The following is a 225030-nucleotide window of genomic DNA, read 5'->3' on the forward strand; positions in this document are numbered from 1 at the left end:
GCTGTTATTGCAGCTAACAGCAAAAATCAGCGCTCGATCGCCAACGCCACGCCCTGCCCGCCACCAATACACAGCGTGGCCAGGCCCTTCTTGGCATCGCGCTTGATCATCTCGTGCAGCAGGGTCACCAGCACCCGGCAGCCCGAGGCGCCAATCGGGTGGCCCAGGGCAATGGCGCCGCCGTTGACGTTGACCTTGGCCGCATCCCACTCCAGCCCCTTGCCCACCGCCAGCGCCTGGGCGGCGAAGGCTTCGTTGGCTTCGATCAGGTCCAGCTCGCTCAACTGCCAGCCGGCCTTGGCCAGGCAGCGCCGGGTGGCCGACACCGGGCCGATGCCCATGATTGCCGGGTCTACCCCGGCGCTGGCGTAGGCGGCAACCTTGGCCAACACCGGCAGGCCCAGGGCCTGGGCCTTGCTGGCGCTCATCAGTAGCACCGCAGCGGCGCCGTCGTTCAGGCTGGAGGCGTTGCCGGCGGTGACGCTGCCGTCTTTCTTGAACGCCGCGCGCAGCTTGCCGAGGGATTCGGCGGTGGTGCCGGCGCGGGGCTGCTCGTCGGTGTCGAACACCAGTGGCTCGCCCTTTTTCTGCGCAATGTGGATGGGGGTGATTTCAGCCTGGAAGCGCCCGGCCTCGATGGCCGCCACGGCCTTTTGCTGGGAGGCGGCAGCGAAGGCGTCCTGCTGCTCGCGGGTGAGCTGGTACTTGTCCACCAGGTTTTCGGCGGTGATGCCCATGTGGTAGTCGTTGAAGGCATCCCACAGGCCGTCAGTGATCATGCTGTCGAGCATCTGGCCATGGCCCATGCGCTGGCCGGTACGTGCGCTGGGCAGCACGTAGGGGGCCAGGCTCATGTTCTCCTGGCCGCCGGCAATCACCACCTCGGCATCGCCGCAGCGGATCGCCTGGGCAGCCAGGTGCAGGGCCTTGAGGCCCGAGCCGCAGACCTTGTTCAGGGTCAGCGCCGGCACTTCGAAGGGCAGGCCGGCCTTCACTGCGGCCTGGCGCGCCGGGTTTTGCCCGGCTCCGGCGGTGAGCACCTGGCCGAGGATCACCTCGTCGACCTGGGCCGGGTCCAGGCCGGTCTGCTCGAGCAACTGGCGGATCACCGCTGCGCCCAGCTCCACGGCAGGCACGTTGGCCAGGGCCCCCTGGAAGCTGCCGATGGCAGTGCGGGTGGCGGCGACGATGACGGCTTCGTTCATTGTTGTTCTCCGGAAGATGGGCACGATCGATCGCCACAGCATCCCTGCGCGGCGCTCATTTGAGAAGTTTGTTTTTCTTTGTGATTGATCGGGTTTGTAAATGAATGGGGCAGTTCTGGAGGTATCCACTGTTTCTGGTACCCAGCAAAGGCCTGTGGGAGCGGGTTTACCCGCGAACACCGGCATAGCCGGTGCCAACCACCGCGTCGCCTGCTTCGCGGCTAAAGCCCACACACAGGGGAGTGCCATCCATCGCGGAGGCTGTCAGAACTTCACCGCACTGTAAGCAAACTCATCCGGCCCGCTGGCCTGGCTGTTGGTGCTGCTGCCGACCTGCATGCGGTCATCGTCATGCACGATCAGCAAGGTCGAGGCGTCCAGCACTTCCAGGCCCTCCGGCTTGTTGCCAAAACGCAGCGGCGCGCCCATGCCATCGACGAACAGTTCGGGAGTGACCGGCTTGCGCGCCAGCAGCGGCCGTATCGGGATCGACCACAGGTAACCGCCGATGGAGGTTTCATCCTCGAAGCTGGTCAGGGCCAGCAGGGCGTCGTGGTTGAAACGGTCATACTCGATCGAGGACAGCCCCAGCGGTTTGCCCTCGCCGGGCACTTGCGGGGTGAATTCGAACAACAGCTCGAAATCGCCTTGCAGGCGCAGCATGTCCTTGTCGATGCTGAACGGCGCCGCCAGGATCTTGAACACGTCACTGGCGCTTTGGTAATCCTGCCCCTGTTTGCGGATACCCAGCAGCAGGCGGTTGCCCGGTGCCACCGACAGCCCCTCGACCTGGAAGAACGGCGCCCCCACGGCCCTGGCGATCTGCTCGCGCAGGGCGCGCGAACTGGTGATGCCCTGGCGGGTCGAGGGGGCCGCCACCCGGGCGTTTTCCGGCTGGTTGGCCGGCCAGAACAGCAGGGTGCTGTAGGCATCGGAACTGGCATCGCGCTCATCGCCCGCCCGGTTGAATCCGGTGCTGGCGATCACATGCAGCCCGTCGAGGGTCAGGGTCATGGCTTCGAGCTTGTGGCTCTGGTCGATGGCCGGGCTTCTGAGGTAAGTCGGCGGTGCATCACCGATGCGGTCCTTCTCCAGTGGCAGGCTGAACAGCGTCGAGCCGCCGGGCATCGGCTTGTCGTTGGCGAGGATCAGGCGATCGCCAACCCGAACCATGGCCGACACCTCGCAAACGGTAGTGTCGCTGGCTTGCGCAGGCTGCTGGCAGTGCGCGGTGCCGTGCTCCACGGCGTCGGCCATGCGCGTGGGGTGGGCCAGGGCATTGTGGCTGGCCAGTATCAGGCTGGCGGCCAGCAGGGTGGTGCGAATCATCGGGCGTCTCCTTGCAGGGTGGCTGCGCAGCGTGCGCAGTCACAGCCAGGCAAGCGAGAGGGCAGTGATTCCGGGTGGGGCGGTTTTGCATCCCCGGCCTCACCCCGTAATATGTGTCGGATTACGTTCGGGGGTAGTCTCACCCTCCAGATCAAACGCAAACGCCCCGTATGCGGGCGCTTGCTCAGCCTAAACCTGACGAGGTACAGACATTGGCCATCATTCATCCCAAGGTTCGCGGTTTCATCTGCACCACGACTCACCCCAAGGGCTGCGAGCTCAACGTCCGTGACCAGATCGAAGCCACCCGCAAGCTGGGCGTGCGCGAGGATGGTCCGAAGAAAGTCCTGGTGATCGGTGCCTCCAGCGGCTACGGCCTGGCAGCTCGCATCACCGCAGCGTTCGGCTTCAAGGCCGACACCTTGGGCGTGTTCTTCGAAAAGCCGGGCAGCGAGACCAAGGCCGGTACCGCCGGCTGGTACAACTCGGCGGCGTTCGACAAGTTCGCCAAGGCCGAAGGCCTGTACAGCAAGTCGATCAACGGTGATGCCTTCTCCGACGAAGCCCGCGCCAAGGTCATCGAGCTGATCAAGAACGAAATGGGCGGCAAGGTCGACCTGGTCATCTACTCGCTGGCCTCGCCGGTGCGCAAGCTGCCGCAGACCGGTGAAGTGATCCGTTCGGCGCTCAAGCCGATCGGCCAGCCGTACAAGTCGACCGCCATCGACACCAACAAGGACACCATCATCGAGGCCAGCATCGAGCCGGCCACCGAGCAGGAAATCGCCGACACCGTCACCGTCATGGGTGGCCAGGACTGGCAGCTGTGGATCGACGCCCTGGCCGGCGCCGATGTGCTGGCCGAAGGCGCCCGTACCGTGGCCTTCAGCTACATCGGCACCGAAATCACCTGGCCGATCTACTGGCACGGTGCCCTGGGCCAGGCCAAGCAGGACCTGGACGAAACCGCCCTGCGCCTGGACAAGAAGCTGGCCGGTGAAGTGAAAGGCGGCGCCAACGTGGCGGTGCTCAAGTCGGTGGTTACCCAGGCCAGCTCGGCCATCCCGGTGATGCCGCTGTACCTGTCGATGGTGTTCAAGATCATGCAGCAGAAGGGTGTCCACGAAGGCACCCAGGACCAGCTCGACCGCATGTTCCGCGAGCGTATGTACCGCGCCGACGGCGCCCCGGCCGAAGTGGACGAGAAAGCCCGCCTGCGCCTGGACGACTGGGAACTGCGCGACGACGTACAGGACGCCTGCAAGGCCATGTGGCCGCAGGTGACCACCGAGAACCTGTTCGAGCTGACCGACTACGCCGGTTACAAGAAGCAGTTCCTCAACCTGTTCGGCTTCGAGCGCGCTGACGTCAACTACGACGAAGACGTGGCCACCGACGTGAAGTTCGACTGCATCGAGCTGTAATCGTCCAAGGCCTGTACCGGCCTCTTCGCGGGCAAGCCCGCTCCCACAGGGTCAGCATTGCCTGTACGGCAACGAAGTTTCTGTGGGAGCGGGCTTGCCCGTGAAAGGGCCGGTACAGGCGACATTATTTTTGCTAGCGTTGGCGCACTAACCCAAAGAAGCGCGCCATGAGCAGCCACATCCATTGCGCCACCCCCTTCAGCCACACCGCCGCCGACGGCTACCGCCTCGCCGGTTTTCGCTGGCGCCATGACGCCCCCGATTCCCAGCGCCCGCTGGTGATCATCAACGCCGCTACTTCGGTGCGCTGCCGTTACTACTCGCGCTTTGCCGACTACCTGTTCGCCCAGGGCTTCGACGTGCTCACCTACGACTACCGTGGCATCGGCGAATCGCGCCCGGCGTCCTTGCGCGGCTTCCAGGCCTCGTGGAGCGACTGGGGGCGGCTGGACTTCGAAGCCATGTTGCAGCTGGCCGCAGCCGAGCACCCCGGCCAGCCGGTGCATGTGGTCGGCCACAGCTTCGGCGGCTGGGCCCTGGGCCTGGCGCCGTCGGCGGCTCAGGTGCGCCATGCGGTGCTGGTGGGCGCGCAGTTTGCCTACTGGCGCGACTATGCGGCCGGCCAGCGCTGGCGGCTGTACGGCAAGTGGCATGTGGTGATGCCGCTGCTGACCCGGCTGTTCGGTTATTTCCCTGGCAAGCGCCTGGGTTGGCTGGAGGATACGCCGGCGGGTGTGGTGCATGACTGGAGCACGCCCACGGCGCGCTACGAGCACCGCCCCAGCGGGCGTTCACTGCAAGCGCTGCCGTTCGCCCACGTGCGTGCGGCCACGCTGGCGGTGAGCCTGACCGACGACCCGTTCGGCACCGTGGCGGCCACCGAGCGCCTGCTCGCGTACCTGCACGCAGGCGAACGCCGCCACCTGCGGGTGGCACCTGGGGATATTGCAGTGGGTGAGATCGGCCACTTCGCGTTCTTTCACGAGCGCTTTCGCCACAGCCTGTGGCCGATCGCGCTGGGCTGGCTGCAGGCCGGGCAGTTGGCCGACCCGGTGCCGGGCAGGGTCATCAGCTGAGTGCCCATTCTCGGGGGATGTGGTACCCGTGCAGGAGCGGCCTTGCGCCGCGATGGGCCGCTCCTACAGGGTACGCGGTGCGCCTGCGTACCCGGTTCGCGGCGCGGCTGCTATCAGCCCTTGCGCGCCAACGGCTGCGCGGCGAACTTGACGCCCGCCAGGCCGTGCTTGATCAGCGCACGGATGTTGCCATGGTCGCTGCCCTCGGGGGTGGCGACCACGCTGCGGTAGTGCTCGCCGAAGGCCAGCAGCGCTTCCTGGTCGCTCAAACCTTCGAGCAGTGCCAGGCCCAGGGTCTTGCACGAGCCTTCGTTCTGCCCGGCGGCGTTGTGCACCTCGCCGTTGTCGAAGGCTTGTTGCTGGTAGCTGTAGTGCTCGGCAATGAACGCCAGGGTGTCGGCAAACACGTGTTCGCCGCTGGCCAGGCTGCTGCGCAGGGTGTTCAGGTCAGTCACGGGGTTTTCCTTGTTCGAACGCCGCCTGTTGCTCGGCGCTGGCTTCTTTCTGGTATTGGGCTTTCCACTCGGCGTAGGGCATGCCGTACACCGCTTCGCGGGCGTCATCCAGGGTCAGGTCGACCTGGCGCTCGTCGGCGGCGGCCTTGTACCACTTGGACAGGCAGTTGCGGCAAAAGCCGGAGAGGTTCATCAGGTCGATGTTCTGCACGTCGGTGCGCTTTTGCAGGTGTTCGACCAGGCGCCGGAACGCGGCGGCTTCGAGTTCGAGTTGTTGTTGCGGGGTCATGGGCGTGCCTCAGGTCATGCGGTTCTTCAAGTGGCGGCCACCGTTGATGACCACCTGGCTGCCGGTGCTGTACTGGCTTTGCAGCAAGAACAGCACGGCATCGATCAGCGGCCGGGCGCCGGGTTCGAATTCCAGCAGGGCTTTTTTCAGGGTCTGCTGGCGGTACTGCTCGTCGCCGTCTTCCTTGAGGATCAGCAGGCCGGGCAGGATACCGTTGACGCGCACGCTCGGCGCGTACTTTTCGGCGAACGACAGCACCATGTTCTGCAGCGCGGCCTTGGTGGCGGCGTAGCCGATGTGGCTCTTGCTGCCGCGCGAGGAGGTTTCGTCGCAGATGTGGATGATGTCGGCCTTCTCTACCTTGCCCAGCAATGTGCCCAGGGCGAGGTTGAGGTGGTAGGGCGCCTCGACGTGCAGGCGAAACATGGTCTGCAGGTTGTCGAGGTTGTCGTCCAGCCACAGCGAGGCGTTGTGAATCACCGCGCGCAGGCCGTCGTAATGGCTGTGCAGGTGGTCGATCAGTGCCTGGCGCTCGGCGGCCACGGTCAGGTCGGCCTGGAACTGGCGGATGTTCGGGTGGGCCGCTTGCGAATGGATCTGGCGGCTGGCGCTGACCACCGTATGGCCGGCCTGCGCCAGTTCCAGCGCCAGGGCCAGCCCGACACGCTGGCTGGCTCCGGTGATGAGGATTGGGCTGTTCATGTTCGGGGCGGTCTGTGGTTTTTGCGGATGCCCCAGCATACCCGAACTAGGTGCCCTTGCGAGCCTCGCGGGCGCTGCCCGTGCGGGCCTTGGGCGCGGCGTTGAGCCAGCCGGCCAGAAGGCGGGTGGACAGCGGGATGAACAGGTACACCATCAGCGGCGTCAGGGCCAGGGTGCTCAGCAGTACCCGCGGTAGCAGATCAAGGGCCCCCAGCCAGTGGCCGAACAGCGCGTTGAACAGCAGTGATACCGGGAAGAACGCCAGCCAGATGGCCGTGGCCTGCTTCCAGCGCGGCGGTTTTTGCACCGTATGGGTGCCGAACCAGTCGTCGATGCCACTCACGCGTGCCTCGACAGGGCGTTCGAACAGGCCGTCGCCACGTTGCAACCAGGCCCGGCGCGATGCCGAATGCTCCCAGGCGTGCATGGTCTGCGCGTTGGTGAAGCGGAAGATGATCTGGAATTCGTCGCTTTCGGCGGGCGGGGCGAGGATGCCCGAGCCGAGGTAGCCGGTGAAGTCGGTGGCCAGCTGCTCGCCTTCGTGCAGCCAGGCCAGCAGGTCCTGGTAGCGGCCGTGGGCGGCGCGGCGCGACACCATCAGGGTGACGGGGTGGGTAGACATCGTGTATCTCCTGGCGGCGGGGCTGGCGGGTAGCCGGCCCCTATGGCATGCAGCCCGGGGTGGTGGGCGGCGCAGGCTTGCTTGCAAGAATCGGGCGCGGATTATCGCTGAAAAGCGGTTACAGGCAACCATTATGGAAGTAGGAGCGGCCTAGACGGCGGGGCGGGATGCGGTCAGACCGCAACCTGCGCATGCAGCTCAGGGTGCGCCTGGCGATGCGCTTGCAGAATGTACTCGCGCAGCCGCTCGATGTCTTCGGCCGGGCTGCGGGTCAGGTCGTAGGCGGCCAGGTCCGGGCCGATGCGCCGTTGCAGCACGCCGCTCAGGCCGATGGCCGGGATGCCTTCGGGGGCAAAATGCAGGTCGAAGCGCGGCGGGGCTTCGGGCAGGCCGCGGATTTCCAGCAGTACGCCCTTGAACGAGATATCGCGTACCCACAGCTGGCTGGGTTGGTGGTGGTCGTCCAGCAGCGCGGCGGGTTTCGCCAGCGACAGGCGCCAGGGCCGCAGCATCGGGCCGTCTTCATAGATGTCCGGTGCGCCCAGTTGCAGGTGCATGGAATGGAATTCGTCTTCGACCAGTTGCAGCGGGAAGCTGAGCTGCTGGTTGTTGAAGTTCGCCTGCAACGTTACCTGCTCGTTGGCCACCAGGCGGGTGAGCAAGTCCTTCAGCCGGCGGTCGCCATTGACCAAAAGGCTCGACATGGGGTCGGCCATGTTCAGCTGGGGGATGTGCTGCATGTCCTGGATGAAGTCCAGCTCGTCCTGGGAGAGGAGGGCATCTGCTTGCATGGTCGAACTCGGTGGCAATCGAAAATGGCGATTTCTTCACGGCGATTGACCGCGGCGAATGCGTTTGGTTCAGGTCATTGGTCGGGTCGGGCGACGGGCTGTCGCAAAGGGCTGCCAGGCCTGTGACTTTTGGCGTAGGCGGCCTTTTGCCACTGTTGGGTGCTAGTATCCTACGTTTTCACTCAGTTTCGGAACGCTTACCCGATGAAAGTCGCCATTATTTCCGGCTCCGTATATGGCACCGCCGAAGAAGTTGCCCGCCACGCCGAGTCGGTGCTCAAAGCCGCCGGCTTCGAAGCCTGGCACGCCGCCCGCGCCACCCTGCAGGACCTCGAGGGCTTTGCCCCGCAGGCGCTGCTGGCAGTGACCTCGACTACCGGCATGGGCGAGCTGCCCGACAGCCTGATGCCGCTGTACAGCAGCATTCGCGACACCCTGCCGGCAGCCTGGCGCGGCCTGCCGGGTGCGGTGATCGGCCTGGGCGATTCGAGTTATGGCGACACGTATTGCGGCGGTGGCGAGCAACTGCGCGAGCTGTTCGCCGAGCTGGGTGTGAACGAGGTGCTGCCGATGCTGCGCCTGGACGCCAGCGAAACCGTCACCCCCGAGACCGATGCCGAGCCTTGGCTGGCCGAGTTTGCGCAAGCCCTGAAGGGCTGATTTTGCTTGCTCTGGCCTTATCGCCGGCAAGCCGGCTCTCATAGAGCTGCACATAACTCATTGATTTAGCAGGGGCCTGTGGGAAGCGGCCTAGTGTCGCGATGGGCTGCGCAGCAGCCCCGGCAATTTTGAATGAGGCTGAGGCCTTGGGGCCGCTTCGCGCCCCATCTCGACCGGACGGCGCCCCGGCAAGGCCGCTTCCCACCGGGACCGTGTTAAATCAATAAGTTGTAGTTTGCTCTATGAGCCGGCTTGCCGGCGATAGGGCCGGTACAGCAGACCCGCTTCTCAATCCCGCTCACGCAACAGCGCCAACCACGCCTGCGCCGCCCGCGACAGGTACGCCCCGCGCCGCCAGATGAACGCAATGTCCCAGCGCAGGTAATCCGGCGCGCGCAATGGCAGCCGCACCACCCCCGGCCGCTCCAGCGCCCGCGCGACAATCGCCGGCAGCAGTACCACCCCTTGCCCGGCGGCCACCAGCGCCGCCAAAAAGTCTGCCTGCCCGCTGCGCCCGCCTTCCTTGGGGGTAAAGCCTTCCTGCTGGCAGGCGCTGAGCAACCGGTCATTGAGCACGAAGCTGCGCTGGTACAGCAAAAACGGCGTCTCGGCCAACTGCGCCAGCGCCACCTCGGGCAACCCGGCCAACGGGTGATCGGCCGGCAGCAGGGCATCCAGCGGCTCGTTGCAAAACGGCTGGTAGTCGAACGCCGGGTCGCTCGGCGTCAGGCTGCCGCCCAGCTCCAGTTCGCCACTGTTGACCGCCTGCTCGACCAGGCGGCTGCCACCTTCGAACAGTTGGATGTGGATGTTCGGGTAGCGCCGCCGGTATTCGGCGAACAGCCCGGCAAACAGCGCGTCGCTGCCCAGCAGCGGCAAGCCCAGGCGCAACTCGCCACGGGCCATCTGGCCCAGGTCGTCCAGCTCGTTCAGCAGTTCCTGGCGCTGGCGCAGCAGCACCTCGCCACGCTCCAGTACGATGCGCCCGGCGGCGGTCAGGTGCAGTTGCGAGCCGTGGCGCTCGAGCAGCGGCTGGCCGATGCTGTGTTCCAGCTGGGCGACCTGCTTGCTGACCGCCGACTGGCTGATGTGCAAGGTGCCGGCGGCCTGGGTGAAGCCGCCCTTGTGCACCACTTCGATGAAGCTGCGCAGTTGTTTGAAGTCCATGCCTTGAATTCCATATTGGAATGGCATCAAGTCTAACAATTCGCTTCTGGCGTGGCTGGCCGACTTTTACAATGGCCATGTTGTCGAGGAACCCCCGCCATGAACCCTGCATTACTGAAGAAAACCCTGCGCCTGCTGCTTGAGCTTGCGGTGCTGCTCGCCCTGTTTCTGATCGGTGGCCAGCTCGCCGCCTGGCTTGGCTGGCCGATCCCGGGCGGCGTGATGGGCCTGGCCCTGCTGCTGATCCTGTTCGCCACCGGCCTGCTCAAGCCCGCCGCCCTGCAGCTGGGCGCCGGCTGGCTGATGGCCGAGATGCTGCTGTTTTTCATCCCCGCGCTGATGAGCCTGCTGGACTACGGCAGCCTGCTGCGCAGCGAGGGCTGGCGCATCCTGCTGGTGATCGCGGTGAGCACGCTGTTGGTGATGCTGGTCACCGCCATCACCGTGGAAGCGGTGTGCCGCTGGAGGTTGCGCCATGAACCTTGAACCCATGTCGCTGTTCTGGCTGGCCTTCACCCTGGCCGCCTATCTGGGCAGCCGCTGGCTGTACCGGCGCACCGGGCGTTACCTGCTGTCGCCGTTGATTCTGGTGCCGGCGCTGCTGCTGGCGGTGGCGGTGCCGCTGCACACCGCCTATGCCGAGTACGCGCGCAACACCCACTGGCTGATGGGCGTGCTGGGCCCGGTGACGGTGGCGTTCGCGGTGCCCATCTGGCAACAGCGCGCCTTGCTGGCGCGGCACTGGCCGGCGCTGCTGGTGGGCATGCTGGCCGGCAGCGTGGCGTCGATCGGCAGCTCTTGGGCGCTGGCCCATGGCCTTGCGCTGGACGAGTCGGTGAGCCTGTCGCTGCTGCCGCGCTCCATCACCACCCCCTTCGCCATGCCGGTGGCCCAGGACCTGGGCGGGGTGCCGGAGCTCACCGCGGTGTTCGTGATGTTCACCGGCGTGCTCGGCGCGATGTTCGGCGGCATCCTGCTGCGCTGGTTACCACTGCGCACGCCGCTGGCCCGCGGCGCGCTGTTCGGTGTCGGCGCCCACGGCGCCGGTGTCAGCCGGGCCCGCGAAGTGGGCCGCGAAGAGGGCTCGGTGGCGGGCCTGGTGATGGTGCTGACCGGCCTGCTCAACCTGTTCGCCGCGCCCTTGCTGGTGATGCTGGTGTGACCGTTCGTGCCACCGGCTCGCTCGGTCATCAGGCTGGCTGCCAAGGCGACTTAATACCTTGGTATTGCCTCCTACACTGAGCCTCGACATAGAGAGCACATGCATGTGCCGAGGTGAACCTGCAATGAACGCAGCCTTGCCCTATTCCGACACTTACACACCGGGAAGACCCTGATGCCACTGGCTGAAATTCCACTGTGCGTCTGGCGCACCCGGAGCCAGGGTTTCACCTTCCGGGGCCAGAGCATCCGTTACTGGACAGCAGGGCATGGAGAGCCTCTGCTATTGCTTCACGGTTTCCCCACCGCCAGCTGGGATTGGCACTACCTGTGGGCACCGTTAACCCAACGTTTTCGCGTGGTCGCCTGCGACATGCTCGGCTTCGGCGATTCGGCCAAGCCGCCAGACCACGACTACAGCCTGCTCGAACAGGCCGACCTGCAGCAGGCGCTGCTGGCTCATCTGAAAATCGACCAGCCGGTGCACCTGCTGGCCCACGACTATGGCGGCAGCGTCGCTCAAGAGCTGCTGGCCCGGCACCACGAACAGCGCCTCGAAATCGCCAGCTGCGTGTTCCTCAACAGCGGGCTGTTCCCCGAGAGCTGCCGCATGCTGTTGATCCAGAAGCTGCTGCTCAGCCGCGTCGGCTGGCTGGTGGGGCGCTCGTTCGGGCGTGACGACCTGGTGCGCAATGTCAGCCAGGTCTACGGGCCCTGCACCCACCCCAGCGAGAGCGCGCTGGACGACCTGTGGAGCCTGATCGTCGCCAACCGGGGCGCGCGCATCCTGCACAAGCTGATCAACTTCATGCCCGAGCGCTTCGCCCAGCGCGAACGCTGGGGCGGCGCCCTGCGCCAGGGCGGCGTGCCGCTGCGCTTCATCAACGGGGTGGTCGACCCGTTGTCCGGGGCGCACATGCTGCAGCGTTACCGGGAGGAGGTGCCCGACCCGGACACCGTCGCCCTGCAGGGCATCGGCCATTACCCGCACACCGAGGCGCCGGTGCAGGTGCTGCGCCATTACCTGGCCTTTCGTGAGCAGCCTTTGACCTACATCCCGCAGAAGGTCGCCTGGTCCTGACCGGGCGATCATCGCGCTGCGTTATCACCCGGCATTCGCCGCGGTGGGCTTGATTGTCCGCGCCCTGCTGCTGGCGGACACTGCCGGGCATCCCTTGACCCGCCGGAGCCCTGCCCATGAGCCAGCCACTCGACCTGCAAGACCGCGTAGTGATCGTCACGGGGGCCGGTGGCGGCCTCGGCCGTGCCCATGCCCTGCTGTTCGCCGCGCGCGGCGCGCGGGTGGTGGTCAACGACCTGGGCGGTTCCACCCACGGCGAAGGCGCCAACCAGTCGGCAGCCGACCGTGTGGTGCAGCAAATCCGCGCTGCCGGCGGCACCGCAGTGGCCAACCACGACTCGGTCACCGACGGCGCGCGTATCGTCGAGCAGGCGCTGGACAGCTTCGGCCGGGTCGATGTGCTGGTGAACAACGCCGGCATCCTGCGTGACAAGACCTTCCACAAGATGGACGACAGCGACTGGGAGCTGGTCTATCAGGTGCACGTGCAGGGTGCCTACAAGGTCACCCACGCCGCCTGGCCGCACCTGCGCGCGCAGAACTGGGGCCGGGTGATCTTCACCGCGTCCACTTCAGGCATTTATGGCAACTTTGGCCAGGCCAACTACGGCATGGCCAAGCTGGGCCTGTACGGGCTGACCCGCACCCTGGCCATCGAGGGCCGCAAGCACGGCATCCTGGTCAACGCCATCGCCCCCACCGGCGGCACCCGCATGACCGAAGGGCTGATCCCGCCGCAGGTGTTCGAGCGCCTCAAGCCCGAGCTGGTCAGCCCGGTGGTGGTGTATCTGGGCAGTGAACAGTGCCAGGACAGCGGCGAGCTGTTCGAGGTGGGCGGTGGCTGGGTCGGCAAGCTGCGTTGGGAGCGCAGCCTGGGGGTGGGCTTCGACCCGCGCGAAGGCTTTACCCCGGAGCAGGTGGCCGACAACTGGGGGCGCATCGGTGATTTCGAAGGGGCTGTGCACCCGCAGGACAGCTTGCAGGCGTTGCAGCAGATGATGGCTAATTTGCAGAAGTACCCGGCGGATTGACCGCGCGCTGCCCGAGCCCTGCGCCGAACCTGTAGGAGCCGGCTTGCCGGCGATAAGGCCGGTCCAGGCAGCACAATTATTCACAGGCATAAAAAAGGCCGCTGCAATCGCAGCGGCCAATCGAGACGTTAGATCAAGGAGCTTCAAAATCAACGTCGGTGAACCTGGGCGGGCGCGAAGTGCAGGGGGGAGAAGCGCTTCGTGCCGGCCAGTGAGATCAGAATAAGCGCTTGATCCCGTGGGAAAAATAGCCTCTTCTGACATTCACCTTTACGTTTCGGGTAAAAGTGGCGGCAGGACTATAACCAAGTCATTTGCTGAATTTGGGTAACGCTTTGTAAGGCTTTTCAATGGTCGCCTGCGAAGCCCATCCGCCAGCTGACCGCCCGGGCTGCGGCCAGCAAGCGCTTGGCGGCCGGGCCGTGTTCGTCGGCATGGAAGATCGAAGTCGGCCCGACCACGGTCATCACCGCCGCCACCTGGCCCATGGCGTTGAACACCGGCGCCGATAGTGCATCCACCCCGGGCATCAGCAAACCATGCACATGGTGCAGGCCGCGCTGGCGGATCTGCTCCAGCAACTGCAGGTAATCGTCTGCGGTCTGGCCCAGGGCGGCCAGCTCGCGGTCGCGCAGCTCGACGGTTTCGCGCGCCGGCAGGTGCGCGGCGAACACAAGCCCGGTGGACGAGCTGAGCAGCGGCAGCACCGAACCGATCTGGGTCACCACCGTCACCGCCCGCACCGCAGGCTCGATGCTCACCACGGTCGCCCCCTGGTTGCCCCATACAGCGATGAAGCAGCTTTCGTTGAGCTCGTCGCGCAGCTCCGACAGCGGCAACGCCGCCACCTTCAGCACATCGATGCTGCCCAGCGCCGCCATACCCACCCGCAACGCCTCGCGGCCCAGGCCGTAATGGTTGGTGGCCGGGTCCTGCTCGGCGAAGCCGCTGGCGATCAGCGCCTGCAAATAGCGATGCACCTTGCTTGCCGGCATGCCGACGTGTTCGGCCAGGCGCGACAGCGAGGTGGACGGCGAAAGCTCGGCCAACGCCTTGAGGATATCGGTGCCGACTTCCGCCGAGCGGACTTTCTGTTTGCCGGTGTCGGCGCTGGTGCTGGCTCTGGCCATGGGCGGGTGTCTGTCCGGATTTTGCGAGGTGGCGCCTTTATAGCTTGACGCCTGCACAGGAGCAAATTACGTTATTCGTAATCTAATTACGATAAAAACAATGCAGACGCGCTGCCAGCCTGCCCTCCGTGGTTGCACCAGGTCGGGCCCCACAGCCAGCTGCCCGTAAAGGCTCCCCGCAGCCCGGAGGCATCGATGACCCGCAGCACCGCCCCAGAACTCGCCTACCTGAGCGGTTTCGGCAACGAATTCGCCAGCGAAGCCCTGCCCGGCGCCCTGCCGGTTGGGCAGAACTCCCCGCAAAAAGCGCCCTACGGGCTGTACGCCGAACTGCTTTCGGGCACCGCGTTCACCATGGCCCGCAGCGAGCTGCGGCGCACCTGGCTGTACCGCATTCGCCCTTCGGCCCTGCACCCGCGCTTCGAGCGCTGCCAGCGCCAGCCGCTGGCCGGCCCGCAGGGGGCGATCAACCCCAACCGGTTGCGCTGGAGCCCGCAGCCGCTGCCAAGCGAGCCCACCGACTTCATCGACGGCTGGTTGCCGATGGTCGCCAATGCCGCCGCCGACAAACCGGCCGGGGTCAGCGTGTACATCTACCGCGCCAACCGCAGCATGGAACGGGTGTTCTTCAATGCCGACGGCGAGCTGCTGCTGGTGCCCGAACAAGGCCGTCTGCGCATTGCCACCGAGCTGGGCGTGCTGGAGGTCGAACCGCTGGAAATCGCAGTGATTCCGCGGGGCATGAAGTTCCGTGTCGAGCTGCCCGATGGCCAGGCCCGTGGCTACATCGCCGAAAACCACGGCGCGCCGCTGCGCCTGCCCGACCTGGGGCCGATCGGCAGCAACGGCCTGGCCAACCCGCGCGACTTCCTCACCCCGGTGGCCCGCTATGAAGAGGCCAGCGGCCCGGTGCAACTGGTGCAAAAATTCCTGGGCGAGCACTGGGCCTGCGAGCTGGCCCATTCGCCGCTGGACGTGGTGGCCTGGCACGGCAGCAACGTGCCGTACAAATACGACCTGCGCCGCTTCAACACCCTCGGCACGGTCAGCTTCGACCACCCCGACCCGTCGATCTTCACCGTGCTGACCTCGCCCACCAGCGTGCATGGCCTGGCGAATATGGACTTCGTGATCTTCCCGCCGCGCTGGATGGTGGCCGAGAACACCTTCCGCCCGCCGTGGTTCCACCGCAACCTGATGAACGAGTTCATGGGCCTGATCCACGGCGCCTACGACGCCAAGGCCGAGGGCTTCCTGCCGGGCGGCGCCTCGCTGCACGGGGTGATGAGCGCCCACGGCCCCGATGCCGAAACCTGCGACAAGGCCATTGCCGCCGAGCTTGCGCCGCACAAGGTCGACAACACCATGGCCTTCATGTTCGAGACCAGCCAGGTGCTGCGCCCGAGCCAGCAGGCCCTCGAAAGCCCGCAGTTGCAGGCTGATTACGACAGTTGCTGGGCCACCCTGCCGAGCACCTTCAACCCGAACCGGAGATAACCGATGAACCACACCGCCAATGCCCGCAGCTGGGTCGAGCACGCCAACGGGCACCGCGACTTCCCGCTGCAGAACCTGCCGCTGGGCATTTTCAGCCGCCCCTCGCAGGCGCCGCGCTGTGGCGTAGCCATCGGTGACGCCGTCCTCGACCTCGAGGCGGTGCTGGCTGCCGGCCTGTTCGATGGCGCCGCCAAGGCTGCTGTCGAGGCCACCCGCGGCGGCGCGCTCAACGCCTTCTTCGCCCTCGGCAGCCCGGCCCGCGTGGCCCTGCGCGAGCGCCTGCTGGCCTTGCTTGTTGAGGGTAGCGAGCACCAGGCAGCCCTGCAGGCGGCACTGTACCCGGCCAGCGAGTGCCAGATGCACCTGCCGGCCAAGGTCGGCGACTACACCGACTTCTACGTGGGTATCCAGCACGCCACCAACGTTGGCAAGCTGTTCCGCCCCGACAACCCGCTGCTGCCCAATTACAAGTACGTGCCTATCGGCTACCACGGCCGCGCTTCTACCCTGCGCCCGTCGGGCACTGACGTGATCCGCCCCAAGGGCCAGACCTTGCCGGCAGGCCAAACCGAGCCGAGCTTCGGCCCCTGCGCGCGGCTGGACTACGAACTGGAGCTGGGCATCTGGATCGGCCAGGGCAACGCCATGGGCCAGGCGATCCCGATTGAACAGGCCGAGCAGCACCTGGCTGGCCTGTGCCTGCTCAACGACTGGTCGGCGCGGGATATCCAGGCCTGGGAATACCAGCCGCTGGGCCCGTTCCTGTCCAAAAGCTTCATCACCAGCCTGTCGCCCTGGGTGGTCACCGCCGAGGCGCTGGCGCCGTTCCGCCGCGCCCAGCCGGCGCGCCCTGAAGGCGACCCGCAGCCGCTGCCCTACCTGCTGGATGCGTTGGACCAGGCCCAAGGTGCCTTCGACATCGAGCTGGAAGTGCTGCTGCTGACCGCGAACATGCGTGAGCAGAACCTGCCGGCCCAGCGCCTGGCGCTGAGTAACACCCTGAACATGTACTGGACCGTGGCCCAGCTGATCGCCCACCACAGCGTCAACGGCTGCCAGTTGCAACCCGGCGACTTGTTCGGCTCCGGCACGTTGTCCGGCCCGGCTGAGGGCTCGTTCGGCAGCCTGCTGGAGATCACCGAGGGCGGCAAGCACCCGGTGCAGCTAGCCAGCGGCGAGGTACGCAAGTTCCTCGAAGACGGCGACGAAATCATCCTGCGCGCCCGTTGCGTGGCTGAGGGGGTTGCCAGCATCGGCTTTGGCGAGTGCCGCGGCACCATAGTCGCGGCCAACTGAGGAGGGCAGGGCGATGCAGCTTTACACCTACTACCGCTCCACCTCGTCGTACCGGGTTCGCATCGCCCTGGCGCTCAAGGGCCTGGGTTACCAGGCCGTACCGGTCAACCTGCTCAAGGGCGAGCAGCGCGGCGAGGCGTATCTTGCCCTCAACCCCCAGGGCCGGGTGCCGGCCCTGCGCACCGATGATGGCGGGCTGCTTTTGCAGTCGCCGGCGATCATCGAATACCTGGAGGAGGCTTATCCACAGCCTGCGCTGCTGCCCGACGGGGCCGAGGCACGGGCTCGGGTGCGCGGCGTGGCGGCAATCATCGGTTGCGATGTGCACCCGTTGCACAACGTCAGCGTGCTCAACCAGCTACGCCAGCTGGGGCACGACGAAACCCAGGTCAACCAGTGGATAGGTCACTGGATCAGCCAAGGCCTGGCGGCGGTGGAACAGTTGATAGGTGATGACGGCTTCTGCTTCGGCGCAGCGCCGGGGCTGGCAGATGTGTACCTGGTCCCGCAGCTGTATGCGGCCGAGCGCTTTAACATCGACCTGGCGGCCTACCCACGCATTCGCCGGGTAGCGGCCCTGGCCGAACAGCACCCGGCGTTCAGCCAGGCCCACCCGGCACGCCAGCCAGACACCCCGCCTCAGTGAATCGAACGCTTGCCCGACGACGGTAGCTGGCCCAGGCGTTCACTGAGTTTCAGGCGTTGCACCGGGTCGTCGGTCAGCAGCATGGCATGCTCCAGGTCGAAGCGTTCGGCCTGGGGGCAGTCCAACATCTGGTACAGGGTAGCCCGGGCCAGGTAGTCGCTGGCCTGCACCGGCCCCAGTTGCATCACCCGTTCGGCATCCACCAGCGCGGCCATGGCGTTGTCATTGCTGCTGTGCAGCTGGCGCAGGTTGCGCGACAGGCGCTGGAGCATCTGCCGCGGCGTGGCGCTGCGCATGTGCTCGCCGGTCAACGGCAGGTCCGGGCCAAACTGGCGGGCCAGCAGCTCGCGGCAGTCGGCCGGGTACAGACGGCGGCCGCCGCAGGGGTCGAGCAGGTGATCGGCGCCGGGTACGCGCAGTAAAAAGTGACCGGGGAAGTTGACCCCTTCAAGTGGAATCGACAGGCGCTGGGCCTGGTCCAGGGCGAGTATCGCCAGCAGCAGCGGCTGGCCTCGGCGGCGTTGCAGCACCTTGTCCATCAGCGCCGCTTGCGGGCGCAGCGGGTGGTACTCGTCCTGTTGAAAACCCAGGGCGTTGAGCTGGCGCAGCAGCGGCTGGGCCAGTTCGCTCAGTGGCAGCATCGGCAGGCGGGTACTGATCTCGCGTTGCAGGTCGCGCAACTGGGCCATGCAGGCGGCCGGGTCGACGCTGCGGTCATGCTCGGCAGCGATCCACAGGCTGGCTTCCAGCAGGGCGGGTGGCTCGCGTTCCAGGCAGGCCAGGCAGGCTTGGCGTGAATTCATGGCAGGTCTCCATCACGCTTGTACTTTTAGCCCTGGCGGTGCTTTTCGTCCAGTGGTCTGCCTGCGCGGCGGGCTGTGGACAGCTGCCTATACTGGATGCAGCACCTGCCGGGGGAGCCCGCCGATGTTCGCGCTCATGCAAAGTACCCGCACCCAGTCACTGCACCTGTTCATCGACCCGCCCACCGGGTTGAAGGCGGTTGTGGCCATCCACAGCGAACAGCTGGGGCCGGCCTTGGGCGGCTGCCGCTACCTGCCTTACGCCAACGACGAAAGCGCCATGACCGATGCCATCCACCTGGCCCAGGGCATGAGCTACAAGGCTGCGCTTGCCGGGTTGGCGCTGGGCGGTGGCAAGGCGGTGATCATGCGCAACGCCCATGTGGAAAACCGCGCCGCGCTGTTCGAGGCCTTCGGGCGCTTTGTCGACAGCTTGCAGGGGCGTTTCATCACTGCCGTGGACAGCGGCACCTCGACCCTGGACATGGACTGCATCGCCCAGTCCACCCCCCACGTCACCAGCACCACCGCCTCGGGCGACCCGTCACCCCATGCCGCCATGGGTGTGTTCGCCGGCATTCGCGCCACCTCGATGGCGCGGCTGGGCAGTGACAACCTGGAGGGCTTGCGGGTGGCGGTGCAGGGGTTGGGTAATGTGGGGTATGCGTTGGCCGAGCAACTTCATGCAGCCGGGGCCGAGTTGCTGGTCAGTGACCTGGACCCAGGCAAGGTACGCCTGGCGGTGGAGCAGTTTGGTGCGCACCCGGTAGTCAACGAGGCATTGATCAGCACCCCGTGCGATATCTTCGCCCCTTGCGGCGTGGGGCCTGTGCTCAATGGGCAGACCGTGATGCAACTGCGCTGCGCGGCAGTGGCGGGTGCGGCGAACCATCAGTTGACCACCTTGCAGGTGGCTGATCAGCTGGAACAGCGCGGCATCCTGTATGCGCCGGATTACGTGATCAACGCGGGTGGGTTGATCTATGTGGCGCTGACCCACCGCGGGGCAGGCCTGGCGACCATCACCGCGCACCTGGCGCGCATCCCCACCCGGTTGACCGAGGTGTTCGCCCACGCCCAGGCCGAGAAGCGTTCGCCGGCGCGGGTGGCGCAGATGTTGGCGGAAAGGATGTTGTATGGCTGATGGCCCTATCGCCGGCAAGCCGGCTTCTACAGGCCACCCCTTATAGGAGCCGGCTTGCCGGCGATTAACGTCATTCGGCTTCCCCGCCTTCGAGCAGTTCAGACAGCGCATCCGGCTGGCTCTTGAACGCACGGGCGAACACGTCGCGATTCTTGGCCATGTAGATGCCGGCTTCCTCGACTTGCTTCTCGCTCAGCGACGGCACGGCCTTTTGCAGCACTTCGGCCAGGCGCTCGGCCAGTTCGAGCATCTTGTCGTGACGGTCTGCTTCGGCCTTATCCATGAACAAGCGCTCCGGGTCGCGGCTGCTGCGGTACACCACTTCGACGGCCATTCATCACCTCTGTGCCTTTTTGCTGGTTGGGATTTTACTGTATGCGCATACAGTACAGGGGCAGGCCACCTGCCTGCAACCACCATGATGGCCCTTTGCACAGAAAAACAGCGTAGCCCACAGGTGCCCTGCGGCAATCGGCCACCTTCCAAGGCAGGGGGCGTGGCCCTTTAACTGCATGGCACAAGCGTCATGCGCGCCATCCATCATCCTTCTGTCGTATCGGGGAATCGAACATCGTGAACAACAAATGGGCAGACAAACTGCGCAAGGGCCTGCACGGCTCGGCCGACTCGCTGGGCAACCTGTGCGTGGAGGCGTTCCACTACCTGGCGTTGTTCGGTATCGGCGCAATCACCGCCTACGCGGCGGTGGCCACCTTTATCGACATGCTGGGCAAGGGCGGGGTGAGCGTCGATGACATCCTGCTGCTGTTCATCTACCTGGAGCTGGGGGCGATGGTGGGGATCTACTTCAAGACCAACCACATGCCCATCCGCTTCTTGCTGTACGTGGCCATCACCGCCCTGACCCGCCTGCTGATCGGCGATGTGTCGCACCACAAGGCGCCGGATGCCGGCCTGCTGTACGTGTGCGGCGGCATCCTGCTGCTGGCCTTCTCCATCCTGGTGGTGCGCTACGCATCCTACCGCTACCCGTCCACCAAGGTGCTGGACGCCAATGGCAAGGAAGTGGAAGAGAGCAAGTAGAGATCAGTTGGCCAGGCCCGCTGCCGGGAAGGCCCGGGCCGCGCGGTATTCGCCGGTCAGTGCGGCAAGCACCTCCAGCGGGTTTTGCCCAAGCTCGATGGCCAGCCCCAGGCGGATGCTGTCGATGACGCGCTGCAGGCGCACCGGGTCGTTGCGCTGGGCCTCGCTGATCAGCCGTTTGGCCACCACGCCGCTGTCGTCGGACAAGGTCAGCATGATGCTGCCGTCCAGGCGTTCGATGCTCAGGTTGACCCGGTATTCGGGGGCGAAGGCGGCGCTGATGTGGTCGAAGGGGTTGTTCATGGTCGCTGTCTGCAATGAATGACTGCAGGGGTTGACCGGGGCAGGGCGGGGTTGGTTCAGGCCCGCTGATCGGTGAAAACGAAAACGCCCGGCGCAAGGCCGGGCGTTTTAATGTGTGGCTGACGGGTCAGGCGTCCGGGTCACTCAGTTCCAGCACCCCGCGCTTGCTGCGCAGCTTGCCGTAGAAATGCTCCAGTGCGTGGTTGAGCTTGCTGGCCGCGCCATCGACGGCCTGGTCCAGCGAGCCTGCGCTGTGGGTCACGGAAATCGGCTGGTGGCCTTTGGGCCGAGCCTCCATCTGGCAGCGTTTGTCATGGGTGCCGGGCTTGGCGCCGTTTTCGTCGCGCAAATGCACTTCGATGCGGGTGAGGTCGTCCTCGTAGCGTTCGAGGTTGCTTTGCAGGGTACTGCGGACCCACTCGTTCAAGCGGACGTTGCCCTGGATCTGATTGCTGCTGTTGACCTGGATTTGCATGACTTCAATCCTTATTCAGCTTGCTCACAGAAAGCGCTGCCAAGCCTTTGAGGGCGTTGGTCTTTGTGCGCCTCTTGACTCTAAGGTCAGGCAACTGGGGAACGATTTCAAGCCCAATTTGAAAATAATTTTTTCAGCCAGGCCGGGTATCGGACATTACCCCTGGCATCGCGTCGCCTGCTTCGCGGGCAAGCCCGCTCCCACAGGATTGTGAACAGCCTGGATCAGGCACAGTACCTGTGGGAGCGGGCTTGCCCGCGAACACCGGCGCAGCCGGTGCCATCCCTCGCGGGGCAAGCCCGCGCTACGAAGCCATTGCTCAGTCGTCAGAACTCCACCGAAGTCTGCACATACAAGGTACGCGGCTCACCCACGTACTTGCCCTTGTTGTTGTCGTCGAACGAGCGGGTGTAGTACTCGCGGTTGAACAGGTTCTTCACCCCCACTGCCACCTTCAGGTTGGACAACTGCGGCCCGAAGTCGTAGCCGGCGCGGGTGCTCACCAGCATGTAGCCGGGGATGCGCCCGGTGCTGCCGTCGGCGCTCTCGTTACCGGTGTTGGCGTTGTCGGCGTACTGGCTGCTCTGGAAGCTGCTGTCCAGGTTCAACTGCCATGGGCCCTCGGTGTAGCCCAGGCCAAGGGTGCCCTTGTGGCGCGACGAGAACGGCACCTGGTTGCCCTTGTTCGGCCCGTCCTCGCGGATGGTGGCATCGACGAAGGCGTAGCTGGCGTGCACATCGAAACCGGCCAGCGCCGGGCTCAGGCCGTCGAGGGCATAGCGCAGGCTGGTTTCGATACCCTGGTGGCGGGTTTCGCCGCGGGCGATCACCGAATCGTTGGTCTGGTTGCTTTCGTACTGGTTGTCGAAATTGATCAGAAACGCGCCGATCTCCGCTTGCAGGTCGCCATTGTCGTAACGGGTGCCGACTTCCCAGGTGCGTGCTTTTTCCGGTTTCACCTCGCCGCTGCTGACCCGGTTGGGCATCTGGCTGTACTGCACGCTGCCGAACGAACCCTCGGTGTTGGCGTACAGGTTCCAGCTGTCGGTCAGGTGGTACATCACGTTCAACGCCGGCAGCGCGGTGTTGTAGCTGCCCTGGTAACGCTGGCCGTTGAGCTTGTTGCTCTGCTCGGAGTCGATCATCTCGTAGCGCACGCCCGGGGTGATGGTCCAGCGCCCGATGTCGATGCGGTCATCCAGGTAAATGGCGTGGGCTTCGGTGCTGCCACGGGTATCGCGGTCGTTACGGCTGTTGGTGGTCGGCAGCACATCGGCGCTGGTCGGCTCCCGGAAGCGCAGTTCGTGGCCGGCTTCGTTGACGTAGCGGTAGCCCACCCCCAGCTCGTGCCAGCTGTCGCCCAGGGCCAAACCCTGCGAGAAGCGGGTCTCGATGCCGCGTACCCAGTACTCGCGCGGCGACAGCGAGACAAAGTTGCCCTGGTCGAGGTAGCCGCTGCGCAGGGTTTTGGTGAAGAAACTGTTGACGCTGAACTGGCGGTCGTCCTGCTTGTAGTCGTAGCCGAAGTTGAACAGCGTGCGGCGGCCCCAGAACTTGTCCTTCAGGCGTGTCGACTGGTACGGGTCGGCGTCGAAGTCGGCCGTGCTCAGGCCACCGGGCATTTCAGCCTCACCCTCGTAGTACTGGGCCATGGCGTGCAGGCTGTTGGCCTCGTCCAGTTGCAGCTTGCCTTTGAGGATCAGGTCGTCGATCTGTGTGTCGCTGTGCTCGCGCCAGTCACCGCCACGGGTGCCAGAGTACAACAGGGCACCACCCAGGCCGTTGGCGTTGGTGCCGCCCACCAGCAGGTTGGCGCTGTTCTTGAAACCGTCGTGGCTGGACGAGGGGCTGATCTGGTTTTGCATCGCCGCCTTGAACGTCGCCTCTTCGGGGATGGCGCGGGTAACGAAGTTGACGATGCCGCCGACGTTCTGCGGGCCGTAGCGCACCGCGCCGCCGCCGCGTACCACGTCCACTGCATCCATGTTGCCCATGCTGATCGGCGCCAGCGACAGCTGCGGCTGGCCGTAGGGGGCGAAGGGCACCGGGATGCCGTCCATCAGCACCGTGGAGCGCGAGGCCAGGCGCGGGTTCAGGCCGCGGATACCGAAGTTCAGCGCCAGGTCGTGGCTGCCGGTGCCATTGTTGTCGGGGGCGTTGACCCCGGGGATACGGTTGAGCACTTCGCGGGCGGTGCTGGCGCCGCTGCGCTCGAACTCTTCACGGCGCACCACGTCACGGGCACCGGGGTGCTCGAAGACGTTGTCCTGGCGCGCCTCGCCCAGCCAGTCGCCGACCACCGTCGAGGCGCCCAGCTCCACGGCTGCGCTAGCCGACGGTAGCTGCTGCGGTTGCAGGCTGTAGGCGTTGTCGGCCTCCTGGCGCGCCTGCAGGCCACTGCCACGCAGCAGGGCGTCGAGGCCTTGCGCGGTGTCGTACTGGCCGTCCAGGCCCGGGCTGCTCAGGCCCTGCGTAACGTTCGAGCCGAACGAGATCAACGCGCCGCTTTCACGGCCAAACTGGTTCAGGGCCTGCTCGAGGTTACCGGGGGCGATGTGGTAGGCGCGCTGCTCGGCGATGGCGAACGGGGCGACGAGTAGCAGGGCGCAGGCGAGGGGGCTGGGGCGCAGAAGCATGGTGCGGTGGTCCTGTGAGAAGGGTTCTGCCTTCTCTGTCACGCGAGGGTGGGGAAATGGCTCAGGGCGCTGGAAATATTTTTTCTGTACCGGCTTCATCGCCGGCAAGCCGGCTCCTCATCGAACAAACTACAAGCTATTGATTTAACAAGGTCCCTGTGGGAAGCGGCCTTGTGTCGCGATGGGGCGCGAAGCGCCCCCAAGGCCTCGGCCCCATGCAAAATTGTCGGGGCTGCTGCGCAGCCCATCTCGACCGGACGGCGCCCCGGCAAGGCCGCTTCCCACAGAGGCGCGGCGCATCTGCAAGACCAGTTCCCTGCGCGACAGCGCAGCCCGAAGGGCTGGGTGATCTCCTACAGGTAATTACCCTGCCGCAGCTTCCACCGACACCCAGTAGCGGGTAAACCTGCGCACCCTCACCGGCAACGCCACCTCCAGCATGGCCAGGATGCGCTCGCTGTGCTCCAGCGGGTACGATCCGGAAATGCGCAGGTTGGCCACCCGCTCGCTGCAGCCCAGTTGCCCCAGGCGGTAGCGCGACAATTCGGCGACAAAGTCGCCCAGGCGCATCTGCGACACCACCAGCATGCCGTCCACCCAGGCCGCGCGGTTCGGGTCCAGCGGTGCGATGGCCTGCCAGCCGCCACGGGCAAATCGCGCCTGGTGCCCGGCCAGTAGCGACTGCCCGGCCACACTGGCGCTGCCGCTGAACACCGACACCAGGCTGAAGCCTCCGAACTGGCGCACGTTGACCCGCCCGGCGCCCAGTTGCAGGTCGCCTTCGGCGGTGCGCAGGTAAAACGGCCGGCGCTCGTTGGCCGTCTCCAACAGCAACTCGCCTTCCTGCAGGCGCACCAGGCGTTGCTGGCCGTCGAAGCGCACGTCGGCGGCGCTGCGGGTGTTCAGGTGCAACTGGCTGCCGTCGTCCAGGGTCAGCCGCCGGCGCTGGCCCACCGGGCTGCGGTAGTCGGCCATCAGCCCCGGCAACGGGTTGTGCTGTTGCAGGCCCAGCCCGGTGGCAGTGGCCACGCCCACCAGCAGCAACGCCTTGAGGGCCCGGCGCCGGGCCGGGGAGGGTGGCGCCTGCAAGGTGGCGTGCACCACCGGTGAGGCCACCCCGCGCAGGCGCTGGTTGACCTGCTGAATGTGTGCCCAGGCGCGCTGGTGCTCGCTGTCGGCCTGCAGCCAGTGTTCCAGCGCCTGCTGCTGGTCGAACCCCTCTTCCTGGGACTCGAGCAACCAATGCACCGCCCGCTCGGCCACCCGTGGCGAAAACTCGGCGTTCACAGGGCGAAGTAGCAGCGCAGGGCTGCTTTTTTCAGGTAGCGCTTGACCGTGGCCAGCGAGATGCCCAGCTCGTGGGCGATCTCGCCCTGGCCCAGGCCGTCCACCTGGGCCAGCAGGAAGCTGCGCTTGACCAGCGGCTCCAGGCCATCGAGCAGGCGGTCCAGTTCCAGCAGGGTCTCGAAGATCAGCGCCTTGTCTTCCTCGCTCGGCGCCACCTGTTCCGGCACCTGGGCCAGGGCTTGGAGGTAGGCGCGTTCCAGTTCCTGGCGGCGAAAGTGGTTGCACAGCACGCGCTTGGCCACGGTGGCGAGGAAGGCGCGGGGTTCGACCAGTTGCGGCGCTTCGCGGGCTTGCAGCAGGCGCAGGTAGGTGTCCTGGGCCAGGTCTGCCGCGCTCTGCGGGCAGCCCAGGCGCCGCCGCAACCAGCCGGTGAGCCAGTTGTGGTGGGCGAGGTAGAGGCCTTCGACAGTGGAAGAGAGGGCGCTGGACACCGGTAAGTCTCAACTGGAATTAAGAATTGTTCGCATTGTATGCGACAGATCCTGCCGTTCGCCAGCCCCCTCTGCGGACTGAACGTGGGAGCGGGCTTGCCCCGCGACAAGGCCCGATCAGGCAGTAAAGGTGAAGCGCCAGGCCGCATCGCGGGGCAAGCCCGCTCCCACGGTAACTGCATTCATCGCCGAACTTTGCTTATGAGAATTCAAATCATTACTATTGCACCCCCTTTCCCCGGACCACCGCGATGACCAGCAAAGCCGTCGGACTGCCCCTCAGCTATCGCCTTGCCGTGGCCTCGCGCTGCCTCGCCGCGTTGGTCGGCGGCTACCTGCTGGCCTCGCTGGTCAGCGTCAGCGGCGCGCTGCTGCTGCCCATGGCGCAGGTCGACGCCGCGCTGGTCGGCATGCTGCTGTCGTTCGTGTTCCTGGTGCTGGCGTTCATCTGGTGTTTCGCCTGCCGCAGTGCCTGGCGCGCCTGGCTGGGCGTGCTCCTGCCGAGCCTGCTGCTGGGGGCGATCAACGGGTTGGCCTACTGGATGAACAACGGATGAAAGAAGGCTTTCGCCAGGCCATGGCCTGGCTGCACACCTGGACCGGGCTGATTTTCGGCTGGCTGCTGTTCGCGATTTTTCTCACCGGCACCCTGACCTATTTCAAGGAAGAGATCAGCCACTGGAGCCAGCCCGAGATCCAGGCCCACCCGCTGGACCCGGTACACAGCCTGGGCCTGGCGCAACGCTACCTGCAGAGCAATGCCGGGCAGTCCGCCAGCTGGTTCATCCGCCTGCCCGGCGAGCGCGAGCCGGCCCTCACTGTCGGCTGGCGCGACCCTGATGCCGGCGGGCGCCGAGGTTTTGTGCGCAAGCAACTGGATGCGGCCGGCGGCCAGGAGGTCGAGGCCCGCGACAGCCGTGGCGGCGAGTTTTTCTACCGCTTCCACTTCGAACTGCAGATGCCTTACCCCTGGGGCCGCTGGCTGTCGACCTTCTGCGCCTTCATTATGCTGTTGGGGCTGGTCACCGGCATCATCACCCACAAGAAGATCTTCAAGGAATTCTTCACCTTCCGCCCCGGCAAGGGCCAGCGCTCGTGGCTGGACGGCCACAACGCCATCGGCGTGCTGGTGCTGCCGTTCCATCTGATGATCAGCTACAGCAGCCTGGTGCTGTTCATGTACATGGTGATGCCGGCTGGCATTCTCGCCAGCTACGGCGATGCCGGGCGCTACTTCAACGACCTGTTCGGCCGCGACGAAACCCCGGCGGTGGCCGGGGTGGCCGTGCCGCTGGTGCCGTTGCCGCAGCTTTACGCCAAGGTCCAGGCCCTGGCGCCGGGGGCGCATATCGGTTCGGTGCAGGTGCAGAACCCGGGTGACGCCAGTGCCCGGGTAACCCTGTCCCAGGCCAGCACCGACCACGTCGCCTACCGGCGCAGCGCCAACTGGACCTTCGACGGCGCCACTGGCGAGCTGCTGCGCCAGGGCGCGCCGGAAAGCGCGGCAATGATGACCTCGTTCACCTTCGCCGGCCTGCACATGGGCAACTTCGCCGGGCCTTGGCTGCGCTGGCTGTATTTTGCCTTCGGCGTGGCCGGCACGGCGGTGATCGGCACGGGCCTGGTCATGTGGCTGGGCAAGCGCCAGCTCAAGCACGCCAAAAGCGGCCACATGCCCGGCGAACTGCGCCTGGTCGAGGTGCTCAACATCGCCAGCATGAGCGGCCTGTTGCTGGGGGTGGCGGCGTTCTTCTGGGCCAACCGCCTGTTGCCGGCAGGGCTTGAAGGGCGCTCGGGCCTTGAGATCGACAGCTTCTTCACGCTGTGGGGGCTGGCGCTGCTGCACGCCATGCTGCGCCCTGGCCGCCGCGCCTGGGCCGAGCAACTGGGGCTGGGGGCACTGGCCTTCGCCTTGCTGCCGCTGCTCAACGCAGTGACCACCGGCCAGGGCCTGAACCACTCCATCGCCGTGCGCGACTGGGCCATGGCCGGCTTCGACCTCACCGCCCTGGGTACCGGGCTGTTCCTCGCCTGGGCCGCCAGCAAGATGCTGCGCGCGCCCAAGGTGGCGGCCAAGCGCGCGCCACGCGCTGGCAAGGCAGCGGCAGAAACCGCGGAGGCGCACTGATGCTGGGCGTCGCGCTGATCGTTTTTGCCGGTTTCGCCGGGCTGTGCCTGGCCATGGAAAAACACTTCGTCGAGCTGTTCAGGCGCAAGCCCACGCGGCCTCAGCTCAAGGCCCTGCGTGCAGGTGGCTGGGCCTTGCTGGCGCTGGCGCTGGTACTGGCCGTGCAGGCCCAGGGCTGGGCGCTGGGCCTGGTGGAATGGACCGCGCTGCTGATGGCCGGCGCCACCTTGTGGGTGTTCGGCCTGCCTTACCAGCCGCGCCTGCTGCTGGGCCTGGCGGCGGCCAGCCTGGTGCTCGGCCCGCTGCTGACGGTGCTGGCTTGAGCGAGCCGGGCGGGCTCACCGACCCCGAGGCCGACAACGGCAACGGGCGGGCGCGTTTCGTCCAGGTGTTCATGGCCCAGCGTGCACGCATGGAGGCGCTGGTCAGCCGGCGCATCGGTTGCCGCGCCACCGCCTCGGACCTGGTGCAGGACCTGTTCCTGCGCTTCTGGCGGCGCCCCGAGGTCAAGGTCGAGGCCCTCGACACCTACTTGCTGCGCAGCGCCAGCAACCTGGCCATCGACTACCTGCGCAGCGAAGGCAGCCGTGACCGCGCCGCCGACAGCCTGCAGCACAACGACGACGAGCCCGTCGCCCAGGCGCCGGAGCAGGCGCTGGAGGCGGCCCACGACCTGCAGTGCATCGAGGCTGCGCTGCGCGCCTTGCCCGAGCGTACCCGGCAGATCTTTTTGCTCAGCCGCATCCATGGCTGCACCTATGGCGAGATCGCCAAGGCCATGCAGTTGTCCCAGAGCGCGGTGGAAAAGCATATGATGCGCGCCCTCGAAGCGTGCAAGGCGAGTGTCGCCGAACCCGCCTCCCCACTGCGCCGGCCAGGGAGCGCCCGTCGATGAGCCTTGAACCGCCGATCACCGCCGAACAGTCACAGGCCGCCATGCGCTGGCTGGGGCGCAACCAGCAGCCGGGCCAGGCCGATAGTGCCGCGTTCAAGCGCTGGCTGCTGCAGGATGCCGCGCACCGGCGCGCCTACGCCGAAGCCGAGCAGCTGTGGCAATTGAGCGAAGCCCCCGCCGCGCGCCTGGCCGCCGAACAGCAGGCCGACCTTGCGCAGTACCTGGACGCCATCCGCCGCCCGGCGCGCACGGCGCACTGGCGACGCTTTGCCGTGGCCGCCTGCCTGGTGCTGGCACTCGGTGGCGCGGCGGGCTGGCAGCCGCAGCACTGGCTGCAGGACCTGCGCGCCGACTACACCAGCGGCGAACAGGTGCGCCAGGTGACCCTGGCCGACAACTCGCAGCTGACCCTGGACGCCGGCAGCGCCGTTGCCGTGGACTTCGCCCACGGCCAGCGGCGGGTACGCTTGCTGCGCGGCGCGGCGTACTTTCAGGTGACCCACACCGGCGCGCCGTTCGTGGTGGCGGCCAATGGCGGGCAGGTGCGGGTATTGGGGACCCAGTTCGAGGTGCGTGAGCAGGGCGCCGGCACCCGGGTCACGGTGCACAGCGGGCGGGTGGCGGTCACGCCAGTACCGGGTGCGCCGCCCAGCCAGCTGACCGCCGACCAGCAACTGGTGTACGCCGACGGCACGGCCGGGCGCGTCGAACAGGTTGACAGCGACAGCCGCCTGGCCTGGCGCCAGGGCTGGCTGAACTACTACCAGGTGCCGCTGGGGCAGGTGGTCGACGACCTGCGCCGCTATTACCCCGGGCGAATCCTGCTGCTGGACGATGCCCTGGCGCAGCGCAAGGTCAGTGGCAGCTTCCCGCTGGACGAGCCGCTGCTGGCGCTGGATTCGCTGGGCAAGGTGCTGGGCTTTGAGCGGCAAACCGTTCTGGGCCGCTTCACCGTATTGCGCTGAGGGCTTGCCCCGCGAGTGGGCCGGCCCTGCAAAAAATATTTTCAAAACCCGGTGAGGTACCCCTCAACGGCATCCGTGTAGTGAGTGGAAGTGCGATTCATTCGCAAACGATCACTCCTCTCACAGGTCAGCGTCCATGAAGTTCACCCCGCGTTGCGTCCCGCTCTGGTTCGGCCTCAGCCTCTGCGCTGCCTTGCCCCTGGCCCCCCAGGCGCTGGCCGCGCAGCAGAGCCAGGCCTATGCCTTCGCCCAGCCAAGCCAGCCGCTGGCCCAGGCGCTCAACGCCTTCAGCCGTGCCACCGGGCAAAGTGTGGTCTATACCCTGGCGCTGCCCGACCTGCAGGCCCCGGCGCTCAACGGCAGCTTGAGCGCCGAACAGGCCCTGCAGCAGTTGCTGGCAGGTTCCGGCCTGGCCTGGCGTCGGCTCGATGCGCGCACCTTGACCCTGGAGCCGGCCGACAGCGGCAATGCGCTCAGCCTGCAAGCCACCACCATCACCTCCCAGGCCGACGACTACAGCTATCAGCCGCCGGCCAGCGCCTCGATCATGCGCGGCCAGGGCCCGAGCCTGGAGATCCCCCACGCCATCAACGTGGTACCGGCCCAGGTGCTGCGCGACCAGGCCCCGCGCAACCTCGACGATGCCCTGTACAACGTCAGTGGCATCACCCAGGGCAACAATTTCGGTGGCACCGCCGACACCGTGATGAAGCGCGGTTTCGGCGACAACCGCGACGGCTCGATCATGCGCGACGGCATGCCGCTGGTGCAGGGCCGTGCGCTCAACGCCAGTACCGAACGGGTCGAAGTGCTCAAGGGCCCGGCCTCGTTGCTGTATGGCATCCAGGACCCGGGCGGGGTGATCAACGTGGTCAGCAAACGCCCGCAGCTTGAGCAGTACAACGCCCTGACCCTGCGCGGCTCCACCTACGGCAGTGGCAAGAACGGCAGCGGCGGCGGCCTGGACAGCACCGGCGCGCTGGGCGACAGCAACCTGGCGTACCGGCTGATCGTCGACCACGAAGACGAAGACTACTGGCGCAACTTCGGCACCCACCGTGAATCGCTGGTGGCGCCGTCGCTGGCCTGGCTTGGCGAGGACACGCAAGTGGTGCTGGCCTACGAGCACCGCGAGTTTCTCTACCCGTTCGACCGCGGCACCGCCTTCGGCAGCGATGGCCACCCGTTGCACATCCCGGCCAGCCGCCGCCTGGACGAGCCGTACAACGACATGGAAGGGCGCTCCGACCTGTACCGCCTGGAAGTCGACCACCAGCTCAGTGACGACTGGAAGGCCCACTTCGGCTACAGCTTCAACCGCGAAACCTACGATGCCAGCCAGGTGCGTGTCACTGGGGTCAATGAGGCGGCAGGTACGCTCACCCGCTTCGCTGATGGCACCCACAACGCCATGAGCCGCGACCAGTTCGCCACCTTCAGCCTCAATGGCAACCTTGAGCTGGCCGGCATGCGCCACGAACTGATGGCCGGCATCGACCACGAGGACCGCAAGATATTTCGTGGCGACTTGATTCGGGGGCCCAGGAACACGGGCTTCAGCTACCTCGACCCGGTCTACGGCCAGCAAGCCGAAGGCACCACTGTGCGTGCCACCGACAGCGACCAGACCGACAAGCTGCGCAGCGACTCGCTGTTCGTGCAGGATGCCTGGCACCTGGATGACCACTGGATTCTGGTGGCCGGCGGGCGCTTCCAGCAGTACGACCAGTACGCCGGACGTGGCCGGCCGTTCACTGCCAACACCGACACCAGCGGCCAGGCCTGGGTGCCCCACGCGGGCCTGGTGTACAAGGTCGACGAGCAACTATCGTTCTATGGCAGCTACAGCGAATCGTTCAAGCCCAACTCCACCATCGCGCCGCTGAGCACCAGCAGCACGACAACTCTCACCCTCGATTCGAGCATCGCCCCCGAGCAGGGCAAGTCGTGGGAGCTGGGCGCCAAGCTGGACATGCCCGGCGCCATCACCGGCACCCTGGCGCTGTTCGACATCACCAAGCGCAACGTGCTGGTGTCCGACGGCGACACCGTGCCCGGCACCATCCTCTACAGCACCGCCGGCCAGGTGCGTTCGCGCGGCGTCGAGCTGGACCTGACCGGCCAGCTCAGCGAGCACTGGAGCCTGATCGGCGCCTATGCCTTCACTGATGCCGAGGTGACCGAAGACCGTTCGCTCAAGGGCAACCGCCTGCAGAACGTTGCCCGCCATAGTGGCTCGGTGTCGGCGGTGTACGACTACGGCAGCCTGTTCGGCGGCGATAACCTGCGCGTGGGCGCCGGTGCGCGCTATGTGGGCGAGCGCGCCGGTAACGCCACCAACGATTTCGACCTGCCGGCCTACACCGTGGCCGATGCTTTTGCCAGCTACGAGACCAAGCTGGACGAGCACAAGGTGCGCTTGCAACTGAACGTGAAGAACCTGTTCGACAAGGTGTATTACACCTCGGCGGTGAACCGTTACTTCGTAGCCTTGGGGGATGCGCGGCAGGTGAGTTTGTCCAGTACCCTGGAGTTCTAACCGTTGCGCGACTGATATTTTTGCCAGTAGACGGGCGTAGGGGGGGGGCTGAAGATGCCTGCACTCTCTATCAGGAATGGGGTGCGTCGAAAATGGATGAGCAGAGCAAGGTACCTGGTGTTGTGAATCAATATGTCGAGGGGTGGGTGTCGCGAGATGCAACAGGGCTTGCCAGCACATTCAGCGCCGATGGCATCTATATCGACGACCCCCATCCTCGGCTGGGGCGGGATACGTTGGCTAACTTTCTACACAGTGTCTCGTGGCGCAATTTTCCCGACATGACGTTCACAACCGTGAGCGTTTATGGCGATGGCCACCGGTTTACCTGGGAATGGATCATGCACGTGACGGGCAGTGGTGTGATCGCGGGGTCCGAAGGCAAGAAGATCGCCGTTCCCGGTGTGGACTTGCTTGAGCTGCGGGACGGTCTGGTGTGCAGGGCGATCACCTACTTCGATCGCAAAGCCCTGTGGGATGCGGTTCTCAGCTAAACGCCGCCCGGTACGCCCCGGGCGTATCGCCCAGCGCCTGGCGGAAGCGGTTGCTGAAATGGCTGGCACTGGCAAACCCGCACAGCAGCGCCACCTGCCCCAGCGGCAATTCGCCCAGGCGCAGCAACCGGCAGGCCTGGTGCAGCCGGCGCGCCAGCAGGTACTGGTGCGGCGGCAGGCCGAAGCTTGTACGGAACATCCGCGCAAAATGGTATTCGGACAGGTTGCAGCGCAGCGCCAGATCGCCCAGGGTCAGCGGCTGGTCGAGGTTGGCCTCGATGTAGTCCACCAGTTGCCGGCGCTGATGCGGCGCCAGCCCGCCCTTGAGCCGCAGCCCCTGGCGCAGGCCGGCCTGGTGCAGCACGGCGTGGTCGATGATGGCGTGCGCCAGGCTGCTTGCCAGCAGGCGCTCGCCGGGCTCGGCCCAGTGCAGGGTCACCAGTTGGCGAAAGCGTGCGGCTTGTTGCGGGTCATCGAGAAAGGTTGCTTCGTGCAGTTGCATCTCCCGCGGCTCGCGGTCCAGCAGGCGGGTGCAGCCCAGGGCGAACTGCGCCTCGCTGACGTACAGGTGGGCCAGGCGGATCGCGCCGTTGACCACCCAGTTGGACTCGTGGCCTGCGGGCATGATGCACAGCTTGTCGGGCGAGCCTTTGTCAGAGGGCTTCTGCCGGCGGAAGGTGCCGGTGCCGTCGGCGATATAGCACGACAGGGTGTGGTGGCTGGGCGCCTGGTAGTCACGGGCATCGTCGCGGTTGCTCCACAACGCTGCCGCCAGGCCGTCGCCCAGCTGCGCGCTCAGCTCCAGCCGGGCGTTGGGCGAGGCGTGCATGGCGTTGAAGACTTGCAGGTGGTCGAGTGCGGGCATGGAGGGTTCCTCTGACGCACATCCTACTGCGCCGATGGCCCGGTGACAGCTACCGGGTGAGCAAAAGCGCAAGTTTGTGCAAGCGCAGAGGATGCGCAGGCGCAAGACTCAGTACCCAACCCTATGGCCGTTTCGCGGGCAAGCCCGCTTCCACAGGATGGCTGCATAACCTGTGGGAGCGGGCTTGCCCGCGAAAGGGCCGGCCCTGGCAATTGAGGTACCCACCATGAACCTGTCGCTGTACCTGCTCACCGTGCTTATCTGGGGCACCACCTGGATCGCCCTGAAACTGCAACTGGGGGTGGTCGCCATCCCGGTGTCGATCGTCTACCGCTTCGCCCTGGCCGGGCTGATCCTGTTCGGCATTTTGCTGCTTACCCGGCGCCTGCAGCCGATGAACCGGCGCGGCCACCTGGTGTGCCTGGCCCAGGGTTTTTGCCTGTTCTGCGTCAACTTCATGTGCTTCTTAACGGCCAGCCAGTGGGTCGCCAGCGGTTTGATCGCCGTGGTGTTCTCCACCGCTACGCTGTGGAACGCGCTGAACGCGCGGATTTTCTTCGGCCAGAAGATCGCCGCCAACGTGCTCGCCGGCGGCTCCATGGGCCTGGTCGGGCTGGGGCTGTTGTTCTGGCCCGAGCTCAGCCACCACAGTGCCAGCCGCGAAACCCTCTACGGCCTGGGCCTGGCGCTGCTCGGCACGCTGTGCTTCTCGGCCGGCAACATGCTCTCCAGCGTGCAGCAAAAAGCCGGGCTCAAGCCCATGACCACCAATGCCTGGGGCATGCTCTACGGCGCGTCGATGCTGGCGGTGTATTGCCTGTTCAGCGGCATCCCGTTCGCCATGGAATGGAACACCCGTTACATCGGCTCGCTGCTCTATCTGGTGATCCCGGGGTCGGTGATCGGCTTTACCGCCTATCTCACGCTAGTCGGCCGCATGGGGCCGGAGCGGGCGGCCTATTGCACCGTACTGTTCCCGTTGGTGGCGCTGAACGTGTCGGCCTATGCCGAGGGCTATGTGTGGACGGCGCCGGCTTTGCTGGGGCTGGTGGCGGTGATGGCGGGCAATGTGCTGGTGTTTCGCAAGCCAGTGGGCAAGGCCCAGGTGGCGCTTGCCCGACCGCGCTAAGTGGTGCGTAAGGACCTGGGCCGGCGGCGCCAGCTCAGGTGAGCCGTGTGGGCTTCATCGCCGGCAAGCCGGTTCTCATAGAACAAAACACAACTCATTGATTTAGCAGGGTCCTGTGGGAGCGGGTTTACCCGCGAACACCGGCGAAGCCGGTGCCATCTAGCGCGGCGCCTGCCTCGCGGCTAAAGCCGCTCCTACAGGGATTGCACAAGCTTCAGGCCAGTGCCGTACCTATAGCAGCCGGCTTGCCGGCGATAGGGCCCTCAGCCTTTCCAAACCTGCGGGTTCACCAGGTCCTGCGGCCGCTCGCCCAGCAATGCTGCACGCAGGTTCTGCATCGCCCGGTTGGCCATGGCTTCGCGGGTTTCGGCGGTGGCCGAGCCGATGTGCGGCAGGGTCAGGGCATTGGGCAGCTTGAACAGCGGCGAATCGCTCAGGGGTTCTTTTTCGTACACATCCAGGCCGGCGCCACGAATGGTGCCGTTTTGCAGTGCTTCGACCAGCGCTGCTTCATCCACCACCGGCCCACGGGCGATGTTGATCAGGAACGCGCTGGGCTTCATCAGCTTCAGCTCGCGGGCGCCGATCAGCTTGCGCGTGGCATCGGACAGCGGCACCACGATGCAGACGAAATCAGCCTCGGCCAGCAACTGCTCGAGGCTGCGGTACTGTGCGCCGAGTTCCTGCTCCAGTGCTGTCTTGCGGCTGTTGCCGGCGTACAGGATGTTCATGTTGAAACCGAAGCGCCCGCGGCGGGCCACGGCGGCGCCGATGTTGCCCAGGCCGACGATGCCCAGGGTCTTGCCGTGCACGTCGCTGCCAAAATGCGCCGGGCCCACGGTGGCCTGCCATTGGCCGGCCTTGGTCCAGGCGTCCAGCTCGGCGGTACGCCGGGCGCAGCCCATGATCAGCGAAAAGCCAAGGTCTGCCGTGCTTTCGGTAAGCACGTCGGGGGTGTTGGTCAGGGCGATGCCGCGCTCGTTGAAGTAGTCCAGGTCGTAGTTGTCGTAGCCCACCGACACGCTGGACACTACCTCAAGCTTGCCTGCGCCTTCGAGCTGCGCGCGGCCAAGCTTGCGGCCAACGCCGATCAGGCCGTGGGCCTGGGGCAGGGCTTCGTTGAACTGGGCGTTGATGTCGCCCAGTTTCGGGTTGGGCAGGATCACGTTGAAGTCTTGCTGCAGGCGTTCGGCCATGGCGGGGGTGATGCGGCTGAAGGCCAGGACGGTCTTTTTCATCGGGCGGCTTCTCGTACGCGGCGGGTAGGGCCCCATCGCGGGGCAAGCCCTTGCCCCGCGATGGACGGTGTCATTGCTTAGCAACCTACCATTGTCCCCGGCCCCAATGCACCGGCTTTTTCAATTGGCGATGTGCAGCTCGTGGGTCTTCAGGTCGGCCTCGTGCGCGGCGAGAATCTCCGGCAGCGAGTTGCGCAGGTACTCGACCCAGGTCTTGATCTTCGCATCCAGGTACTGGCGCGAGGGGTAGATGGCGTACAGGTTCAGCTCCTGCAGGCGGTACTCCGGCAGGATGCGCACCAGGCTGCCGTCGCGCAGGCCGTCGATGGCCGAGTAGATCGGCAGCACGCCCACGCCCATGCCGGCGCGGATTGCAGTCTTCATGGCATCGGCCGAGTTCACCTGGAACGGCGAGCTGGTGATGTTGACCATCTCCTGCCCTTCGGGGCCGTCGAACAGCCATTTTTCCAGCGGGATCACCGGGCTGACCATGCGCAGGCACGAATGCTTGAGCAGGTCGGCCGGGCGGTTGGCGAAGCCGTTGCGCGCCACGTAGGCGGGCGATGCGCAGACGATGCTGTAGGTGATGCCCAGGCGCTGCGAGACGAACCCCGAGTCGGGCAGCTCGGTAGCCAGCACGATGGACACGTCGTAGCCCTCTTCGAGCAGGTCGGGCACGCGGTTGGCCATGGTCAGGTCGAAGGTCACGTCCGGGTGCGAGTCGCGGTAGCGGGTGATGGCATCGACCACGAAGTGCTGGCCCACCCCGGTCATCGAATGCACCTTCAACTGCCCGGCGGGGCGGGCGTGGGCATCGCTGGCCTCGGCTTCGGCTTCTTCGACGAAGGTGAGGATCTGTTCGCAGCGCATCAGGTAGCGCTTGCCTGCCTCGGTCAGCGCAATGCGCCGGGTGGTGCGGTTGAGCAGGCGGGTTTGCAAGTGGGCTTCCAGGTTGGAGACCGCCCGCGACACGTTGGCGGTGGTCGTATCCAGTTGCGCCGCGGCAGCGGTGAAGCTGCCGAGCTGGGCTACGCAACTGAAAGCACGCATGTTTTGCAGGGTGTCCATGGGTCACTCTCGGTTTAGAGGACAAAATTGTGACATGAAGTGGCGGGAATGCCTTTCCTACCAAAGCCGGATTATCGCTGTTTTGGTAACAAAGATTCGCAGGAATATGCGCTTATCGCCAATGAAACCCGCCCCTAGAATTGCCCGGCCCCTCCACCTCTTCCTCGGGAAATCGCAGCTGTGCCGCGTCGCAACGTCAGAGCGCTCCAAGCGCTCAGTGCCTGTGCCCTTTGTTTCACCTTGAGCGGCTGTATCGGAACCTGGGGTATCGCCCCGCAAAGCAAGACCCTTAAGGCCAACCAACTCGCCACCGACGACGCAATCCGCGAGGCTGCCCGTGATGCCCACTGGCCCGCCCAGCAGTGGTGGCGCGCCTATGGCGACCCGCAGTTGAACGACTGGGTTTCCCAGGCCCTGGCCGGCAGCCCCACTCTCGCCATGGCCGCGGCCCGGGTGCGCGAGGCCAAGGCCCTGGCCGGGGTGGTGGAGTCGGCAGAACAACTCCAGGCCAACGGCACGGCCACACTCAAGCGCCACAACTGGCCCGAGGATCAGTTCTACGGCCCGGGCGCGTTGTCTGGCGCCAACACCTGGGACAACAACGCCGCCATCGGTTTCAGCTACGCGCTGGACCTGTGGGGCCGCGAGCGCAATGCCAGCGAACAGGCCGTGGACCAGGCGCACATGAGCGTTGCCGAGGCGCGCCAGGCCCAGCTGGAGCTGGAAAACAACGTGGTGCGCAGCTACATCCAGCTGAGCCTGCACTATGCCCGGCGCGATATCGTGCTGGCCGAACTCGCCCAGCAGGAGCAGATCGTCGCCCTGGCCAAGCGCCGCCTGGACGGCGGCATCGGCACCCATTTCGAAGTGAGCCAGGCCGAAGCGCCGCTGCCGGAAACCCGCCGCCAGCTCGACAGCCTCAATGAAGAAATCGCCCTGACCCGCAACCAGCTGGCCGCCCTGGCCGGCAAGGGGCCGGGGGAGGGCGCCAGGTTGCAGCGCCCGGCCCTGAGCCTCGGCGCGCCGCTGGCGCTGCCATCGAACCTGCCCGCCGAACTGGTCGGCCAGCGCCCCGACGTGGTCGCCAGCCGCTGGCAGGTGGCGGCCCAGGCCCGCGGAATCGACGTGGCCCACGCGGGCTTCTTCCCCAACGTCGACCTGGTCGGCAGCCTCGGCTTCATGGCCACCGGCGGCGGCCCGCTGGAATTTCTGACCGGGCGCAAGTTCAACTACAACGTGGGCCCGGCCATCAGCTTGCCGATCTTCGACGGCGGCCGCCTGCGCTCGCAACTGGGCGTGGCTTCGGCCGGCTATGACCTGGCCGTGGCCCGCTACAACCAGACAGTGATCGGTGCGCTGAAGAACATCTCCGACCAGTTGATCCGCCGCGAGTCGATGCAGGAGCAGGCGCACTTCGCCGCACAAAGCGTCGCCGCTGCGCAGAAGACCTACGACATCGCCACCGTCGCCTTCCAGCGCGGGCTTACCGACTACCTCAACGTGCTCAACGCGCAGACTTTGCTGTTCCGCCAGCAGCAGGTGCAGCAGCAAGTGCAGGCTGCACGCCTGGTGGCCCATGCCGAACTGGTCACCGCTTTGGGTGGCGGCCTGCAAGCCGGCGACGACGTCCCAGACGAGCAACACCAGGCAGCGCCGAAAACCCCAACCGCGCTGACCCTGTTCGACAAGGCGGGCCGCACCCGATGAGCAGTTCAAGCCTGCCCCTGCGCTGGCTGCACAGCCTGGAATGGCGCCGGGGCTTCTTTGCCTGGGCGCGCACCGACGGCGTCACCTGGGTGTACATCTTCAAGGTGCTGGCCGCCGCCTTCATCACCCTGTGGTTGGCCATGCGCCTTGAGCTGCCGCAGCCGCGCACGGCGATGATCACCGTGTTCATCGTGATGCAGCCGCAAAGCGGCCATGTGTTCGCCAAGAGTTTCTACCGGGTGCTCGGCACGTTGGCAGGCTCGGCGATGATGGTGGCGCTGATTGCGGTCTTCCCGCAGAACACCGAGCTGTTCCTGCCCAGCCTGGCGCTGTGGGTGGGCCTGTGTTCGGCCGGTGCCATGCGCTACCGCACCTTCCGCGCCTATGGCTTCGTGCTGGCCGGCTACACCGCAGCGATGATTGGCTTGCCGGTGCTGCAGCACCCCGACCAGGCGTTCATGGCGGCAGTGTGGCGGGTGCTGGAAATTGCCTTGGGCATTCTGGTGTCGACCTTCGTCAGCGCGGCGATACTGCCGCAGTCGGCCAGTGCCGCCATGCGCAACGCCCTGTACCAGCGCTTCGGCACCTTCGCCGGGGTGGTGGTGGAGGCCCTGCGTGGCGACAGCCAGCGCGACCGTTACGAAACCAGCAACGTACGTTTCGTGGCCGAAGCCGTGGGCCTTGAAAGCCTGCGCAACGTCACCGCTTTCGAAGACCCGCACATGCGCCGGCGCTCTGGCCGGCTGGTGCGCATGAACAGCGAGTTCATGGCCATCACCACCCGTTTCAACGCCCTGCACCGCCTGCTGGAGCGCCTGCGCGCACGTGGCCCCTTGCAGATTGTCGGGGCTATCGAGCCGGGCCTGGCGACCCTTGCCGAATTGCTCGAGCCCTACGTGGGCCGGGCGCTGACCGATGCCGACGCACTGCGCCTGGCGCTGGAGCTGGGCACCTACAAGGAAGGCTTGCAAGCCCAGGTGCGCGGCCTGCGCGCCGAGTACCTGGCCACCGAACCCAGCGAGGCCGACCTGCTGGACTTCCACACCGCTTTCGAACTGCTGTACCGCTTCGTCGACGAGATGTTCAGCTACGCCGAAACCCACGCCTCCCTCGCCGCCCATACCCACGAGCGCGAGCAGTGGGACGAGCCCTATGTGGCCCAGACCAGCTGGCTGGTGTCGCTGGCCGCCGGGGTGCGGGCGTCTGCGGTGCTGTTGCTGCTGGGCAGCTACTGGCTGCTCAGCGACTGGCCCAGCGGCGCCATGATGACCCTGATCGCCACGGTCACCGTGGGCCTGTCGGCGGCCTCGCCGAACCCCAAGCGCATGGCGTTCCAGATGGCCTGCGGCACCGCCATCGGCGCCTTCGTCGGGTTCTTCGAGACCTTCTTCGTGTTCCCCTGGATCGACGGTTTTCCGTTGCTGTGCATGGTGCTGGCGCCGGTGTTCGTGCTTGGCGCCTTCCTCGCCTCGCGCCCGGCCTACGCCGGCTACGGCCTGGGCCTGCTGGTGTTCTTCGCCATCGGCTCGGTGCCCAACAACCTGACGGTGTACGACCCCTACAGCTTCATCAACGACTACATCGGCATGGTCATCGGCATGTTCGTCTGCGCCGCGGCCGGGGCGATCATCCTGCCGCCCAACAGCCGCTGGCTGTGGAGCCGCCTGGAGCAGGAGCTGCGCGAGCAGGTGCTGTTCGCCATCAGCGGGCGCCTGCGTGGCCTGGGCTCGGCCTTCGAAAGCCGCACCCGCGACCTGCTGCACCAGGCCTATGGCCTGGCCGCCGGCCAGCCGAAGGTGCAGAGCGAGCTGATGGGCTGGATGTTCACGGTGCTGGAGATCGGCCACGCGGTGATCGAGCTGCGCAAGGAGCAGGCCCGCGCGCCGGTGCACCCGGCCTACGCCGAAAGCCAGCCGTGGCGCCAGGCCATCCGCGTCATGGGCCGGGCGCTGGCGCGTTTGTTCCTGCAGCCCAGCGCCAGCAACCACGAACGCGCCCTGGTGGCGGTGGACCACGCCATCAGCCGCGTGCAGGCCACCGACGAGCCCTTCGCCCGGCACTTCGACACCTCGGTGCTGCGCCGGGCGCAGAGTTACCTGCATTTCATCCGCACTTCGCTGCTCGACCCTCAGTCGCCACTGTCTCCGGCCAAAGGACTGCACCATGCCCCGTGAAATCGCCTTCCATGGCGTGTACATGCCCACCATGACCTTGATGTTCCTGTTCGCCTTGGGCCTGGCCTGGGGGCTGGACCGCTTCATCGCAAGCCATGACGGCTACCGCTTCTTCTGGCACCCGGCGCTTTTGCGCCTGAGCCTGTTCGTCTGCCTGTTCGGCGCCCTGGCGCTGTCGCTCTACTGGTGAGAAACCTTCGATGAAAAAGTTCTTCAGCCTGATCGCCACCCTGCTGGTGCTGACTGCTGCCGTGGTGATCGGCCGGCAGTTGTGGCTGCACTACATGACCACCCCCTGGACCCGCGACGGGCGCGTGCGCGCCGACATCATCAACGTGGCCGCCGATGTGCCGGGCTATGTGGTGGATGTGCCGGTAAAAGACAACCAGCAGGTGAAAAAGGGCGACGTGCTGATGCGCATCGACCCCGAGCACTACCAACTGGCAGTGGACCAGGCCAAGGCCATGGTCGCCTCGCGCAAGGCCACCTGGGAGATGCGCAAGGTCAACGCCAGGCGCCGCGCCGACATGGACAACCTGGTGATCTCCAAAGAAAACCGCGACGACGCCAGCAACATCGCAAGCTCGGCCCTGGCCGACTACCAGCACGCCCAGGCCGAGCTGGCCGCCGCCGAGCTGAACCTCAAGCGCACCGAAATCATCGCTACCGTCGATGGCTACGTGACCAACCTGAACATCCACAAAGGCGACTACGCCCGTACCGGCGAGGCGGTGATGGCGGTGGTGGATGAGCATTCGTTCTGGGTGTATGGCTTTTTCGAAGAGACCAAGCTGCCCCACGTGAAGGTGGGCGACAAGGCCGAGCTGCAGATGATGAGCGGCGAGCGCCTGACTGGCCACGTGGAGAGCATCGCCCGTGGCATCTACGACCGCGACAACCCGCAAAGCCGCGAGTTGGTCGCCGATGTGAACCCGACCTTCAACTGGGTGCGCCTGGCCCAGCGGGTGCCGGTGCGCATTCACATCGATGAAGTGCCCGAGGGGTATCTGCTGGCGGCGGGCACGACTTGTACCGTGGTGGTCAAGCCGGGCGAGTGATTGCCTGTACCGGCCTCATCGCCGGCAAGCCGGCTCCTGCGCAGCTAACGCCGTGGGAGCGGGCTTGCCCCGCGATGGCGGCCTTGAACTCTCATAGAACAAAACACAACTCATTGATTTAGCAGGGTCCTGTGGGAGCGGGTTTACCCGCGAACACCGGCGAAGCCGGTGCCAGACTCCGCGTCGCTTGCTTCGCGGTGGTCCGGCACTCCGGTAAACCCGCTCCCACAGGATATGTGGCGCCCTCACGAATTCTGTTCTCTGCGCGACAGCGCAGCCCGAAGGGCTGGGTGATCTCCTACGAATCGCGCCCTCGGCCAGCTTCCACATCATCCATCACCGCCTTGGCCATATCGCTCAGCAAGTGCGCCCCCCAACCCAGGTTCGCCTCGCCATCGGTGGCCGCCAGCAGGGTCATGCGTTTCACACAGGTCATGATCGCCGAGGCCTGCTCCATCGCAAGCTTTGCATCCTGCCCGGGCTGCACCCGAAACAGCGGCTGCTCACCATCGCCATAACCGAAGCCGGTCACGCCGGCTGTCTTGTCGTTCATCTTGATCACTCCCTTGTCAGTGCCTGACCTGGATCTTGCCCAGGGCGGTTTCCACCAGCGTGCTGGCGGCTTCGAGCTCGTGCATGGTCGCCAGCGACAGGCCACGGCCTGACGAGGTGGCTTGCAGCAGGGCGTTCTGGTGGGTGACCGCGATGGCGCTGAACAGCCGTTCGGAAATCTGGATCAGCAGGTCTTCGAGGAGGGTTGAGAGTTCGGGGGAAAGGGGTGGGTCGGGGACTATCTTCAGCATGGCAATGCTCCTGACGTAGTTGGAGCTGCCACCAAGCGCGGCTAAACGAATGGGTGGCAGCTGTACGCGGGTTAGCCGACCGGGACGTCAGGCACCCGGCGCACCCGAAGGTGCCCCGCGCACAGTTGCCATGAAGCGCCGCTACCGATTGCTCGGTACCGAATTGGCAGTGCTGTGTCCGACGTGTTGCGAGCGGCTAAGCCCGGTCGTTGAATGGGCAACGACCCGGCGAGACTAGGGCGCGATCGGAGGCACAGCAATGGCCTGAAAGGGGCTGGGAGTATGTTTGGGAAATGGACTACAGGGAATGGGGAAAGTCTGATGGAAATTGGCTTTTTGCATCGTTTCCAGAGCAGGTGAGGAGAAACCTCATATGCCTATGTTGATGCTCTTCGATGTGTTTGTAGGAAATGGACTTCAAAGCATAAAAAGAATGGCCCCGCAAAAGCGGGGCCATTGATACGTACCTAGCGTCATCACCGGCATGACCAGAAAGGTAGAACAGAGCTGAGGCGCTGTTAGCGAGTGAGCGAAGAGTTGAGCCTATCTGACGCGGCTGTGGCTTCTTGCAGTAATTGATCCCAGTCGTCAGGTGGATGCCCGGAGCCCAACATTCTGCGGAATACCTTGTAGGCATCACCACTGCTTTCGTAAGCGCGTTTGCAGTCATCATCGTTTACCCAAACCAACACAATGATCTTGCTTGAGGCGTGGTAGCGGAAAAACAGTCGGTACTGTTGAAAGAACTTCGCACGGAACCAGTGCTTGTGTTCTGCACCCAATGTGCCGCCCAAGCGATAGACCGGGCTGCCGGGGGCCTGCGCAATGACGTCGAATGCCAGCCGTCTTATGGCTCCCAATCGCTTCGCAGCGTTCTTTCTTAAGTACCCGACCGGGTCTTTCTTCTGAAGCGCTTCGACTTCATCGATTAGCGCCTCTAACTGATCCAGAAACAGGGGATGGGCGAACACGCTCCACCCATGCACGCAAAGAGGTTTGCGCCTCGCTTCTGTCATTCATCATCCGCCGAAAGTGGTTGGTCGAGATCAATATCAACGCCGCCTACCAGTGCATCCAGGCGAGCGACGAGCTGCGCATCGACAACCTTCAATCGTTGAGGATTTGTGGCGATATCCCGGGCCAGAAATTCCATGAACTGCCCCACGACGGGGTCGTCCTCGGTTGCCTCTGCACGGGTGAGTATTACCTCTCCGCCTGGGCGAATCGAGTAATGGATCTTGTCACGTTTTTTCAAGCCCAACGCGCGTCGCACGGTTTCCGGGACGGTCGTCTGGTAGCGCTCGGTAAGCGTCGACTCGACATCGAAAGTGGTTGCCATGGTCAGTTCATCCGCGATGGGTAATGCAGGCAAGGTAATGCGATTGCATTACCTGGTCAATGCAGTTGCATTACTTCATGCGCCTTGCCTGATGAAAGGTCCGCAGTTCAGGCCGAGCCCACCAACACCGGCACCTGAACCCGGTCAATCACCTTGGCACTGATCGACGGGTCCAGCAGCCTGCCGAGCCGGGACAGATGCCGGTGCCCCATGATGATCAGCTCGCACTCAAGCTCCCGGGCCTTGGCAACGATGGCTTCCACCGGTTGCCCTGCGACCATGCAGCCGAGGCTGTCGAAGCCGGCTTCGCGCAGGGCGCGCACGGCGGTGGCGACGGCGCGTTCGGCCAGTTGCTGTTCGTCGCAGGCGGCGGGGTATTCCTCAAGCTCCTGCTCGGTGTAGGCCTTGGGCTGGTCGTGCACGGCGAAGGTGCTGTCGATGGCCAGCAGCACGTGCAGGGTGTGCTCGCCGGGGCGGCAGTAGCGCTGTGCGAGGGTGAGCAGAGCGGCGGCGGCGGGGGAGGCGTCGATGGCGATCAGGACGGAGTGGGGCATGGGGTTTCCTTACAGGGTCCAGGCAGGTCGGGCCCCATCGCCGGCAAGCCGGCTCCTACAAGGAGATGCGCTGCCTGTAAGGGCCGGCATGCCAGCGATGAAGGTCAGCGCATTCTCGATGCATTGACCCCCGCAAATAAATGGCCCCCCACGCACGGCGCCATTGCGTCTGACGCAATCCGGCAACCTGCTACCATCGCGTTTCCCACAGCAGTCACGGAAAACTGCCATGCAACTCCCGGACATGAACCTGCTCGTCGCCCTCGATGCCCTGCTCGACGAGGGCAGTGTGGTTGGCGCCGCCCAGCGCATGAACCTGAGCCCGGCAGCCATGAGCCGCACCCTGGGGCGCATTCGCGATGCCATGGGCGACCCGATCCTGGTGCGCGCCGGCCGCGGCCTGGTGCCCACGCCCCGGGCGCTGGCCCTGCGCGACCAGGTGCGGCTGCTGGTGGAGCAGGCCGGGCAGGTGTTTCGCAGTGGCGACGAGGTGGACCTGGCCAACCTCGACCGCGCGTTCAACATTCGCACCAACGACCTGTTCATCGCCCTGTACGGCGCCCGCTTGCTGCACATGATGATGGCCGAGGCGCCGAACACCGTGCTGCGCTTTGTGCCTGAGCACCAGGGCGACGACGACCTCGTACTGCGCAACGGGCAGATCGACCTGGTGGTGAGTTCGAGCATCGAGCTGGTGCCGGAAATCAAGGTGCAGAGCCTGTTCGACACCTGGTTCGTCGGCCTGGCGCGGGCCGACCACCCGATCTTCGACGATCAAATCACCCCGGAGCGTTTTGCCATATACCCGCAGATCAGCGTGTCGCGGCGCGGGCGGGCCAACGGGCCGATCGATGTGGAACTGGGCACCCACGGCGTGCAGCGGCGGGTGGCGTTGATTACCCCGAGTTTCCATTCGGCGATGTTCTCGTTGCCCGAATCCGACCTGATTCTGCCGATGCCGGCGAACATTCTCGGCAGCGTGACCAAGTTCGGCTTGCCGCTGCGTTCGTTCGAGATCCCGGTGCCGCTGGAGAAGGTGCGGGTGATGCAGGCCTGGCACCCCAGGTTCGACAACGACCCGGCGCACCGCTGGTTGCGCAGGACCATGAAGGCCTGTTGTGGCGGTGAGCCTTGAAACCGGTGTCGCCTGCTTCGCGGGTAAACCCGCTCCCACAGGTTTGGCGGTGTTCCAGAAAATTGCGCGGTCCCTGTGGGAGCGGGTTTACCCGCGAAGCAGGCGACACCGATTAATGCTGGATTGCGTCTGACGCAACATAAACCTTCCAACAAGTCGCTTTCCGTCAGCATTCGGCCTTCTTAGACTTGCCCCAGCCAAAAATTTGTTGCTGGAGATGTCTTCCCATGAGTTCCCTGACCGCGCCCTCTGCCGCGCTGGCCGCCGCCCCCGCGCCGGCCGCCCCTGCGCAGACGGCGTTTGGCGTGCAGGTGGTGGTGGGGTTGTTCGGCGTGTTGCTGGCGGTGCTGTGCGCCGGGCTCAACGAGGCGGTGACCAAGATCTCGCTGAACGACATCCGCGGCGCCATGGGTATCGGCGCCGACGAGGGCGCCTGGCTGCTGGCGGTGTACAGCGCCGCCTCGGTGTCGGCCATGGCCTTTGCACCGTGGCTGGCCACCACCTTTTCCTTGCGCCGCTTCACCATGACCGCCGTCGGCCTGTTCGCCGTGCTCGGCCTGCTGCAACCCTTCGCCCCCAACCTGCACAGCCTGATGCTGCTGCGCGTGTTGCAGGGCTTCGCCTCGGGTGCCTTGCCGCCGATGCTGATGAGCGTGGCACTGCGCTTTCTGCCGCCGGGCATCAAGGTGTATGGCCTGGCCTGCTATGCGCTGACCGCCACCTTCGGCCCCAACCTGGGCACGCCGCTGGCGGGGCTGTGGACCGAGTACATCGGCTGGCAGTGGGCGTTCTGGCAGATCATCCTGCCGTCGCTGGTGGCCATCGCCTGCGTCGGCTGGGGCCTGCCCCAGGACCCGCTGCGCCTGGAGCGCTTCAAGCAGTTCGACTGGCGCGGCGTGCTGCTGGGCCTGCCGGCCATCAGCTGCATCGTGCTGGGCTTGTCCCTGGGCGACCGCTGGGGCTGGTTCGATTCGCCCCTGATCTGCTGGCTGCTGGGCGGCGGCCTGCTGTTGCTGGTGTTGTTCATGTTCAACGAATGGTCCGAGCCGCTGCCGTTCTTCCAGTTGCGCATGCTTGGCCGGCGCAACCTGAGCTTCGCCCTGGTGACCCTCGCCGGGGTGCTGATCGTGCTCTCGGGCGTGGGCAGCATTCCGTCGGCGTACCTGGCGCAAATCCAGGGCTACCGCCCGGCGCAGACCAGCCCGCTGATGATGCTGGTGGCCATGCCGCAACTGATCGCCCTGCCGCTCACCGCGGCGCTGTGCAACATCCGTGCGGTGGACTGCCGCTGGGTGCTGGCGCTGGGCCTGGCGATGCTGGCGGCCTCGTGCGTGGGCAGCAGCCTGCTGACCTCGCAGTGGATTCGCGGCGACTTCTACCCCTTCTATCTGCTGCAGGTGTTCGGCCAGCCGATGGCGGTGCTGCCGCTGCTGATGCTCTCGACCAACGGCATGACCCCGCAGGAAGGCCCGTTCGCCTCCAGCTGGTTCAACACCGTGAAGGGCCTGGCGGCGGTGATTGCCGGTGGCCTGCTCGACGCCCTGGGCACCCTGCGCCGGCATTTTCATTCCAACCACCTGGTGGACAGCCTGGGCAATGCGCCGCTGATCGACGACAACGCTGCGAATCTGGCCAGGCGCATCCACGACCAGGCGCTGGTGCTGACCTCTGCCGACCTTTACCTGGTGATGGCGTGCATCGCCGTTGCCTTGATCTGCCTGATTCCCTTCGTGCCTACCCGGGTCTACCCACCGCGTGCGGTGGTTTGAGCCTGTGGATGAATTCGAGAAACGCAAAATGACCCCCAACCGCAAAACGCTTTTCATCGGCTCGGTACTGGCCGTGGCCGTGCTGGCCGCCATCGCCGGCCCCTGGCTGTTCGGCAGCGACCAGCGCCAGAGCACCAACGATGCCTATGTAACCGCCGACTACACCGTGGTGGCGCCCAAGGTTGCAGGTTTCATCAAAGAGGTGCTGGTGGAGGACAACCAGCAGGTCAAGGCCGGCCAGTTGCTGGCAACCATCGACGACCGCGACTACCAGGCCGCCCTCGACGCAGCCCAAGCCCAGTTGCTGGTGGCCAAGGCCCAGAGCCTGGATGCCCGCGCCACCCTGGAGCGCCAGGCGGCGCTGATTGCCCAGGCCGAGGCCGCGGTCAAAGCTGCCCAGGCCGAAGTGGCCTTCGCCGACCATGAGGTGGGCCGCTACAGCCGCCTGGCCGAGCAGGGCGCCGGCACCGTGCAGAATGCCCAGCAGGCGCGCAGCCGGGTCGACCAGGCCCGGGCGCGGCTGGCCAACACCCAGGCCGCGTTGCTGGCCACGCGCAAGCAGGTGGATATTCTCACTGCCCAGGTGGCCAGTGCCGACGGCCAGCTCAAGCGCGCCGAAGCGGGCCTGGAAAAGGCCCAGCTGGACCTGTCCTACACCCACATCAGCGCCCCGGTGGACGGCATGGTCGGTGAGCGTGCGCTGCGCGTGGGCGCCTACGTCAACCCCGGCGCACGGTTGCTGTCGGTGGTGCCGCTGGCGCGCGCCTACATCGTCGGCAACTTCCAGGAAACCCAGCTGACCCATGTGCAGCCGGGCCAATCGGTGACCATCAGCGTCGATACCTTTGCCGGCGAAAAGCTTCATGGCCACGTCGAGAGCATCGCCCCGGCCACCGGGGTGACCTTCGCTGCGGTGAAGCCCGACAACGCCACCGGCAACTTCACCAAGGTGGTGCAGCGCATTCCGGTGAAAATCGTCTTCGACGACGGCCAGCCGCTGCTCGAGCGCCTGCGGGTGGGCATGTCGGTTGAAGCGACCATCGATACCCAGGGTGACCAGTTGGCGGGTAAAGAGGTGACCGCGCGATGAGCGGCCAGGTTAAACATGTTGAGAACGTCGGGGCTTGTAGGAGCGGCCTTGTGCCGCGAATGGGGCGCGCAGCGGCCCCGGCATTACTGGCCGCGCTGCTGGCCGGCTGCACCCTCGGCCCGGACTTCCAGCGCCCGGCCACCGAAGCCCCGAACGACTGGGCCGCCCTGCAAGGCGAAGCCGCCGCCAGCCAACCGGTGGCCGAACCCCTCGAACTGCGCTGGTGGGACAGCTTCCACGACGCGCAGCTCAGCGCGCTGATCCAGAAGGTCGCCGAGCGCAATCTCGACCTGCAGATGGCCAGCGCCCGCCTGCTGCAAAGCCGTGCCCTGCGCGGCACCGTGGCCGCCGATGAAGCACCGTCGGTGAATGCGAACGCCGGCTACAGCCGCGCGCGCAACAGCGCCGAAGGCCTCAACGACCCGTCGGGCAAGGCCGGTAAAGAAGCCTACAACCTGTGGCAGGGCGACCTGGTCGCGGGCTGGGAACTCGACCTGTGGGGCCGCGTGCGTCGCCAGGTCGAGGCGGCTGATGCCAGCGTCGAGGTAGCGGAGAACGACCGCAACGGCGTGCTGCTGGCGCTGCTTGCGGAGACCGCCGGCAACTACATTCAGCTGCGCGCCGTGCAGCACACCCTGCAAGTGACCGAAGACAACCTCAAGGTCGCCCGGCACAGCCTGAAGCTCTCCGAAGACCGCCAGGCCGAAGGCGTCGCCACCCGGCTCGACGTGGCCCAGGCCAGCGCCCAGGTGGCCTCGATCGAGGCCCGCCTGCCAACCCTTGAGGCCCGCCGCGACGACCTGATCAACGCCTTGAGCCTGCTCGCCGCCGAACCGCCGCGCAGCCTGCAGGCCCAGTTGCAGCAGGCCGGCGACTTGCCGGCGCCGCAACAGCGCTTCGCCATCGGCGTGCCGTCGGAGCTGGCCGAGCGCCGCCCCGACATTCGCCAGGCCGAAGCCCGCCTGCACGCCGCCACCGCCAGCATCGGCGTGGCCAAGGCCGACTTTTACCCGAGCATTCGCCTGTCGGGCAGTGTCGGCTTCCAGGCCATGCAACTGTCGGACTTCGGCGGTTGGGATTCGCGCCGCTTCGCCTTCGGCCCGCAGCTGTCGTTGCCGATTTTCGAAGGCGGGCGGCTCAAGGGCACGCTGCAACTGCGCGAGGCGCAGCAGCAGGAAGCGGCGCTGAACTACCGCAAGGTGGTGCTCGGCGCCTGGCATGAGATCGACGACGTGCTGCGCCTGTACAACGCCAGCCAGCTGCGCCGCGACCATTTGGCCGAAGCCGTGCGGCAGAACCGCATCGCCCTGGAAACCGCCCAGCGCCAGTATGTGGAAGGCGCGGTGGACTTTCTCAACGTGCTGACCGTGCAGTCGGCGCTGCTGGACAGCGAGGAGCAGTGGATCGACAGCTCGGCCGCCGTGTCGCAGGCGCTGGTGGGGTTGTACAAGGCCCTGGGTGGCGGCTGGCAGGCATTCGACAAGGTTTGATGGCTACCGCATCACCTCCAGCGCTGCGATGCACTAGGAGATCACCCAGCCCTCGGGGCTGCGCGGTCGTGCAGAGAACTAGTCTCGCAGAGGCACCGCGCCCTGTGGGAAGCGGCCTTGTGTCGCGATGGGCTGCGCAGCAGCCCCGGCAATTTTGCATGAAGCCGAGATCTTGGGGCCGCTTCGCGCCCCATCGCGACACAAGGCCGCTTCCCACGGGAACCTTGTTAAATCAATAGCTTGTGGTTTGTTCTGTGAGAGCCGGCTTGCCGGCGATGAGGCCAGCCCAGGCAACACAGCCCGCTAGCCTGGCACCGGCGTTGCCGGTGATCGCCAGCAAGCTGGTTCCGACAAACGTTCAGTCGTTGTCGAAGATCGTGTATGGCGTATTGCTGATGAACAGGTTCTGCCAGAGCTCTCGCCATTGCGGCCCTCCCCAGTGTGGCAGCCGACCCGGATTTTTCTTCATGCGGTGCTCCAGGTCTGGCTGAGCGGCAAAAGCCAATCAGTTTGGAAAAACGGTGTACGGCGTGTTGCTGATGAATAAATTCTGCCAACTCTCCTGCCAGTCAGGCATCGCGATATCAAAGTCTTTCTTTTCTTTGTGGAACGTGAGCCATCGAATACCCACCCCGTCTTCATACTCACGGCTACCCATGTCTACCGATTCCCAATCGTAGAGTGGCGACCGATAGACCTCCTTGGGGTCATTGATGTTGACCACGCGCAGGTAGCCCTTGGCACTGGCAATGAACAGTGGGCCGCCAACTTTTACGTTTTCGAGCCTGTATTTTCCTGATGGGCTGATTGTCTCGATCCAAGGTTCAAGCTGTGTCTGCCGAATAGCCTCGGCTATCAGCACGAGCAGAAAGCCGGCAATCAGGGCGACGGCTTTCTGGGGGCGACTGAGACGTTTCATTATTTGACCTTGATAGTGACGGGAGACGCCAGTGGCTTGTAATAGATATCCGAAAACACACGAAAATCTCCGCCTTTTTTCTGTAGTTCACGGTATTTTGCGAAGCTGCCATTGGTGACCAGAAAATATCGGGCTTCCTGAATTTCCCGGTAACGGGCTTGCCATGCCGGGTCCTTAGGCGAGTACCACTTCCGTTTGCGGTTCGAATTCCAGGTGCACGGCTTGCGCTTGCGAAGAGCCGATGGTCTGGGTGCGGCCTTTGCTGTCGGTGATGCCCTTGAGCACCCGGCCGGAGGCGGTGGTCAGGGTGTAGGCGCGCCCGGCCAGGGGTTCGCCGGTGTCGGCGCACTGCAGGGCGAAGTGTTCGTTGAAGTGCCTGGGCATCGGCGCCAGGCCACTGAACGGGGCAGGGGTGACGGTGCTGCCGACCAATACCGTGCCGGCGCCGCTGATGATGCTGCCACCATGGCTGGTGGGGCTGCCAAGGTAGGCCACCGGCTGGCCGTTGACGAACACCGTGGGCATGCCCTGGGTGATCGCGCCGCCGCAGGCGCAGGCATGGCCGACGGTGGCCACCGGCATGCCCTCGGCGATCACGTCGCCGGAGCCGGCGGCAATCGGGTTGGGGACGTGGCCGGGAATCGGGCAACTGTGGGTGTCACTGACGCGGGCAGCGGGTTTTGCCATGGCCGAAAGTCCTTTTCGTCGGGGCGGCCCCCCGTGGGCCGGATCAAACCATGGTAAACCTGGGGCAAGGCATTTTGATATCAGGGAGCGGCTTACACACCTGGCTCAAAGCGGGCGCAACAAGCCAAAGCGCTTGCGCAGCACCCAGTCGAGCAAGCGCTGCGGCAGCAGCCGTGCCATCAGCGGCAGGGCGGTGCTGCCATTGCCGATACGCACCAGTGCCGGCACCGGCGACTTGCGCGTGGCGGCCAGCAACCCTTGGGCGAACACCGCTGCCGGGGTGGGGCGGTCTTGCGAGGCGCGGGCGCGGGCCTGTACCTGCTCGCGCAGCGGCCACCACGGCGAATCGGCGGCCAGCACCTGCTCGGCTTGCTGCTGGGCGTTGCTGGCGAACTGCGAGGCGATGGCGCCGGGCTGCACTTCCATCACGCGGATGCCGAACGGCGCCAGTTCCAGGCGCAGGGCGTCACACAGGCCATGTACGGCGGCTTTCGAGGCGCAGTAGGCGCCGGCGAACGGGGTTACCAGCACGCCGGAGACGCTGCCGATGTTCACCACCAGCCCGCGCGAGCGACGCAGCAGCGGGAACAGCGCGCGGGTTACGCCGACCACGGCGAACACGTTGGTTTCGAACTGCTGGCGCATGGCGTCGACGCCGCCGTCCAGCAGCGGGCCCATGGCGCCGTAGCCGGCGTTGTTGATGAGCATGTCCAGTTGCGGCAGTTCTTCGGCCAGGCGGGTCAGGGCGTCGGCATCGTTGACGTCCAGTTGCCGGGCGGTGAAGCCGGCGGCGTTCAGCTGTTCGACATCCTGCTGCTTGCGGGCGGTGGCCCATACATCGTGGCCGGCATCGCGGAAGGTGTCGGCCAGGGCGCGGCCGATGCCGCTGGAACAACCGGTGATGAGGACGGTGGGCATGGAGGGGGCCTGTTGTCTGGAGGTTTTGATGTTGGCTGTGCTGGCCTCTTCGCGGGCAAGCCCGCTCCTACAGGGATTGCGCAGTCCTGTGGGAGCGGGCTTGCCCGCGAAGAGGCCAGTACAGGCAATACATTAGTTGGCGAATGTACCTTGCAGGTGCTCGGCACGAAACTCCAGGGTTTGCGGCCGGTACCCCGAGCGCAGCGGCGGCAGCGGCAGGCAGTCGCTCCACTCGCGGCCCGGCTGCAATTCGCCGGGGCCCCGGTAGCGCGGCGCGGCGTAGGTGTTCTCGGCCAGGTTCACGGTGTCGCCGGGGGCATAGGCCGCCACGCGCCAGCGCAGCTCGGTGAGCGGCGCCTTGTTGCCGTTTTTCATGCGTACCTGCAGCGCGCGGTCGGCGGGGCACTGGTCGGGGGCGTAGCTCAGGCGGATGTCCAGGCGGGCCAGTTGCGAGGCTTCGCGGGTGTCCTGCCAGACCACCCCCAGCGCCACCAGCCCCAGGCCGCACACGGCCGCCAGCGAGATTGGCAATGCCTTGGCCGGGTAGCGCAGCAGCAGGACCAGCCAGGTCAGGATGAGCAGAGCGCCGATGATCATGGTGGGCAGGCCTTGGTGGCGGGGGTTCGATCATCCTAGCGGGAAATGGGGTGGGGCTCAAAAGCATCGCCGGCAAGCCGGCTCCTACAGGAGCCGGCTTGCCGGCGATAGGGCCCTAAGCGGTTACTGCGCGATGGTCTTTACCGAAACCCCACGCTCCACCGGGGTGGAGGTACGGCCATAGACATCCTCGAAGCGCTCGATGTCATCCTCGCCCAGGTAGCTGCCGGACTGCACCTCGATGATCTCCAGCGGGATCTTGCCCGGGTTGCGCAGGCGGTGCACCGAGGCGATCGGGATGTAGGTGGACTGGTTCTCTGTGAGCAGGAACACGTTCTCGTCGCAGGTTACTTCAGCGGTGCCGGACACCACGATCCAGTGCTCGGCGCGGTGGTGGTGCATCTGCAGCGACAGCGCAGCACCGGGCTTGACGGTGATGTGCTTGACCTGGAAACGCCCGCCCATGTCCACCGAGTCGTACGAACCCCACGGGCGGTACACCTCAAGGTGGTTCTGGGTTTCGGTCCGGCCCTGCGCATCGAGGGTGTTGACCAGTTGCTTGACCCCCTGAACCTTGTCCTTGTGGGCGATCATCATGGCGTCCTTGGTTTCGACCACCACGATGTTCTCAAGGCCGATCACCGACACCAGCTTGCCGTTGCCGTGGATCATGCAGTTGTGGCTGTCCTGCACCACCACATCGCCCTTGGTGACGTTGCCGTTGTCGTCTTTTTCGTGCACGTCCCACAGCGACGACCAGCAGCCCACGTCGCTCCAGCCGGCCGACAGCGGCACCACGCAGGCGCGCTGGGTCTTTTCCATCACCGCGTAGTCGATGGAGTTGTCCGGGCAGCAGGCGAAGGTGGCTTCGTCGATGCTCAGCACATCGGCCTCTTCGTCGCTGCGCTCCAGGGCCAGCAGGCAGGTGTCATAGATGTCCGGGTCGTGCTTTTTCAGCTCTTCGAGGAAGCGGCTGGCGCGGAACAGGAACATGCCGCTGTTCCAGAAGTAACCGCCGGCGCGGACGAACTCGTTGGCGCGTTTTTCGTCAGGCTTTTCGACGAACTGCGCAACCCGCGCCACGCCTTCGGGCAGCAGCGCGTCCTGGCTGGAGCGAATGTAGCCGTAGCCGGTTTCAGGCTTGGTCGCCGGCACGCCGAACAGCACCATCTCGCCACGCTCGGCGGCCACGGTGGCCAGGGCCAGGGCGCGTTGCAGGGCTTTTTGGTCCTCGATCACGTGGTCGGCCGGCAGAACCAGCATCAGCTCGTCACGGCCTTCGTTGACCAGCTTCATGGCGGTCATCGCCACCGCAGGGGCGGTGTTGCGCCCGAACGGCTCCATGAGGATGGCCTGGGTTTCAAGGTTCAGGGCGCCCAGCTGCTCCTGGACGATGAACTTGTGGTCCTTGTTGCAGACCACGATGGGGGTGTCCATGCCTTCGAACACCAGGCGCTCGATGGTTTGCTGGAACAGCGTGTGTTCGCCGGTCAGTGCCAGGAACTGCTTGGGGAACTGCTTGCGCGACAAAGGCCACAGACGCGAACCGCTACCACCAGAAAGAATTACCGGGATCATCATGTTTCTCCAATAGTTTTTAAGAGGCAGGGGGATCAGTTGCTAGCCACGGGGCGAGTTACCCACACCGGCGACAGGCTGTTGCCGGAACCGGTGACATACAGCACGGCCGCTTCGCCGCGCTCCAGGGCGACGGGTTTGACGTCGCCGACTTTCTTGTCGCCTGCATACAGGGCAAGGTTGACCTTGACCGGATTGATTTCACGTTCGCCACGGCCCTTGGCGGCCACCGGCTTGACCACTTCGGTCTTGCCGTCGGCGGTTTTCAGGGTCAGTTGCTGGTCGCTCAGGTTCTGCACGCGCACCAGGGCTTTCTGCTTGTTCTTGAACGGCGGCTCTTCGATCAGTTGCGGGTTGCCGCCTGCGTTGTTGACCAGGGTGTAGTACTTGTCGGCGGCCAGCTTCACCGGCACGCTCTTGCCGCCCACCTGGGCTGTGTAGTCACCGCCTGGCAGGAAGCTGAAGTCGCTGCTGGCCTGGGCGCCGACCTGCTTGATCTGGGTGTTGCCCACCGAGGCTGCGGTCGGGGCGCTTGTGGCGTTATACAGGCGCACGAAGGTCGAGCCTTTGGGTGCGCTTGGGCCATACAGGGCGGCGTCGGCGCCGGCGAAGGCCTGCATCGAAGCCAGGGTCAGGCCGGCCGCGAGGGTGAGGGCTTTGGCAATTTTGGTTTTGCTAGTCATGTGCGTGTTCCTCTCTATCAGTGGTCCGTCCGGTTGGACGACAAGGCCAGGTTTTCTTCGGATTTGCGGGAGTTCTTCAGCTGCGCGATCCACTGCGGGTCGAAGCTGCTGAGGTCGTTTTTCATCGGCAGATAGCGTTCGGGGAATTCCCACACCACCACCTGTGGCGGGGCGTCTTTGAAGGCGTCGCTTTGCAGGTACTTGAGCATCGGCAACAGCGGGCCATGGCCGTCTTCGGCGTAGTTGGCAACGTCGCTGCGCAGGGCTTGTTGCAGCGCGCCGAGGAAGTTCCAGTGCGGGTTGGCGCTGTAGCTGGTGCCCACCAGCGCCACCGGGATCTGGCTGTCGTCGAACAGCGCGTCGCCGCCGCTTTCGCCTTCGGCCTGCACCGGGTGGGTGCTGCGCTGCTGCAGGGTGTCCGGGGTCGGCAGCAGGTTGCTGAACAGTGGGTCGAGCGGCAGGAAGTTGGTCAGGTCACCCTTGTACGGCGCGCTGGCGCCGGCCTCGGTGATGAACTGCTGCGGCTCGCCGCTGAGCAGTCGCTGGCGGCTGACTGCCTCGGCCACGGCCTGGGCCACCACCTCGGCGCCCATCGGCGTCCAGTGGGTGTCGGTGCGCAGGAACACCTGGCCACGGGCCTTGGCCTGCTCCAGTGGCGCCAGCAGGTCGGGGGCCAGCACGTTGGCCTGGCGCACCTGGGCGTGGAACTGGTTGAACAGGTCGTCGTGCAGGCTGGCCGGGGTCTCTTTGCCGATGTACTCGGCGTACAACCGCGCCTTGGCCGGCACGATCGCCAGCACCAGTTGCACGCCCTGGCGCTGCAGCGCATCGCGCACGCCGCGCACCAGCGCCAGGTTGTCCTGCATCTGCTGCTGGGCGCCGGCGGTGGGGTTGAACTCCTCGTCGGTGAACAGCCACTGGTCGCGGCCCAGTACCACGCCCGGGCGGCCTTCGTTGAACAGTTTGAAGTCCAGCGCGGCCCACAGGTTGGTACCGATGCGCTTGATCGGGAACTGCTCGTCGTAGTGGGTTTCGGCGGCCTTGGCCAGCTTGCCGTCGAGCAGGGTCATCTGTTCGGTGCGGTTGAAGCTTTCCAGCCCGCCGACCGACCAGACGCCCAGGCCTACCAGCAGGCCCATGAACGACAGCGAATAGGTGATGCGAAGTGTCCGGTTCATGATCGATGCCTCAGAACTGGAAGTACAGGAACGGTGAGTAGCTCTGCGCCGAGAGCTTGAGCACCGAGGCGACGAACAGCAGCAGCACCAGGGCGCGGGTCATCACCCGGGTCCAGTCCAGGCCGATCGAGCCGTCGGTATTGATTTGCACCGGGGTGCGTGGCGCTTGTGCCGGGGTGGCGTTGCGGTAGAAGTCGCGCAGGCCGAAGAACGCAAGGGTCAGGTAGGCGACGATCAGCGTGGCTACCTGCAGGCCGGTGAGTTGGGCGCTGTTGATTTCCGACAGCTGCCAGTCGCCGAAGCTGAACATGGCGCCGTACATGCGCGCGGCCACGTGCAGGTTTTCGGCGCGGAAGATCACCCAGCCGACCACCACCAGCAGGAAGGTGAAGGCCCATTTCACCGGGTTGAAGCGCTGCGGGTTGGTGTCCAGGCCCAGCGCCCGCTCGATGGCCAGCCACAGGCCGTGCCAGGCGCCCCAGATGATGTAGGTGAAGTTGGCGCCGTGCCACAGCCCGCCCAGCAGCATGGTCAGGAACAGGTTGCGGTAGGTGTTGAAGGTGCCTTTGCGGTTGCCGCCCAGGGTGATGTACAGGTAGTCGCGCAGCCAGGTCGACAGGCTGATGTGCCAACGGCGCCAGAACTCGGTGATCGACTGGCTGATGTATGGCTGCTTGAAGTTTTCCATGAAGCGGAAGCCCATCATCAGGCCAAGGCCGATGGCCATGTCGCTGTAGCCGGAAAAATCGAAGTACAGCTGCGCGGTGTAGGCCAGCGCGCCCAGCCAGGCGTCACCGGTGGTGGGGTTTTGCAGGGCGAAGCAGTGGTCGGCGACCACCGCCAGGGTGTCGGCGATGAACACTTTCTTGATGAAGCCCTGCATGAAGCGGGTGCAGCCTTCGGAGAACTTGTCCAGGGTGTGGGTGCGGTTGTTGAACTGGTCGACCAGGTCCTTGAAGCGCAGCACGGGGCCGGCGATCAGGTGCGGGAAGATCGCCACGAACGCGGCAAAGTCGATCAGGTTGCGGGTGGCCGGAGTGTCGCCGCGGTACACGTCGATGATGTAGCTGATCGACTCGAAGATGTAGAACGAGATACCGATCGGCAGCAGCACGTGGGTGAGGATGAACGGCTCCAGGCCCATCGAGGTCATGATCGCGTTGAGGCTGTCGACCCCGAAGTTGGCGTACTTGAAGTAGCCGAGAATGCACAGGTCGACGCCCACCCCCAGCAGCAGCCAGCGCTGCGCGGGCTTGGTGCGTACGCCGGCGGCGCCCACCTTAAGGCCGATCCAGTAGTTCCACAGGGTGACCCCGGCGAACAGGGCGAGGAAGTCCACCCGCCACCAGGCGTAGAAGATGTAGCTGGCAACCAGCAGCAGCAGGTTGCGGTAGCGGTTCCCGCTTATGTAGTACAAGCCGAGGAAAACCGGCAGGAACAGGAACAGGAACACGTTGGACGAGAAGACCATCCCGGTTCTCCTAGTTATGCACAGCACTCAGGGCACAGCGCCCCCCAAACCCCCCACAAAAAATGTGGAAGGTCACCTAGTTATTCCGTGGCCACCTGATCTGCTGTGGGAGCGGGCTTGCCCGCGAACGCGTCAGTCGCAGCAGCAGCGTTGCCAGATCGGTCGCTTTCGCGGGCAAGCCCGCTCCCACAGGGTTTCTGTGGCCATCAGGTCTTGCCTTACTTCTTCTTCTGCTCGGCGCTCGGGTCGTAGACCCGGGTCACATCGCCGCCCAGCCTGAAGCTGTTGAACGGCTGCATTTCATGCTTGCGCTCAAGGCTGTCACCCACGCAGTGGTACAGCGCGCACCAGGGTTCGAGCCAGGCGTACTTGCTCTCGACTTTCAGGTCATGCAGGTCCTGCTTGACCCCGGCGCGCTTGCTGAACTGGATCGGGTCGCGGGCGCCGGCCAGCACGCCTTCACCCAGGCGTTGCAGGGCGAAGTTGTTCTCGGCGCGCAGGTCCACACCGTTGGCCTGGGCAAAGCTTGCGATCATCGCCAGCGGCGGCAGGGCGTAGTTGTGGTAGGCCAGGGCGCGCTGCTTGCGTTTGACTTCGTTGGGCAAGAAGCCCTGTTCGTCGACCTGGTTGGCGCCGACCTTGTATTCCTTCACGGCCCAGTCGAACAGGTCGCGCCGGTCAGTGGCCACGGCGGTGGCCATCACCGACCAGGCTGCCCAGTAGCTGTGGTTGTTGATCTTCTCGAGCGGCAGGTCGCTCCAGTCGCGCACGGTTTGCTCGGCCAGGCGCGCCAGCCATTTCTCGATCTGCTGGGCCTGGGCCTGGTGCGCGGCCAGTGGCTGGGAGTTGGAGAACTTCAGGCGCAGCCACGAACCGCTCATGCTGCCCAGCGCCCATTTGCGCATGGATTTGCCGGTGTGGTTGTAGTCGGTGGACTCCAGCGCATCGGCCTGGGCCCAGCTCTGCAGCCAGCTGAGCACGCAGTCGAGTTGGGCCGGGCGGCCGTCGCGCATGTACTGGCCGACCATCTTGCTGACGCCACGCTCCAGCCGGGTGATGTCGGCGGTGGAATCGCGAAAGGCCTTTTCCGAGGCCACATTGAGGGTGGCGCGGGCTTTGTCGGAGCCCTCGTATTTGCTGCGAAACTGCAGCGAGCCGGTGTATGGCTTGGGCGCCGCCTCGCAACTGAAGTTGCCGTCGCCGGTCTTGAGCTTGTCGATACCGGCGTAGTAGCCCTGAGGCGGCACCAGCGCGGCCTGCGCGGCCGTGCCGAACAGGGCGAGGGCGAGCAGGGCGGGTGCGGTCTTGCGGCTTAACGATGTCATGGGTCGCCTCACTGGCCGGCCTGCGCGGTATGTTGCGCGGGGCTGGCGAAGTTATTGCGTTTGCACAGTTTCGCTTCGACTTTCTGGGTGCCGCTTTCCGGCCCTTGCACCTCCAGCGCCAGCAGGTTCTGGCTGGCCCAGTCTTCGTCTTCGCGCATCTGGAAGACAAAGCGGCCATCGGTGTCGGAGGTTTCGGGCTTCTCGATCTTGATGTCTTCGTGGCGGCCGTTGAGGTACCACAGGGTGGCCTGCAACACCTTCACCGAGGTGTCCTCGAACTTGATGTCGAGTTGGTGGTTGCGGTTGACCAGGTCCTTGATCACGCCGTTCTTGCCGTTGACCATCAGCTCGTTCTTGCCGGGCTTGAGGGTGGCGCTGGCGGTCATCTGCGCCGGGCGGTCGTCGCAGCCGTCGTCGAGCAGGGCGAGGATCTGCCGCCAGATGGTTTCCTGGTCGAGGCGGTACAGTGGCGAGAACTCCCACACCAGAATCTTCGGCGGGTTGTTCTGGAACTCTTCGCTGCCCAGGTACTGGATCATCGAGCCTTCCAGGCCACCGCCGGGGAAGGCGACGTTGAGCACGTCGGCGCCGATGTACTGCTCCAGAAAGCCCGAGAAGTTGTAGTTCTTGCCGCTGTGGCTGGTGCCCACCAGGGTGATCTGGGCGTTGCCCGAGTCGCCGAACAGGTCGTCGCCGCCGGCGGCGCCTTTGGGTTCGGTGGCGAACTGGTCCATGTACTGCACCGCGTAGCTGGTGCCGCACAGTTGGCCTGCGACGTTGTGCAGGGTGCCGGTCTTGCCCATGCGCCCGGACTTCTTGGTTTCGAATTCCTTGCGCGGGATACCTTCGAACGCCGGCATCTTGTGCACGGTGTCAGCCACGATTTTTGCCGCGCGCTCGGCGCCGTACGGCGTCCAGTGCTGGTCGCCACGGAAGTAGAAATCCTTGCCCTGGTCGGCGGCGGCCAGCTGTTCGTTGGTCAGCGGCGACAGGTCGGGCACGTTGTAGCCCATCTTGCTGAAGCGGGCGAGCATGGCCTGGTAGTTGTGCAGGGCCTTTTGATAGTTGAAGGCGGCCTTTTCTTCAGGCTTGAGCATGTTGCGGTTCACCAGGCCACGGGTCGGCTGGTAAACGACTACCAGCTCCACGCCGCGCTTCTTGAACGCATCGTGCACTTGCTGCAGGCGCTTGTAGCCGAGCGCGGTGGTGTCGAACTCGGTGCGCAGGTCTTCGCGGGTACGGAACAGCCAGTCGCCCTGGGCTTGCACCAGAGTGGTGAAGTTCTGCTGGTAACGGGTGGTGTAGCGGCTGGCGTCGTGGGCTTCGGGGCACAGCTGGCAGCAGGGCTCGGCGCTGAAGGTCGGTGCAACGACGTCTTCGGCGCGCACGCCCTGGCTGATGGCCAGGAGGGCGGCGGACAGGCCCAGCAGTTTCATCAGGTGTGGAGTCATGGTCTGGGCTTCCTTAGTCGATCATTTCGGTCTGGCGTTCGACCGGGTCGATCAGCACAGCCTTTTGCTGGCGCACCAGCAGGTCGAGGATTTCGTCCTGGCGCTCGCCAAGCACGCCGTTGAGGCTGATGCCGCTGGACTTGCGCGGCATCAGCATGGACACCTTGTACAGCTCCACCGACAGCGGCGAGTCGATCGAAAGCGGCCCGGAGCCGTTGGCCGCCAGCTCGCCACCCACCACGATCAGCGACACCTTGGTGTCGAACGGGTCGAGGGCGATGTCGCGGTCAGTGTCGGAGAGGTCCTTGATGTGCCCGTACACCCCCACCAGGCCGTTGGCCATGGCAATGTTTTCGTACAGGCGGATGTTCACGCTGTTGCGCACGCGGATGCCGTGGCGGCGGTTGTTGATCAGCTTGTTGCCCCAGATCAGGTTGTCGCCGCTTTCGTACAGGGTGATGCCGTCGGTGTGGTTGCGGTAGATCTCGTTGTAGGCGATCAGGTTGTTGACGCTGTTACGGTCGATCACCACGCCCGAGAGCTTGTTGTCGTAGCTCTTGTTGTTGATGATCCAGCTGTCGTTGACCTCACGCGAGACGATGATCCCGTGCTTCTTTTTTGTGCCGAACACGGTGTTGCCGGCGATGATCAGGCGGTGCGAACGGTCGTGGGGGTCGATGCCGTAGACGATGTTGTCGCGGTAGGTCGAGTCCTTGACCACGAAGTCGCTGGTCTCGTAGCAGTAGAAGCCGTACCACATGTCGCTGAACTCGGAGCCCACGATCCAGCCGGTGGGTTCGCTGCGGCCCATCTGCTTGGCCATGTTCGGGGTGTACTGCGAGATGCTCACGCCGTACGACTTGGACTTGGAGTAGCCGAAGCTTTCCATCTTGCTGTTGACGATGTAGGTCTCGGTGCCGCCCCAGCTGAGCAGGAACGGGCGAAACTCGTCAGGCTTGCGGAAGGTGGCCGGGCCGTTGGCCTGTTCGCGCCAGCCGGTCACTTGCGTGTCACGCACGAACAGCTTGCCGTCGTTGACGATGAACGAGCCGCCCTCTTCGGACAGGCGCAGTTGCTTGACCTTGCCGTCGATCTCCAGCACGCCCTTTTGCCCGACCACGATCGGCAGGCGCGCCAGGTACACGCCCGGTGCGGTTTCGCGCAGGTATTGCTTGGGCACCTTCTTGCTCAGCTCGACCAGGTCTACATGGCCGTCGTCGATGAAGATCGCCTGGGGGATGCCGTGCTGGCGGCGTACCCACTCGGCGCCCTTGTTGTCGCCACCGATGAACTCCTTGAGGCTGTCCTCCTGGAGCATGCGGCGCACGCTGACCTTGCCCTTGTGGCGGCGGTCGATCTTTTTCTCCACCGCTTCTGCGGTGTAGCCGGACAGGTCAGGCAGCTTGGGCGGGTCCATGTGCAGCGGCTCGATCGGCGCGCTGGCCACGGTGTAGGTCTTGGCCTGTTGCAGCTCTTTGGCGATCACCGCAGGCTCGGCTGCGGCGACCATGCCGCTGGCCAGCAGCAGGGCGCTGGCGAGCAGGCTGTGGCGAAGGTTCGGGTGCAGGTTCATAAGGTTCCTCTCCCGGCCTCAGAAGCGCCAGATCACGTCGACGAAGGCGCGGTGCATGTACGAGTCGGCTTCTTTGCCGTAGGCGTCGCCCGGCTTGAACACACCGGCGCGCAGGCGCACCAGGGCCGAAGGCTCGTCGATCGCCTGGCTCATGGAGGCCGGCAGCAGGCCTTGCTTGAAGTACTTGGTCACCACCACGTCCATTTCCTGGCCGAGGTCTTTTTCGCCGTTGATCAGCGGGCGGTTCACGCCGCCGTCGTCGACCACCGCGTTGATGCCGCTGGAGCCGATGTTCTGCTTGCCGTCCACGCGCCAGAACTTGTGGTAGATGAAGCTTGCGTCGTAGTCCTCGCGCAGCTGCCAGCTGGCGAACAGGGTGGCCGCCTGCAGGTTGCCCAGCTCGCCACGGAAGGCTTCGCCGAAGCGGTGCACCCGTGAGCGGGTACCGGTGAAGTTGGAGCGGTTGCTCTCAAGGCCGGTCTGTTCGAAGTTGTTCGAGCCGTCATCACCGCCGCCGCCGCTGCCGCGGGCGTAGGCCGCGCCTACCTGCCACTGCGGGTCGAGGCGCAGGCGAATGCCAAGGTCGGTGGCCCAGGCGTTGACGTCGCCGCTCTGCTTGCCGGTGGCCACCTGGTCGTTGCCCACGGTGCTGGTGCTGAGCTTGTCGCGGTCGCCGGTCAGCCAGGTGACGCTGCCCCAATAATTGACGGTATGGTCGTTGCGCCAGTTGTAGGCGTCGCTGTTGGCTTCCAGGCCCAGCCAGGTGAGGTCGCCGGTGCGGGTCTTGTCCAGTGCGTCGACGGTTTCGCCTGGGCTTTTCAGGCTGCCGCTGTCATGGGTGTGGTGGGCGCGCAGGCCGACCCAGTGGCCCGGGGTCCACTGCGTGGCGACGTTGCCGTAGATGTGCGTGCGGTCCTTGTCTTCCGGGGCCAGCTCGGTCAGGTCGGTGCGGTATTCGCTGAAGCGCTGGGCCACGCCCAGGTCGGCCTTGAGCAGGGTGGTGTCGAAGGTCCAGTTCAGCGCCTCGATGTTGGTGTCGCGCCACATGCCGTCGTCGCTGCGCAGGCGCTGGCGACCGAAGCGCAGTTGCTCTCCGGGGTAGGCGGTCAGGCCGCTGTAGCCGACCCAGAACTCGCGCATGGCCAGGTAGCTTTTGTCTTGCTTGCGCCCGTCGTCGGCGGTGTCGGTGCTGGTGCCGTCGTCGTTTTGGCGCAGGGTGTCGGTTTCGATGGTGTCGGTGGCGGTGACCGCCTGGCCCATGGCGTAGGCGCTCCAGTTGCCGCGCTCGCCGTACACCCACGGGCGCAGGTCCAGGCCCAGGCCGTTGACGTCGCCGCCGGAGCGGGTACCCAGGTCGCGGTCGTCTTCGGACTGGCCGGTGATTTTCACGTCCAGGCCGAAGTTTTTCTGCGCGGTCTCGGCGGCCAGGGTCGGCATCGACCACAGCAGGGCGAAGCTCAGGCCGATGCCGGCTTTCACGAAGGGATTGAGCGTCATAGCGAGTCCTCGGCGTCTACTGCTTTTTCGTCGTCTTGCAGGGCCTCGAGGGCCAGGGTGCTGTTGGCGCCCTGGAACAGGCTGGCGCGGGCCTTCTGTTCCTGCGCCAGCAACTGCTGGGCCTGGCTGCGTTGCTCAGGGCTCAGTTGCTGGTCGAGTTGCTGGGCAAGCTCGGTGGACTGCGGCGTGGGGTTGGCCTGGGACAGCTGGGCGAACACCCAGGCGTTGGTCGGCGCCGGGCGAATGCCGTGGCCTTCGCTGAACAGCTGGGCGAGGGCGTAGTCGGCGCTGTTCTGCCCGCCGCGGGCGGCGGCCAGCAGGTGGTCGACGGCCTTTTGCGGGGCCACGTTGCCCAGGTAGCCACGGCGGTAGAGCTGGCCGAGGTAGTAGTCGGCGCTGATTTCGCCGGCGTCAGCCGCGGCTTGCAGGTGCTGCTCGGCTTTCGGCGCGTCAGCCGGCACGGTGCGGCCTTCGTAGTACAGGCGGCCGAGCAGCAGCTCGGCGCGCGGTTGTTCGGCTTCGCGGCCCTTGTCGATGTAGGCCATCAGCTGGTCGGTGTCGCCCAGCTCGGGGAAGTCATACAGCAACTGGGCGAGGGTCACCCACGAGGCCGGGTTGGCCGGGGCGACTTTTTCCAGCAGCTCTTTTGCGGTTTTTTCGTCGGTCTGGCCGAGGCTGCGGTCGGCAAGCACACGGGCGACGCTGTCGACCCGGCTGGCGGGGACAGTGCCGCGGGCGTAGGCCGATTGCAGCTGCTTTAGCAGGGCGGCCTGCTGGTCGGGCTGGGCGCGCTTCTGGTAGACGGTGGCCAGCTCCACGTAGCAGATGTCGGTGCTGGCGAGGGCGGCCTTGCAGATGTTTTCCACCTCGCCCAGGTGCTGGTCGTAGGTGCCCTGGGTGCGGTACAGCAGTACCTGGGCCAGGCCCGCCTCGGGGTTGCCGGCGGCGCGCCACTTATCGATCTGCTGCTGGGCGTTGACGTTGGGGAAGCTCTGCGGGTACTGCAGGTAGAGCATCGCCAGCGGAATCAGGGTGTTGCCTTCGCCGCGCTGGGCGGCCAGCTTGAGCAGGGTTTCGGCTTCTTCACGTTCGGCCTGGGTGCTGTTGGGCTTGGCCACCAGCAGGCGGCCAAGGCGCGCCTGGGCGCGTGGCGAGGTGGCGGCGGCGTCGCGGTAGGTGGCCTCGGCCTCCTTGAGCTTGGCCGGGTCGCGGGTGGCCACCTTGATATCGGCCAGGCCCACTTGTGCGTCGCTGTAGCCCAGGTCGGCCAGGGCCTTGTAGTTCTGCTCGGCGGTGGCGGTGTCGCCGCGCTTGAGCGCCTCGTTGGCCAGGCGCTGGTCGGGCAGGCCGGCACAGCCGGCCAGGGTTATGGCCAGGGCCAGCAACGATACCGCTCCCACCTGACTTCTTGTTTGCATGCGGTTCATCACGAGGTCCTCTTACAGCCCGCGGGCCACGGCCTTGTCGATCAGCCAGTTCAGCGACGGGCCACGGTCGCTGTTGACCGAGGCCGGGCGCCCGGCCAGCTCTGCCGGCAGGCTTTCGTCAGGCTTGATCTGCACGCGGATGTCGGAGGCCAGGTTGTCGGTGTCCAGGCTTTCGCTGCCGACGATGCGGCCGGTGCGCACGTCGTTTTCGCCGGCGATCTGGAAGTTGACCCGGGTGCCCGGCTTCACTTCGTCGAACTGGCGGTAGCTGAAGCGTGCCTCGACGGTGGGGATGCTGGTGCGCGGTACCAGGGTGAACACCGGCTGGCCTTTGCTGGCGTACTGGCCGTCATCCACCAGCTGGCGCGAAACCACGCAATCGCACGGGCTGGTCAGGGTGCCGGAGAGCTGTTTGCCGAACAGCTCTTCGACCTTGGCCGGCTCCAGCTGCGAGTCGTCCAGGTGGCCCTTGAGCAAGTCCAGCATGCTGGTGTTGAAGGTCGCCAGCGGTGCGCCCTTGGCGACTGTGGCGCCGTTCTCGACCAGGCTTTGCACGCTGCCGTCGCGGGGCATGGTGACGCTGGTGGCAGGTACCGCCACCACGCCGGCTTCGGCGTGGCTGACGAAGTACAGGCCGTACAGCGACTTGGCGACGAAGCCGAAGGCCACCAGGCCGACCGCGAACACCCCGGCGGTGACGGTGACGGCGCGCAGGCGGCCGAACGCCGACAGGCCCGAGCCAGCGTCGCGCTGCTTGCGCGCCTTGGTGAAGTTGTCGCGCTGCAGGGTGCTGAGCACATCGCCGACGCTGATCAGCTCACCGGACAAGTGGGTGGTGATGATGTGACGCAGGGTGGCGATGTCGCGTGGCTCGAGGTTCTGGAACTCGGCACCGGTACGCCCGGTTTGCGGGTTGCTGGTACGCACCAGAAACTCCACATCCATCGACAGGCCGAGGTTGTCGACCACGAACTGCAGGCGGCCGCGCATCACCTCGTCCACCGGCAGGGCGCCTTTGGCGTGGAACGACAGGCCGCCGGCAGACAGGTCATCGACCTTCACTTCCTGCGGGTCGTTGTTGGCGTCGCGGTAGCGCAGCTTGGCGGGGATACGCACCCGGGCGTGCTGACGCTGCGCTTCGGACTCATGCACGACATTGACGTTCACGGCGGTATTCATGGTGATTTCGTTCCTGTTATCCGATCCGGGGTGGGCTCACACGACCATGAACAGCACGGCGACGAAGATGCTCGCGGCCGAGAAGGTCATGGTCCGCGAGGACCAGGTGTTGAACCATTGTTGAAAGCTGGCAAGGTCACGCTTGAGGGCAGTGGGCTGGCGGGTCCAGGACTGCTTGTCGAGGCGGAAGAACACGTAGATCTTCATCACCGCGCCGACGATCTGGTTGTAATAGAGAATCAGCGGGTAGGCGGGGCCGACGTTGTGGCCCGAGCACAGCAGCATGATGGTGAGGATCAGGCGGGTGATGCCGATCCACAGCAGGTACACCAGCAAGAACTGCAGGCCGAACTTGAAGCTTGCGATCATTGCCACGGTCAGGCCGAGCAGGCTGGTCCACATCGACACGCGCTGGTCGAGCAGCACGATGCTGGTGAACAGCCCCAGGCGCTTGAGGCCCAGGCCCAACGCGCGGGAGTTCTGCCGCAGGTTGTTGCCGTACCAGCGGTACATCAGTTTGCGGCTGGCCTTGATGAAGCTCTTCTCGGGCGGGTGCTCCACGGTGTTGATGGCGGCGTCCGGCACGTAGAAGGTGTCGTAGCCCAGGCGCATCAGGCTGAACCAGCTGGACTTGTCGTCACCGGTGAGGAACTTGAAGCGGCCCAGGCGCCAGTGCATCAGCGAGTCGCTTTCGACGTCGGCGATGAACTCGGGGTCGGTGACCACGCTTGCGCGGAACATCGACATGCGCCCGGTCATGGTCAGCACGCGTTTGCTAAGAGCCATCGAGCACATGTTGATGTGACGCTGGGCGAAGCGCAGCTTGTGCCACTCGCTCATGATGTAGCCGCCGCGCACTTCGCAGAACTCGTTGGTGGTCAGGCCACCGACGTTGGGGTAGAGCTTGAACCACGGCACGGTCTTGCGTACCACGCCTTCGGCGAGCACGGTGTCGCCGTCGATCACCGCCACCACGGCGTGGTCGTCCGGCATCATCCGCGAGATCGCCCGGAAGCCATAGGCCAGGCCGTCGCGCTTGCCGGTGCCGGCAATGCGCACGAAGTCCAGGGTGACGTGCTCGGGCGGGTTGTATTTGGCCCACAGGCTCTTGATCAGCAGCTCGTCGCTCATCTCCACCAGCGAGCACACCACGGTGGTGGGGTAGCCGCAGTCGATGGCCTCGCGAATCACCGAGCTGTACACCTGGGCAGTGGTCAGCGCCTCGATGCGAAAGCTGGTGACCATCAGGTACACGTGGGACGGGTCGGCGGCCTTGCCCAGTTTTTGCACCTTGCGGCGCAGGTAGGGGTAGACGATGTACAGGAAGATCATGCCGCGGATGAAATGGGTGGCGCCCATGGAGTAGCGCCAGATGCCGACAGCGCCGACCAGGAAGATGAAGTGCTTCGACTGCGAGTCGAAGATATCGCTGGGCAGGGCCAGGGCGATCAGCATGAGCAGGCTCATGTAGAGCAGCCATCCGGCGCACTGCAGCAGCACTGTCTGGAACCTTTGCATGTTCGGCATCCGTCGAGAATTCGGGGTAGGCAGGGCGGCGCGCTGGGGAGGGACGCGCCGCCCGTGCGGGTTTACCAGCAGATGCCTTCGGTGCGGCTGGTGGTGCAGGTCGGCTTGCTCATGAAGCCGACCAGGTCGATCACCTGCTTGCCGGCCGGTGCCTGTTGGGCCAGGGCGCGGAATTTCTCGTCACGGTTGCCGAGCACGATGATGTCGGCGTCGCCCACCACCTGTTCGAAGTTGGCGTTGAGCAACGAGGAGACGTGCGGGATCTTCGACTCGATGTACTCCTTGTTGGCGCCATGCACCCGGGCGTACTCGACGTTCTGGTCGTAGATGTTCAGCTCGTAGCCCTTGCCGATCAGGCGCTCGGCAAGCTCCACCAGGGGGCTTTCGCGCAGGTCGTCGGTGCCGGCCTTGAACGACAGGCCCAGCAGTGCGACCTTGCGCTTGTCGTGGCTTTCGATGATGTCGAAGGCGTTTTGCACCTGCGACTCGTTGCTGCGCATCAGCGAGTCGAGCAGCGGCGCTTTCACGTCCAGGCTCGAGGCGCGGTAGGTGAGGGCGCGCACGTCCTTGGGCAGGCACGAGCCGCCGAAGGCGAAGCCCGGGCGCATGTAGTACTGCGACAGGTTGAGCACCTTGTCCTGGCAGACCACGTCCATCACGTCGCGGCCATCCACGCCCACGGCCTTGGCGATGTTGCCGATCTCGTTGGCGAAGGTCACCTTGGTGGCGTGCCACACGTTGCAGGTGTACTTGATCATCTCGGCCACTTCGATCGGCTTGCGGATCACCGGGGCGTCGAGTTCTTCGTACAGGGCCTGCAGCACGTCGCCGCTGGCGCTGTCCAGTTCGCCGATGACGGTCATCGGCGGGTGGTCGTAGTCCTTGATCGCGGTGCTTTCACGCAGGAACTCGGGGTTCACCGCCACGCCGAAGTCAACGCCGGCCTTCTTGCCCGAGCAGTCTTCGAGGATCGGGATGACCACGTTCTTGACGGTGCCCGGCAGCACGGTGCTGCGTACCACGATGGTGTGGCGGCGGGTGGTGTCACGCAGTACGTAACCGATTTCGCGGCACACCGACTCGATGTACTCAAGGCCCAGGTCGCCGTTTTTCTTGCTTGGGGTGCCCACGCAGATCATCGACACGTCACTGGCGCGGATGGCTTCGGCGAAGTCGGTGGTGCCACGCAGGCGGCCATTGGCCAGGCCTTGCTGCAGCAGTTCTTCAAGGCCCGGTTCGACGATGGGCGACTTGCCCTGGTTGATCAGGTCGATCTTGGTGCGGGATACGTCCACACCAATCACCTCATGGCCCCGTGCCGACAGGCAACCTGCACAGACTGCACCCACATAACCCAAACCAAAGATGCTGATACGCATCGCATTCACCTCGTGTGTTTAATCACGCCAGCCCTTGCTCGCAAGAGCCGACCGGGTTGATTGACCAGCAGTTTTCGGGCGCACGGTGCCATGGCGAGAGCACACTTCACCGAGCGCAGGCATGAATAAATCCGGAGCGCAAAAATGTATGCACTCAAAGTTGGCAGTCAAAGGCCAGTATTAAAAAGGCGTGCCCTGAAATGCAGCCGTCTTTATTGCAGAACGCACTTCGCGAACTGCTGTGCTTGTTCTTTCAAATAAAAAAATCTTTTGAAATCAACCACTAGGACGATTTAAAGGGGCGCGTCTCTCCATGTTCGACAGGGCTTGCGGGTATCACCCGTTGCGCCTGCCTGGTTTACGTGCGGGTAGTGGATACCCGCTTGTTGTCATCTGTAAGTCATCTCTCACGTTGCACGCTTGAAACTCGTTACGGGTGCTATGAGCCATTGGTCGTAGCAGAAGTTCCTGGGTGGGTTCCGCGCGGATGAAAGATTTCTAAATATTTTTTCAGTCAGAAATACTCGCACTTTGATGGCACTACTTAGTTTCACCCCCGGTTATAAAGGGCGAAAACGAAGCGGGATGCTCATGTGCCAGCATGTAAAAAAATTTTTCAAAATCCGTCAATTTTTGTACGAACGGTCTTATGGCGATCGGCAATAAGGAACGCAATGTTTGTTTATTGGCGCCATAAAATTGACTTGTTTGGTGTGGTGGTTGCACCGGTCGCAGCACGCATGTTTGCCCCGGTTTGGTGCAGGAGGCTGCTCGAAGGGAAATACCGCTGGCTGGCCGATGGGTGTCCCGGTGTGCTTCTCGAAAAATAGTGGGCAGGGCGCGCAGCTGTAGCGCCTGGGCTCATGCGAAAAGGGATGTCGAGAGGGAATGGATCGATGAAGAATGTGATGTCGAGGGGCGTGTTTGCGGTGGCCTCGTGGCTTGTCGCAGGTTATGTGGTGTATCGGGCAGGCAGTGGTGCAAGGGGGCAGGTCGAGGGGCTGGCGGCAGGGGAGGTGCTATTGCCGTGAAAAACAGTGCCGGCAGCCGGGCGCGATGCCTGTAGGAGATCACACAGCCCTCTAGGGCTGCGCTGTCGCGCAGAGAACTGGGCACGAGCCCGCCGCGGCCCCTGTGGGAGCGGGCTTGTCGGGGTGCCGAACCACCGCGAAGCAGGCGACGCGGTGCGGTGTCTGGCACCGGCTTCGCCGGTGTTCGCGGGCAAGCCCGCTCCCACAGGGTATGTGGCGCCCTTACGAATTCTGTTCTCTGCGCGTCAGCGCAGCCCAAAGGGCTGGGTGATCTCCTATAGGGATAGTGCGCGACCGCAAGCCTGCGGCGGGTCAGTCTTCGGCGTGATCGCGCAAGAACACCAGGTGGTCCGGCTTGGACTGCTCGGCGCTGTAGTAATAGCCCTGCACGTCAAAGCCCTTGAGCTGCTCGGGGTCGTTGATGCGCTGCTCGATGACGAAGCGGCTCATCATGCCGCGGGCCTTCTTGGCGTAGAAGCTGATGATCTTGTACTGGCCGTTCTTCCAGTCCTTGAAGTCGACGTTGATCACCCGCGCTTTGAGCGCGCTCTTTTTCACCGCGCTGAAGTACTCGTTGCTGGCCAGGTTCAACAGCACGTCGTCACCTTGTTCGGCCAGGGCCTGGTTCAGCCACTCGCTGATGCGCGTGCCCCAAAAGGCGTACAAATCCTTGCCGCGGGCGTTGGCCAGCTTGGTGCCCATCTCCAGGCGGTAGGGCTGCATCAGGTCCAGCGGACGCAGCAGGCCGTACAGGCCGGAGAGCATGCGCAGGTGCTTCTGGGCGTAGCTGAAGTCGTCTTCACTGAGGGTTTCGGCGTCCAGCCCGGTGTACACGTCGCCCTTGAACGCCAGCAGCGCCTGCTTGGCATTGGCGGGGGTGAAGTCCGGGGTCCAGCTGCCGAAGCGCGCGGCGTTCAGGCCGGCGAGCTTGTCCGACAGGTGCATCAGCTCGGCGATTTGCGCCGGCGACAGCTCGCGCAGCTGCACGATCAGCTCTTGAGAGTCGTCCAGGTACTGCGGCAGGGTGTGGCGTTGGGTGACCGGCGGGGTGTCGTAGTCGAGGGTCTTGGCGGGGGAAATCACCGTCAGCATCGGTTCGGCTCCTGTAATCGTCGGGTGATTCTACGGGGCTGGCCGGGCTTCGCCAAACTATGGCGACGATAGACACCGACCATCAGGGCGCGGCGCGCTATAGTGCGCGCCATGCCTTCATCAGGGAGATTGCCCATCGTGCGTATCGCTACTGCCTTGCTGGCCGGGCTGCTCAGCCTTGGCGTGCAGGCCGCCCCGGCGGATTTCGTCAGCCTCGACCGCAACCTGTGGCCCGAGCAGCTGGACAGCCCGGCGCTGTTCGATGTGGCCTCGCGCGCGGAAATCCTGTCGTTCGCCCGGGTGCTGCACGAAAGCGAGATGCTCGACGAGCAGGCCCTGGCCACGCGCCTGGGGCTCAGGCAGGTCAACCTGCCGGTGGTGCGCGCGGTGCGGGCGCGCCTGTGGCAGCGGTTGTGGACCAGCTACCAGCAGGCCCAGCGCAGTTGCTGGCAGGATGCCTCGTTCTGCTACCCGGTGGCGTCGATGGCCGATTTGCGCATGCAGGCGGCGACCTTCGCCACCGATGTCGGCACCTTCTATACCGGCTGGGTCGAGCCCAGCCATCAGTTCCACAGCCGCTACCTGGATGAACAGTTGCGCAAGGCGGCGGTGTTCCCGCAGACCAGCAGCGAGGTGGACAAACTCTCCAGCCGCGAGCGCAATGGCGAGGAGCTGAACGACCGCATGTTCCTGCTGACCTTCGTCGGGGGCCCGGGCCCTGAAGGCAGCAGCACCGACGCGCTCACCGACTACCTGCGCCGGCAGAAGCTCGAGGCCATCTTCTTCGTGCTCGGCAACCGCTTCAAGCAGCGCCGCGACGCGGGGCCGGTGGCCAGCTTGTATGCCGGGCAATGCGTGGGTATTCAGGGCTGGGAGTACCGCTCCCACGCCCAGTGGCAGGGCTGGCAGGATTCGTTGCGGCGCAGCCAGGCGCAGGTACAGGCCGACCTGCCCGAGCAGTACGTGCCGTTGTTCCGCCCGCCCTACGGGCAGCGGCGCAGCGATGGCGAAAGCTTCATGGCCAGCCAGCAGTTGCGGGTGTCGCTGTGGGATATCGATGCCCAGGATGACGGGCCGTTGAGCGCCGAAGCTTCGGCGCAGCGGGTACTGACCCTGATGCTGTTGTGGCGCAAGGGGGTGATCCAGTTGCGCGACAGCCTGCCCAAGGCGCAGCCGGCGCTGGAGTGGCTGCTACAGCACACGGCGCAGAGCGGGATTGGTTGGGAGGATTGTCAGGGGTATGGAGTAAAGGAATGAGTCGCTAACCCTGTGGGAGCGGCTTTAGCCGCGAAGCGGACAACGCGGTGGATGGCACCGGCTCTGCCGGTGTTCGCGGCTGAAGCCGCTCCTACATGGCCGTGCCTCACCGATTGGCAATGTGCCGGCTGGCCGAAATACCCGGTGATGAAAAGGGCTGCCTGACCTCTGACTTTAGTCCCGCCCGGCCCCCCCGCCAACCCCTGTTCGTCAATTGGAAAAATAAACTTCACCCAAGCGTAAAAAGACTTTTTTCGGTCATGGTTTTTGCGGTATGAAGAAACCAGACAGCCGAACCCTGCAGCACAGGTGGCGTCATCCAGGCCCTCCTGTCAGGTGCGCTCCCCGCCCGTAACGACGCGGATACGGGGAGATCGGCGGTCACTCTGCGGCGCAGCAGTTCGCGCCGTGTCGCTACCACATAAGGTGACCGAGTATGGATGACCAAGGACGCAACCCTTCCTCCAGCAAGCCAATCCTGTATGTGCTCGATACCAACGTCCTGATTCACGACCCCAACGCCCTGCTGAACTTCGAGGAGCACCACGTCGCCATACCGATGACGGTGCTGGAGGAACTCGACAAGCTCAAGACCGGCAAACACACCATCGCCGCCGAATGTCGCCAGGCCATCCGCCTGATCGACCAGACCTTGGGGGATGCCTCGCCCAGCGATGTCGAACTCGGCGTGCCGATCCAGCGTGGCAAGAGCGGGCCCAAGGGCTTTCTGTCCATCCTCATGAGCACGCGCAACGAACCCAACCGCGTGCTCCCGGAAAACCTCGCCGACAACATCATCATCAACCAGTTGCTGGACCTGCGCAGCAAGCGCGCCGACCTGGACGTGATCCTGGTCACCAAGGACATCAACATGCGCCTGAAGGCGCGCGCCTGCGGCATCGCCGCCGAGGACTACAGCACCGACCAGCTGGTCGACGACGTATCCTTGCTGTCCAAGGGCTACCACTCGGTCACCGGCTCCTTCTGGGACCGGGTCAGCAAGGTCGATACCCGCCAGGAACGCGGCCGCACCTGGCACCGCGTGCAACTGCTCGAGGCGCTGCCGGCGGTACACATCAACGAGTTCATCATCGACGAACAGGGATTCGTCGGCTGGATCAAAGGCAACCGTGAAAACGAGCTGCTGCTGCTCGACCTGCACCAGGAGCCATTGCTGCACCAGGAAGCCTGGGGCCTGAAACCGCGCGACATCCACCAGAGCCTGGCGCTGTTCGCCCTGCTCGACCCGGATATCCACCTGGTCAACCTGACCGGCGCCGCCGGTTCCGGCAAGACCATCCTGGCGCTGGCCGCAGCCATCGAGCAGACCATGGTCAGCAAGCGCTACCGCCGCATCATCGCCACCCGCAGCGTGCAGGGGCTGGACCAGGAGATCGGCTTCCTGCCAGGCACCGAAGCGGAGAAGATGGAACCCTGGCTGGGCGCCATTACCGACAACCTCGAAGCCTTGCACATGGATGACGAGAGCACCCATGGCAGCGTCGAATACATCCTCGAACGCGTCCCGCTGCAGTTCAAGTCGCTGAACTACATCCGCGGGCGCAGCTTCCAGCAAAGCCTGATCCTGATCGACGAGTGCCAGAACCTCACCCCGCACCAGATGAAAACCATCATCACCCGTGCCGGCAGTGGTTCGAAGGTGGTCTGCCTGGGCAACCTGGCGCAGATCGACACCCCCTACCTGTCCGCGACCAGCTCGGGCCTGACCTACCTCACCGAGCGCTTCAAGGACTTCCCCCACGGCGTGCACATCACCCTGCAGGGTGTACCGCGCTCGGTACTGGCCGAGTACGCCGAGTCGCACCTGTAAGCCACGCTCGCGGGCCTGCCATGGCAGGCCCGCGATGCTTGTGCACACGCCTCAGAAGTCATACGCCAGCTTGCTGTACCAGTAGCCACCACCGGGGTAGAACGGCGGGTTGCCATAAGGCGCCAGGCCCAGGCTGCTGTACACGGCGTGGTCATCCGGGCGCACATCGAAGATGTTGGTGCCGCCCAGGCTCAGGGTGAGGTGTTCGCCGAAGGTGTAGCTCACGTCCAGGTCGGTGATCCACTTGGCACCAAAGCTGCGGTCGCCGCTGGGGTTCACCGCCAGGGTCTTGACCGAGCCGTAGCGGGTGGTTTGCAGGTTCACGGCAAGGTCTGCCAGCTTCCAGTTGGCGCCGACGATCCACTTGGTTTTTGGCGAGGCGTCGGTCAGGTCGCCCTCACGGTCGCGGCCCACCAGGTTGACCCCGGAACCTGCCAGGGCTGCCGGCGTGTCACGGGTGCCTTCGATGGTGGTCTTGTTCCAGTTGAAGGCCAGGTTCCAGCGGATGTCGCCCCAGGCACCGAGCAAGGTGGTGTGGTCGGCGACGATGTCCAGGCCGCGGGTGCGGGTGTCGAAGGCATTGGTGTAGTAGTTGACCCAGGTACCCGGTGCTACCCCCTGCGCCGCCAGGATGTCGTTGATCACGCCATTGCCCTGGTCATAGATGTTGGTGGTGAGGGCGATGCGGTCATCGATGTCGATCAGGTAGGCATCGGCGGTGATGCTGGTGCGCGGCGCCGGTTGCCAGGTCAGGCCCAGGCCCAGGTTGCGCGATTTTTCCGGCTTCAGGTCGTCGCCGCCCAGGGCCTTGGCCAGTGCGCTGCCGGACGGGGTGAGGCGGGTCACGGCGGGCACCACGTTGCCGTTGACGTCGGTGGCCACGCGGTTGTCGGCCACGGTGTAGCCGATCTGGGTCAGGGAGGGTGCTCGAAAACCAGTGCCGATGGTGCCGCGCACCGCCACGCTGTCGGTCAGCTCGTAGCGCGAGTTGAGCTTAAGGCCAAAGGTGTTACCCGAGTCATCGTCGTAGTGCTCCACACGGCCGGCCACGTCGAGGAACCAGCGCTCGGTGAGGTCGAAGGCCAGGTCCAGGTAGCCGGCGTAGTTGTTGCGGATCAGGCTGACCTCGTCTTCGGGGCGAATGGTCACGGCCGCCTGTGCGCCGGAGGCTGCCGGGTAGGTGCCGGTGATGTAGGCCTCGGGGTCGCCGGCAAAGGTGCTGAAGCGCTCCCAGCGGTGTTCCAGGCCTGCCGATACCTGTACCGGGGTGGTCAGGTCGAACAGGCTGTCGTAGTGGCGGGTGATGTCCAGGTTGTTGGTCCACTGCTCGAAGCGGAAGGTGGCCAGGTTGTCGAAGCGGGTCGGCGAGGCGGTGCCTAGCGACGGGTTGATGTTCAGGTCGCTGGAGTGGTGCACGTTGTTGCGCCCGTAGGTGGTGCTCAGGTCCCAGTTCCAGTCCGCCGCCTGGCCCTTGCCGCCGAACAGCAGCTGGTAGTCGCGGTCCTTGATGTTGTTCAGCGGGTAGTAGCCGTCCGGGAACACTTCGGGTACGGCGGCGGTGCCGGTTGGCAGGCGAAAGTAGTTGGCGGCTTCGGCGTCGCGCTCGCCGTAGGTGGAAAACGAATAAAGCGTCAGCCCGTCCAGCGGCAACTCGGCGTTGTAGGCGAGGTTGAACGCCTTGAGCTCGGGGTCGCCGTTCTTGATCGCCTCGCGGTCCCAGGCCGCTTCCTTGGCCGGGTCCTGGAACGCCCGCACGCTGCTGTCGGCCTTGTTGTTCCAGGAGGCGCTGCCACGCTTGCGGGCATCGGCAGACAGGTGCACAAAACCGCCGTCGCCAAGTGCAAAACCCTGGTTGCCGGCGAGCTTGATGGTTTCGCCCTGGCCCGAGAACAGTTTGCCGTAGCTGCTTTCGACGTGGCCGCCGGCGTTGTCCGAGCGCAGGATGATGTTGATCACCCCGGCCACCGCGTCCGAGCCGTACTGGGCGGCGGCGCTGTCTTTGAGCACTTCGATGTGGTCTACCGCACTGACCGGGATCAGGTCGATGTCCACGGCATTGGCGCCGCTGTTGTCGATCGAGCCGCGCTGGCCGGTGGCGCCGTTGTGCCGGCGTTTGCCGTTCACCAGTACCAGCGTGTAGGCCGGGCCCAGGCTGCGGTTGCTCAGCGGCCGGGTGACCGAGTTGTAGCCGGCGATATTGGTGCCGAAGTTGAACGACGGCAGCAGCTTGGAGATGGCCTCGGACAGCTCGGCGCGGCCGGTCCTGAGCAACTGCTCGCTGTTGATCACATCGATCGGTGCCGGGCTGTCGGCTACGGTGCGTTCCTGGCCGCGCAGGCCGGTGGAAATCACCGTGACGGTGCCCAGGGTCGGGTCTTGGGTGGCTGCGTCGGCAGCGGCGGGTAGCGCCGACAGCAGCAGGGTGCTGGCGAGCATCGAGCGCGCAGAAGGGGTAATCGCTGGCATGTGCTGGAAGTATCCGTTGATCCTGGCACTGGCCCGTTGTGTGGGTACAGCTTGATAGGGGGGAGAGGGGTGGTCAGGTCAGTCCTGTCATCAACCTGTTCGGTGTGGTAGAGAAATTAATGCGATAAAAACCGAGTGTGAAAGTCTTTTTATGCATAAGCTAATTATGACAAGTATTTATTTAGTTTGATTTTAAGATGATTTAATTTGATGACTCTGCCGGGCAGCGAGCCGCCGGCCTGCCTTCAGGCGTTTTCTCTTACAAATTTCCTGACTGCCAGGTTTACACTGTCGGCTCCCTTCCCAGGAGCAGAGCAGTGCTGACTCATCTTGATTCCCAAGGGCGCGCCAACATGGTCGACGTCACCGAAAAAGCCGTGACTGCCCGCGAGGCGATCGCCGAGGCGCGGGTGCGCATGCTGCCGGCCACGCTGCGCATGATCGTCGACGGCGAACACCCCAAGGGCGACGTGTTTGCTGTAGCGCGCATCGCCGGCATTCAGGCGGCGAAGAAGACCAGCGACCTGATCCCGCTGTGCCACCCGCTGATGCTCACCAGCGTCAAGGTCGAGCTGCTTGCCGAAGGCGAGGAGGTGGTGCACATCACTGCGCGCTGCAAGCTGGCCGGGCAGACCGGTGTGGAAATGGAGGCGCTGACCGCTGCCAGTGTTGCCGCGCTGACGATCTACGACATGTGCAAGGCTGTGGACAAGGGCATGGTCATCGAGCAGGTGCGCCTGTTGGAAAAGACCGGCGGCAAGAGCGGCCACTACAAGGTGCAAGGGTAATGAAGGTCAAAGTCATGTATTTCGCTCGCTACCGTGAGCTGCTGGGCGTCGATGCCGAGCACCTGGAAGGCGAGTTCAAGGTACTCGACGATGTGCGCCAGGCGCTGGTGGGCAAGGGCGGGCAGTATGCCGTGCTGGCCGAGCAGAACCTGATGTGCGCGCGCAACGAGGAGCTATGCCGGCTTGACGAACCAGTTGAAGATGGCGACGACGTGGCGTTCTTCCCGCCGGTGACCGGAGGCTGAGCATGGGCGTACGGGTACAGCAAGCGGCGTTCGACCCGGGGGCCGAGGTCAATACCATGCACGCGGCCAACGTTGGCGTGGGCGCGGTGGTCGGGTTCGTCGGCTATGTGCGTGATTTCAACGATGGCCGGGAGGTGGCGGGGATGTTCCTCGAGCATTACCCGGGCATGACCGAAAAGGCGCTGCACAAGATAGTGGTGGAGGCCGAGGGCCGTTGGCCGCTGCTCAAGGTCGAGGTGCTGCACCGCATCGGTGCGCTGGAGCCGGGCGAGCCGATCGTGTTCGTTGGTGTTGCCAGTGCGCACCGTCAGGCCGCGTTCGATGCCTGCAACTTCATCATGGACTACCTGAAAACCAGGGCGCCGTTCTGGAAGAAGGAAAACACCCGGCAAGGGCCGCGCTGGGTCGAGGGCAAGCAGAGTGACCAGGACGCGGCGGGGCGCTGGTAGGCCGGTGATCAATGGCCGGGGCTGCGCCCCGGTTCGCGGGTAAATCCGCTCCCACAGGTTTCGCGGCGTTGGCTGATTTTGTAGGAGCCGGCTTGCCGGCGATAGGGCCTGGCCTGCAACAACGAAGGCCGGGCCTTGTAAGAAGGCTGCCGGCCTCATCGCTGGCAAGCCCGCTCCCACAGGGGCCGCGGCGGGCTCGTGCCCAGTTCTCTGCGCGACGGCGCAGCCCGAAAGGACTGGGTGATCTCCTACAGAGGGCGCGCCGCCTGCTGATGCTGCGCATGGCTCATGGGCAGCGTTCGGCAGCCCGGGGTATCAGTGATGCTTGCGCGGTACCGCAGTCAGCAGCTCGTCCGGCGGCATCTCGCACTTGATCTTGCGCCCCAGCAGCTCCTCGATGGCCGGCAGCTGGTACGAGTCATCTTCACCGGCAAAGCTGATCGACACACCGCTGCTGCCGGCACGGCCGGTGCGGCCGATGCGGTGCACGTAGTCGTCCGGGTCTTCCGGCAGGGTGAAGTTGATCACGTGGCTGATGCCGTCGATGTGGATGCCGCGGCCGGCCACGTCGGTGGCCACCAGCACGGTGATGCGCCCTTCGCGGAAGTTCTCCAGGGTGCGGATGCGCTTGTGCTGCGGCACATCACCAGACAACTGCGCGGCGTTGATGCCATCGCGTACCAGTTTCTCTTCGATGCGCCGCACTTCGTCCTTGCGGTTGGCGAATACCATCACCCGTTCCCACTTGTTCTGCGTAACCAGGTTGTACAAGAGCTTGTACTTGTCGCTGCCGGCCACGGCATACACGTGCTGCTCGACGGTGTCGCTGGCCACGTTCTCCGGCTCGATCTCGACGATGGCCGGGTTGGTGGTCCACTGCTTGGCCAGGTTCATCACATCATCGGTGAAGGTGGCCGAAAACAGCAGGGTCTGGCGCTCGCTCTTGGGCGGGGTCTGGCGGATGATCTGGCGTACCTGCGGGATGAAGCCCATGTCGAGCATGCGGTCGGCTTCATCCAGCACCATCACCTCGACCATGTCCAGGTGCACCTCGCCGCGCTGGTGGAAGTCCAGCAAACGGCCCGGGGTGGCCACCAGGATGTCGCAGTGGCGCGATTCCAGGGCCTTGAGCTGCTTGTCGAAGTCCATGCCGCCGACGAAGCTCATCACGTTCAGGCCGCTGTACTTGGTCAGGGCGATGGCGTCGTTGGCGATCTGCACCACCAGCTCGCGGGTGGGGGCGATGATCAGTGCGCGTGGTTCGCCCATGTAGCGTTCGCCGGGCGGTGGTACCTGCTGCAGCTGGGAAATGATCGACACCAGGAATGCGGCGGTTTTGCCGGTACCGGTCTGGGCCCGGCCGATGGCGTCCTGGCCACGCAGGGTGTAGCCCAGCACCTGGGCCTGGATCGGCGTGCAGTAGGGGAAGCCCAGGTCGTGGATCGCGTGCATAAGCTCGTTGGAGAGCTTGAAGTCGTGAAAGCGCGTCTTGCCTTCCTGCGGCTCGACCACGAAATCCTCGGGCTTCCACAGGCTGGCCTGGGGCTTGGGTTTGCGTTCACGGCGCGGCTTGGGTGCAGCGGGTTGCTCGGCGCGCGGGGCCTCGGGCTCGGCCGGCTTGGCGGCGCTGCGCGGTTTGATGGGCGGCTTGGGCTTGGCGCTGGCGCGGGCCGGCTTGGCAACCTGCGGCGCCGGCGCAGGGGCGCTCACGGCGACAGGCTCGGCGGCCTGCGGCGCGGCTTCCGGCTTGGCGAATATTTTCTTGAGTGCCTTGAGCACGATCGTCTCGTCAACTGGTTAAGGAATGTACGCCGGGCAGTGTAATGCAAGAACCGGGCGCGGCGTAGTGGAATGCTCGGCGGGCTACAGGGGTGGGGGCTCAACCGAGCTGCTGGCTCAACCAGTTGTAGATGTCGGTGAGTTCCTCGACCACCACCTCGTGCTCCATCGGGTACTCGTGCCAGCGCGCGGCGACGCCCCAGGTGTTGAGGTACTCGAACGCGGTACGGCCCATGGACGGGATCACCACCGGGTCGTGCACGCCGTGCAGGCACAGCGCCGGGGTGCGCTGCTGGCAGGCGCTGAGCTGGCGCTCGTCGCTGAAGGTGGGGGCATAGGTGGACAGGGCGATCACCCCGCCAAGTGCTTCTTGCCACTTTATATAGGCAGTGTGCAGCACCACCGCGCCGCCCTGGGAGAAGCCGGCAAGGATGATCCGCGACAGGCTGACGCCCTTGGCCTGTTCAGCCTTGATCAGCGCGATCACCTGGTCGGCCGACTCTTCCAGCTGCGCCTCGTCGATGGCCCGGGCCGGGGTCATGGCCTTGATGTCATACCAGCTGGGCATGGCGTAGCCACCGTTGATGGTCACCGCGCGGGTCGGGGCCTGGGGCATGACGAAGCGCGTGCTGGCCAGCCGTTCCTGCATGAATTCGGCCACCGGTAGGAAGTCGTAACGGTCGGCGCCCAGGCCGTGCAACCAGATCACACAGGCATCAGCGGTTTTTTGCGGTTCAAGAATCAAAGGCTGGGTCATTCACTGCTCCGAAAGAGTGCGCAGGTACAGATTGAGTGCATAAAAAGAAGGCAGGGTGGGTTAATGCCAGAAAAAGATGTCGCAACTCTACAACTTTTCCTACTTGACTCCCGCTTAATCGCTTAAGCCTGCAACTGTGGTACGCACTTTGCTGTGTACGAGCCATGCGTTGGGGTGGGCCTATGTGGGTAACACCCCTCGTATGAATCAAAGGCTGTCACAGAACAGCCCATTGCGCCAATTGACCCAAAAACAAGCCAACAAGGGTCGGATGCGCCTCATAAGGGTGCGGTGCAATTCCGGCTCGTACAACAAGAGCGATTTGGAGGTTGTGAATGAAGATGTTGAAAACCACCCTGGCAGTCCTGACCGCTGCCGCCGCGCTGGGCGCCACCAGCTTCGCCCAGGCCGGTGCCACTCTCGATGCGGTGAAGAAGAAGGGCTTCGTCCAGTGTGGCGTGAGCGACGGCTTGCCGGGCTTCTCGGTACCTGATGCCCAGGGCAAGATCGTCGGCATCGACGCCGACGTGTGCCGCGCCGTGGCCGCCGCCGTGTTCGGCGACGCCACCAAGGTCAAGTTCAGCCAGCTCAACGCCAAGGAGCGCTTCACCGCGCTGCAGTCCGGCGAAGTCGACGTACTGTCGCGCAACACCACTTGGACCAGCTCGCGCGATGCCGGCATGGGCCTGGTGTTTGCCGGTGTCACGTACTACGACGGCGTGGGCTTTTTGGTGAACAAGAAGCTTGGTGTTTCCAGCGCCAAGGAACTCGATGGCGCGACCATCTGCATCCAGGCCGGTACCACCACCGAACTGAACGTTTCCGACTACTTCCGCGCCAACGGCCTGAAGTACACCCCGATCACCTTCGACACCTCGGATGAAAGCGCCAAGTCGCTGGAGTCGGGCCGTTGCGACGTGCTCACCTCGGACAAGTCGCAGCTGTTCGCCCAGCGCTCCAAGCTGGCCGCGCCGACCGAGTACGTGGTACTGCCTGAAACCATCTCCAAGGAGCCTCTGGGCCCGGTGGTGCGCAAGGGCGACGAGGAATGGTTCAGCATCGTCAAGTGGACCCTCTTCGCCATGCTCAATGCCGAAGAAGCCGGTATCACCTCGAAGAACGTCGAGACCGAAGCCAAGTCCACCAAGAACCCGGACAACGCGCGCCTGCTCGGCGCTGACGGCGAGTACGGCAAGGACTTGAAGCTGCCGAAGGACTGGGTCGTGCAGATCGTCAAGCAGGTCGGCAACTATGGCGAAGTGTTCGAGAAGAACCTTGGCCAGAGCACTGACCTTAAGATCGACCGTGGCATGAACGCCCTGTGGAACAACGGCGGCATCCAGTACGCACCTCCAGTGCGCTGATGGCGGCACCCCGCGGCGGCATCCTGCCGCCGCGGGTCGTTTCACACCCTTCTTTCCGGGGCACTTCATGCAAAATCAAATCGGCGCACGAAAGGGGTTTTCCCTTAGCGATCCACGGGTGCGCGCGTGGCTGTTCCAGGTCATCACGGTATTGTTCGTGGTCGGCCTGGGCTGGTACCTGTTTCACAACACGCAAACCAACCTGCAGCACCGGGGCATCACCTCGGGCTTCGACTTTCTCGAGCGCAGCGCCGGCTTCGGCATCGCCCAGCACCTGATCCCCTACGTGGAATCGGACAGCTACGCGCGGGTGTTCGTCATCGGCCTGCTCAACACCCTGCTGGTGACCTTCATCGGCATCATCCTGGCCACCTTGCTGGGCTTCATCATCGGCGTGGCGCGGCTGTCGCCGAACTGGATGATCAACAAGCTGGCGACGGTGTACGTGGAGACCTTCCGCAACATCCCGCCGCTGCTGCAGATCCTGTTCTGGTACTTCGCGGTGTTTCTCACGCTGCCGGGGCCCAAGGGCAGCATCAACATCGACGACACCTTCTTCATCAGCAACCGCGGCCTGAACATGCCCGGCGCTTCGATGGCCGATGGCTTCTGGCCGTTCGTGGTGGCGCTGGTGCTGGCAATCGTCGCCATCGTGGTGATGGTGCGCCAGGCCAACAAGCGTTTCGACGCCACCGGCGAGCCGTTCCACAAGTTCTGGGTGGGCCTGCTGCTGTTCATCGGCATCCCCGGCGTCTGTGCGTTGCTGTTCGGTAGCCCGGTGCACTGGGAAGTGCCGCAGCTCAAGGGCTTCAACTTCGTCGGCGGCTGGGTGCTGATCCCTGAACTGCTGGCCTTGACCCTGGCGCTGACCATCTATACCGCAGCATTCATTGCCGAGATCGTGCGTTCGGGCATCAAGTCGGTCAGCCACGGCCAGACCGAGGCCGCCCGCTCGCTGGGCCTGCGCGAGGGCCCGACCCTGCGCAAGGTGATCATCCCGCAAGCCTTGCGAGTGATCATTCCGCCGCTGACCAGCCAGTACCTGAACCTTGCCAAGAACTCGTCGCTGGCTGCCGGTATCGGCTACCCGGAGATGGTCTCGCTGTTCGCCGGTACCGTGCTCAACCAGACCGGCCAGGCCATCGAGGTGATCGCCATCACCATGAGCGTCTATCTCGCCATCAGCATCAGCATTTCGCTGCTGATGAACTGGTACAACAAGCGCATCGCGCTGATCGAGCGGTGAGGGTCCAACCGTGACAGCCCATGTTTTCAAACCTGATATGCCGCCACCGGTGAAGACCGTGGGCGTGCTCGCCTGGATGCGGGCAAACCTGTTCTCCAGCTGGCTCAATACCCTGCTGACGTTGTTCGCCCTGTACCTGGTGTGGCTGATCGTGCCGCCGCTGGTGCAGTGGGCGCTGATCGACGCCAACTGGGTCGGCACCACCCGCGCCGACTGCACCAAGGATGGCGCCTGCTGGGTGTTCATCCAGCAACGCTTCGGCCAGTTCATGTACGGCTACTACCCGGCAGAACTGCGCTGGCGCGTGGACCTGACCGTGTGGCTGGCAGTGCTTGGCGCCGCGCCGTTGTTCATCAACCGCTTCCCGCGCAAGGCGGTGTACGGCCTGGGCTTCCTGGTGCTGTACCCGATCATCGCCTACACCTTGCTACACGGCGGCATGCTCGGGCTCGCCAGCGTTGCCACCAGCCAGTGGGGCGGCCTGATGCTGACTCTGGTGATCGCCACCGTGGGCATCGTCGGCGCCTTGCCTCTGGGCATTCTGCTGGCGCTGGGGCGGCGTTCGAACCTGCCGGCGGTGAAGGTGGTCTGCGTGACCTTCATCGAGTTCTGGCGCGGCGTGCCGTTGATCACCGTGCTGTTCATGTCGTCGGTGATGCTGCCGCTGTTCCTGCCCGAAGGCATGAGCTTCGACAAGCTGCTGCGGGCGATGATCGGGGTAATCCTGTTCCAGTCGGCGTACATCGCCGAAGTGGTGCGTGGCGGCCTGCAGGCCATCCCCAAGGGCCAGTACGAAGCGGCTGCGGCCATGGGCCTGGGCTACTGGCGGGCGATGGGGCTGGTGATCCTGCCCCAGGCGCTGAAGCTGGTGATCCCCGGCATCGTCAACACCTTCATTGCCCTGTTCAAGGACACAAGCCTTGTGATCATCATCGGCCTGTTCGACCTGCTCAACAGCGTCAAGCAAGCCGCTGCCGACCCGGCCTGGCTGGGCATGGCGACCGAGGGCTATGTGTTCGCGGCCCTGGTGTTCTGGATTTTCTGTTTCGGTATGTCCCGCTACTCCATGCACCTGGAGCGCAAGCTGGACACTGGCCACAAGCGTTAGGAGTTTCGAAATGAGTGAAGCGATCAAGCAGCCTGCCGGCCCCGAAGGCATCATCCAGATGCAGGGCGTGAACAAATGGTACGGCCAGTTCCACGTGCTCAAGGATATCAACCTGAACGTGCGCCAGGGCGAGCGCATCGTGCTGTGCGGCCCGTCGGGCTCGGGCAAGTCCACCACCATCCGCTGCCTCAACCGCCTGGAAGAGCACCAGCAGGGGCGCATCGTGGTCGATGGCGTGGAACTGACCAACGACCTCAAGCAGATCGAGGCCATCCGCCGCGAGGTGGGCATGGTGTTCCAGCACTTCAACCTGTTCCCGCACCTGACCATCCTCGAGAACTGCACCCTGGCACCCATGTGGGTACGCAAGCTGCCGCGGCGCAAGGCCGAGGAAATCGCCATGCACTTCCTGGAGCGTGTGCGTATCCCTGAGCAGGCGCACAAGTACCCGGGGCAGTTGTCCGGTGGTCAGCAGCAGCGCGTGGCAATTGCCCGGGCGCTGTGCATGAAGCCGAAGATCATGCTGTTCGACGAACCCACCTCGGCGCTGGACCCAGAGATGGTCAAGGAGGTGCTCGACACCATGGTCAGCCTGGCCGAGGATGGCATGACCATGCTCTGCGTAACCCATGAAATGGGCTTTGCGCGTACCGTGGCCAACCGGGTGATCTTCATGGACAAGGGCGAGATCGTCGAGCAGGCGGCGCCGGATGACTTCTTCGACCGGCCGAGCAATGACCGGACCAAGTTGTTCCTGAGCCAGATTCTGCACTGACACTGAAAAAAGCATCGCCGGCAAGCCGGCTCCTGCAGGGTTTCGCATTCCCCTGCAGGGGCCGGCTTGCCGGCGATGGCGTTTGGCGCGTTACTTCTCTTCCTGCGTGGCCACCGGGGCCGGTGGCGGGCGAAGGCCCACTTCGGCAATCAGCTTGAGCTGTTGGCCATTGCGCAGCACTTCGATGCTGATCTTGTCGGTCGGCTTGATCCGCGCCACCTGGTTCATCGACTTGCGCCCGTCACCGGCCGGCTCGCCGTTGATGCTCAGGATCACGTCACCCAGTTGCAGCCCCGCACGTGCCGCCGGCCCGTCGCGGAAGATCCCTGCCACCACGATGCCCGGGCGGCCCTGCATGCCGAACGACTCGGCCAGCTCCTGGCTCAGCGGCTGCACCTCGATGCCCAGCCAGCCACGGATCACCTGGCCGTGCTCGACGATCGACTTCATCACCTCCAGTGCCAGCTTGACCGGGATGGCGAAGCCGATGCCCTGCGAGCCGCCGGACTTGGAGAAAATCGCCGTGTTGATACCCACCAGGTTGCCGTTGGCATCCACCAGCGCGCCGCCGGAGTTGCCCGGGTTGATCGCAGCGTCGGTCTGGATGAAGTCTTCGTAGTTGTTCAGGCCCAGCTGGTTGCGGCCGGTGGCGCTGATGATGCCCATGGTCACGGTCTGGCCGACACCGAACGGGTTGCCGATGGCCAGGGTCACGTCGCCGATGTGGATGTTGTCGGAGCGGCCGATGGTGATCGACGGCAGGTTCTTCAGGTCGATCTTGAGCACCGCCAGGTCAGTTTCCGGGTCGCTGCCGATGACCCGGGCCAGGGTTTCGCGGCCGTCCTTCAGGGCCACGACGATCTGGTCGGCGCCGCTGGTGACGTGGTTGTTGGTCAGCAGGTAGCCCTCGGGGCTCATGATCACTGCCGAGCCCAGGCTCGACTCCCAGCGTTTCTGCTTGGGCAGGTTGTCGCCGAAGAAACGGCGGAACTGCGGGTCTTCGAACAGCGGGTGGGCGCTCTTGTTGACCACCTTGGTGGTGTACAGGTTGACCACTGCCGGGGCGGCGAGGGTCACGGCGTCGGCATAGGAGACCGGGCCCTGCATGATGCGCGAGGTCTGCGGCGCCTGTTGCAGGTTGACGTCCTGGCTCGGCAAGCCGACCCATTGCGGGAAACGCTGGATGATCAGCATGGCGATCAGTACGCCAGTAAGCAGGGGCCAGCCGAAGTAACGCAGAGCCTTGAACATGAACGAGTCCTGGAAATGGGGCAGGGGCCACTTCAGTGCAGCCCGGGGCGCAAGCGCGCGCGATGATACACCGCTGATCCATGGCGCGAAATCTGCGGCGCCTGTTTCGCGGGTGAACCCGCGAATGGCGCCACCCCCGGGCCTGTGCCGGCGGTTTCCCCGAAACCGTCGACGGCCCATAATGGCGGCCATTATACGGGTGTTGAAACCCGCAAAAATGCAGATTTCGAGGAGATTTTCATGGCCGTCGCCCTCAATACCCTGGTCGAGGAAGCCGAGCGCTACCTGGCCTGCGCGAAGATCCAGGACTACTGCCCCAACGGCCTGCAGGTCGAGGGCCGGCCGCAGGTCAGCCGCATTGTCACCGGCGTCACCGCAAGCCAGGCGTTGCTGGATGCGGCGGTGGAGGCCGGCGCCGACCTGGTGCTGGTGCACCACGGTTATTTCTGGAAAGGCGAAAACCCCTGCATCACCGGCATGAAGCAGCGCCGCCTGAAGACCTTGCTCAAGCACGACATCAGCCTGCTGGCCTACCACCTGCCGCTGGATGTGCACCCCGAAGTGGGCAACAACGTGCAGTTGGCGCGGCAACTGGATATCACCGTCGAAGGCCCGCTGGACCCAAACAACCCTAAGGTGGTCGGGCTGGTCGGCTCGCTGGCGGAACCTGTGTCGGCGCGTGACTTCGCCCGCCGGGTGCAGGAGGCCATGGGCCGCGAGCCGCTGGTGATAGAGGGCGAGCAGATGATCCGCCGGGTGGGCTGGTGCACCGGGGGCGGGCAGGGCTACATCGATACCGCGATTGCCGCCGGGGTCGATTTGTTCCTCAGCGGCGAAGCCTCCGAGCAGACCTTCCACAGCGCCCGCGAGAACGGCATCAGCTTTATCGCCGCCGGGCACCATGCCACCGAGCGTTATGGTGTGCAGGCGCTGGGCGATTACCTGGCGCGGCGCTTCGCCCTGGAGCACCTGTTCATCGATTGCCCCAACCCGATCTGATCTTCTTGCCACAGGCAATCACGGCCCCTGTAGGAGCGGCCTTGTGCCGCGAAAGGGCTGCGCAGCAGCCCCGGGATGTTGGAATCATGCAGCATTGCCGGGGCCGCTTTGCGGCCCTTTCGCGGCACAAGGCCGCTCCTACAGGATTCGGGGTTGCTCAGCAGTTATGTGATGCTCCTGACCCAAACCCCCAGTCATATCGTTAGATTGTTTCGATCTAGCCCGCCGCCTAAATAGAATCAGGTGCTGTGATAAAGTGGCTCGCTCGAACACGGCCCGCAGGCCGTCCATAAGATCGTTTTTCGTGAGTAGCCATGGTCGACAATCTGACGCACTTGAAACAGCTGGAGGCGGAGAGCATCCACATCATCCGCGAGGTGGCCGCCGAGTTCGACAACCCGGTGATGCTGTACTCGATCGGCAAGGATTCCGCGGTCATGCTGCACCTGGCGCGCAAGGCCTTCTTCCCGGGCAAGCTGCCGTTCCCGGTGATGCACGTCGACACCCAGTGGAAATTCCAGGAGATGTACCGCTTTCGCGACAAGATGGTCGAGGAAATGGGCCTGGAGCTGATCACCCACGTCAACCCTGAAGGTGTGGCGCAGGGCATCAACCCGTTCACCCATGGCAGCTCCAAGCACACCGACATCATGAAGACCCAGGGCCTCAAGCAGGCGCTGGACAAGCATGGTTTCGATGCCGCCTTCGGTGGCGCGCGCCGCGACGAAGAGAAGTCCCGCGCTAAAGAACGCGTGTACTCGTTCCGCGACAGCAAGCACCGCTGGGACCCGAAGAACCAGCGCCCGGAGCTGTGGAACATCTACAACGGCAAGGTCAACAAGGGCGAGTCGATCCGCGTCTTCCCGCTGTCGAACTGGACCGAGCTGGACATCTGGCAGTACATCTACCTCGAAGGCATCCCGATCGTGCCGCTGTACTTCGCCGCCGAGCGTGAAGTGATCGAGAAGAACGGCACCCTGATCATGATCGACGACGAGCGCATCCTCGAGCACCTGAGCGATGAAGAGAAGGCGCGCATCGTCAAGAAGAAAGTGCGTTTCCGTACCCTGGGCTGCTACCCGTTGACGGGCGCTGTCGAGTCCGAAGCCGAGACCCTGACCGACATCATTCAGGAAATGCTCCTGACCCGGACGTCCGAGCGCCAGGGCCGCGTCATCGACCACGATGGTGCAGGTTCGATGGAAGACAAAAAACGCCAAGGCTACTTCTAATTTCAGGGTTTCGTCATGTCGCACCAATCTGATCTGATCAGCGAGGACATCCTCGCCTACCTGGCCCAGCATGAGCGCAAAGAGCTGCTGCGCTTCCTGACCTGCGGCAACGTGGATGACGGCAAGAGCACCCTGATCGGGCGCCTGCTGCACGACTCCAAGATGATCTACGAGGACCACCTCGAGGCTATCACCCGCGACTCGAAAAAGTCCGGCACCACCGGTGAAGAAGTCGACCTGGCACTGCTGGTGGACGGCCTGCAGGCCGAGCGCGAGCAGGGCATCACTATCGATGTCGCCTACCGCTACTTCTCCACCGCCAAGCGCAAGTTCATCATCGCCGACACCCCGGGCCACGAGCAGTACACCCGCAACATGGCCACCGGTGCGTCCACCTGCGACCTGGCGATCATCCTGGTGGATGCCCGTTACGGCGTGCAGACCCAGACCCGCCGGCACAGCTACATCGCCTCCCTGCTGGGCATCAAGCACATCGTCGTTGCGGTCAACAAGATGGACCTCAAAGGCTTCGACGAGCAGGTATTCGAGTCGATCAAGGCCGACTACCTGAAGTTTGCCGAGAGCATCAACCTCAAGCCTTCGAGCCTGCACTTCGTGCCGATGTCGGCGCTCAAGGGCGACAACGTGGTCAACCGCAGCGAGCAGTCGCCGTGGTACACCGGCCCGGTGCTGATGGAAATCCTCGAAAGCGTCGAGATTGCCGCCGACCGCAACGTCACCGACCTGCGTTTCCCGGTGCAGTACGTCAACCGCCCGAACCTGAACTTCCGCGGCTTTGCCGGCACCATCGCCGGTGGCGTGGTGCACAAGGGCGACGAGATCGTCGTGCTGCCGTCGGGCAAGAGCAGCCGGGTCAAGTCCATCGTCACCTTCGAAGGTGAGCTGGAAAACGCAGGCCCCGGCCAGGCCGTGACCCTGACCATGGAAGACGAGATCGACATCTCCCGTGGCGACCTGCTGGTACACGCCGACAACGTACCGCAGGTGACCGACCAGTTCGACGCCATGCTGGTGTGGATGGCCGAGGAGCCGATGCTCCCGGGCAAGAAGTACGACATAAAGCGCGCCACCAGTTACGTGCCGGGTTCGATCGCCAGCATCACCCACAAGGTCGATGTGAACACCCTCGAGCAGGGCGCTGCCAGCGCGCTGCAGTTGAACGAGATCGGCCGGGTCAAGGTCGCCCTGGACAGCGCCATCGCCCTGGACGGCTACGACAGCAACCGCACCACCGGTGCGTTCATCGTCATCGACCGCCTGACCAACGGCACCGTCGGCGCCGGCATGATCATCGCCCCGCCGGTACTGCCGCATGGCAGCAGCGGCCAGCATGGCAAGCTGGCCCACGTGGCCACCGAAGAGCGCGCCCTGCGCTTCGGCCAGCAGCCGGCCACCGTGCTGTTCAGCGGCCTGTCTGGCGCGGGCAAGAGCACCCTGGCCTACGCCGTGGAGCGCAAGCTGTTCGACATGGGCCGTGCGGTGTATGTGCTCGATGGCCAGAACCTGCGCCACGACCTGAACAAGGGCCTGCCCCAGGACCGTGCCGGGCGTACCGAGAACTGGCGCCGCGCCGCCCATGTGGCGCGCCAGTTCAACGAAGCCGGCCTGCTGACCCTGGCCGCCTTCGTTGCCCCTGACGCCGAAGGCCGCGAGCAGGCCAAGGCGCTGATCGGCAAGGAGCGCCTGGTGACCGTGTACGTGCAGGCCTCGCCGCTGGTGTGCCGCGAACGCGACCCGCAGGGCCTGTATGCCGCCGCTGGCGACAACATCCCCGGCGAAAGCTTCCCGTTCGACGTGCCGCTGGATGCGGACCTGGTGATCGACACCCAGTCGGTCAGCGTCGATGAAGGCGTGAAGCTGGTGCTGGATGTGCTGCGCCAGCGTGGGGCGATCTGATCGGGTTGCCTGATGTGATGTGAAAAACCCCGCTTCGGCGGGGTTTTTTTGGCATTACTTAACTGTTGCGAGTGTTTTTATTTAAATAGAATGTCTCAAATATTAAGCGCTATGCTTGAACGTCAGGATGTTCAGTGTGGTCCATTGAATGCTTGATTTATTCGCTATGGGTCAGAGGGTCGAACGCCCCGGTCTTAATGCCGGAGGTTTTGATCTTGTCGAGCCATTCCGGAAACTTCTCTGACCAGAACTCATATTGTGACCAAGGGTGGCGCTCAATGAAGACCTCACCCATAGAGGCTAGCAGTGTGTCGTCAAGGCGGTTGAGTTGACCTTGTCGGTTGCCCCAGACTGCGCGGGATATCGCATCGTCATCATGGTTTTTTAAGCATTCGTCTAGTTGTTTTGTTGACCTAAACCTAGGCTTTTGAGTAAGCGTGCGCTGATTTCGTAACTGGCTTCCGTCTGCCTTGCGTCTTTGCCGAGACGCGCGGCCAATTATGTTTTCAGTGCGTCAGGAGTAATCTCTACTCCTGCAAGATTGCCCGATGCAACTGAGTTTCTCGCTTTTACTCTTAGGATTTGATCTTCTGCTTCAAGTGCTTGAAATTCTCTATCTGCAATTTCCAGCATTCCAGCGAGTGCAGTGCATCTTCTCTTGATCGTGGTAGGTATTACAGAAGCACTTTTATACTGGATGTCATGTTCCATCGAGGATGGCCTGTTAGCCGGTGGTGTAGCCGTTATCTTCCACCCGCTTGACCCGTCATCGGGTGAGGTGGGGTGGGAGAGTGAGCCGTTCGAGGTGTGCGGGCTGTCAGCTGCTTCTTGGAATCAGTTTTCTCCGCCTCTTTGTAGGATGTTTCTGAAAGTTGGCTTTTTCGTCTGCGCTCCTTTGCGGGTGCGCTAATGGCGCACTAGTCTGAGGCTGTCGCTGCATATCAGCGAATTTGCGTTAGAACGGTTGCCATCTTTTCTGGTGTACCTGTCACCCTTAGACAAGGAGCAAGTCATGAAACAGAAGGTCCAGCAAGATATGACGTCCCTCAATAATAAAGATGCCGATAAAGCGCTTTTCACCCAAGAAGAGTTGCAGGCGTTGAGCGATGCCATCAATAAGTCTAAGACACGTGTTTCCGAAACGAAAGCGGCGAGCTGCGCCTACCACCGCTGAGCAGGCCCTGAAAAAGCAAGAAAGTTATTTCTTGCTTTTTCCCTTTTCGGACAGTGAGGTTTCAGTTGTATTCCAGGGAGGTGGACATGAGAGCAGTTTTTATCGGCCATCAAACGTGGCTTGTGGAACATGGAAGCACCAGAATCCTGATTGACCCGCTGTTATGTGAAGACTTCGGTTTGGTCGATGAATACCGGATCGAGATCTATCCGCCGCGTACTGTGGATGCTGCCGCACTGTCCGATGTAGATCTGATTTTCCTCAGCCACGAGCATTCCGATCACTTCGATATCCAGTCTCTGAACCTGTTGCCGCGCTCCGCCCGTTTCGTTGTGGGGGCGACCATTGTAGAGCCGGTCAAGCAATGCATCCGAGACCTCGGGTTCACCCTTACACAAGTCAACGACACTGAGCCGATGCGCGTTGGCGACGTGAACCTGCGCTTCTACCCGGCCGACCCAAAGACTGCCTTTTGGGAAAGCCGGGTAACGCAAGTGCATATCGAGGAAGCCGAGCAGCCGAACAGCGGCATCTTCATTGCCGTGGACGCATTGGTGTCCGAGGTGTTCAAGACCGATATCGTCGAAGGACGATTGGTACCGCCCAAGCTGGTGATCGTCTCGAACAATTCCAGGGTATCGCCTCCGGGGGCCTTTCAGTCCCTGGAGAACTGGGGCAAGAACGCCAGCGACAGTAACCGTAAGGTTGGCCCGCTGGGGATCGGTGTGCTGAACGCCGTGCTGACTAGCTACATGGATGATTTTCCGGTGCAGCCCGAGAACATTGCTCTTTGCGGCGGCGGGTTCATCAAGCGCTTGGGCGGTTTTGCCGCTTTCCCGTTTTCCGATCAGCCGACATTGAGTCGTTTGGCCAATCGGCTAAGCCTCGACACCAATATTGTCGGCCTGCTGCCTGGCGAAGCCTTTGCCCTGGCCTCTGATCCCGGGTCGCAGGTGGGTATCGACTGGGTCCAGGTGGACAAGGTGCAGCATAACTTGCTGATCGAGGAACTGGAACATTTCATCGAGGCGCGCGAGGCGGTCGAGGTGGTCACTTCGGTACGCCCGGATGTGCAAGATGCCGCGGCATATGAAGAGCTGCTGCGACGCGCGCAAGCCGAACTGCAGCGCTTGGCGAAAAGCCTGATGCTGTTTATCACCGGGCGCAAGGTGGTGGCGATGTCTCACTACAAGGGGCACAAGCTCGGGCCGAAAAGAATTGCTTTCAGTTTTATCTCACATGCCCTGGGGCGTCAGGACAGCTATGCGTTGAATTTGATCAGTGGCCAGTTCGAGGCTGAGACACACCACTCGCTCGAATCGCTTGTGGCGCGGTATCCCTTTGGTGTGTGTTTACCGCTGGTGGATTTCATCGGCATGGTCGAAGGGGATCTGCAGATCTGGGACATCGTGGGCGTTTCGGTCCAGTCCTGGTTCGAGGGCGGCATCTTCGACGGCCTGATTCCGTTCTTCTACAGCTACTACGGCGAGAACGGCAGCCCTGAGCTGTTGGCGAAAATCATCGAGCGCAGCATGCGGAACCTAGAGGTGTGCCCATGAAGCTGACTATGATCGGCCACGAAAGCTGGTCGCTGCAGGCCGGCAATAGCCATATATTGATCGACCCGGTGCTGGGGCCTGGATTCGGTTCCGATGCCGATCGGCAATTCGCGATAGTCCCGACGCGCGACATCGATCTGCAGCGCATGCCGGCGGTGGATGGCATTGTATTGACCACTGAGCACCTGCAGCATTTTCACCCAGCTTCCTTGTGTCGCTTGTCGTCGGGTCATGGGCATTTGCTCAAGCACAGAGTGATTTATGTCCCGGAGCTGTTTCCCGGCGCGGCCGAGGCGATTGTCCGCACCTGCGGTTACGAAGTGCGTCGGGTCGATGCTCAGACCGAATTCTTCATCGGGTCGCTGAGCCTGCGCTTCTACATGCCACGCACCGAGGTACTGTTCTGGGACAGCCGGGTAGCGTCGCTGCATGTTGAGCATGAGGGCCGCGAGGCAGTGTTCATACAGTCCGATACCCGTATTGCCGACGCCTACTTTGCCGACGTGAATAGAGGAGCTGTTGTTTGGCCCCAAGTCATGGTGATGACCAACAATTTTCAGGGCAGTGGGGCGCAAGGGCCGATCGGTCTCGACAACCTGCTGCCGGTTCCCGACCCGCGCTACGCCCGGGTGTCCGGCTTGCGTTTGGTGGACGAAATCGTACACAAGCCGATGCGCCGACTTGATCGGGTGCCGACCCTGATCCTCGCAGGCAATGGTTATCGCGATCCTCTTGGCAAGATGCATCACCCTTGGTCGAACCTCGAACTGGCGCAGATCTGCAGCGAGCTGTCGTTATTGCGGGCAGTGCATTCCCTGGCACCCGGCGAAAGCTTCGATGTGATGCTGGCACGGCCTGGCGAACCGGCGGACTGGATTTGTGCTTCGCAGGAACAGGCAGAGCTCCGTCCGGCGAACGGGCGACGCCGGACGGTTTCGCTCGATAATCAGTGGATCAAGGCCCATCTCGATGAAATGGCCAGGACCTGGCTGATTACCCGCTATGGCCAAGTGCTGATGACTCAGTGCAACTACTTGGGGCGCCCGGTTGGTCCGTGCCGAATGGTGCTGCAACTGACCCAGGACGACGGTCTCTGCCAACAATGGCTGCTGGACGTGTCCAGGGTCGAGTTCGTCGAGGTGCCGGCCGAAGGCGCGGGGGCCATCAAGCGGTATCCCTACGGCATTCGCGTCGACCATGACGATTTCTGCCAGTTGCTTCTGGGCGAGTTGCAGATATGGGAGCTGCTCAACCTATCTGCCTCGCAATGGTATGTCTGCGATCGCTATGACAGCCCGTTGGCCTTCTGGCTCGAATATTACAACGAGCAAGTGGACTATGAGCGCGCCTTGCGTAGTTATGAATTATCGCTGGTGACTGCGCCATGAGCGGGCAAAGGACCTTTGAACATGTGCATCTTGAACATCTCGGCGCAGCTCAGATAGAGCTGCAGCGGCAGGCTCTCGCCGAGCTGTTAGCCGAGCGTTATCAGGTTCTGACGGTACTTGGCCAGTCGGTGAAGTCACTGGTCTGTGCGGGCTTGTGCGTGGTCTCCGGTGAACAGGTAGTGATCAAGCGTTACTTCTACGAGGCGGCTTATGCCGCCGAAGTCAACGGTTACTTGCTGTTCCGCTCGGGGCCGATCGCAGGCATGCGTTATCTGGACCCGCAACATCAGGTATTGGTACTTGAGTCTATCCAGGGCCGTTTGCCGGTTCCGGCCGACCTGCCTGGGGTCATTGCGGCCTACGCAGCGATGCATACCACAGCCCTGGCGAATATCCAGCGTGTCACGGGGCGCCGCAATACCCCTGACTTTCCTGACCCTTGCCGGTCGTCCCGTTGCCGCTTCCCGCCGTTCGAGCTTCAGGCTATCAGCGTCGGCGACTGTAAACCGGAGCATCTGGTCGTTAACCGGGATAGCGTGCGCATTCTCGACCTGGAGACGCACTCCCTGCAGCGCAGCGTGTGGTTCGACATCATGTCCTTGAGCCGCTTTTTGGGGGCGGCCCCGGCGTTTTCGGGGAATCTGGACGAATGGGTGGCCCTTTACTGCGCATGCCGCGAGATCCCTCCTCACTATTACGATCTGCAGAAAATCCGAGACTGCCTGAGGCGTGTACAGACCATGGAGCCTGGTCGGGTGTACTCCGAGGAGGCGTTGTCGTGAAGTGGATGTACTGCTTTACCCCAGCATTACGTTACCGGAGGGTTGCTCGGAGCGAAGGGCGAGCCTTCGCTAATGGTTTTTTCAGCCTGGCCCTCAGCTTTGCGCCTTGGGCGGTTGGCGCTTATGCACTGGTGTCCTTGTTGCAATACAGTGTGCCGCTAGTGTTCATCTACAAGCTGAGCACCCTGCAAGGCAATCCCGATGCATTGCTGGCAGAAATCGTACCGTTGGCGCTCCTCGCGCTCAGTGGTTTTTTGCTGGTGGTGGCCGAGCTCAATCTTGAACGCCACATGTCCTTGAAACTCTGCTGCGAGTTCGAGCACCTCTTGGCGCGCAGGATGCAGCCTGGGGTAGAGCTGTCGGCGCTGGAACGGTTGGTTTCGCGGGATTTCAACGTCGTTCTCGATGGTTTCGGAGCTAGCGTTAACCTGCTGGTCATACCGCTTTTCCTTATGTTTGCAACTCTGCTGGCGCTGCTGGTGTACGGCGCGGCCGGGTTCTGGGCGATAGCGGTGATCGGGGTGTTCCTGCCGCTCTCCTATCTGCTCTCCAGGCTTTCGGACCGCAACTACCAACTGATCATGAACCTGACTGCTCAGCGTATCGAACAGTGTTCGGCATGGTTGCGCAAAGGGCCGTGGCTCAAGCAGTTCGCTGACCGGGCCGCCTTACAGAGCATCGAGCGGACGCTGGCGAACGAAGGCTCGTTGCGCAATCTGGATACGCTGCTACGCGGCGCCGACAGCTACATCATCGGTTTCGGTCGTTTGGTTCCCTTTGTCATGCTAGGACTGCTGGGTACCTCGGAATCAGCCACGGTCTGGGACGGGGCGATTTTCTGGCTCAGCATTCCATTGCTGGCGGCGGTGTTAGCGTTACCCCGTTCCTATGTGAGTTACAAGGCCGTCGGTCGATCATTGGAGGCCCTCGGTAGCTTGCATCTGAATTCCTCCAGGTATCCTTTGTTACGACCAGCTACCTCCGCGCAGGAGGGCGGGGTGATCGCGTTTGATGCCGACTGGCCGATCTGGCCTGCGGCCCTCGTAGAACTGATTCCCGGACCGTTGGAGAGCCAGCGCGAAGTTCTGCACGCGCTGCTGAGTGCTTTCCGGCTGGTGCCAGAACTGGGGCGGAACCCACAGCAGGTATTGCAACTGCGTATCGAGTTGGACGGGGGCAACCTCTCTGCCGGGCAGCGCCTGCGTTTGCAATTGCTGCGCGGTGTCTTCCTTGCCAGCACCCAGGGAAGGAAGCTAAGTATCGATCACGACTTATCGGCGTTGGACGGCGCAGCTGCGGTGGCAGTGAAAAACGCTTTGGAGCGGCTGCCCTGGGTCAGTTTCAGCCCAGTGGCCGCAAGCGCAATAGTGCAGCGCGAGGCTTCGGCGCAAGTTGGCGAACGGAGGGTTCCGACGGTGCGGGCCGTTGAGCCCGCGCTCGGTCGCTATGGTCTGCGTAACCTGTTCAGGTATTGCTGCTGGGGTGTGCTGATGTTGCTGGTCCCGGCGCTGATGATGAGCTACGCGGCTAACCTGACGCTGCCAGCGGCAGGTTTTTCATCCTGGCAGGTTCTGTTGTATGGGGTGGTTGGGGTGGTCGCTGGCGTTGCTGCCGGGCTGTTTATCGAGAATCTGTTGCGCAGCCGCTTTACCAACTTGTTCATCGATGGACTGCAAGATATTCGTGCCGCCGATCTGGCCGACGCGATGCAGGTGGTTTCTCGCGATGTCACTACGGCATTCGAGCGCATCGCCTGGTATTCCCACGACATTGCCTGGATCATCGCACTTTTGCTGTGCAATGGCGTGGCCTTGTGGATGGGGTTCGGCCTTTTCGGCGTTGCTGTGGCACTGTTGTTCGGCGGCTTGCTGGCGGTGTTGTATCGGCTTTCGGTTAGTGAACTGTATGGGAGCCGAGTAGAGAGCGTCAAAGGATTCGACTCCCTGCTGCGCTCAGCCCATGTAGCGTATTCGATTTCCCAGGTGGGGGGTGTGGGGTTCGAACGTTTGGGAGACTGGCTGGCGCATACTCAGCGTGGTGCGATAGCCGAGGGGGTTGGGCTTTTCTACACCACTCGCATGCGCAGTGTGATCACTCGTACCATCACCGCGGCCACTTGCTCGTTGCTCAGCGACCTGGTGATTGTGCTGGTGGTGCTTATGGGCAGCCTTTACCGAACGAGCGACTGGGCTTTTGTGCTCGCGGTCACGGCCCTGCTGCTGGTGCGTTCCGACCTGGCCAATGTGTTTCTGGCCATCACGGGCTTCAAGTCGCAATCCGTGTCGTTGGAGCGCCTACAGCATTTTGCCCGCCCCAAAAGCTCGGTGGCCGTGAGGATAGCTGGGCAGAGCCTGAGCATCGGGCCCTTTGTTGCTCAACGTGCCTATCGTGCCCTGAGCCTGGAGCGGGGACGGCTTTATTCGCTATCGGGGCCCTCCGGCTCCGGCAAAAGCGACTACCTCAAGGGCGTGGCTGGCATCACCGAGGTGGTCACCGAAGAAGCGGCCGAGGCTCAGGCCAAGACATCAATCTGTTACTACCTGAACAGCAATACTCCTGCGCTGCTCGGCAGTGAACCCGGTGCAATCAGCTGGCTGGATACCTGGCTGAGCGACCTGCCCGAGGACTGCCATCATCTGTTGTTGCTGGATGAGCCGTTCAGCAGGTATTGCGCCGAGCAACTGGCTGAGCGTGTGCAAGCGTTGGGTCATTACGTCGAACTTAGTGGCAACACAGTGGTGCTGGTGGATCATCGTTGCCGGCTGGAACATGACATTGAGCTCGGCGAGTTGGCAATCGGTGCTTGCCCGGTGCAAGGATCTCTGCATGAATGAGCCGATTGTGTACCTGGGCGATCGTGGCTTTCTCAGGCGTTATGCAAGCCCCTATTCGGCGCAACAGGTCGAGCTGATCGCTCGCAGCGTCCTGGCCACTTCAGGCTTGGGCCTGGCCAGCGGCGACTGGCCCACAGCCAAGGCAGTCAGCAATGCTTTGGCTGGCGGCCCACGAACGAAGCATATCTATCATTCGCGGTTTCTGATGCGGGTGACCGAGCAGGCTACGGGGAAAGGCGTCGGTGTCCGTCAAGTTCAGGCCAACCCGGCGCACTATTACACCGCCCCTGGGTATACCTTCGCAGCTGATAAGCAACAGATAGCTGAAGACCTCGAGATCATCCGTTGCTGCCAGCCCGGCCTGGTGACCGTGGGTGGGGACTGGCTGGACATTCTGCTTGCGCAGCAGCAGTACGTTTTGCTCGACGCGATCCTGCGCCAGATGGAGGCTGTCATTCCAGCGGCCTCGCGGATTCTTCTAGGGTTCCACCCCAGCCCCAGCTTCTTGCAAATGCTGAGAGAACGATCATTCAGCGGAGCTGCAGTGCCGGTCAACTTGCTGAACATGCAATGCACAAGTTATTGCGCTTACTTGTCCCAGATCAAGGCCCGCTCTCGCCTTTATGCCGTGCATTGCCTGGCGGGTGGCGATATTCCTCTGAAGCCTGCGCTGCATTACGCCTTCCATCATCGTCAGGTCGACGCTTGTATTGTCGGCGCTACTAGTGTGCGGCACATCGATGCACTTGCGAGCTGCGAAGCTGGCTTAAGGAGTTTGACAAGATGAACGTGATTCTAATGCGTAGTGCGCGGCAGTTCGACGAGGGTTTATTGCATAACCACCTTCAGATATTACAGCGTGCACATGGCGACCTGCTAATATTGACCGGCCGTTCAACGTGCTATGCACAGGTGTTGGCACTGGCAAGCAGTCTGGATATCCAGACATTGGTCTTCGAGCAGGCATTATACGATCCGCAGCAGATTCATGGGGCCCGAAAGATGGATTGGCTGTTCGATCCCTATGCAGGTCGATGTGGCAGCCAGAGCCTTAACACGCTCTACCATGAGTTTGCTATCGAATTGGAAGCGATTATCTGCCGGCATTGCGAAAGAACGCTGGTGATTTATCTCGATCAGTTGCTGCTGGAAATCGCTTACGCGGTGTTGGCCAATCAACCCCTGCAGATGCTCCATTGCTTTTCGCTGTACCTCGAAGAACTGAGTGTAGCAATCCTCGCCAGGGTTCCGTTCAAGAGCGGGTTCCAAACGCTGTTGGTAAAATCCAATGTCACCCCGGCACAAGCGTTCGTCGGTAAGCCCGAGTTAAGACTGGTGAAATGACGCCCCAACGCTTTTGGCGTGATCTGCCAACTTACCCTGAATAAAGAGAAAAGGAGTGCTCATGGACCCACAACGTACGGACTATCTTGCGACAGAAGCTATTTACAACGGCGATTCGCTGCGAATCGGCGACGAGTTCGTCATGCACGAATGGGAGAGGCCGCTGATCCGCAGGATGGTAGAGGATCTCAAACTCACGCCTGACGACAACTTGCTGGAAATCGGCTTCGGCATGGGCATCTCGGCCAGCATCCTGCAAGAGTTCGGGCCGGCTTCTCATACAATTGTCGAGCCTCACCCACATGTGTTGGAGCAGGCCGAACGCTGGAAGACCGGGCGTGTAAACATTCAGTTGCACCCCGGCTATTGGCAGCAGCTTGACACCAGGGCTCAGCGTTACTCGGCGATCTTCTTTGATCCGTTCGCCGATGACATGGAGGCCGTCGACGATGAAAATCTCAGGTTTCTCAAGTTCGCCGCGCAGTCGCTGCTCGGTGATGGCGGACGCCTGGCCCTTTTTTGTATACGGCCCGTGCTGCCGTTGGAGTATCAACGTGTGATGTTCGAACACTATCGGCGGGTGGAAATCAGTTCGGTGCAGGTTGCTCCCAGGGATACCGCCAACCCGACGGTGGACTCTGACGGTCGAATGATTTCAGTCGTCTTGCACAAATAAGAAAACCACCATTGCGCCATTCTGGCCTATTTGCCGGACGTTCTTGGTCGGCAGGGAACAACAATAACGGTGATAGCGATGAGTAACTTTACAGCGAGTATTGGCCTGGCCGGCCTTCTGTGGTTCTTTGGCAGCCATGCATGGGCTCAGACGCAGGCCACGAAAGCATTGGCCCCGGCAGCGACTTCCGTAAGCAAGGCCATGACCATCATTTTTTTGCCGCCAAAGGGGCAGGAGGAGGCGTTCCTCAATACCTTCGTTAGCTCGCAGGCTGCGTACATGCAAACTTACGCTGGCAAGTCGAAGGAGGGAGTAAATGTAATAAACCTGATTCCTACCGAATTGGGTGAGCCGTTAATCCACCTGATGATCTACCGTGACTCGGCCACTTTCGAGCGGGCCAAGAAGATATTTGCCTCCCGCGAGGCCATGAGCAATTACATCGACGGCCATGTGAAAGCCTACGGCGGTTACCACATTCCCAAAGAGTATTTGCGTCATACAAAGGTGTACATGAGCACCGTACTCACCGAGTAATCGACTGGCGAATTTGGTCGTTGCGGTTTCTACGGCCAACCCAAGGCAAAAAGAGAGTTCGGGCTATGCGCGTGTTTATTGGGTCGCTAATGGTCGGTCTGGTGTTTGCGGTTTCCTCTGTACAAGGCGGTAATCAAGATGAGCCCTTTATGTTGACCAACGGTTGTATCAATTGTCACGGGTTCGAAGGGCAGCGCTCGCCGGGGGTGATTCCTTCTCTGGCTGGCCAGCCCGAGGCTTATCTGTACAAGACCTTGATGGCTTATCGCGACGGTACCCTCAAAGGCACGATCATGAATCGGATAATGCAAGAGTATGACGATCAGACGCTCAGGCAGTTCGCCCTCTATTACAGCCGCTTGCCCAGCGGATCACTGGGCCCGGATCGCAAGGACACTCCATGTCGATAAACCCAAAACGGAGGCTGCTGCTCAAGTGGCTGGCCACCGGTATCGGAGCTGCGTCGTTCCAGACGTTGGCCAGGCCAATGGTGCCCATGGCGACCCGCTTTTATGCCGTGTTGGTGATCGGCGGTGGTTTTGCAGGCGCGACTTTCGCTCGTACTCTCAGGCGCCTGGATGCCAACGTAAAGATCACTGTAATCGAGCCCTGCCAGCAGTATCACTGTTGCCCGCTGGGGGCCGAGTACTTGGTGGGCAAGCGGGCCGAAGAGACCTTGGTCTTTGGTTACGAGCAGTTACGCGCAGAAGGTATCGAGGTGATTCATCACAAGGCGCACTCGATAGATGCCAAGCGCAAAAAGGTCCGGCTAGCCGATGGTTCAGTGCTTGGCTATGACCGCTGTGTGGTGGCGACAGGTATTGGCTACAAGTACGACAGCATTGCCGGTTATAGCGAGGCGGTAGCCAGCCGCGTGCCCCATGCGTGGGGTGGCGGCGAGCAACTGCGGCTGCTACGGCAGCAGTTGGAGGCCATGCCCAACGGCGGTAATGTGCTGATCTCTGTTCCTGAGGACGACTACCGCTGCCCGCCCGGGCCGTATGAACGTGCCAGCCTGATTGCCGATTATCTCAAGGCTAACAAGCCTGATTCGCGAGTGATTATCCTGGATGCCAAACAGCGGTTCGCCAAGCAGGCGCAATTCGAGCAGGCTTGGACGCGTTTCTATGGTTACGGCAGCGAAAAGGCCCACATTCAGTGGATCGGTGCCCTGCAAGGGGGGGCCGTGCAAGGTTTCGACGAAGCTAAGGGCCAGTTACTGACAGCGGTAGGGGCAATCAGCGGTCAAGTCATCAATATTATTCCGCCGCAGCAGGCTGATGACTTTTCCCGGCACAACGGCTTGGCCGCCGAGCATGGCTGGTGCCCGGTCAACACCCAGACCCTGGAATCTCTGCTCGTACCGCATGTGCATGTGATCGGTGACGCAGCCTATGCTGAAAAACTCCCCAAGTCGGCCTTTGCCGCGGCATGCCAGGCCAGGGTCTGTGCCTTGGCCATCCATAGCCAGTTCCAGGGTTTGGCACTGCTCAGACCCGAATACATGAATGTCTGCTACAGCCTGTGTGGCGACAATTACGGCCTTTCGGTGGTGCTGCATTATCAGCATGACGCCACTAGCAATGTCATTGAGATCGAAACTTTGCTGGTCACGCCTCTGGACGCTAGCGACGAGGATCATCGTCTTGAAGCGCTGTCGGCCTATAGTATGTTCGACAGCCTGGTCAAAGAGGCATTTGGCTAGGCCTGCGGGAGCCAGCAAGGGCTGCGGGCGTTTTTATCGCTCGGAATTTGTCTTAAATATGATTCTCCGACACCGGTATCACCCGCCGCTCCTTCACCGCCTTGTAAGAAAAACTCGAATAGATCTCCTTCACCCCCGGCAAGCGCTGCAACACTTCGCGGGTGAACTCACCAAACGACTCAAGATCCCGCGCCAGAATCTCCAGCAGGAAGTCATAACGCCCGGAGATGTTGTGGCAGGCGACGATTTCGGGGATTTGCATCAGCCGCTGCTCGAAGGCCAGGGCCATGTCCTTGGTGTGCGACTCCATCATGATGCTGACGAACGCAGTAATGCCAAACCCCAGCGCCTTGGGCGAAAGGGTGGCCTGGTAGCCGGTGATGTAGCCGTTTTCTTCCAGCAGCTTGACCCGCCGCCAGCAGGGGGAAGTGGTCAGGGCGACCTGGTCGGCGAGCTCGGCAATGGTCAGGCGGGCGTTGTCCTGCAGGGCGGCGAGCAGGGCGCGGTCGGTGCGGTCAAGGGTCGAAGGCATGCTTTGCCCTCCTGCGTTGGTTTTTGTTGTTTTTGTTGCCGAACTGCCGCCAATTGCTGGGCAAGATTGGAAAAATCGCAGGCAGCCGGTGGCATAAGCTTATAACAAACCCCAAGAGGCTGTTGCCATGGACGACTCCCGTCACACAGGTTTTGCTACCCGTGCCATTCACCACGGCTACGATCCGCTAAGCCACGGCGGCGCGCTGGTGCCACCGGTGTACCAGACCGCCACCTACGCTTTCCCCTCCGTCGAATTCGGCGCTGCGTGCTTTGCCGGCGAAGAGGCCGGGCACTTCTATAGCCGCATCTCCAACCCCACCCTGGCCTTGCTGGAGCAGCGCATGGCGTCGCTCGAGGGCGGCGAGGCGGGGTTGGCGCTGGCCTCGGGCATGGGGGCGATCACCTCCACGCTGTGGACGCTGCTACGCCCGGGCGACGAGCTGATCGTCGGCGGCACCTTGTACGGCTGCACGTTCGCCTACCTGCACCATGGCATCGGTGAGTTCGGGGTGAAGATCCGCCACGTCGACCTTAACGACATCGCGGCACTCAAGGCGGCGATCACCGCAAAAACCCGAATGATCTACTTCGAAACCCCGGCCAACCCCAACATGCAACTGGTGGATATCGCCGCCGTGGCCGAGGTCGCCCATGGCCATGACCTGAGCATCGTGGTCGACAACACCTACTGCACCCCTTACCTGCAGCGGCCGCTGGAGCTGGGCGCCGACCTGGTGGTGCATTCGGCCACCAAGTACCTGTCGGGCCATGGCGATATCACCGCCGGGCTGGTGGTGGGGCGCAAGGCGCTGGTGGATCGCATTCGCCTTGAGGGGCTCAAGGACATGACCGGCGCGGTGCTCTCGCCCCATGATGCGTCGCTGCTGATGCGCGGCATCAAAACCCTGGCCCTGCGCATGGACCGCCACTGCGCCAATGCCCAGCAAATGGCCGAGTACCTGGCGCGTCAGCCGCAGGTGGAGCTGATTCGCTACCCGGGCCTGGCGAGCTTCGCGCAGCATGGCCTGGCGATGCGGCAGATGCGCTTGCCGGGTGGCATGATCGCGTTTGAGCTCAAAGGTGGCATCGAGGCCGGGCGACGTTTCATGAACGCCCTGGGGTTGTTTGCCCGCGCCGTGAGCCTGGGGGATGCCGAGTCGCTGGCCCAGCACCCGGCGAGCATGACCCATTCCAGCTACACGCCGCAGGAGCGCGCCGAGCATGGTATTTCGGAAGGCTTGGTGCGGTTGTCGGTAGGGTTGGAGGATATCGAAGACCTGCTGGCAGACGTCAGTCAGGCGCTGCTGTTTATCGATGGATTATCCAGTTCCTCTTTGAAGAGTATTAGTTGAGATAAACTGGGGCCGTAGGTTTTTGAGTGCCTCTCAGAAAGTTTGAAGCGGTCCGATATCGACTGTGTGGCGTCCGAGAACCTAAGGATATGATGCTGAGTTTGCAGCCGCGCATGTTATTTGTCAGGTGCGCTTCTATGTATTTTGCGAAATAAACCGGTAGCCGCCAGTGACGAAATAAACGATAGCATGTAAGTGAGCGCAGCCATGTACATAGGCAGTGCGCTGTTTGAGTAGGCAAGAGCGATGAGCGTGCCCAACGCTGCTGTCGTAAGAGACGGCAGAAGCTCAAAAATAAATATTAGTGTCTTGGGTGGCCTGTCGTTGAGTAGCCTGTTGATCAGGGTGGCGCACACCATGGAAAGTGCTGAAAATACAGTGAATATAAATAAGAGGGTAATGTAGATGTATAGGGCAGGTATTCCTGAAGTGTCATGCGGGTCGTAAGGGTTCTCAGGTGTGCCGTTCGAGCCTGCGAATAATATTGCGGTGGCGGCCATGTTGAATGTGATGGTGAGTATTTTATACGCCGATTTTGACAGGCTCATGCGTCACCTCGAAAGCCAGAGTTGAATAAATTGGAAGTTTGAATCGATTTGAATGGATGTGGGTGGTGTGATGTTGTTGATACTTACTTGGCTGGATGCCCTTTGTCCGGCAGCCAATGTGCAACGGCTCGGAACGGCGTGAACCAACCTCCAGAAAACTCGATGAATTGGGCCAATGGTGAAGTGTCAAGGTTTGCTTTGGTCTGATCAAACGCTTGGTTCCAGGCATCTAGTATGCTGATGTTCGAACTGTTCAGCATTATCGCATCAGCAATTGATCCGGTTTTGAACTCGCGAATTACGAAGTGGTGCTCTGTGTGCTTGGCTATTTTGCCTGGCTAGAGTTTTTTGGTGTGTCAGAAGGCGGGCCTCAGTGATGTAGGGGCACTCCCGAACATTTGTAGGATTATCGCGGATGCGCTCACATGCATCGGGGTCAGGTGAGTTTTAGCTTGCAGAGCGTAGAACGAAGATGGACGCAGCAACCTAAGTAGGCTGTTTTTTGTCAAATATCATCTGCAGAAGTGGCAAATGTGCTTTCCGGGCGGGACGATCATCTGCGCGGCGATGAGTGCCCGGCGGGCATGACCCATTCCAGCTATATGCCGCAGGAGCGCGCTGAGCATGGCATTTCGGAAGTGTTGGTGCGGTTGTCGATGGGGCTGGAGGATATCGAAGAACTGCTGGCGGATGTGCGACAGGCGTTGCAGGTGAGTTGAACTGTTCGGGCCCTATCGTCGGCAAACCGGCTCTCATAGAACTGCACATAAATCATTGATTTAGCGAGGACCTGTGGGAGCGGGCTTGTCGGGGTGCCGAACCACCGCGAAGCAGGCGACGCGGTGTCTGGCACCGGCTTCGCCGGTGTTCGCGGGCAAGCCCGCTCCCACAAGGGCCGCGGCGGGTTCGTGCCCAGTTCTCTGCGCGACAGCGCAGCCCGAAGGGCTGGGTGATCTCCTGCAGGGGAGCGCAGGCCATTGCCGGCGACGGGGCACAAAAAAGGCCGCTTGCGCGGCCTTTTTCATGTCGGTCGAATCAACGCTTGAGCCCGTAGCTCTCGTCGAGCATGCCCGGTGAGTTCGGGGTTTTCGGCGCGTAGTCGCGTGGCACTTCGGCGGTGTCCTTCGGCGGCGTCAGGCGGTCGCGCGGGCCTTGGCTGGCTTCGGAGTGCAGCGCGGCCAGCAGGCGCTGGCGGGTCAGTTCGTCCAGGGCCAGGCGGTTGGCGCCATCGGCCAGGTGGTCCTGGACGTCCTGGTAGCTCTGGGTCAGCTTGCGCACCAGCGACGCGGTGCTGTTGAAGTGGGTGACCACCTCGTTCTGATAAGTGTCGAAACGCTGCTGGATGTCATCCAGCTGGCGCTGTGTATTGCTGGGCGCCGCATTGGGCAGCAGGCGGGCCAGCGCGAAACCTGCAACGACACCGATGACCAGGGCCAGGGTCGGCAGCAACCAAACAAGGAGCGAGTGTTCCACGAGTCCTTCCTCTATAAACGGCTTTGCTTTACGTTAACGGCTCAGACCTGCGCTGTATACCGCGAGCGATCGCAAATCAGAACAGAATTCCTCAGCTAGACGTGTCGACCCTCCCCGAGGTCACGGAGTAGTGCCTTGCTTATCCGCGAAACCCCCTTGTTCATCGATGGCCCGAGCGGCCCGCTGGAAGCCTTGTACCTGGACGTGGCCGATGCCCGCGGCGCGGTGCTGATCTGCCACCCCAACCCGGTCCAGGGCGGCACCATGCTCAACAAGGTGGTTTCGACCCTGCAGCGCACGGCCCGTGACGCGGGCTACGTGACCCTGCGCTTCAACTACCGCGGCGTCGGCCAGAGCGCCGGCAGCCACGACATGGGCGCGGGCGAAGTGGCCGATGCCGAGGCTGTGGCCGCCTGGCTGCGCGAACAGCACCCTGAGCTGCCGTTGGTGCTGATGGGCTTCTCGTTCGGCGGCTTTGTCGCCACCAGCCTGGCTGGCCGCCTGGAAGCTGCCGGGGCAACCCTGCAGCACCTGTTCATGATCGCCCCGGCCGTGATGCGCCTGACGGCGGACTTCCCGCTGCCACAGCGCTGCCCGATCACCCTGGTGCAGCCAGACAGCGACGAAGTGGTCGAGCCGCAACTGGTCTACGACTGGTCCGAGGCCCTGCCGCGCCCCCATGAGCTGCTGAAAGTGGCAGAATGCGGACACTTCTTCCATGGCAAGCTGACCGATCTGAAGGATCTGCTGCTGCCGCGCCTTTCGAACTGAGCCAAGCCTGAATAAGCGAACACCATGACCACGCGCATCCTTACCGGTATCACCACCACCGGCACCCCGCACCTGGGCAACTACGCCGGTGCCATTCGCCCGGCAATCCTCGCCAGCCAGCAGCCGGGCGTCGACTCGTTCTACTTCCTGGCCGACTACCACGCCCTGATCAAGTGCGACGACCCGCTGCGTATCCAGCGCTCGCGCCTGGAAATCGCCGCCACCTGGCTGGCCGGCGGCCTGGACCCGGCCAAGGTGACCTTCTACCGCCAGTCCGATATCCCCGAAATCCCCGAGCTGACCTGGCTGCTGACCTGTGTCGCGGCCAAGGGCCTGCTCAACCGTGCCCACGCCTACAAGGCTTCGGTGGACAAGAACGTCGAGGCCGGTGAAGACCCGGACGCCGGCGTGACCATGGGCCTGTTCAGCTACCCGGTGCTGATGGCTGCGGACATCCTGATGTTCAACGCCAACAAGGTGCCGGTGGGCCGTGACCAGATCCAGCACGTGGAAATGGCCCGCGACATCGGCCAGCGCTTCAACCACCTGTTCGGCCAGGGCCAGGACTTCTTCGCCTTGCCGGAGGCGGTGATCGAGGAGAGCGTGGCCACCTTGCCTGGCCTGGACGGTCGCAAGATGTCCAAGAGCTACGACAACACCATCCCGCTGTTCACCAGCGCCAAAGAGATGAAAGACGCGATTTCGCGCATCGTCACCGACTCCCGCGCGCCGGGCGAGGCGAAGGACCCGGACAACTCGCACCTGTTCACCCTGTTCCAGGCGTTCTCTACGCCGGCGCAGTGCGCGGAATTTCGCGATGAGCTGCTGCAGGGCCTGGGCTGGGGCGAGGCCAAGCAGCGCCTGTTCCAGCTGCTGGACGGCCAACTGGCAGAAAAGCGCGAGCACTACCATCAGCTGATTTCGCGCCCCTCGGACCTCGAAGACATCCTGCTGGCCGGCGCCGCCAAGGCCCGCAAGACCGCCACCCCGTTCCTCGAGCAACTGCGCGAGGCCGTTGGCCTGCGTTCGTTCCGCAGCAGCGTGCAGGCTGGCACCGAAGTGAAGAAAAAGGCCGCCAAGAGCGCGCGCTTTGTCAGCTTCCGTGACGAGGACGGCAGCTTCCGCTTCCGCCTGCTGGCCGCCGATGGCGAGCAATTGCTGCTGTCGCGCAGCTTCGCCGATGGCAAGAGCGCAGGTGCGGTGAGCAAGCAGCTGCAGCAGGGCGGTGAGGCAGATGTACGCATCGAAGGGCTGGGCTTCAGCCTATGGCTGGCTGGCGAGCAGGTGGCCGAGGGGCCGCAGTTCGCCAACAGCGATGCGCGTGACGCCGCGGTGCAGAGCCTGCGCGAAGCGCTGCAGCCGGCTCAGGAGTAATTTTCCGTGGGAGCGGGCTTGCCCCGCGATGGCGTCCGGAAGAGCAATATCGCTCCCTGACCCAACGCCGATCGCGGGGCAAGCCCGCTCCCACGGGGTAAATCCTGCGCGCATTAGTCGCATGTATCATTGCCATCAAGCGGGCCGGTCGCTACAGTGACGGCCCGTTTTTTGTTGCCTCGCTAACGAATCATGACTCCCTTAGAACGCTATCAAGCAGATCTGAAACGTCCCGACTTCTTCCATGACGCGGCGCAGGAAACTGCGGTGCGTCACCTGCAGCGCCTGTACGACGACCTGGTACACGCGCAGAACAACAAGCCGGGTATGTTCGGCAAGCTGTTCGGCAAGAAGGAGCAGACCCCGGTCAAGGGCCTGTACTTCTGGGGCGGGGTAGGGCGAGGCAAGACCTACCTGGTCGACACTTTCTATGAAGCGCTGCCGTTCAAGCAGAAGATGCGCACGCACTTCCACCGCTTCATGAAGCGTGTGCACGAAGAAATGAAAACCCTCAAGGGCGAGAAGAACCCGCTGACCATCATTGCCAAGCGCTTCAGCGAAGAGGCCAAGGTGATCTGCTTCGACGAGTTCTTCGTCTCGGACATCACCGACGCGATGATCCTCGGCACCCTGATGGAAGAGCTGTTCAAGAACGGCGTGTCGCTGGTGGCCACCTCCAACATCGTGCCGGACGGCCTGTACAAGGACGGCCTGCAACGCGCGCGCTTCCTGCCGGCCATCGCCATGATCAAGCAGTACACCGACGTGGTGAACGTCGACAGTGGCGTGGACTACCGCCTGCGTCACCTGGAGCAGGCCGAACTGTTCCACTTCCCGCTCAACGACGCCGCCCACCAGAGCATGCGTGCCAGCTTCAAGGCGCTGACCCCGGAGTGCACCCAGGCGGTCGAGAACGACGTGCTGATGATCGAGAACCGCCCGATCAACGCCCTGCGTACCTGCGACGATGTTGCCTGGTTCGACTTCCGTGCCCTGTGCGACGGGCCGCGCAGCCAGAACGACTACATCGAGCTGGGCAAGATCTTCCATGCCGTGCTGCTGAGCAACGTCGAGCAGATGGGCGTGACCACCGATGACATCGCCCGCCGTTTCATCAACATGGTGGACGAGTTTTACGACCGCAACGTCAAGCTGATCATCTCGGCCGAGGTCGAGTTGAAGGACCTCTATACCGGTGGGCGCCTGAGCTTCGAGTTCCAGCGTACGCTGAGCCGCTTGCTGGAAATGCAGTCCCACGAGTTCCTGTCGCGCGCGCACAAGCCGTAAGCCAGGGCCGCAAACATCGCGGGGCAAGCCCGCTCCCACGGCCTTCCGTGGGAGCGGGCTTGCCCCGCGATGCGTTTCAGGCTTCCTGCATGAACTGCTGCCGATACTGGTTCGGCGAAAGCCCCGTGTGCTGGCGGAACAACCGCGCAAAGAAGCTCGCATCGTCGTAGCCCACCTCGTAACTGATGGTCTTGATGCTCTTGCGCGTGCTCGACAGCAGGCCCTTGGCCGTCTCGATGCGCAGCCGCTGCAGGTAGTGCAGCGGCTTGTCGCCGGTGGCGCTCTGGAAACGGCGCATGAAGTTGCGAATGCTCATGCCGTGGTTGCGGGCCACGTCCTCGAAACGGAACTTGTCGGCGAAGTGCTCTTCGAGCCAGTGCTGGATCTGCAGGATGATCAGGTCCTGGTGCAGCTTCTGCCCGCCGAAGCCCATGCGCCCCGGGGTATAGCTGCGCTGCACCTCGTAGAGAATGTCGCGGGCCACGGCGCGGGCCACGTTGGCACCGCAGAAGCGCTCGATCAGGTAGATGTACAGGTCGCAGGCCGATGTAGTGCCGCCTGCGCAGTACAGGTTGTCGGCGTCGGTCAGGTGCTTGTCCTGGTTCAGCCGCACTTTGGGGAAGCGCTCCTCGAAACTGCCAAAGAATCGCCAGTAGGTGGTCGCCTCCTTGCCGTCCAGCAGGCCGGACTCGGCCAGCCAGAACACCCCGCTGGCCTCGGCGCACAGCACCGCGCCACGGGCATGTTGCGCGCGCAGCCAGGGCAGCACTTGCGGGTAGCGTTGCAACAGGTTGTCGAAGTCGTCCCAGAACGCCGGGAGGATGATCACGTCGGCGTCGTCCAGGCCGCCGTCGACCGGCAGCTGCACGTTGCTGAAACTGTCCACGGGCAGGCCGTCCGGGCTCACCAGGCCGATTTCGAACATCGGTTGCAGGCCCAGGCCCAGCTGCTTGCTGTAGCGCAGGCTGGCCAGGTGGAAGAAGTCCTTGGCCTGCATCAGTGTCGAAGCGAACACTTTATCAATGGCCAGGATGCTGACGCGCCGCAGCGACGCGGGGGGTTGGGTAAACATCATTGTCATTGTTCTTATAGGGTAGAGTGGTCAATCACCGGCTGGATCGTCTTATTTTTTGGCGATTGTGTCTAGCCCGATGAATCGAGCCGCCTGATTCGCGGGCAAGCCCGCTCCCACAGGTTCTGCACGGGCCCTGAGGGCAGTGAAATCCTGTGGGAGCGGGCTTGCCCGCGAAGGGCGCGATACAGATCCAGGCTCAAGGCGCCGGATTCGGCTGCTCCTGGTGAATGGCCTCGATCGCTGCCAGCAGCTCATCGCTCAGCACAAGGGCCTGGCTGTCGATGTTGCTCTGCAGTTGCTCCACTGAGGTGGCGCCAATGATGTTGCTGGTCACGAACGGCTGGCGGGTGACGAAGGCCAGGGCCATCTGCGCCGGGTCCAGGCCGTGGGCCTGGGCCAGTTGCACGTAGCGGCTGCAGGCGGCCACGGTCTGCGGGTTGGAGTAGCGGGCGAAGCGGCTGAACAGGGTCAGGCGGCCTTTTTCTGGGCGGGCGCCGTTTTCGTACTTGCCCGAGAGCATGCCGAAGGCCAATGGCGAGTAGGCCAGCAGGCCGCATTGCTCGCGGATCGCCACCTCGGCCAGGCCCACCTCGAAGCTGCGGTTGAGCAGGTTGTAGGGGTTCTGGATCGACACCGCCCGTGGCCAGCCTCGGCTTTCGGCCAGGTGCAGGAACTTCATGGTGCCCCACGGGGTTTCGTTGGACAGGCCGATGTGGCGGATCTTGCCGGCGCGCACTTGCTCGTCCAGCACCTCCAGGGTTTCTTCCAGCGGGGTGAACAGGTCGTGGGGCAGGTGCTGGTAGCCCAGCTTGCCGAAGAAGTTGGTGCTGCGCTCGGGCCAGTGCAGCTGGTAGAGGTCAATGCGGTCGGTGTGCAGGCGCTTGAGGCTCTCGTCCAGCGCCGCGACGATGTGCTGGCGGTTGTGCCTGAGCTGGCCGTCGCGGATGTGGCTGATGCCGTTGCCGGGGCCGGCGACCTTGCTGGCCAGCACCCAGTCGTCACGGTCGCCGTGCTCGCGGAACCAGTTGCCGATGATGCGCTCGGTGGCGGCGTAGGTCTCGGGGCGGGGCGGCACCGGGTACATTTCGGCGGTGTCGATGAAGTTGATGCCGCTGGCCTTGGCCAGTTTGATCTGCTCGAAAGCCTCGTCCTGGGTGTTCTGCTCACCCCAGGTCATGGTGCCCAGGCACAGGGCGCTGACGTCGAGGTCGGTACGACCGAGCTTGCGGTATTCCATCGGGAAGACGCTCCTTGGCAAAGATGCCCATAAAAGCAGGTTGAAATTTTCTGTGCAATCTGGATAATTCTGCAGCTCTTCGCGTGGCGGAAGTGATGCACCACCACGATGCAAGAACCTTTGTCGAACATTGGCGTGCCCGACCCGAGCCCCCAAAAGCGTCAGCGTTCGGCTGCGCGTTTGCCCTTGGCAATCCGTGCACTATCCAGTAAGATTCGCCGTCTATTTTTCGCTGGGCGGCCTCTGAGGCTTTAGAGAATGAAAACTTTTACTGCTAAACCGGAAACAGTAAAGCGCGAGTGGTTCGTAGTCGACGCCGCTGGCCAGACCCTGGGTCGTCTGGCTACCGAAATCGCTAGCCGCCTGCGTGGCAAGCACAAACCAGAATACACCCCTCACGTTGACACCGGCGACTACATCGTCGTAATCAACGCCGAGCAAATTCGTGTAACTGGCGCCAAGTCTTCCGACAAGATGTACTACTCCCACTCCGGCTTCCCGGGCGGCATCAAGGAAATCAACTTCGAGAAGTTGATCGCCAAGGCCCCTGAGCGTGTCATCGAAACCGCGGTCAAAGGCATGCTGCCGAAGAACCCGCTGGGTCGCGACATGTACCGCAAGCTGAAAGTGTACGCGGGTGCAGCTCACCCACACACTGCTCAGCAGCCTCAAGAACTGAAGATCTAACGGGATAGTTCATTATGTCGGCGACTCAAAACTACGGCACTGGCCGTCGCAAGACCGCAACCGCTCGCGTCTTCCTGCGTCCGGGCACCGGTAACATTTCCATCAACAACCGTTCTCTGGACGTGTTCTTCGGCCGCGAAACCGCTCGCATGGTTGTTCGCCAGCCGCTGGAACTGACCGAGACCGTTGCCAAGTTCGACATCTACGTCACCGTTTCCGGTGGTGGTGTCAGCGGTCAGGCCGGTGCAATCCGCCACGGCATCACCCGCGCCCTGATGGAATACGACGAAACCCTGCGTGGCGCCCTGCGTCGTGCCGGCTACGTCACCCGCGACGCTCGTGAAGTTGAGCGTAAGAAAGTGGGCCTGCGTAAAGCACGTAAGCGTCCTCAGTACTCCAAGCGTTAATACCGCTTCGGCAGTCCGAAAAGCCCGGTTCTTCGAACCGGGCTTTTTTTATGTCTTGAACTAACCTTGTCAGCTATCCGTGGCCGTTTGTCGCATAGACGCAGATCAAGCAATGCGCAGGTTGTGGCCCGCCGGGCGGGTAATCACCTTGTCACTGTGTGGGTATGTTTCTTACCATTGCGAGCAAATTTGGGTGCCACCGATATACCTAAGTAGATGCCTGTTTTAACAGGCCAAGCAAGCTGATGGGAGAGGACTGAATGAGCAATGACGGCGTCAACGCAGGCCGGCGCCGCTTCCTCGTAGCCGCGACATCCGTGGTCGGGGCGGCGGGGGCAGTGGGGGCAGCGGTACCGTTCGTGGGGTCATGGTTTCCCAGTGCCAAGGCGAAGGCTGCCGGTGCACCGGTGAAGGTCAATATCGCCAAGGTCGAGCCTGGGCAGCAGATGGTTGCCGAGTGGCGGGGGCAGCCGGTGTTCATCGTCCGGCGAACGCAGGAGATTCTGGCCAACCTGAAGAAGATCGAGGGTGACCTGTCCGACCCGCAGTCCAAGGCGTCGGTGCAGCCCACCTACGTCGACCCCGAGGTGCGCTCGATCAAGCCCGAGATCCTCATCCTGGTCGGCCTGTGCACGCACCTTGGGTGCTCGCCAACCTTCCGCCCTGAAGTCGCCCCGGCAGACCTTGGGCCGAAGTGGGTCGGCGGTTACTTCTGCCCCTGCCACGGTTCGCACTACGACCTGGCCGGGCGCGTCTACAAATCCCAGCCAGCGCCTCTCAACCTGCCAGTGCCCCCGCACTCGTACGAGACCGACGAAGTCATCGTCATCGGCGTCGATCAGGAGAAGGCATGATGAGCAAGTTCATGGATTGGATCGATGCGCGCTTCCCCGCCACAAAAATGTGGGAAGACCATCTGAGCAAGTATTACGCGCCCAAGAACTTCAACTTCCTGTACTTCTTCGGCTCGCTGGCACTGCTGGTACTGGTCAACCAGATCGTTACCGGCGTGTGGCTGACCATGAGCTTCACCCCCTCGGCAGAAGAGGCCTTCGCCTCGGTCGAGTACATCATGCGCGATGTCGAGTACGGCTGGATTTTGCGCTACCTGCACTCCACCGGCGCTTCGGCGTTCTTCATCGTGGTCTACCTGCACATGTTCCGCGGCCTGCTGTACGGCTCGTACCAGAAGCCCCGCGAGCTGGTGTGGCTGTTCGGCATGCTGATCTACCTGGCGCTGATGGCCGAAGCATTCATGGGTTACCTGCTGCCGTGGGGCCAGATGTCGTACTGGGGCGCCCAGGTGATCATCTCGCTGTTCGGCGCCATCCCGGTGATCGGCGGCGACCTGACGCAGTGGATCCGCGGTGACTACCTGATCTCCGGCATCACCCTGAACCGCTTCTTCGCCCTGCATGTGGTGGCCCTGCCGATCGTGATTCTCGGCCTGGTGGTGTTGCACATCCTGGCGCTGCACGAAGTGGGGTCGAACAACCCCGATGGCGTCGACATCAAGAAGAAAAAGGACGAGAACGGCATCCCGCTGGACGGCATTCCGTTCCACCCGTACTACACCGTCAAAGACATTGTCGGGGTGGTGGTGTTCCTCTTCGTGTTCTGCGCCGTGGTGTTCTTCTTCCCGGAAATGGGCGGTTACTTCCTGGAAAAACCGAACTTCGAGCAGGCCAACGCCTTCAAGACCCCTGAGCACATTGCCCCGGTGTGGTACTTCACGCCCTTCTACGCAATCCTGCGTGCAGTGCCCGACAAGCTGTTCGGCGTGATCGCCATGGGTGCGGCAATCGCCGTGCTGTTCGTGCTGCCCTGGCTCGACCGCAGTCCAGTGCGCTCCATGCGCTACAAGGGCTGGCTGAGCAAAGTCTGGCTGCTGGTGTTCTGCGTGGCCTTCGTCATCCTCGGCGTGTTGGGCGTGCTGGCGCCAACCCCGGGGCGTACCTTGCTGTCGCAGGTGTGCACGGTGCTGTACTTCGCCTACTTCCTGCTGATGCCGTTCTACACAAGGCTCGAGAAGACCAAACCGGTTCCGGAAAGGGTGACTGGCTGATGAAAAAGTTGATTGCAGTATTTTTGCTGGCACTGATGCCTGGCCTTTGCTTCGCTGCCGAACATGGTCTGGAGCTGGACAAGGTCGACATCGACCTGACTGACAAGGCCGCCATGCAGGACGGGGCGCGCACCTTCGCCAACTATTGCATGGGTTGCCACAGCGCCAAGTTCCAGCGTTATGAGCGGGTTGCCGACGACCTGGGCATCCCCCACGAGCTGATGTTGGAAAACCTGGTGTTCACCGGTGCCAAGATCGGCGACCACATGCAGATCGGCATGCAGCCCAACGATGCCAAGACCTGGTTCGGCGCAGCGCCGCCCGACCTCACCTTGGTCGCCCGGGTGCGTGGCAACGACTGGCTGTACAGCTACCTGCGCAGCTTCTACGAGGACAAGTCGCGCCCTTGGGGGGTGAACAACAAGGTCTTCCCCAACGTTGGCATGCCTAACGTGCTGGCGGGCCTGCAGGGCAACCAGGTGATCGGTTGCAAGCAGATCCAGACTGTGGTCGACGGCAAGAAGCAATACGACCCGCTGACCGGCAGCCCGCTGACCCATGAAGCGTGCGACCAGCTGACCGTGGAGGAGAAATCCGGTACCCTGACCACCGAGCAGTTCGACGAGAAGGTCAAGAACCTGGTGACCTTCCTGGCCTATTCGGCCAACCCGGTCAAACTGGAAAGCCAGCGCATCGGTACTTACGTGTTGCTGTACCTGGCTTTCTTCTTCGTGTTCGCCTACTTGCTCAAGCGCGAATACTGGAAGGACGTGCACTGATCACGCAGTAATTTCTGGTAGTTGAACGCGCCCGGGCTGGCCTAGCAATTTTGCTAGGCCAGCCCGGGCGCGTTTTCATTTAGAGTTTCAACAAGCATCCCGTGCGAGGAGGCGCTACATGGGCGCAACCAACAGGTTAGCCTGCTATTCCGACCCCGCTGATCACTACTCTCACCGCGTGCGCCTGGTGCTCGCCGAGAAGGGTGTGGAGGTACAGATCATCGATGTCGATGCCAGTCGTCTGCCGCCCAAGCTGGTCGAGGTAAACCCGTACGGCAGCGTGCCCACCCTGGTCGACCGCGACCTGGCGCTGTACGAGTCGAGCGTGGTCATGGAGTATCTCGAGGAGCGTTACCCGCACCCGCCGCTGATGCCGGTATACCCGGTGGCCCGTGGCAACAGCCGCCTGCTGATGCACCGCATCCAGCGCGACTGGTGCTCGCTGGCCGATACCCTGCTGGACAAGCGCAGCACCGATGCCGCGCGTACCCAGGCGCGCAAGGAGCTGCGCGAGAGCTTCACCGGCGTGGCGCCGCTGTTCGGCGAAATGCCTTGCTTCATGAGTGAGGAGCAAAGCCTGGTGGATTGCTGTCTACTGCCCATCCTCTGGCGTTTGCCGGTGATGGGTATCGAATTGCCGCGGCAAGCCAAGCCGCTGCTGGATTACATGGAGCGACAGTTCGCCCGCGAGCCTTTCCAGGCGAGCCTGTCTGCTGCAGAACGTGAAATGCGCAAGCTTTAAGGAGCCGTTGATGAACTCCAGTCGCCCCTATCTGGTTCGAGCGCTGTACGAGTGGATCGTCGACAACGATTGCACGCCCCACATGCTGGTCAATGCCGAATTTCCGGCAGTCCAGGTACCTGCCGGTTTTGCCAGCGATGGCCAGATCGTGCTGAACATCTCCCCAAGTGCCGTGCGCAGCCTGCACATGGATAACGACGCGGTGAGTTTCGAAGGCCGCTTCGGTGGTGTAGCCCATTCGCTGTATGTGCCGGCCGGCGCGATCATGGGCATTTACGCCCGTGAGAATGGCCAGGGCATGGTATTCGAGCTGGAGCCGCCGCAGGACGACGACCTGGAACTGGACGACGACAGTGTAGAGCCGGATGACGATGGCCCGCCGGAAGGCGGCCAGCCACCACGCCCTAGCGGCCGGCCTAGCCTGAAAGTGGTCAAGTAACAAAAAAGGCGATCCAACCGGATCGCCTTTTTTATGCTTGCCGCCGGAGCCTCAGAGCTCCTTGATGGTTTGCACCTGGTCCTTGTTCACCCGGTTGCGCTTGCCGTCGAGCTGTTCGAACTCGTAGAAGCCCGAGGTGCGATCGTAGTGCGGGGTGTCGAGGGTCTGCAGTTCGCGGCCGTCGTTAAGGGTGATTACGTTCGGGTTGGCGCAGCCGGCCAGGGTGGCGATGGCGCCGAGCAGCAGGGCGGGCAGGAGCTTGTTCATGCGGGGTAATCCTGGGCAGGAGGGTAGGGCTGTTGCGGATTCATCGCGGGGCAAGCCCGCTCCCGCGTGGGAGCGGGCTTGCCCCGCGAGAGGGTGGTGAAATCAGTCGATGTATTCGAACAAGCGCACGATCTTCTGCACGCCGGAAACGCCCTGCACCACGCTGGTGGCGGCGTTGCCTTCCTGCTGCGTCACCAGGCCCAGCAGGTAGACGATACCGTTCTCGGTGATCACCTTGACCCGCGAGCCCGGCACGTTGGCGTCGGTGAGCATCTGGGTCTTGATCTTGGTGGTCAGCCAGGCGTCGTTGTTGCGCGCAAGGATGGACGAGGGCTGCATGACCTGGATTTCGTTATGCACCTTCTTGACTCGCTGCACCTGGCTGGCAGTTTGCTCGGCCAGGGCCTTGAGGTCGGCGCGCGGGGTCTGGCCGGCCAGCAGCACGACACCGTTGTAGCTGCTGACGACGATGTGCGAGCCCTGGTCCAGGTCCGGGTTGGCCTTGGAGATGTTGACCGCCGCCTTGGTTTCGATCAGCGAATCGTCGATCTTGCTGCCGATGGTGCGGGTGCCGCGGTCATCCTCGATGGGCGAGTTGCGGGCCGAGGTCAGCACCGAGCTGCAGCCGGTGATGCCGAGACACAGGGTGAGGGCCATCAGGCCGAGGCGCTTGGGGATCATTCTTCACTCCCGAACAGTTGGCTGTCGATCAGGTCGCACAGACAGTGGATCGCCAGCAGGTGGACTTCCTGGATACGAGCGGTGACCGTCGAAGGCACGCGGATTTCCACGTCTTCGGGCAGCAGCAGCGAAGCCATGCCGCCACCGTCGCGCCCGGTCAAGGCTACGACAATCATTTCGCGGTCGTGTGCGGCCTGGATCGCCTGGATCACGTTGGCCGAGTTGCCGCTGGTGGAGATCGCCAGCAGTACGTCGCCGGGCTGGCCTAGGGCGCGAATCTGCTTGGAGAATACTTCGTTGTAGCTGTAGTCGTTGGCGATCGAGGTGATCGTCGAGCTGTCGGTGGTCAGGGCGATGGCCGGCAGGCTCGGGCGCTCGCGCTCGAAGCGGTTGAGCAGTTCCGAAGAGAAATGCTGGGCGTCGCCGGCCGATCCGCCGTTGCCGCAGGCGAGCATCTTGCCGTCGCTGAGCAGGGCGTTGACCATGACCAGGCTGGCCTGCTCGATGTGAGGTGCCAGGATGTCCATTGCCTGTTGCTTGGTGTCGATGCTGGCCTGGAACAGCCGGCGAATTCGGGATTGCATGTCCATCTGGTGTGACCTTAAGTGGGGCGGTGGCCTTTGCTGTGCGCAACAGCGACCAGCCCGCGAAACATAGAGCAAAAAATTCGGTAAGGGTTCAGCACTCGAAGGCGTTTTTCAGCCAAAGAAGCGGTTGCCCAGCATGCCCCTGGCCCTGCAATGCGACTACGTCGAAACGGCAGGGGTGAGCGGCCCAGCGGGGGTGTTGCTGCAGGAAAAGGTTGGCGGCCAGCGCCAGTCGCTTCTGCTTGCGCCCGTCGATGCTGCCGAGCGCGCCACCGAAGCCCGCGTGTAGCCGGTAGCGGACTTCGACGAATACTACTGTATCGGCGTCGAGCATGACCAGATCAAGCTCGCCGCCCTTGCATCGCCAGTTGCGTGTCAACAGTGCCAGGCCGTGGCCCTGGAGATGCTCCAGGGCCTGGTCTTCGGCGGCATTGCCGGCGCGCGTGGGCGATGCGTGGGGCATCAGCGCGGGGTGTCCGGCAGGCGCTTGACCTGGCCACCAGCGAACTCGGCCCACGGCAGTTGGCGCTCGACGCGCTGGCTGGCGTTGATGCTCAGGCTACCCGACAGGCCTTCGACGCGGTTGTCCGGCAGTGCCTTCAACTGGCCCAGGCGCGGAGCCAGGCTGTAGGCGTCGACGCCCATGGCGTACAGGCGCCCGAGGCTGCCGGCGGCCTGCGGCCATTGCTGCACCACCTGCTGGCGCAGGCTGTTGGTGGTGTCCAGCAGCCAAGGCGTTTCGCAGAAGCGGATACCGTTCATGTCGTTGTACTGGTTGACGTCACCGCTTGCGCTGTACAGGTTGGAGGTGGCGTACACCGGTACGTCGCCGGCGTACTGGAAGTTCAGGGTCGGCTTGATCTGCTGGGCCTGCTGCGGGGTGGCGGCGAGGAAGATGAAGTCGATGTCCTGGCGGCGCGACGGTTGCGCGGCGATGCTGCCACCAACGGTGCTTTGCAGGCTCTTGGCGCGGCCTTCGCTCTGGCGCAGCTGGAACAGGTCGGCGATTTGCTGGGCCAGGGCGACCGGCTGGGCGATGCGCTCGGCGGCCAGCAGGGTGCCGCCATTGGCTTGCCAGTCCTGGCGGAAGGCGGCCAGCACGCGGTCACCCCATTCACCGCTCGGCACCAGGGCCACGGCGCGGACCTTGCCGTCGGCGCGGGCGCGACGGGCCACTTCACGGGCTTCGTCCTCGGCGGCCAGGCCGAACTGGAACAGCTGTGGCGGGGCTTTCTGGCCGGCGTCGGCGTAGTTCAGGGCGAGGGTAGTGATGGGCAGTTGCGGGTAGGCGGCGAGCTTCTTCACCAGCGGTTTTTCCAACGGGCCGACCACCAGTTGCACGCCGGCAGCCTGGGCCTGGCGGTAGAAGTCGTCCAGCGAGGTGATGCGCGAGCTGTCGAACAGCTGCACGGCCGGGGCCGGCTGGCCGCCTTTCTGCGCCTGGAAGTGCGCAGCCATGAAGCCGTCACGCAGGGCGCGGGCAACCCCTGCCAGAGGCCCTTCCTGGGGCAGCAGCAGGGCAATCTTGGTCAGGGGCTGGCTGGCCAGCTCCTTGAGCTTGACCAGGGCGGTGGGCAGTTGCTTGGCGGCCGGGTGGTCCGGGTGCTGGTTGCGCCAGGCGTCGATGGCTGCCTGCTGCTGTTCCAGGGTGCCGGCGCTCTTCACCGCGAAGGCCAGGCTGGTCCAGCCGGCCAGGGTGTTGTCGGCGGCTGGCTGCTGCAGTTGTTCAGCCGGCAGTGCGGCGACCAGCGCCCAGATGGCGTCATTGTTGGCGCTGGCTGCCTGGCCGCTGAGCAGCGGGGTCAGCAGCACGCGCTGCTGGGCGGCGGCCAGGGCCTGGCCGTCGGCCTCCAGCGCGGCGGCGTGGACGCTGTAGGTGCGTACCTGCTGCTCGGCCGGCAGTTCGCCGGCGCGTTGCAGGCTTGGGTGGGCGAGGGCGGTCAGCGCGGCCTTGGGCTGGTTGCGGCTCATGGCCAGTTCGGCGGCCAGGGTCGAGGCGAATACCTGCTGGGCCGGCTTGAGCGAGTCCAGCGGCACCTGTTCGAGGATGCGCGCCGAACGCGGGTAGTCCTTTTGCTTGTAGGCCAGGTCGGCGGCGCTCAGGCGCAGCAGTGCTGCATCCTCGGCAGACTTGCTGGAGGCAGCCTTGTCGAGCAGTTGCTCGATGCTGGCGTCCGGGGTGCGTGGCAGCTCGCCCAGGCTGGATGAGGGCGAGCTGGCGCAGGCTGCCAGCAGGGCAGCGAGGCAGAGGGCTGAGAGCAGCCGCAGACAAGCGATCATGTAAAAGTCCTGTTACTCGATCAAGTTGGCCGGCGATTGTACCGAAGCGCCGGGCCCGAGGCGATGTTGGCGACGACGAACCTTCACTATAGGTGGCGCTGGCTGTGCCGGTGGCGAAGTTCTTTGCGCCCTGTTGCTGGCGCTCGGGCTACAATGGCGACCTTTGATCGTGAAAGCAGGTGCGCGCAGTGACCGATGTTGCAGGGGTTTCGAAAACGGGCAAGTTGTATGTGGTGGCCACGCCCATCGGCAACCTCGACGACATGAGCGCCCGGGCGCTCAAGGTGCTGGCCGGCGTCAGCCTGATCGCGGCCGAGGACACCCGCCACTCGGTTCGCCTGCTGCAGCATTTCGGCATCGATACGCCGTTGGCGGCCTGCCACGAGCACAACGAGCGCGACGAGGGCGGGCGCTTCATCACCCGGCTGCTGGCCGGTGACGATGTGGCGCTGGTGTCCGATGCCGGCACGCCGTTGATTTCCGACCCGGGTTACCACCTGGTGCGTCAGGCGCGTGCCGCTGGCGTGCAAGTGGTGCCGGTGCCCGGTGCTTGTGCCTTGATCGCCGCACTGTCGGCGGCGGGCCTGCCGTCCGACCGTTTCATTTTCGAGGGTTTTTTGCCGGCCAAGGCTGCTGGGCGCCGGTCGCGCCTGGAGCAGGTGAGAGAAGAGCCGCGCACCTTGATCTTCTATGAAGCGCCGCACCGCATTCTCGAGTGCCTGGAAGACATGGAGCTGGTGTTCGGTGGCGAGCGGCCGGCGGTGCTGGCGCGGGAAATCACCAAAACCTTCGAAACGCTCAAGGGCTTGCCGCTGAGCGAACTACGCGCTTTCGTGCAGGACGACAGCAACCAGCAGCGCGGTGAGTGCGTGGTGCTGGTGGCGGGCTGGAGCGCGCCGCAGGACGATCAGGCGGTCAGTAGCGAGGCGCAGCGCGTGCTCGACCTTTTGCTGGCAGAGCTGCCGCTCAAGCGCGCGGCGGCGCTGGCGGCGGAGATCACCGGGGTGCGCAAGAATCTGCTGTACCAGCTGGCGCTGGAGAAGCAGAAGGCCGAATGATCGACTGAAGCCCGCTCCCACGAGTGACTCAGGGTTCGCCCCGTCACCGACAATATTTGCCGTCTCGCTTGTTCTTGGGCGCCGCTGTCGGTAACCTTGTCGGCGGAGAGTCGATCGGACAGTCGCTGCCACCTTTTGTTCCGCAAAAGGCGGGGGAGGAAAGTCCGGGCTCCGCAGGGCAGAGTGCCAGGTAACGCCTGGGAGGCGCGAGCCTACGGAAAGTGCCACAGAAAATAACCGCCTAAGCACTTCGGTGCCGGTAAGGGTGAAAAGGTGCGGTAAGAGCGCACCGCGCGGCTGGCAACAGTCCGTGGCTAGGTAAACCCCACTCGGAGCAAGACCAAATAGGGTTCCATACGGCGTGGCCCGCGTCGGAACCGGGTAGGTTGCTAGAGGCGTCCAGTGATGGCCGTCGTAGAGGAATGACTGTCCTCGACAAAACCCGGCTTACAGATCGACTCTCCACCTCTCCTTCCCCTGCTTGAATCGACAGCAGATGCCCCTTCGTAATACCGAAAAATTCTTACTCTTAATAAGTTACTTTAACTTCACACTCTATCCGCTTGAGTGCGTTTGATTTTTCCCGCCAGTTTTCCTCCCCGTCCGTCGTTCCACCTTCCTTTGTTGCGCTAAATCGCCGTCCTGTAAGGGTTTTCCTTATGAACGCGCCTTGACGGTGTAGCGGGCGGATTCCTATAGTGTGCGCAAGTGGCAGAAAGTGGGATGAAGTGGGTTTTCTGACACAAAAAAGCTAACATTGTGGGGAATCGCAGCCGTGTTCCGCGGAGCCAACGCCGTCAGCCTCGATGCCAAGGGCCGTCTCGCCATGCCGAGCCGGTACCGTGACGAGCTCGATTCGCGTTGCAATGGTCAACTGATCGTGACCATCGACGCGGTGGACCCCTGCTTGTGTGTTTACCCCCTCGATGAGTGGGAACAGATAGAAGCCAAGTTGCGTGCCTTGCCATCGTTGCGTGAGGAAAACCGCCGCCTGCAGCGCTTGCTGATCGGTAACGCGGTTGACCTGGAGCTCGATGGCAGCGGGCGTTTCCTGGTACCGCCCCGACTGCGCGAGTACGCCAAGCTGGACAAGAAGGCGATGCTGGTGGGGCAACTGAACAAATTCCAGCTGTGGGATGAGGATGCCTGGAACGCGGTTTCGGCAGCCGACCTTGCAGCTATTCAACAACCGGGCGCCATGCCCGATGAATTGCGTGACCTGATCCTGTGACCATAGATAGCGGCTTCAACCACATCACCGTCCTGCTCGACGAAGCTGTCGAGGCATTGGCCCTGCGCGCCGACGGTTGCTATCTGGACGGCACCTTCGGGCGCGGCGGCCACAGCCGCCTGATCCTCAGCAAGCTCGGCCCGCAAGGGCGGCTGCTGGGGTTCGACAAGGACCCACAGGCGATTGCCACGGGGCAAGCGCTGGCGGCCGAAGACGGCCGCTTTGTCATTGTGCAGCGCAGCTTTGCCGAGCTGGGCAGTGAAGTGGCCGAGCGCGGCCTGGACGGCAAGGTCAGCGGCGTTTTGCTCGACCTTGGCGTGTCTTCGCCGCAACTGGACGACCCCGAGCGCGGCTTCAGCTTTCTCAATGACGGCCCGCTGGACATGCGCATGAACCCTGATCAGGGCATCAGCGCTGCCGAGTTCATCGCTACCGCCCCGGTTGAAGAAATCGCCCGCGTGTTCAAAGAGTACGGCGAGGAACGTTTTGCCGGGCGAATGGCGCGTGCCGTGGTCGAGCGCCGCGAAAAGCAGCCCTTCACCCGTACTGCCGACCTGGCCGAAGTGCTCAAGGTCGCCAACCCGGCCTGGGAAAAGGGCAAGAACCCGGCCACCCGCGCCTTCCAGGGCCTGCGCATCCACGTCAACAACGAACTGGGCGACCTTGAAGCCGGCCTTGAAGCCGCGCTCGATGCGCTCGAAGTCGGCGGCCGCCTGGCGGTGATCAGCTTCCACTCGCTGGAAGACCGCATCGTCAAACTGTTCATGCGCAAGCTGGTCAAGGGCGAGGCTGACAACCTGCCGCGCAACCTGCCGGTGCAGCACAAGGTATTCGAGCCGAAGATCAAGCTCATCGGCAAGGCGCAGTTCGCCTCTGACGCAGAGCTCAAGGCCAACCCGCGGGCGCGCAGCGCCGTCATGCGGGTGGCGGAGAAGCTTCGGTGAGTCGGCTTTTTGCCAAACCCCTGCCAGGCGGAAGCTTCCTGATGCTTCTGCTGTTTGTCGGCGTGTTGGTTTCGGCCATCGCTGTATCCTACAGCGCGCACTGGAACCGCCAGTTACTCAACACGCTGTACGGCGAGCTCAACGAGCGCGACAAGGCTCAGGCCGAGTGGGGCCGGCTGATTCTTGAGCAAAGCACCTGGACCGCCTCCAGTCGTATCGAGAACCTGGCTTCCGAACAGCTGAAGATGCGCGTACCCGCCGCTGACGAAGTGCGGATGGTGGCGCCATGATGAAGCTTGAAGGCGCTCTCTACCCCTGGCGCTTCCGGGTGGTGATCGGTTTGCTGGCGCTGATGGTCGGCGCCATTTGCTGGCGCATCATCGACCTGCAAGTGGTCGACCGCGACTTCCTCAAGGGCCAGGGCGATGCCCGCAGCCTGCGGCACATTCCCATTCCCGCGCACCGCGGGCTGATCACCGACCGCAACGGCGAGCCGCTGGCGGTCAGTACTCCGGTGACCACCCTGTGGGCCAACCCCAAGGAAATGCAGGCCTCGAAAGAGCGCTGGCCGCAACTGGCCGCAGCTCTTGGGCAGCCGCCCCAGCAACTGATCGAGCGCCTTACCCAGCAGGCCAACAAGGAGTTCATCTACCTGGTCCGCGGCCTTACGCCGGAGCAGGGCCAGCATGTGCTCGACCTGAAAGTGCCAGGCGTTTACGGCCTGGAAGAATTCCGCCGCTTCTACCCGGCCGGTGATGTCACCGCGCACATGGTCGGCTTCACCGACCTCGATGACCACGGTCGCGAAGGGGTAGAGCTGGCATACGACGAATGGCTGGCCGGTGTGCCGGGCAAGCGCCAGGTGATCAAGGACCGGCGCGGCCGGCTGATCAAGGACATTCAGGTCACCAAGAACGCCAAGGCCGGGAAGACCTTGGCGTTGTCGATAGACCTGCGCCTGCAATACCTGGCCACCCGCGAGCTGCGTAACGCCATCGCCGAACAGGACGCCAAGGCCGGCAGCCTGGTGATCATGGATGTGAAGACCGGCGAAGTGCTGGCCATGGTCAACCAGCCGACCTACAACCCGAACAACCGCCGCAGCATGTTCCCGGCGGCCATGCGCAACCGGGCGATCATCGATGTGTTCGAGCCAGGCTCCACGGTCAAGCCGATCTCCATGAGCGCGGCGTTGCAGAGCGGCCGCTGGAAGCCCACCGACAAGGTCGAGGTATACCCCGGCAGCTTGCAGATCGGCCGTTACACCATCAAAGACGTATCCAAGAGCGAAGGCCCGATCCTCGACCTGACCGGCATCCTGATCAACTCCAGTAACGTCGGCATGAGCAAGATCGCCTTCGATATTGGTGGCGAAGCCATCTACCGGGTGATGTCCCAGGTCGGCCTGGGCCAGTACACAGGCCTGGGCTTTCCGGGTGAGCGCGTCGGCAACCTGCCTAACCACCGCGAATGGCGCAAGGCCGAAACGGCCACGCTGTCGTATGGCTACGGCGTGTCGGTGACCGCCCTGCAGCTGGTGCATGCCTACGCAGCCCTGGCCAACGACGGCAAGATGGTGCCGCTGTCGATTCTCAAGGTCGACAAGGCCCCCGAAGCGGTGCAGGCGATTCCGAAAGAAACCGCCGAAACCATACAGGGCATGCTGCAGCAGGTGATCGAAGCGCCGCGCGGGGTGTTCCGTGCCCAGGTGCCGTTCTATCACGTGGCCGGCAAGTCCGGTACCGCGCGTAAAGCCACCGTCGGCTCCAAGGGCTACACCGAAAACGCCTACCGCTCGCTGTTCGCAGGCTTCGGCCCGATGAGCGACCCGCGCTACGCGATCGTCGTGGTCATCGACGAACCGGGCAAGGGCGGCTACTTCGGCGGCCTGGTCTCGGCCCCGGTGTTCAGCAAGGTCATGTCGGGCACCCTGCGCCTGATGAACGTGCCGCCGGACAACCTGCCGCCACCGTCGACCCAGCAAGCCACCGCAGCACCCGCCAATGGAGGGCGTGGATAATGACGATGCCATTGAGCAAGCTGTTCGCCCATGCCAGCCGCGACCCGCTGATTCGCGAAATCACCCTGGACAGCCGTCAGGTGCGCCAGGGTGACCTGTTCCTCGCTGTGCCCGGCGCCAAGGTCGACGGCCGCGAGCACATCGCCGATGCGCTGTCCCGTGGCGCCGCTGCCGTGGCTTATGAAGAGCAGGGCGCCACCGTGCTGCCGCTGACCGATGTGCCGCTGATTCCGGTGAAAGGCCTGATTGGCCAGTTGTCGCAGATTGCCGGGCGCTTCTATGGCGAGCCCAGCCGCCAGCTCAATCTGGTGGGGGTTACCGGCACCAACGGCAAGACCAGCGTCACCCAACTGGTGGCCCAGGCGCTCGATGCGCTGGGCCAGCGTTGCGGCCTGATCGGCACCCTGGGCACCGGCTTTTACGGTGAGCTGCAGAGCGGCCGCCTGACCACCCCCGACCCGATCGCCGTGCAGTCTACCCTGAACGACCTTAAAAAGGGCGGTGCCAAGGCCGTGGCCATGGAGGTGTCCTCCCACGCCCTCGAGCAGGGCCGGGTGGCCGCACTGGAATTCGACATCGCGGTGATGACCAACCTGTCCCGCGATCACCTCGACTACCACGGCAGCATGCAGGCCTATGAGGCCGCCAAGGCCAAGCTGTTCGCCTGGCCGAGCCTGCGCTGCCAGGTGGTGAACCTGGACGACGCGTTCGGCTGCCGCCTGGCCGACGCTTTCGCCCACCGCCCTGTTGCCGATCATATCGAGACCCGGCTGCTCAGCTACAGCCTGGAAAACCCGGACGCGTCGCTGTATTGCCGCGAAGCCCACTTCGATGACGATGGCGTGCGCGCCACCCTCGTCACCGCCCAGGGCGAACGCACCCTGCGCAGCCAACTGCTCGGGCGCTTCAACCTGAGCAACATGCTGGCTGCCGTGGCCACGCTGCAGGCGCTTGACTACTCGCTGGAAGAAATTCTCAAGGTCACCCCGCAGTTGCAGGGGCCGGTCGGCCGCATGCAGCGCCTGGGTGGCGGTGACAAACCGCTGGTGGTGGTCGACTACGCGCACACCCCTGATGCTCTGGACAAGGTGCTGGAGGCCCTGCGCCCCCACGCCCACGGCCAGCTGCTGTGCCTGTTCGGCTGCGGCGGCGACCGTGATGCCGGCAAGCGCCCGCTGATGGCCGAAGTGGCCGAGCGCCTGGCCGACCGCGTGCTGGTCACCGACGACAACCCGCGCACTGAAGACCCGCAGCGCATCTTCGACGACATTCGCCCAGGTTTCACCAAACCTGCCGCCGTAGAGTTCGTCGCCGGCCGTGGCGAAGCCATCGCCCGCCTGATCGCCAGTGCCAACGCCAACGATGTGATCGTGCTGGCCGGCAAGGGGCACGAGGACTACCAGGAGATCAACGGCCAGCGCCATGATTTTTCCGACCTGATCGAAGCCGACAAGGCACTTGCAGCCTGGGAGGCTACGCATGCTTAAGCCCATGACACTCAGCCAGCTGACCACAGCACTGGGTGCCCGCCTGGCAGGCGCCGACGCCAGCTTTACCGGCGTCAGCATCGACAGCCGCAGCGTGGCTGCCGGCCAGCTGTTCGTCGCCCTGACCGGGCCGCGTTTCGATGGCCATGACTACCTGGCCGATGTCAAAGCCAAGGGTGCGGTCGCCGCACTGGTGGAGCGCGAGGTCGCCGGTGTCGACCTGCCGCAGTTGCTGGTCGCCGATTGCCGCGTGGCTCTAGGCCAGCTCGGTGCACTGAACCGCGCCGGCTTCGACAAGCCGGTGGTGGCCATCACCGGCTCCAGCGGCAAGACCACGGTCAAGGAGATGCTCGCCAGCATCCTGCGCACCCGTGGCCTGGTGCACGCCACCCGCGGCAACCTGAACAACGACCTCGGCGCGCCGCTGACCCTTCTGGAAATCGCCCCGGAGCACAGCGCCGCGGTGATCGAACTGGGCGCTTCGCGTATCGGCGAGATTCGCTACACCGTTGGGCTGACCCAGCCGCAGGTGGTCATCATCAACAACGCCGGCACCGCCCACGTGGGCGAATTCGGCGGGCCAGAGAAGATCGTCGAGGCAAAAGGTGAAATTCTCGAAGGCCTGGGCGAGGGCGGCACCGCCATCCTCAATCTGGCCGACAAAGCCTTCGACACCTGGCGCAAGCGTGCGGGCGAGCACAAGCTGATCAGCTTCGCCCTGGACAACCCGCAGGCCGACTTTCATGCCAGCGATATCGGTCGCGATGCCCGTGGCTGCCCTTCGTTCACCCTGCACGGCCCTGACGGCAGTGTGCCGGTGCAATTGAACGTGCTCGGCACCCACAACGTCAGCAACGCCCTGGCAGCCGCCGCCGCTGCCCATGCCGTTGGTCTGAGCCTGAGCGGCATCGCCGCCGGGCTGAATGCCGTGCAACCGGTCAAGGGCCGCACCGTGGCGCAAATTACGCCGAACGGCGTGCGGGTGATCGACGACAGCTACAACGCAAATCCCACCTCGATGTGCGCGGCCATTGATATACTCGCCGGCTTTTCTGGGCGCACCGTTCTGGTGCTTGGCGACATCGGCGAGCTGGGGCAATGGGCCGAAGAGGGCCATCGCCAGGTTGGCGACTACGCCCGTGGCAAGGTCGACGTGCTGTACGCGGTGGGCAGCAACATGGCCCATGCGGTGCAGGCGTTCGGCGCCAATGGCCACCATTTCACTACTCAAGCCGAGCTGATCGACGCCGTGAAGGCCGAATCTGCCGGTGACACCACTATCTTGATCAAGGGCTCGCGCAGCGCTGCGATGGAAAACGTCGTGGCCGCACTGTGCGAACCCAGCGGGGAGAAACATTAATGCTGCTGCTGTTGGCTGAGTATCTGCAACAGTTCCACAAGGGCTTCGCGGTCTTCCAGTACCTGTCGCTGCGCGGCATCCTGGGTGTACTGACCGCGCTTTCGCTGGCCCTGTGGCTGGGCCCGTGGATGATCCGTACCCTGCAGATCCGCCAGATCGGTCAGGCCGTGCGTAACGACGGCCCGCAATCGCACCTGTCCAAGTCCGGCACCCCGACCATGGGTGGCGCGCTGATCCTGTCCGCCATCGCCATCAGCACCCTGCTGTGGGCCGATTTGTCCAACCGCTACGTGTGGACGGTGCTGATCGTCACCTTGCTGTTCGGTGCCATCGGCTGGGTCGACGACTACCGCAAGGTGATCGAGAAGAACTCCCGTGGCCTGCCGAGCCGCTGGAAGTATTTCTGGCAGTCGGTGTTCGGCCTGGGTGCAGCGATCTTCCTGTACAAGACCGCCCCCACCAGCGTCGAGACCACGCTGATCGTGCCAATGCTCAAGGACTTCACCATCCCGCTGGGCGCAGGCTTCATCGTGCTCACCTACTTCGTCATCGTCGGCTCCAGCAACGCGGTCAACCTTACCGACGGCCTCGACGGCCTGGCGATCATGCCGACGGTCATGGTTGGCGGTGCGCTGGGCATCTTCTGCTACCTGTCGGGTAACGTGAAGTTCGCCGAATACCTGCTGATCCCTTATGTGCCGGGCTCGGGCGAGCTGATCGTGTTCTGCGGCGCACTGATAGGCGCGGGGCTTGGTTTCCTGTGGTTCAACACCTACCCGGCCCAGGTGTTCATGGGCGACGTCGGCGCACTGGCGCTGGGCGCTGCCCTGGGCACCATCGCGGTGATCGTGCGCCAGGAAATCGTGCTGTTCATCATGGGCGGCGTGTTCGTGATGGAAACCCTGTCGGTGGTCATCCAGGTGGCGTCGTTCAAGCTCACCGGCAAGCGGGTGTTCCGCATGGCGCCAATTCACCACCACTTCGAACTCAAGGGTTGGCCCGAGCCACGGGTGATCGTCCGCTTCTGGATCATCACCGTGATCCTGGTGCTGATCGGCCTTGCCACCCTGAAACTGAGGTAGACGAGCGTGTCACTGATCGCTTCCGACCAATTCCGCATCGTTGTCGGCCTCGGCAAGAGCGGCATGTCCCTGGTTCGCTTCCTGGCGAGCCGGGGCATTGCCTTTGCGGTCGCCGACACCCGCGAGCAGCCGCCGGAACTGGAAACCCTGCGCCGTGATTACCCGCAGGTGGAAGTGCGCTGTGGTGAGCTGGACGTCGACTTCCTGTGCCGCGCCAACGAGCTGTACGTGAGCCCGGGCCTGGCCCTGGCCACGCCCGCCCTGCAACAGGCCGCTGCCCGTGGCGTGACGCTGTCCGGCGACATCGAACTGTTCGCCCGCTATGCGAAGGCGCCGATCGTGGCGATCAGCGGCTCCAACGCCAAGAGCACCGTCACCACCCTGGTGGGCGACATGGCCGCCAAGGCCGGCAAGCGCGTGGCGGTGGGCGGCAACCTCGGCACCCCGGCGCTGGACCTGCTCAGCGATGACGTCGAGCTGTACGTGCTTGAGCTGTCGAGCTTCCAGCTGGAAACCACCGACCAGCTCAATGCTGAAGTGGCCACCGTGCTGAACATCAGCGAAGACCACATGGACCGCTACAGCGGCCTGCCGGCCTATCACCTGGCCAAGCACCGGATTTTCCGCGGCGCCCGCCAGGTGGTGGTGAACCGCCAGGACGCCCTCAGCCGGCCGCTGCCGGTCGAAGGCCGCCCGTGCTTCAGCTTTGGCCTCAACCCGCCCGACTTCAAGGCCTTCGGCCTGCGTGAAGTGGATGGTGAAAAATACCTGGCCTACGAATTCCAAGCGTTGATGCCGGTGCGCGAGCTGAAGATTCGCGGTGCCCACAACCAGAGCAACGCCTTGGCCGCCCTGGCCCTGGGCCATGCTGCCGGCCTTGCATTCGAGCCGATGCTCGAGGCCTTGCGCGAGTTCAAGGGCCTGGCCCATCGCTGCCAGTGGGTGCGCGAGCGCAACGGCGTCAACTGGTATGACGACTCCAAGGCCACCAACGTCGGCGCGGCCCTGGCTGCCATCGAAGGCCTGGGCGCCGATATCGAAGGCCAGCTGGTGCTGATTGCCGGCGGTGACGGCAAGGGCGCCGACTTCGCTGCCCTGCGCGAGCCCGCCGGCAAGTACTGCCGCGCCGTGGTGCTGCTCGGCCGCGATGCCGAGCGCCTGGCTGCCACCCTCGACGGTGCCGTGCCGCTGGTGCGCGTGCAAACCCTCGATGAAGCCGTGCAGCGCTGCGCCGAACTGGCCCAGCCGGGCGACGCCGTGCTGCTGTCCCCAGCCTGCGCAAGCCTGGACATGTTCAAGAACTTCGAAGAACGCGGGCGCCTGTTCGCCCAGGCAGCGGAGGGGCTGGCATGATTTTCGGCATCCTCAAGCCTTACCCTTCGCCGCTGATCAGCGGCCGTGGCGTCGACGTCGACTTTCCGCTGCTGGCCGGTTGCCTGGCACTGCTTGGCCTGGGCCTGGTGATGATCACCTCGGCGTCCTCGGAAGTGGCCGCCGTGCAGTCGGGCAACCCGCTGTACCACATGTTCCGCCACCTGGTGTACGTGGCCCTGGGCCTGGGCGCCGGTGCGATGACCATGCTGGTGCCGATCGCCACCTGGCAGCGCATGGGTTACCTGATGCTGATCGGTGCCTTCGGCCTGCTGGTGATGGTGCTGATCCCCGGCATCGGCCGCGAAGTGAACGGTTCGATGCGCTGGATCGGCTTCAGCTTCTTCAACGTGCAGCCCTCGGAGATCGCCAAGGTCTTTGTGGTGATTTACCTGGCCGGCTACCTGGTACGCCGGCAGACCGAGGTGCGCGAAAGCTGGATGGGCTTCTTCAAGCCGTTCATCGTGCTGTTGCCGATGGCCGGCCTGCTGCTGATGGAGCCGGACTTCGGCGCCACCGTGGTGATGATGGGCGCCGCTGCGGCGATGCTGTTCCTAGGCGGGGTGGGGTTGTTCCGCTTCTCGCTGATGGTGGTGCTGGCGGTGGTCTCGGTGGTGATCCTGGTACAGGCCCAGCCGTACCGGATGGCACGTTTGATTACCTTCACCGACCCTTGGTCCGACCAGTTCGGCTCCGGCTACCAGCTGACCCAGGCGCTGATCGCCTTCGGCCGCGGCGAGTGGCTGGGCGTGGGCCTGGGCAACAGTGTGCAGAAGCAGTTCTACCTGCCCGAGGCGCACACCGACTTCGTGTTCTCGGTACTGGCCGAAGAGCTCGGCGTGGTCGGCTCGCTGCTGACCATCGCGCTGTTCGTGTTCGTCACCGTGCGCGCGCTGTACATCGGCCTGTGGGCCGAGAAGGCCAAGCAGTTCTTCGCGGCCTACATGGCCTTTGGCCTGGCCTTCCTGTGGATCGGCCAGTTCCTGATCAACATCGGGGTGAACGTCGGCCTGCTGCCGACCAAGGGCCTGACCTTGCCGTTCTTGAGCTACGGGGGCAGTTCGCTGGTGATCTGTTGCGCCTGCGTGGGCTTGTTGCTGCGCATCGAGTGGGAGAGCCGCACGCACCTGGGCAGCGAGGAACACGAATTCAACGAAAGCGATTTTGCCGAGGAGACCAGTCATGGCCGCTGACGGCAAAAACGTACTGATCATGGCCGGCGGCACCGGGGGGCACGTGTTCCCGGCCCTGGCCTGCGCCCGCGAGTTCCAGGCCCGTGGCTACAGCGTGCACTGGCTCGGCACCCCGCGCGGCATCGAGAACGAGCTGGTGCCTCAGGCCGGCCTGCCGCTGCACCTGATCCAGGTCACTGGCCTGCGTGGCAAGGGCAAGTTGTCGCTGCTCAAGGCACCATTCACCCTTATCAAGGCTGTGCTGCAGGCGCGGCGTATCGTGCGCCAGCTCAAGCCGGTGTGCGTGGTCGGCTTCGGCGGTTACGTCACCGGCCCCGGCGGCGTGGCCGCGCGCCTGTGCGGCGTGCCGCTGGTGATCCACGAGCAGAACGCCCGTGCCGGCACCACCAACCGCCTGCTGCTGCCGCTGGCGGCGCGGGTGTGCGAGGCCTTCCCGGGCACCTTCGCCAGCAGCGAAAAATTGCGCGCTACAGGCAACCCGGTGCGCGCGGAACTGTTCATGGACGCCCAGCGCACGCCCCTGGCCGAGCGCCGTGCGCGCCTGCTGGTGATGGGCGGCAGCCTGGGGGCGGAACCATTGAACAAATTGTTGCCTAAGGCCCTGTCCGAAGTGCCGGCCAACCTGCGCCCCGAGGTGTTTCACCAGGCTGGCAAGAACCACGGCCCGGCCACCGCCGAGCGTTACCGCGAAGCCGGTGTCGAGGCCCAGGTCGAACCGTTCATCAAGGATATGGCCCACGCCTATGGCTGGGCCGACATGGTGGTGTGCCGGGCCGGTGCGCTGACCGTCAGCGAGCTGGCGGCGGCAGGCCTGCCATCGATGCTGGTGCCTCTGCCCCATGCCATCGACGACCACCAGACCCACAACGCCCAATACCTGGCTCGTGAAGGCGCCGCCTTCCTGATGCCACAAGCGACAACTGGCGCAGCGCAGCTCGCTGAACGCCTGAACGAGGTGCTGATGCAACCCGAGAAACTCAACGCCATGGCCGGCACTGCCCGCCGCCTGGCCAAACCTGATGCAACCAGCACCGTGGTCGATATCTGCCTGGAGGTGGCCCATGGTTGAAAGCCAGAAAGCCATGCCGCAACCCAAGATGGGCCGCATCCGCCGCATCCACTTCGTCGGTATCGGCGGCGTGGGCATGTGCGGTATCGCCGAAGTGCTGCTGAACCTGGGCTATGAAGTGTCCGGTTCCGACCTTAAAGCCTCGCCGGTCACCGAGCGCCTGGAATCCTTTGGCGCCGAGATCTACGTTGGCCACCGCGCCGAGAACGCCGCCACCGCCGACGTGCTGGTGGTGTCCAGCGCGATCAACCCGGCCAACCCGGAAGTCGCTACCGCCCTGGAACGCCGCATCCCGGTGGTGCCGCGCGCCGAGATGCTCGCCGAGCTGATGCGCTACCGCCACGGCGTGGCGGTGGCCGGTACCCACGGCAAGACCACCACCACCAGCCTGCTGGCCTCGGTGTTCGCCGCCGGTGGCCTGGACCCGACCTTCGTCATCGGCGGGCGCCTGACTGCGGCCGGCACCAACGCGCAGCTGGGTACCAGCCGCTACCTGATCGCCGAAGCCGACGAAAGCGATGCCAGCTTCCTGCACCTGCAGCCGATGGTGGCCGTGGTCACCAATATCGACGCCGACCACATGGCCACCTACGAAGGCGACTTCAACAAGCTGAAGAAGACCTTCGTCGAGTTCCTGCACAACCTGCCGTTCTACGGCCTGGCGGTGATGTGCCTGGACGACCCTGTGGTGCGCGAGATCCTGCCGCAGGTCAAGCGCCCGACGGTCACCTACGGCTTCAGCGAAGAGGCCGACATCCGCGCCATCAACGTGCGCCAGCAGGGCATGCAGACCCACTTCACCGTGCTGCGCCGCGACTGCGAGCCGCTGGAAGTGTCGGTGAACATGCCAGGCAACCACAACGTGCTCAACGCCCTGGCCACCATCGCCATCGCCACTGACGAAGGCATCAGCGACGAGGCCATCGTTCAGGGCCTGTCGGGCTTCCAGGGCGTCGGCCGACGCTTCCAGGTGTATGGCGAGCTACCGGTCGAAGGCGGCAGCGTGATGCTGGTGGACGACTACGGCCACCACCCGACCGAAGTGGCCGCGGTGATCAAGGCCGTGCGTGGCGGCTGGCCGAGCCGGCGCCTGGTGATCGTCTACCAGCCGCACCGCTACAGCCGCACTCGCGATCTGTACGACGACTTCGTGCAAGTGCTGGGCGATGCCAACGTGCTGCTGCTGATGGAGGTCTACCCGGCCGGCGAAGAGCCGATCCCCGGAGCCGACAGCCGCCAGCTGTGCCACAGCATCCGCCAGCGCGGCAAGCTCGATCCGATCTACATCGAGCGTGGCACCGAGCTCGCCCCGGTGGTCAAGCCGCTGCTGCGTGCCGGCGACATCCTGATTTGCCAGGGCGCCGGTGATGTCGGCGGGCTGGCCCCGCAATTGATGAAAAGCCCGCTGTTCGCAGGCGCCAAGCAGGAGAAGCCGCTGTGACCCGCGCCTACGACAAGCTGCATTCCACCCTCGACGTCAAGGCCTTCGGCCGCGTTGCCGTGCTGTACGGCGGCAAAAGCGCCGAGCGTGAGGTTTCGTTGAAATCCGGCGCCGCGGTGATCGAAGCGCTGACCAGCGCCGGTGTCGACGTGGTCGGCATCGATGTGGGCGACGACCTGCTGGCTCGCCTGCAAAGCGAGAAGATCGACCGCGCCTTCATCATCCTCCACGGCCGTGGCGGTGAAGACGGCAGCATGCAGGGCCTGCTCGAGTGCCTCGGCATCCCCTACACCGGCAGCGGCATCCTCGCGTCTGCCCTGGCCATGGACAAGCTGCGCACCAAGCAGGTGTGGCAGAGCCTGGGCATTCCGACGCCACGCCACGCGGTATTGGCCAGCGAACACGATTGTGTGACCGCCAGCACGGAACTGGGCTTCCCGTTGATCGTCAAACCTGCCCATGAAGGTTCCAGCATCGGCATGGCCAAGGTGAACAGCGAACAGGAACTGATCGCCGCCTGGAAAGACGCCGCCAATTACGATTCGCAAGTTCTGGTCGAGCAATGGATTCACGGCCCGGAGTTCACTATCGCCGTACTGCGGGGCCAGGTGCTGCCGCCGATCGCGCTGGGCACCCCGCACGTGTTCTACGACTACGACGCCAAGTACATCGCCAATGACACCCAGTACCGCATCCCGTGCGGCCTGGACAGTGCCAAGGAACAAGAGCTGATCGACCTGACCGCGCGTGCCTGCGATGCCGTTGGCATCGAAGGCTGGGGGCGGCTGGACGTGATGCAGGACGAGCAGGGCCGGTTCTGGCTGCTCGAAGTCAACACCGCACCGGGCATGACCGACCATAGCCTGGTGCCCATGGCGGCTCGCGCGGCCGGCTTGGACTTCCAGCAACTGGTGCTGGCGATCCTGGCCGACAGCGTAGCGACGCGAGGTTAAGCAGCCATGCAAGGCGCGATGATACGTCAGCAGCAACCCGTTACCGGCCGTAGCAAGCCGGTGCCGCGTGGTGCCAGCCGACTGGTGGCCGACGAGCCCGTATCGGCGCGCCTGCCGAAGCCGAGCCTGGGCGGCCTCAAGCGCCTGCTGTGGCCGGTGCTGCTGGTGGCGGCAGGTTTTGGTGCCTACGAGGGCGCGGTGCGGCTGATGCCGTACGCTGACCGGCCGATCACCAAGATCGCCGTGCAGGGCGACTTGAGCTACATCAGCCAGCAGGCGGTGCAGCAGCGTATCGCGCCCTATGTGGCGGCGAGCTTCTTCACCGTCGACCTGACCGCCATGCGCGTGGAGCTGGAGCAGATGCCCTGGATCGCCCACGCCGAAGTGCGCCGGGTGTGGCCGGACGAGGTGGTGATACGCCTCGAAGAACAGCTACCGGTGGCGCGTTGGGGCGATGAGGCCTTGCTCAACAACCAGGGCCAGGCCTTCACCCCGCGCGAGCTGGCCAACTACGAGCACCTGCCGCAGCTGTTCGGGCCGCAGCGGGCGCAGCAACAAGTCATGCAGCAGTATCAGGTACTGAGCCAGATGCTGCGCCCCATGGGCTTTTCCATCGCTCGCCTGGAGCTGCGCGAGCGTGGCAGCTGGTTCCTGACCACTGGCGCAGGCAGCGCCGGGCCAGGCATCGAACTGCTGTTGGGGCGCGACCACCTGGTGGAGAAGATGCGCCGTTTCATTGCCATTTACGACAAATCGCTTAAAGACCAGATCACCAATATCGCCCGCATCGATCTGCGTTACTCCAATGGCCTTGCCGTTGGCTGGCGGGAACCGAATGCACCGACGACGGCCCAACCCGCCGTTGCGAAGAATTAGAGAGAGGCAGGACCATGGCAAACGCGCATAGCGGCAAAATGATCGTCGGGCTGGACATCGGCACTTCCAAGGTGGTGGCGCTGGTGGGCGAAGTCGGCGAAGACGGCACCCTGGAGATCGTCGGCATCGGCACTCACCCGTCGCGCGGCCTGAAGAAGGGCGTGGTGGTGAACATCGAGTCGACCGTGCAGTCGATCCAGCGCGCCGTCGAAGAGGCCCAGCTGATGGCCGGCTGCCGCATTCACTCGGCGTTCGTCGGCGTTGCCGGCAACCACATCCGCAGCCTGAACTCCCACGGCATCGTCGCCATCCGCGACCGTGAAGTGAGCATGGCCGACCTCGAGCGGGTGCTCGACGCCGCCCAGGCCGTGGCGATTCCGGCCGACCAGCGCGTGCTGCACACCCTGCCGCAGGACTACGTGATCGACAACCAGGAAGGCGTGCGCGAGCCGCTGGGCATGTCGGGCGTGCGCCTGGAAGCCAAGGTCCACGTGGTCACCTGCGCGGTCAATGCGGCGCAGAACATCGAAAAATGCGTGCGCCGCTGCGGCCTGGAAATCGACGACATCATCCTCGAGCAACTGGCCTCGGCCTACTCGGTGCTGACCGACGACGAGAAAGAGCTGGGCGTGTGCCTGGTGGACATCGGTGGCGGCACCACCGACATCGCCATCTTTACCGAAGGCGCTATCCGCCACACCGCGGTGATCCCTATCGCTGGCGACCAGGTCACCAACGACATCGCCATGGCCCTGCGCACCCCGACCCAGTACGCCGAGGAGATCAAGATCCGCTACGCCTGCGCCCTGGCCAAACTGGCTGGCGCCGGCGAGACCATCAAGGTGCCGAGCGTGGGCGACCGCCCACCGCGCGAGCTGTCGCGCCAGGCTCTGGCCGAGGTGGTGGAGCCGCGTTACGACGAGCTCTTCACGCTGATTCAGGCCGAACTGCGCCGCAGCGGTTACGAGGACCTGGTGCCAGCCGGCATCGTCCTCACCGGCGGCACCTCGAAGATGGAAGGCGCGGTCGAGCTGGCCGAGGAAATCTTCCACATGCCGGTACGCCTGGGCGTGCCGCACAGCGTTCGGGGCCTGAGCGATGTAGTGCGCAACCCGATCTATTCCACCGGCGTGGGCTTGCTCACCTACGGCCTGCAAAAGCAGTCCGAGGACCTGTCCATGACCGGTATCAGCAACAGCAGCAACAGCAACAACAGCTATGGCGATGAACCCAAGGGGCCAGTGCTTGAACGACTCAAGCGTTGGGTCCAGAGCAACTTCTGAGTTTCAAAGCAGTAGTGGTAGGCGCGACAACTAGAGAACTGTAAGGAGAGGGAAAATGTTCGAGCTCGTAGACAACGTCCCGCAAAGCCCGGTCATCAAGGTGATCGGTGTCGGCGGTGGTGGCGGCAACGCCGTCAACCACATGGTCAAAAGCAACATCGAAGGCGTCGAGTTCATCTGCGCCAACACCGATGCCCAGGCGCTGAAGAACATTGGTGCGCGCACCATTCTGCAGCTGGGTACCGGCGTGACCAAAGGCCTGGGTGCCGGCGCGAATCCGGAAGTCGGCCGTCAGGCCGCGCTGGAAGACCGTGAGCGCATCGCCGAAGTGCTGCAAGGCACCAACATGGTGTTCATCACCACCGGCATGGGCGGCGGTACCGGTACCGGTGCTGCGCCGATCATCGCCGAAGTGGCGAAAGAGATGGGTATCCTCACCGTTGCGGTGGTGACCCGTCCGTTCCCGTTCGAGGGCCGCAAGCGCATGCAGATCGCCGATGAAGGCATCCGCATGCTGGCTGACAGCGTCGACTCGCTGATCACCATCCCCAACGAGAAGCTGCTGACCATTCTGGGCAAGGATGCAAGCCTGCTGTCCGCCTTCGCCAAGGCTGACGATGTACTGGCCGGTGCCGTTCGCGGTATCTCCGACATCATCAAGCGCCCGGGCATGATCAACGTCGACTTTGCCGACGTACGCACCGTGATGAGCGAAATGGGCATGGCGATGATGGGTACCGGCTGCGCCAGCGGCCCGAACCGTGCACGCGAAGCCACCGAGGCGGCCATTCGCAACCCGCTGCTCGAAGACGTCAACCTGCAGGGCGCCCGCGGCATCCTGGTGAACATCACCGCAGGCCCGGACCTGTCGCTGGGTGAGTACTCCGATGTGGGTAGCATCATCGAAGCCTTCGCCTCCGACCACGCCATGGTCAAGGTCGGCACCGTGATCGACCCGGACATGCGCGACGAGCTGCACGTCACCGTTGTGGCCACTGGCCTGGGTGCGCGCATCGAGAAGCCGGTCAAGGTGGTCGACAATACCCTGCAGACCGCTCAGCAGGCTTACGAGGCGTCCAACCCGGCGCCGGCGCGCCAGGAGCAGCCAGCCGTCAACTACCGTGACCTGGAGCGCCCGACCGTGATGCGCAACCAGGCCCATGCAGGTGCCGCGGCAGCCGCTAAACTCAACCCTCAGGACGACCTGGACTACCTCGATATCCCAGCCTTCCTGCGCCGTCAGGCCGATTGATGGAATTTATCAGGGGTATAGGGGTGATTGGTGTTCAGCAAAGGCCGGGTCTGTTATCATCCCCAGCCTTTGTTGATACCTGTTCGCATTATTTGCGCTGAAGCGGCCAATGCCATGATTAGACAACGCACCCTGAAGAATACCATCCGTGCCACAGGTGTCGGCCTGCACTCCGGGGAGAAGGTCTACCTGACCCTCAAGCCTGCGCCTGTCGACACCGGCATCGTCTTCCGTCGCGCCGACCTCGACCCTGTGGTCGAAATCCCGGCGCGCGCGGCCAATGTTGGCGAGACCACCATGTCCACCACGCTGGTCAACGGTGACGTGAAAGTCGATACGGTCGAGCATCTGCTCTCCGCCATGGCGGGCCTGGGCATCGATAACGCCTACGTCGAGCTCTCCGCCTCGGAAGTGCCGATCATGGATGGCAGCGCCGGTCCCTTCGTATTCCTGATTCAATCGGCAGGCCTGGAAGAGCAGGGCGCTGCGAAGAAGTTCATCCGCATCCTGCGCGAAGTCACAGTGGAAGAGGGCGACAAGCGCGCCACTTTCCTGCCTTTCGACGGGTTCAAGGTGAGCTTCGAGATCGACTTCGATCACCCGGTCCTCAAGGGCCAGACCCAAAGCGCGGTCGTCGACTTCTCCAGCACCTCGTTCGTGAAGGAAGTCAGCCGTGCCCGTACGTTCGGCTTCATGCGTGACATCGAGTACCTGCGCAAGCACAACCTTGCGCTGGGCGGCAGTGTCGAGAACGCCATCGTGGTCGACGAAACCGGTGTGCTCAACGAAGACGGCCTTCGTTCCGATGACGAATTCGTCAAGCACAAGATCCTCGACGCCATTGGCGACCTTTATCTGCTGGGCAACAGCCTGATCGGCGAGTTCAAGGGCTACAAGTCCGGGCACGCGCTGAACAACCAGCTGCTGCGCAAGCTGATCGCAGAAACCGACGCTTGGGAAGTGGTCACCTTCGAAGATGCCAGCACGGCACCGATCTCGTACATGCGCCCTGTTGCGGCCGTGTAAGGTTCGAACACTCTCTAGTTCATTGAGGCCACCTTCGGGTGGCCTTTTTTATGCCCGCCGCAGTCCTCCTGTAGGAGCGCCCCGGCAAGGTGAACTGGTCAAGGCCGCTCCTACAGGGATTGCATTGAGTCCAGGGTGAGGGGTCAGCTCTTGCTTTGGGCGTGCGCCGCCAGGCGCTCCAGCGCTGCCTTGAGCTTCGGGTCGCTGATGCCTTCGGCTGAGCCGCGAATGCCCTGCGCGGCGTTTTCCGAGAGCTCAGGCCCGTGCCCGCCGCGCTTGGCCGGCACCAGCGGCGGCTGCACCTTGAACAGGATGCGGCTCAGGTTGGCGAACGCTTCCATCGCCTGCAACTGGCGTTGCAGGCGCTTTTGCTGGTAGCGCAGGCGGGTGGCCCAGTGGCCATCGGTCACCACTAACAACAAGGTGCCTTCCTTCCACGACGCCACATGGCAGTGCTCGCGCGCCGCCGGCTGCAGCTGGCTTTCCAGCAGGCGCTGCAGGTGCTCCAGGCGCTCGGCCTGGTTAAGCAGCAGGCGCAGCGGGCGTGCCTTGCGCAGCAGGGCCGAGGGCAGGTGGGCGGAGGAGGGTTTGTAGGCCATGGAGGTTCGCGACAGGTTACAAGACCGGCAGTCTACCAGATGCGCTGCGCCCGACGGCCTGCAGGAGCCGGCTTGCCGGCGATAGGGCCCTCAAGATCGAAAATTGATGCAAGTCATTCTCGATACGTTTCATCTTCACGCACCTTGAACTTGCAGAAAAAGCCCCTATGTTAGTCAGGCCCCCTAAAAGCGCTGTGCCAGCATCGTGGAAATCCACCACTTTCCTCACCATCGTTTCCGGGTAGAATGCTCGTTCGCATGCGGCCTCAGGGCTGCACGGGCGACTCATGGGGCCGCCCTCCATCCCTACGTGTGGAAGATCCTGCCGATATGTTTGCGCCTTTGTTAAAAAAACTTTTTGGAAGCAAGAACGAGCGTGAAATCAAACGCATGCTCAAGACGGTAAGTGCCGTCAATGCCTTCGAAGAGAAGATGGTGGCCCTCTCGGATGAGCAGCTGCGGGGCAAGACCGCAGAGTTCAAAGAGCGCCTGGCCAAAGGCGAAACCCTCGACCAGCTGTTGCCTGAAGCCTTCGCCGTGGCCCGTGAGGCCGGCAAGCGTGTCATGGGCATGCGCCACTTCGACGTCCAGCTGATCGGCGGCATGACCTTGCACGAAGGCATGATCGCAGAAATGCGTACCGGTGAAGGCAAGACCTTGGTCGGTACCCTGGCCGTGTATCTGAACGCGCTGTCCGGCAAGGGCGTGCACGTGGTCACGGTCAACGACTACCTGGCCCGCCGCGACGCCAACTGGATGCGCCCGCTGTACGAATTCCTCGGCCTGAACGTGGGCATCGTCTCGGCGTTCCAGCCGCCGGAAGAAAAGCGCGCTGCCTACGCCGCCGACATCACCTACGGCACCAACAACGAATTCGGTTTCGACTACCTGCGCGACAACATGGCGTTCAGCCAGGACGAGAAGTTCCAGCGTGAGCTGAACTTCGCCGTGATCGACGAAGTCGACTCCATCCTCATCGACGAAGCGCGCACCCCGCTGATCATCTCCGGCCAGGCCGAAGACAGCAGCAAACTGTACATCGAGATCAACCGTCTGATCCCGCGCCTCACCCAACACATCGAAGAAGTCGAAGGCCAGGTCACGCAAGAAGGCCATTTCACCATCGACGAGAAGAGCCGCCAGGTCGAGCTCAACGAAGCCGGTCACCAGTTCATCGAAGACATGCTGACCCAGTCGGGCCTGCTGGCCGAGGGCGAGAGCCTGTACTCGGCGCACAACCTCGGCCTGCTGACCCACGTCTACGCCGGCCTGCGTGCCCACAAGCTGTTCCACCGCAACGTCGAGTACATCGTCCAGGAAGGTCAGATCCTGCTGATCGACGAGCACACCGGCCGTACCATGCCGGGCCGTCGCCTGTCCGAGGGCCTGCACCAGGCCATCGAAGCGAAAGAAAACCTGAACATCCAGGCCGAGAGCCAGACCCTGGCTTCGACCACCTTCCAGAACTACTTCCGCCTGTACACCAAGCTGTCCGGCATGACCGGTACCGCCGACACCGAAGCGTTCGAGTTCCAGTCGATCTACGCCCTCAACGTGATGGTGATCCCGCCGAACAAGCCGCTGGCGCGCAAGGACTTCAACGACCTGGTGTACCTGACCGCCGAAGAGAAGTACGCCGCGATCGTCGCCGACATCAAGGAAAGCATGGGCCAGGGCCGCCCGGTGCTGGTCGGTACCGCGACCATCGAAACCTCCGAGCACATGTCCAACCTGCTCAAGAAGGAAGGTATCGACCACAAGGTACTGAACGCCAAGTACCACGAAAAAGAAGCCGAGATCATCGCCCAGGCCGGTGCCCCGGGTGCACTGACCATCGCCACCAACATGGCCGGCCGTGGTACCGACATTCTGCTGGGTGGTAACTGGGAGGCCGAAGTCGCCGCCCTGGAAAACCCCACCGCCGAGCAGATCGCGCAGATCAAGGCCGACTGGCAAAAGCGTCACCAGCAAGTGCTGGAGGCCGGTGGCCTGCACGTGATCGCCTCCGAGCGCCACGAATCGCGGCGTATCGACAACCAGCTGCGTGGCCGTGCCGGCCGCCAGGGTGATGCCGGCTCCAGCCGCTTCTACCTGTCGCTGGAAGACAGCCTGATGCGCATCTTCGCCTCTGACCGGGTGAAGAACTTCATGAAGGCCCTGGGCATGCAGTCCGGCGAGGCCATCGAGCACCGCATGGTCACCAACGCCATCGAGAAGGCTCAGCGCAAGGTCGAAGGCCGCAACTTCGACATTCGTAAACAGCTGCTCGAATACGACGACGTGGCCAACGAACAGCGCAAGGTGATCTACCACATGCGCAACAGCCTGCTGGCCGCAGAAAACATCGGCGACACCATCGCCGAGTTTCGCCAGGAAGTGCTCGACGCCACCATCAGCCAGCACATCCCGCCGCAGTCGCTGCCCGAGCAGTGGGACGTGGCCGGCCTGGAAGCTTCGCTGGCCAGCGATTTCGCCCTGAAGCTGCCGATCCAGCAGTGGCTCGACGAGGACGACCACCTCTACGAGGAAACCCTGCGCGAGAAGCTGCTCAAGGAAATCACCGACGCCTACAACGAGAAGGAAGACCAGGCCGGCCTCGACGCCCTGCGTACCTTCGAGAAGCAGATCCTGCTGCGCGTGCTGGACGACCTGTGGAAAGACCACCTGTCGACCATGGACCACCTGCGCCACGGTATCCATCTGCGCGGCTACGCCCAAAAGAACCCGAAGCAGGAGTACAAGCGCGAGTCGTTCACCCTGTTCCAGGAGCTGCTGGAGTCGATCAAGCGCGACACCATCCGCGTGCTGTCGCACGTTCAGGTACGCCGCGAAGACCCGGTCGAAGAAGAAGCCCGCCTGCGCCGCGAAGCCGAGGAGCTGGCCAGCCGCATGCAGTTCCAGCATGCCGCTGCACCAGGCCTTGAAGGCGAGCAACTGGCCGAGGAGGGCGCCGAAGTCGCCGTAGCCTCTGCCCCGGTGCGCAACGACATGAAGCTGGGCCGCAACGAGCCGTGCTGGTGTGGCTCGGGCAAGAAGTTCAAGCACTGCCACGGGCAGATCGAGTGATCTGACCTCACCCCTGGCTTGAGATCCCGGGGCTGCTTTGCAGCCCATCGCGACACAAGGCCGCTCCTACAGGGAATCGCAACAACCCTGTAGGAGCGGCCTTGTGCCGCGAAAGGGCCGCACAGCGGCCCCTTCAATTCCCACAAAATTTCTAGGAGCGCTCTAATGGCTGTTGGTCTTGGTCCCCTGCCCACCCTGCACCCGGTTCCCGGTTTCGAACTCGGCATCGCCTCGGCCGGCATCAAGCGCCCTGGGCGCAAGGACGTAGTGGTGATGCGCTGCGCCGAAGGCTCCAGCGTGGCCGGCGTGTTCACCTTGAACGCCTTCTGCGCCGCCCCGGTGATCCTCAGCAAGCAGCGTGTGCAGGGCACCGTGCGTTACCTGTTGACCAACACCGGCAACGCCAACGCCGGCACCGGCGCCCCGGGCCTGGCCGCCGCCGAGCGTACCTGCGCCAAGCTGGCCGAACTTGCCGGTGTACCGGCCGAATCGGTACTGCCTTTCTCCACCGGCGTGATCGGCGAGCCACTGCCGGTCGAGAAGATCGAAGGCGCCCTGCAGGCCGCTCTGGACAACCTGTCGGAGAACCACTGGGCTGAAGCGGCCACCGGCATCATGACCACCGACACCCTGCCCAAGGGTGCCAGCCGCCAGTTCCAGCACGATGGCGTGACCGTCACCGTCACCGGTATCAGCAAGGGCGCCGGCATGATCCGCCCGAACATGGCCACCATGCTCGGCTACATCGCCACCGACGCCAAGGTCGCACCTGCTGTGCTCAAGGATTTGATGCTCGACGGCGCCAACAAGTCGTTCAACCGCATCACCATCGACGGCGACACCTCGACCAACGACTGCTGCATGCTGATCGCCACCGGCAAGGCCAACCTGCCGGAAGTCACCGAAGCCCGCGGCGCGCTGTTCGAAGCGCTGAAAAAGGCCGTGTTCGAAGTGTGCATGGAAGTGGCCCAGGCCATCGTCCGTGACGGCGAAGGCGCCACCAAGTTCGTCACTGTGCAGGTGAACGGCGGCGCCAATCACCAGGAATGCCTGGACGTCGGCTACGCCGTGGCCCACTCGCCGCTGATCAAGACCGCGCTGTTCGCCTCCGACCCCAACTGGGGCCGCATCCTTGCCGCCGTCGGCCGTGCCGGCGTGCCCGAACTGGATGTCAGCCTGATCGACGTGTTCCTGGGTGACGTGTGCATCGCAAGCCAAGGCGGGCGCAGCCCGAGCTACACCGAAGAGCAAGGCTCCAAGGTGATGGCCCAGGAAGAGATCACCATCCGTATCGAGCTGGGCCGTGGCCAGTGCAGCGAAACCATCTGGACCACCGACCTGTCCCACGAGTACGTGAAGATCAACGCCGAATACCGCACCTGATGTATTGATCCGAAGGCCCCTTCGCGGGCAAGCCCGCTCCCACAGGTGATCCATGGCCTGTGGCAGCGGTGCGGTCCCTGTGGGAGCGGGCTTGCCCGCGAACGGCTGCGCAGCAGCCATCGGGCATTGCAATTGCCAACTCAATGGAGCCGCCCCATGAGCTACCACCTGATCATCGGCGACAAGCTGTATTCCTCCTGGTCGCTACGCGGCGCCCTAGCCCTCGAGCTGGCCGGCGTGGCGTACGATGAAACCCTGGTCAAACTCAACCAGCCCGACACCCGCCAACGCCTGCTGGCGTTCTCTGCCACCGGCAAGGTGCCGCTGCTCAAGACCGGTCACGGCGTGATCGCCGACTCCCTGGCCATCGCCGAATACCTCAACGAACAACACCCGGACGCGCAACTGTGGCCGCAAGACGTGGCTGCCCGGGCCCAGGCTCGCTCTGCCTGCGCGCAGATGCACAGCGGCTTTTTCGCCCTGCGCGGCGCCATGCCGTTCGACCTGTCCCGCGACCAGGCGCTGGAAAGCATCCCCCTGGACGTGCAGGTGGACATCGACCGCATCGTCGCGCTGTGGGCCGAATGCCGCCTGCTGGCCAAGGACAGCGGCCCGTTCCTGTTCGGCCGGCCAACCCTGGCTGATGCCTTCTTCGCCCCGGTGGCGGTGCGCCTGCGCACCTACCGGGTGGCTGTGCCGGCAGAGGCGGCGGCTTATATCGAAACCATCTACCAGTGGCCGGCCTTCCAGGCCTGGCAGCAAGCTGGCCTCGCGGAGCGTGAAGGGTGAAACGGATTCATGTTGTAGCAGCGGTCATTCGCGGCGCCGACGGGCGCATTCTCATCGCCCGCCGCGCCGACACCCAGCACCAGGGCGGCCTGTGGGAGTTCCCCGGCGGCAAGGTGGAGGACGGTGAGGGCGTCGAGGCGGCGCTGGCCCGTGAATTGCGCGAGGAGCTCGGCATCGAGGTCAGCCGCTCGCGCCCGCTGATCAAGGTCAGCCATGACTACCCGGACAAGCAGGTGTTGCTGGACGTGCGCGAGGTCGATGCCTTTACCGGCGAGCCCCACGGCGCCGAAGGCCAGCCCCTGGCCTGGGTAGCACCGCGCGACCTGGGCCAGTACGAATTCCCCGAGGCCAACAAGCCGATCGTCGCCGCCGCGCGCCTGCCCGACCAGTACCTGATCACCCCTGACGGGCTGGAAGTGCCGCAGATGCTCAAGGGCATCCAGAAGGCCGTGGCCAGTGGCATTCGCCTGATCCAGCTGCGCGCCCCGGACATGTACGACCCTAAGTACCGCGATGTGGCGGTGGACGCGGTGGGCCTGTGCGCCGGCAAGGCGCAGTTGATGCTCAAGGGCCCGCTTGAATGGCTGGGTGACTTCCCTTCCGCCGGCTGGCACCTGACTGCCGCGCAGTTGCGCAAGTACGCGGCCAAGGGCCGGCCTTTCCCGAAAGAGCGCTGGTTGGCAGCGTCCTGCCACAACGCCGAGGAACTGGCGCTGGCCGAGCAGATGGGCGTGGATTTCGTCACCCTGTCGCCGGTGCAGGCCACCCAGACCCACCCCGAGGCAGTGCCGCTGGGGTGGGATGAGGCGCAGCGGTTGATCGGTACGATCAATCAGCCGGTGTATCTGTTGGGTGGGGTTGGGCCGGGTGAGCGCGACCAGGCCTGGCAGGCCGGGGCGCAGGGTGTGGCAGGTATTCGGGCGTTCTGGCCTGAGGTTTGATTCGCCTGCATGAATCGCCGGCAAGCCGGCTCCTATGGAACAAATCACAACTCGTTGATTTAACGAAGATTCTGTGGGAGCGGCTTTAGCCGCGAGCACCGCGGGGCTTGGCACGGGCTTCGCCCGTGTTCGCGGGCAAGCCCGCTCCCACAGGGATCGCGCCAGCTTTTAGAAATTGAGCAAGACAGTTGCTCCCACAGGGATTGCATGAGCTTCAGGTCAGTGCCCTACCTGTTGGAGCCGGCTTGTCGGCGATTGCTATTTCAGCCTTCAGGCCGAGCGGCCGCCTGCCACAACACCTCATCCACCCCCTGCCGCCGCCCGATGATCCTGGCCGCCACGAACAACAGGTCAGACAGCCGGTTGATGTAAGCCAGCCCAACCCCCTCCAGCGGCTCGACCGCATTCAACTGCTGGCACCGCCGCTCCGCCGCCCGCGCCACGCTGCGGCACACATGGGCCTGGGCCACCAGCGCCGAACCGCCGGGCAGGATGAAGTTCTTCAGCGGCCCGAGCTCCTCATTCCACACATCGATGGCCCGTTCCAGGCGCTCGACCTCCAGCGCATTCAGCGCCTGGTAACTGGGCATGGCCAGCTCGCCACCAAGGTCGAACAGTCGGTGCTGGCATGGCGCAAGTACCTCGCTCACCTCGCTGATACCGGCCTCGGCCAGCCCGGCCAGCAACACCCCGAGCTGGCTGTTGAGGGTGTCCACCTCGCCCATGGCCTTGACGCGCGGGTGGTCCTTGGGCACGCGGCGGCCATCGCCCAGGCCGGTTTCGCCCTTGTCGCCGGTGCGGGTGTAGATTTTCGTCAGGCGGTTGCCCATGTCAGGTCTCCGTACGGGCCGGCTGGGCCGTACCCAGGGGCAGGCGCAGGGTGAAGCAGGTGCCCTGGCCGGGGGTGGAGTGCACCTCCATCTGCCCTTTGTGATTGTTGGTAATGATGAAGTACGACACCGAAAGCCCAAGCCCTGTGCCCTGGCCGATCTCCTTGGTGGTGAAGAACGGCTCGAAGGTGCGCTTGCGCACGGCCTCTGGCATGCCGATGCCGTTGTCCTCGATCTGGATTTCCGCCCACGGCGGGTTGAGCCGGGTGCGCAGGGTGATGCGCCCCGGCTCGCTCGGCTGCGGGCGCTGGTGGATGGCCTGGGCGGCGTTCTTCAACAGGTTCAGCAGCACCTGCTCCAGTTCGTTGGCGGTGCACGGCACCGGGCCCAGCTGCGGGTCGAACTGGCGCACGATGGCCTGGCCCTTGAAGTCAAAACCAATGGTCAGGTCGAAGTCGTTGCCGGCGATGTCCACCGCCTGGTCGATCAGCGCCGGCAGGTCACAGGGGGCCAGCTGGCGGTTGCTGCGGCGGCTGAAGCTGAGCATGTGGGTGACGATTTTTGCCGCCCGCGCGCCGGCCTGCTGAATGCCGTCCAGTAGCTGCGGCACCTCGCGGCTGCCTAAGTACTTGTTGACGCGGGCCAGGTCGATGCCCAGCTCGTCGGCCTGTTCCTGGTTGCGCGGCAGCTCCGGCGACAGGCGCCGGCGGATGTTCTGCACGTTGTGCAAGATCGCCCCCAGCGGGTTGTTGATTTCGTGGGCCATGCCCGCAGCCAGGCCGCCGACCGAGAGCATCTTTTCCGACTGCACCATCATTTCTTCCAGCGACAGGCGCTGGGTGATGTCGTCGATGCGGATCACCACCCCGCGCCCGCCGCCACCGGTCAGCGGGTAGAACGTCAAGGCGTAGTGGCGGGCGTCGTCGCCCTTCGGCCAGGTGACCCGTTCGATCTTCGCCACCCGGTGCTTCTCGACGCTTTCCTTGAGCTGCGGCAAAAACGGTTTGAGCGGCTCGAAGGCGAGGAAGATCGGCTGGTTCAGTGCTTCGTCCAGGGGCGTGCCAGAGAGCACCGTGGCTTCGTGGTTCCACTGGGTAACGTACAACTGCTCGTCGAGGGCTATCAGTGCCGAGGGCATCGAGTCGATGATGCTGTTGAGGTAGTTCTGAAAGCCGGTGAGCTTTTTTTCGATCTTGCTGCGCACCTGGACTTCCAGCTCCAGCTTGCGGTTGGTGTGGCGGGTTTCTTCAGCCAGGCCCTGGGCCTGGTCGTAGGCGCTCTGGAACTCGTCGCGGGTGCGCTTGAGCTGCTGCTCGCGGGCCTCGATGCGCGACAGCATGGTGTTGAACGCCTGGGCCAGGCTGCCGATCTCGTCGTCGTTGCCGCGCTGGGCACGCAGGGCGTAGCTTTCTTCGCGGGTGACCTGGCGGGTGAGCTCTTCCAGCCGGTTGATCGGCAGGGTGATCAGGCGCTTGATCTGCCGGGCGATGAGCATCCACAGCACGATGCTGAACACCAGGATGGCCAGGCTGGCCGACAGGGTGCCGGTATAGAACGCCGTGGGCAGCTCGCTGCTGGCCACCAGCAGCAGGTGGGAGGGCGGGCTGCCTTCGCGGGGCAGGCGAATCAGTTGGGTGCTGCGAAACTCCATGAGCCGCCAGCCATCGATGTTGCGAAAGCGCTTGGGCAGGGCCAGCGGCTCGCCATGCTGCAACTGCGCCAGCATGCGCCCGTCGCTGCCGTACAGGGCTGCGGCGCGTAGCGGCGAGTAGCTGTCCAGCTCCTTGAGCAGCGCCGTGGCGGTATCCGGGTTGTCGCCGGCGCGGGCCGACAGCTGCGGGTTGGACACCAGCTTGCCGATGGTCTGCAAGGCCTGGGGCGCCATGCTCTCCTGGGTGATCCAGTAGGCGGCGCTGATGAAGGCCAGGTTGGCCACCAGCAAAATGGTCACCAGCAGCACCAGCAGGGCTGCCAGCAGTTTTTGCCCGACCGGGAGGTTTTCCAGGCGTTGGCGCAGGGTCATGGGCAAGGCAGCTTCCGTGTCCGTTGAAAGGGGCTCAGGCGCTTGGCAGGCCGCGCGCCGTCAGGCTATCGACCAGGCGTTGGTGCAACTGTTCAAGCCCGGGCACCGCCACGCCATGGCGGGCGGCGGTGCGGCAGGCATGGCCGAGCAGGTAGTGGATCTCGGTGCGCCGGCCGGCACGCACATCCTGGTACATGGAAGAGTAGTTGGCGGCGGTGGCGAGGATCACCCGCTGTATTTCTTCGCCCAGGTCCGCGGCCGCCTCGGGCTGGTCGCAACGTCGCAGCAGTTCGGCAAGCTCGGCGCCCAGCGCTTCGACCTCGGCCAGGTGCCCGAGCAGGCCGCCGTTCTGGCAGCCGTGCAGTACGGTCAGCGGGTTGATCGCGCAGTTCAGCGCCAGCTTGCGCCACAGGCGGGTGAGGATGTCCAGGCTCCACTGCGCCGGGATGCCGGCATCGTGCAGGTCGTCGAACCAGGCGGGCAGGGCAGGGTTGGCCGGGTCGCCCAGCCAGTTGAAACCGTGGCCGGCAAAGCGCACCTGCCAGTCGTTTTCACGGAATGCGCCCTCGGTGCTTGAGGCGAAGATGCAGCGGGCGTGGGGCGCAACCTCGGCCACCTCGTCCTGGCTGCCCAGGCCGTTTTGCAGCAGCACCAGCTCGGCGCCCGGGGCCAGCCGGGGCAGCAACTGCGCTACGCCAAGGGCGGCGTCGTAGGCCTTGCAGGCTACCAGCAGGCGATGGATGGGGCCGGCGGCGCCAGCGGTTTCGGCGGGGATCGCGAAATGGCTGGTGTGCGCCTGTTCGACCAGGGTCAGCCGGCCTGCGGCCTGATAGTCGGCCAGGCGCCGGTCGTCGCGCAGGATCAGGCGCACCGCCTTGCCGGTACGGGCCAGGCGGCAGGCCCAGAGGCTGCCGAGGCTACCGGCGCCGAGAATATGCCAGGTGCTGCTCATCTGCGTTTCGCAACCCGTTATAATGAGCCCGCATTTTAACCATCCAACGCAGACGCGCTCCATCTTCAGGCCGAGCGCGCGTTCATTTTATGGAGAACACCCCATGCCTTCGTTCGACGTGGTATCGGAACTGGACAAGCACGAAGTGCAGAACGCCGTCGACAACGCCATCAAGGACCTCGACCGCCGCTACGACCTCAAGGGCAAGGGCACCTTCGAGTTCAAGGACAAGGAGCAGACCGTACTGCTGACCGCCGAGGAGGAGTTCCAGCTCGAAGCCATGCTGGAGATCCTGCGCCTGGCGCTGGTCAAGCGCAAGATCGACGTCAAGTGCCTGGAAACCCAGGACCCGTACGCCTCGGGTAAAGAGAAAAAGCAGGAAGCCAAGTTCCGCGAGGGTATCGACAAGGACCTTGCCAAGAAGATCGTCGCCACCATCAAGGATGGCAAGCTGAAGGTGCAGGCCGCCATCCAGGGCGAGCAGGTACGGGTTACCGGCAAGAAGCGCGACGACCTGCAGGAAGCCATCGCCCTGCTGCGCACCAAGGAATTCGACATGCCGCTGCAGTTCAACAACTTCCGCGACTGATTGGAGCGATGCCTGAACCCAGCTGGCGCAATGATGTCCATGTGGGTTCAGGGCCGCTGAGTCCGAGGCGGCCCGGTTTCAGGAGATGACTATGGATTTGAACGCAGAGGTCGACCAGCTGGTACGCCAGTCGCAAACCTGGATTCCGCTGATCATGGAGTACGGCAGCCGGGTGCTGCTTGCACTGCTGACCCTGGCCATCGGCTGGTGGATCGTCAACAAGCTGAGCGCGCGCCTGGGCAAGCTGGTGGGCCTGCGCAACACCGACCTGGCCTTGCAGGGCTTCATCAGCACCCTGGCCAACATCGTGCTGAAGATCCTGCTGTTCGTCAGCGTGGCGTCGATGATCGGCATCGAGACCACCTCGTTCGTCGCCGCCATCGGTGCCGCAGGCCTGGCCATTGGTCTGGCGCTGCAGGGCAGCCTGGCGAACTTCGCCGGTGGTGTGCTGATCTTGATGTTCCGCCCGTTCCGCATCGGTGACTGGATCGAGGCGCAGGGCGTGAGCGGCACCGTGGACAGCATCCAGATCTTCCACACCGTGCTGCGCACCGGTGACAACAAGACGGTGATCATGCCCAACGGCAGCCTGTCCAACGGCATCATCACCAACACTAACCGCCAGCCGACGCGCAAGGTGGTGTTCGATGTGGGCGTGGACTACGAGGCTGACCTGCAGAAGGCCCGTAACGTGTTGCTGGAGCTGGCCAAAGACCCCCGGGTACTGGCCGACCCTGCACCGCAGGCAGTGGTGGCCACACTGGGCGACAGCTCGATCACCGTGTCGCTGCGCCTGTGGACCAAGACCTCGGACTACTGGGATGTGATGTTCATGCTCAACGAGCATGCGCGCGACCGGCTCAAGGCCGAGGGTATCGACATTCCCTTTCCGCAGCGGGTGATCCGCGTGGTGCAGGAGGCTGCCCCGCAGTAACCTGTTTCAGCAGCTATCGCGGGGCAAGCCCGCTCTCACGTTTATGGCGTGGGAGCGGGCTTGCCCCGCGATGCTTTTGCCCCCTTACACTTGTTCACAGCCAATCCCTGCCATTTCTGGCATATAACCTGCCCACACCTGCCTGCACCTGATAGCCACCATGAAACCACTGCTGTACATCACCCCCCTGCGCGCCTTGCTGTTCGGGCTGACCCTTGCGCTGTTCGAGCTGCTCACGTACCTGGCCAGCGACGCGGTCATGCCGGCCATGCCGGTGGTGGTCGACGACCTGAAGGCCAGCCCCGAATTCATCCCCCACGCCCTCAACCTGTACCTGCTGGGCGGGGTGCTGCTGCAGTGGCTGATCGGCCCGCTGGCCGACCGCTATGGCCGGCGCCCGCTGCTGCTGGCCGGCTGCGTGTTCTTCGGCGGCGCTTGCCTGGCGACCTTCTGGGTGCACGATATCGGCCTGTTCAACCTGCTGCGCCTGCTGCAGGGCATTGGCCTGGGCTTTGTGGTGACGGTCAGCTACCCGGCGCTCAACGAGGCGTTCAGCGAGGCCGACGCGGTACGCATGATGGCCTTGCTGGCCAACATCGCGCTGCTGTCGCCGCTGCTCGGGCCGCTGGTGGGCACCCTGATGCTGCAGTGGCTGGACTGGCGCTGGCTGTTCGTCGCCTTTGCCGTGGGCGCGGTGGCCTGCTGGCTGCTGCTGTACCGCCTGATGCCCGAGACCTTGGGGGTGGAGCGCCGCGACGGCTCGCGCCTGGCGTTCACGCCCATCCACCTGCTGCCGCTGCTGGCCGGTTACGGCCAACTGCTGGCCAATCGCAAGTTCGTCGCTGGCAGCGCGGCGCTGGGGCTGGTGGGCCTGCCGCTGATTGGTTGGATCGGCCTGTCGCCGGTGCTGCTGATTCACGACGAGGGCCTGAGCACCATGGAATACGCGCTGTGGCAGTTGCCAGTGTTCGGCGGGCTGATCCTCGGTAACCTGATCATCAACCGCATTGCCGACCGCTTCCCGTTGCCGGCTCTGGTGCGTGGTGCGCTGGCGCCGTACCTGGCCGGGCTATGCCTGATGGTGCTGGCAACCTGGCTGTGGCCGACGGTGACCAGCGTGGTGGCCGGCATGTCGCTGTACGCGCTGGGGCTGGGGGTGGCCAACGCGGTGCTGTACCGCATGACGCTGTTTGCCAGCGAGCAGAGCAAGGGGCTGGTGTCGGCCATGCTGGGCATGATCACCATCGCGCTGTTGGGTTTGGGCGGCGCGGTGCTGGCGATGCTGGGTGCGGGGGCGAGCCTGCTGCACTTTGCCTTGGGCGCAGGTATCGCCGGGGCTATGGCGTTGTGGCCGCTGTGGTTCGTGGTGGGTGGACGGCCTGGGGCTGTGGTGCAGTAATCTTTTTCACCTGCACCGGCCCTTTCGCGGGCAAGCCCGCTCCCACAGGTACTGCGCTGTGTCGAAACAAGCAGATAACCTGTGGGAGCGGGCTTGCCCGCGAAGGGGCCGGTGCAGGATTAAGCATTTGCTCAGGGCTGTTCGGTCGCCGAATCAGCAACCGGCGCGGGCTTGCCGCGCCCGGCTTCCTGGCGCCAGTGCAGGGCGATCAGGATCAGCGTCGGCACGCCCAGCAGGGCGGTGATCATGAAGAAGTTGTGGTAGCCGAACTTCTCCACCATCACCCCTGAATACCCGCCGATCAAGCGCGGCAACAGCAGCATGATCGAGCTCAAAAGGGCGTATTGGGTCGCCGAGAACTTCAGGTTGGTCAGGCTCGACAGGTAGGCGACGAACGCCGAAGTGGCCATGCCTGAGCTGAAGTTGTCCAGCGAGATGGTCACCACCAGCATTTCCAGGTTCGGGCCCATGTCGGCCAGCATCACGAACAGGATGTTGGTGCCCGCCGAGGCCAGGCCGCCGATGAACAGGATTGGCAGGATACCGAAGCGCACGATCAGCAGGCCGCCGGCACCGGCACCGACCAGGGTCATGATCAGGCCGAAGATCTTGCTGACGCTGGCGATCTGGTCCTTGGTGAAGCCCATGTCGATGTAGAACACGTTGGCCATCACCCCCATGACCGTGTCGGACATGCGGTAGGTGGCGATCAGCCCGAGCAGCAGCAGGGCCTGCCAGCGGTAGCGGGCGATGAAGTCGTTGATCGGCGTGAGCACCGGCGCCAGGCCGCGGCGGCCGAGGCTCGACAGGCAGGCCCAGGTCAGCAGCACGTAGAGGATCAGGCGCAGGAAGGCGCGGTCTTCGAGCAGCAGGTCCAGCGGCGTGGCCTCACCGGAAACCACCGTTGACCAGCCGGTGTTGAACATCTGGGTGAAGCTGGCCGGTACCGACACCAGCAGGATGATCAGCACGAACACCGAAGCCATCTGGTGCATCAGCCCGTAGCGCGCTGCCGACAATTGCGTGCGCAGCGGCACTGGTGGTTCGCGCATCACCAGGGTGGTGAACAGCGCCGGCAGCATCAGCACGCCGAACAGCACGTAAGTGCTGGCCCAGGCCTTGTGCAGGTAGCTGAAACCGGTAGAGCCGAACCATTCGGCGAAGAACAGCGCACCGGCGGTTGCCAGCAGCGCAGCGACCCGGTAGCCGGCCATGTAGCTGGCGGCCAGGGCAGCCTGGCGCTGGTCGTCGGCGATTTCCAGGCGATAGGCATCAACGGCGATGTCCTGGGTGGCCGAGGCGAAGGCCACCAGCACCGCCAGGGCAATCAGCCACGACAGATGCTTTTGCGGGTCGCAAAAGCCCATGCCCAGCAGGCCCACCACCACCAGAATCTGTGAAAGCAGCAGCCACGAGCGGCGCCGGCCCATGCCGCCGAGCAGCGGCAGGCGCCATTGGTCGAGCAGCGGTGACCACACCCACTTGAACGCATAGGCCAGGCCGATCAGGCTGGCGTAGCCGATGGTTTCGCGGGCAACGCCAGCCTCGCGCAACCAGACCGAAAGCGTGGAGAACACCAGCATGTAGGGCAAGCCGGCGGCAAAGCCGAGCAACAACAACACCAAGGTTGACGGGCTGGCATAGGCAGCGAGCGCAGCGCGCCAGGTTTTACGGGGCATGGGCCAACATCTGCCTCAAGTTTGCGAAAACAAAGCGCGCACTCTAACCGCTGTGCTCCATCGGGCGCCAGCCATGGCGCGCCATATCCACACGATTATTGGCTACATTCACGCCCTCTGCGCGCAGCCGCGCGCGCTGTTCGTCGCCGGACGGCGTGCCCGGCGCCAGGCTCAGCCGCCCGCCGGCACCCAGCACCCGGTGCCAGGGCAGGCGGGTGTCGTGGGGCAACTGCCCGAGGGTGCGCCCGACCCAGCGCGCGGCGCGGCCAAGGCCGGCCAGCTCGGCCAGTTGGCCATAGCTGACCACCTTGCCTTCGGGCACCTGGCCCAGCACTGAATACAGCGCCATCCGTCGGGCTTCGGCGCTTTCCGGGGGTGGGGGAGTAAGGGCGGACATCAGAGCATTCCTGGCCTGCGGATGAAACCGGACAGGCGGCGGTGGTGAATGAGAGCGGAACTCATCGGCATGGGCTGGGTCTGTCGTTGCTCAGGGTCGGGGTATCCGGATAATGCCCGGCTTTTTTCATCGAATCGATTCCCATAGTCTGCCTATGTATTCAAAAACCCTGCTGTGCCTCATCGCTGCCACCCTTTGCGCCCCGGCCTTTGCCGATACCGTCTGGATGAAGAACGGCGACCGCTTGAGCGGCAAGATCAAGGTGTTCGACGGCGGCAAGCTGCTGCTCGAAACCCCCTATGGCGGCTCCATCGCCCTGGACTGGAAGCAGGTGCAAACTCTGGAGAGCGACCAGGAGCTGCTGGTCAAGCAGGACGCCTACAGCGGCGAGAAGGCCAAGTCGCTGAAGGCGGCCGAGCCCGGCAAGGTCACGCTAGCCAACGGCGAGGCGCCCAAGACCGTCGATTTGGCCAGCATCGAGCAGATCATGAAGCCGCGCCCGGTGGTCGAGGACCTGATGTGGAAGGGCAACGTCGATGTGGCGATGGACTACAAGCGCGCCGAGAACGATACCGACGACTACGACGTCAGCTTCAAGACCACCGCCCGCCACGGCCGCTGGCGGCACAACGCCGAGGGTGAGTACAACCGCGAGAGCAAGGATGACGTCACCACCACCAACAACTGGAGCGCCGAGTACGCCCTGGACCGCTTCATCACCGAGAAGTGGTTCTGGCAAGGCCGGGCAGAGTACAAGCGCGACCAGATCGAGGACCTGGCCCGCCAGCGCACGGTGGGTACCGGCCCGGGTTACCAGTTCTGGGATGACGAGCTGGGCGCGTTCTCGCTGAGCTCGCTGATCAACCGCAGTGACTTCGAGTACCGCGACGGCGGCAAGGATAACTTCTATTCGGCGTCGGTGAAGTGGGACTACAACCGCTACCTGATCGGCAAGAAGGTCGAGTTCTTCACCACCGGCGAAGTCGGCAAGCCGTTCGGCGGCGTCGCCGACTACACCCTGGATGCCGAGATGGGCCTGCGCTACAAGGTCACCGAATGGGCCTCGCTGAACCTCAAGGCCGAGAAGGACCTGATCAGGGGCACCAGCGACAGCGATCTGGACAAGACCCGCTACACCGCAGGCTTCGGCGTGACCTGGTAAGCGCAGTTACAAGTTCCAAGCCGCAAGCTGCAAGAAAAAGCACGTTGGTTGCAGTGCTTGCTTTTTCTTGTTGCTTGTAGCTTATAGCTTGCAACTGATTCTTGTTCGAGGTTCTTGCCGTGAGTACCAACGCCCTTCGCCCCGCCCGGGAACTGCTGCTCAAGGAGTTTCGCGGCGTGCTGTCTACCCACTCCAAGTCCATGCCCGGCTACCCGTTCGGCTCGGTGGTGCCCTACTGCCTGGACGCCGAGGGCCACCCGGTGATCCTCATCAGCCGCATCGCCCAGCACACCCACAACCTGCAAAAAGACCCCAAGTGCTCGCTGCTGGTGGGGGAGCGCGACGCCGAAGACGTACAAGCGGTGGGCCGCCTGACGGTCATGGCCGAAGCCCGCAAGCTTGCCGACGCCGCCGCCATCGAGGCGGCTGCGGCGCGCTACTACCGCTACTTCCCCGAGTCGGCCAACTACCACAAGGCCCACGATTTCGACTTCTGGGTGCTGCAACCGGTGCGCCACCGCTACATCGGCGGTTTCGGCGCCATCCACTGGCTCGACCAGGTGACTTTGCCCAATCCGTTCGCCGGCAAGGCCGAGACCAGCATGATCGAGCACATGAACAGCGATCACGCCAACGCCATCGCCCATTACGTCGAACTCACCGGCCTGCCGCGCTCAGCAGCGGCCGAGCTGGTCGGCATCGATAGCGAAGGCATGCACCTGCGTATCGGCCAGGGGGTGTACTGGCTGGCCTTCCCGCAAACCTGTAATAACCCGACACAAGTGCGCGAAGCCTTGGTACTGCTGGCCCGCGCCGATCAGTGGCCGGTTGTGCAGGCGGCCGAGGGTTGAAAAAAGCGCAGCGCGCATCCATCTGAAGGTCTTACAGGAAGATTTTCTTCCGTAGAGGAATTGTTGATGCGTGCCTTTCTATTGCTGTTCCTGGTTTTCCCGGTGCTCGAGCTGTTCGTGTTCGTCAAGGTCGCCGGGGCCATCGGTTTCTTTCCGGCGCTGCTGCTGATCATCGCCGGCTCCGCCCTGGGCCTGCTGGTGATGCGCGTGGCGGGCCTTGCCACCGCCCTGCGTGCCCGCGAGAGCCTGCAACGCGGCGAGCTACCCGCCGAGGACATGTTCCAGGGCCTGATGCTGGCGGTCGGCGGCGGCCTGCTGCTGATCCCGGGCTTCATCAGCGACGTGATCGGCCTGTTGTGCCTGCTGCCGTTCAGCCGCCGCCTGGTGGCCAGCAAACTGCGCCAGCGCGCCGAGCAGCAGGCCATGCGCCAGCGTGCGTTCCAGGACGACCCGTTCCAAGCCCAGCCGCGTGATGGCGGCCACCGCCCGAACGTGATCGAGGGCGAGTACGAGCGCCGCGACAAGTAAGGCGTGGTCATGCGTGGGAGCGGGCTTGCCCGCGACGGGGCCAGTTGCCCTGATCGCGTGGCAAGCCCGCTCCCACGATGCATTTTCACACCGTATGAAAAATTTTCGGCAACAAGCCTTGTAATCGAAACGCGCGGCCTCATGTATGTGGTCACCGCAAGGTTTCTGGTGTTTGCACCAGTCATTACCCAGGTGGTTCGCCCAAGGCGGGCCACTCCCGGCAACGCCGGACCGAATCAACCCGCCGGTGTCGATACCGGCCGATGAAAACCACAATTTGGGAGAGATCGACAATGAAGCTTCGTCCTCTGCATGACCGCGTCGTTATCCGTCGCAGCGAAGAAGAATCGAAAACCGCTGGCGGTATCGTCCTGCCAGGTTCGGCCGCTGAAAAGCCAAACCGCGGTGAAATCGTCGCCGTCGGCACTGGTCGCATCCTGGACAACGGCGAAGTGCGCGCACTGGCCGTTAAAGTCGGTGACAAAGTGGTTTTCGGCCCTTACTCGGGCAGCAACACCGTGAAAGTCGATGGCGAAGACCTGCTGGTCATGGCCGAGAACGAAATCCTCGCCGTTATCGAAGGCTGATTTCCCCGACTTCCCGTTACTCCAAAGAATTCCAAGGATTAAACGATCATGGCTGCTAAAGACGTAAAATTCGGCGATTCCGCCCGCAAGAAAATGCTGGTTGGTGTAAACGTACTGGCTGACGCCGTCAAAGCGACCCTCGGCCCGAAAGGCCGCAACGTGGTCCTGGCCAAGAGCTTCGGCGCGCCGACCATCACCAAGGACGGCGTTTCCGTCGCCAAAGAAATCGAGCTGAAAGACGCCTTCGAGAACATGGGCGCCCAGCTGGTCAAGGAAGTTGCTTCCAAGGCCAACGACGCTGCCGGTGACGGCACCACCACCGCGACCGTCCTGGCCCAGGCCATCGTCAACGAAGGCCTGAAAGCCGTCGCTGCCGGCATGAACCCGATGGACCTGAAGCGCGGCATCGACAAGGCCACCGCCGCCGTCGTCGCCGAGCTGAAAAACCTGTCCAAGCCATGCGCCGACTCCAAGGCCATCGCCCAGGTAGGCACCATCTCCGCCAACTCCGACAACTCCATCGGTGAAATCATCGCCGAAGCCATGGAAAAAGTCGGTAAAGAAGGCGTGATCACCGTCGAAGAAGGCTCGGGCCTGGAAAACGAACTGTCCGTCGTGGAAGGCATGCAGTTCGACCGCGGCTACCTGTCGCCGTACTTCGTCAACAAGCCGGACACCATGGTTGCCGAGCTCGAAGGCCCGCTGCTGCTGCTGGTCGACAAGAAGATCTCCAACATCCGTGAACTGCTGCCAGTTCTGGAAGCCGTCGCCAAGGCCGGCCGCCCACTGCTGATCGTTGCCGAAGACGTCGAAGGCGAAGCCCTGGCGACTCTGGTGGTCAACAACATGCGCGGCATCGTCAAGGTTGCTGCGGTCAAGGCCCCGGGCTTTGGCGATCGCCGCAAGGCCATGCTGCAGGACATCGCCGTCCTGACCGGCGGCCAGGTCATCTCCGAAGAAATCGGCCTGTCCCTGGAAACCGCTACCCTGGAGCACCTGGGTAACGCCAAGCGCGTCATCCTGTCCAAGGAAAACACCACCATCATCGACGGTGCTGGCGTTGACGCCGACATCGAAGCACGCGTCAAGCAGATCCGTGCCCAGATCGAAGAGACTTCCTCGGACTACGACCGTGAGAAGCTGCAAGAGCGCCTGGCCAAGCTGGCCGGCGGTGTTGCCGTGATCAAGGTCGGTGCCGGCACCGAAGTTGAAATGAAAGAGAAGAAAGCCCGCGTTGAAGACGCCCTGCACGCTACCCGCGCAGCCGTCGAAGAAGGCGTGGTGCCTGGCGGTGGTGTGGCCCTGGTTCGCGCCCTGGCTGCCATCGTTGACCTCAAAGGCGACAACGAAGACCAGAACGTCGGTATCGCCCTGCTGCGCCGCGCAGTAGAAGCCCCGCTGCGCCAGATCACTGCCAACGCCGGCGACGAGCCAAGCGTTGTTGCCGACAAGGTCAAGCAAGGTTCGGGCAACTACGGCTACAACGCCGCTACCGGCGAATACGGCGACATGATCGAGATGGGCATCCTGGACCCAGCCAAGGTCACCCGTTCGGCCCTGCAAGCTGCAGCTTCGATCGGCGGTCTGATGATCACCACCGAAGCCATGGTTGCCGACCTGCCGGAAGACAAGCCAGCTGGCGGCATGCCAGACATGGGCGGCATGGGTGGCATGGGCGGCATGATGTAAGCCAGCCTTACCCCCAAGCTGTAACAAGAAGCCCCGCCTAGTGCGGGGCTTTTTTATGCCTGTTCGGGCCTCTTCGCGGGTGAACCCGCTCCCACAGATATTGCGCCGCTATTGAAGGCAACGCCGAACCTGTGGGGGGGTTACCCGCGAATCAGGCGACGCTGCGCTCGACGGCTGGCGCTTGCGCCATTCCCCGGCGATACAGCACCAGGTAATAGCAGCCCAGCCCGATCAGCCAGCAGAACACCGCCGTCCAGATGTTGTGCGACAAGAAGTGCGCACCCTGCATCATCCGGCCCACCCCCAGAACCGAACCTGCAACGAACGCCAGCCCCAGTGCCGCCTTGGCCAGGCGTGGCTTGCGGTCACGCAGGACAAAGAACAGCGCGAACAGGCAGAACCCGGTGGCCGCATGGCCGCCGGGCCAGCACAGGCCCGGCTTGTCGGTGGGCGGGCGTGGCTCGAGCAGCTTGCTGTAGGTTTCCTTGCCGCCGAACTGGGTCAGGCTCCACGGGCATTGCACCTGGGTCAGTTGCTTGAGCGGGGTGACGAACGCGGTCGACAGCCCCAGTGCCAGCACCAGGCAGCCCAGCTCGCGGCGCCAGCTGACCAGCTTGCTCCAGAAGAAGCTGGCGATATACCCGGCCACCGCCAGCAGGCTGAACAGGATAACCCCCTGCTTGACCCGGTCATGCAGGATGTTTTCCAGCAGGTAGCTGTGGCGGCCGATGAATTGCCCGGCCGTCTGGTCGAAGAACAGGTCGGCGATGTTCATGTCCAGCGAGGTCTGCTCAAGCAGCAGCAGGGCGACGATGGTGGCGAACGGGATGCCCAGGCAGAGCCAGAGATTGAGCGGGCGAGGGCGGATGGGTTCGGGCATGGTGACTCCACGGTGCGGAAAAAGACCGGGCATTGTCAGCCTGCCGCTATCCTGTGTCCGTGAAGGATCAGTGAAAAATCCGTCAACCGCGGCGAAATTTCCCAAGGGCTGGCACAGTGCAGGCAATGGCCTTAAGCTGCGCCTGCCGCGCCCCGCGAAGGGCCGCACAGGAGACCCCGATGCGCATTCTTTTGGTTGAAGACAACCGCGATATCCTGGCCAACCTGGCCGACTACCTCGGCATGAAAGGCTACACCGTCGATTGCGCCCAGGATGGCTTGTCGGGCCTGCACCTGGCCGCCACCGAGCACTACGACCTGATCGTGCTCGACATCATGCTGCCGGGCATCGACGGCTACACACTGTGCAAGCGCCTGCGCGAAGACGCCCGGCGTGATACCCCGGTGATCATGCTCACCGCCCGCGACCAGCTGGACGACCGCCTGCAGGGCTTCCGCTCCGGCGCCGACGATTACCTGCTCAAGCCGTTCGCCCTGTCCGAGCTTGCCGCGCGCATCGAAGCGGTGCTGCGCCGGGCCCAAGGCGGAGGTCGCCGCACCCTGCAGGTGGCAGACCTGAGCTACGACCTCGACACCCTCGAGGTGACCCGCCAGGGCCGCCTGCTCAAGCTCAACCCGGTCGGCCTCAAGCTGCTGGCGGTGTTGATGCAAAAAAGCCCCCACGTGCTGCGCCGCGAAGTGCTGGAAGAGGCCCTGTGGGGTGATGACTGCCCCGACAGCGACAGCCTGCGCAGCCATGTGCACCAGTTGCGCCAGGTGATCGACAAACCGTTCGACAAACCGCTGCTGCATACCGTCCATGGCGTCGGCTATCGCCTCGCCGAGGGTCGCGATGGAGTTTAAGCAAAGCCTTGCCCAGCGCATCATCATCGCTTTTGCGCTGATGAGCGCGCTGGTGGCCGGCGCCTTCGCCTTCGGCATCGTCGCTACCGTGCACCTGGTCGAGGAGCGGCTGATTTCTTCGGTGCTCGGCGGCGATTTGCAGCGCCTTTTGCGCATGGACAGCGTCAGCGACTGGAGCCACCGCCCGCGCCCTGACCAGTTGTTCTACTTCAGTGGCGGGCGCGACGAGTTCGAGATGCCGCGCGATCTGCGCCACCTGGACCCTGGCTTTCACGAAGTGTTCCGCGACCAGCTGTCGTACCACGCCATGGTCGAGGTCGTCGACGGGCGCCGCTACGTGCTGCTGCAGGACCAAAGCGATTTCGAGGAGCGCGAGCGGGTGCTGTTTGCCGTGGTGGTGGTGGGCTTCGTGCTCAGCCTGGCCCTGGCGACGCTGCTGGGCTGGTTGCTGGCCCGGCGGGTGATGGCGCCGGTGATCCGCCTGGCCCGCCAGGTGCGTCACCGCGACCAGTTGTTGGGCCTCGCGCCGCCGCTGGCACCGGACTATGCGGCGGACGAAGTGGGACAGCTGGCAGTGGCCTTCGACGACACCTTGGGCCGTCTGCGCGATGCCCTGACCCGTGAGCGGCTGTTTACCAGCGACGTCAGCCACGAGTTGCGTACACCCTTGATGGTGCTGGCCACCTCCTGCGAGCTGTTGATCGAGAACCCCAACCTCGACACCCGCTCGCGCAGCCAGGTGGAGCGCATCGCCAGGGCCACCGAAGAAATGCGCGAACTGGTCAAGACCTTCCTGATGCTGGCCCGTGCCCAGCGCGACGAGGGGGCGGTGGCTTCCCAGGCGACCCTGCGCGAGGTGGCCGATGACCTCACCGGTGTTTGGCGCGACACCATCGAGCAGAAGGGCCTGGCGCTGTACTACGACGGCCGCGTCAGTGCCAGCCCGGTGCTGTACAACGCCACCTTCCTGCAATCGGTGATGGGCAACCTGCTGCGCAACGCTGCCCATTACACCGACAGCGGCTATATCCGCCTGAGCCTGCAGAGCGACGGTTTCAGCGTCGAGGACAGCGGTGTGGGCATTCCCGAGGAGCAGCGCGAAGCGATGTTCCGGCCCTTCGTACGCGGCGATGAGCGCCGTGGCGAAGGCTTGGGGCTGGGCTTGTCGCTGGTGCAGCGGATCTGCGACGACCAGGGCTGGCAGGTCACCCTGACCACCACTTTGCCCCATGGCTGCCGTTTCCAGGTCAGCCTGACGCGAGGCCGCGGGGCGTTTCTGGAGGGGGAAAGCGGCAGTGCGGTGTCAGAAACGGATTAACGTTCTGTAGCATTCTTCGCATCGTGTGACGGATTTTTCACATTGGCATGACCTGATTCCAACGCCTGCCTGACTAAGGTGGGCGCACTTGGAGTCAGGAGATGCTCATGCGTAGCCCCATCAAACTCGAATTTTCCGAAAAGTACGACCGCGATCATGCCCGGGAGTACTTCCTCAAGCACCAGGATGGCTTGGCCCGACGCCTGTCTCACAAGCGCGATGAACAACTGGCCCGGCGTGCACTGATGCTGGCCGGCGAGCCGGGTTTGGTGCTCGACCTGCCGTGCGGCGCTGGCCGTTTCTGGCCGCTGCTGGCCGAAAAGCCCAACCGCGTGATCATCGGCGCCGACAACTCCGCCGCGATGATAGAGACAGCCTGTGCGGCACAACCGCCAGAAGTGGTGGCGCGGGTACGCCCTTTGCAAACATCTGCTTTCGCCATCGACCTGCCCGACAACGCCGTGGACAGCATCTTCTGCATGCGCCTGTTCCACCACATTGGCGACGCTGCTCACCGCCAGAAGATTCTTTCAGAATTTCAACGGGTTAGCCGTGACAGTGTGATCGTGTCGCTGTGGGTGGACGGTAACTTCAAGGCCTGGCGGCGGCGCAAGCTGGAAGCGCGACGCAGCGCCAAAAGCGAGCAGGGCAGTTATCAGAACCGCTTTGTGTTACCCGCTGAAACAGTTGAAGAAGAATTTGTGGCAGCCGGTTTCAGAATTCAGGAACGTCTGGACTTCCTGCCGTTCTATGCCATGTGGCGTGTTTACGTATTGCGTAAGGGGTAAAGACGGATGGCGGTAGCGCAGAGTGGGTCCGAGCAATTCGAGTTCTACTGGCAGCAGCAGGGCGAGTGGGTCGAGGAGCCCAACCAGCGCCGTGGCGGCGAGAGCGGCGTGCAGCGCCTGTGCGACGCCAGCGGCCAGTTGTTGTATGCCAAGCGTCAGGTTGGTCATATCTATCGCAGCCTGCTGCACCCGTTCGGGCGGCCCACCGTGCTGCGCGAGCTGGACGCGCTGAACAGTTTCGAACAGCTTGGTGTGCGGGTACCCCGCATCGTCTTTGCCGGCGCCGAGCGCACTGACGACCACCAGTGGCATGCCTTGCTGGTGAGTGAGGCGCTGGACGGTTTCGTCGACCTCGATACCTGGTTTGCCGAGGGCGCCCGGGAGCGTTACCCGCAGGTGGTGCATGAGCGCATGCTCAAGGACCTGGCGGACAACCTGGCGCGCATGCATCTGGGGCATTGGCAGCATGGCTGCCTGTACGGCAAGCATGTGTTCGTCAAGGTGCTGGGCGAGGGCGAGCAGGCGCGGGTCGAGGTGGCCTTGCTGGACCTGGAAAAATGCCGGCGGCGCATCAGTTGCCAGCGGGCGGCCTATAACGACTTGCGTCAGTTGCGCCGCCATTCGTCGTTCGATGATGCGCAGTGGCAAAGCTTGCTCTACTTTTACCAGATGGCGTTTGGCAGCGCTGTCAAAGGGTTAGAGCAATGAAACTAGAAATCGCTCGAGGTTTGTTTCTGGTCGCGGCGCTAGGCGTCACGACGGTGGCCTTTGCGGCCTGGGAGCAGCCGAGAATGAATGTGTTCAGCCAGGGGGAGGTTGCTGGCGCTTGCCCGTTGCCGCGAGTGGCCAGGGTTGAGCAGCAGGCGCGGGTTGAGCCTGATCACGATATTTTGTTGTTTTTGTTTGGGATGAGGCAGGGGTTGCGGCCGTTTGGCTGATTGGGTTTCTGCTGGTTGGGCGCCAGGGGCTTAGGTTTGATTCGGGCTTCTGGCGTTTGTGTTTTTGAGGTTTCGTTGTTTGTTGGTCTGTTGGTCTGTTGGTCTGTTGGTTTTGAAAGTTGTATGCGCATTCATTATTTGTAGTGACGCTTATTCACCTTTCCGCCCTTACGGCGGCTCACTTTTTGAGGGATCAAAAAGTAAGCAAAAAATCCTCGCTCCATTCATACGGCCCCTACGCTTCGCTCCGGGGTTCCCTCACTCCGGGCTTGCTCCGGGGGTACGCGCCGACGGGCCGTCCCTGGCCCGATCGGCGCTCGACCGGCATCCATGCCGGTCGCCCCCCTACGCAATCCCTGCGTTCGGCCTCCTGAAGTCGCGAAGTTAGGGGCGGCGCCTGTAAGTACGCAGCTCGGTCGCTAGTTGCCACCGTGGGACCTCAGGATTTAATCGCGGGGCAAGCTCCCACGCTTGAGTTTGGTACGCACAATTAACGTGGGAGCAGGCTTGCCCCGAACACATCAATAACAATCAAACCAACATCTCAGCTCTTGATGTGGCTCTTGATGTGGCTCTTGATCTTGCTTCTAAGCGCGCAATAGCCCAGACAACACAAATCGCGACTTCAGGAGGCCGAGCGTAGGGATTGCGTAGGAGGGCGACCGGCATGGATGCCGGTCGAGCGCCGATCGGGCCAGGGAGGGCCCGTCGGCGCGTACCTCCGGAGCAAGCCCGGAGCGAGGGAACCCCCGAAGCGCAGCGTAGGGGGCCGGATGATAGGAGCAGGCGGTTTTGCCTACTTTTGCCAAGACAAAAGTAGGCCGCCGTAAGGGCGGAAAGGTGACGAAAAGCGCTCATCGTCAATGAATGCGCATACATCTCTACAGGCAATCACCCTGACTTACGAACCCGAACCCGAACCCGAACCCTCCCGATGCCCCAAAACCATATAAACACAAGGCAAAACAAACAACGTAAACAAGGTCCCCACCGACATCCCGGTAGCAATCACCACCCCGATATCAAACCGGCTCACCGCCCCAGCCCCCGTAGCCAAAATCAACGGCAGCATGCCAAACACCATGGCCGCCGTGGTCATCAGCACCGGCCGCAAGCGTATCGCCGCCGCTTCCTCGATCGCCTCGCGCACCCCCAGCCCCTTCTCCTCACGCAACTGGTTGGCAAACTCGACAATCAGAATCCCGTGCTTGGTAATCAGCCCGATCAAGGTCACCAACCCCACCTGGGTGTAGATGTTCATGCTCGACACCCCCAAAAACAGCGGCAACAACGCCCCGCAAATGGACAACGGCACCGTCACCAGAATCACCAAGGGGTCACGGAAGCTCTCGAACTGCGCCGCCAGCACCAGGAAGATGATCGCCAGGGCCAGCCCGAAGGTCATCCACAGCGCGTTACCCTCCTGCACAAACTGCCGCGCAGTACCCGCATAGTCGATGGAGAAACCCTCGGGCGCCTCCTCGCGGGCAATGGCGCGCACCGTGTCCAAGGCTTCGCCCATGCTCACCAGCGGGAAGCCCTGAATGATCGCCGAATTGAGCTGCTGGAACTGGTTAAGCTGGCGCGGCCGGGCGCGGTCGCTGAGGGTGATCAGGGTCGACAGCGGCAGTAACTGGCCCTGCTCGTTCTTCACGTAGTAGTTGTTCAGCCAGCCGGGGTTGGCCCGGTAGGGGCGCTCCACCTGGGCGATCACCTTGTAGCTGCGCCCCTCCAGGGTGAAGCGGTTGATCTCGGCCTCCCCCAGCAGCGTCGCCAGGGTGCTGCCGAGGGTGTCCATCGACACCCCCATCTGCGCAGCCTTGGCGCGGTCCACATCGACCATCACCTCCGGCTTGTCAAAGGCCAGGTCAATGTCGAGGAAGGCGAACTTGCCCGAAGCCTGGGCGCGTTCCTTGACCCGCTGGGCCACCTCCAGCAAGGCCGGGTAGTCGCCGGCGGTGTTGATCACGAACTGGAACGGCAGGCCCTCGCCGGTGCCCGGCAGCGACGGCAGGTTGAAGCCGAAAATCTGCAACCCGCCAATCTTCTCAAGCTCTGCCTGCACCAGCGGCAGCAGTTGCATTTGCGTGCGCTCGCGCTCGTTCCACGGCTTGAGCAGAAAGCCGCCGATGCCGCTTTGCACGCCATTGAACCCGTTGATCTGGAACGACGAGTAGTATTCCGGGAAGCGCTTGAAAATCGGCGTGAACTGGTCGGTGTAGGCGTTCAGGTAATCCAGGTTGGCAGTCTGCGGCGAGCTGCTCATCATGAAGATCACACCCTGGTCTTCGTCCGGGGCCAGTTCGTTGCGGGTGAACATCAGCAGCACCGGGATCAGGCACAGAATCAGTACGGCGAACACCAGCACCACCGGGCGGCTGTCCAGGGTGCCGTGCAGCAGGCGCTGGTAGCGTTGCTTGAGCTTGTCGAAAATCAAATCCAGGCGATGGGCCAGGCCGCCGGGGTTCTGCTCGCGGCGCAGCAGCAAGGCGCACATCATCGGCGACAGCGTCAGCGCCACTACGCCGGAGATGATCACTGCCCCGGCCAGGGTCAGGGCGAACTCCTTGAACAGCGCGCCGGTCAGCCCGGTGAGAAACCCGATAGGGGCATACACCGCCGCCAGGGTGATGGTCATCGACACCACCGGCAGGGCGATTTCCCGGGCTCCTTCCAGCGCCGCCTCGAACGGTGACTTGCCCTCCTCGATATGCCGGTGGATGTTCTCCACCACCACGATGGCGTCGTCTACCACCAGGCCGATGGCCAGCACCATGGCCAACAGCGTCAGCAGGTTCAGCGAGTAGCCCATCATCTGCATGAAAAACAGCACGCCGATCATCGACAGCGGAATGGTCACCACCGGAATCAGCACCGAGCGCAGCGCGCCGAGGAACAGGAACACCACCACGATGACGATCAGCACCGCCTCGCCGAGGGTCTTGATCACCTCGTCGATGGACGCCTGGATGAACAGCGTGGCGTCGTAGGCAATCGACACCTTAAGGCTCGATGGCAACTGTTCCTCAAGCTGCGGCATGATCCGCCGCACCTCCTTGATCACCTCCAGCGGGTTGGCCGCCGGGGTGGCCTTGATGCCGATGTACACCGACGGCGTGCCGTCGAACGAGCTGACCGTGTCGTAGTTTTCGGCGCCCATCTCGATGCGCGCCACATCCCCCAGCAGCACCCGGCTGTCGCCGTTGGTCTTGACCGGCAGGGCGGCAAAGGCCTCGGCAGATTTCAGCTCGGTGGTGGCGTTGATGCTGGTGACCACGTACTCGCCCTTCACCTCGCCTGCGGCGGCGAGGAAGTTGTAGCGGCGCACGGCGCTGGTCACGTCGGTGGCCGAAAGGCCGAAGCCTGCCAGCTTCACCGGGTCGATCCACAGGCGCATGGCGAACACCTGGTTGCCGAGAATCTCTGCCTCGGCCATGCCGGGCAGTGTGGCCAGCTTGGGCTGGATCACCCGCGACAGGTAGTCGGTGATCTGCGGGTTGCTCATTTCGGTGCTGTAGAAGCTGATGTACATCAGCGCCGAGGCATCGGCCGCCTCCTTGCTCAGCACCGGGTCCTCAGCGTCCTGGGGCAGTTTGTTGCGCACCTCGTTGGCCTTGGCCAGCAGTTGCGTGAACAGCCGGTCGCTGTCGGCGCCGATGCGTGCGTAGACCGAAATCACCGAGAAGTTCTGCCGGCTCACCGAGGTCATGTAGTCGATGCCGTCGGCACTGGCCAGGCTCTGTTGCAGCGGCTGGGTGATGTAGCCCTGGATGGTTTCGGCATTGGCCCCGGGGTAGGCGGTGGTGACGGTGATCAGGGCGTTTTCCATTTGCGGGTACTGGCGGATCTGCAGCTTGCTCCAGGCCTGCAAACCCAGCAGCAAGATCAGCAGGCTGACCACGCTGGCCAGTACCGGGCGGCGGATGAACGGGTCGGTGAATGCCATGCCGGCCCCCTCAGTCGGCGCCGGGCGCGGCAGGTTTGAGGGCCGCGTCCTCGCTGATGCGTACAGAGGCGCCGGGGCTCAGCTTGAGTTGGCCGGCAGTCACCACCTGGTCACCGGCCTGCAAGCCCTTGCTCACCACCACCCAGCCGTCGCGGCGCTCGCCGGTTTGCACGGTGCGCTGTTCGACCGCCAGCTGCGGTTTGCCCTCTGCGGTGCTTTCCGGCTGGCCGTCCTTGCCCTTCTTCGGGCCGATGACGTACACCGAATTGCCGTACAGGGTGTAGGTGATGGCGTTTTCCGGCACCACCACCTGCGGTTGCGGGCCGGGCAGCAGCAGTTGCAGGCTGGCGAACATGCCGGGCAACAGCTTGCCGTCGGGGTTGGCCAGGGTGGCGCGTACCAGCAGGTTGCGGGTGCTTTCCTCGACCTTGGGGTTGATCGCGCTGAGGCTGGCGGGGAAGGTCTGGCCTGGGTAGGCGGCCACCTGCACCAGCACCTGCTGGCCCAGGCTCAGGTGCGGCAGTGCCTGCTCGGGCACGTTGAAGTCGACGTAGAGGCTGGACAGATCCTGCAGGGTGGCGATCACCGTGCCGCTGGCCAGATAAGCGCCGACATCCACCTGGCGGATGCCGATGGTGCCGCTGAACGGCGCGCTGATGCTCTTTTTCGCCAATGACGCCTTGAGCTGCTCGACCACCGCCTGGTTGCGCCGGTACTGCGAGGTCAGGCGGTCGTACTCGCCGCGGGAAATCGCCGAGTCGCCCACCAGCTGGCTGCCGCGGCCAAAGTCCACCTTGGCCAGCCCCAGGTCGGCCTGGGCAGTACCCAGCAGTGCGGTTTCCTGGTCGTTGTCCAGTTGCAGCAGCAGTTGCCCGGCCTTGACCTGCTGGCCCGACTCAAAATGCAGCGACTTGACCGTGCCCGACACCTCCAGGCTCAGCTCCACGCCCTGGAAGGCCTTGAGGCTGCCCACCGCCGGCAGGCGCTCCTGCCACTGGCGCAGTTGGGCCTGGGCCGCGGCGATGCTGACCGGTGGCTTGGGCTTGGAAAACATCTGCACTTGCTGGTAGATCGAGAAGCCCTTGATGCCCCCCAGAATCAGCACGACCAGCAAGACGATGGCCAACATGATCAGCATGCGGCGGCGCAACATGGTCCGGTTCCCTGGATGCGTAACGGGTTATGGATTACGCACGGTCACGGGCGATCCTGCCTACATGCGTTGGAGGAAAGTATTGTCGAGATTTCTGAAAAGGGGAGGGGCAGGTAGAAGGTGCCGATTCAACGCGGAATCTGTAGGAGCGGCCTTGTGCCGCGATGGGGCGCGCAGCGGCCCCACGATTCCGGTATCACGCGAAATTGTCGGGGCTGCTGCGCACCCCATCGCGACACAAGGCCGCTCCTACAGGGGCCGGCGATGGGGCCCTCAGACCAGGTGCAGGTGGTTGTCCCAGAACCCGGACGGCAGGTTCATCGGCTGGCCGATCAGCTCCTGCTTGCGGCAATCATAGAAGCGGCAACGCCCCTGCCCGGAGGTGACGACAAAACCGTCTTTCACCGCCCCCACCCCGGCGCAATCGGGCATCGGCGCATCCAGCTTCACCGCGCCGCTGTCCAGGTCCCAGATGAACAGCCGGTTGGCCCGTGGCGCGGTCAGCGCCACCAGGCGCAGGTCGCTGTGGATGGCGACGCTGGCGGTGTATTGGGCCATCGACTGCAACTGCCGCTCGGGCACCGGGAAGGCCTTGAACGGCTCGCCCGGGCGCTTGATCGCCAGCAGCTCGGCGGTTTCCTCCGAGCCCCCCATGAACTGCTGGCAGGCGGCGATGGTGCCGTCGCTGCCCACCGCCAGGTGGCGCACGCTGTTCATCTGCTGGGCGAGGGTTTCCTTGCTCAGCAGGGTGCCGTCGCGCTGCATCAGCACAAGGCTCGGCTGCATCGCGTCGAGGTTCATCTCCACCCGGCTTTCGGCCTCGGTGCGAATGCCGCCGTTGGCCACCACCAGGGTTTCGCCGTCGGGCAGCCAGGCCACTTCGTGGGGGCCGATGCCGTGGGTCGGGATCTCGCCGCTGTGCACCAGGCGCTCGCCCTCGAAGCGGTACACACCGAGCACGCCACGCCCCGGGTCGGTGGTGTCGTTCTCGGTGGCGTACAGCCACTCGCCATCCTTGTGAATCACCGCATGGCCGTAGAAGTGGCGGTTGGGCTGCGAGGCGATGGTCTGCAGCAGGCGGCCGTCGCGCAGGTCGATCAGGTAGCTTTCGGTACCGGGCCTGCGGGCGACGAACAGCGCGATGGGCAGCGTTGGGTGGTTGATGATGGCGTGGCAGCGCTGGGCTACCTGGGTGCTGAACACCTCGCTGCCGTCCAGGCGAAACCCGACGGCGTAGTGCTTGCCGTCACCGTCGTCGCGCGCCGAGAGCAGCAAGGGGTCGCTGCCTTTGTTGCGAAACAGGCTCCAGCCGCCCAGGGTCAGGGCGCTGAGCAATACGCTACCGAGTTTGATGGCCTGGCGTCGCAGCATGATCAGTCACCGTCGTTGGCATTGAAGCCCAGCTGGATATTCAACGCCTTGGCCAGCTCGCCTTCGTGCAGGCGGTGGACGACGTTGAGGCTGTCGTAGATCTGGTTCAGCTTCTGCTGGCCGGCTTCGTCTGCCAGCAGCTCGCCGAGGCTCTGCCGGTTGTCGGCCAGCAGCTTGAGCGAGGTAGCGTAGGCGTCGTCGATCTTCTGCGCCATTGGCGCCTGGTCCTTGCCCAGCAGGCCGCGCAGGCCCTGGTTGTCGACACCCACCCACACAGCTTCTGCGGCTTTGAGCGAGGCTTCCAGGCTCTTGAGCGAGGAGTGGCTGCGCCAGGCTTCGGCCTGCAGTGGCTGCGGGATGCCCTTGCTCTGGCGGCCCATCGGGGCGCCGAGTTTTTTCTTCAGGGTGTCCAGGGCGGTGACCTGGGCACGCAGCAGGTCGGCGATCGCCTCGTGGGAGTCGGCGTAGCGCTGGTTGGGGAACTTGGTCATCTGCGAGAGCATGCCGTCGGTGCTGTTCCAGCCCTTCAGAATCTCTTCGGCCAGGGCTTGCTGGTGCTCGGCGATGGCTACCAGCAGCGGGCAGTAGCGGGCCTTCTGTTCGGCCGTGGCGACGTCCGGCTTGCTGTCGAACAGGATGTACTCGTAGGCCGACAGGCCACGCACCACCACGCTGGATTTGCCCAGCGATTCCTTGTCTACCGGCTTGTCGCCGTTGACCAGTTGCTCGACCTGGCGGCCGACCAGGTTCTTCTTGTCGGGCCAGAACTGTACCTGCCAGGCGCGGTTGCCTTCGGCCAGCGGGCCGACCAGCAGCGGCTGCAGCTCGGCCCAGGCTTTTTGCGCGTTGAGGAAGTCGGCGCGGGCAGTGTCCAGCGAGGCCTTGCCTTCGCAGTAGGCCAGGGCGCTGGCAGCCAGGGCGCGGTCGGCTTCGACCCAGCGGCTGTAGGTCGGCAGGATCACCTGCTTGGCGATGGCGGCAGAGGTCACGGCCTGCGGGTCCTGCGGCGAGCAGGCGCCGAGGGCGAGTGCGGCGAGGCTGGTGAACAACAGTTTGGGTCGGAACATGCCCGGCTCCTTGTGCGTTTTAAAGTGAATTCAGAAACGCCAGCAGCGCGGCGCGCTGTTCGGCATTGAAGGTCAGTACCTGGTCGCGCGCCGCCTGGGCTTCGCCGCCGTGCCAGAGCACGGCTTCAAGCAGGTTGCGGGCGCGGCCGTCGTGCAGGAAGCGGCTGTGGCCGCTGACCGTCTCGGAAAGGCCGACGCCCCACAGTGGCGGGGTGCGCCAGTCCTGGCCGTTGGCGGCAAATTCGGTGCGCTCGTCACTCAGGCCGGGGCCCATGTCGTGCAGCAGCAGGTCGCTGTAGGGGCGGATGACCTGGTTGGCCAGCTCCGGCTCATTGGCGTTGGCGGCGGTGGTGAACTGCGGGGTGTGGCAGCCCTGGCAGCCGGCCTGGAAGAACAGGTTCTTGCCGGCCAGCACTTGCGGGGCATCGACGTTACGGCGGGCCGGTACGCCGAGGTTGCGGGTGTAGAAGGTGACCAGGCGCAGGATGTTGTCACTGACTTCCTTCTCGCCGCCTTGGCCGTTGCCATTGGGCGCGGCCAGGCAATCGGTTTGCGCCGCAGTGCAGTCGTCCTTGGGTTGCAGGGTGCTGGTCAGGCCCATGTCGCCGGCGAAGGCGTGCACGTTCTGCTGGTTGACGTTGGGCTGGCCGGCCTTCCAGCCGAAGCGTCCGAGCACGGTCTTGTCCTGGGCGTCGTCCCAGACCCGGTTGGCGCGGCCGCGGATGCCGTCGCGGTTGTGGTCGTCGGGGTCTTCGTTGGCCAGGATGTCGGCTTCGGGGATGGCTTCGAGCAGGCCCAGGCCGATCATCGGCGGGGCGATGCGCGCCGAAAAGCGCGTGTCGGGGTGCATCGGGCCGTAGCCGAGCTGGGTGATCTGCAGGGTCGGGCGCTGCAGTTCAACCTGGTGGCCATCCTTGAACGTGACGGTGTGGCTGTCGTAGCTCACCCGCACCTTGCCCTCCGGCGCTACGCCGGGGATGGCCATGTCCTGCAATTGCGTGCCGTAGGTGGGCTCGGGCACCACGCCGATGCGCTCGATTTCGCGGGCCAGGTAGGGCTGGTCGGGGATCGACAGGCGTACCAGCATCGACACTGCATTGCTGTCGCCGGGCTCGGGCGGGTGGCCGCGGCCGTCGCGCACGTGGCAGTTCTGGCAGGCGTTGGTGTTGAACAGCGGGCCCAGGCCATCGCGGGCGGTGGTGGTGCTCGGGGCGATCACCCAGGGGCTGCGGAAGAAGCTGTTGCCCACCGAGAAGTCCAGGCGCCGCTCGGGCGAAAGGTTGGCCGAGGGCAGCGAGTAGGCGTTGCGGTCGCTGCGTTGCACGGTTGCCTCGCCACCGGAGAGGGCTTCACCGGGCTCGGCCTGGGTAAAACGCGGGGCGTCGTCACAGGCAGCGAGGGTGAGGGCCAGCAGCAGGGGGCTTAGGCGGAGCAAGGACATCGACAATCCTGGGCGTGGGCGAAAAACCGGCGTGCAAGCTTATCAGGCCGGGGGTTTTTGAATAAGAGCAATTTGCAATTACCCGGGTGAAAAGGATGTGAAATGCCAGCATTTTCACCTGCTGTACTGGCCCTTTCGCGGGCAAGCCCGCTCCCACAGGGAGTGCACGGTTTGGGTATTGTGCGTTCCCTATGGGAGCGGGCTTGCCCGCGAAAGGGCCAGTGCAGAAAAAAGGCGACCCGAAGGCCGCCTTGGTTATCCCGCTGGCGCTGATCAGAACTCGTGATCGGCGGTGTCCGGGTTCAGGTTGGCGATGCCCAGCTTGCCGGCGGCCTGCTCGATGGCGCCGGTCTGCTTGACCAGCGAGGCGATGGCGTCGCGCACGATCTGGTTGCCGGCAGCGTTGTCGGCGGCGATCAGTTGGTCGTAGTGCTCGCCTTTCAGCGCATGGTCGACCATCACCTGGATCTTGGCTTCGGTGGCTTCAAGGTCGGCCTTTAGGGTGGCGTCGGTGGCCGGGTCAGCCTTGGCCACCAGCGACGACAGGCTCGGGCCGGTCAGCTTGGTGCCGTCGACACGGGTGTACTCGCCCAGGTAGACGTTGCGGATGCCCTTGGCGTCGTAGAAGTGCGAGTAGTGGGTGTTGTCGCTGAAGCAGTCCTGCTCGTCTTCCGGCGAGTTGGCTTCCAGCGAGACCTTCATGCGCTCGCCGGCCAGTTCGCCCAGCGACAGGCTGCCCATGCCGAACAGCATCTTGCGCAGGCCGTCGTTGACCGGCTCCGCTTCCAGAGTGGCGCGGTAGTTGTCGGCCACGTTCGGTGCCCAGTTGCCGACCATTTCTTCAAGGTCTTTGACCAGCAGGTCGGTGACCGCTTTCAGGTAGGCGCGGCGACGGTCGTTGTGGCCGCCAGTGGCGCCCTTGCCTTCGAGGTAGTCGGAGACAGGGCGGGCACCTGCGCCGGGGCCTGTGCCGTTGAGGTCCTGGCCCCAGAGCAGGAACTCGATGGCGTGGTAGCCGGTGGCAACGTTGGCTTCGGAGCCGCCCAGCTCGTTCAGGCTGGCCAGTTTTTCCGGGGTGATGTCCTTGACGTCGACCTTCTCCTCGCCCACCTGGATCTCGGTGTTGGCGATGATGTTGGCGCTGGCCGCCGGGTTGCCCAGGGCGTGCTCGTAGCTCTTGTCGACGTAGTCGATCAGGCCTTCGTCCAGGGGCCAGGCGTTCACCTGGCCTTCCCAGTCGTCGATGATGGTGTTGCCGAAGCGGAACGCCTCGCTCTGCAGGTACGGAACGCGGGCAGCGGCCCAGGCCTCTTTGGCGGCCTTGAGCGTCTCGTCGCTGGGCTTGGCGAGGAAGGCGTCGACGGCGGTCTGCAGCTGCTTGGCGGTGCTCAGCGAGTCGCTGTACACGGCGTAGACCATCTCGGTGTAATGCTTGACCACGGCCTTGCCGGCGGCTTCATCGACAGCGCCGGCAGGGGCTGCGGCGGTGCTGGCGGCAGCAGGTGCCTGGGCTTGCGGGGCGCCAGCCTTGTCGTCCTTTTCGCCGCAACCGGCGAGGGCGATGGCGATGGCCAGCAGACTGGCGGAGGCCAGAGGCATTCGAATCATTGTTGGTTTCCTGCGTCGTGTGGTTGGACCAGAGGGTTAGCCGTGCACCGTGGCACGCGAAACCGCAACATCATGCGAAAGATTTGCATTTGCTGTAAAGGGGCGCTTGCGCATTTCATGCAAACGCCCGTTTGGGGGGGGCAGGGTCAATGTTCGCGGGGGTGTTACAGCGCCGAGACCTGGTTGCGTTGCGCCTGCTTGAGGAAGGTGGTCAGCTCGCGCGCCGGCAGCGGCTTGCTGTAGTGGTAGCCCTGACCCTCGTGGCAGCCCTGGGCGATGATGTAGCTTTCCTGCTCGCTGGTTTCGACGCCTTCGGCGATTACCTGCATGCCTAAGCTCTTGCCCAGCTGGATGATGGCGCGAACGATGGTGGCGTCGTCATCGTCGTCGAGCAGGTCCTGGACGAAGCTCTTGTCGATCTTGATCTTGTCCAGCGGCAGCGACTTTAGGTAGCTCAGCGACGAATAGCCGGTGCCGAAGTCGTCGATGGCGATCAGCGCGCCGGAGCGGCGCAGGCTCAGCAGGTGCTGGGCGGCGGTGCTGATGTCTTCCATCAGGCCGGTTTCGGTGACTTCCAGCTCCAGGCTGCGCGGCGGCAGGCGGTAGGCTTGCAGCAGGTTGTTGACCACCCGCGGCAGCTCGTTGTGGTGCAGCTGCACGGTGGACAGATTGACCGCCATGCGCAGTTCGCTGAAGCCCTGGTCGTGCCATTCGCGCAGCTGGCGGCAGGCTTGGTCCAGTACCCATTCGCCGATGGCGATGATGTTGCCGTTCTGCTCGGCCAGGGGGATGAACTGGTCCGGCGGGACCATGCCCAGCTCCGGGTGCTGCCAGCGCAGCAGCGCCTCGACGCCGACCACGCGGTGGTCGCGGTAGCTGATTTGCGGCTGGTACACCAGGTACAGCTGGTTGCGCGGCAGCGCTTCGCGCAGGTCCTTTTCCAGCTCGCGGCGCCGGCGCATCTCGCTGTCGACGCTGGCGATGTAGAACTGGTAGCGATTGCGCGAGCGGGCCTTGGCCAGGGTCATGGTCTGCTCGGCCTTTTGCAGCAGTTTTTCGGTGCTGTCGCCGTCCTCGGGGAACAGGGTGATGCCGATGGTGGCACGCAGGCGGATCTGCTGGTGGTCGAGGTCGAACGGCGCTTCAAGGTCGTCGAGAATGCTCTGCGCAAGCTCGGCGGCCTCGTAGGGTTGCTCGATGTTGGCCTGCACCAGGGCGAACTGGTCGCCGCCCAGGCGCGCCAGTGCCCCCAGGCGGCCGCTGTGGGCGCGCAGGCGGTCGGCCAGGGCCAACAGCAACTGGTCGCCCACCTGGTAGGTGAACTGCTCGTTGATGCCCTTGAAGTCGTCCAGGCCCACGCACAGCACCGCCACCCGGTGCTGCAGGCGGCCGCCGTCGACCAGGATCTTGTCCAGTTGCTGCTGCAACTGCTGGCGGTTGGGCAGGCCGGTAAGAAAATCGTACTGGGCCATGCGCTGCAGGCTGTTCTCGGCTTCGTGGCGCAGGTGGGTGTTGCGCTCGATCGAGGCCAGCAGCTGGTTGGCAGTGTTGACCCAGATGCCCAGTTCGTTGCGCTCGTGGCCCTTGAGCTGGGGGATCTGGTGCTGGCTGGGGCGGTCGGGGTTGATTTGCGTCAGGTGCTCGATGATCTTCGAAAGCGGCTTGGTCAGCAGCCAGTGGTACACCAGGTACAGCACCAGGCCCATGGCCAGGGCGCGCAGCACGCCGGAGATGAAGATGATCACCGCGTTGACCAGAAAGCCCTCGCCGTAGCTGGAAGTGTCGAGGGTGATGCTGAGGTCGCCGTAGTATTCGCTGTAGGGGCCGCGGCCGACCAGTTGCGTGGTGTAGGTGCGCTCCTGGCCGAGAATCGGGTCGGTGAGCCAGCGCATGGACATGTCCTGCAGCGGGCGGCTTTTCTCTGCCAGCATAGTTTCGTTGGGGTGGCCGATGGAGGCCATGCGCACCGATTCGTCCTGGAACAGGCCTTCCATCACCTGCATGCCCATTTCCCGGTCGAGGCTGTACACCGCCTGGGTGGACGGGTCGCGGAACATGTCGAGGATGCGCTGGGCGTCGTTGTTCACCGCCTGGCGGGTCTTGTAGGCGTCATAGACGATTTGCGCGCAGCTGAGCACGACGCCGACAGCCAACGCCGAAAGCAGCACCACCCTGAGCAACTTCACCGACAAGCTGTTGCGAAATTCCAGCTTCAAAGGGGATTCCTTAATCCATGCGCATGCCATTATTTTGCCATTAACTCTGGCGACAGAGTATCGACCGATCGCCCTGTCCGGCAAGCCGCCCGTCGGCGGGTTTACCCTTGGCTCTGTATCGGTCGGGCGGCCATGCGACTTGAGTGCGCAGTGTCAGCTTTCCAGAAAATTGATGTTAGCGTGCTATGGGCTGCGAGCAAGGCCCGGGCGGCGGATGGCAGGCGAAAAAAAACCCGGCCAGGGCCGGGTTTTTCACAAGGCTTGCGGATCAGGCCTTGAAGGTCTTGCCTTCGAACTGCTCGGCAACGAAGGCCCAGTTGACCAGGTTCCAGAACGCCTCGACATACTTCGGACGCACGTTGCGGTAGTCGATGTAGTAGGCGTGTTCCCAGACGTCGCAGGTCAGCAGCGGGGTGTCGCCGCTGGTCAGCGGGCAGCCGGCGCCGATGGTGCTGGCCAGGGCCAGGGAGCCGTCGGCCTTCTTCACCAGCCAGCCCCAGCCGGAGCCGAAGGTGCCGACCGAAGTCTTGGTGAACTCTTCCTTGAACTTGTCGAAGGAACCGAAGGCGGCGGTGATGGCATCAGCCAGGGCGCCGGTAGGTTGGCCACCGCCGTTTGGCGACAGGCACTCCCAGTAGAACGAGTGGTTCCAGATTTGCGCGGCGTTGTTGAAGACGCCACCCGAAGAGGTCTTGATGATCTCTTCCAGGGTCTTGCCTTCGAATTCGGTGCCCGGGACCAGGTTGTTCAGGTTCACGACATAGGTGTTGTGGTGCTTGTCGTGGTGGAACTCCAGGGTTTCCTTGGAGATGTGCGGCTGCAGGGCATCGTGGGCGTACGGCAGCGGCGGCAATTCAAAAGCCATGGTGTATCTCCTGATTCAGGTCTGTTTGCGGTTTGCGCCAGGCCTCACGGGTGGCCTGTATGAGCGTCGGCGAGTTTGTACTCTTTGCGACGCAGGGGCAGGATCATAGCACCGGGGCAGGCGCATAACCACGCAACAACTATAGGGAATAGAGGTTCCAGAGCGGTTGGCGCAGGTGACGGGCGGGGCAAACGCGTTGCTCGTGTTGGCGATGGGGCCCGTACAGGCAGCGCAAGGCAAGGGCCCCGACAAACCGGCTGCAGGTCAGCCGAAAATCAACTGCGCCGCCACCGCGAACATCATCACCGCCACCATCAGGTCGAGCATCCGCCAGGTCGCCGGGCGCGCCAGCCAGGGGGCCAGCCAGGCTGCGCCCAGGGCCAGGGTGGTGAACCACAGCAGCGAAGCGCTGGCGGCACCGGCCACGTAAGCACCGGGCACGCTCTGCTGGGCGCCGAGCGAGCCGATCAGCAGCACGGTGTCCAGGTACACATGCGGGTTGAGCAGGGTCACCGCCAGGGCGCTCAGCAGCACTGCCCGGCGCGAGCGCGTGCCCTGGCCTTGCTGGTGCTGCAGGCTCTGTTTGGAACAGGCGCTGCGCAGCGCCTTGGCGCCATACCACAGCAGGAACACCGCGCCACCCCAACGGGCAACGGCCAGCAGCGTCGGGTTGTGCGCCAGCACCGTGGCCAGGCCGAACACCCCGGCGGCCACCAGAATCGCGTCGCAGACGATACACAACGCCGCCACCGGCAGGTGGTGCTCACGGCGCAGGCTCTGGGCCAATACAAAGGCGTTCTGCGCGCCGATGGCCATGATCAGGCCGAAGGCCACCAACATGCCGTTCAAATAGCTTTGCCACATGGCGATTACTCCACAAAAGATGCTGGCCATTGTGGCGAGGCTGGCGGTATAAGAAAAACAAATAGAGCTGATCTGGCATTAGAGGAACTGATGTTCGACTACAAACTGCTCGCCGCCCTGGCCGCGGTGATCGAGCAGGGCGGCTTTGAACGCGCCGCCCAGGTACTGGGGCTGTCGCAGTCGGCGATTTCCCAACGCATCAAGCTGCTCGAAGCACGGGTCGGCCAGCCGGTGCTGGTGCGCGCCACGCCGCCCAGCCCCACCGACGTCGGCCGCCAATTGCTCAACCACGTGCAGCAGGTGCGCCTGCTCGAGCGTGACCTGCAGCGCCAGGTACCGGCACTGGACGAGGAGGGCGCCCCCGAGCGCCTGCGCATCGCCCTCAACGCCGACAGCCTGGCCACCTGGTGGGCCGGCGCGGTGGGGGCGTTCTGCGCCGAGCAACGCCTGCTCACGGAGCTGGTGGTGGAAGACCAGGAGGTCGGCCTGAAACGCATGCGCGCCGGCGAAGTGGCGGCGTGCCTGTGCGGCAGCGAGCGGCCGGTGGCCGGGGCACGCAGCCTGGCGTTGGGGGCCATGCGCTACCGGGCGCTCGCAAGCCTCGCGTTCATGGCCCGGCACTTCCCGCACGGCTTCGAGGTGGCGCGCCTGGCCCGCACACCGGCCATCGTCTACGGCCCGGACGATTTTCTGCAGCATCGCTACCTGGCCTCATTGGGTATCGAGGACGGCTTTTTGCACCACCTGTGCCCCTCGTCCGAAGGCTTTTTGCGCATGACCGAAGCCGGCCTTGGCTGGGGCCTGGTGCCCGAGTTGCAGGCCCGCGAACAGCTGGCCGGCGGGCAACTGGTGGAAATCTGCGCCGATACCCCCATCGATGTGCCGCTGTACTGGCATCATTGGCGCAACGGCGGGCAACTGCTCGCCCAGCTGACCGAACACCTGCGCCATTCGGCGCGCGACTGGCTGGTGCCCTTGTAGGCCCGGCCGGCGTCAGTTGCATCTGAAAATTGGCAAGGCGGAGTGTTACATGCGAATTCTGGTCACCGGCGCGAGCGGCTTCATCGGCGGGCGCTTTGCGCGCTTTGCCCTGGAGCAGGGCCTGGACGTACGGGTCAACGGCCGCCGCGCCGAGGGCGTCGAGCACCTGGTCAAGCGTGGCGCGCAGTTCATCCCCGGTGACCTGGGCGATGCGGAGCTGGCCCGGCGCCTGTGCCAGGGGGTCGATGCGGTGGTGCACTGCGCCGGCGCCGTGGGCACCTGGGGGCGCTACCAGGACTTCCATCAAGGCAACGTGGTGCTGACCGAAAACGTGGTCGAAGGCTGTATCAAGGAGCATGTGCGGCGCCTGGTGCACCTGTCGTCGCCGTCGGTGTACTTCACCGGCCGCTCGCGCCTGGATATCCGCGAAGACCAGCTGCCACGGCGCTTTCACGACCACTACGCACTGACCAAGCACCTGGCCGAGCAGAAGGTGTTCGGCGCCCAGGAGTTCGGCCTGGAAGTGCTGGCGCTACGCCCGCGCTTCGTCACCGGTGCAGGGGATGCGAGCATCTTCCCGCGGCTGATGCAGATGCAGCGCAAGGGGCGGGTGGCGATCATCGGCAACGGCCTGAACAAGGTTGACTTCACCAGCGTGCACAACCTCAACGACGCCTTGCACAGCGCCCTGCTCGCAGGCGATGCGGCGCTTGGCCAGGCCTACAACATCAGCAACGGCCACCCGCTGCCGCTGTGGGACGTGGTCAACTACGTGATGCGCCGCATGAACTTGCCGCAGGTCACGCGCTACCGCAGCTTGGGCCTCGCCTACAGCCTGGCGGCGCTCAACGAGGCCGCCTGCCTGCTGTGGCCCGGGCGCCCGCAGCCGACCCTTAGCCGCACCGCGATGCAGGTGATGAGCCACGATTTCACCCTGGACATCAGCCGCGCCCGCCAGTACCTGGACTACCGGCCCAAGACCGATGTGTGGGCCGCGCTGGATGAATTTTGCGCCTGGTGGCAGGCCCAGCAGAGCAACCGCTGAACCACCGCCTGAAGAGATGTTCATAAGTGCGCCGCCGTGGCGGTTTATACTCATGCCTCTTTGCTATCACCGTGGTTGAATGCCCATGCGTAACGACGCCCATGACGATTTTGACGACGTGCCCCCGCTGCGCGCCGGCACCCCCGATGACGACGAACTGTTGCCCGCCCACGTGGCGCGCAGCCGCCAGAAGGCCGTACGGCCGCGCAGCAACGGCCCGCTGTGGGCTTTGCTGGGGGCCTCGTTCATTGCCCTGGCCGGGCTTGGCTGGTGGAGCTTCCAGCAGATCTCGCTGATGGAGCAGCAACTGGTGGCCACCCAAGAAAGCTTCGCCCGCATCAGCGAGGAAGCGGCCGGGCGCCTGCAGGCGATCAGTGGCAAGGTCGATGCCAGCGAGTCCACCAGCAGCACAGGCAGCGAGGCGCTCAAGCTGCAGATTCGCCAGTTGCAGGCCAGCCTGGCCGAGCAGGGCAAGCAGCAGCAAGGTGTCGCCGGCCAGGCGGGTGACCTGGGCAAGCGCCTGGAGCAGGTGCTGGCCGATACCCGTGCGCAGCAAAAAGCCGTGACCGACCTGCAAACCCAGTTGCAGGCGCAGTTGAAAGCAGTGAACGCCGAGCTTGCGGCATTGAAGTCGGGCCAGCTGGATGGCGGCAAGCTCGATGGCCAGTTGAAGAACCTCAACGATGAGGTGGCTGCGCTGAAGAAGCAGGGCAATCAGAAAGCCGCCATCGACAGCCTGGAGCAGGATGTACTGGTGCTCAAGACGCAGATGGACAACCGCCCGGCGGCAGCGCCCAGCGGCGCCTCGGTGCAGGAGTTCGATGCCTTCCGCGGGCAGACCACCCGCAACATCAGCACCCTGCAAAGCCAGATCCAGAACCTGCAGCAGCAGATCAACGCACGGCCCTGAGCCCGAATGCATCGCGGGGCAAGCCCGCTCCCACGCTATCGTGGGAGCGGGCTTGCCCCGCGATTGCTTCAATTACAGGCGCGGATAGTCGATATACCCAACCGGCCCCTTCCCATAAAACGTCTCCGGGTGTGGCTGGTTCAACGGCGCATCCGCCGCCAGCCGCGCCGGCAGATCGGGGTTGGCGATAAACGGCACGCCAAACGCCACCGCATCGGCCTTGCCCGCTGCCAGCGCCGCATTGGCACTGGCCTTGTCGAAGCGTTCGTTGACGATGTACGGCCCGCCGAAGGCGGCCTTGATCAACGGCCCGAGGCTGTCGTCGGCCTCTTTCTCCCGCGAGCAGATGAACGCGATGCCGCGCTTGCCCAGCTCACGTGCCACATAGGTGAAGGTCTCGGCGCGGTCGGCATCGCCCATGTCGTGGGCATCGGCGCGCGGCGCCAGGTGCACGCCCACACGGCCGGCGCCCCACACCTCGATGGCCGCGTCGGTCACCTCCAGCAGCAGCCGGGCACGGTTTTCCAGCGAGCCGCCATAGCGGTCAGTGCGCTGGTTGGTGCTGCTTTGCAGGAACTGGTCGAGCAGGTAGCCGTTGGCGCCGTGAATCTCCACGCCATCGAAGCCGGCAGCCTTGGCGTTTTCGGCGCCGCTGCGGTAGGCCTCGACGATGTCGGCGATCTCTTCGGTTTCCAGGGCGCGCGGCGTTGGGTAGTCGCTAAGCGGGCGCACCAGGCTGACATGGCCCTTGGCCTGGATGGCGCTGGGCGCCACCGGCAGTTCGCCGTTCAGGTACGAGGGGTGGGAGATGCGCCCCACATGCCACAGTTGCAGGAAGATCCGCCCGCCGGCGCCATGCACGGCCTGGGTGACGTTGTGCCAGCCGCGTACCTGCTGGTCGTTCCAGATGCCGGGGGTGTCGGGGTAGCCGACGCCCATGGCGGTTACCGAGGTCGCCTCGCTGAGAATCAGCCCGGCGCTGGCGCGCTGCACGTAGTACTCGGCCATCAGCGCGTTGGGGATGCGGCCTTCGTCGGCGCGGCAACGGGTCAGCGGGGCCATGATGATGCGGTTGGGCAGTTGCACGTCGCCCAGGGTGATCGGATCGAAAAGCGTGGTCATAAGGGTTACCTGCCTGTTCAAAGCGCTTGGCGCAGTTGTTCGAGGAACGCCTGGATAGTGGCTTCGTCACGTTTGAAAAAGTGCCATTGGCCGATCTTCTGGCTGCTGATCAGCCCGGCGCGCTGCAAGGTGGCCAGGTGGGCAGAGACGGTCGACTGCGAAAGCCCGCAGCGTTGGTCGATCTGCCCGGCACACACGCCGTTTTCGGTGCTGTGGTACTGGTCGGGGAATTGCGCTGCCGGGTCTTTCAGCCAGCTGAGGATTTCTCGCCTGACCGGGTGGGCCAGCGCTTTTATGATTTCGTCGAGATCGAGTGGCATGGGTGAGGCTCGTTGTGTATCGCGATAGGTCGAAATTTAAATCGGTATTTCGCGATATACAAATATGAAGAGGTTCTGAGCTGAGGTCGAATCGTTATATCGCGTTATAACGATATAGGCGCTGGCGGTGCTAGACTGCGCCCATGAACTACCTCGCACACCTGCACCTGGGCGGCCCGGCGCCGCAGCAACTGCTCGGCAGCCTGTATGGCGATTTCGTCAAAGGCTCGCTGGAGGGGCGCTTTGCGCCTGAGCTGGAGGCCGCCATTCGCCTGCACCGGCATATCGACAGCTACACCGACAGCCACCCGCTGGTGCTGGCGGCGCTGGCGCGTTTCCCCAGGGAGCGCCGGCGTTTTGCCGGGATTGTGCTGGATGTGTTTTTCGACCATTGCCTGGCGCGGCACTGGACCGACTACGCCGACCAGCCGCTGGCGCAGTTCACCGGGGCCTTTTACCGGGTGCTGCTGGCCGAACCCGAGTTGCCCGGGCGGCTGGCGCGGATTGCGCCCTACATGGCGGCGGATGACTGGCTGGGGGCCTATGGCGATTTCGCCACATTGGAGCAGGTGTTCAACGGCATCGCCCGGCGCCTGTCGCGGCCCAAAGGCATGGCCGGGGTGATGGGCGAGCTTGAGCGCCTGTATGAACCGCTGCTGGCGGACTTTCGCGAGTTCTACCCGCAGTTGCAGGGGTTTGCCGCGGCGCAGCGTTGAGCTGCGATCGGCTTGGGTTTTTCGGGGCCGCTGTGCGGCCCATCGCGACACAAGGCCGCTCCTACAGGAATTGCGTAGCCTTGTAGGAGCGGCCTTGTGTCGCGATAGGGGCGCAAAGCGCCCCCGGCAATCACCGCGCAATCGAGCTCAATCCTTCAACCCGAACCACTGCCACCCGCTACGCGCAAACCTCACGCTCACCGGCAACGAATCCACCCGCCAGGTATCGGCCAACGGCTGATCGAAGCGCGCCGGCACCATCAGCCCGCGGGTCGGGCTGCTGAACGGCTTGCGCAGGTCGCTGGGCAGCGGGTTGGCGCTCTCGGCCGGGTTGATCACCGTGGCGCCGGTGGCGCTGCCGTCGGGCAGGCGTACTTCCAGGCGCGAGCCGGGGGTGGCGTGCTCGACATCCTTGGGGTCCAGGTACACCCACAACTGTGCCGGCCCGCTGCGCTCCAGGCGCATCAGCAAGGTGCCGGGGCCGACGTTCTCGCCGGGGGCGGCGATCACCTCGGCCACGCGCCCGCTTTCGCTGGCGTCGATGCGCATCTGCTGCAAACGCTTGGTCAGCCAGCGCGCTTCCCGTTGCTGCTGGTGCTGGTAGCGCTCGGCCTCGTTGCCGCCGGCCAGGCTGCGCTCCCAGGCCAGGCGCTCGGCTTCGCGGCTGTCCAAGGCGTTCTGCGCCTCCAGCAGCTCACCGCGGGTAGCGGCCTGGCGCGCTACCAGCGAACGCACATCGCGCACCCGCGCGGCAGCCCGGTCCACCAGCGCCTGCAGCACCTGGCGGTTGTGCGCGGTGAGCCCGTCAGCCGCGGCCGGTACTGCGCTGCCTTGCAACAGGTTCAGGCGCAGCCGCCATTCGGGGTTATCCATTTGCACCAGCGGGCTGCCGGGTTGCACATGGTCGCCCGGCTGCACGTTCACCGCCTCCACCTGGCCAGGTTGCATGGCGCGCACCTCAAGGGTGGGCAGGCGCACCAGTGCCGGCGCCTCGACACGCAGCATGGCAAGGCCATAGCGCCCGGCAAGCCAGGCCGGCGGCAGCAGAATCAGCAGCAGGATCAGGTACCAGCGCAGGCGGAAGGCCAGGCGTTTGCCCGGCGCGTAGAGCACCTGCATGCCGTTGTCCTGGGTCGGGTGTTGTTCCTTGGCACTGCGAAAATTGATCTTCATCGGTTTCTCGGGTAGTCGGTCCAGGATTGCCAGTCGATGCCCGCCAGGCCGGCAGGCTGCAGGCTGCGCTGCCAGCCGGCGGCCAGCTGTTGCAGTTGCGCGGGGCTGCTGCCGGCCCAGCTCAGGGTGGCGGGCTGGTCGGCCTCGATGCTTTGCGCCAGGCGCAGGTGTAGCGCCGGCCAGCGGCGGGCGATCTCCAGCGCGCGGCGGGTGCTTTTGTCGGCCTGGCGCTGGTAGATCATCAGGCTGACGTTGGTCACGCCCAGGCGTTGCAGCTCGCAGGGCACGCAGGGGTTGGCGTCGGCCGCTACCTCGAACCAGCGCGGGTGGCTCGACAGCGCCAGTGGCCAGGGGCTGTGCGCCTTGGCTTCGCGCAGGGTCTGCAGCCAGTCCTGCACGCGCTGGTCGGGCACCGGCCAGCCTAGTTGCTCGACTTCAAGGTCCAGGTGCAGGCCATCGAACGGCAGCCCGGCAAAGCGCTGGATCAAACCGAGCAGTTGCCCGCGCCCGGCCGGCTCGATCCAGTGCGGGTCGCCCAGCAGCAGGTTGACCCGCAGCCCCTGGGCATGGGCGGCCTGCAACAGGGTCTGAAGCTGGGCGCGGGTGGCCTGGCCGGCATTCACCTGCGCTGCATCCAGCCCCAGGTGCAGTTCGTCGATGCCGGCGCGGCGCAGCTCGGCCAGCTCGTCGCTGCGCCGGGCGGGGTCGAGCAGGGCCTGGCTGTGCCAGATGTACACGCCCTGGCGCCAGCCGCGGGCCAGGGGCGCGCTGGCGATCTGGCCGGGGGCGTCCCAGCGCAGGTAGCGGCTACCTAACAGTTGTTCGAAGCGCGGGCTGTCGTCGCCGAACACCCGCAGTGCGGCATCCTGCAGCCACACCCGGTGCCAGGCGGCAATCTGCGCAAAGCCTGCGTTGTAGTCGTCGATGCGTGCCTGCTGCAGGCGCAGGCTGGCTTCACCGGCGTCCAGTTCGCCGCGCTGGCGGCGCTCGTCGAGCACCTGGCGCAGCCCGGTGCGCCGTTCGCGCAGGCGCTGGTATTCGTTGACGCTGCGCCGCTGCTGGGCGATGACCTTGCCCAGCTCGCGCAGCAGTTCGCCCTGTTCCTGCTCGCGGGCCTGTACCGCGGCCTGGTAGCGCGCCTCGCCTTCGCGGCTGCGGGCGGTGCCGTAGTCGAGCAGGTCGACCGGCGCCGACAGGGTCAGCCCGGCGGCCAGGCCGCTGCCACGGTCGGCGGCGCCGCTGCGCTCCTCGACCGTTTGCGCCACGCTGAAGTAGGCGTCGATGGCGGTGTACCAGGGTTTTTTACGCTGGCGCTCGGCGTTGGCCAGCTCGGCGTCACGCCCGGCCAGGCGCGGGTTGTCTTGCAAAAGCGGGCGCCAGGCGTCGAGCGCCTGCGGGTGGCGGGCCAGTTGGCTGGGCACTGGCGTGTCGCCGGGGCGCAGGCTGACGCCGAGGCTTTCAAGGCTTGCGCGAATATCCCCCAGCAGGTCGTCCTGCAGGGCGCAGCGGTCGCTCAGCGCCTGCCACTCGCCGCGCATCAGCTGGGCATCGGAGGGCAGGATCCAGCGTTCGTCCAGGCGCTGGCGCAATTGCGCCTCGGCAGCCTCGCTGGCTTGCTTCAGGCCGCGGCACAGGCGTTGCTCTTCGCTGGCGCGCCACCAGTCGGCATAGGCGCTGCGCACTGCCAGGCGCTGGCGGGCACGCTGGTAGCCCTGCTCGATTTCGGCCAGGTGAATGTCGCGGCGGCTGTCGTCCACCGCATCCAGGCGCCGGCGCAGGCTGCCCAGCAACGGGTAGCGCACGCCCACGGCGAACGAGCGCCCGTAGTAGTCGTTGCGCAGGTCTTCGGTGACCAGCTCGCGGTAGCGGCCCACGTCGGCGTTGCCGAACATCTGCCAGCCAGCCTCCGATTCACGTTGCTCACTGGCGGCATAACGGGCCTGCAGGCGGGCGTTGGCCGCTTCGCTGGCGGGGTTGCTGGTGGCGCGCTGAAGCACGCTGTCCAGCGGCAATGGCGTGGCCCAGGCAAGCGCCGGCAGCCAGCACAACACCGGCAGCAGCCGGGTGCTTTGTTTGAAGTTCATGGCAGGGGCCCTAGAAGCGGTTGGCGCGTTTGAGCACCCACCAGGGTGCCATGCTCGATTCTTCATGCCCGCGGCGCAGCAGCTCGTTGAGCAGGGCGAATACGCTCCAGCAGCGCAGGGCGTACATCGCCAGCGGGTACAGCGGCAGAATCCAGACAAGGCGCAGGTCCTGGCGCGGCCGTTCGCTGACCATCAGCAGCATGCCCAGGTACAAAAGTGCACTCATGCCCAGATACAGGCCGTAGATCAGCAGCGAGAAGAACACGAACGCGGTGAACGGCAGCACCGCCAGGCCCACCAGGCTGTAGCCGAGGATGATCAGCGGCAGCACCAGCTGGAAGAACAGCCCGCTGACCAGCAGCATGAGAAAGTTCGGCCAGCCCACCAGCGCCGGGTTGAAGGCATGCCGGTGCTTGCGCGCATAGACGAAAAACAGGTCGCCGTCCCAGCGCAGGCGCTGCTGCAGGAAGCCGCGCCAGGTGGCCGGGGCGTCGGTATGGCCGATGGCCCGCGGCTCGAAGGGGATGCGCAGGCGGTAGCGGCGAAAGTAGCTTTTGATGCGCAGGGTCAGGTCGAGGTCTTCTGCGGTGTGGGTGTCCCAGCCGCCGATCTGCACCAGGAAGCTGCGACGGAATGCACCAAAGGCCCCGGAGACGTTGTTGACCAGGTTCCATTCGGCCAGGCCGATCTTGCTCATGTGGATCGACAGCAGGTACTCCAGCGCCTGGATGCGCGCCACCAGCGACTGACCGGCATTGCGCACCCGCAGGCTGCCGGCCACCGCCGGCACCTTGGGGTCGGCGAAGTGGCGCACCAGGTGGCCGACCATGTCGTTGTCGAACGAGGTGTCGCCGTCGACGTTGATCAGGATTTCGCCACTGCTGTAGGCAAGCCCCGCGTTCAGCGACGACACCCGGCCACCGCGTTGCCACTTGGCCAGCGGGCGGATCACCCGGTTGGCCGGCAACTTGTGGCTTGCACGAAACGCACGCACGGCGGCGGTGGTGCGCGGGTTGCCGCTGGCGCCGTCGATGATCGGGATGATCTCCAGCATGCCGGGGTAGGTTTGCTCCACCAGGCTGCGCAGGGTCAGTTCGACGTCGCGGCCTTCGCTGTAGCAGGTGATGATGCACGACACCCGCGGGTACCAGGGCGTGCGCTGCTCCACGGCGCTGCGTTCGCGGGCGAACCAGCGCAAGGTGCCGAGCAGCACCAGCAGGTTCAGCGGCACCTCCAGCAGCAAGAAATACGGGAACACCATCAAGAACAGCCGCCAGTGGCCGTTGGGGCCCTGGATTTCGCCCAGCCAGGCCTGCCAGTGGTCGATCAGCGCGTTCATTGCAGCTCCCCTGCCAGGCGCGCCATCAAAAGCTCGGCGCTGTCTTTTTCCAGCAGGCCTTCGGGGGCCACGCAGCCGACGGTGGCCAGGCGAATGTCTTGCAGGTCCTGGCCGACGAACAGTTCGCCGATGCGGTTAAGGCGCTCGACTACACGCTGCAGGCCGGCGCCGTCGGTGTACATCAGCAGCAGCCACAGCTGTTCTTCGCTGGTGCGGGTGCAGCGGTCGGTGTCGCGGATGGCCACCTGGATGCGTTCTATCAGCGCATCGAGCAGCGCATGGCCGCGCTGCGGGCCAAGGCGTTCGAGCACCGTGGCCAGGTTGTGAAAGCGCAGGCCCAGCAGGGCGAAGCGTGGCGCCTGGTGGCGGTCGATCAGTTCCAGCTGCCAGTCCAGCAGGGTGCGGAAGGTGTTGGCCGCGACCATCGCCAGGCCGCCGAACAGCGGTTCGCTGTCGCGTTCCAGGCCCTGACGTGCGGCCAGCATGCCGGCTTCGGACAGCTGGTAATGGCGCACCTCGCGCACCTGCAACTGGTCCGGGGTGTGCTGCTCACCGCAGTCCAGGCAGCGCGCCTGGATGTCGGCGTCGACGAAGAACGCCTGGCACTGGTTGCAGGCGTAGTTTTCCAGCGGCCGGTCGTAGTCGCTGCCGATGTGCCGCAGGCGGGTCAGGCAGTTGGGGCAGACCAGCGCGCCATCTTTGAGAAACTGCGCCTGGCGGCCGATATGCCCGCATGTGAAACAGTGCAGCGAGGCCTGGCGGCGGATGTCCAGGCTGTGGCATTCGGTGCAGGTGTCGACGTAGTTCAGCTGGCCGCTGCCACAGCGCCGGCACAGGCGGATGCGGTCCACCAGGGCGGTGCTCTCGAGCAGGCCGCGTTGTGCCAGGTCACGCACCAGCGCCTGGCTGTTGATGGCCTCGCCACCCAGGCAGCGGGCCAGCGGGTAGTCGTAGTGCTGCGGGTTGCCCGGTTCGCGCAGCGCTTGCAGGCGGCCCGGGGCACGCAGCCACAGCCAGGCCAGCAGGCGTGCTTGCGGGGTTTGTGGGGGGCGGCCGTTGTTGAACACCGCCAGGCGTTCGCGGTGTTGCAGGCAGGCGCTTTGCAGGGCCGGCCAGCTGGCGGCGGGGGCGCCGTCGGCCAGCGCCAGCACCTGCGCATCGTGCTGCTCGTGGCAGTAGATCAGGCCCAGGCCGTACTGCGGGTGCGCGCGCAGGCTGTGCAGCATCTGGCGGTTTTCTTCGAGGGAGGCGCCAAGGATGACGGCGTCGAAGGCGGGTTCCAGCAACAGGGCGGTCAGGTCGGTGAAGCGCGTCGCAAGCGGGTGCTGCGATTCGCGGCCAAAGCCTACTTCAGCGACGCGTACGGCTGCGTCGTTCATGGCTGCTCCAGTTCAGAGGTCTGGCTTTCCGACTGGAGGCAGCGCTTTAAAGTTCTACAAGGCGACCACTTTGTACAAGTTTGAGCGATTGCTCTAACCTCAGGCTGCGCGGGCGTGGCGGCGTACCGGCAGTTCGCTTTCAACCACGCCGAACAACGCCAGGTGAACCGCCTGTTGCGCCTGCAAGGCAAGCACGGCGCGTTCTTTGCCTGCGCTGGTGATGGCCGGCAGCAGCTCGATATGCACCTGGCCACGGTCTTGGCCGAACAGGCGCAGCAGGTGCGAGACCAGGTCATCGTTGCCGACGAACGGTGCAATTGGGTCGGTCTCGCCGTTGCGAAGGTATCGGATGGCAACCGGCTGTACAGGTATGCCCTGGTCGATGGCCCCGGCCAGCAGGCGGCCGTGGAAGGTGCGCAGGGTGCGCCCGTCGGTGGTGGTGCCTTCGGGGAAGATCAACAGCGGGCGCTGCTGGCCGAGCTGGGTGCTGATCTGTTCACGCAGGCGCTGGGCGTCACCGCCGCCGCGGCGGATGAACAGCGTGCCGGCCTTTTCTGCCAGCCAGCCGGCTAGCGGCCAGTGGCGTACCTCGGCCTTGGACAAAAACGACAGCGGGGTGAGCATGCCCAGCAGCGGGATGTCGGTCCACGACACGTGGTTGCACACCCACAGCATCGGCTGTTGCGGCAGCTCGCCCTGCACTTTCACCTCGAAGGGCAGGGCGGCGACCAAGCGCTGCATGAACAGGCGCGTCCAGCGTTGCCGGCGCTCCAGCGGGGTATTCAGGCCCAGGCGCTCGGCCAGGGCGATGCAGGCGGCCATCAGCAGGCCCAGGCCCAGCACCAGAAACAGCCGCAGCAGGCGGGCGCTGGCCCGCAGCCCCGGCATCAGACCGCCGCCTTGAAGTGGCGGGCGTAGCGCGGGCAGAGGTCGTCGCGCTTGAGCAGGATGAACACGTCGGCCACCTGGAAGTCTTCGTCCCAGCACGGCTCGCCGCAGATCTTCGCGCCCAGGCGCATGTAGGCCTTGAGCAGTGGCGGCATCTCGGCGATGACATTGCCTGGCAGGGCCAGGGTCGGCAGCGGGTTCTTCGGTTCGGCGCGCAGGTGCTCGGTGCACAGGTAGCGTTCGCGCAGGCGCTGCATGACCGCATGGGCCTGCACGCCGCCGTCCTGCATGGGGATGCTGGCGCAGCCCATCAGGTAGCTGTAGCGGCCCTCGTTGAGCACTTCGGCCAGCTCGCTCCAGAGCACCGCGATGGTGCCGCCGTTGCGGTAGTCGGGGGCCACGCAGGTGCGGCCCAGCTCGAGTATCGGGCCCTGCAACTGCAGCAGGCCGTGCAGGCTGAATTCTTCTTCGCTGTAGAAGCGCCCCAGGCTGCTGGCGGCCTGGTGGTCGAGCAGGCGGGTGGTGGCTACCAGCTCGCCGGTGGCCAGGTCGCGCACGCCGATGTGGCGGCAGTGGCTGTCGTAGTCGTCCATGTCCAGGCCGTGTTCTGCGCCCTTGAGCTTGGCCTTGAATTCACCACTGAACACCTTGAAACGCAGCGCCTGTGCTTCCTGCAGGGCGGCAGCGCCGACCAGGCGTTCGGCTTGCAGACGGCGTTCAGGGCTGTTGTCGCCAGAGCGAGCGATCCGAGTCATTGCGAGTCTCCATAAGCCAGCCAAAGGGTTGCGGCCGGTCGGCTTTGTTGTGCAAAGTCAGCCTAGGTATGGCCGGTGTCACCCCCATGAATCTTTGGTGATGCTTGCGTGACAGCCCCACGGGAGAACCTCGATGGCCTGGTTGCAACAACTCAACGACCCTTTGCGCCACCCCTTGCAAGCGACCCTTGGCGAAACCTGCGCCACGGTGCTGGAGCGTTTTGCCAGTGCTGCGCCGTTCGAACTGGCGGTGCTCGGCGGGCGCGCCATGGCCACCCCTGGGCTGGCCTTTTTGCTGGGCTACCAGGCGGCGTTGCGCGTGCTGTGGCCCAGCGCCCCGGCCGGCCTCGGTGCGCTGTGCGCGACCGAGCGGCGCAGCGTGCGCCCGGCCGACATGCACACCCGCATCGACGGGCTGCGCCTGACCGGCGAGAAGGATTTCGTCACGGCAGGGCTTGAGGCCGAGTGGTTGCTGGTGGCCGCGCGCTGCGAAGGGCAGGGCGAAAGCCCGCGCTTGCAGTTGGCGGTGGTTTACCCGGGCGAGCCGGGGGTGACGCTGCAAGCGTTGCCAACCCTGCCGTTGATGCCCGAAGTCGGCCATGGCCGCCTGCAACTGCAAGGCGCAGCCTGCGAACTGCTGGCCGGGGATGGCTGGGATGCCTACGTCAAACCCTTTCGCTCCCTTGAAGACCTTTATGTACTGGCCGCGCTGGTGGCCTGGCTGTATGGCGTGGGGCAGGAGTGCGCCTGGCCGCAGGCCTTGCGCCTGCGCTTGCTGAGCCTGCTGGCCGGTTGCGCCGAGGGCAGCCGGCAGTGCGCCGACAGTGTGGGTTGCCACTTGCTGCTGGGCGGCTTGTTCGCCCAGTTCGAAGGGCTGCGCGGCGAGCTCGACAAGGCCCTGGCTGCCGGGCCCGAACAGTGGGCGCAGCTTTGGCAGCGTGACCAGGGTGTGCTGGTGCTGGCACAGGCTGCGCGCGACAAGCGCCTGGCCAAGGCCTGGGGGGCTGCAGGATTGTCATGAAAGCCTGAGAGGCTGAGCGATCTTCAATGCCAGCGCGATCCCTGTGGGAGCGGGCTTGCCCGCGAAGGGCCGCAAGGCGGCCCAATGGAAAGCGACTTCGATGAAGGCACTCTGGTTGTTCCTTGTATTGGCTACCAGCCCCACCTGGGCCGAAGACTGGCCCACCCCTGACTGGTCAACCGACGACAGCCCCCTCGACTGGCAAAGCGTCGACCGCTATGCCTTCCCCGAGCGCACCGCCGAACGCACAGGTGTGCGCAGCGACGCCCTGCTGATCATCCGCGACGGCCGCATCCTCCACGAGCGCTACGCCGCCCCCACCCGCGCCGACACCCCGCACCTGAGCTGGTCGGTGAGCAAGAGCGTGCTGGCCACCGTGCTGGGTGTGGCCCAGGCCGAGCAGCGCTTCAACCTGGACGACCCCGCTGCGCGCTACTACCCGGCGCTGAGCCAGCACCCGAACCTGCGCCTGCGCGACCTGCTGCACTGGGCCAGCGGCTTGGCCTGGCAAGAGGATTACGAATACGCGCCGCTCAAATCTTCGGTGGTGGCCATGCTCTACACCCGTGGCCGCACCGACATGGCCGCCTATACCGCCGGCATGCCTGCCACCAGCGCGCCGGGCGAGCGTTTCGCCTATTCCAGCGGCGACAGCAACCTTTTGGCGGCAGCCTTACGCGGCATGCTCGAGCCCGGGCAATACGCCGACTACCCCTGGCAGGCGTTGTTCACCCCGCTGGGCATCCACAGCGCGGTGTGGGAGCGCGACGGCGCCGGTACCTTTGTGGGTTCGTCGTACCTTTACCTCAACGCCCGCGACCTGGCGCGCATCGGCCTGCTGATGCAACGCGGCGGGCGCTGGCAGGGCCGGCAGTTGCTGCCAGCCGACTGGGTGGCGTTCAACCGCACCCTGTTCGAGCGCGCCCAGGCCATCCCCGGCGAGGCCAACCCAGGCGGGCACTGGTGGCTCAACCAGCCGTTGCCCGGCCAGGCGCGGCCCTGGCCCGCAGCGCCAGCTGACACCTTCGCCGCCCTGGGGCACTGGGGCCAGGCGCTGTACGTGCTGCCGGCGCAAAAGCTGGTGATCGTGCGCTATGCCGATGACCGCGATGGCAGCTTCAGCCACGACGAACTGCTCAAGCGGGTACTGGCGGTGCTGGCCGGGGAGGGCGGCGCATGAAGCGGGTACTGTTGGTGCTGGTAGTGGCGCTGCTGGCCTGGGCCTGGCACGAGCGCCAGGCGCTGGGCGATTTCCCCGGCATCCTGTCGGCTTATTCTGCCAAGGAGTATTGCTCGTGCCGCTTCGTCATGGGCCTGGATGAGGCTTATTGCCGTGGCTATGTGAAGCAGTATCTGCCGCTGGGGCTGCTTGCAGAAGACGCCGTGCAGCGGCGGGTGAGCGCAGAAGGCCTGGGGGTGCGCAGCCAGGCCGCCTGGCAGGGCGCGCGGGAGGGCTGCCGCTTGCTGCCATGAAACCGGGCGGGTAATGTTGGCGGCCTTGATTGACAGGAATTCCCATGTTCAAACCGTCCCGCCTGCTGCCCGCATTGCTGCTCCCCCTGTTCATCGGCGCAGGTTCGCCTGCCTTGGCCAACTGGCACCTGGACGGCGAGTCGTCGCGGTTGTCCTTCGTCACCGGCAAGAACGGCAACATCGCCGAGGTCAGCCGCTTCTTGGTGCTGCATGGCACGGTCGACCGCAAGGGTGCGGCCGAGGTCAGCATCGAGATGGACTCGGTCAGCAGCGGCATCCCGCTGCGCGACGAGCGCATGCGCGAGAGCCTGTTCGAGGTGGAGCGCTTTGCCGAGGGCAAGGTGCGGGCGCAGATCGACCTGCGCCCGATCAACGACTTGGCCGACGGCGCCCAGCTTGAGCTGCGCCTGCCGGTGAGCGTTACCGTGCATGGGCAAACCCACAACTACAACACCCTGCTGCTGGCCACCCGGCTGGACGAGCGGCGCTTTCAGGTGGTGACGCTGGAGCCACTGGTGCTGCGCGCCGAGGACTTCGGCCTGCTGCCGGGCCTGGAAACCCTGCGCAAGGCTGCCGGGCTCAAGTCGATCAACCCGTCGGTGCCGGTGAGTGCGGTGCTGATCTTCAACGCCCGCTGAAATGCCGGGGCCGGTCTTCCCCTGGCGGGATGGCAACCAGTTCGAACTGCTGATCGACGGCCCTGAATTCTTTCCGCGCATGCTCCTGGCGATCGTGCGTGCCGAGTTTCAGGTGGACCTGGAGCTGTACCTGGTCGAAGGCGGCGCCTGCGCCGAAGCCGTGGTCGAGGCCCTGGAGCAGGCCGCGCGACGCGGCGTGCGGGTGCGCTGCCTGTTCGACGACTACGGCTCGCTGGCCTTCCCCAACGTATTGCGTGAGCGCCTGCTGGCGGCCGGCGTGTACCTGCGCTGGTACAACCGCCTGCGCTGGCGCCGGGGCTTGCGCAACCTGTACCGCGACCACCGCAAGCTGCTGCTGGTGGACGAGCGCTGGGCGGTTGTTGGGGGGACCGGGGTAACCGACGAGTTCTGGCAGCCTGACCAGCCGCTGAGCGAATGGCACGAGGTGATGGTGCAGATGCACGGGCCGATCGTCAGCGACTGGCAGTTGCTGTTCGACCGCCAGTGGCACGCCAACCAGCGCCGTACCGCCTGGCGCCCGCCAGAAAACTTCGGCCTGCCGCGTCTGCCCAAGGTGCCGGCTCAGGGCGAGGGCATGGGCCGGGTGGCCTATGCCGACGCCCGCCAGCACAAGGACATACTGCATGCCCTGGTGCGCGCGCTGAACAGCGGCCAGCAGCGCATCTGGCTGGCCACGCCGTATTTTTTGCCCACCTTCAGCGTGCGCCGCTCGCTGCGCCGCGCCGCGCAAAAAGGCCTGGACGTGCGCCTGCTGCTCACCGGCCCGCGCACCGACCACCCGGCGGTGCGCTATGCCGGCCACCGCTACTACCCGCGCCTTTTGCGCGCCGGGGTGCGGATTTTCGAATACCAGCCGTGCTTCTTGCACCTGAAGATGGTGCTGGTGGACGACTGGGTGAGCGTGGGCTCGTGCAACTTCGACCACTGGAACCTGCGCTTCAACCTCGAGGCCAACGTCGAAGCGCTGGACCCGCCGCTGACGGCGGCGGTGGCGGCCAGCTTCGAGCGGGATTTTGCCTTGAGCGAAGAAGTCGACCTGGCCCACTGGCATGCGCGGCCCTTGTGGCGGCGGGTGAAGCAGCGGGTGTGGGGCTGGCTGGACCGGTTGGTGGCCAACCTGCTGGACCGGCGCGACTAGAGCATGTCGCGGGCGGTAAAAGCGAACTATGGTGAATGTCCCTGCAATGGAAGGAGTGGATGCGATGACGGCGAAGAAGATTCTCATGCTGGTGGGCGACTACGTCGAGGACTACGAGGCGATGGTGCCGTTCCAGGCCCTGAGCATGGTCGGCCACACGGTGCACTCGGTGTGCCCGGAGAAAGTCGCGGGGCAGACGGTGCGCACGGCGATCCACGACTTTGAGGGCGAGCAGACCTACAGCGAAAAGCCCGGGCACAACTTTGCCCTGAACTACGACTTCGTCCGGGTGCGTGCCGAGAGTTATGACGCGCTGCTGATTCCGGGTGGGCGGGCACCGGAGTACCTGCGCCTGAACGAAAAGGTGCTGGAGCTGGTGCGTGATTTCGACCAGGCCGGCAAGCCGATTGCGGCGGTGTGCCACGGCGCGCAACTGCTGGCGGCGGCGGGGGTATTGGAGGGGCGTGAATGCAGCGCCTACCCGGCTTGTGCGCCGGAGGTGCGCCTGGCCGGGGGCACGTTCATCGACATTGCAGTGGACCAGGCCCATGTCGATGGCAACCTGGTGACGGCGCCGGCCTGGCCTGCGCACCCGGCGTGGCTGGCGGCGTTCTTGAAGGTGCTGGGGACGCGAATTTCCTGAGCTGGCCGCAAAAGAACACGAACCGTTGATTCAACATGGCCCTCTGTGAGGTGGGGGCCTTGCCGGGGCGCCGTCCGGCCGAGATGGGGCGCGTAGCGGCCCCAGTATCTTGGCATCATGCAGAATCGCCGGGGCTGCTGCGCAGCCCATCGCGACACAAGGCCGCTTCCCACAGGGATCGCATAACCTTCAAATTTGCGCCAATACTGCAGGAGCCGGCTTGCCGGCGATGAGGGGCTGAAGGTCAGCCCACCTGCTCGACCCAGTCATTGAGGTTGTAGTAGTTGCTCACCCGGGCGATCTTGCCGCAATGAATGTAGAAAAACGCCCCGGCCGCCAGCACGTACTTCTGCCCATTTGCAGGCGGCAAGCCTTCGTCGTCAGCCAGGTATTCGCCGTGCACGGTGAATTCGGCGGCGGCGCGGTTGCCCTCGGCGTTCTGCATCACCACGATGTCGGCCAGGCGTTCGCGGTAGCAGCGGTTCATCTTGTCCATGAACGCGGCGAAGCGGGCCTTGCCCATCTGCCGTTCGCCCTGGTTGATGTCGTGAATCACGTCTTCGCTGAGCAGCGCGAGGAAGGCGGGCATGTCGCCGGCATTGAAGGCGTTGTAGTAGGCGGTGACGAGTTCGGTAGCGGTCATGGAGAAATACCTGTCGCGCAGGGGAAAGGGAAGGGTAGCGGGCCGATGATAGGGTTTGTGCTCAGGCCCGGCTTAGCCGAGCGCGTCATCCACATCGACAAAACGACCGCCCCGCATGGAAATACGCCTGCTGCATGGCGCTGCCATCGCGCCTTACATCGATGACCTTGCTCGTTTGCGCCTGACGGTGTTCCGCGAGTTTCCGTACCTCTACGACGGCAACCTGGACTACGAAGCCGAATACCTCGCCACCTACGCCCGCTCCGGGCGCAGCCTGGTGGTGCTGGCGCTGGATGGCGGCCAGGTGGTGGGTGCCTCCACCGGCCTGCCGCTGGTGGACGAGACCCCCGAGTTTCAGCAGCCCTTCCTGGCCCAGGGCCGCGACCCGGCCTCGGTCTATTACTTCGGCGAATCGGTGCTGCTGCCGGCCTACCGTGGCCAGGGCCTGGGGGTGCGCTTTTTCATCGAGCGCGAGTCTTACGCCCACAAGCTGGCCGAGTTCGACTACTGCGCTTTCTGCGCGGTGGAGCGCCCGGCCGGGCACCCGCGCCGGCCGGGCGACTACAAGCCGTTGCACGGTTTCTGGCGCAACCGCGGCTTTTTGCATGAGCCTTCACTGCGCACCAGCTACAGCTGGCGTGACCTCGACGAGCAGGAGCAGTCGGCCAAGATCATGTCGTTCTGGCTCAAGGCCCTGCCGGTATGATTCGCGTTGCCGCCTGCCAGTACGCCATCGAGTTGCATGAAAGCTGGGAGGCCTACGCCGAGCACCTGCAAGGCCTGTGTGCCGAAGCGGTGGCCGAAGGCGCACAGTTGCTGCTGTTGCCTGAATATGCCGGGCTTGTGCTCAGCGGCCAGTTGCCGCCAGCGCAGCGTTCGGACCTGCAGGGTTCGATCAGCGCCATCCAGCCGTTGCTCAAGCCATGGCTTGGGTTGTGCGAGCGCATGGCCCGGCGTTGGCGCATCCATTTGCAGCCGGGTAGCGCACCGGTACTGGACGCCGATGGGCAGTACCGTAACCGGGCCTGGCTGTTCGGCCCTGATGGCTGCCTGGGGTACCAGGACAAGCTGATGATGACCCGCTTCGAGCGTGAGCAGTGGGGGATTGTCGGTGGCCAGGGGCTCAAGGTGTTCGATACGCCCCTTGGGCAGTTGGGTATCCTGATTTGCTACGACAACGAGTTCCCCTTGCTGGCGCGCAGGTTGGCTGAAAACGGTGCCGACCTGATTCTGGCCCCCAGTTGCACCGACACCGTGGCGGGCTACCACCGGGTACGCATCGGCGCCCAGGCGCGCGCGCTGGAAAACCAGATTGCCGTGCTGCAGAGCCCGACCGTGGGGCTGGCGCCCTGGTCCCTGGCACTGGACGAGAACACGGGCCGGGCGGGGCTGTTCGTGCCGCCCGACCTTGGGCTGCCCGACGACGGTGTGCTGGCGTTGAGCGCGCAGGCCGCGCCGCTGACCAGCCAATGGCTGGTCTGCGACATCGACCTTGCGGCGGTGCGTGCGGTACGTCAGCGCGGGCAGGTGTTCACCCGCCGTGACTGGCCTGAGCAATTTGTGCGTATCGGCCAGCCAGGCGAGTGACCCGGCGCAGGGTTACATCGGGTAGTACATTCTGCCGCTTGCCAGCGTCTTGCCGGGCTCTGCGGTCAGGGCGCTTTGGGTGCCCATCAGCCTTTGCCAGCGCGAGAGGCTTTGGGTCGGGATGTTCACCAGATCATCGCTGACGCTCAATGACTGCATATATTTGGCGCGGTATACCCAGATGGTCTTGTCGTAGCCGTGCACAGGGCGTTGCAGGGCATTGGCGATACGTTGCGCGGCACCGCTGCGGCCTCCATAGCAGGCTAGCAGGACGATGGGCTGGTCCTTGGGTACCCCGGCCAGGCGAGGTGCGATCTCCTTGATGGCAACGCGCACGGCATCCTCGGACTTCCCGGCAGCGTTCATCAATTTTCCCGCCTTGCTGCCATGGGTCTCGAAGGCAACTATGCCTTTGCCCCACAGGTTGTAGTGCATGGCCACGTCATTGCTCGCCCCGTTGGTGGAGTGCAGTACTTCGGTTCGCCTGACCCAGTGATAGGGCGCCGTGGTGCGGCTTTGCGTGCCTCTGATCGCTGAGCGCCTGCCAAGTTTTCGCGCAGCGGTGGTGGCTTTTGCCAGTGACCCCGTCATGCCCACTAACGTGCTGGCGATGCCGGTGCCGAGGGAAACCCAGCCAAGCACACTGGCAGCCTGGTCGTCTTTTGCGCTGGCCTCCAAGGCCATGGCGGCAACGCCGGTGGTCAGTGAAACGACATTCAGGGCCGCCGTGCTCAAGGCAATCACGGCATTGGCCGACAGCGTGGCCATACCGCCTGCAAACAGCCCGGCAACCGCAGGCGCTGCGGTGCCCAGGCTGGCGATGGTGGCGATCAGGCCCAGGGCAATACCCCCGCCGGCCGCGGTCCAGGTGACCCAGCTGTGGCCGTCGGGGTCGATACGGTTGACCGGGTCGCCCGCACAATAACTGTAGGGATTGATACCGCCCCGGCCGAACGGGCTTTCGCTGTCAGGGGCGAGGAAGATCATCAGCAGTGGATCGTACGGGCGGTAGCCGGCCGGGATGTACCAGCCGGTCAGCGGTTCGCGGCGTTGCCCTGCGTAGCCGAACGGCACCTGTTCAGCCTCGGCGGGGGCTGCGCCGTGGGCGCTGTAGCGGTGCTGTCGGGTCTCGTCGGCCAACGCCAGGCGCACGCTGCCCTGGCCGTCGCAGCCGAGCAGGGTGGTTTGGCGGATACCGTCGGCCAGCCGGCTCAAGGCGAACAGGTGCTCGCCGTCACCGACCAGCCTCAGTTGCCGGTCGGCTTGCTGCTCGTGGGTGAGTTGGCCTGCGCTGAAGAAGCTGCGGGTGAGCTGGCCGTCGATTTCGCGCTCGCACAGGCGGCCGCTGGGGTCGTAACGGTAGTGGCAGGTCTGGCTGTTCAGCTCGACAGTGCTCAGGTGGTCGTGGGCGTCCCAGCGCATGCGCCGGCCCAGGCTGTCGGCGATGACCCGGCCGCAGGCGTCGTACTCCAGTTCGATGCGCGAAGGCCAGCTGGGGTGGCTGTGGTCGATGGCACTGACCTGGGTCGGGTCGTGCTCGGCATAGTGGTAGGTGGCCAGGTCCTGGCTGCCATCGGTGAAGTGGCTGGTGACGCTGGCCAGCCCGTCGAAGGCATTGAAGGTGAAGCGCTGCTCGACGATGGCGTTGCCGAAACTGTCTAGCGGTGCGGCGGCGGCATTGGCGGTGTAATGCACCAGGCGGCCGCGCAGGTCGTAGGCAAAGGTTTCTTCGGCGGTTGCCTGGGCCGCGCCGGCCCATTGGCGGCTGATGAGCTGGTCGAGGTCCGAGAAGGCGAGGGTCTGGGTGAACACCTGGGTCCGCCCGGCGCAGGTCAGGGTGTAGCTGCACTGCTGCTCGCGGCCCATGGCGTCGTAGGTGCAAGCCTTGACCAGGGTGCGCTCGCCCGCCGGGTCGTGGGTGGTGACGCTGACGGGGCGGGAAAAGGCGTCGTAGCTGAAGGTGGTGCGCACCTCACCGACCTGCAGGGTGGTGACCCGGCCGAAGGCATCGTACTGGCGGACATGCTCGGTGCCGGCGGCATCGGTAAAGCCCAGTGGCAGGCCGTTCAGCGAATGGCGCCAGCGGGTGCTGTGGGCCTGCTCGTCCGCCGTCCAGGTGTCTTCGCGGGGCTGGCCGCTGGGGCTGAACTGCCACTGCAGGCTGCCGGCCCCGCCGCTGGCCTGGGTGGGCACACCAAGGGTGGGGTGGTAGGTCAGTTGCTGCGCGGGGCTGCCTTCGGCCTGGGTGCCGCGCAAGGCGTTGCCCAGTTGCGGCTCGTAGGTAAAGGCCACGCGGCGGCCATCGGCGAGGGTGTTGGCGGTAGGGGGCAATTGGCCGGGCTGGTAGTGGTAGCGGGTGGTGCGCCCGGCCACCGTAACCGAGCGCTGGCGGCCCAGGCCGTCAACGGCCTGCATGCCCAGGGTAAAGGGTGCACTCATGGTGTGCCTGCCGTCACGGTGATCGCCACCGGGTGGTTGTCGTCGCTGTGGGCGGCGAAGGCCCAACCCAGGCAGGTACCGTCGACCAGGCGCTTTTCGATGACCCGCGAGTAGTGGTCGTAGGTGAAGGTGGTGACGATGTCGGGTTTGCCCTCGGTCCTGGTCCGCTGTTCGATCACCCGGTCCAGGCCGTCACGCAGCAGGGTGTGGGTGCGCACCAGGCGGCCTTGGTCGTCATGCTCCTGCTGCTCGATGGGGCTGCCGGCGGTGTTGCTGAGCGTGACCTGCTTTGGCCCTTGCAATTGACCGGCACATAGCCACTGCTCGCGGCGCTTGCCGACCGGGTCGTGGCGTACATGGCTCTGGATGCCCTCGGGGCTCTGGCTCAGCGACACACCACCCCAATCATCATAAGCGGTGGTGGTGGTCAGGCTCAGGGGCGCGGTGGCGTCATCGCCCAGCCAGTCCTGTACCGTCTCGCTGACCTTGCGGCCTTGGGCGTCGTAGGTCAGCAGTGCGATCGCACGGAACACCCCGGGCGCATGGTCCAGGTCTTCCAGCTCGGTACGCACCACGCGGCCCTCGCCATCCAGCCACTGGCGCTGACGGCGGCCGGTAGCCTGAACCTGTTCGATCATGACCGGGTTGAGCGATGCATCCTGGCGCGCCTTGCGTGCCAGGCTGTCGTCAAGGTGATAGCGGGCCAACTGTTCGGTCTGGAAGGGGCTGCCTGCGGCGTGCAGGGTGCGCACGATGCGCCCGATGCTGTCGTACTCGTAGCGGGTGCAGGCCCCGGAGTCCGAACGTTCCCAGGCCGTTTGACCGCTTAGCAGCGATTGCGCGCTGCAGGTGCTGGAGCGGTTTTCATCATCGTTCTCGAAACCGGCCACGGTGGTTTCGGTCACCAATGCGCCGTCCTCGACCTTGTAGGTGAACGTGGTGGTGGTCGGCTTGCCGTTGAGCGTGACGATGGTCTGCTGCTCACGGCCGTGGTGTATGCCGGCATCGCTGATGTAGGCCTGCTCGGTGGTTTCCAGCAGTGCGCCGCTGGCTTCGTCATGGCTTTGCTCGCAGGCCACCACGGTGTGCGCGGGGGCGCCCTCGATCAGCGATGGCAGCGTCTGGTAGGTGTAGCGGGTGCTCAAGGTCGGCGCTTGGCCGGGCCCCTGGGCGGGCATGACGGTTTTCTTTTTCAGGTGGCGCACCATGCCCAGGGTGTCGGCGTCACAGCCCGGTTCGCCGGCGGCAGCGTAGTATTCATAGCGCTCCTGCACCCCGCTGGGGTAGCTGGTGTGCAACAGGTTGCCGAAATCGTCGTAGCGGTAGATGGTGCGCTCGCTACGGCTGGCGCCCGGCTGGCTGTGATCGATGTAGGTGGTGGTGATTTCGTGTGGTAACTGGCAGGTGGCAGGCTGCTCTTCCCAGGCCAGGTCAGGGTCGTGGCCGTAGCGGGTCTGGCGGACGGTCTCGCATTGGCCCTGGCGGGTCGCTTCGCGTGTCAGCAGGTGGAAACGGTCCCAGTGGCGGGTGATGCTGCACAAGGTTTTGCCTGAGGCATCGCTTTGGGTTTCGACGGCCTGGTATTGGTAGCTGCCCTGCACCTGGTAGAGGTTGTCGCGCCCGCTGCGCCATTCAAAGGCATGGTCGCTGCCATAACCGAGGAAGTTGTAGTCACCGACCCAGGTATAGGTGTGGTTGATTTCACTGTGCCGGGCCCCGCAGCTGTGGGTCCAACTGCTGACCCGCGGCAGGAACGGGAACGGCGCACCGTCTGGCAGTTGATGCCCGTCGTTGTCGAGTGCCCAGTGCACGATGTCACGGCTGCCGAGCGGGCTGGCGCAGTTGACCGGTAGCAGCAACTGGCCGTTGCCGGGCAAGGCCATGGTGTCGTAACTGACTTCGAACGGCGTCTGGATACCTGGCAGCTGGATGCTGGTGAGCCGGTCATTGCTCAGCAGCAACGTCATTTCGGCGGCGCTGGGGGTCTCAGGGTTGAAGGTCAGGCGCACCTCTTCGTCGGCATGGTCAACCGCCAGCAGGGTGCGCTGTTCATCGCGGATCTTGTCGAGGATGAAATCGCCGTCGGCGAAGGGTTGCCAGTCGATGAACAGGCGGCGCCCTTCTGCTGATTGCACTTCGCTGAGCAGGTAACGGGCACCGTCTGCATCGGGCTGGCGCAGCAGTTCGCGTTCGCCCGATTTCTTGTCGATGCGGATGGCGCCATCGGCCTGTACGGTGGCGAGCAATGTTTTGAGTTTCTGGTCGAAGAAGGCCAGTTGGCCCCCGGCCTGCAGCGATGAGGCATTGAGGTCAATGGCGAAGCGCTCGCCTGAGGCCAGTTGCAATGACGGGTTGGCCTGATCCAGGTTGGCTTCGCTCAGGCTCAATGCCCAGCCCAGGCCGAACCCCCGGTTGCCGCTGGAGGCCAGGGTACTGAAGGCCAGGCTCGGGTTCAGGCTGGGCCCGCACAGGCCATTGGCCGGTGGCAGGGGCAGGCTCAGTGCCAGGGTGAACTGGCCGGTGCGGTCGTCCACGCCAGTCTTGATGAAGTCCAGGAAATTGCTGGCTTGGGTATGCAGTTCGCTCATGTCGTTGCGCTCGTTCCAGTGGCAGAAGGCAGCGCCAGGTGGAGCTGCCGGCAGGGGCAAGGGGCGGTCAGTTCACGCGGAAACTGAAATCCTCGCCGTTGTCACTGGTGCGAAACTCGATGCCATGCTCGTTGCCATTGCTGTCGATGACGGTCCACAGGCTGCGTTGCACAGCTTTGTAGTTGTGGTACCTCTCGTAGAAACGCCGATGGCTGCGGTGCAGCATCATGTGATGGGCGCGGGGATAGAACGTCTTGTCGCCGTTGAAGGTCAGGGTGACATCGGCGTCCACGCCATAGGCGGTGACGTCGCAGCGCTGGCTGTAATCATTGACCAGTTCGAACGAGATCAGCGCATGGTCCCAGTTCCTGCGCTGATAGAACGGCACGCCGGATGCCGGCCCCACCGCGAAGCTCTGCACGATCGGGTTATTGCTGTCCTGCGTACCGAAATAGGCGACGTCTTCCTTGTACTCATCGTCGTAACGGCTTTCGCCAGAGATTGTGTACTCGTACCGGCTCTCCAGGGCGAGTTGGAAGTCCTGTTGTTGAAGGCGGCGTGGCGCAATGGACTCGATCACCACAGAGGAGCTGAACGGGGCGGTGTTGGTTTCGAAGCTGGTGTTTTCGTCCTTCCAGATCCCGGCGTAGATCGTGCTGAGCGTACCGCCTGGCAGTTTGGAGCTGACATAGAAGCGCCGCCGAATGGAGTTGGGCGAAGCTTCCGGCAGGGCGCTGTGGGCGTTGCCATATGCGCCATGGTAGACATACCTTTCGTCGCGCTCGCTCTGGGCCAGCAGGTCGCCATCCAGGTCAAGAATTTTGCCATCGTCGTCGATTGCAATCAGCTGCATGGAGGCCAGGCTTTCTTCGCTGATGGTTTCACCGTCACGGGGCTCGATGGTGATGGTGACTTCCACCTGCTGGCGGCCGTTGGCGAACACGCGGTTGGAGCTGGAGGTGATATCGACGCGAAAACGACGTAGCCACTGGTTGGCTTTGAGGGTGTTGCTCATGCTTGCATTCCTCATTGGGTGAATGCAGGCGATTTCAGCGGTAGCGGGGCAGTCGAAGGGGGTAAATAACTACTACGGGGTGATTCTTTGCCCTGAGAAGGGTGTGCACCAGGCAAAACGGTCCCGAAGGCCAATGCCGGTCAGTTAGCCAGATTGGGGCCGCAAAGCAGCCCCATTTGTAACGCTGCCCCCCGAAGGGGCGGTTTTCAGTGCAAGTGCGAGGCTTACTTCACTTCAACGGCCAGGCTCTGGGCGATCTTGCTCTGCCACAGCGCGGGGCCTGTGATGTGCACCGACTCACCGTTGCTGTCCACCGCAACGGTGACCGGCATGTCTTTGACTTCGAACTCGTAGATCGCTTCCATACCCAGCTCGGCGAAGGCCAGAACCTTCGACTTGCGGATGGCCTGGGCCACCAGGTACGCAGCACCGCCGACGGCCATCAGGTACACGGCCTTGTTGTCCTTGATCGCCTCGATGGCGGTCGGGCCGCGCTCGGACTTGCCGATCATGCCCAACAGGCCGGTTTGCTCGAGGATCTGGCGGGTGAACTTGTCCATGCGGGTTGCGGTGGTCGGGCCTGCCGGGCCTACCACTTCGTCACCGACCGGGTCGACCGGGCCTACGTAGTAGATGAAGCGGCCTTTGAGGTCGACCGGCAACTGTTCGCCGCGGTTGAGCATCTCGACCATGCGCTTGTGCGCGGCGTCGCGGCCGGTGAGCATCTTGCCGTTGAGCAGGATGGTCTCGCCCGGCTTCCAGCTGGCCACTTCTTCCGGAGTGATGTCGTCCAGGTTCACGCGGCGCGCGCTCGGGCCGGCTTCCCAGACGATTTCCGGGTAGGCGTCCAGCGACGGTGCTTCGAGCTCGGCCGGGCCGTTGCCGTCGAGCACGAAGTGGGCGTGGCGGGTGGCGGCGCAGTTGGGGATCATGCACACCGGCAGGGAGGCGGCGTGGGTCGGGTAGTCCATGATCTTGACGTCGAGCACGGTGGTCAGGCCGCCCAGGCCCTGGGCGCCGATGCCCAGCTGGTTGACCTTCTCGAACAGCTCCAGGCGGATCTCTTCGAGGCGGTTTTGCGGGCCGCGGGCCTTGAGCTCATGGATGTCGATGGATTCCATCAACACTTCCTTGGCCATGACTGCGGCTTTTTCGGCGGTGCCGCCGATGCCGATACCCAGCATGCCAGGCGGGCACCAGCCGGCGCCCATGGTCGGTACGGTTTTCAGCACCCAGTCGACGATCGAGTCGGACGGGTTGAGCATGGCCATCTTCGACTTGTTCTCCGAGCCGCCGCCTTTGGCTGCGACATCGACCTCGACCTTGTCGCCGGGCACGATGGAGTAGTGGATGACTGCCGGGGTGTTGTCCTTGGTGTTCTTGCGGGCACCGGCCGGGTCGGCCAGGATCGAGGCGCGCAGGACGTTCTCGGGCAGGTTGTAGGCGCGGCGCACACCTTCGTTGATCATGTCGTCGACGCTCATGGTGGCGCCGTCCCAGCGCACGTCCATACCGACGCGGATGAACACGGTGACGATGCCGGTGTCCTGGCAGATCGGGCGGTGGCCGGTGGCGCACATGCGCGAGTTGATCAGGATCTGGGCGATCGAGTCACGCGCGGCTGGCGACTCTTCACGCAGGTAGGCTTCGTGCATCGCCTGGATGAAGTCGACGGGGTGGTAGTACGAAATGAATTGCAGGGCGTCGGCAACGCTCTGAATCAGGTCGTCTTGCTTGATCACGGTCATGCAGCGCGCTCCTCTTAAAGACGGGAACATTCGTAAAGGCACACCGACAACGCACACCGGTATGTCGGGCATGCCTGGCAAGGCTCCGGCTGGTCGGGCCGGGGCAAAAAGGCGCGGCAGTATACCGCGCCCCGGCGCGGGAAACACCTGCGGGTGGTCTGGACCATGGTCGGCTGCGGGGCGGGCATCCTTTTTGCTGATGACGTGGGCAGTGTGATGCTGTTCAATGGTTTGACGGGTGACATCGACTGGGGCTGCTGCGCAGCCCTTTGCGGGTGAACCCGCTCCCACAGGTACGGCGCAAGGTTCAAGGCATGCGCAAAACCTGTGGGAGCGGGTTTACCCGCGAAGGGCCGCAAAGCGGCCCCATTGCTTGGTCATCAGGCGAGTATCTGGAGATCAATGACATGGCCGAACTGACTGTGGGCGAGCGCCATTGGGCGGTGCCTTTAGGCATTAATCTTCTGGATGCGCTCAACGGCGCCGGTTGCGCTGTGCCCTACAGTTGCCGCGCCGGCAGTTGCCACGCCTGCCTGGTGCGCTGCCTCGACGGCCAGCCTGTGGACGTCAAACCCGACGCCCTCAGCGCGGCCCAGCGCGCCGAGGGCTGGCGACTGGCGTGCCAGTGCACGGTGGCAGGCGACCTGAAGCTTGCGCTGTTCGACCCGCTGCAGGACGGCCTGCCGGCCACGGTGGCTGCGCTTGACTGGTTCGACGACGTTCTGCGCCTGTGCCTGCGCCCGGGGCGGGCGCTACGCTACCAGGCCGGCCAGCATCTGGTGCTGTGGTGCGCCGATGTTGCCCGCCCATACTCGCTGGCGAGCCTGCTGGCGGAGGACGACACGCTGGAGTTTCACCTCGATTGCAGCCGCCCCGGGGCATTTTGCGACCGCGCCCGGCAACTGCAGGTGGGCGATGAGCTGAGGCTGGGCGAATTGCGCGGCGGGGCGCTGCACTACGACCCTGACTGGCAGGTGCGCCCGCTCTGGTTACTGGCGGCGGGCACCGGGCTGGCACCTTTGTGGGGCATCCTGCGTGAAGCCTTGCGTCAGGGGCATCAGGGGGAGATTCGGGTGGTGCATGTGGCGCGCACGCCGGCCGGGCATTACCTGGCCGAGGCGTTGCAGGCGCTACCGGGGGTGAGCGTGGAGTTGGTGCTGGCCGAGCAACTGGATGAGGCGCTGGCCGGGTTGCGTCTGGCGTCGCGCCAGACCATGGCATTGCTGTGCGGGGCGCCGGGGACTGTCGAGCGCTTTGCCCGGCGGCTATTCATTGCCGGGGTGCCGCGTAATCAGGTGCTGGCGGATGTGTTTACCGAGCATGCCTAGGCGTTGAAACGATCGCGGGGCAAGCCCGCTCCCACGCAGGTGATGCCTGATGCGTGGGAGCGGGCTTGCCCCGCGATAGGGACTGCGCGTGAATCAACCGACCAGCGGGTCACCCACGTGGAGGATCTTCATGCCGTTGGTGCCACCGATGGTGTGGTAGCTGTCACCCTTGGTCAGGATGACCCAGTCGCCTTGCTCGACCAGACCGCGCTTGAGCAGTTCGTCGACGGCTGCCTGGCTGACCTTGTCGGCCGGCAGCGAGGCCGGGTCGAAGGCAATCGGGTAGACGCCACGGAACATGTTGGCACGGGCCTGGGTGGCGCGGTGCGGCGACAGCGCGAAGATCGGCACGTGCGAGCGCAGGCGCGACATGATCAGCGGGGTGTAGCCACTTTCGGTGAGGGCGATGATCGCCTTGACGCCGGGGAAGTGGTTGGCGGTGTACATCGCCGCCAGGGCGATGGACTCGTCGCAGCGCTCGAAGGTGGTGTGCAGGCGGTGGCTGGACTTCTGGCTGGTCGGGTGCTTTTCGGCGCCCGAGCAGATACGCGCCATGGCCTGTACCGCTTCGATCGGGTAGCTGCCGGCGGCGCTTTCGGCCGACAGCATCACCGCGTCGGTGTTGTCGAGCACGGCGTTGGCCACGTCGGACACTTCGGCGCGGGTCGGCATCGGGTTCTGGATCATCGACTCCATCATCTGGGTCGCCACGATCACCGCTTTATTGTTGCGGCGGGCGTGCTGGATGATCTTCTTCTGGATGGCGATCAGCTCGGCGTCGCCGATTTCCACACCCAGGTCGCCACGGGCAACCATGACAGCGTCGGAGGCGAGGATCAGCTGGTCGAGGGTCTCGTCGTCGGCTACCGCTTCGGCGCGTTCGATCTTGGCCACCAGCCAGGCGCTGCCGCCGGCTTCGTCACGCAGCTTGCGGGCGTATTCCATGTCGCTTGCGTCACGCGGGAATGACACGGCCAGGTAGTCCAGGTCCATTTCCGCGGCCAGCTTGATGTCGGCCTTGTCTTTTTCGGTCAGGGCCGGTGCGGTCAGGCCGCCACCTTTGCGGTTGATGCCTTTGTGGTCGGACAGCGGGCCACCGATGATCACCACGCAGTGCAGGGCATCGCTGGTGGCGGTCTCGACGCGCATCACCACACGGCCGTCGTCGAGCAGCAGTTCGTCGCCTACGCCGCAGTCCTTGACCAGGTCGGGGTAGTCGATGCCGACGATATCCTGGTTGCCTTCGGTGAGCGGGTGGGCGGTGGAGAAGGTGAACTTGTCACCGACTTTCAGTTCGATGCGCTTGTTGGCGAACTTGGCGATGCGGATCTTCGGACCCTGCAGGTCGCCCAGCAGCGCGACGTGGCGGCCGTTCTTGGCGGCGATGTCGCGGATCAGGCGGGCGCGGGCCTTGTGCTCGTCCGGGGTGCCGTGGGAGAAGTTCAGGCGTGCCACGTCCAGGCCGGCGAGGATCAGCTGTTCGATCACTTCCGGCGAATTGCTGGCGGGGCCAAGGGTGGCGACGATTTTGGTACGGCGGATGGTCATGCACAGACTCCTATAGTGAAGCGCAGCGAAAGGCTACTCCTCAATTACGCTGTAGTCATTGTTCCGTTGCACTACCTGCACCTGAACCAAGGTAGCGTTTGAACGGTGGGCGTATGCTTGCAAAAGCCTGTGAAGATTTGACGCAAAAGGCCGATACACTGCCCATCAAAGGAGAATTCCCATGCGCACCCTGATCGTTTTGACCATGGCGGCCAGTGTCGTCGGCTGCACCCGCTGGTCCATGGACCACCACCTGAACAACGCCTACCGCGCCTACGACCGCGGCGATTGCTCGCGGGTGATGCTGGAGCTGTCGCAGGTCGACCGCACCAGCCGTTCGCGGCCGTTCATCCACCCAGAGGTGTCGCTGCTGCGCGGTCAGTGCCTGGAGCGCCAGAAGCTCTACGTCGATGCGGCGCAAACTTACCAGTACATGATTCAGCAATATCCGGGTAACGAGTACGCCTACCGTGCCCAGGCGCGCCTGCAGACCCTCGACAAACTGGGCCACCTGCGCGGTACCGAAGCGGCGGTAGCCAACCCGGCCAACACCACACCTTGGCGATAATCCCAAGGTGTCATTCATTTCATTTAAAGGCTGGCTTCGACTGGGCTAATCTTGCAATTGTGTAGTCACCTTCATTGCCAGTACCGTGTATTCCTGGCCCCGGTACAGGACCGCGCATACGACCATGTTTGTCGAACGCCATATAGAACGTCATCAATTGCCTTGCGTGCTCAAGGTCTACAACCGCTTTACCGACCAGCAGCTCGGCTACCTGGGCAATGCCTCCGAAGACGGCCTGATGCTCATCAGCCACCTGCCGGTACTGGTGGGGCCTGACTTCGAGCTGCAACTGCGCGTGCCGCTGGCGGGCGGCGGGCTGCAGTTCATCAACCTCACCGCAAGTTGCCTGTGGTGCCGTGAAGACCAGACCCCCGGGCATTTCGATGCCGGCTTCATGCTGTTGCAGGCACCGCCCGAGTACGACGCCTTCGTACGCTCGCTGCGCGAGTTCTTCAGCTTCCGCCCGCAGAACGCCGCTGTCTGAAGGCTGGCCGCAGCCCGCCATGGGCCGCTAGACTCTGGTCGACCTCGATACAGGAAGACCCCGTGAGCACCAGCATTTTCTGGCACGACTACGAAACCACCGGCATCAACCCGCGCAGCGACCGCCCGTTGCAGATGGCCGGTGTGCGCACCGACCTCGACCTCAACGAGATCGAGGCGCCGATCAACCTTTTCTGCCGCCCCAGCGACGATATTCTGCCGCACCCGGCGGCGTGCCTGGTGACCGGCATCACCCCGCAGCAACTGGCAAACCAGGGCCTGTGCGAAGCCGACTTCATGACCCGGGTGCACGCCGAGCTGGCGCGCCCTGGCACCTGTGGCGCGGGCTACAACACCCTGCGTTTCGATGATGAAGTGACCCGCTACAGCCTGTACCGCAACTTCTTCGACCCTTATGCCCGTGAGTGGCAGGGCGGCAACAGCCGCTGGGACCTGATCGACGTGGTGCGCACCGCCTATGCCCTGCGCCCCGAGGGCATCGAGTGGCCGCAGCAGGATGGCCGCACCAGCCTGCGCCTGGAGCTGCTGAGCAAGGCCAACGGCCTGGAGCACGGCCATGCCCACGAGGCGCTTTCCGACGTACGGGCGACCATTGGCCTGGCGCGGCTGATTCGCCAGAAACAACCCAAGTTGTATGACTGGTTGTTCCAGTTGCGCAGCAAGCACAAGGTGATGGAGCAGATTCGCCTGTTGCAGCCTTTGGTGCATATTTCCGGGCGCTTTTCTGCCGAGCGCAATTACATCGGCGTGGTGCAGCCACTGGCCTGGCACCCGCGCAATCGCAATGCCCTGATTGTTTGTGACCTGGGCCAGGACAGCGCGCCGCTGTTGCAGGAAAGTGCCGAAGTACTGCGTCAGCGTTTGTACACTCGTCGCGAAGAAATGCCTGCAGGGCAATTACCGGTTCCGCTGAAGTTGGTCCACATCAACCGCTGCCCGGTACTGGCGCCCTTGTCGGTGGTGCGCCCCGCCGATCAACAGCGGTTGGGGCTGGATATGTCAGCGTTGCAACGCAGCGCCGAACAACTGGCCAATCAGCAGGCGCTCTGGCGTGACAAGCTGGAAGTCATCTTTGAGGAAGAAGGCTTTGCCGCCAGCGAAGATCCGGAGCAGCAGTTGTATGACGGTTTCATCGGCGACCGTGACCGGCGTTTGTGTGAGCAAGTTCGCAATGCAGAACCTGCGCAATTGGGCGGGGCCAACTGGATGTTCGATGACCCGCGTTTGCCGGAGCTGTTGTTCCGTTATCGGGCGCGCAACTTTGCCGATACCCTGAGTGCTGAGGAGTCGGCGCGCTGGCATGCGTTCTGCCAGCAACGCTTGAGTAGCCCGCAGTTGGGCGCGCCGAATACCGTGGCTGACTTTGAGCTGGCTTGCCAGGCGCGTATGCCGGAGGCCGACGAGGCCGGGCGGCAGGTATTGCAGGCCTGGCTTGAGCATGTTGCGCAGTTGAAGGGGCGCTTTGCCTTGTGAGGCATAGGCCGCGCCGCGAGCTCTGTGCAGGGGCGGCCTTGCCGGGGCGCCGGACCGGCCGGAAAGGGCTGCGTAGCAGCCCCGGCAATCTTGCATGAGGCGGAAATCCCCGGGGCTGCTTCGCAGCCCTTTCGCGGCACGAGGCCGCTCCTACAGGGGCCGTAATAACCCGGCGAGTTGTGATGTGTTCTACAGCGCACAAATAAAAAACGCCGGCAAGTGCCGGCGTTTTTTTTCGTGAAACCGAAACGGTACAGGCCCGAATCAGTCCAGCAGGGTGGACCAGCTTTCGACGGTGTCACCGCCCCACTTGGCTTTCCACTCTTTCAGGGTTTTGTGGTTGCCGCCCTTGGTTTCAATAACCTCGCCATTGTGCGGGTTCTTGTATTGCTTGACCTTGCGCGCGCGCTTGGTGGCAACTGGCTTGGCGGCGCCACGTGGGGCCTTGCTCAGTTTGCTTTCCGGGTCGAGCAGGGCAATGACGTCACGCAGCGACTTGCCGTTTTCGGCCATCAGCTCGCGCAGCTTCTTTTCGAAGTCGAGTTCTTTCTGCAGTTTGCCATCTTGCTGCAGGTTGGTCAGGCGGGCCTGAAGTTCTTTGATGGCTTCTTCGGTAGCGCGGTATTCGTTGATCAGGGACATGGAGAGTTCCTTGAGTGCATGTTCGGGAAGGCAGTGCCGGTAATAATAGACAGCCAATACTCTCAAGTAAACAATTAAAAAAGTATTGAATCAATTAGCCGCCTTGAATTGGCCGGTTTGCTGTTTGGTTAAGAAAAATTTACTTAGTGTCGAGGCTAATGGCCATTTCCCCGTGGGACGCAGGGAAATACCCCGTAGGATTGCACGCACAGCTTAATGGCTTCCTGCCGTCGAACATTACTGCGTTTTTTCCGGCGGGCCGCTAGAATGTGCCCCTTTGCGAAGTTCTGGAGCTTGTCCCATGCGCACCTATCGACTGGTGATTGCCTGCCCCGACCGTGTCGGTATCGTGGCGAAAGTCAGTAATTTCCTGGCCCTCTACAATGGCTGGATCAATGAAGCCAGCCACCACTCCGACGAGCAGAGCGGCTGGTTCTTCATGCGTCATGAGATCCGCGCCGAATCGCTGCCGTTCGGTATCGAGGCGTTCCGCGAAGCCTTCGCGCCGATTGCCGAAGAGTTCTCCATGACCTGGCGCATCACCGACTCGGCGCAGAAAAAGCGCGTGGTGCTGATGGCCAGCCGCGAGTCGCACTGCCTGGCCGACCTGCTGCATCGCTTCCACACCGACGAGCTGGACTGCGAGATCCCTTGCGTGATCTCCAACCACGACGACCTGCGCAGCATGGTCGAGTGGCACGGCATTCCGTTCTTCCACGTACCGGTCGACCCCAAGGACAAGGCCCCGGCCTTCGCCGAAGTGTCGCGCCTGGTCGAGGCGCACGGCGCCGACGTGGTGGTGCTGGCCCGCTACATGCAAATCCTGCCGCCGCAGCTGTGCCGCGACTACGCCGAAAAGGTCATCAACATCCACCACAGCTTCCTGCCGTCGTTCGTCGGTGCCAAGCCGTACCACCAGGCCTCCCTGCGTGGGGTGAAGCTGATCGGTGCGACCTGCCACTACGTCACCGAAGAGCTGGACGCCGGCCCGATCATCGAGCAGGACGTGGTGCGTGTCAGCCACGCCGACAGCATCGAAGACATGGTGCGCTTCGGCCGTGACGTCGAGAAGATGGTGCTGGCCCGTGGCCTGCGCTATCACCTCGAAGACCGCGTGCTGGTGCACGGCAACAAGACCGTGGTGTTCGACTGAGCATGGCCGACCCTCGCGACAAGGCCGGCGCCTCGGCGCCACCGACCTTGGGCGAGGGTTGCCTGGCGCGCTTCGACCCGGACGCGCTGGGCGAGGAGGATGGCACCGAGTTCCCCGGTGCCGCCGCCTTGTGGCAAGCGCTCAACCCGCCTGACGCCGCCAGCGCGCCAGCAACGGGCGCGCCAGCAGGCACAGAAACACCGGCCCCCCGGCCAGCAGGTAAAAGTAGTAGGTAACCGCGCGCCAGAGCAGAATCGCCGCGGCCGCCGTCGAACTCCCCACCAACGGTGTCAGCAAGGTCGCCGAAGTCAGCTCCGCCGCCCCGGCACCGCCCGGCAGCAGGCTGAACTGGCCAGCGCTGAGCGCAAGCATCTGCACCAGAAAGCTCGGCACCCACGCAAGGTTCGCCCCCAACCCCTGCAACACCAGGTACAGCACGCTGTAGCGCAGGCACCAGTGCGCGCAGGTGAGGCTGAACACCAAGGCCAGGGTGCGCTTGGGCAGGCGCCAGGTGTCGGCCAGGGCGTGCACGAAGCGCAGCAGCTTGCGTGCCCAACGCCGCCGCCGTGGCGCAGCTACGCCCAGGCGCCGCAATAGCCGGCCACAAGTCTTTATCACCCCGCGCCGATAGCGCAGCAGGGCCAGCACGCCAGCAAGGGCGGCGCACAGCATCAGCGCGCTGCCCAGCAGCATGCTCTGCTGGCTGTGGCCGAGGCGGTGGAACAGCGCGTAGGCGGCAATCGCCAGCATGGCGCAGAAGAAGAACAGCAGGTCGTTGAGCTGGTCCATGGCGAACACCGCGCCACTGCGCGAGGCCGGGATACGCTCGCGGCCAAGCAACGCCATCAGCGCCAGCGGCCCGCCGCTGCCGCCGGGGGTGGTGCAGATGGCGAATTCGGTGGCCATCACCACCCCCAGGCTGCGCACCCGGCCGAGTCTTGCGCCCTGCTGGCCCAGCAACAGGCGCAGGCGCGCGGCGTTGATGACCCAGCACAGCAGGATCATGCCCAGCAGTTGCAGCATCAGCCCAGGGGCGAAGCTGCGCAGGCGCGGTAACAGTTCGCCACCGCCGAGCAGGGCTGGTACCAGCATCGCCAGCAGCAGTGCCAGGCCCAGCCAGGCCAAGCGGTTCATGGGGCGACCTGGCGGTCCAGCCAGGCTGACTTGGTCAACGGCTCGCGGCCCTGGGCCAACAGCGTTTGCAAGGTGTCGAGCCAGTAGTTGCGCGCGCCGGCGTGGCGCATGTCGACCGGGTGCAAGCCCAGACGCAGGGTGCTGGCGTGCCGCCAGCGCCGGCATTGCCAGTCGCTGACGACCTTGGACAGGCCGCGGCGCCAGGCACTGCGGGCACTCCACACCAGCCCAGGGGCCTCGATAGCGGTGAAGTCCGGCAGGCGGTACAGGTGCTGCGGGGTGCTGGTGTAGCGCAGCGGCAGCTGGCGCAGGGCCTGGCGGGTGCCTTCGCTCATCAGCCAGGCCGGTGCGACAAAACCTGCAACTGGCCAGCCTTGCCGCTCGAACAGCTGCAGCCCGGCCTGCAGGCGCTGCAACGCGGCGGCCTGGTCAAGGCCGTAGAACTCGCCTTCGTGGGTGTAGAGCCTGCGCATGAAGTACTCGCGCGGGCTGCGCGGCGGCGGGCCGTCGTCGGCGTGGTAGTAGCCATGCAGGGCCAGTTCATCGCCCCGGGCCATGCGCTCTTCGAGCAGGCGGCAGAAGGCCGGTGAGCGGCTGAGTGCGTTGCGGTGGTGAAAGTCGGGCACCACCAGCCAGGTCATGGGCACGCCGCCAAGCGCGTCGACGGCCTCGACCAAGGGTTGGTAGTCCGGCCAGGTTTCCGGCGCCACATCGTGCAGCACCAGCATCAGGCTGGGGCGGGCAGCGTGGTCGTCAGCCATGGGCGCGGGCCTGCGGCGTGTGGCCGAGCACTGCCTGGTAATGCGACAGCAGGCCGCTGACCACGTTGTCCCAGCTGTAATGCTGCTCGACGTGGCGGCGGGCCTGGGCGCCGAGGCTGTGCACGCCTTCTTCGAAGGCTTCGCGCACCGCCGTGGCCATGGCCTGGCCGTCGTTGGGCAGGCACAGGCGGCCGCACTGCGGGGGGACGATTTCGCCGAAGGCGCCGGCGCGCACGGCCACCACCGGGGTGGCGCTGGCCATGGCTTCGAGGATCACCAGGCCGAAGGTTTCCTGGTCGCCGGCGTGTACCAGCAGATCGGCGCTGGCCAGCAGCCGGGCGACTTCGTGGGGCGGGCAGAAGTGGTCGATCACGCTGACGTTGCCGGCGACGTTGGCGGGCATGTTCGAGCCCACCAGCAGCAGGTGGTAGCCCGGCCCCAGGGCGCGCATGCAGTCCAGCAGCACCGGCAGGTTCTTCTCCCGCGAGCCACGCCCGGCGAATACCAGCAGGCGGCGGTTGTCGGCAATGCCCAGCTCGGCGCGCAGGCCGGGGTCGCGCCGGGCGGGGTTGAACAGCGCCAGATCCACCCCTAGGCGCTGCACGTGCACGTCTTTCACCCCCAGGCGGCGCAGTTTGTCGGCCATCACCTGGCTGGGTGCCAGCACCCGGTCGAAGTTGCCGTACAGCTTGCTGACATAGGCCTCGACATTGGGGGTGAACCAGTTGCCCATGCGGTTGCTCACCAGCAGTGGCAGGTCGGAGTGGTAGAAGCCGATCACCGGCACATCGAGTTTGCGCCGCGCTTCGAGCGCAGCCCAGGCGGTGAGGTAGGGGTCGCCGACTTCGATCAGGTCGGGCTGCAGGCGGCGCAGTTCCTTGCACCAGGGCGCCAGGCGCAGCGGAAAGCGGTAACCGTTGCCGAACGGCAGGGGTGGTGCGGGCACCTGATAGATACCGTCGGTATGGCCGGCATTGGCGCCGGGGATCAGCAGGCTGTGGCGTACGCCGGGCATGGCGTCGAGGCGGCGGTGCTTGGCATCAAGATAGGTTCGTACGCCGCCACTGGCCGGGGCGTAGAACATGGTGATGTCGGCGATGTGCACGATCAGCATCCCTCCGGGATCGTCTTCGGGGTCTGTCATCTGCCGGTAATGGCCGACGATGACTCGCCTGAAGATTGACCTTGTAGAAGGATAGTTTGTTCGATCGGGGTTGGCCGGAAGGGCTGGCCCTTGTAGGAGATCACCCAGCCCTTTCGGGCTGCGCTGTCGCGCAGAGAACTGGCACGAGCCCGCCGCGGCCCCTGTGGGAGCGGGCTTGTCGGGGTGCCGAACCACCGCGAAGCAGGCGACGCGGTGTCTGGCACCGGCTTCGCCGGTGTTCGCGGGCAAGCCCGCTCCCACAGGTCCCTGCTAAATCAATGAGTTATGTGCAGTTCTATGAGAGCTGGCTTGCCAGCGATGGGGCCGATACAGGCCCCTTGTGCTGGCAGGTTTGGCCCCATCGCCGGCAAGCCGGCTCCTACAGGGGGGAGGGGTCAGATACGGAAGCTGCCGACCAGTTGCTTGAGGCGCCCGGCCTGCTGCTCCAGGTCCGAGCAGGCGCGTAGGGTGGCCTGCAGGTTTTCCACGCCTTCCTGGTTGAGCATGTTGATTTCGTTGATGTCCATGTTGATCGAGTCGACCACCGAGGTTTGCTCCTCGGTTGCCGTGGCCACCGACTGGTTCATGCCGTCGATCTCGCCGATACGCTGGGTCACGCTGCCCAAGCGCTCGCCGGCCTGGTTGGCGATGTCCATGCTGTCCTGGCTGTGGCGCTGGCTCTGGTCCATGGTTTCGACCGAGGCGCGGGCGCCGACCTGCAACTCTTCGATCATGGTTTGCACCTGCTGCGCCGACTCCTGGGTGCGGTGCGCCAGGTTGCGTACTTCGTCGGCTACAACGGCGAAACCACGCCCGGCCTCGCCGGCGCGGGCGGCCTCGATGGCGGCGTTGAGCGCCAGCAGGTTGGTCTGCTGGGAGATGCTGGTGATCACCTCGAGGATCTGGCCGATGTTGACGGTCTTGCTGTTGAGCGTCTCGATATGGCCGCTGGAACTGACGATCAGGTCCGACAGGCGGTTCATCGCCTCGATGTTGCGCTGCACCACTTGCTGGCCTTCCTCGGCCAACAGGCGCGCGGAGCTGGCGTGCTGCGAGGCCTGGGCGGCGTTGCCGGCGATCTCCTGGGCGGCGGCGCCAAGCTGGTTGATGGCCGCAGCGACGCTGCTGGTGCGGTTGGACTGCTCGTCGGAGTTGCTCATCGACGAGTTGGAGGCGCTGATCACCCGCAGGGCCACTTCGTTGACCTGCTCGGTGGCCGACGACACTTCACGGATCGAGCCGTGAATACGCTCGACGAAGCGGTTGAAGGCGGTGCCCAGGGTGCCGAATTCGTCGTGGGTGTGGATGTCCAGGCGGCGGGTCAGGTCGCCTTCGCCTTCGGCGATGTTCTCCATGGCGCGGGTCATGGTGTGCAGCGGCTGCAGCAGCACGCGGATCAGCAGGCCGAGCAGGGCGATGATGATCACCACCGCCACCAGGGTGGCGATCACCGCCGAGGTGCGGAACTTGCTGAGCATGCTGAAGGCCTTGTCCTTGTCTACCGACAGGCCGATGTACCAGTTGGCCGACGGCAGGCCCTGCACCTTGGTGAAGGTCAGCAGGCGGGTTTTACCGTCCACTTCGACTTCGGTCAGCTCGCGGGACAGTTTTGGCGTGTTCTGCGGGAACTGGTCCGACAGCGACTTCATCACCAGGTTCTTGTCCGGGTGCACCAGGATCTTGCCTTGGTCGTTGACCAAAAAGGCATAGCCCATGCCGCCGAAGTTCAGCGAGTTGATGATCTCTACCAGGCCGTCCAGGGCCAGGTCGCCGCCGACCACGCCGACCGAGCGCGAAGCGGTGCTGATGATCGAGATGACCATCTTGTTGGTGGCCATGTCGATGTACGGCTCGGTGAGCATCGGGCCGCTGGCGTTCAGGCCGTCCTTGTACCAGGGGCGCACGCGCGGGTCGTAGCCGTCGGGCATCTTGGCGTCGGGGCGCACGGTGAAGGTGCCGTCGGGCTGGCCCAGGTAGATGGTCAGAAAGCTCGAGGTCAGGGCGTTCATGCCCAGCTGGCTGCCGATGTTCTGGGGGTTCTGCGCCAGGTTCTGGGCGACGTTCTCCACCAGCTTGATGCGCCCTTCGAACAGGTTGCGGATGTTGGTGGAGGTGGAATCGCCCATCTCGCCGAGGTAGTTCTCCAGGTCGGCGCGAATGGCATTACGCTGGAGGTAGTCGTTGTAGAGGGTGAACAGGCTGAAGGCGAGGATCACGATCAGTGATGCTGCCAGGAGAATCTTGTGGCTGAAACGAAGGCTTTTATTCATGACGTGATCGCGTCCGCTAAGGTTTTTATCGGGTCGTTCGCACAAAGCACGGTAGAAAACAGTGCAACTGGTCCCGTGAATCCTTACGGGGGCTACCGAAATGCAGGAATTAATCACTACGAACTATCGGCAGTCATCGGGCAGAACTTGAGCGGAGGGTGGTGCGTCATGTCGGATATTTCAAAAATGATTGTAGGAATGTGCCCAGATGGCCAGCCTGTATCGCAAAGCCTGCGCCTGGCCAACCGCCACGGACTGGTGGCGGGGGCAACCGGTACCGGCAAGACCGTCACCCTGCAGCACCTGGCCGAGCTGTTCAGCGATGCCGGGGTGGCGGTGTTCGCGGCCGATGTGAAGGGCGACTTGTGCGGCCTGGGGGCGGCGGGCGCGCCCCAGGGCAAGGTGGCCGAGCGGATTGCCAGCATGCCGTGGCTCGGGCACCAGCCCAAGGCCTACCCGGTAACCCTGTGGGATGTCGCAGGGCAGTCCGGCCACCCGCTGCGCACCACCTTGAGCGAAATGGGGCCGTTGTTGCTGGGCAACCTGCTGGAGCTGACCGACAGCCAGCAAGCGGCTTTGTATGCCGCGTTCAAGGTGGCCGACCGTGAAGGCTTGCTGCTGCTCGATTTGAAAGACCTCAAGGCGTTGCTGGCCCACTTGAAGGACAACCCGCAATTGCTGGGCGAGGACAGTGCGCTGATGACCAGCGCCTCTACCCAGGCGTTGTTGCGGCGCCTGGCCACGCTGGAGCAGCAGGGCGCCGAGGCGCTGTTCGGCGAGCCAGCCCTGCAGCTCGAGGACCTGTTGCACCCGGCCGCGGACGGGCGCGGGCGTATTCACCTGCTCGATGCCAGCCGCCTGGTGCACGAGGCGCCCAAGGTGTACGCGACCTTCCTGCTGTGGCTGCTGGCCGAGTTGTTCGAGCAGTTGCCCGAGCGCGGTGATGCCGACAAGCCGGTGCTGGCGTTGTTCTTCGACGAGGCGCACCTGCTGTTCAACGACACCCCCAAGGCCTTGCAGGACCGCCTGGAGCAGGTGGTGCGGCTGATCCGCTCCAAGGGTGTGGGGGTGTATTTCGTCACCCAGTCGCCAGGCGATCTGCCCGACGCCGTGCTGGCCCAGCTGGGGTTGCGCATCCAGCATGGCTTGCGCGCGTTCACCGCCAAGGAGCAGAAGTCGCTGCGGGCGGTGGCCGATGGCTTTCGCCCCAACCCTGCATTCGACAGCCTGGCGGTGCTGACCGAGCTGGGTATCGGCGAGGCGCTGGTGGGTACCCTCGAAGACAAGGGCACCCCGGCCATGGTGCAGCGGGTGCTGATTGCCCCGCCGCAGTCGCGCATCGGACCGTTGACCACGGCCGAGCGCAGCGCGCTGGTGGCCGCCTCGCCTCTGGCCGGGCGCTATGACAAGCCGTTCGACCGTGAGTCGGCTTATGAAATGCTTACCCGGCGCAAGGGCGAGCCGGTGGAGCCGGCGCCGCAGCCCAAGGTTGAGGAGCAGAGCCTGGCCGATAAAGCCGGTGATTTTCTGCAGAGCGCGGCCGGGCAGGCGATCAAGTCGGCGGTGCGCCAGGCGGCCAACCAGCTGGGGCGGCAGTTGGTGCGGGGGTTGATGGGGTCGTTGTTGGGCGGGAAGAAACGGTAGGCCTGTGCCGGCCCTATCGCGGGGCCATGACCGGAAAAACCAAAAAGGCGCCCGAAGGCGCCTTTTCAATGCGGCAACTGTACTTAGCTGATGGCTTTGGACGCCAACCAGAACAGGCCGGCCGCCAGGCCCATCGAGGCCGGCAGGGTCAGCACCCAGGCCAGCAGGATGGTTTTCACCGTGCCGCCTTGCAGGCCGCTCTTGTTGGCGACCATGGTACCGGCCACGCCCGACGAGAGTACGTGGGTGGTCGATACCGGCAGGCTGAACACGTTGGCCATGCCGATGGCGCAGGCGGCGGTGATCTGCGCCGACATGCCCTGGGCATAGGTCATGCCCTGCTTGCCGATCTTCTCGCCGACGGTCAGCACCACGCGCTTCCAGCCGACCATGGTACCCAGGCCCAGGGCCAGGGCGACCGCGACGATGACCCAGAACGGGGCATATTCGGTGGTGGCGGTAAGGTCCTTGCGCAGCTTGTCGAGGTCGGCCTTTTCGCGGGCTTCAAGGCCCGGCAGCTTGCCGACTTTCTTGGCGGTGTCGTCCAGGCACAGCAGGTAGCGGCGCACTTCGACGCGCTTGTCGGCGCTCAGGTCGCGGTAGTCGGTCACACCGTTCAGCGAGGTCTGCAGCGCGGCGATGGTCGGCTCGGTCTGCTGCGGGTTGCAGCTGAACTGCTCCGGCAGGTCGTTGGACTTGGCCTTGCCCAGTGCCAGGAACTCGCCGAGGGTGGCGGCGTTGCGCTGGTAGAACTGGCTCATGTGCAGGGTGGCGTCGCGGGTGCGTTCGATCTGGTAGGTGGTGCTGTTCAGGTCCAGTACGAACTTGGCCGGCACGATACCGATCAGCACCAGCATGATCAGGCCGATACCCTTCTGGCCGTCGTTGGAGCCGTGCACGAAGCTTACGCCCATGGCCGAAACCACCAGTACCAGGCGGTTCCAGAACGGTGGGTGCTTCTTGTCGTCGAGCTTGCGGCGCTGGTCGGGGGTTTTGTGCATCTTCGACAGCGGGCGCCACCACTTCAGGCCCAGCAGCACCAGGGCAGCCACGGCGAAGCCGGCCATCGGCGAGACCACCAGCGACATGGCGATGTCGATCGCCTTCTGCCAGTTGACGCCGTCACCCAGCGGGATGTCGTTGATCATGGCATTGGCCAGACCCACGCCGAGGATCGAGCCGATCAGGGTGTGCGAGCTGGAGGCCGGGATGCCGAAGTACCAGGTGCCGAGGTTCCAGGTGATGGCCGCAGCCAGCAGCGAGAAGACCATGGCCAGGCCGTGGCCGGTGTTCACGTTGATCAGCAGCTCGACCGGCAGCAGGTGGACGATGGCGTAGGCCACCCCGACACCGCCGAGCAGAACCCCGAGGAAGTTGAACACGCCGGAGAAGAACACGGCCAGTTGCGGTGGCATGGCTTTGGTATAGATGACGGTGGCTACCGCGTTGGCGGTGTCATGAAAGCCATTGATGAACTCGAATGCGAGCACGAAGGTCAGGGCGAGCATCAGGCTCACGACGACCCAGGCATCCAGTCCGCTGAATAAATCGATCATGAAGGGTTTTCTGGCGGTCTTAGGGGGGCGGGATTATGCCAGAAAACCATGGCAATCGATGCACCTGCCGCAGACCGATGGCAGGCGCCCGATGCGCGGGCCGGGCGACAATTGAATTGCCTGCCGGCGCAAACTTGCCGGGAAGACTCTGAAAAATGCAGCAAATTCAAGGAATTGGCGTGTAAGTGGTATTTCTGTTTCGTTTCAAACGTTTGTATGAAATTTGTGTAATTCCATTTCATCCAAGGCGTTTCGGTAAAGATAGAGCCGTGCCAGCCGCCTGTTGGTTGATGGCACGGTGATATCGGTCTGGCCTCAGTCGTCCGCCGGGCGCAGTTCCTTTTCCATCTTCTCGAGCTCTTGGGCGAACGCCTGGTCGTGCACGGTGGCCCGTTTGCGCCAGGGTTTGCGTTCGGGGTCGGGTTGTGCGGCATAGGTGGTGACTTCGCCACCGTAAACATCCTTGTAACGTTCTGCCTGGCGCTCGAGTTCTGCGCGCAGTTCATCTTTCGTCACAGTAATACCTGAACTG

209 protein-coding genes, 1 other RNA gene and 2 pseudogenes are annotated in these 225030 nt (G+C 64.3%); 116 read left to right on the forward strand and 96 right to left on the reverse strand.

Features of this window, described 5'->3' with window-relative positions:
* Positions 1 to 26: 26 nt before the first annotated feature.
* Together KSS93_RS07455 and KSS93_RS07460 are read right to left on the reverse strand one after the other, a co-directional pair.
* Positions 27 to 1205 (reverse strand): acetyl-CoA C-acetyltransferase, encoded by a 1179-nt coding sequence (locus KSS93_RS07455; RefSeq protein WP_217887745.1) that lies wholly within the window; start codon positions 1203 to 1205, stop codon positions 27 to 29.
* A gap of 264 nt (positions 1206 to 1469) precedes the next feature.
* Positions 1470 to 2534: a hypothetical protein gene (locus KSS93_RS07460; protein WP_217887746.1), complete on the reverse strand. Its 1065-nt coding sequence runs from the start codon at positions 2532 to 2534 to the stop codon at positions 1470 to 1472.
* Positions 2535 to 2746: 212 nt separating this feature from the next.
* On the opposite strand from KSS93_RS07460, the gene fabV reads away from it, so the two are divergent.
* Both fabV and KSS93_RS07470 read left to right on the forward strand, forming a co-directional pair.
* Positions 2747 to 3958 carry an enoyl-ACP reductase FabV gene (gene fabV, locus KSS93_RS07465; RefSeq protein ID WP_217887747.1) on the forward strand — a complete coding sequence of 404 codons (1212 nt, stop codon included), beginning with the start codon at positions 2747 to 2749 and terminating at the stop codon, positions 3956 to 3958.
* 167 nt (positions 3959 to 4125) lie between these two features.
* Positions 4126 to 5034, forward strand: coding sequence for an alpha/beta hydrolase family protein (locus KSS93_RS07470; RefSeq protein WP_217887748.1), 909 nt, complete (start codon positions 4126 to 4128; stop codon positions 5032 to 5034).
* A gap of 113 nt (positions 5035 to 5147) precedes the next feature.
* Here the strand turns inward: KSS93_RS07470 and KSS93_RS07475 are convergent, their stop codons facing one another.
* From KSS93_RS07475 to KSS93_RS07495, 5 genes are all read right to left on the reverse strand, one after another.
* A complete protein-coding gene (locus tag KSS93_RS07475) occupies positions 5148 to 5489 on the reverse strand; it encodes a HopJ type III effector protein (RefSeq protein WP_217841805.1) in 342 nt (113 codons plus the stop codon).
* Positions 5482 to 5778, reverse strand: a complete 297-nt coding sequence (locus tag KSS93_RS07480; RefSeq protein WP_217841806.1) for a DUF1244 domain-containing protein — start codon at positions 5776 to 5778, stop codon at positions 5482 to 5484. Before KSS93_RS07480 ends, KSS93_RS07475 begins: the two co-directional genes overlap by 8 nt.
* 9 nt (positions 5779 to 5787) lie before the next feature.
* Positions 5788 to 6480, reverse strand: coding sequence for a dihydromonapterin reductase (gene folM, locus KSS93_RS07485; RefSeq protein WP_217887749.1), 693 nt, complete (start codon positions 6478 to 6480; stop codon positions 5788 to 5790).
* Positions 6481 to 6526: 46 nt separating this feature from the next.
* A complete protein-coding gene (locus KSS93_RS07490) occupies positions 6527 to 7102 on the reverse strand; it encodes a putative antibiotic biosynthesis monooxygenase (protein ID WP_217887750.1) in 576 nt (191 codons plus the stop codon).
* 173 nt (positions 7103 to 7275) lie between these two features.
* The gene (locus KSS93_RS07495; protein ID WP_217887751.1) at positions 7276 to 7893 is read right to left on the reverse strand and encodes a hypothetical protein; all 618 of its coding nucleotides are present in this window, start codon (positions 7891 to 7893) and stop codon (positions 7276 to 7278) included.
* Between the two features lie 204 nt (positions 7894 to 8097).
* Here KSS93_RS07495 and KSS93_RS07500 point away from each other — a divergent pair, with 204 nt between their 5' ends.
* Complete coding sequence (locus KSS93_RS07500; protein ID WP_217887752.1) at positions 8098 to 8553, forward strand: flavodoxin; 456 nt, start codon at positions 8098 to 8100, stop codon at positions 8551 to 8553.
* Positions 8554 to 8841: 288 nt separating this feature from the next.
* Here the strand turns inward: KSS93_RS07500 and KSS93_RS07505 are convergent, their stop codons facing one another.
* Entirely contained in the window at positions 8842 to 9720 is an 879-nt protein-coding gene (locus tag KSS93_RS07505; RefSeq protein WP_217887753.1) for a LysR family transcriptional regulator, read from the reverse strand.
* Between the two features lie 99 nt (positions 9721 to 9819).
* On the opposite strand from KSS93_RS07505, the gene KSS93_RS07510 reads away from it, so the two are divergent.
* From KSS93_RS07510 to KSS93_RS07525, 4 genes are all read left to right on the forward strand, one after another.
* The gene (locus KSS93_RS07510; RefSeq protein WP_217887754.1) at positions 9820 to 10206 is read left to right on the forward strand and encodes a CidA/LrgA family protein; all 387 of its coding nucleotides are present in this window, start codon (positions 9820 to 9822) and stop codon (positions 10204 to 10206) included.
* Positions 10196 to 10882, forward strand: a complete 687-nt coding sequence (locus KSS93_RS07515; protein ID WP_217841813.1) for an LrgB family protein — start codon at positions 10196 to 10198, stop codon at positions 10880 to 10882. Before KSS93_RS07510 ends, KSS93_RS07515 begins: the two co-directional genes overlap by 11 nt.
* 174 nt (positions 10883 to 11056) lie before the next feature.
* On the forward strand, positions 11057 to 11962 hold the full coding sequence (locus KSS93_RS07520; RefSeq protein WP_217887755.1) for an alpha/beta fold hydrolase: 906 nt from the start codon (positions 11057 to 11059) through the stop codon (positions 11960 to 11962).
* A gap of 116 nt (positions 11963 to 12078) precedes the next feature.
* The gene (locus tag KSS93_RS07525; protein ID WP_217887756.1) at positions 12079 to 12993 is read left to right on the forward strand and encodes an SDR family oxidoreductase; all 915 of its coding nucleotides are present in this window, start codon (positions 12079 to 12081) and stop codon (positions 12991 to 12993) included.
* Positions 12994 to 13340: 347 nt separating this feature from the next.
* Here the strand turns inward: KSS93_RS07525 and KSS93_RS07530 are convergent, their stop codons facing one another.
* Entirely contained in the window at positions 13341 to 14123 is a 783-nt protein-coding gene (locus KSS93_RS07530; protein WP_217887757.1) for an IclR family transcriptional regulator, read from the reverse strand.
* 195 nt (positions 14124 to 14318) lie between these two features.
* Between KSS93_RS07530 and hmgA the strand changes: the two genes are divergently transcribed.
* Genes hmgA through maiA form a run of 3 tightly spaced genes read left to right on the forward strand, consistent with a single transcriptional unit; the run spans position 14319 to position 17562 of the window.
* On the forward strand, positions 14319 to 15620 hold the full coding sequence (hmgA, locus tag KSS93_RS07535; RefSeq protein WP_217887758.1) for a homogentisate 1,2-dioxygenase: 1302 nt from the start codon (positions 14319 to 14321) through the stop codon (positions 15618 to 15620).
* Between the two features lie 3 nt (positions 15621 to 15623).
* Positions 15624 to 16916, forward strand: coding sequence for a fumarylacetoacetase (fahA, locus tag KSS93_RS07540; RefSeq protein WP_217887759.1), 1293 nt, complete (start codon positions 15624 to 15626; stop codon positions 16914 to 16916).
* A 13-nt stretch (positions 16917 to 16929) separates the two neighbouring features.
* The gene (gene maiA, locus KSS93_RS07545; protein ID WP_217887760.1) at positions 16930 to 17562 is read left to right on the forward strand and encodes a maleylacetoacetate isomerase; all 633 of its coding nucleotides are present in this window, start codon (positions 16930 to 16932) and stop codon (positions 17560 to 17562) included.
* On the opposite strand, the gene KSS93_RS07550 is transcribed toward maiA, so the two are convergent.
* Positions 17556 to 18365: a SirB1 family protein gene (locus KSS93_RS07550; protein WP_217887761.1), complete on the reverse strand. Its 810-nt coding sequence runs from the start codon at positions 18363 to 18365 to the stop codon at positions 17556 to 17558. The genes maiA and KSS93_RS07550 overlap by 7 nt on opposite strands.
* A 124-nt stretch (positions 18366 to 18489) precedes the next feature.
* Between KSS93_RS07550 and KSS93_RS07555 the strand changes: the two genes are divergently transcribed.
* Entirely contained in the window at positions 18490 to 19509 is a 1020-nt protein-coding gene (locus KSS93_RS07555; RefSeq protein WP_217887762.1) for a Glu/Leu/Phe/Val dehydrogenase family protein, read from the forward strand.
* 70 nt (positions 19510 to 19579) lie between these two features.
* Here the strand turns inward: KSS93_RS07555 and KSS93_RS07560 are convergent, their stop codons facing one another.
* Entirely contained in the window at positions 19580 to 19843 is a 264-nt protein-coding gene (locus KSS93_RS07560; RefSeq protein WP_217887763.1) for a YebG family protein, read from the reverse strand.
* Positions 19844 to 20082: 239 nt separating this feature from the next.
* On the opposite strand from KSS93_RS07560, the gene KSS93_RS07565 reads away from it, so the two are divergent.
* The gene (locus KSS93_RS07565; RefSeq protein ID WP_217841823.1) at positions 20083 to 20553 is read left to right on the forward strand and encodes a phosphate-starvation-inducible protein PsiE; all 471 of its coding nucleotides are present in this window, start codon (positions 20083 to 20085) and stop codon (positions 20551 to 20553) included.
* A gap of 3 nt (positions 20554 to 20556) precedes the next feature.
* On the opposite strand, the gene KSS93_RS07570 is transcribed toward KSS93_RS07565, so the two are convergent.
* The 5 genes from KSS93_RS07570 to KSS93_RS07590 form a co-directional block, all read right to left on the reverse strand.
* Complete coding sequence (locus tag KSS93_RS07570; RefSeq protein ID WP_217841824.1) at positions 20557 to 20856, reverse strand: DUF3509 domain-containing protein; 300 nt, start codon at positions 20854 to 20856, stop codon at positions 20557 to 20559.
* Between the two features lie 127 nt (positions 20857 to 20983).
* The gene (locus KSS93_RS07575; protein ID WP_217841827.1) at positions 20984 to 21331 is read right to left on the reverse strand and encodes an HPF/RaiA family ribosome-associated protein; all 348 of its coding nucleotides are present in this window, start codon (positions 21329 to 21331) and stop codon (positions 20984 to 20986) included.
* A 326-nt stretch (positions 21332 to 21657) separates the two neighbouring features.
* Positions 21658 to 23967 (reverse strand): TonB-dependent Fe(3+) dicitrate receptor FecA, encoded by a 2310-nt coding sequence (gene fecA / locus KSS93_RS07580; protein WP_217887764.1) that lies wholly within the window; start codon positions 23965 to 23967, stop codon positions 21658 to 21660.
* Positions 23968 to 24330: 363 nt separating this feature from the next.
* Positions 24331 to 25254, reverse strand: coding sequence for a FecR domain-containing protein (locus KSS93_RS07585; protein WP_217887765.1), 924 nt, complete (start codon positions 25252 to 25254; stop codon positions 24331 to 24333).
* Entirely contained in the window at positions 25251 to 25745 is a 495-nt protein-coding gene (locus KSS93_RS07590; RefSeq protein ID WP_217887766.1) for a sigma-70 family RNA polymerase sigma factor, read from the reverse strand. Before KSS93_RS07590 ends, KSS93_RS07585 begins: the two co-directional genes overlap by 4 nt.
* Positions 25746 to 25996: 251 nt before the next feature.
* Here KSS93_RS07590 and KSS93_RS07595 point away from each other — a divergent pair, with 251 nt between their 5' ends.
* From KSS93_RS07595 to KSS93_RS07625, 7 genes are all read left to right on the forward strand, one after another.
* Entirely contained in the window at positions 25997 to 26302 is a 306-nt protein-coding gene (locus KSS93_RS07595) for a DUF3649 domain-containing protein (RefSeq protein WP_217887767.1), read from the forward strand.
* Positions 26299 to 27873, forward strand: coding sequence for a PepSY-associated TM helix domain-containing protein (locus KSS93_RS07600; protein WP_217887768.1), 1575 nt, complete (start codon positions 26299 to 26301; stop codon positions 27871 to 27873). Before KSS93_RS07595 ends, KSS93_RS07600 begins: the two co-directional genes overlap by 4 nt.
* A complete protein-coding gene (locus KSS93_RS07605; protein ID WP_217887769.1) occupies positions 27873 to 28196 on the forward strand; it encodes a DUF3325 domain-containing protein in 324 nt (107 codons plus the stop codon). Before KSS93_RS07600 ends, KSS93_RS07605 begins: the two co-directional genes overlap by 1 nt.
* Positions 28197 to 28267: 71 nt before the next feature.
* Positions 28268 to 28768: an RNA polymerase sigma factor gene (locus tag KSS93_RS07610; RefSeq protein ID WP_437179999.1), complete on the forward strand. Its 501-nt coding sequence runs from the start codon at positions 28268 to 28270 to the stop codon at positions 28766 to 28768.
* Complete coding sequence (locus KSS93_RS07615) at positions 28765 to 29733, forward strand: FecR family protein (RefSeq protein ID WP_217887770.1); 969 nt, start codon at positions 28765 to 28767, stop codon at positions 29731 to 29733. The genes KSS93_RS07610 and KSS93_RS07615 overlap by 4 nt, the downstream gene beginning before the upstream one ends.
* Before the next feature lie 136 nt (positions 29734 to 29869).
* Positions 29870 to 32272, forward strand: a complete 2403-nt coding sequence (locus KSS93_RS07620; protein ID WP_217887771.1) for a TonB-dependent siderophore receptor — start codon at positions 29870 to 29872, stop codon at positions 32270 to 32272.
* A 92-nt stretch (positions 32273 to 32364) separates the two neighbouring features.
* Positions 32365 to 32766, forward strand: coding sequence for a nuclear transport factor 2 family protein (locus KSS93_RS07625; RefSeq protein ID WP_217887772.1), 402 nt, complete (start codon positions 32365 to 32367; stop codon positions 32764 to 32766).
* Here KSS93_RS07625 and KSS93_RS07630 read toward each other — a convergent pair.
* Positions 32759 to 33631 (reverse strand): helix-turn-helix domain-containing protein, encoded by an 873-nt coding sequence (locus KSS93_RS07630; protein WP_217887773.1) that lies wholly within the window; start codon positions 33629 to 33631, stop codon positions 32759 to 32761. The two genes, KSS93_RS07625 and KSS93_RS07630, sit on opposite strands and share 8 nt — an antisense overlap.
* Positions 33632 to 33857: 226 nt before the next feature.
* On the opposite strand from KSS93_RS07630, the gene KSS93_RS07635 reads away from it, so the two are divergent.
* Positions 33858 to 34760, forward strand: a complete 903-nt coding sequence (locus KSS93_RS07635) for a DMT family transporter (RefSeq protein WP_217887774.1) — start codon at positions 33858 to 33860, stop codon at positions 34758 to 34760.
* Positions 34761 to 35023: 263 nt separating this feature from the next.
* Here KSS93_RS07635 and KSS93_RS07640 read toward each other — a convergent pair whose 3' ends face one another.
* Both KSS93_RS07640 and KSS93_RS07645 read right to left on the reverse strand, forming a co-directional pair.
* Complete coding sequence (locus KSS93_RS07640) at positions 35024 to 35998, reverse strand: 2-hydroxyacid dehydrogenase (RefSeq protein WP_217887775.1); 975 nt, start codon at positions 35996 to 35998, stop codon at positions 35024 to 35026.
* Between the two features lie 120 nt (positions 35999 to 36118).
* The gene (locus tag KSS93_RS07645; protein WP_217841843.1) at positions 36119 to 37066 is read right to left on the reverse strand and encodes a LysR family transcriptional regulator; all 948 of its coding nucleotides are present in this window, start codon (positions 37064 to 37066) and stop codon (positions 36119 to 36121) included.
* A gap of 180 nt (positions 37067 to 37246) precedes the next feature.
* On the opposite strand from KSS93_RS07645, the gene KSS93_RS07650 reads away from it, so the two are divergent.
* Genes KSS93_RS07650 through KSS93_RS07665 form a run of 4 tightly spaced genes read left to right on the forward strand, consistent with a single transcriptional unit; the run spans position 37247 to position 42005 of the window.
* Positions 37247 to 38773 (forward strand): efflux transporter outer membrane subunit, encoded by a 1527-nt coding sequence (locus KSS93_RS07650; protein ID WP_217887776.1) that lies wholly within the window; start codon positions 37247 to 37249, stop codon positions 38771 to 38773.
* Positions 38770 to 40947 carry an FUSC family protein gene (locus KSS93_RS07655; RefSeq protein ID WP_217887777.1) on the forward strand — a complete coding sequence of 726 codons (2178 nt, stop codon included), beginning with the start codon at positions 38770 to 38772 and terminating at the stop codon, positions 40945 to 40947. Before KSS93_RS07650 ends, KSS93_RS07655 begins: the two co-directional genes overlap by 4 nt.
* Positions 40937 to 41137, forward strand: coding sequence for a DUF1656 domain-containing protein (locus KSS93_RS07660; RefSeq protein WP_008097766.1), 201 nt, complete (start codon positions 40937 to 40939; stop codon positions 41135 to 41137). The genes KSS93_RS07655 and KSS93_RS07660 overlap by 11 nt, the downstream gene beginning before the upstream one ends.
* Positions 41138 to 41147: 10 nt before the next feature.
* A complete protein-coding gene (locus tag KSS93_RS07665) occupies positions 41148 to 42005 on the forward strand; it encodes an efflux RND transporter periplasmic adaptor subunit (protein ID WP_217887778.1) in 858 nt (285 codons plus the stop codon).
* A gap of 298 nt (positions 42006 to 42303) precedes the next feature.
* Here KSS93_RS07665 and KSS93_RS07670 read toward each other — a convergent pair whose 3' ends face one another.
* The 5 genes from KSS93_RS07670 to KSS93_RS07690 form a co-directional block, all read right to left on the reverse strand.
* Positions 42304 to 42558, reverse strand: coding sequence for a DUF3077 domain-containing protein (locus tag KSS93_RS07670; RefSeq protein WP_217887779.1), 255 nt, complete (start codon positions 42556 to 42558; stop codon positions 42304 to 42306).
* Positions 42559 to 42574: 16 nt separating this feature from the next.
* Complete coding sequence (locus KSS93_RS07675) at positions 42575 to 42808, reverse strand: hypothetical protein (RefSeq protein WP_217887780.1); 234 nt, start codon at positions 42806 to 42808, stop codon at positions 42575 to 42577.
* A 518-nt stretch (positions 42809 to 43326) separates the two neighbouring features.
* Positions 43327 to 43824: a type II toxin-antitoxin system YhaV family toxin gene (locus KSS93_RS07680; RefSeq protein WP_217887781.1), complete on the reverse strand. Its 498-nt coding sequence runs from the start codon at positions 43822 to 43824 to the stop codon at positions 43327 to 43329.
* A complete protein-coding gene (locus KSS93_RS07685; protein ID WP_217887782.1) occupies positions 43821 to 44147 on the reverse strand; it encodes a type II toxin-antitoxin system PrlF family antitoxin in 327 nt (108 codons plus the stop codon). Before KSS93_RS07685 ends, KSS93_RS07680 begins: the two co-directional genes overlap by 4 nt.
* A 107-nt stretch (positions 44148 to 44254) precedes the next feature.
* Positions 44255 to 44701 carry a universal stress protein gene (locus KSS93_RS07690; protein WP_217887783.1) on the reverse strand — a complete coding sequence of 149 codons (447 nt, stop codon included), beginning with the start codon at positions 44699 to 44701 and terminating at the stop codon, positions 44255 to 44257.
* A gap of 229 nt (positions 44702 to 44930) precedes the next feature.
* On the opposite strand from KSS93_RS07690, the gene KSS93_RS07695 reads away from it, so the two are divergent.
* The 4 genes from KSS93_RS07695 to KSS93_RS07710 all read left to right on the forward strand — a co-directional run bounded on the left by KSS93_RS07695 (position 44931) and on the right by KSS93_RS07710 (position 50185).
* Positions 44931 to 45836 (forward strand): LysR family transcriptional regulator, encoded by a 906-nt coding sequence (locus KSS93_RS07695; protein ID WP_217887784.1) that lies wholly within the window; start codon positions 44931 to 44933, stop codon positions 45834 to 45836.
* Between the two features lie 227 nt (positions 45837 to 46063).
* The gene (locus tag KSS93_RS07700; RefSeq protein ID WP_217887785.1) at positions 46064 to 47605 is read left to right on the forward strand and encodes an MFS transporter; all 1542 of its coding nucleotides are present in this window, start codon (positions 46064 to 46066) and stop codon (positions 47603 to 47605) included.
* A gap of 28 nt (positions 47606 to 47633) precedes the next feature.
* Positions 47634 to 48695 (forward strand): HlyD family secretion protein, encoded by a 1062-nt coding sequence (locus KSS93_RS07705; RefSeq protein ID WP_217887786.1) that lies wholly within the window; start codon positions 47634 to 47636, stop codon positions 48693 to 48695.
* 59 nt (positions 48696 to 48754) lie between these two features.
* Positions 48755 to 50185: an efflux transporter outer membrane subunit gene (locus tag KSS93_RS07710; RefSeq protein ID WP_217888694.1), complete on the forward strand. Its 1431-nt coding sequence runs from the start codon at positions 48755 to 48757 to the stop codon at positions 50183 to 50185.
* Positions 50186 to 50690: 505 nt separating this feature from the next.
* Here the strand turns inward: KSS93_RS07710 and KSS93_RS07715 are convergent.
* The 18 genes from KSS93_RS07715 to yaaA all read right to left on the reverse strand — a co-directional run bounded on the left by KSS93_RS07715 (position 50691) and on the right by yaaA (position 71697).
* A complete protein-coding gene (locus KSS93_RS07715) occupies positions 50691 to 51104 on the reverse strand; it encodes a hypothetical protein (protein WP_217887787.1) in 414 nt (137 codons plus the stop codon).
* Positions 51104 to 51247: a DUF6402 family protein gene (locus KSS93_RS26780; RefSeq protein ID WP_225917358.1), complete on the reverse strand. Its 144-nt coding sequence runs from the start codon at positions 51245 to 51247 to the stop codon at positions 51104 to 51106. Before KSS93_RS26780 ends, KSS93_RS07715 begins: the two co-directional genes overlap by 1 nt.
* Positions 51248 to 51278: 31 nt before the next feature.
* Positions 51279 to 51791, reverse strand: a complete 513-nt coding sequence (locus KSS93_RS07720; protein WP_217887788.1) for a PAAR domain-containing protein — start codon at positions 51789 to 51791, stop codon at positions 51279 to 51281.
* Between the two features lie 105 nt (positions 51792 to 51896).
* The gene (locus KSS93_RS07725; protein ID WP_217887789.1) at positions 51897 to 52709 is read right to left on the reverse strand and encodes an SDR family oxidoreductase; all 813 of its coding nucleotides are present in this window, start codon (positions 52707 to 52709) and stop codon (positions 51897 to 51899) included.
* Between the two features lie 132 nt (positions 52710 to 52841).
* A complete protein-coding gene (locus KSS93_RS07730; RefSeq protein WP_217887790.1) occupies positions 52842 to 53306 on the reverse strand; it encodes a multidrug transporter in 465 nt (154 codons plus the stop codon).
* A 123-nt stretch (positions 53307 to 53429) separates the two neighbouring features.
* Positions 53430 to 54884: a mannose-1-phosphate guanylyltransferase/mannose-6-phosphate isomerase gene (locus KSS93_RS07735; RefSeq protein ID WP_217888695.1), complete on the reverse strand. Its 1455-nt coding sequence runs from the start codon at positions 54882 to 54884 to the stop codon at positions 53430 to 53432.
* A 35-nt stretch (positions 54885 to 54919) separates the two neighbouring features.
* Positions 54920 to 55567 carry an alginate O-acetyltransferase AlgF gene (locus KSS93_RS07740; RefSeq protein WP_217887791.1) on the reverse strand — a complete coding sequence of 216 codons (648 nt, stop codon included), beginning with the start codon at positions 55565 to 55567 and terminating at the stop codon, positions 54920 to 54922.
* A 17-nt stretch (positions 55568 to 55584) separates the two neighbouring features.
* Positions 55585 to 56745, reverse strand: a complete 1161-nt coding sequence (locus KSS93_RS07745) for an alginate O-acetyltransferase (RefSeq protein WP_217887792.1) — start codon at positions 56743 to 56745, stop codon at positions 55585 to 55587.
* A gap of 10 nt (positions 56746 to 56755) precedes the next feature.
* The gene (locus tag KSS93_RS07750; protein WP_217887793.1) at positions 56756 to 58216 is read right to left on the reverse strand and encodes an MBOAT family O-acyltransferase; all 1461 of its coding nucleotides are present in this window, start codon (positions 58214 to 58216) and stop codon (positions 56756 to 56758) included.
* A gap of 218 nt (positions 58217 to 58434) precedes the next feature.
* Positions 58435 to 59541 carry a mannuronate-specific alginate lyase gene (locus KSS93_RS07755; RefSeq protein WP_217887794.1) on the reverse strand — a complete coding sequence of 369 codons (1107 nt, stop codon included), beginning with the start codon at positions 59539 to 59541 and terminating at the stop codon, positions 58435 to 58437.
* Between the two features lie 8 nt (positions 59542 to 59549).
* A complete protein-coding gene (locus tag KSS93_RS07760) occupies positions 59550 to 60992 on the reverse strand; it encodes an alginate O-acetyltransferase (RefSeq protein WP_217887795.1) in 1443 nt (480 codons plus the stop codon).
* A 13-nt stretch (positions 60993 to 61005) separates the two neighbouring features.
* Positions 61006 to 62565, reverse strand: a complete 1560-nt coding sequence (gene algG / locus KSS93_RS07765) for a mannuronan 5-epimerase AlgG (RefSeq protein ID WP_217887796.1) — start codon at positions 62563 to 62565, stop codon at positions 61006 to 61008.
* 18 nt (positions 62566 to 62583) lie between these two features.
* Positions 62584 to 64062 carry an alginate export family protein gene (locus KSS93_RS07770; protein ID WP_217887797.1) on the reverse strand — a complete coding sequence of 493 codons (1479 nt, stop codon included), beginning with the start codon at positions 64060 to 64062 and terminating at the stop codon, positions 62584 to 62586.
* On the reverse strand, positions 64059 to 65480 hold the full coding sequence (gene algK / locus KSS93_RS07775; protein ID WP_217888696.1) for an alginate biosynthesis TPR repeat lipoprotein AlgK: 1422 nt from the start codon (positions 65478 to 65480) through the stop codon (positions 64059 to 64061). The genes KSS93_RS07770 and algK overlap by 4 nt, the downstream gene beginning before the upstream one ends.
* Positions 65481 to 65501: 21 nt before the next feature.
* Complete coding sequence (locus tag KSS93_RS07780; RefSeq protein ID WP_217887798.1) at positions 65502 to 66668, reverse strand: alginate biosynthesis protein Alg44; 1167 nt, start codon at positions 66666 to 66668, stop codon at positions 65502 to 65504.
* Between the two features lie 36 nt (positions 66669 to 66704).
* A complete protein-coding gene (locus KSS93_RS07785) occupies positions 66705 to 68186 on the reverse strand; it encodes a glycosyltransferase family 2 protein (protein ID WP_217887799.1) in 1482 nt (493 codons plus the stop codon).
* A gap of 71 nt (positions 68187 to 68257) precedes the next feature.
* Positions 68258 to 69574 carry a nucleotide sugar dehydrogenase gene (locus KSS93_RS07790; RefSeq protein WP_217841867.1) on the reverse strand — a complete coding sequence of 439 codons (1317 nt, stop codon included), beginning with the start codon at positions 69572 to 69574 and terminating at the stop codon, positions 68258 to 68260.
* A 1343-nt stretch (positions 69575 to 70917) separates the two neighbouring features.
* Entirely contained in the window at positions 70918 to 71697 is a 780-nt protein-coding gene (gene yaaA / locus KSS93_RS07795; protein WP_217887800.1) for a peroxide stress protein YaaA, read from the reverse strand.
* A gap of 138 nt (positions 71698 to 71835) precedes the next feature.
* Here yaaA and KSS93_RS07800 point away from each other — a divergent pair, with 138 nt between their 5' ends.
* Both KSS93_RS07800 and KSS93_RS07805 read left to right on the forward strand, forming a co-directional pair.
* A complete protein-coding gene (locus KSS93_RS07800) occupies positions 71836 to 72954 on the forward strand; it encodes a polysaccharide deacetylase family protein (protein ID WP_217887801.1) in 1119 nt (372 codons plus the stop codon).
* A 436-nt stretch (positions 72955 to 73390) separates the two neighbouring features.
* On the forward strand, positions 73391 to 74785 hold the full coding sequence (locus KSS93_RS07805; protein WP_217887802.1) for a PhoH family protein: 1395 nt from the start codon (positions 73391 to 73393) through the stop codon (positions 74783 to 74785).
* 51 nt (positions 74786 to 74836) lie between these two features.
* Here the strand turns inward: KSS93_RS07805 and KSS93_RS07810 are convergent, their stop codons facing one another.
* Complete coding sequence (locus KSS93_RS07810; RefSeq protein ID WP_217887803.1) at positions 74837 to 77251, reverse strand: TonB-dependent receptor plug domain-containing protein; 2415 nt, start codon at positions 77249 to 77251, stop codon at positions 74837 to 74839.
* A gap of 317 nt (positions 77252 to 77568) precedes the next feature.
* Between KSS93_RS07810 and moaC the strand changes: the two genes are divergently transcribed.
* The 3 genes from moaC to moaE are packed head-to-tail and all read left to right on the forward strand — an operon-like array spanning position 77569 to position 78733.
* Positions 77569 to 78039 carry a cyclic pyranopterin monophosphate synthase MoaC gene (moaC, locus tag KSS93_RS07815; protein ID WP_217887804.1) on the forward strand — a complete coding sequence of 157 codons (471 nt, stop codon included), beginning with the start codon at positions 77569 to 77571 and terminating at the stop codon, positions 78037 to 78039.
* Entirely contained in the window at positions 78039 to 78284 is a 246-nt protein-coding gene (locus KSS93_RS07820; protein ID WP_217887805.1) for a MoaD/ThiS family protein, read from the forward strand. Before moaC ends, KSS93_RS07820 begins: the two co-directional genes overlap by 1 nt.
* A 2-nt stretch (positions 78285 to 78286) precedes the next feature.
* Positions 78287 to 78733 carry a molybdopterin synthase catalytic subunit MoaE gene (gene moaE, locus KSS93_RS07825; protein ID WP_217887806.1) on the forward strand — a complete coding sequence of 149 codons (447 nt, stop codon included), beginning with the start codon at positions 78287 to 78289 and terminating at the stop codon, positions 78731 to 78733.
* Positions 78734 to 79048: 315 nt separating this feature from the next.
* On the opposite strand, the gene rhlB is transcribed toward moaE, so the two are convergent.
* Positions 79049 to 80512, reverse strand: a complete 1464-nt coding sequence (gene rhlB, locus KSS93_RS07830; protein ID WP_217887807.1) for an ATP-dependent RNA helicase RhlB — start codon at positions 80510 to 80512, stop codon at positions 79049 to 79051.
* Positions 80513 to 80612: 100 nt separating this feature from the next.
* Entirely contained in the window at positions 80613 to 81269 is a 657-nt protein-coding gene (locus KSS93_RS07835; protein ID WP_217887808.1) for an alpha/beta hydrolase, read from the reverse strand.
* A gap of 335 nt (positions 81270 to 81604) precedes the next feature.
* On the opposite strand from KSS93_RS07835, the gene KSS93_RS07840 reads away from it, so the two are divergent.
* The 4 genes from KSS93_RS07840 to KSS93_RS07855 all read left to right on the forward strand — a co-directional run bounded on the left by KSS93_RS07840 (position 81605) and on the right by KSS93_RS07855 (position 85762).
* Positions 81605 to 82633, forward strand: coding sequence for an amino acid ABC transporter substrate-binding protein (locus tag KSS93_RS07840; RefSeq protein ID WP_217887809.1), 1029 nt, complete (start codon positions 81605 to 81607; stop codon positions 82631 to 82633).
* Between the two features lie 67 nt (positions 82634 to 82700).
* A complete protein-coding gene (locus KSS93_RS07845; protein WP_217841884.1) occupies positions 82701 to 83879 on the forward strand; it encodes an amino acid ABC transporter permease in 1179 nt (392 codons plus the stop codon).
* A gap of 10 nt (positions 83880 to 83889) precedes the next feature.
* Positions 83890 to 84987 (forward strand): amino acid ABC transporter permease, encoded by a 1098-nt coding sequence (locus KSS93_RS07850; RefSeq protein ID WP_217887810.1) that lies wholly within the window; start codon positions 83890 to 83892, stop codon positions 84985 to 84987.
* 10 nt (positions 84988 to 84997) lie between these two features.
* Positions 84998 to 85762 carry an amino acid ABC transporter ATP-binding protein gene (locus KSS93_RS07855; RefSeq protein ID WP_217841886.1) on the forward strand — a complete coding sequence of 255 codons (765 nt, stop codon included), beginning with the start codon at positions 84998 to 85000 and terminating at the stop codon, positions 85760 to 85762.
* 90 nt (positions 85763 to 85852) lie between these two features.
* Here the strand turns inward: KSS93_RS07855 and algW are convergent, their stop codons facing one another.
* Positions 85853 to 87013 carry a Do family serine endopeptidase AlgW gene (gene algW / locus KSS93_RS07860; protein WP_217887811.1) on the reverse strand — a complete coding sequence of 387 codons (1161 nt, stop codon included), beginning with the start codon at positions 87011 to 87013 and terminating at the stop codon, positions 85853 to 85855.
* A gap of 240 nt (positions 87014 to 87253) precedes the next feature.
* On the opposite strand from algW, the gene KSS93_RS07865 reads away from it, so the two are divergent.
* From KSS93_RS07865 to cysN, 3 genes are all read left to right on the forward strand, one after another.
* Positions 87254 to 88012, forward strand: coding sequence for a Nif3-like dinuclear metal center hexameric protein (locus KSS93_RS07865; RefSeq protein ID WP_217887812.1), 759 nt, complete (start codon positions 87254 to 87256; stop codon positions 88010 to 88012).
* Positions 88013 to 88326: 314 nt separating this feature from the next.
* Positions 88327 to 89244, forward strand: coding sequence for a sulfate adenylyltransferase subunit CysD (gene cysD / locus KSS93_RS07870; protein WP_011535568.1), 918 nt, complete (start codon positions 88327 to 88329; stop codon positions 89242 to 89244).
* A 15-nt stretch (positions 89245 to 89259) separates the two neighbouring features.
* Positions 89260 to 91161, forward strand: a complete 1902-nt coding sequence (gene cysN, locus KSS93_RS07875; RefSeq protein WP_217887813.1) for a sulfate adenylyltransferase subunit CysN — start codon at positions 89260 to 89262, stop codon at positions 91159 to 91161.
* Between the two features lie 498 nt (positions 91162 to 91659).
* On the opposite strand, the gene KSS93_RS07880 is transcribed toward cysN, so the two are convergent.
* Positions 91660 to 91872, reverse strand: a complete 213-nt coding sequence (locus tag KSS93_RS07880) for a hypothetical protein (protein WP_217887814.1) — start codon at positions 91870 to 91872, stop codon at positions 91660 to 91662.
* A gap of 301 nt (positions 91873 to 92173) precedes the next feature.
* Here KSS93_RS07880 and KSS93_RS07885 point away from each other — a divergent pair, with 301 nt between their 5' ends.
* From KSS93_RS07885 to KSS93_RS07935, 11 genes are all read left to right on the forward strand, one after another.
* A complete protein-coding gene (locus KSS93_RS07885; protein WP_217887815.1) occupies positions 92174 to 92335 on the forward strand; it encodes a hypothetical protein in 162 nt (53 codons plus the stop codon).
* A gap of 86 nt (positions 92336 to 92421) precedes the next feature.
* Complete coding sequence (locus KSS93_RS07890; protein WP_217887816.1) at positions 92422 to 93894, forward strand: MBL fold metallo-hydrolase; 1473 nt, start codon at positions 92422 to 92424, stop codon at positions 93892 to 93894.
* The gene (locus KSS93_RS07895; RefSeq protein WP_217887817.1) at positions 93891 to 95282 is read left to right on the forward strand and encodes an MBL fold metallo-hydrolase; all 1392 of its coding nucleotides are present in this window, start codon (positions 93891 to 93893) and stop codon (positions 95280 to 95282) included. The genes KSS93_RS07890 and KSS93_RS07895 overlap by 4 nt, the downstream gene beginning before the upstream one ends.
* The gene (locus tag KSS93_RS07900; RefSeq protein ID WP_217887818.1) at positions 95279 to 96064 is read left to right on the forward strand and encodes a hypothetical protein; all 786 of its coding nucleotides are present in this window, start codon (positions 95279 to 95281) and stop codon (positions 96062 to 96064) included. The genes KSS93_RS07895 and KSS93_RS07900 overlap by 4 nt, the downstream gene beginning before the upstream one ends.
* Positions 96061 to 98898 (forward strand): ABC transporter family protein, encoded by a 2838-nt coding sequence (locus tag KSS93_RS07905; RefSeq protein WP_217887819.1) that lies wholly within the window; start codon positions 96061 to 96063, stop codon positions 98896 to 98898. The genes KSS93_RS07900 and KSS93_RS07905 overlap by 4 nt, the downstream gene beginning before the upstream one ends.
* On the forward strand, positions 98891 to 99685 hold the full coding sequence (locus KSS93_RS07910; RefSeq protein ID WP_217887820.1) for a hypothetical protein: 795 nt from the start codon (positions 98891 to 98893) through the stop codon (positions 99683 to 99685). The genes KSS93_RS07905 and KSS93_RS07910 overlap by 8 nt, the downstream gene beginning before the upstream one ends.
* Entirely contained in the window at positions 99682 to 100242 is a 561-nt protein-coding gene (locus tag KSS93_RS07915; protein WP_217887821.1) for a hypothetical protein, read from the forward strand. Before KSS93_RS07910 ends, KSS93_RS07915 begins: the two co-directional genes overlap by 4 nt.
* Before the next feature lie 61 nt (positions 100243 to 100303).
* A complete protein-coding gene (locus KSS93_RS07920; RefSeq protein WP_217887822.1) occupies positions 100304 to 100918 on the forward strand; it encodes a class I SAM-dependent methyltransferase in 615 nt (204 codons plus the stop codon).
* Positions 100919 to 100996: 78 nt separating this feature from the next.
* Entirely contained in the window at positions 100997 to 101455 is a 459-nt protein-coding gene (locus KSS93_RS07925; protein ID WP_217887823.1) for a hypothetical protein, read from the forward strand.
* Between the two features lie 65 nt (positions 101456 to 101520).
* A complete protein-coding gene (locus KSS93_RS07930; protein ID WP_217887824.1) occupies positions 101521 to 101865 on the forward strand; it encodes a c-type cytochrome in 345 nt (114 codons plus the stop codon).
* Entirely contained in the window at positions 101856 to 103160 is a 1305-nt protein-coding gene (locus tag KSS93_RS07935) for an FAD-dependent oxidoreductase (protein WP_217887825.1), read from the forward strand. Before KSS93_RS07930 ends, KSS93_RS07935 begins: the two co-directional genes overlap by 10 nt.
* Before the next feature lie 52 nt (positions 103161 to 103212).
* Here the strand turns inward: KSS93_RS07935 and KSS93_RS07940 are convergent, their stop codons facing one another.
* The gene (locus KSS93_RS07940) at positions 103213 to 103692 is read right to left on the reverse strand and encodes an Lrp/AsnC family transcriptional regulator (protein ID WP_217887826.1); all 480 of its coding nucleotides are present in this window, start codon (positions 103690 to 103692) and stop codon (positions 103213 to 103215) included.
* Between the two features lie 127 nt (positions 103693 to 103819).
* Here KSS93_RS07940 and KSS93_RS07945 point away from each other — a divergent pair, with 127 nt between their 5' ends.
* Positions 103820 to 105046: a methionine gamma-lyase gene (locus tag KSS93_RS07945; protein ID WP_217887827.1), complete on the forward strand. Its 1227-nt coding sequence runs from the start codon at positions 103820 to 103822 to the stop codon at positions 105044 to 105046.
* 116 nt (positions 105047 to 105162) lie between these two features.
* Here the strand turns inward: KSS93_RS07945 and KSS93_RS07950 are convergent, their stop codons facing one another.
* Together KSS93_RS07950 and KSS93_RS26785 are read right to left on the reverse strand one after the other, a co-directional pair.
* On the reverse strand, positions 105163 to 105594 hold the full coding sequence (locus KSS93_RS07950) for a hypothetical protein (RefSeq protein WP_217887828.1): 432 nt from the start codon (positions 105592 to 105594) through the stop codon (positions 105163 to 105165).
* A gap of 83 nt (positions 105595 to 105677) precedes the next feature.
* Positions 105678 to 105923, reverse strand: coding sequence for a lipid II-degrading bacteriocin (locus KSS93_RS26785; RefSeq protein ID WP_217888697.1), 246 nt, complete (start codon positions 105921 to 105923; stop codon positions 105678 to 105680).
* A gap of 246 nt (positions 105924 to 106169) precedes the next feature.
* Between KSS93_RS26785 and KSS93_RS07960 the strand changes: the two are divergent.
* Positions 106170 to 106313, forward strand: a pseudogene (locus tag KSS93_RS07960) (PLP-dependent transferase); the annotation flags it as partial.
* Between the two features lie 316 nt (positions 106314 to 106629).
* Here the strand turns inward: KSS93_RS07960 and KSS93_RS07965 are convergent.
* Positions 106630 to 107067 (reverse strand): Z-ring associated ZapG family protein, encoded by a 438-nt coding sequence (locus KSS93_RS07965; protein ID WP_217841893.1) that lies wholly within the window; start codon positions 107065 to 107067, stop codon positions 106630 to 106632.
* A 135-nt stretch (positions 107068 to 107202) separates the two neighbouring features.
* Here KSS93_RS07965 and KSS93_RS07970 point away from each other — a divergent pair, with 135 nt between their 5' ends.
* The 3 genes from KSS93_RS07970 (at position 107203) to zapE (ending at position 110499) form a co-directional block, all read left to right on the forward strand.
* Positions 107203 to 107838 carry an alpha/beta hydrolase gene (locus tag KSS93_RS07970; RefSeq protein ID WP_217887830.1) on the forward strand — a complete coding sequence of 212 codons (636 nt, stop codon included), beginning with the start codon at positions 107203 to 107205 and terminating at the stop codon, positions 107836 to 107838.
* Between the two features lie 24 nt (positions 107839 to 107862).
* Positions 107863 to 109212 carry a tryptophan--tRNA ligase gene (locus tag KSS93_RS07975; RefSeq protein ID WP_217887831.1) on the forward strand — a complete coding sequence of 450 codons (1350 nt, stop codon included), beginning with the start codon at positions 107863 to 107865 and terminating at the stop codon, positions 109210 to 109212.
* A gap of 192 nt (positions 109213 to 109404) precedes the next feature.
* Complete coding sequence (gene zapE, locus KSS93_RS07980; protein ID WP_217841896.1) at positions 109405 to 110499, forward strand: cell division protein ZapE; 1095 nt, start codon at positions 109405 to 109407, stop codon at positions 110497 to 110499.
* A gap of 76 nt (positions 110500 to 110575) precedes the next feature.
* On the opposite strand, the gene KSS93_RS07985 is transcribed toward zapE, so the two are convergent.
* Both KSS93_RS07985 and KSS93_RS07990 read right to left on the reverse strand, forming a co-directional pair.
* Positions 110576 to 111472: a GlxA family transcriptional regulator gene (locus tag KSS93_RS07985; protein ID WP_217888698.1), complete on the reverse strand. Its 897-nt coding sequence runs from the start codon at positions 111470 to 111472 to the stop codon at positions 110576 to 110578.
* A gap of 298 nt (positions 111473 to 111770) precedes the next feature.
* Positions 111771 to 112811, reverse strand: a complete 1041-nt coding sequence (locus tag KSS93_RS07990; RefSeq protein ID WP_217887832.1) for an NADP(H)-dependent aldo-keto reductase — start codon at positions 112809 to 112811, stop codon at positions 111771 to 111773.
* 258 nt (positions 112812 to 113069) lie between these two features.
* On the opposite strand from KSS93_RS07990, the gene rplM reads away from it, so the two are divergent.
* The 7 genes from rplM to KSS93_RS08025 all read left to right on the forward strand — a co-directional run bounded on the left by rplM (position 113070) and on the right by KSS93_RS08025 (position 117930).
* Complete coding sequence (rplM, locus tag KSS93_RS07995) at positions 113070 to 113498, forward strand: 50S ribosomal protein L13 (RefSeq protein WP_008097538.1); 429 nt, start codon at positions 113070 to 113072, stop codon at positions 113496 to 113498.
* Positions 113499 to 113512: 14 nt separating this feature from the next.
* Positions 113513 to 113905 (forward strand): 30S ribosomal protein S9, encoded by a 393-nt coding sequence (gene rpsI / locus KSS93_RS08000; protein WP_110736741.1) that lies wholly within the window; start codon positions 113513 to 113515, stop codon positions 113903 to 113905.
* Positions 113906 to 114165: 260 nt separating this feature from the next.
* Positions 114166 to 114759, forward strand: coding sequence for a ubiquinol-cytochrome c reductase iron-sulfur subunit (petA, locus tag KSS93_RS08005; protein WP_217841898.1), 594 nt, complete (start codon positions 114166 to 114168; stop codon positions 114757 to 114759).
* Positions 114759 to 115970, forward strand: coding sequence for a cytochrome b (locus tag KSS93_RS08010; protein WP_217843524.1), 1212 nt, complete (start codon positions 114759 to 114761; stop codon positions 115968 to 115970). Before petA ends, KSS93_RS08010 begins: the two co-directional genes overlap by 1 nt.
* On the forward strand, positions 115970 to 116749 hold the full coding sequence (locus KSS93_RS08015; protein WP_217887833.1) for a cytochrome c1: 780 nt from the start codon (positions 115970 to 115972) through the stop codon (positions 116747 to 116749). Before KSS93_RS08010 ends, KSS93_RS08015 begins: the two co-directional genes overlap by 1 nt.
* A gap of 118 nt (positions 116750 to 116867) precedes the next feature.
* The gene (locus tag KSS93_RS08020; protein WP_217887834.1) at positions 116868 to 117491 is read left to right on the forward strand and encodes a glutathione S-transferase N-terminal domain-containing protein; all 624 of its coding nucleotides are present in this window, start codon (positions 116868 to 116870) and stop codon (positions 117489 to 117491) included.
* A gap of 10 nt (positions 117492 to 117501) precedes the next feature.
* Positions 117502 to 117930, forward strand: a complete 429-nt coding sequence (locus KSS93_RS08025; RefSeq protein WP_217841901.1) for a ClpXP protease specificity-enhancing factor — start codon at positions 117502 to 117504, stop codon at positions 117928 to 117930.
* Between the two features lie 51 nt (positions 117931 to 117981).
* Here the strand turns inward: KSS93_RS08025 and KSS93_RS08030 are convergent, their stop codons facing one another.
* From KSS93_RS08030 to KSS93_RS08050, 5 genes are all read right to left on the reverse strand, one after another.
* Entirely contained in the window at positions 117982 to 118197 is a 216-nt protein-coding gene (locus tag KSS93_RS08030; RefSeq protein ID WP_217887835.1) for a YgdI/YgdR family lipoprotein, read from the reverse strand.
* Positions 118198 to 118299: 102 nt separating this feature from the next.
* Positions 118300 to 118878: a BON domain-containing protein gene (locus KSS93_RS08035; RefSeq protein ID WP_217841903.1), complete on the reverse strand. Its 579-nt coding sequence runs from the start codon at positions 118876 to 118878 to the stop codon at positions 118300 to 118302.
* Positions 118875 to 119468 carry a phosphoheptose isomerase gene (locus tag KSS93_RS08040; protein WP_217841904.1) on the reverse strand — a complete coding sequence of 198 codons (594 nt, stop codon included), beginning with the start codon at positions 119466 to 119468 and terminating at the stop codon, positions 118875 to 118877. The genes KSS93_RS08035 and KSS93_RS08040 overlap by 4 nt, the downstream gene beginning before the upstream one ends.
* 88 nt (positions 119469 to 119556) lie before the next feature.
* On the reverse strand, positions 119557 to 119928 hold the full coding sequence (locus tag KSS93_RS08045; protein WP_217887836.1) for a YraN family protein: 372 nt from the start codon (positions 119926 to 119928) through the stop codon (positions 119557 to 119559).
* A complete protein-coding gene (locus KSS93_RS08050) occupies positions 119928 to 121745 on the reverse strand; it encodes a penicillin-binding protein activator (protein ID WP_217887837.1) in 1818 nt (605 codons plus the stop codon). The genes KSS93_RS08045 and KSS93_RS08050 overlap by 1 nt, the downstream gene beginning before the upstream one ends.
* Before the next feature lie 188 nt (positions 121746 to 121933).
* Between KSS93_RS08050 and rsmI the strand changes: the two genes are divergently transcribed.
* The 18 genes from rsmI to lpxC all read left to right on the forward strand — a co-directional run bounded on the left by rsmI (position 121934) and on the right by lpxC (position 141391).
* Positions 121934 to 122803: a 16S rRNA (cytidine(1402)-2'-O)-methyltransferase gene (gene rsmI, locus KSS93_RS08055; protein WP_217887838.1), complete on the forward strand. Its 870-nt coding sequence runs from the start codon at positions 121934 to 121936 to the stop codon at positions 122801 to 122803.
* Positions 122804 to 122909: 106 nt separating this feature from the next.
* An RNA gene (gene rnpB / locus KSS93_RS08060) (RNase P RNA component class A) lies at positions 122910 to 123269 on the forward strand.
* Positions 123270 to 123578: 309 nt separating this feature from the next.
* Positions 123579 to 124034: a division/cell wall cluster transcriptional repressor MraZ gene (mraZ, locus tag KSS93_RS08065; RefSeq protein ID WP_004575120.1), complete on the forward strand. Its 456-nt coding sequence runs from the start codon at positions 123579 to 123581 to the stop codon at positions 124032 to 124034.
* A complete protein-coding gene (gene rsmH, locus KSS93_RS08070; protein ID WP_404668832.1) occupies positions 124031 to 124978 on the forward strand; it encodes a 16S rRNA (cytosine(1402)-N(4))-methyltransferase RsmH in 948 nt (315 codons plus the stop codon). Before mraZ ends, rsmH begins: the two co-directional genes overlap by 4 nt.
* Complete coding sequence (ftsL, locus tag KSS93_RS08075; RefSeq protein ID WP_054899260.1) at positions 124975 to 125268, forward strand: cell division protein FtsL; 294 nt, start codon at positions 124975 to 124977, stop codon at positions 125266 to 125268. The genes rsmH and ftsL overlap by 4 nt, the downstream gene beginning before the upstream one ends.
* A complete protein-coding gene (locus KSS93_RS08080) occupies positions 125268 to 126998 on the forward strand; it encodes a peptidoglycan D,D-transpeptidase FtsI family protein (RefSeq protein WP_217888700.1) in 1731 nt (576 codons plus the stop codon). The genes ftsL and KSS93_RS08080 overlap by 1 nt, the downstream gene beginning before the upstream one ends.
* A complete protein-coding gene (locus KSS93_RS08085; protein ID WP_217887839.1) occupies positions 126998 to 128485 on the forward strand; it encodes a UDP-N-acetylmuramoyl-L-alanyl-D-glutamate--2,6-diaminopimelate ligase in 1488 nt (495 codons plus the stop codon). Before KSS93_RS08080 ends, KSS93_RS08085 begins: the two co-directional genes overlap by 1 nt.
* Positions 128478 to 129845, forward strand: a complete 1368-nt coding sequence (locus KSS93_RS08090) for a UDP-N-acetylmuramoyl-tripeptide--D-alanyl-D-alanine ligase (RefSeq protein WP_217887840.1) — start codon at positions 128478 to 128480, stop codon at positions 129843 to 129845. Before KSS93_RS08085 ends, KSS93_RS08090 begins: the two co-directional genes overlap by 8 nt.
* Positions 129845 to 130927 carry a phospho-N-acetylmuramoyl-pentapeptide-transferase gene (gene mraY, locus KSS93_RS08095; RefSeq protein ID WP_217841910.1) on the forward strand — a complete coding sequence of 361 codons (1083 nt, stop codon included), beginning with the start codon at positions 129845 to 129847 and terminating at the stop codon, positions 130925 to 130927. The genes KSS93_RS08090 and mraY overlap by 1 nt, the downstream gene beginning before the upstream one ends.
* Positions 130928 to 130933: 6 nt before the next feature.
* Positions 130934 to 132280 carry a UDP-N-acetylmuramoyl-L-alanine--D-glutamate ligase gene (gene murD / locus KSS93_RS08100; protein ID WP_217887841.1) on the forward strand — a complete coding sequence of 449 codons (1347 nt, stop codon included), beginning with the start codon at positions 130934 to 130936 and terminating at the stop codon, positions 132278 to 132280.
* Complete coding sequence (gene ftsW, locus KSS93_RS08105) at positions 132277 to 133491, forward strand: putative lipid II flippase FtsW (protein WP_369989887.1); 1215 nt, start codon at positions 132277 to 132279, stop codon at positions 133489 to 133491. The genes murD and ftsW overlap by 4 nt, the downstream gene beginning before the upstream one ends.
* On the forward strand, positions 133481 to 134560 hold the full coding sequence (gene murG / locus KSS93_RS08110; RefSeq protein ID WP_217887842.1) for an undecaprenyldiphospho-muramoylpentapeptide beta-N-acetylglucosaminyltransferase: 1080 nt from the start codon (positions 133481 to 133483) through the stop codon (positions 134558 to 134560). The genes ftsW and murG overlap by 11 nt, the downstream gene beginning before the upstream one ends.
* A complete protein-coding gene (gene murC, locus KSS93_RS08115) occupies positions 134553 to 136001 on the forward strand; it encodes a UDP-N-acetylmuramate--L-alanine ligase (protein WP_217887843.1) in 1449 nt (482 codons plus the stop codon). Before murG ends, murC begins: the two co-directional genes overlap by 8 nt.
* Positions 135998 to 136954, forward strand: coding sequence for a D-alanine--D-alanine ligase (locus tag KSS93_RS08120; RefSeq protein WP_217887844.1), 957 nt, complete (start codon positions 135998 to 136000; stop codon positions 136952 to 136954). The genes murC and KSS93_RS08120 overlap by 4 nt, the downstream gene beginning before the upstream one ends.
* A gap of 6 nt (positions 136955 to 136960) precedes the next feature.
* Positions 136961 to 137830 (forward strand): cell division protein FtsQ/DivIB, encoded by an 870-nt coding sequence (locus KSS93_RS08125; protein WP_217841915.1) that lies wholly within the window; start codon positions 136961 to 136963, stop codon positions 137828 to 137830.
* A 14-nt stretch (positions 137831 to 137844) separates the two neighbouring features.
* A complete protein-coding gene (gene ftsA, locus KSS93_RS08130) occupies positions 137845 to 139113 on the forward strand; it encodes a cell division protein FtsA (RefSeq protein ID WP_217841916.1) in 1269 nt (422 codons plus the stop codon).
* Positions 139114 to 139168: 55 nt separating this feature from the next.
* A complete protein-coding gene (ftsZ, locus tag KSS93_RS08135; protein WP_217841917.1) occupies positions 139169 to 140365 on the forward strand; it encodes a cell division protein FtsZ in 1197 nt (398 codons plus the stop codon).
* Between the two features lie 114 nt (positions 140366 to 140479).
* Positions 140480 to 141391: a UDP-3-O-acyl-N-acetylglucosamine deacetylase gene (gene lpxC, locus KSS93_RS08140; protein WP_217841918.1), complete on the forward strand. Its 912-nt coding sequence runs from the start codon at positions 140480 to 140482 to the stop codon at positions 141389 to 141391.
* A gap of 143 nt (positions 141392 to 141534) precedes the next feature.
* Here lpxC and KSS93_RS08145 read toward each other — a convergent pair whose 3' ends face one another.
* Positions 141535 to 141990 carry a DUF721 domain-containing protein gene (locus KSS93_RS08145; protein ID WP_217887845.1) on the reverse strand — a complete coding sequence of 152 codons (456 nt, stop codon included), beginning with the start codon at positions 141988 to 141990 and terminating at the stop codon, positions 141535 to 141537.
* Between the two features lie 330 nt (positions 141991 to 142320).
* On the opposite strand from KSS93_RS08145, the gene secA reads away from it, so the two are divergent.
* The 4 genes from secA to KSS93_RS08165 all read left to right on the forward strand — a co-directional run bounded on the left by secA (position 142321) and on the right by KSS93_RS08165 (position 148169).
* Positions 142321 to 145056 carry a preprotein translocase subunit SecA gene (secA, locus tag KSS93_RS08150; protein WP_217887846.1) on the forward strand — a complete coding sequence of 912 codons (2736 nt, stop codon included), beginning with the start codon at positions 142321 to 142323 and terminating at the stop codon, positions 145054 to 145056.
* Between the two features lie 165 nt (positions 145057 to 145221).
* On the forward strand, positions 145222 to 146439 hold the full coding sequence (argJ, locus tag KSS93_RS08155) for a bifunctional glutamate N-acetyltransferase/amino-acid acetyltransferase ArgJ (RefSeq protein WP_217841921.1): 1218 nt from the start codon (positions 145222 to 145224) through the stop codon (positions 146437 to 146439).
* Between the two features lie 156 nt (positions 146440 to 146595).
* Positions 146596 to 147228, forward strand: coding sequence for a glutathione S-transferase family protein (locus KSS93_RS08160; protein WP_217887847.1), 633 nt, complete (start codon positions 146596 to 146598; stop codon positions 147226 to 147228).
* Positions 147225 to 148169, forward strand: a complete 945-nt coding sequence (locus KSS93_RS08165) for a Nudix family hydrolase (protein WP_217887848.1) — start codon at positions 147225 to 147227, stop codon at positions 148167 to 148169. The genes KSS93_RS08160 and KSS93_RS08165 overlap by 4 nt, the downstream gene beginning before the upstream one ends.
* A gap of 263 nt (positions 148170 to 148432) precedes the next feature.
* On the opposite strand, the gene KSS93_RS08170 is transcribed toward KSS93_RS08165, so the two are convergent.
* From KSS93_RS08170 to KSS93_RS08180, 3 genes are read right to left on the reverse strand one after another with little or no spacing between them, the layout of a single operon-like run.
* A complete protein-coding gene (locus KSS93_RS08170; RefSeq protein ID WP_217887849.1) occupies positions 148433 to 148999 on the reverse strand; it encodes a cob(I)yrinic acid a,c-diamide adenosyltransferase in 567 nt (188 codons plus the stop codon).
* A gap of 1 nt (position 149000) precedes the next feature.
* Positions 149001 to 151022, reverse strand: coding sequence for a sensor histidine kinase (locus tag KSS93_RS08175; RefSeq protein ID WP_217887850.1), 2022 nt, complete (start codon positions 151020 to 151022; stop codon positions 149001 to 149003).
* A 34-nt stretch (positions 151023 to 151056) separates the two neighbouring features.
* Entirely contained in the window at positions 151057 to 151974 is a 918-nt protein-coding gene (locus tag KSS93_RS08180; RefSeq protein WP_217887851.1) for a putative 2-dehydropantoate 2-reductase, read from the reverse strand.
* Positions 151975 to 152077: 103 nt separating this feature from the next.
* Here KSS93_RS08180 and KSS93_RS08185 point away from each other — a divergent pair, with 103 nt between their 5' ends.
* The 3 genes from KSS93_RS08185 to KSS93_RS08195 all read left to right on the forward strand — a co-directional run bounded on the left by KSS93_RS08185 (position 152078) and on the right by KSS93_RS08195 (position 154896).
* On the forward strand, positions 152078 to 152563 hold the full coding sequence (locus tag KSS93_RS08185) for a YajQ family cyclic di-GMP-binding protein (RefSeq protein ID WP_217841927.1): 486 nt from the start codon (positions 152078 to 152080) through the stop codon (positions 152561 to 152563).
* 91 nt (positions 152564 to 152654) lie between these two features.
* Positions 152655 to 153497 carry a mechanosensitive ion channel family protein gene (locus KSS93_RS08190; RefSeq protein WP_217887852.1) on the forward strand — a complete coding sequence of 281 codons (843 nt, stop codon included), beginning with the start codon at positions 152655 to 152657 and terminating at the stop codon, positions 153495 to 153497.
* A gap of 160 nt (positions 153498 to 153657) precedes the next feature.
* Positions 153658 to 154896, forward strand: coding sequence for an MFS transporter (locus KSS93_RS08195; protein WP_217887853.1), 1239 nt, complete (start codon positions 153658 to 153660; stop codon positions 154894 to 154896).
* 131 nt (positions 154897 to 155027) lie between these two features.
* Here the strand turns inward: KSS93_RS08195 and KSS93_RS08200 are convergent, their stop codons facing one another.
* Positions 155028 to 156575 carry an AmpG family muropeptide MFS transporter gene (locus KSS93_RS08200; RefSeq protein ID WP_217887854.1) on the reverse strand — a complete coding sequence of 516 codons (1548 nt, stop codon included), beginning with the start codon at positions 156573 to 156575 and terminating at the stop codon, positions 155028 to 155030.
* A 43-nt stretch (positions 156576 to 156618) separates the two neighbouring features.
* Entirely contained in the window at positions 156619 to 156972 is a 354-nt protein-coding gene (locus tag KSS93_RS08205) for an MGMT family protein (protein WP_217887855.1), read from the reverse strand.
* 154 nt (positions 156973 to 157126) lie between these two features.
* Between KSS93_RS08205 and KSS93_RS08210 the strand changes: the two genes are divergently transcribed.
* The 5 genes from KSS93_RS08210 to groL all read left to right on the forward strand — a co-directional run bounded on the left by KSS93_RS08210 (position 157127) and on the right by groL (position 161789).
* Positions 157127 to 158134, forward strand: a complete 1008-nt coding sequence (locus KSS93_RS08210) for a DUF481 domain-containing protein (protein ID WP_217887856.1) — start codon at positions 157127 to 157129, stop codon at positions 158132 to 158134.
* Between the two features lie 119 nt (positions 158135 to 158253).
* On the forward strand, positions 158254 to 158985 hold the full coding sequence (locus KSS93_RS08215) for a HugZ family pyridoxamine 5'-phosphate oxidase (RefSeq protein WP_217887857.1): 732 nt from the start codon (positions 158254 to 158256) through the stop codon (positions 158983 to 158985).
* Positions 158986 to 159051: 66 nt separating this feature from the next.
* Positions 159052 to 159513 carry an FxsA family protein gene (locus tag KSS93_RS08220; protein WP_217887858.1) on the forward strand — a complete coding sequence of 154 codons (462 nt, stop codon included), beginning with the start codon at positions 159052 to 159054 and terminating at the stop codon, positions 159511 to 159513.
* A 293-nt stretch (positions 159514 to 159806) separates the two neighbouring features.
* Positions 159807 to 160100 (forward strand): co-chaperone GroES, encoded by a 294-nt coding sequence (locus KSS93_RS08225; RefSeq protein ID WP_009050540.1) that lies wholly within the window; start codon positions 159807 to 159809, stop codon positions 160098 to 160100.
* 48 nt (positions 160101 to 160148) lie between these two features.
* A complete protein-coding gene (groL, locus tag KSS93_RS08230; protein WP_217841935.1) occupies positions 160149 to 161789 on the forward strand; it encodes a chaperonin GroEL in 1641 nt (546 codons plus the stop codon).
* A gap of 151 nt (positions 161790 to 161940) precedes the next feature.
* Here the strand turns inward: groL and KSS93_RS08235 are convergent, their stop codons facing one another.
* Positions 161941 to 162669 carry a phosphatase PAP2 family protein gene (locus KSS93_RS08235; protein ID WP_217887859.1) on the reverse strand — a complete coding sequence of 243 codons (729 nt, stop codon included), beginning with the start codon at positions 162667 to 162669 and terminating at the stop codon, positions 161941 to 161943.
* Positions 162670 to 162848: 179 nt separating this feature from the next.
* On the opposite strand from KSS93_RS08235, the gene colR reads away from it, so the two are divergent.
* The 5 genes from colR (at position 162849) to KSS93_RS08260 (ending at position 166576) form a co-directional block, all read left to right on the forward strand.
* A complete protein-coding gene (gene colR / locus KSS93_RS08240) occupies positions 162849 to 163532 on the forward strand; it encodes a two-component system response regulator ColR (protein WP_028689695.1) in 684 nt (227 codons plus the stop codon).
* A complete protein-coding gene (locus KSS93_RS08245; RefSeq protein WP_217887860.1) occupies positions 163522 to 164850 on the forward strand; it encodes a sensor histidine kinase in 1329 nt (442 codons plus the stop codon). Before colR ends, KSS93_RS08245 begins: the two co-directional genes overlap by 11 nt.
* 107 nt (positions 164851 to 164957) lie before the next feature.
* Positions 164958 to 165638, forward strand: a complete 681-nt coding sequence (locus KSS93_RS08250) for a class I SAM-dependent methyltransferase (protein ID WP_217841938.1) — start codon at positions 164958 to 164960, stop codon at positions 165636 to 165638.
* A gap of 6 nt (positions 165639 to 165644) precedes the next feature.
* A complete protein-coding gene (locus tag KSS93_RS08255) occupies positions 165645 to 166346 on the forward strand; it encodes a lipopolysaccharide kinase InaA family protein (RefSeq protein WP_217887861.1) in 702 nt (233 codons plus the stop codon).
* Positions 166343 to 166576, forward strand: a complete 234-nt coding sequence (locus KSS93_RS08260; protein ID WP_217887862.1) for a hypothetical protein — start codon at positions 166343 to 166345, stop codon at positions 166574 to 166576. The genes KSS93_RS08255 and KSS93_RS08260 overlap by 4 nt, the downstream gene beginning before the upstream one ends.
* A 901-nt stretch (positions 166577 to 167477) precedes the next feature.
* Here KSS93_RS08260 and KSS93_RS08265 read toward each other — a convergent pair.
* From KSS93_RS08265 to KSS93_RS08305, 9 genes are all read right to left on the reverse strand, one after another.
* Positions 167478 to 170522 carry a multidrug efflux RND transporter permease subunit gene (locus tag KSS93_RS08265; RefSeq protein ID WP_217887863.1) on the reverse strand — a complete coding sequence of 1015 codons (3045 nt, stop codon included), beginning with the start codon at positions 170520 to 170522 and terminating at the stop codon, positions 167478 to 167480.
* Between the two features lie 10 nt (positions 170523 to 170532).
* The gene (locus KSS93_RS08270) at positions 170533 to 171675 is read right to left on the reverse strand and encodes an efflux RND transporter periplasmic adaptor subunit (protein ID WP_217887864.1); all 1143 of its coding nucleotides are present in this window, start codon (positions 171673 to 171675) and stop codon (positions 170533 to 170535) included.
* A gap of 273 nt (positions 171676 to 171948) precedes the next feature.
* Complete coding sequence (locus KSS93_RS08275) at positions 171949 to 173046, reverse strand: DUF1513 domain-containing protein (RefSeq protein WP_217887865.1); 1098 nt, start codon at positions 173044 to 173046, stop codon at positions 171949 to 171951.
* A gap of 2 nt (positions 173047 to 173048) precedes the next feature.
* Positions 173049 to 174113 (reverse strand): imelysin family protein, encoded by a 1065-nt coding sequence (locus KSS93_RS08280; protein WP_217887866.1) that lies wholly within the window; start codon positions 174111 to 174113, stop codon positions 173049 to 173051.
* Between the two features lie 19 nt (positions 174114 to 174132).
* Complete coding sequence (locus KSS93_RS08285; protein WP_217887867.1) at positions 174133 to 175560, reverse strand: di-heme oxidoreductase family protein; 1428 nt, start codon at positions 175558 to 175560, stop codon at positions 174133 to 174135.
* Positions 175561 to 175827: 267 nt separating this feature from the next.
* Positions 175828 to 177162 carry an imelysin family protein gene (locus KSS93_RS08290; RefSeq protein ID WP_217887868.1) on the reverse strand — a complete coding sequence of 445 codons (1335 nt, stop codon included), beginning with the start codon at positions 177160 to 177162 and terminating at the stop codon, positions 175828 to 175830.
* Positions 177163 to 177326: 164 nt separating this feature from the next.
* Positions 177327 to 179378, reverse strand: a complete 2052-nt coding sequence (locus KSS93_RS08295; RefSeq protein ID WP_217887869.1) for a putative bifunctional diguanylate cyclase/phosphodiesterase — start codon at positions 179376 to 179378, stop codon at positions 177327 to 177329.
* Between the two features lie 268 nt (positions 179379 to 179646).
* On the reverse strand, positions 179647 to 180243 hold the full coding sequence (locus KSS93_RS08300; RefSeq protein WP_217841948.1) for a superoxide dismutase: 597 nt from the start codon (positions 180241 to 180243) through the stop codon (positions 179647 to 179649).
* A gap of 264 nt (positions 180244 to 180507) precedes the next feature.
* Positions 180508 to 181107: a LysE/ArgO family amino acid transporter gene (locus KSS93_RS08305; RefSeq protein ID WP_217887870.1), complete on the reverse strand. Its 600-nt coding sequence runs from the start codon at positions 181105 to 181107 to the stop codon at positions 180508 to 180510.
* 90 nt (positions 181108 to 181197) lie between these two features.
* On the opposite strand from KSS93_RS08305, the gene KSS93_RS08310 reads away from it, so the two are divergent.
* The 3 genes from KSS93_RS08310 to KSS93_RS08320 all read left to right on the forward strand — a co-directional run bounded on the left by KSS93_RS08310 (position 181198) and on the right by KSS93_RS08320 (position 184043).
* A complete protein-coding gene (locus KSS93_RS08310) occupies positions 181198 to 182088 on the forward strand; it encodes a LysR family transcriptional regulator ArgP (RefSeq protein WP_217887871.1) in 891 nt (296 codons plus the stop codon).
* Positions 182089 to 182137: 49 nt separating this feature from the next.
* Entirely contained in the window at positions 182138 to 183133 is a 996-nt protein-coding gene (locus KSS93_RS08315) for an NAD-dependent epimerase/dehydratase family protein (protein WP_217887872.1), read from the forward strand.
* Between the two features lie 85 nt (positions 183134 to 183218).
* Positions 183219 to 184043, forward strand: a complete 825-nt coding sequence (locus tag KSS93_RS08320) for an ATPase (protein ID WP_217888701.1) — start codon at positions 183219 to 183221, stop codon at positions 184041 to 184043.
* Positions 184044 to 184115: 72 nt separating this feature from the next.
* On the opposite strand, the gene KSS93_RS08325 is transcribed toward KSS93_RS08320, so the two are convergent.
* On the reverse strand, positions 184116 to 185165 hold the full coding sequence (locus tag KSS93_RS08325; RefSeq protein WP_217887873.1) for an alkene reductase: 1050 nt from the start codon (positions 185163 to 185165) through the stop codon (positions 184116 to 184118).
* Positions 185166 to 185182: 17 nt separating this feature from the next.
* Positions 185183 to 185485: an ArsR/SmtB family transcription factor gene (locus tag KSS93_RS08330; protein ID WP_217841953.1), complete on the reverse strand. Its 303-nt coding sequence runs from the start codon at positions 185483 to 185485 to the stop codon at positions 185183 to 185185.
* Between the two features lie 143 nt (positions 185486 to 185628).
* Here KSS93_RS08330 and KSS93_RS08335 point away from each other — a divergent pair, with 143 nt between their 5' ends.
* Positions 185629 to 186201 carry an acyl carrier protein phosphodiesterase gene (locus KSS93_RS08335; protein WP_217887874.1) on the forward strand — a complete coding sequence of 191 codons (573 nt, stop codon included), beginning with the start codon at positions 185629 to 185631 and terminating at the stop codon, positions 186199 to 186201.
* A 147-nt stretch (positions 186202 to 186348) separates the two neighbouring features.
* On the opposite strand, the gene KSS93_RS08340 is transcribed toward KSS93_RS08335, so the two are convergent.
* From KSS93_RS08340 to olsB, 6 genes are all read right to left on the reverse strand, one after another.
* Entirely contained in the window at positions 186349 to 187374 is a 1026-nt protein-coding gene (locus KSS93_RS08340; protein ID WP_217887875.1) for an HlyD family secretion protein, read from the reverse strand.
* Positions 187371 to 189458 carry a TolC family protein gene (locus KSS93_RS08345; protein WP_217887876.1) on the reverse strand — a complete coding sequence of 696 codons (2088 nt, stop codon included), beginning with the start codon at positions 189456 to 189458 and terminating at the stop codon, positions 187371 to 187373. The genes KSS93_RS08340 and KSS93_RS08345 overlap by 4 nt, the downstream gene beginning before the upstream one ends.
* Positions 189459 to 189468: 10 nt before the next feature.
* Positions 189469 to 190797 carry a glycosyltransferase family 2 protein gene (locus KSS93_RS08350; RefSeq protein WP_217887877.1) on the reverse strand — a complete coding sequence of 443 codons (1329 nt, stop codon included), beginning with the start codon at positions 190795 to 190797 and terminating at the stop codon, positions 189469 to 189471.
* Positions 190794 to 192176 (reverse strand): TackOD1 domain-containing metal-binding protein, encoded by a 1383-nt coding sequence (locus tag KSS93_RS08355; RefSeq protein WP_217887878.1) that lies wholly within the window; start codon positions 192174 to 192176, stop codon positions 190794 to 190796. The genes KSS93_RS08350 and KSS93_RS08355 overlap by 4 nt, the downstream gene beginning before the upstream one ends.
* A gap of 99 nt (positions 192177 to 192275) precedes the next feature.
* Positions 192276 to 193064: a lysophospholipid acyltransferase family protein gene (locus tag KSS93_RS08360; RefSeq protein ID WP_217887879.1), complete on the reverse strand. Its 789-nt coding sequence runs from the start codon at positions 193062 to 193064 to the stop codon at positions 192276 to 192278.
* Positions 193064 to 193819: an L-ornithine N(alpha)-acyltransferase gene (gene olsB, locus KSS93_RS08365; RefSeq protein ID WP_217841957.1), complete on the reverse strand. Its 756-nt coding sequence runs from the start codon at positions 193817 to 193819 to the stop codon at positions 193064 to 193066. The genes KSS93_RS08360 and olsB overlap by 1 nt, the downstream gene beginning before the upstream one ends.
* A gap of 133 nt (positions 193820 to 193952) precedes the next feature.
* On the opposite strand from olsB, the gene KSS93_RS08370 reads away from it, so the two are divergent.
* From KSS93_RS08370 to KSS93_RS08395, 6 genes are all read left to right on the forward strand, one after another.
* A complete protein-coding gene (locus KSS93_RS08370) occupies positions 193953 to 194840 on the forward strand; it encodes an acyl-CoA dehydrogenase middle domain-containing protein (protein ID WP_217887880.1) in 888 nt (295 codons plus the stop codon).
* A 100-nt stretch (positions 194841 to 194940) separates the two neighbouring features.
* The gene (locus KSS93_RS08375) at positions 194941 to 196020 is read left to right on the forward strand and encodes a serine hydrolase domain-containing protein (RefSeq protein WP_217887881.1); all 1080 of its coding nucleotides are present in this window, start codon (positions 194941 to 194943) and stop codon (positions 196018 to 196020) included.
* On the forward strand, positions 196017 to 196313 hold the full coding sequence (locus KSS93_RS08380) for an amidase (RefSeq protein ID WP_217887882.1): 297 nt from the start codon (positions 196017 to 196019) through the stop codon (positions 196311 to 196313). Before KSS93_RS08375 ends, KSS93_RS08380 begins: the two co-directional genes overlap by 4 nt.
* Before the next feature lie 44 nt (positions 196314 to 196357).
* Positions 196358 to 196951: a YceI family protein gene (locus KSS93_RS08385; protein WP_217887883.1), complete on the forward strand. Its 594-nt coding sequence runs from the start codon at positions 196358 to 196360 to the stop codon at positions 196949 to 196951.
* A 1-nt stretch (position 196952) separates the two neighbouring features.
* The gene (locus KSS93_RS08390) at positions 196953 to 198110 is read left to right on the forward strand and encodes a phospholipase D-like domain-containing protein (protein ID WP_217887884.1); all 1158 of its coding nucleotides are present in this window, start codon (positions 196953 to 196955) and stop codon (positions 198108 to 198110) included.
* A 64-nt stretch (positions 198111 to 198174) separates the two neighbouring features.
* The gene (locus tag KSS93_RS08395) at positions 198175 to 198753 is read left to right on the forward strand and encodes a DJ-1/PfpI family protein (protein WP_217887885.1); all 579 of its coding nucleotides are present in this window, start codon (positions 198175 to 198177) and stop codon (positions 198751 to 198753) included.
* A gap of 244 nt (positions 198754 to 198997) precedes the next feature.
* On the opposite strand, the gene KSS93_RS08400 is transcribed toward KSS93_RS08395, so the two are convergent.
* Positions 198998 to 199396 (reverse strand): nuclear transport factor 2 family protein, encoded by a 399-nt coding sequence (locus KSS93_RS08400; RefSeq protein WP_217887886.1) that lies wholly within the window; start codon positions 199394 to 199396, stop codon positions 198998 to 199000.
* 115 nt (positions 199397 to 199511) lie between these two features.
* Here KSS93_RS08400 and KSS93_RS08405 point away from each other — a divergent pair, with 115 nt between their 5' ends.
* On the forward strand, positions 199512 to 200102 hold the full coding sequence (locus KSS93_RS08405) for a GNAT family N-acetyltransferase (protein ID WP_217887887.1): 591 nt from the start codon (positions 199512 to 199514) through the stop codon (positions 200100 to 200102).
* The gene (locus KSS93_RS08410; RefSeq protein ID WP_217887888.1) at positions 200099 to 200983 is read left to right on the forward strand and encodes a carbon-nitrogen hydrolase family protein; all 885 of its coding nucleotides are present in this window, start codon (positions 200099 to 200101) and stop codon (positions 200981 to 200983) included. The genes KSS93_RS08405 and KSS93_RS08410 overlap by 4 nt, the downstream gene beginning before the upstream one ends.
* A gap of 12 nt (positions 200984 to 200995) precedes the next feature.
* On the opposite strand, the gene KSS93_RS08415 is transcribed toward KSS93_RS08410, so the two are convergent.
* The 4 genes from KSS93_RS08415 to KSS93_RS08430 all read right to left on the reverse strand — a co-directional run bounded on the left by KSS93_RS08415 (position 200996) and on the right by KSS93_RS08430 (position 208773).
* Positions 200996 to 203422 carry an RHS repeat-associated core domain-containing protein gene (locus KSS93_RS08415; protein WP_217887889.1) on the reverse strand — a complete coding sequence of 809 codons (2427 nt, stop codon included), beginning with the start codon at positions 203420 to 203422 and terminating at the stop codon, positions 200996 to 200998.
* Positions 203419 to 206010 carry a hypothetical protein gene (locus tag KSS93_RS08420; RefSeq protein ID WP_217887890.1) on the reverse strand — a complete coding sequence of 864 codons (2592 nt, stop codon included), beginning with the start codon at positions 206008 to 206010 and terminating at the stop codon, positions 203419 to 203421. Before KSS93_RS08420 ends, KSS93_RS08415 begins: the two co-directional genes overlap by 4 nt.
* A gap of 67 nt (positions 206011 to 206077) precedes the next feature.
* Complete coding sequence (locus tag KSS93_RS08425) at positions 206078 to 207025, reverse strand: hypothetical protein (protein ID WP_217887891.1); 948 nt, start codon at positions 207023 to 207025, stop codon at positions 206078 to 206080.
* 224 nt (positions 207026 to 207249) lie between these two features.
* A complete protein-coding gene (locus KSS93_RS08430; protein ID WP_054885069.1) occupies positions 207250 to 208773 on the reverse strand; it encodes a fumarate hydratase in 1524 nt (507 codons plus the stop codon).
* A gap of 407 nt (positions 208774 to 209180) precedes the next feature.
* Here KSS93_RS08430 and KSS93_RS08435 point away from each other — a divergent pair, with 407 nt between their 5' ends.
* Complete coding sequence (locus KSS93_RS08435) at positions 209181 to 210101, forward strand: iron-sulfur-binding ferredoxin reductase (RefSeq protein WP_217887892.1); 921 nt, start codon at positions 209181 to 209183, stop codon at positions 210099 to 210101.
* Positions 210102 to 210194: 93 nt separating this feature from the next.
* Here KSS93_RS08435 and pyk read toward each other — a convergent pair whose 3' ends face one another.
* Positions 210195 to 211649: a pyruvate kinase gene (pyk, locus tag KSS93_RS08440; RefSeq protein ID WP_217841968.1), complete on the reverse strand. Its 1455-nt coding sequence runs from the start codon at positions 211647 to 211649 to the stop codon at positions 210195 to 210197.
* Between the two features lie 181 nt (positions 211650 to 211830).
* On the opposite strand from pyk, the gene KSS93_RS08445 reads away from it, so the two are divergent.
* The 3 genes from KSS93_RS08445 (at position 211831) to sbcB (ending at position 214194) form a co-directional block, all read left to right on the forward strand.
* A complete protein-coding gene (locus tag KSS93_RS08445; protein WP_217887893.1) occupies positions 211831 to 212217 on the forward strand; it encodes a tol-pal system YbgF family protein in 387 nt (128 codons plus the stop codon).
* Between the two features lie 124 nt (positions 212218 to 212341).
* Complete coding sequence (locus KSS93_RS08450) at positions 212342 to 212701, forward strand: PilZ domain-containing protein (RefSeq protein WP_217887894.1); 360 nt, start codon at positions 212342 to 212344, stop codon at positions 212699 to 212701.
* A gap of 62 nt (positions 212702 to 212763) precedes the next feature.
* Positions 212764 to 214194, forward strand: coding sequence for an exodeoxyribonuclease I (gene sbcB, locus KSS93_RS08455; protein WP_217887895.1), 1431 nt, complete (start codon positions 212764 to 212766; stop codon positions 214192 to 214194).
* A gap of 264 nt (positions 214195 to 214458) precedes the next feature.
* Here sbcB and mvaT read toward each other — a convergent pair whose 3' ends face one another.
* Positions 214459 to 214836, reverse strand: coding sequence for a histone-like nucleoid-structuring protein MvaT (gene mvaT / locus KSS93_RS08460; RefSeq protein ID WP_217887896.1), 378 nt, complete (start codon positions 214834 to 214836; stop codon positions 214459 to 214461).
* A 301-nt stretch (positions 214837 to 215137) separates the two neighbouring features.
* Here mvaT and purU point away from each other — a divergent pair, with 301 nt between their 5' ends.
* Positions 215138 to 215989: a formyltetrahydrofolate deformylase gene (gene purU / locus KSS93_RS08465; RefSeq protein ID WP_217841973.1), complete on the forward strand. Its 852-nt coding sequence runs from the start codon at positions 215138 to 215140 to the stop codon at positions 215987 to 215989.
* A 141-nt stretch (positions 215990 to 216130) separates the two neighbouring features.
* On the opposite strand, the gene gpgF is transcribed toward purU, so the two are convergent.
* The 5 genes and pseudogenes from gpgF to KSS93_RS26885 all read right to left on the reverse strand — a co-directional run.
* Positions 216131 to 217123: a glucosaminyl phosphatidylglycerol flippase gene (gene gpgF, locus KSS93_RS08470; protein ID WP_217887897.1), complete on the reverse strand. Its 993-nt coding sequence runs from the start codon at positions 217121 to 217123 to the stop codon at positions 216131 to 216133.
* A complete protein-coding gene (gpgD, locus tag KSS93_RS08475) occupies positions 217120 to 217884 on the reverse strand; it encodes an N-acetylglucosaminyl phosphatidylglycerol deacetylase (protein WP_217887898.1) in 765 nt (254 codons plus the stop codon). Before gpgD ends, gpgF begins: the two co-directional genes overlap by 4 nt.
* Complete coding sequence (gene gpgS / locus KSS93_RS08480; protein WP_217887899.1) at positions 217877 to 218998, reverse strand: N-acetylglucosaminyl phosphatidylglycerol synthase; 1122 nt, start codon at positions 218996 to 218998, stop codon at positions 217877 to 217879. Before gpgS ends, gpgD begins: the two co-directional genes overlap by 8 nt.
* 425 nt (positions 218999 to 219423) lie before the next feature.
* Complete coding sequence (locus KSS93_RS26880) at positions 219424 to 220188, reverse strand: methyl-accepting chemotaxis protein (RefSeq protein ID WP_437182120.1); 765 nt, start codon at positions 220186 to 220188, stop codon at positions 219424 to 219426.
* 93 nt (positions 220189 to 220281) lie between these two features.
* Positions 220282 to 221298, reverse strand: a pseudogene (locus KSS93_RS26885) (HAMP domain-containing protein); the annotation flags it as partial.
* 168 nt (positions 221299 to 221466) lie between these two features.
* On the opposite strand from KSS93_RS26885, the gene KSS93_RS08490 reads away from it, so the two are divergent.
* On the forward strand, positions 221467 to 222942 hold the full coding sequence (locus tag KSS93_RS08490) for a helicase HerA-like domain-containing protein (protein ID WP_217887901.1): 1476 nt from the start codon (positions 221467 to 221469) through the stop codon (positions 222940 to 222942).
* An 83-nt stretch (positions 222943 to 223025) separates the two neighbouring features.
* Here KSS93_RS08490 and KSS93_RS08495 read toward each other — a convergent pair whose 3' ends face one another.
* Both KSS93_RS08495 and KSS93_RS08500 read right to left on the reverse strand, forming a co-directional pair.
* Positions 223026 to 224498 carry an inorganic phosphate transporter gene (locus KSS93_RS08495; RefSeq protein WP_217887902.1) on the reverse strand — a complete coding sequence of 491 codons (1473 nt, stop codon included), beginning with the start codon at positions 224496 to 224498 and terminating at the stop codon, positions 223026 to 223028.
* A gap of 315 nt (positions 224499 to 224813) precedes the next feature.
* Positions 224814 to 225014 (reverse strand): hypothetical protein, encoded by a 201-nt coding sequence (locus KSS93_RS08500; protein ID WP_217887903.1) that lies wholly within the window; start codon positions 225012 to 225014, stop codon positions 224814 to 224816.
* Positions 225015 to 225030: the final 16 nt, after the last annotated feature.

Origin of the sequence: Pseudomonas xanthosomatis (genome assembly GCF_019139835.1) — a bacterium.
GTDB lineage: Bacteria > Pseudomonadota > Gammaproteobacteria > Pseudomonadales > Pseudomonadaceae > Aquipseudomonas > Aquipseudomonas fakonensis.

Coding starts and splice junctions, on each gene's coding strand:
- KSS93_RS07455 (WP_217887745.1), bottom strand. CDS start 1,205: ATGAACGAAGCCGTCATCGTCGCCGCCACCCGCACTGCCATCGGCAGC.
- KSS93_RS07460 (WP_217887746.1), bottom strand. CDS start 2,534: ATGATTCGCACCACCCTGCTGGCCGCCAGCCTGATACTGGCCAGCCAC.
- KSS93_RS07470 (WP_217887748.1), top strand. CDS start 4,126: ATGAGCAGCCACATCCATTGCGCCACCCCCTTCAGCCACACCGCCGCC.
- KSS93_RS07480 (WP_217841806.1), bottom strand. CDS start 5,778: ATGACCCCGCAACAACAACTCGAACTCGAAGCCGCCGCGTTCCGGCGC.
- folM (WP_217887749.1), bottom strand. CDS start 6,480: ATGAACAGCCCAATCCTCATCACCGGAGCCAGCCAGCGTGTCGGGCTG.
- KSS93_RS07490 (WP_217887750.1), bottom strand. CDS start 7,102: ATGTCTACCCACCCCGTCACCCTGATGGTGTCGCGCCGCGCCGCCCAC.
- KSS93_RS07495 (WP_217887751.1), bottom strand. CDS start 7,893: ATGCAAGCAGATGCCCTCCTCTCCCAGGACGAGCTGGACTTCATCCAG.
- KSS93_RS07500 (WP_217887752.1), top strand. CDS start 8,098: ATGAAAGTCGCCATTATTTCCGGCTCCGTATATGGCACCGCCGAAGAA.
- KSS93_RS07505 (WP_217887753.1), bottom strand. CDS start 9,720: ATGGACTTCAAACAACTGCGCAGCTTCATCGAAGTGGTGCACAAGGGC.
- KSS93_RS07510 (WP_217887754.1), top strand. CDS start 9,820: ATGAACCCTGCATTACTGAAGAAAACCCTGCGCCTGCTGCTTGAGCTT.
- KSS93_RS07515 (WP_217841813.1), top strand. CDS start 10,196: ATGAACCTTGAACCCATGTCGCTGTTCTGGCTGGCCTTCACCCTGGCC.
- KSS93_RS07520 (WP_217887755.1), top strand. CDS start 11,057: ATGCCACTGGCTGAAATTCCACTGTGCGTCTGGCGCACCCGGAGCCAG.
- KSS93_RS07525 (WP_217887756.1), top strand. CDS start 12,079: ATGAGCCAGCCACTCGACCTGCAAGACCGCGTAGTGATCGTCACGGGG.
- KSS93_RS07530 (WP_217887757.1), bottom strand. CDS start 14,123: ATGGCCAGAGCCAGCACCAGCGCCGACACCGGCAAACAGAAAGTCCGC.
- hmgA (WP_217887758.1), top strand. CDS start 14,319: ATGACCCGCAGCACCGCCCCAGAACTCGCCTACCTGAGCGGTTTCGGC.
- fahA (WP_217887759.1), top strand. CDS start 15,624: ATGAACCACACCGCCAATGCCCGCAGCTGGGTCGAGCACGCCAACGGG.
- maiA (WP_217887760.1), top strand. CDS start 16,930: ATGCAGCTTTACACCTACTACCGCTCCACCTCGTCGTACCGGGTTCGC.
- KSS93_RS07550 (WP_217887761.1), bottom strand. CDS start 18,365: ATGAATTCACGCCAAGCCTGCCTGGCCTGCCTGGAACGCGAGCCACCC.
- KSS93_RS07555 (WP_217887762.1), top strand. CDS start 18,490: ATGTTCGCGCTCATGCAAAGTACCCGCACCCAGTCACTGCACCTGTTC.
- KSS93_RS07560 (WP_217887763.1), bottom strand. CDS start 19,843: ATGGCCGTCGAAGTGGTGTACCGCAGCAGCCGCGACCCGGAGCGCTTG.
- KSS93_RS07570 (WP_217841824.1), bottom strand. CDS start 20,856: ATGAACAACCCCTTCGACCACATCAGCGCCGCCTTCGCCCCCGAATAC.
- KSS93_RS07575 (WP_217841827.1), bottom strand. CDS start 21,331: ATGCAAATCCAGGTCAACAGCAGCAATCAGATCCAGGGCAACGTCCGC.
- fecA (WP_217887764.1), bottom strand. CDS start 23,967: ATGCTTCTGCGCCCCAGCCCCCTCGCCTGCGCCCTGCTACTCGTCGCC.
- KSS93_RS07595 (WP_217887767.1), top strand. CDS start 25,997: ATGACCAGCAAAGCCGTCGGACTGCCCCTCAGCTATCGCCTTGCCGTG.
- KSS93_RS07600 (WP_217887768.1), top strand. CDS start 26,299: ATGAAAGAAGGCTTTCGCCAGGCCATGGCCTGGCTGCACACCTGGACC.
- KSS93_RS07605 (WP_217887769.1), top strand. CDS start 27,873: ATGCTGGGCGTCGCGCTGATCGTTTTTGCCGGTTTCGCCGGGCTGTGC.
- KSS93_RS07610 (WP_437179999.1), top strand. CDS start 28,268: ATGGCCCAGCGTGCACGCATGGAGGCGCTGGTCAGCCGGCGCATCGGT.
- KSS93_RS07615 (WP_217887770.1), top strand. CDS start 28,765: ATGAGCCTTGAACCGCCGATCACCGCCGAACAGTCACAGGCCGCCATG.
- KSS93_RS07620 (WP_217887771.1), top strand. CDS start 29,870: ATGAAGTTCACCCCGCGTTGCGTCCCGCTCTGGTTCGGCCTCAGCCTC.
- KSS93_RS07625 (WP_217887772.1), top strand. CDS start 32,365: ATGGATGAGCAGAGCAAGGTACCTGGTGTTGTGAATCAATATGTCGAG.
- KSS93_RS07630 (WP_217887773.1), bottom strand. CDS start 33,631: ATGCCCGCACTCGACCACCTGCAAGTCTTCAACGCCATGCACGCCTCG.
- KSS93_RS07635 (WP_217887774.1), top strand. CDS start 33,858: ATGAACCTGTCGCTGTACCTGCTCACCGTGCTTATCTGGGGCACCACC.
- KSS93_RS07640 (WP_217887775.1), bottom strand. CDS start 35,998: ATGAAAAAGACCGTCCTGGCCTTCAGCCGCATCACCCCCGCCATGGCC.
- KSS93_RS07645 (WP_217841843.1), bottom strand. CDS start 37,066: ATGGACACCCTGCAAAACATGCGTGCTTTCAGTTGCGTAGCCCAGCTC.
- KSS93_RS07655 (WP_217887777.1), top strand. CDS start 38,770: ATGAGCAGTTCAAGCCTGCCCCTGCGCTGGCTGCACAGCCTGGAATGG.
- KSS93_RS07660 (WP_008097766.1), top strand. CDS start 40,937: ATGCCCCGTGAAATCGCCTTCCATGGCGTGTACATGCCCACCATGACC.
- KSS93_RS07665 (WP_217887778.1), top strand. CDS start 41,148: ATGAAAAAGTTCTTCAGCCTGATCGCCACCCTGCTGGTGCTGACTGCT.
- KSS93_RS07670 (WP_217887779.1), bottom strand. CDS start 42,558: ATGAACGACAAGACAGCCGGCGTGACCGGCTTCGGTTATGGCGATGGT.
- KSS93_RS07675 (WP_217887780.1), bottom strand. CDS start 42,808: ATGCTGAAGATAGTCCCCGACCCACCCCTTTCCCCCGAACTCTCAACC.
- KSS93_RS07680 (WP_217887781.1), bottom strand. CDS start 43,824: ATGACAGAAGCGAGGCGCAAACCTCTTTGCGTGCATGGGTGGAGCGTG.
- KSS93_RS07685 (WP_217887782.1), bottom strand. CDS start 44,147: ATGGCAACCACTTTCGATGTCGAGTCGACGCTTACCGAGCGCTACCAG.
- KSS93_RS07690 (WP_217887783.1), bottom strand. CDS start 44,701: ATGCCCCACTCCGTCCTGATCGCCATCGACGCCTCCCCCGCCGCCGCC.
- KSS93_RS07695 (WP_217887784.1), top strand. CDS start 44,931: ATGCAACTCCCGGACATGAACCTGCTCGTCGCCCTCGATGCCCTGCTC.
- KSS93_RS07700 (WP_217887785.1), top strand. CDS start 46,064: ATGAGTTCCCTGACCGCGCCCTCTGCCGCGCTGGCCGCCGCCCCCGCG.
- KSS93_RS07705 (WP_217887786.1), top strand. CDS start 47,634: ATGACCCCCAACCGCAAAACGCTTTTCATCGGCTCGGTACTGGCCGTG.
- KSS93_RS07710 (WP_217888694.1), top strand. CDS start 48,755: ATGGGGCGCGCAGCGGCCCCGGCATTACTGGCCGCGCTGCTGGCCGGC.
- KSS93_RS07715 (WP_217887787.1), bottom strand. CDS start 51,104: ATGAAACGTCTCAGTCGCCCCCAGAAAGCCGTCGCCCTGATTGCCGGC.
- KSS93_RS07720 (WP_217887788.1), bottom strand. CDS start 51,791: ATGGCAAAACCCGCTGCCCGCGTCAGTGACACCCACAGTTGCCCGATT.
- KSS93_RS07725 (WP_217887789.1), bottom strand. CDS start 52,709: ATGCCCACCGTCCTCATCACCGGTTGTTCCAGCGGCATCGGCCGCGCC.
- KSS93_RS07730 (WP_217887790.1), bottom strand. CDS start 53,306: ATGATCATCGGCGCTCTGCTCATCCTGACCTGGCTGGTCCTGCTGCTG.
- KSS93_RS07735 (WP_217888695.1), bottom strand. CDS start 54,884: ATGATCCCGGTAATTCTTTCTGGTGGTAGCGGTTCGCGTCTGTGGCCT.
- KSS93_RS07740 (WP_217887791.1), bottom strand. CDS start 55,567: ATGACTAGCAAAACCAAAATTGCCAAAGCCCTCACCCTCGCGGCCGGC.
- KSS93_RS07745 (WP_217887792.1), bottom strand. CDS start 56,745: ATGAACCGGACACTTCGCATCACCTATTCGCTGTCGTTCATGGGCCTG.
- KSS93_RS07750 (WP_217887793.1), bottom strand. CDS start 58,216: ATGGTCTTCTCGTCCAACGTGTTCCTGTTCCTGTTCCTGCCGGTTTTC.
- KSS93_RS07755 (WP_217887794.1), bottom strand. CDS start 59,541: ATGACATCGTTAAGCCGCAAGACCGCACCCGCCCTGCTCGCCCTCGCC.
- KSS93_RS07760 (WP_217887795.1), bottom strand. CDS start 60,992: ATGACTCCACACCTGATGAAACTGCTGGGCCTGTCCGCCGCCCTCCTG.
- algG (WP_217887796.1), bottom strand. CDS start 62,565: ATGAACCTGCACCCGAACCTTCGCCACAGCCTGCTCGCCAGCGCCCTG.
- KSS93_RS07770 (WP_217887797.1), bottom strand. CDS start 64,062: ATGACGCTCAATCCCTTCGTGAAAGCCGGCATCGGCCTGAGCTTCGCC.
- algK (WP_217888696.1), bottom strand. CDS start 65,480: ATGCAAACAAGAAGTCAGGTGGGAGCGGTATCGTTGCTGGCCCTGGCC.
- KSS93_RS07780 (WP_217887798.1), bottom strand. CDS start 66,668: ATGAATACCGCCGTGAACGTCAATGTCGTGCATGAGTCCGAAGCGCAG.
- KSS93_RS07785 (WP_217887799.1), bottom strand. CDS start 68,186: ATGCAAAGGTTCCAGACAGTGCTGCTGCAGTGCGCCGGATGGCTGCTC.
- KSS93_RS07790 (WP_217841867.1), bottom strand. CDS start 69,574: ATGCGTATCAGCATCTTTGGTTTGGGTTATGTGGGTGCAGTCTGTGCA.
- yaaA (WP_217887800.1), bottom strand. CDS start 71,697: ATGCTGACGGTGATTTCCCCCGCCAAGACCCTCGACTACGACACCCCG.
- KSS93_RS07805 (WP_217887802.1), top strand. CDS start 73,391: ATGGATGACCAAGGACGCAACCCTTCCTCCAGCAAGCCAATCCTGTAT.
- KSS93_RS07810 (WP_217887803.1), bottom strand. CDS start 77,251: ATGCCAGCGATTACCCCTTCTGCGCGCTCGATGCTCGCCAGCACCCTG.
- KSS93_RS07820 (WP_217887805.1), top strand. CDS start 78,039: ATGAAGGTCAAAGTCATGTATTTCGCTCGCTACCGTGAGCTGCTGGGC.
- moaE (WP_217887806.1), top strand. CDS start 78,287: ATGGGCGTACGGGTACAGCAAGCGGCGTTCGACCCGGGGGCCGAGGTC.
- KSS93_RS07835 (WP_217887808.1), bottom strand. CDS start 81,269: ATGACCCAGCCTTTGATTCTTGAACCGCAAAAAACCGCTGATGCCTGT.
- KSS93_RS07840 (WP_217887809.1), top strand. CDS start 81,605: ATGAAGATGTTGAAAACCACCCTGGCAGTCCTGACCGCTGCCGCCGCG.
- KSS93_RS07845 (WP_217841884.1), top strand. CDS start 82,701: ATGCAAAATCAAATCGGCGCACGAAAGGGGTTTTCCCTTAGCGATCCA.
- KSS93_RS07855 (WP_217841886.1), top strand. CDS start 84,998: ATGAGTGAAGCGATCAAGCAGCCTGCCGGCCCCGAAGGCATCATCCAG.
- algW (WP_217887811.1), bottom strand. CDS start 87,013: ATGTTCAAGGCTCTGCGTTACTTCGGCTGGCCCCTGCTTACTGGCGTA.
- KSS93_RS07865 (WP_217887812.1), top strand. CDS start 87,254: ATGGCCGTCGCCCTCAATACCCTGGTCGAGGAAGCCGAGCGCTACCTG.
- cysD (WP_011535568.1), top strand. CDS start 88,327: ATGGTCGACAATCTGACGCACTTGAAACAGCTGGAGGCGGAGAGCATC.
- cysN (WP_217887813.1), top strand. CDS start 89,260: ATGTCGCACCAATCTGATCTGATCAGCGAGGACATCCTCGCCTACCTG.
- KSS93_RS07880 (WP_217887814.1), bottom strand. CDS start 91,872: ATGGAACATGACATCCAGTATAAAAGTGCTTCTGTAATACCTACCACG.
- KSS93_RS07885 (WP_217887815.1), top strand. CDS start 92,174: ATGAAACAGAAGGTCCAGCAAGATATGACGTCCCTCAATAATAAAGAT.
- KSS93_RS07890 (WP_217887816.1), top strand. CDS start 92,422: ATGAGAGCAGTTTTTATCGGCCATCAAACGTGGCTTGTGGAACATGGA.
- KSS93_RS07895 (WP_217887817.1), top strand. CDS start 93,891: ATGAAGCTGACTATGATCGGCCACGAAAGCTGGTCGCTGCAGGCCGGC.
- KSS93_RS07900 (WP_217887818.1), top strand. CDS start 95,279: ATGAGCGGGCAAAGGACCTTTGAACATGTGCATCTTGAACATCTCGGC.
- KSS93_RS07910 (WP_217887820.1), top strand. CDS start 98,891: ATGAATGAGCCGATTGTGTACCTGGGCGATCGTGGCTTTCTCAGGCGT.
- KSS93_RS07915 (WP_217887821.1), top strand. CDS start 99,682: ATGAACGTGATTCTAATGCGTAGTGCGCGGCAGTTCGACGAGGGTTTA.
- KSS93_RS07920 (WP_217887822.1), top strand. CDS start 100,304: ATGGACCCACAACGTACGGACTATCTTGCGACAGAAGCTATTTACAAC.
- KSS93_RS07925 (WP_217887823.1), top strand. CDS start 100,997: ATGAGTAACTTTACAGCGAGTATTGGCCTGGCCGGCCTTCTGTGGTTC.
- KSS93_RS07930 (WP_217887824.1), top strand. CDS start 101,521: ATGCGCGTGTTTATTGGGTCGCTAATGGTCGGTCTGGTGTTTGCGGTT.
- KSS93_RS07935 (WP_217887825.1), top strand. CDS start 101,856: ATGTCGATAAACCCAAAACGGAGGCTGCTGCTCAAGTGGCTGGCCACC.
- KSS93_RS07940 (WP_217887826.1), bottom strand. CDS start 103,692: ATGCCTTCGACCCTTGACCGCACCGACCGCGCCCTGCTCGCCGCCCTG.
- KSS93_RS07945 (WP_217887827.1), top strand. CDS start 103,820: ATGGACGACTCCCGTCACACAGGTTTTGCTACCCGTGCCATTCACCAC.
- KSS93_RS07950 (WP_217887828.1), bottom strand. CDS start 105,594: ATGAGCCTGTCAAAATCGGCGTATAAAATACTCACCATCACATTCAAC.
- KSS93_RS07975 (WP_217887831.1), top strand. CDS start 107,863: ATGACCACGCGCATCCTTACCGGTATCACCACCACCGGCACCCCGCAC.
- zapE (WP_217841896.1), top strand. CDS start 109,405: ATGACTCCCTTAGAACGCTATCAAGCAGATCTGAAACGTCCCGACTTC.
- KSS93_RS07990 (WP_217887832.1), bottom strand. CDS start 112,811: ATGGAATACCGCAAGCTCGGTCGTACCGACCTCGACGTCAGCGCCCTG.
- rplM (WP_008097538.1), top strand. CDS start 113,070: ATGAAAACTTTTACTGCTAAACCGGAAACAGTAAAGCGCGAGTGGTTC.
- rpsI (WP_110736741.1), top strand. CDS start 113,513: ATGTCGGCGACTCAAAACTACGGCACTGGCCGTCGCAAGACCGCAACC.
- petA (WP_217841898.1), top strand. CDS start 114,166: ATGAGCAATGACGGCGTCAACGCAGGCCGGCGCCGCTTCCTCGTAGCC.
- KSS93_RS08010 (WP_217843524.1), top strand. CDS start 114,759: ATGAGCAAGTTCATGGATTGGATCGATGCGCGCTTCCCCGCCACAAAA.
- KSS93_RS08015 (WP_217887833.1), top strand. CDS start 115,970: ATGAAAAAGTTGATTGCAGTATTTTTGCTGGCACTGATGCCTGGCCTT.
- KSS93_RS08020 (WP_217887834.1), top strand. CDS start 116,868: ATGGGCGCAACCAACAGGTTAGCCTGCTATTCCGACCCCGCTGATCAC.
- KSS93_RS08025 (WP_217841901.1), top strand. CDS start 117,502: ATGAACTCCAGTCGCCCCTATCTGGTTCGAGCGCTGTACGAGTGGATC.
- KSS93_RS08030 (WP_217887835.1), bottom strand. CDS start 118,197: ATGAACAAGCTCCTGCCCGCCCTGCTGCTCGGCGCCATCGCCACCCTG.
- KSS93_RS08035 (WP_217841903.1), bottom strand. CDS start 118,878: ATGATCCCCAAGCGCCTCGGCCTGATGGCCCTCACCCTGTGTCTCGGC.
- KSS93_RS08040 (WP_217841904.1), bottom strand. CDS start 119,468: ATGGACATGCAATCCCGAATTCGCCGGCTGTTCCAGGCCAGCATCGAC.
- KSS93_RS08045 (WP_217887836.1), bottom strand. CDS start 119,928: ATGCCCCACGCATCGCCCACGCGCGCCGGCAATGCCGCCGAAGACCAG.
- KSS93_RS08050 (WP_217887837.1), bottom strand. CDS start 121,745: ATGATCGCTTGTCTGCGGCTGCTCTCAGCCCTCTGCCTCGCTGCCCTG.
- KSS93_RS08080 (WP_217888700.1), top strand. CDS start 125,268: ATGAAGCTTGAAGGCGCTCTCTACCCCTGGCGCTTCCGGGTGGTGATC.
- KSS93_RS08085 (WP_217887839.1), top strand. CDS start 126,998: ATGACGATGCCATTGAGCAAGCTGTTCGCCCATGCCAGCCGCGACCCG.
- KSS93_RS08090 (WP_217887840.1), top strand. CDS start 128,478: ATGCTTAAGCCCATGACACTCAGCCAGCTGACCACAGCACTGGGTGCC.
- mraY (WP_217841910.1), top strand. CDS start 129,845: ATGCTGCTGCTGTTGGCTGAGTATCTGCAACAGTTCCACAAGGGCTTC.
- ftsW (WP_369989887.1), top strand. CDS start 132,277: ATGATTTTCGGCATCCTCAAGCCTTACCCTTCGCCGCTGATCAGCGGC.
- murG (WP_217887842.1), top strand. CDS start 133,481: ATGGCCGCTGACGGCAAAAACGTACTGATCATGGCCGGCGGCACCGGG.
- murC (WP_217887843.1), top strand. CDS start 134,553: ATGGTTGAAAGCCAGAAAGCCATGCCGCAACCCAAGATGGGCCGCATC.
- KSS93_RS08125 (WP_217841915.1), top strand. CDS start 136,961: ATGCAAGGCGCGATGATACGTCAGCAGCAACCCGTTACCGGCCGTAGC.
- ftsA (WP_217841916.1), top strand. CDS start 137,845: ATGGCAAACGCGCATAGCGGCAAAATGATCGTCGGGCTGGACATCGGC.
- ftsZ (WP_217841917.1), top strand. CDS start 139,169: ATGTTCGAGCTCGTAGACAACGTCCCGCAAAGCCCGGTCATCAAGGTG.
- lpxC (WP_217841918.1), top strand. CDS start 140,480: ATGATTAGACAACGCACCCTGAAGAATACCATCCGTGCCACAGGTGTC.
- KSS93_RS08145 (WP_217887845.1), bottom strand. CDS start 141,990: ATGGCCTACAAACCCTCCTCCGCCCACCTGCCCTCGGCCCTGCTGCGC.
- secA (WP_217887846.1), top strand. CDS start 142,321: ATGTTTGCGCCTTTGTTAAAAAAACTTTTTGGAAGCAAGAACGAGCGT.
- argJ (WP_217841921.1), top strand. CDS start 145,222: ATGGCTGTTGGTCTTGGTCCCCTGCCCACCCTGCACCCGGTTCCCGGT.
- KSS93_RS08160 (WP_217887847.1), top strand. CDS start 146,596: ATGAGCTACCACCTGATCATCGGCGACAAGCTGTATTCCTCCTGGTCG.
- KSS93_RS08170 (WP_217887849.1), bottom strand. CDS start 148,999: ATGGGCAACCGCCTGACGAAAATCTACACCCGCACCGGCGACAAGGGC.
- KSS93_RS08175 (WP_217887850.1), bottom strand. CDS start 151,022: ATGACCCTGCGCCAACGCCTGGAAAACCTCCCGGTCGGGCAAAAACTG.
- KSS93_RS08180 (WP_217887851.1), bottom strand. CDS start 151,974: ATGAGCAGCACCTGGCATATTCTCGGCGCCGGTAGCCTCGGCAGCCTC.
- KSS93_RS08185 (WP_217841927.1), top strand. CDS start 152,078: ATGCCTTCGTTCGACGTGGTATCGGAACTGGACAAGCACGAAGTGCAG.
- KSS93_RS08190 (WP_217887852.1), top strand. CDS start 152,655: ATGGATTTGAACGCAGAGGTCGACCAGCTGGTACGCCAGTCGCAAACC.
- KSS93_RS08195 (WP_217887853.1), top strand. CDS start 153,658: ATGAAACCACTGCTGTACATCACCCCCCTGCGCGCCTTGCTGTTCGGG.
- KSS93_RS08200 (WP_217887854.1), bottom strand. CDS start 156,575: ATGCCCCGTAAAACCTGGCGCGCTGCGCTCGCTGCCTATGCCAGCCCG.
- KSS93_RS08205 (WP_217887855.1), bottom strand. CDS start 156,972: ATGTCCGCCCTTACTCCCCCACCCCCGGAAAGCGCCGAAGCCCGACGG.
- KSS93_RS08210 (WP_217887856.1), top strand. CDS start 157,127: ATGTATTCAAAAACCCTGCTGTGCCTCATCGCTGCCACCCTTTGCGCC.
- KSS93_RS08220 (WP_217887858.1), top strand. CDS start 159,052: ATGCGTGCCTTTCTATTGCTGTTCCTGGTTTTCCCGGTGCTCGAGCTG.
- KSS93_RS08225 (WP_009050540.1), top strand. CDS start 159,807: ATGAAGCTTCGTCCTCTGCATGACCGCGTCGTTATCCGTCGCAGCGAA.
- groL (WP_217841935.1), top strand. CDS start 160,149: ATGGCTGCTAAAGACGTAAAATTCGGCGATTCCGCCCGCAAGAAAATG.
- KSS93_RS08235 (WP_217887859.1), bottom strand. CDS start 162,669: ATGCCCGAACCCATCCGCCCTCGCCCGCTCAATCTCTGGCTCTGCCTG.
- colR (WP_028689695.1), top strand. CDS start 162,849: ATGCGCATTCTTTTGGTTGAAGACAACCGCGATATCCTGGCCAACCTG.
- KSS93_RS08245 (WP_217887860.1), top strand. CDS start 163,522: ATGGAGTTTAAGCAAAGCCTTGCCCAGCGCATCATCATCGCTTTTGCG.
- KSS93_RS08250 (WP_217841938.1), top strand. CDS start 164,958: ATGCGTAGCCCCATCAAACTCGAATTTTCCGAAAAGTACGACCGCGAT.
- KSS93_RS08255 (WP_217887861.1), top strand. CDS start 165,645: ATGGCGGTAGCGCAGAGTGGGTCCGAGCAATTCGAGTTCTACTGGCAG.
- KSS93_RS08260 (WP_217887862.1), top strand. CDS start 166,343: ATGAAACTAGAAATCGCTCGAGGTTTGTTTCTGGTCGCGGCGCTAGGC.
- KSS93_RS08265 (WP_217887863.1), bottom strand. CDS start 170,522: ATGGCATTCACCGACCCGTTCATCCGCCGCCCGGTACTGGCCAGCGTG.
- KSS93_RS08270 (WP_217887864.1), bottom strand. CDS start 171,675: ATGTTGCGCCGCCGCATGCTGATCATGTTGGCCATCGTCTTGCTGGTC.
- KSS93_RS08275 (WP_217887865.1), bottom strand. CDS start 173,046: ATGCTGCGACGCCAGGCCATCAAACTCGGTAGCGTATTGCTCAGCGCC.
- KSS93_RS08280 (WP_217887866.1), bottom strand. CDS start 174,113: ATGTTCCGACCCAAACTGTTGTTCACCAGCCTCGCCGCACTCGCCCTC.
- KSS93_RS08290 (WP_217887868.1), bottom strand. CDS start 177,162: ATGATTCGAATGCCTCTGGCCTCCGCCAGTCTGCTGGCCATCGCCATC.
- KSS93_RS08300 (WP_217841948.1), bottom strand. CDS start 180,243: ATGGCTTTTGAATTGCCGCCGCTGCCGTACGCCCACGATGCCCTGCAG.
- KSS93_RS08305 (WP_217887870.1), bottom strand. CDS start 181,107: ATGTGGCAAAGCTATTTGAACGGCATGTTGGTGGCCTTCGGCCTGATC.
- KSS93_RS08310 (WP_217887871.1), top strand. CDS start 181,198: ATGTTCGACTACAAACTGCTCGCCGCCCTGGCCGCGGTGATCGAGCAG.
- KSS93_RS08315 (WP_217887872.1), top strand. CDS start 182,138: ATGCGAATTCTGGTCACCGGCGCGAGCGGCTTCATCGGCGGGCGCTTT.
- KSS93_RS08320 (WP_217888701.1), top strand. CDS start 183,219: ATGCGTAACGACGCCCATGACGATTTTGACGACGTGCCCCCGCTGCGC.
- KSS93_RS08325 (WP_217887873.1), bottom strand. CDS start 185,165: ATGACCACGCTTTTCGATCCGATCACCCTGGGCGACGTGCAACTGCCC.
- KSS93_RS08330 (WP_217841953.1), bottom strand. CDS start 185,485: ATGCCACTCGATCTCGACGAAATCATAAAAGCGCTGGCCCACCCGGTC.
- KSS93_RS08335 (WP_217887874.1), top strand. CDS start 185,629: ATGAACTACCTCGCACACCTGCACCTGGGCGGCCCGGCGCCGCAGCAA.
- KSS93_RS08340 (WP_217887875.1), bottom strand. CDS start 187,374: ATGAAGATCAATTTTCGCAGTGCCAAGGAACAACACCCGACCCAGGAC.
- KSS93_RS08345 (WP_217887876.1), bottom strand. CDS start 189,458: ATGAACTTCAAACAAAGCACCCGGCTGCTGCCGGTGTTGTGCTGGCTG.
- KSS93_RS08350 (WP_217887877.1), bottom strand. CDS start 190,797: ATGAACGCGCTGATCGACCACTGGCAGGCCTGGCTGGGCGAAATCCAG.
- KSS93_RS08355 (WP_217887878.1), bottom strand. CDS start 192,176: ATGAACGACGCAGCCGTACGCGTCGCTGAAGTAGGCTTTGGCCGCGAA.
- KSS93_RS08360 (WP_217887879.1), bottom strand. CDS start 193,064: ATGCCGGGGCTGCGGGCCAGCGCCCGCCTGCTGCGGCTGTTTCTGGTG.
- olsB (WP_217841957.1), bottom strand. CDS start 193,819: ATGACTCGGATCGCTCGCTCTGGCGACAACAGCCCTGAACGCCGTCTG.
- KSS93_RS08370 (WP_217887880.1), top strand. CDS start 193,953: ATGGCCTGGTTGCAACAACTCAACGACCCTTTGCGCCACCCCTTGCAA.
- KSS93_RS08375 (WP_217887881.1), top strand. CDS start 194,941: ATGAAGGCACTCTGGTTGTTCCTTGTATTGGCTACCAGCCCCACCTGG.
- KSS93_RS08380 (WP_217887882.1), top strand. CDS start 196,017: ATGAAGCGGGTACTGTTGGTGCTGGTAGTGGCGCTGCTGGCCTGGGCC.
- KSS93_RS08385 (WP_217887883.1), top strand. CDS start 196,358: ATGTTCAAACCGTCCCGCCTGCTGCCCGCATTGCTGCTCCCCCTGTTC.
- KSS93_RS08390 (WP_217887884.1), top strand. CDS start 196,953: ATGCCGGGGCCGGTCTTCCCCTGGCGGGATGGCAACCAGTTCGAACTG.
- KSS93_RS08395 (WP_217887885.1), top strand. CDS start 198,175: ATGACGGCGAAGAAGATTCTCATGCTGGTGGGCGACTACGTCGAGGAC.
- KSS93_RS08400 (WP_217887886.1), bottom strand. CDS start 199,396: ATGACCGCTACCGAACTCGTCACCGCCTACTACAACGCCTTCAATGCC.
- KSS93_RS08405 (WP_217887887.1), top strand. CDS start 199,512: ATGGAAATACGCCTGCTGCATGGCGCTGCCATCGCGCCTTACATCGAT.
- KSS93_RS08410 (WP_217887888.1), top strand. CDS start 200,099: ATGATTCGCGTTGCCGCCTGCCAGTACGCCATCGAGTTGCATGAAAGC.
- KSS93_RS08415 (WP_217887889.1), bottom strand. CDS start 203,422: ATGAGTGCACCCTTTACCCTGGGCATGCAGGCCGTTGACGGCCTGGGC.
- KSS93_RS08420 (WP_217887890.1), bottom strand. CDS start 206,010: ATGAGCGAACTGCATACCCAAGCCAGCAATTTCCTGGACTTCATCAAG.
- KSS93_RS08425 (WP_217887891.1), bottom strand. CDS start 207,025: ATGAGCAACACCCTCAAAGCCAACCAGTGGCTACGTCGTTTTCGCGTC.
- KSS93_RS08430 (WP_054885069.1), bottom strand. CDS start 208,773: ATGACCGTGATCAAGCAAGACGACCTGATTCAGAGCGTTGCCGACGCC.
- KSS93_RS08435 (WP_217887892.1), top strand. CDS start 209,181: ATGGCCGAACTGACTGTGGGCGAGCGCCATTGGGCGGTGCCTTTAGGC.
- pyk (WP_217841968.1), bottom strand. CDS start 211,649: ATGACCATCCGCCGTACCAAAATCGTCGCCACCCTTGGCCCCGCCAGC.
- KSS93_RS08445 (WP_217887893.1), top strand. CDS start 211,831: ATGCGCACCCTGATCGTTTTGACCATGGCGGCCAGTGTCGTCGGCTGC.
- KSS93_RS08450 (WP_217887894.1), top strand. CDS start 212,342: ATGTTTGTCGAACGCCATATAGAACGTCATCAATTGCCTTGCGTGCTC.
- mvaT (WP_217887896.1), bottom strand. CDS start 214,836: ATGTCCCTGATCAACGAATACCGCGCTACCGAAGAAGCCATCAAAGAA.
- purU (WP_217841973.1), top strand. CDS start 215,138: ATGCGCACCTATCGACTGGTGATTGCCTGCCCCGACCGTGTCGGTATC.
- gpgF (WP_217887897.1), bottom strand. CDS start 217,123: ATGAACCGCTTGGCCTGGCTGGGCCTGGCACTGCTGCTGGCGATGCTG.
- gpgD (WP_217887898.1), bottom strand. CDS start 217,884: ATGGCTGACGACCACGCTGCCCGCCCCAGCCTGATGCTGGTGCTGCAC.
- gpgS (WP_217887899.1), bottom strand. CDS start 218,998: ATGCTGATCGTGCACATCGCCGACATCACCATGTTCTACGCCCCGGCC.
- KSS93_RS26880 (WP_437182120.1), bottom strand. CDS start 220,188: ATGAGCAACTCCGACGAGCAGTCCAACCGCACCAGCAGCGTCGCTGCG.
- KSS93_RS08490 (WP_217887901.1), top strand. CDS start 221,467: ATGTCGGATATTTCAAAAATGATTGTAGGAATGTGCCCAGATGGCCAG.
- KSS93_RS08495 (WP_217887902.1), bottom strand. CDS start 224,498: ATGATCGATTTATTCAGCGGACTGGATGCCTGGGTCGTCGTGAGCCTG.